The organism is Mesonia ostreae (assembly GCF_031845265.1).
In the GTDB taxonomy this organism is placed as follows: domain Bacteria; phylum Bacteroidota; class Bacteroidia; order Flavobacteriales; family Flavobacteriaceae; genus Mesonia; species Mesonia ostreae.
In genome coordinates this window covers 31,077-210,178 of sequence record NZ_JAVRBG010000006.1, presented here as the reverse complement: position 1 = coordinate 210,178, position 179,102 = coordinate 31,077, and the positions used below count along the sequence as shown (strand labels likewise).

Annotated in this window: 152 protein-coding genes, 2 tRNA genes and 2 pseudogenes; 86 read left to right on the top strand and 70 right to left on the bottom strand. The window is 35.6% G+C overall.

Features of this window, described 5'->3' with window-relative positions; genetic code table 11:
• The first annotated feature begins 87 nt into the window (after nt 1-87).
• The 11 genes and pseudogenes from RLT85_RS08080 (at nt 88) to RLT85_RS08030 (ending at nt 15,494) form a co-directional block, all read left to right on the top strand.
• Nucleotides 88-975: pseudogene (locus RLT85_RS08080) on the top strand (ABC transporter ATP-binding protein).
• A 10-nt stretch (nt 976-985) separates the two neighbouring features.
• On the top strand, nt 986-4,645 hold the full coding sequence (locus tag RLT85_RS08075) for an ABC transporter permease/M1 family aminopeptidase (protein WP_311401518.1): 3,660 nt from the start codon (nt 986-988) through the stop codon (nt 4,643-4,645).
• 134 nt (nt 4,646-4,779) lie between these two features.
• Entirely contained in the window at nt 4,780-5,487 is a 708-nt protein-coding gene (gene pyrH / locus RLT85_RS08070) for a UMP kinase (protein WP_308862982.1), read from the top strand.
• Between the two features lie 49 nt (nt 5,488-5,536).
• Nucleotides 5,537-6,091 (top strand): ribosome recycling factor, encoded by a 555-nt coding sequence (gene frr, locus RLT85_RS08065; protein WP_311401517.1) that lies wholly within the window; start codon nt 5,537-5,539, stop codon nt 6,089-6,091.
• A gap of 137 nt (nt 6,092-6,228) precedes the next feature.
• A complete protein-coding gene (locus RLT85_RS08060) occupies nt 6,229-8,616 on the top strand; it encodes a DUF5686 family protein (protein WP_311401516.1) in 2,388 nt (795 codons plus the stop codon).
• A 61-nt stretch (nt 8,617-8,677) separates the two neighbouring features.
• Nucleotides 8,678-11,080, top strand: a complete 2,403-nt coding sequence (locus tag RLT85_RS08055) for an efflux RND transporter permease subunit (protein ID WP_311401515.1) — start codon at nt 8,678-8,680, stop codon at nt 11,078-11,080.
• Nucleotides 11,081-11,795: 715 nt separating this feature from the next.
• Nucleotides 11,796-12,389, top strand: coding sequence for a hypothetical protein (locus RLT85_RS08050; RefSeq protein WP_308862977.1), 594 nt, complete (start codon nt 11,796-11,798; stop codon nt 12,387-12,389).
• Entirely contained in the window at nt 12,368-13,027 is a 660-nt protein-coding gene (locus RLT85_RS08045; RefSeq protein ID WP_311401514.1) for a hypothetical protein, read from the top strand. Before RLT85_RS08050 ends, RLT85_RS08045 begins: the two co-directional genes overlap by 22 nt.
• A gap of 79 nt (nt 13,028-13,106) precedes the next feature.
• On the top strand, nt 13,107-14,549 hold the full coding sequence (asnS, locus tag RLT85_RS08040; RefSeq protein WP_311401513.1) for an asparagine--tRNA ligase: 1,443 nt from the start codon (nt 13,107-13,109) through the stop codon (nt 14,547-14,549).
• Nucleotides 14,550-14,820: 271 nt separating this feature from the next.
• Complete coding sequence (locus RLT85_RS08035) at nt 14,821-15,072, top strand: DUF6364 family protein (protein ID WP_311401512.1); 252 nt, start codon at nt 14,821-14,823, stop codon at nt 15,070-15,072.
• On the top strand, nt 15,072-15,494 hold the full coding sequence (locus tag RLT85_RS08030) for a type II toxin-antitoxin system VapC family toxin (RefSeq protein ID WP_311401511.1): 423 nt from the start codon (nt 15,072-15,074) through the stop codon (nt 15,492-15,494). The genes RLT85_RS08035 and RLT85_RS08030 overlap by 1 nt, the downstream gene beginning before the upstream one ends.
• A gap of 667 nt (nt 15,495-16,161) precedes the next feature.
• Here RLT85_RS08030 and RLT85_RS08025 read toward each other — a convergent pair.
• Nucleotides 16,162-16,344 (bottom strand): hypothetical protein, encoded by a 183-nt coding sequence (locus RLT85_RS08025; protein ID WP_311401510.1) that lies wholly within the window; start codon nt 16,342-16,344, stop codon nt 16,162-16,164.
• 190 nt (nt 16,345-16,534) lie between these two features.
• On the opposite strand from RLT85_RS08025, the gene RLT85_RS08020 reads away from it, so the two are divergent.
• The 3 genes from RLT85_RS08020 (at nt 16,535) to RLT85_RS08010 (ending at nt 19,556) form a co-directional block, all read left to right on the top strand.
• Nucleotides 16,535-17,389, top strand: a complete 855-nt coding sequence (locus RLT85_RS08020; protein WP_311401509.1) for an RluA family pseudouridine synthase — start codon at nt 16,535-16,537, stop codon at nt 17,387-17,389.
• 102 nt (nt 17,390-17,491) lie between these two features.
• Nucleotides 17,492-18,949 (top strand): RNA polymerase factor sigma-54, encoded by a 1,458-nt coding sequence (rpoN, locus tag RLT85_RS08015; protein ID WP_311401508.1) that lies wholly within the window; start codon nt 17,492-17,494, stop codon nt 18,947-18,949.
• A 7-nt stretch (nt 18,950-18,956) separates the two neighbouring features.
• Nucleotides 18,957-19,556, top strand: coding sequence for a hypothetical protein (locus RLT85_RS08010; protein WP_311401507.1), 600 nt, complete (start codon nt 18,957-18,959; stop codon nt 19,554-19,556).
• On the opposite strand, the gene RLT85_RS08005 is transcribed toward RLT85_RS08010, so the two are convergent.
• From RLT85_RS08005 to RLT85_RS07970, 8 genes are all read right to left on the bottom strand, one after another.
• Nucleotides 19,553-20,251 (bottom strand): porin family protein, encoded by a 699-nt coding sequence (locus RLT85_RS08005; RefSeq protein WP_311401506.1) that lies wholly within the window; start codon nt 20,249-20,251, stop codon nt 19,553-19,555. The two genes, RLT85_RS08010 and RLT85_RS08005, sit on opposite strands and share 4 nt — an antisense overlap.
• 224 nt (nt 20,252-20,475) lie before the next feature.
• Complete coding sequence (locus RLT85_RS08000; RefSeq protein ID WP_311401505.1) at nt 20,476-20,958, bottom strand: ExbD/TolR family protein; 483 nt, start codon at nt 20,956-20,958, stop codon at nt 20,476-20,478.
• A gap of 20 nt (nt 20,959-20,978) precedes the next feature.
• Complete coding sequence (locus RLT85_RS07995) at nt 20,979-21,581, bottom strand: ExbD/TolR family protein (protein WP_311401504.1); 603 nt, start codon at nt 21,579-21,581, stop codon at nt 20,979-20,981.
• 10 nt (nt 21,582-21,591) lie between these two features.
• Entirely contained in the window at nt 21,592-21,999 is a 408-nt protein-coding gene (locus RLT85_RS07990; protein ID WP_311401503.1) for a hypothetical protein, read from the bottom strand.
• A 29-nt stretch (nt 22,000-22,028) separates the two neighbouring features.
• Complete coding sequence (locus RLT85_RS07985) at nt 22,029-22,823, bottom strand: MotA/TolQ/ExbB proton channel family protein (protein ID WP_311401502.1); 795 nt, start codon at nt 22,821-22,823, stop codon at nt 22,029-22,031.
• Between the two features lie 69 nt (nt 22,824-22,892).
• Nucleotides 22,893-22,980: transfer RNA gene (locus RLT85_RS07980), tRNA-Ser, on the bottom strand.
• Between the two features lie 77 nt (nt 22,981-23,057).
• The gene (locus RLT85_RS07975; protein WP_311401501.1) at nt 23,058-24,089 is read right to left on the bottom strand and encodes an asparaginase; all 1,032 of its coding nucleotides are present in this window, start codon (nt 24,087-24,089) and stop codon (nt 23,058-23,060) included.
• On the bottom strand, nt 24,089-24,862 hold the full coding sequence (locus tag RLT85_RS07970; protein ID WP_311401500.1) for a TatD family hydrolase: 774 nt from the start codon (nt 24,860-24,862) through the stop codon (nt 24,089-24,091). Before RLT85_RS07970 ends, RLT85_RS07975 begins: the two co-directional genes overlap by 1 nt.
• Before the next feature lie 78 nt (nt 24,863-24,940).
• On the opposite strand from RLT85_RS07970, the gene RLT85_RS07965 reads away from it, so the two are divergent.
• A complete protein-coding gene (locus tag RLT85_RS07965; RefSeq protein WP_311401499.1) occupies nt 24,941-25,378 on the top strand; it encodes a retropepsin-like aspartic protease family protein in 438 nt (145 codons plus the stop codon).
• Between the two features lie 279 nt (nt 25,379-25,657).
• Here the strand turns inward: RLT85_RS07965 and odhB are convergent, their stop codons facing one another.
• The 3 genes from odhB to RLT85_RS07950 form a co-directional block, all read right to left on the bottom strand.
• Nucleotides 25,658-27,004: a 2-oxoglutarate dehydrogenase complex dihydrolipoyllysine-residue succinyltransferase gene (gene odhB / locus RLT85_RS07960; protein ID WP_311401498.1), complete on the bottom strand. Its 1,347-nt coding sequence runs from the start codon at nt 27,002-27,004 to the stop codon at nt 25,658-25,660.
• 34 nt (nt 27,005-27,038) lie between these two features.
• The gene (locus tag RLT85_RS07955) at nt 27,039-29,813 is read right to left on the bottom strand and encodes a 2-oxoglutarate dehydrogenase E1 component (protein ID WP_311401497.1); all 2,775 of its coding nucleotides are present in this window, start codon (nt 29,811-29,813) and stop codon (nt 27,039-27,041) included.
• Between the two features lie 137 nt (nt 29,814-29,950).
• Complete coding sequence (locus RLT85_RS07950; RefSeq protein WP_311401496.1) at nt 29,951-30,925, bottom strand: polyprenyl synthetase family protein; 975 nt, start codon at nt 30,923-30,925, stop codon at nt 29,951-29,953.
• Nucleotides 30,926-31,133: 208 nt separating this feature from the next.
• Between RLT85_RS07950 and RLT85_RS07945 the strand changes: the two genes are divergently transcribed.
• The 5 genes from RLT85_RS07945 to RLT85_RS07925 all read left to right on the top strand — a co-directional run bounded on the left by RLT85_RS07945 (nt 31,134) and on the right by RLT85_RS07925 (nt 39,328).
• The gene (locus RLT85_RS07945; protein WP_311401495.1) at nt 31,134-31,745 is read left to right on the top strand and encodes a TetR/AcrR family transcriptional regulator; all 612 of its coding nucleotides are present in this window, start codon (nt 31,134-31,136) and stop codon (nt 31,743-31,745) included.
• Nucleotides 31,735-33,096 (top strand): TolC family protein, encoded by a 1,362-nt coding sequence (locus RLT85_RS07940; protein ID WP_311401494.1) that lies wholly within the window; start codon nt 31,735-31,737, stop codon nt 33,094-33,096. Before RLT85_RS07945 ends, RLT85_RS07940 begins: the two co-directional genes overlap by 11 nt.
• A 5-nt stretch (nt 33,097-33,101) precedes the next feature.
• Nucleotides 33,102-34,262, top strand: coding sequence for an efflux RND transporter periplasmic adaptor subunit (locus RLT85_RS07935; RefSeq protein WP_311401493.1), 1,161 nt, complete (start codon nt 33,102-33,104; stop codon nt 34,260-34,262).
• 2 nt (nt 34,263-34,264) lie between these two features.
• A complete protein-coding gene (locus RLT85_RS07930) occupies nt 34,265-37,732 on the top strand; it encodes an efflux RND transporter permease subunit (RefSeq protein WP_311401492.1) in 3,468 nt (1,155 codons plus the stop codon).
• A gap of 333 nt (nt 37,733-38,065) precedes the next feature.
• Nucleotides 38,066-39,328 carry a T9SS type A sorting domain-containing protein gene (locus tag RLT85_RS07925; protein WP_311401491.1) on the top strand — a complete coding sequence of 421 codons (1,263 nt, stop codon included), beginning with the start codon at nt 38,066-38,068 and terminating at the stop codon, nt 39,326-39,328.
• Between the two features lie 94 nt (nt 39,329-39,422).
• Here the strand turns inward: RLT85_RS07925 and RLT85_RS07920 are convergent, their stop codons facing one another.
• From RLT85_RS07920 to RLT85_RS07875, 10 genes are all read right to left on the bottom strand, one after another.
• Nucleotides 39,423-40,361, bottom strand: coding sequence for a DUF3078 domain-containing protein (locus RLT85_RS07920; protein ID WP_311401490.1), 939 nt, complete (start codon nt 40,359-40,361; stop codon nt 39,423-39,425).
• A gap of 64 nt (nt 40,362-40,425) precedes the next feature.
• Nucleotides 40,426-40,938, bottom strand: a complete 513-nt coding sequence (locus RLT85_RS07915; protein ID WP_311401489.1) for a DUF2480 family protein — start codon at nt 40,936-40,938, stop codon at nt 40,426-40,428.
• Between the two features lie 9 nt (nt 40,939-40,947).
• Nucleotides 40,948-41,274 carry an SUF system Fe-S cluster assembly protein gene (locus RLT85_RS07910; RefSeq protein WP_311401488.1) on the bottom strand — a complete coding sequence of 109 codons (327 nt, stop codon included), beginning with the start codon at nt 41,272-41,274 and terminating at the stop codon, nt 40,948-40,950.
• 11 nt (nt 41,275-41,285) lie between these two features.
• A complete protein-coding gene (locus tag RLT85_RS07905; protein WP_511381383.1) occupies nt 41,286-41,711 on the bottom strand; it encodes a SufE family protein in 426 nt (141 codons plus the stop codon).
• A gap of 68 nt (nt 41,712-41,779) precedes the next feature.
• The gene (locus RLT85_RS07900; protein ID WP_311401487.1) at nt 41,780-42,994 is read right to left on the bottom strand and encodes an aminotransferase class V-fold PLP-dependent enzyme; all 1,215 of its coding nucleotides are present in this window, start codon (nt 42,992-42,994) and stop codon (nt 41,780-41,782) included.
• 37 nt (nt 42,995-43,031) lie between these two features.
• A complete protein-coding gene (gene sufD / locus RLT85_RS07895; RefSeq protein ID WP_311401486.1) occupies nt 43,032-44,348 on the bottom strand; it encodes a Fe-S cluster assembly protein SufD in 1,317 nt (438 codons plus the stop codon).
• Nucleotides 44,349-44,420: 72 nt separating this feature from the next.
• On the bottom strand, nt 44,421-45,179 hold the full coding sequence (gene sufC, locus RLT85_RS07890) for a Fe-S cluster assembly ATPase SufC (protein ID WP_311401485.1): 759 nt from the start codon (nt 45,177-45,179) through the stop codon (nt 44,421-44,423).
• 2 nt (nt 45,180-45,181) lie between these two features.
• The gene (locus RLT85_RS07885; protein WP_311401484.1) at nt 45,182-45,592 is read right to left on the bottom strand and encodes a hypothetical protein; all 411 of its coding nucleotides are present in this window, start codon (nt 45,590-45,592) and stop codon (nt 45,182-45,184) included.
• Between the two features lie 10 nt (nt 45,593-45,602).
• Entirely contained in the window at nt 45,603-47,051 is a 1,449-nt protein-coding gene (gene sufB / locus RLT85_RS07880; RefSeq protein ID WP_311401483.1) for a Fe-S cluster assembly protein SufB, read from the bottom strand.
• 246 nt (nt 47,052-47,297) lie between these two features.
• Nucleotides 47,298-47,627: a HesB/IscA family protein gene (locus RLT85_RS07875; protein WP_311401482.1), complete on the bottom strand. Its 330-nt coding sequence runs from the start codon at nt 47,625-47,627 to the stop codon at nt 47,298-47,300.
• 148 nt (nt 47,628-47,775) lie between these two features.
• Between RLT85_RS07875 and RLT85_RS07870 the strand changes: the two genes are divergently transcribed.
• Both RLT85_RS07870 and thiL read left to right on the top strand, forming a co-directional pair.
• The gene (locus RLT85_RS07870) at nt 47,776-48,291 is read left to right on the top strand and encodes a hypothetical protein (RefSeq protein ID WP_311401481.1); all 516 of its coding nucleotides are present in this window, start codon (nt 47,776-47,778) and stop codon (nt 48,289-48,291) included.
• Between the two features lie 573 nt (nt 48,292-48,864).
• Nucleotides 48,865-49,923 (top strand): thiamine-phosphate kinase, encoded by a 1,059-nt coding sequence (gene thiL / locus RLT85_RS07865; protein ID WP_311401480.1) that lies wholly within the window; start codon nt 48,865-48,867, stop codon nt 49,921-49,923.
• Between the two features lie 209 nt (nt 49,924-50,132).
• Here thiL and RLT85_RS07860 read toward each other — a convergent pair whose 3' ends face one another.
• From RLT85_RS07860 to RLT85_RS07850, 4 genes are all read right to left on the bottom strand, one after another.
• The gene (locus RLT85_RS07860) at nt 50,133-50,789 is read right to left on the bottom strand and encodes a hypothetical protein (protein WP_311401479.1); all 657 of its coding nucleotides are present in this window, start codon (nt 50,787-50,789) and stop codon (nt 50,133-50,135) included.
• Nucleotides 50,790-51,115: 326 nt separating this feature from the next.
• On the bottom strand, nt 51,116-51,295 hold the full coding sequence (locus RLT85_RS15080; protein ID WP_375712344.1) for a PLDc N-terminal domain-containing protein: 180 nt from the start codon (nt 51,293-51,295) through the stop codon (nt 51,116-51,118).
• A 53-nt stretch (nt 51,296-51,348) separates the two neighbouring features.
• Complete coding sequence (locus RLT85_RS07855) at nt 51,349-52,125, bottom strand: hypothetical protein (RefSeq protein WP_311401478.1); 777 nt, start codon at nt 52,123-52,125, stop codon at nt 51,349-51,351.
• 128 nt (nt 52,126-52,253) lie between these two features.
• On the bottom strand, nt 52,254-53,030 hold the full coding sequence (locus RLT85_RS07850; protein ID WP_311401477.1) for an alpha/beta fold hydrolase: 777 nt from the start codon (nt 53,028-53,030) through the stop codon (nt 52,254-52,256).
• Between the two features lie 94 nt (nt 53,031-53,124).
• Here RLT85_RS07850 and RLT85_RS07845 point away from each other — a divergent pair, with 94 nt between their 5' ends.
• From RLT85_RS07845 to RLT85_RS15125, 3 genes are all read left to right on the top strand, one after another.
• Nucleotides 53,125-54,675: a serine hydrolase gene (locus RLT85_RS07845; RefSeq protein WP_311401476.1), complete on the top strand. Its 1,551-nt coding sequence runs from the start codon at nt 53,125-53,127 to the stop codon at nt 54,673-54,675.
• A 483-nt stretch (nt 54,676-55,158) separates the two neighbouring features.
• Nucleotides 55,159-57,711 carry an adenosylcobalamin-dependent ribonucleoside-diphosphate reductase gene (locus tag RLT85_RS07840; protein WP_311401475.1) on the top strand — a complete coding sequence of 851 codons (2,553 nt, stop codon included), beginning with the start codon at nt 55,159-55,161 and terminating at the stop codon, nt 57,709-57,711.
• 194 nt (nt 57,712-57,905) lie between these two features.
• Nucleotides 57,906-58,448, top strand: a complete 543-nt coding sequence (locus RLT85_RS15125; RefSeq protein WP_511381384.1) for a Riean_0653 family protein — start codon at nt 57,906-57,908, stop codon at nt 58,446-58,448.
• A 681-nt stretch (nt 58,449-59,129) separates the two neighbouring features.
• Here the strand turns inward: RLT85_RS15125 and RLT85_RS07830 are convergent.
• Entirely contained in the window at nt 59,130-59,417 is a 288-nt protein-coding gene (locus tag RLT85_RS07830; RefSeq protein ID WP_311401473.1) for a chaperone modulator CbpM, read from the bottom strand.
• Nucleotides 59,417-60,334 (bottom strand): DnaJ C-terminal domain-containing protein, encoded by a 918-nt coding sequence (locus RLT85_RS07825; RefSeq protein ID WP_311401521.1) that lies wholly within the window; start codon nt 60,332-60,334, stop codon nt 59,417-59,419. Before RLT85_RS07825 ends, RLT85_RS07830 begins: the two co-directional genes overlap by 1 nt.
• A 383-nt stretch (nt 60,335-60,717) precedes the next feature.
• On the opposite strand from RLT85_RS07825, the gene RLT85_RS07820 reads away from it, so the two are divergent.
• The 6 genes from RLT85_RS07820 (at nt 60,718) to RLT85_RS07795 (ending at nt 66,980) form a co-directional block, all read left to right on the top strand.
• Nucleotides 60,718-61,380, top strand: a complete 663-nt coding sequence (locus RLT85_RS07820; protein WP_311401472.1) for a succinate dehydrogenase cytochrome b subunit — start codon at nt 60,718-60,720, stop codon at nt 61,378-61,380.
• Nucleotides 61,381-61,391: 11 nt separating this feature from the next.
• Nucleotides 61,392-63,395, top strand: coding sequence for a fumarate reductase/succinate dehydrogenase flavoprotein subunit (locus tag RLT85_RS07815; protein WP_311401471.1), 2,004 nt, complete (start codon nt 61,392-61,394; stop codon nt 63,393-63,395).
• Nucleotides 63,396-63,461: 66 nt separating this feature from the next.
• Nucleotides 63,462-64,208 (top strand): succinate dehydrogenase/fumarate reductase iron-sulfur subunit, encoded by a 747-nt coding sequence (locus RLT85_RS07810; RefSeq protein WP_311401470.1) that lies wholly within the window; start codon nt 63,462-63,464, stop codon nt 64,206-64,208.
• 83 nt (nt 64,209-64,291) lie between these two features.
• On the top strand, nt 64,292-65,437 hold the full coding sequence (locus RLT85_RS07805) for a methionine aminotransferase (RefSeq protein WP_311401469.1): 1,146 nt from the start codon (nt 64,292-64,294) through the stop codon (nt 65,435-65,437).
• A gap of 408 nt (nt 65,438-65,845) precedes the next feature.
• A complete protein-coding gene (locus RLT85_RS07800) occupies nt 65,846-66,487 on the top strand; it encodes a hypothetical protein (protein ID WP_311401468.1) in 642 nt (213 codons plus the stop codon).
• Complete coding sequence (locus RLT85_RS07795; RefSeq protein ID WP_311401467.1) at nt 66,471-66,980, top strand: PRC-barrel domain-containing protein; 510 nt, start codon at nt 66,471-66,473, stop codon at nt 66,978-66,980. The genes RLT85_RS07800 and RLT85_RS07795 overlap by 17 nt, the downstream gene beginning before the upstream one ends.
• A 103-nt stretch (nt 66,981-67,083) precedes the next feature.
• Here RLT85_RS07795 and RLT85_RS07790 read toward each other — a convergent pair whose 3' ends face one another.
• Nucleotides 67,084-68,028 carry an NAD-dependent epimerase/dehydratase family protein gene (locus tag RLT85_RS07790; protein WP_311401466.1) on the bottom strand — a complete coding sequence of 315 codons (945 nt, stop codon included), beginning with the start codon at nt 68,026-68,028 and terminating at the stop codon, nt 67,084-67,086.
• 140 nt (nt 68,029-68,168) lie between these two features.
• Between RLT85_RS07790 and RLT85_RS07785 the strand changes: the two genes are divergently transcribed.
• From RLT85_RS07785 to RLT85_RS07775, 3 genes and pseudogenes are all read left to right on the top strand, one after another.
• Nucleotides 68,169-68,762, top strand: coding sequence for a hypothetical protein (locus RLT85_RS07785; protein WP_311401465.1), 594 nt, complete (start codon nt 68,169-68,171; stop codon nt 68,760-68,762).
• Nucleotides 68,759-69,250: pseudogene (locus RLT85_RS07780) on the top strand (nuclear transport factor 2 family protein). The gene RLT85_RS07785 and the pseudogene RLT85_RS07780 overlap by 4 nt, the downstream one beginning before the upstream one ends.
• 50 nt (nt 69,251-69,300) lie before the next feature.
• Complete coding sequence (locus RLT85_RS07775; RefSeq protein ID WP_311401464.1) at nt 69,301-71,379, top strand: M13 family metallopeptidase; 2,079 nt, start codon at nt 69,301-69,303, stop codon at nt 71,377-71,379.
• Nucleotides 71,380-71,706: 327 nt separating this feature from the next.
• On the opposite strand, the gene RLT85_RS07770 is transcribed toward RLT85_RS07775, so the two are convergent.
• The 10 genes from RLT85_RS07770 to porZ form a co-directional block, all read right to left on the bottom strand.
• Complete coding sequence (locus tag RLT85_RS07770; protein WP_311401463.1) at nt 71,707-72,513, bottom strand: NAD(P)-binding domain-containing protein; 807 nt, start codon at nt 72,511-72,513, stop codon at nt 71,707-71,709.
• Nucleotides 72,503-72,703, bottom strand: coding sequence for a hypothetical protein (locus RLT85_RS07765; RefSeq protein WP_311401462.1), 201 nt, complete (start codon nt 72,701-72,703; stop codon nt 72,503-72,505). Before RLT85_RS07765 ends, RLT85_RS07770 begins: the two co-directional genes overlap by 11 nt.
• Nucleotides 72,700-75,003: a M28 family peptidase gene (locus tag RLT85_RS07760; protein WP_311401461.1), complete on the bottom strand. Its 2,304-nt coding sequence runs from the start codon at nt 75,001-75,003 to the stop codon at nt 72,700-72,702. Before RLT85_RS07760 ends, RLT85_RS07765 begins: the two co-directional genes overlap by 4 nt.
• Nucleotide 75,004: 1 nt before the next feature.
• The gene (locus tag RLT85_RS07755; protein WP_311401520.1) at nt 75,005-75,355 is read right to left on the bottom strand and encodes a hypothetical protein; all 351 of its coding nucleotides are present in this window, start codon (nt 75,353-75,355) and stop codon (nt 75,005-75,007) included.
• Between the two features lie 206 nt (nt 75,356-75,561).
• Nucleotides 75,562-75,756, bottom strand: a complete 195-nt coding sequence (locus RLT85_RS07750) for a cold-shock protein (protein WP_311401460.1) — start codon at nt 75,754-75,756, stop codon at nt 75,562-75,564.
• A gap of 104 nt (nt 75,757-75,860) precedes the next feature.
• A complete protein-coding gene (locus tag RLT85_RS07745) occupies nt 75,861-76,103 on the bottom strand; it encodes a hypothetical protein (protein ID WP_311401459.1) in 243 nt (80 codons plus the stop codon).
• A gap of 2 nt (nt 76,104-76,105) precedes the next feature.
• A complete protein-coding gene (locus RLT85_RS07740; protein ID WP_311401458.1) occupies nt 76,106-77,878 on the bottom strand; it encodes a chloride channel protein in 1,773 nt (590 codons plus the stop codon).
• Nucleotides 77,879-77,945: 67 nt separating this feature from the next.
• Nucleotides 77,946-79,703 (bottom strand): aspartate--tRNA ligase, encoded by a 1,758-nt coding sequence (gene aspS / locus RLT85_RS07735; protein WP_311401457.1) that lies wholly within the window; start codon nt 79,701-79,703, stop codon nt 77,946-77,948.
• Between the two features lie 473 nt (nt 79,704-80,176).
• A complete protein-coding gene (gene recO / locus RLT85_RS07730; protein ID WP_311401456.1) occupies nt 80,177-80,893 on the bottom strand; it encodes a DNA repair protein RecO in 717 nt (238 codons plus the stop codon).
• Complete coding sequence (gene porZ, locus RLT85_RS07725; RefSeq protein ID WP_311401455.1) at nt 80,893-83,184, bottom strand: type IX secretion system anionic LPS delivery protein PorZ; 2,292 nt, start codon at nt 83,182-83,184, stop codon at nt 80,893-80,895. The genes recO and porZ overlap by 1 nt, the downstream gene beginning before the upstream one ends.
• Nucleotides 83,185-83,452: 268 nt before the next feature.
• Between porZ and RLT85_RS07720 the strand changes: the two genes are divergently transcribed.
• The 3 genes from RLT85_RS07720 (at nt 83,453) to RLT85_RS07710 (ending at nt 85,710) form a co-directional block, all read left to right on the top strand.
• Nucleotides 83,453-84,244: a THC0290_0291 family protein gene (locus RLT85_RS07720; RefSeq protein ID WP_311401454.1), complete on the top strand. Its 792-nt coding sequence runs from the start codon at nt 83,453-83,455 to the stop codon at nt 84,242-84,244.
• A gap of 300 nt (nt 84,245-84,544) precedes the next feature.
• Complete coding sequence (locus RLT85_RS07715) at nt 84,545-85,354, top strand: PdaC/RsiV family protein (RefSeq protein WP_311401453.1); 810 nt, start codon at nt 84,545-84,547, stop codon at nt 85,352-85,354.
• A gap of 2 nt (nt 85,355-85,356) precedes the next feature.
• Complete coding sequence (locus RLT85_RS07710; RefSeq protein WP_311401452.1) at nt 85,357-85,710, top strand: arsenate reductase family protein; 354 nt, start codon at nt 85,357-85,359, stop codon at nt 85,708-85,710.
• A gap of 102 nt (nt 85,711-85,812) precedes the next feature.
• On the opposite strand, the gene RLT85_RS07705 is transcribed toward RLT85_RS07710, so the two are convergent.
• Nucleotides 85,813-86,301: an acyl-CoA thioesterase gene (locus tag RLT85_RS07705; protein ID WP_311401451.1), complete on the bottom strand. Its 489-nt coding sequence runs from the start codon at nt 86,299-86,301 to the stop codon at nt 85,813-85,815.
• Between the two features lie 154 nt (nt 86,302-86,455).
• Between RLT85_RS07705 and RLT85_RS07700 the strand changes: the two genes are divergently transcribed.
• The 5 genes from RLT85_RS07700 (at nt 86,456) to RLT85_RS07680 (ending at nt 90,699) form a co-directional block, all read left to right on the top strand.
• On the top strand, nt 86,456-87,322 hold the full coding sequence (locus tag RLT85_RS07700) for a YicC/YloC family endoribonuclease (RefSeq protein ID WP_311401450.1): 867 nt from the start codon (nt 86,456-86,458) through the stop codon (nt 87,320-87,322).
• Complete coding sequence (gene gmk / locus RLT85_RS07695) at nt 87,322-87,894, top strand: guanylate kinase (RefSeq protein WP_311401449.1); 573 nt, start codon at nt 87,322-87,324, stop codon at nt 87,892-87,894. The genes RLT85_RS07700 and gmk overlap by 1 nt, the downstream gene beginning before the upstream one ends.
• Before the next feature lie 91 nt (nt 87,895-87,985).
• Nucleotides 87,986-88,570: a nicotinate (nicotinamide) nucleotide adenylyltransferase gene (nadD, locus tag RLT85_RS07690; protein WP_311401448.1), complete on the top strand. Its 585-nt coding sequence runs from the start codon at nt 87,986-87,988 to the stop codon at nt 88,568-88,570.
• Nucleotides 88,571-88,767: 197 nt separating this feature from the next.
• Entirely contained in the window at nt 88,768-89,772 is a 1,005-nt protein-coding gene (locus RLT85_RS07685) for an NAD(P)H-dependent glycerol-3-phosphate dehydrogenase (protein WP_311401447.1), read from the top strand.
• A 27-nt stretch (nt 89,773-89,799) separates the two neighbouring features.
• Nucleotides 89,800-90,699, top strand: a complete 900-nt coding sequence (locus RLT85_RS07680) for an EamA family transporter (protein ID WP_311401446.1) — start codon at nt 89,800-89,802, stop codon at nt 90,697-90,699.
• 222 nt (nt 90,700-90,921) lie between these two features.
• On the opposite strand, the gene RLT85_RS07675 is transcribed toward RLT85_RS07680, so the two are convergent.
• The 4 genes from RLT85_RS07675 to RLT85_RS07660 all read right to left on the bottom strand — a co-directional run bounded on the left by RLT85_RS07675 (nt 90,922) and on the right by RLT85_RS07660 (nt 93,006).
• A complete protein-coding gene (locus RLT85_RS07675; protein WP_311401445.1) occupies nt 90,922-91,317 on the bottom strand; it encodes a hypothetical protein in 396 nt (131 codons plus the stop codon).
• 3 nt (nt 91,318-91,320) lie between these two features.
• The gene (locus RLT85_RS07670) at nt 91,321-91,491 is read right to left on the bottom strand and encodes a hypothetical protein (RefSeq protein ID WP_311401444.1); all 171 of its coding nucleotides are present in this window, start codon (nt 91,489-91,491) and stop codon (nt 91,321-91,323) included.
• Nucleotides 91,492-92,514 (bottom strand): phenylalanine--tRNA ligase subunit alpha, encoded by a 1,023-nt coding sequence (gene pheS / locus RLT85_RS07665; protein ID WP_311401443.1) that lies wholly within the window; start codon nt 92,512-92,514, stop codon nt 91,492-91,494.
• Between the two features lie 135 nt (nt 92,515-92,649).
• On the bottom strand, nt 92,650-93,006 hold the full coding sequence (locus RLT85_RS07660) for a hypothetical protein (protein WP_311401442.1): 357 nt from the start codon (nt 93,004-93,006) through the stop codon (nt 92,650-92,652).
• A gap of 343 nt (nt 93,007-93,349) precedes the next feature.
• On the opposite strand from RLT85_RS07660, the gene RLT85_RS07655 reads away from it, so the two are divergent.
• The 3 genes from RLT85_RS07655 to RLT85_RS07645 all read left to right on the top strand — a co-directional run bounded on the left by RLT85_RS07655 (nt 93,350) and on the right by RLT85_RS07645 (nt 95,929).
• Complete coding sequence (locus tag RLT85_RS07655) at nt 93,350-93,862, top strand: CvpA family protein (protein WP_311401441.1); 513 nt, start codon at nt 93,350-93,352, stop codon at nt 93,860-93,862.
• Between the two features lie 125 nt (nt 93,863-93,987).
• Entirely contained in the window at nt 93,988-95,418 is a 1,431-nt protein-coding gene (locus RLT85_RS07650) for a T9SS type A sorting domain-containing protein (RefSeq protein ID WP_311401440.1), read from the top strand.
• A 274-nt stretch (nt 95,419-95,692) separates the two neighbouring features.
• Nucleotides 95,693-95,929 (top strand): hypothetical protein, encoded by a 237-nt coding sequence (locus tag RLT85_RS07645; protein WP_311401439.1) that lies wholly within the window; start codon nt 95,693-95,695, stop codon nt 95,927-95,929.
• 645 nt (nt 95,930-96,574) lie between these two features.
• On the opposite strand, the gene can is transcribed toward RLT85_RS07645, so the two are convergent.
• From can to RLT85_RS07600, 9 genes are all read right to left on the bottom strand, one after another.
• Nucleotides 96,575-97,219 carry a carbonate dehydratase gene (can, locus tag RLT85_RS07640; RefSeq protein WP_311401438.1) on the bottom strand — a complete coding sequence of 215 codons (645 nt, stop codon included), beginning with the start codon at nt 97,217-97,219 and terminating at the stop codon, nt 96,575-96,577.
• Between the two features lie 486 nt (nt 97,220-97,705).
• The gene (locus RLT85_RS07635) at nt 97,706-98,458 is read right to left on the bottom strand and encodes a tetratricopeptide repeat protein (protein WP_311401437.1); all 753 of its coding nucleotides are present in this window, start codon (nt 98,456-98,458) and stop codon (nt 97,706-97,708) included.
• A gap of 3 nt (nt 98,459-98,461) precedes the next feature.
• Nucleotides 98,462-100,225 (bottom strand): BatD family protein, encoded by a 1,764-nt coding sequence (locus RLT85_RS07630; protein ID WP_311401436.1) that lies wholly within the window; start codon nt 100,223-100,225, stop codon nt 98,462-98,464.
• Nucleotides 100,225-101,115: a tetratricopeptide repeat protein gene (locus RLT85_RS07625; RefSeq protein WP_311401435.1), complete on the bottom strand. Its 891-nt coding sequence runs from the start codon at nt 101,113-101,115 to the stop codon at nt 100,225-100,227. Before RLT85_RS07625 ends, RLT85_RS07630 begins: the two co-directional genes overlap by 1 nt.
• A complete protein-coding gene (locus RLT85_RS07620) occupies nt 101,105-102,157 on the bottom strand; it encodes a vWA domain-containing protein (protein ID WP_311401434.1) in 1,053 nt (350 codons plus the stop codon). The genes RLT85_RS07625 and RLT85_RS07620 overlap by 11 nt, the downstream gene beginning before the upstream one ends.
• Nucleotides 102,158-103,168 (bottom strand): vWA domain-containing protein, encoded by a 1,011-nt coding sequence (locus tag RLT85_RS07615; protein ID WP_311401433.1) that lies wholly within the window; start codon nt 103,166-103,168, stop codon nt 102,158-102,160.
• Nucleotides 103,168-104,817 (bottom strand): DUF4381 domain-containing protein, encoded by a 1,650-nt coding sequence (locus RLT85_RS07610; RefSeq protein WP_311401432.1) that lies wholly within the window; start codon nt 104,815-104,817, stop codon nt 103,168-103,170. The genes RLT85_RS07615 and RLT85_RS07610 overlap by 1 nt, the downstream gene beginning before the upstream one ends.
• Nucleotides 104,818-104,821: 4 nt before the next feature.
• Entirely contained in the window at nt 104,822-105,688 is an 867-nt protein-coding gene (locus RLT85_RS07605) for a DUF58 domain-containing protein (RefSeq protein WP_311401431.1), read from the bottom strand.
• A 54-nt stretch (nt 105,689-105,742) separates the two neighbouring features.
• Entirely contained in the window at nt 105,743-106,750 is a 1,008-nt protein-coding gene (locus RLT85_RS07600; protein WP_311401430.1) for an AAA family ATPase, read from the bottom strand.
• A 567-nt stretch (nt 106,751-107,317) separates the two neighbouring features.
• Between RLT85_RS07600 and RLT85_RS07595 the strand changes: the two genes are divergently transcribed.
• The 9 genes from RLT85_RS07595 (at nt 107,318) to RLT85_RS07555 (ending at nt 114,982) form a co-directional block, all read left to right on the top strand.
• Nucleotides 107,318-108,067, top strand: coding sequence for an SDR family NAD(P)-dependent oxidoreductase (locus tag RLT85_RS07595; RefSeq protein WP_311401429.1), 750 nt, complete (start codon nt 107,318-107,320; stop codon nt 108,065-108,067).
• Between the two features lie 11 nt (nt 108,068-108,078).
• The gene (locus RLT85_RS07590) at nt 108,079-109,215 is read left to right on the top strand and encodes an ATP-binding protein (protein ID WP_311401428.1); all 1,137 of its coding nucleotides are present in this window, start codon (nt 108,079-108,081) and stop codon (nt 109,213-109,215) included.
• Nucleotides 109,216-109,944 carry a metallophosphoesterase family protein gene (locus tag RLT85_RS07585; RefSeq protein WP_311401427.1) on the top strand — a complete coding sequence of 243 codons (729 nt, stop codon included), beginning with the start codon at nt 109,216-109,218 and terminating at the stop codon, nt 109,942-109,944.
• Nucleotides 109,945-109,970: 26 nt separating this feature from the next.
• Nucleotides 109,971-110,522, top strand: a complete 552-nt coding sequence (locus tag RLT85_RS07580; RefSeq protein WP_311401426.1) for an autotransporter outer membrane beta-barrel domain-containing protein — start codon at nt 109,971-109,973, stop codon at nt 110,520-110,522.
• Between the two features lie 262 nt (nt 110,523-110,784).
• A complete protein-coding gene (locus tag RLT85_RS07575) occupies nt 110,785-112,296 on the top strand; it encodes a hypothetical protein (RefSeq protein WP_311401425.1) in 1,512 nt (503 codons plus the stop codon).
• 18 nt (nt 112,297-112,314) lie between these two features.
• Nucleotides 112,315-112,890: a hypothetical protein gene (locus RLT85_RS07570; RefSeq protein ID WP_311401424.1), complete on the top strand. Its 576-nt coding sequence runs from the start codon at nt 112,315-112,317 to the stop codon at nt 112,888-112,890.
• Between the two features lie 163 nt (nt 112,891-113,053).
• Nucleotides 113,054-113,632 (top strand): DUF6705 family protein, encoded by a 579-nt coding sequence (locus RLT85_RS07565; RefSeq protein WP_311401423.1) that lies wholly within the window; start codon nt 113,054-113,056, stop codon nt 113,630-113,632.
• An 81-nt stretch (nt 113,633-113,713) separates the two neighbouring features.
• Nucleotides 113,714-114,310, top strand: a complete 597-nt coding sequence (locus RLT85_RS07560) for a DUF6705 family protein (protein ID WP_311401422.1) — start codon at nt 113,714-113,716, stop codon at nt 114,308-114,310.
• A gap of 66 nt (nt 114,311-114,376) precedes the next feature.
• Entirely contained in the window at nt 114,377-114,982 is a 606-nt protein-coding gene (locus tag RLT85_RS07555) for a DUF6705 family protein (protein WP_311401421.1), read from the top strand.
• Between the two features lie 91 nt (nt 114,983-115,073).
• Here the strand turns inward: RLT85_RS07555 and RLT85_RS07550 are convergent, their stop codons facing one another.
• The 4 genes from RLT85_RS07550 to RLT85_RS07535 all read right to left on the bottom strand — a co-directional run bounded on the left by RLT85_RS07550 (nt 115,074) and on the right by RLT85_RS07535 (nt 120,226).
• Nucleotides 115,074-116,738 carry an alpha/beta hydrolase family protein gene (locus tag RLT85_RS07550; RefSeq protein ID WP_311401420.1) on the bottom strand — a complete coding sequence of 555 codons (1,665 nt, stop codon included), beginning with the start codon at nt 116,736-116,738 and terminating at the stop codon, nt 115,074-115,076.
• Between the two features lie 147 nt (nt 116,739-116,885).
• A complete protein-coding gene (locus RLT85_RS07545) occupies nt 116,886-117,719 on the bottom strand; it encodes a helix-turn-helix domain-containing protein (RefSeq protein WP_311401419.1) in 834 nt (277 codons plus the stop codon).
• A gap of 205 nt (nt 117,720-117,924) precedes the next feature.
• Complete coding sequence (gene amaB / locus RLT85_RS07540; protein WP_311401418.1) at nt 117,925-119,478, bottom strand: L-piperidine-6-carboxylate dehydrogenase; 1,554 nt, start codon at nt 119,476-119,478, stop codon at nt 117,925-117,927.
• 208 nt (nt 119,479-119,686) lie between these two features.
• Nucleotides 119,687-120,226, bottom strand: coding sequence for a 3-hydroxyanthranilate 3,4-dioxygenase (locus tag RLT85_RS07535; RefSeq protein WP_311401417.1), 540 nt, complete (start codon nt 120,224-120,226; stop codon nt 119,687-119,689).
• Nucleotides 120,227-120,437: 211 nt separating this feature from the next.
• Here RLT85_RS07535 and RLT85_RS07530 point away from each other — a divergent pair, with 211 nt between their 5' ends.
• From RLT85_RS07530 to RLT85_RS07465, 14 genes are all read left to right on the top strand, one after another.
• Nucleotides 120,438-121,502, top strand: coding sequence for an isoaspartyl peptidase/L-asparaginase family protein (locus RLT85_RS07530; RefSeq protein ID WP_311401416.1), 1,065 nt, complete (start codon nt 120,438-120,440; stop codon nt 121,500-121,502).
• Nucleotides 121,503-122,507: 1,005 nt separating this feature from the next.
• Nucleotides 122,508-122,975, top strand: a complete 468-nt coding sequence (locus RLT85_RS07525; RefSeq protein WP_311401415.1) for a hypothetical protein — start codon at nt 122,508-122,510, stop codon at nt 122,973-122,975.
• A complete protein-coding gene (locus RLT85_RS07520; RefSeq protein ID WP_311401414.1) occupies nt 122,920-125,163 on the top strand; it encodes a T9SS type B sorting domain-containing protein in 2,244 nt (747 codons plus the stop codon). The genes RLT85_RS07525 and RLT85_RS07520 overlap by 56 nt, the downstream gene beginning before the upstream one ends.
• 248 nt (nt 125,164-125,411) lie before the next feature.
• A complete protein-coding gene (locus RLT85_RS07515; protein ID WP_311401413.1) occupies nt 125,412-125,672 on the top strand; it encodes a hypothetical protein in 261 nt (86 codons plus the stop codon).
• Between the two features lie 183 nt (nt 125,673-125,855).
• On the top strand, nt 125,856-126,650 hold the full coding sequence (locus tag RLT85_RS07510) for a GLPGLI family protein (protein ID WP_311401412.1): 795 nt from the start codon (nt 125,856-125,858) through the stop codon (nt 126,648-126,650).
• Between the two features lie 33 nt (nt 126,651-126,683).
• Nucleotides 126,684-129,281, top strand: a complete 2,598-nt coding sequence (locus RLT85_RS07505) for a carboxypeptidase-like regulatory domain-containing protein (protein WP_311401411.1) — start codon at nt 126,684-126,686, stop codon at nt 129,279-129,281.
• A gap of 357 nt (nt 129,282-129,638) precedes the next feature.
• Nucleotides 129,639-135,191, top strand: coding sequence for an alpha-2-macroglobulin family protein (locus tag RLT85_RS07500; RefSeq protein WP_311401410.1), 5,553 nt, complete (start codon nt 129,639-129,641; stop codon nt 135,189-135,191).
• A 116-nt stretch (nt 135,192-135,307) separates the two neighbouring features.
• Entirely contained in the window at nt 135,308-135,628 is a 321-nt protein-coding gene (locus tag RLT85_RS07495; protein ID WP_311401409.1) for a GIY-YIG nuclease family protein, read from the top strand.
• 187 nt (nt 135,629-135,815) lie between these two features.
• A complete protein-coding gene (pbpC, locus tag RLT85_RS07490) occupies nt 135,816-138,185 on the top strand; it encodes a penicillin-binding protein 1C (RefSeq protein ID WP_311401408.1) in 2,370 nt (789 codons plus the stop codon).
• 243 nt (nt 138,186-138,428) lie between these two features.
• Nucleotides 138,429-138,917, top strand: a complete 489-nt coding sequence (locus tag RLT85_RS07485) for a GbsR/MarR family transcriptional regulator (RefSeq protein WP_311401407.1) — start codon at nt 138,429-138,431, stop codon at nt 138,915-138,917.
• 8 nt (nt 138,918-138,925) lie between these two features.
• The gene (locus RLT85_RS07480) at nt 138,926-140,044 is read left to right on the top strand and encodes an efflux RND transporter periplasmic adaptor subunit (protein ID WP_311401406.1); all 1,119 of its coding nucleotides are present in this window, start codon (nt 138,926-138,928) and stop codon (nt 140,042-140,044) included.
• A 15-nt stretch (nt 140,045-140,059) separates the two neighbouring features.
• Entirely contained in the window at nt 140,060-143,224 is a 3,165-nt protein-coding gene (locus RLT85_RS07475; RefSeq protein WP_311401405.1) for an efflux RND transporter permease subunit, read from the top strand.
• Nucleotides 143,224-144,621, top strand: a complete 1,398-nt coding sequence (locus RLT85_RS07470; protein ID WP_311401404.1) for an efflux transporter outer membrane subunit — start codon at nt 143,224-143,226, stop codon at nt 144,619-144,621. The genes RLT85_RS07475 and RLT85_RS07470 overlap by 1 nt, the downstream gene beginning before the upstream one ends.
• 82 nt (nt 144,622-144,703) lie before the next feature.
• Nucleotides 144,704-145,570: a hypothetical protein gene (locus RLT85_RS07465; RefSeq protein ID WP_311401403.1), complete on the top strand. Its 867-nt coding sequence runs from the start codon at nt 144,704-144,706 to the stop codon at nt 145,568-145,570.
• Between the two features lie 238 nt (nt 145,571-145,808).
• Here RLT85_RS07465 and RLT85_RS07460 read toward each other — a convergent pair whose 3' ends face one another.
• The 3 genes from RLT85_RS07460 to RLT85_RS07450 form a co-directional block, all read right to left on the bottom strand.
• Nucleotides 145,809-146,282, bottom strand: a complete 474-nt coding sequence (locus RLT85_RS07460) for a CYTH domain-containing protein (RefSeq protein WP_311401402.1) — start codon at nt 146,280-146,282, stop codon at nt 145,809-145,811.
• On the bottom strand, nt 146,282-147,667 hold the full coding sequence (locus tag RLT85_RS07455) for an MltF family protein (protein ID WP_311401401.1): 1,386 nt from the start codon (nt 147,665-147,667) through the stop codon (nt 146,282-146,284). Before RLT85_RS07455 ends, RLT85_RS07460 begins: the two co-directional genes overlap by 1 nt.
• 192 nt (nt 147,668-147,859) lie before the next feature.
• On the bottom strand, nt 147,860-148,528 hold the full coding sequence (locus RLT85_RS07450) for an NAD(P)H-binding protein (RefSeq protein WP_311401400.1): 669 nt from the start codon (nt 148,526-148,528) through the stop codon (nt 147,860-147,862).
• Between the two features lie 73 nt (nt 148,529-148,601).
• On the opposite strand from RLT85_RS07450, the gene dinB reads away from it, so the two are divergent.
• Together dinB and RLT85_RS07440 are read left to right on the top strand one after the other, a co-directional pair.
• Entirely contained in the window at nt 148,602-149,690 is a 1,089-nt protein-coding gene (dinB, locus tag RLT85_RS07445; protein WP_311401399.1) for a DNA polymerase IV, read from the top strand.
• A 19-nt stretch (nt 149,691-149,709) separates the two neighbouring features.
• A complete protein-coding gene (locus RLT85_RS07440; RefSeq protein WP_311401398.1) occupies nt 149,710-150,243 on the top strand; it encodes a GNAT family N-acetyltransferase in 534 nt (177 codons plus the stop codon).
• Nucleotides 150,244-150,335: 92 nt separating this feature from the next.
• On the opposite strand, the gene pyk is transcribed toward RLT85_RS07440, so the two are convergent.
• The 5 genes from pyk to RLT85_RS07415 form a co-directional block, all read right to left on the bottom strand.
• Complete coding sequence (gene pyk / locus RLT85_RS07435) at nt 150,336-151,766, bottom strand: pyruvate kinase (RefSeq protein WP_311401397.1); 1,431 nt, start codon at nt 151,764-151,766, stop codon at nt 150,336-150,338.
• Complete coding sequence (locus tag RLT85_RS07430; protein ID WP_311401396.1) at nt 151,766-152,245, bottom strand: IPExxxVDY family protein; 480 nt, start codon at nt 152,243-152,245, stop codon at nt 151,766-151,768. Before RLT85_RS07430 ends, pyk begins: the two co-directional genes overlap by 1 nt.
• 90 nt (nt 152,246-152,335) lie before the next feature.
• Nucleotides 152,336-153,076: a ribonuclease III gene (gene rnc, locus RLT85_RS07425; protein WP_311401395.1), complete on the bottom strand. Its 741-nt coding sequence runs from the start codon at nt 153,074-153,076 to the stop codon at nt 152,336-152,338.
• Between the two features lie 9 nt (nt 153,077-153,085).
• Complete coding sequence (gene fabF, locus RLT85_RS07420; protein WP_311401394.1) at nt 153,086-154,339, bottom strand: beta-ketoacyl-ACP synthase II; 1,254 nt, start codon at nt 154,337-154,339, stop codon at nt 153,086-153,088.
• A 12-nt stretch (nt 154,340-154,351) separates the two neighbouring features.
• A complete protein-coding gene (locus RLT85_RS07415) occupies nt 154,352-154,588 on the bottom strand; it encodes an acyl carrier protein (RefSeq protein ID WP_121906110.1) in 237 nt (78 codons plus the stop codon).
• A 141-nt stretch (nt 154,589-154,729) separates the two neighbouring features.
• Between RLT85_RS07415 and purN the strand changes: the two genes are divergently transcribed.
• Both purN and RLT85_RS07405 read left to right on the top strand, forming a co-directional pair.
• On the top strand, nt 154,730-155,329 hold the full coding sequence (gene purN / locus RLT85_RS07410) for a phosphoribosylglycinamide formyltransferase (RefSeq protein WP_311401393.1): 600 nt from the start codon (nt 154,730-154,732) through the stop codon (nt 155,327-155,329).
• Nucleotides 155,322-155,963 carry a ribonuclease H1 domain-containing protein gene (locus RLT85_RS07405; RefSeq protein WP_311401392.1) on the top strand — a complete coding sequence of 214 codons (642 nt, stop codon included), beginning with the start codon at nt 155,322-155,324 and terminating at the stop codon, nt 155,961-155,963. The genes purN and RLT85_RS07405 overlap by 8 nt, the downstream gene beginning before the upstream one ends.
• A 2-nt stretch (nt 155,964-155,965) precedes the next feature.
• On the opposite strand, the gene RLT85_RS07400 is transcribed toward RLT85_RS07405, so the two are convergent.
• Nucleotides 155,966-157,738, bottom strand: coding sequence for a 1-deoxy-D-xylulose-5-phosphate synthase (locus RLT85_RS07400; protein WP_311401391.1), 1,773 nt, complete (start codon nt 157,736-157,738; stop codon nt 155,966-155,968).
• A gap of 38 nt (nt 157,739-157,776) precedes the next feature.
• Between RLT85_RS07400 and RLT85_RS07395 the strand changes: the two genes are divergently transcribed.
• The 11 genes from RLT85_RS07395 to RLT85_RS07345 all read left to right on the top strand — a co-directional run bounded on the left by RLT85_RS07395 (nt 157,777) and on the right by RLT85_RS07345 (nt 171,195).
• Nucleotides 157,777-158,226, top strand: a complete 450-nt coding sequence (locus RLT85_RS07395; protein ID WP_311401390.1) for a nucleoside deaminase — start codon at nt 157,777-157,779, stop codon at nt 158,224-158,226.
• Between the two features lie 225 nt (nt 158,227-158,451).
• Entirely contained in the window at nt 158,452-159,858 is a 1,407-nt protein-coding gene (locus RLT85_RS07390) for a nicotinate phosphoribosyltransferase (RefSeq protein ID WP_311401389.1), read from the top strand.
• Nucleotides 159,859-159,867: 9 nt separating this feature from the next.
• A complete protein-coding gene (gene pncA, locus RLT85_RS07385) occupies nt 159,868-160,479 on the top strand; it encodes a bifunctional nicotinamidase/pyrazinamidase (protein ID WP_311401388.1) in 612 nt (203 codons plus the stop codon).
• 88 nt (nt 160,480-160,567) lie between these two features.
• Nucleotides 160,568-160,924, top strand: coding sequence for a GIY-YIG nuclease family protein (locus tag RLT85_RS07380; RefSeq protein ID WP_375712340.1), 357 nt, complete (start codon nt 160,568-160,570; stop codon nt 160,922-160,924).
• A 433-nt stretch (nt 160,925-161,357) separates the two neighbouring features.
• Nucleotides 161,358-163,778 carry a TonB-dependent receptor gene (locus RLT85_RS07375; protein ID WP_311401387.1) on the top strand — a complete coding sequence of 807 codons (2,421 nt, stop codon included), beginning with the start codon at nt 161,358-161,360 and terminating at the stop codon, nt 163,776-163,778.
• 26 nt (nt 163,779-163,804) lie between these two features.
• Entirely contained in the window at nt 163,805-165,082 is a 1,278-nt protein-coding gene (locus RLT85_RS07370; protein WP_311401386.1) for a DUF4374 domain-containing protein, read from the top strand.
• Nucleotides 165,083-165,266: 184 nt separating this feature from the next.
• Nucleotides 165,267-166,748: an ankyrin repeat domain-containing protein gene (locus tag RLT85_RS07365; protein WP_311401385.1), complete on the top strand. Its 1,482-nt coding sequence runs from the start codon at nt 165,267-165,269 to the stop codon at nt 166,746-166,748.
• Between the two features lie 6 nt (nt 166,749-166,754).
• On the top strand, nt 166,755-167,231 hold the full coding sequence (locus RLT85_RS07360; RefSeq protein WP_311401384.1) for a DUF2271 domain-containing protein: 477 nt from the start codon (nt 166,755-166,757) through the stop codon (nt 167,229-167,231).
• A gap of 172 nt (nt 167,232-167,403) precedes the next feature.
• Nucleotides 167,404-169,608 (top strand): PepSY domain-containing protein, encoded by a 2,205-nt coding sequence (locus RLT85_RS07355; protein ID WP_311401383.1) that lies wholly within the window; start codon nt 167,404-167,406, stop codon nt 169,606-169,608.
• A 350-nt stretch (nt 169,609-169,958) separates the two neighbouring features.
• Nucleotides 169,959-170,882, top strand: coding sequence for a helix-turn-helix transcriptional regulator (locus tag RLT85_RS07350; RefSeq protein WP_311401382.1), 924 nt, complete (start codon nt 169,959-169,961; stop codon nt 170,880-170,882).
• Nucleotides 170,872-171,195 carry an HIRAN domain-containing protein gene (locus RLT85_RS07345; RefSeq protein WP_311401381.1) on the top strand — a complete coding sequence of 108 codons (324 nt, stop codon included), beginning with the start codon at nt 170,872-170,874 and terminating at the stop codon, nt 171,193-171,195. Before RLT85_RS07350 ends, RLT85_RS07345 begins: the two co-directional genes overlap by 11 nt.
• Nucleotides 171,196-171,330: 135 nt before the next feature.
• Here RLT85_RS07345 and RLT85_RS07340 read toward each other — a convergent pair whose 3' ends face one another.
• The 3 genes from RLT85_RS07340 to rseP all read right to left on the bottom strand — a co-directional run bounded on the left by RLT85_RS07340 (nt 171,331) and on the right by rseP (nt 174,584).
• Nucleotides 171,331-172,812 (bottom strand): FIDD domain-containing protein, encoded by a 1,482-nt coding sequence (locus RLT85_RS07340; RefSeq protein ID WP_311401380.1) that lies wholly within the window; start codon nt 172,810-172,812, stop codon nt 171,331-171,333.
• 290 nt (nt 172,813-173,102) lie between these two features.
• Nucleotides 173,103-173,176 (bottom strand) — tRNA-Asn (locus RLT85_RS07335).
• Nucleotides 173,177-173,264: 88 nt separating this feature from the next.
• Nucleotides 173,265-174,584, bottom strand: a complete 1,320-nt coding sequence (gene rseP, locus RLT85_RS07330) for an RIP metalloprotease RseP (RefSeq protein ID WP_311401379.1) — start codon at nt 174,582-174,584, stop codon at nt 173,265-173,267.
• A gap of 405 nt (nt 174,585-174,989) precedes the next feature.
• On the opposite strand from rseP, the gene RLT85_RS07325 reads away from it, so the two are divergent.
• From RLT85_RS07325 to feoB, 3 genes are all read left to right on the top strand, one after another.
• The gene (locus tag RLT85_RS07325) at nt 174,990-175,670 is read left to right on the top strand and encodes an SCO family protein (protein WP_311401378.1); all 681 of its coding nucleotides are present in this window, start codon (nt 174,990-174,992) and stop codon (nt 175,668-175,670) included.
• A gap of 76 nt (nt 175,671-175,746) precedes the next feature.
• A complete protein-coding gene (locus tag RLT85_RS07320; RefSeq protein ID WP_311401377.1) occupies nt 175,747-175,977 on the top strand; it encodes a FeoA family protein in 231 nt (76 codons plus the stop codon).
• A gap of 1 nt (nt 175,978) precedes the next feature.
• On the top strand, nt 175,979-178,078 hold the full coding sequence (gene feoB, locus RLT85_RS07315) for a ferrous iron transport protein B (RefSeq protein WP_311401376.1): 2,100 nt from the start codon (nt 175,979-175,981) through the stop codon (nt 178,076-178,078).
• Between the two features lie 426 nt (nt 178,079-178,504).
• Here feoB and RLT85_RS07310 read toward each other — a convergent pair whose 3' ends face one another.
• Nucleotides 178,505-178,954 carry a hypothetical protein gene (locus RLT85_RS07310; protein ID WP_311401375.1) on the bottom strand — a complete coding sequence of 150 codons (450 nt, stop codon included), beginning with the start codon at nt 178,952-178,954 and terminating at the stop codon, nt 178,505-178,507.
• Nucleotides 178,955-179,102 lie beyond the last annotated feature (148 nt).

Genomic DNA, 179,102 nt, shown 5'->3' with positions numbered 1-179,102 from the left:
ATTGAAAAACCATCCGTTTTTCAAACTTTTCCTGTACTACAACCCGAGGCAAGCCTCGGGGAATTCTTTAGATTAAATATCTTCATGATTCAACTTAATTTAGACCGGGTTTCTAAAAGCTATCCAAATGGTGCAAAAGCCTTAGATGAAGTTTCTATACAAATCAATTCGGGAATGTTTGGGCTTTTAGGACCCAATGGCGCTGGTAAATCTACCTTAATGCGTACCATTGCCACCCTACAACAACCCGATAGTGGAGAGTTATTTTTAAACGACATCAACATTCGTAAAGATAAAATGAGTTTGCGTAGGCAGTTAGGCTACCTACCTCAACAATTTGGAGTCTACCCCAAAATGAGCGCAGAAAAACTTTTGCATTATTTAGCCGATTTAAAAGGCGTCTTTAAAGCCAACGAACGTAAAAAAATAGTCGATTATGCCTAAGAAGTCACCAACCTCACCGAAGTTAAAGACAAGCACGTTGCAGGTTATTCTGGCGGAATGAAGCAGCGTTTTGGCATCGCTCAGCTTTTGCTCAACAATCCTAAATTGATTATTGTAGATGAACCTACCGCAGGCTTAGACCCCGCAGAACGGCACCGGTTTCTAAATGTATTGCGCGAGATAGGAACAGATAATATTGTGATTCTTTCTACGCACATTGTAGACGATGTAAAAGAATTATGTACCGATATGGCCATTTTAAACGGTGGCAAATTACTCAACCAAATGTCGCCCACATTAGCGGTAAAACAGCTAGAAGGCAAAATATGGACTTGCGTCACTAACCGCGAAGGAGAAGAGCAATTATCGCTCAAGCATCAAGTGATTTCTTCTAGTTTTAATCAAGACAACAGCCTTACTGTTCGGGTATTTTCTCCAGACAATCCTGGCGAAAACTTTTCTGCAACTCAACCAGACTTGCACGATGTTTACTTTACAGAATTAAAAAAGGACACTATTATCTCGGTTTAATATACAGTCTATGTTTTTAAAGATTTTTAGGTTCGAGTTTCAGTACTGGCTCAAAAAGCCATTATTTTATATCTATATGGCGCTCATGCTGGTTTTGTCTACCATTACCATGGCAGGCGCATTAGGAGTTTTTGATGCCAATACGGTAACAGTTACAGGCATAAGAAAGATCAATTCTTCTCTAGGGATTAGTAATCTACTAAGCGGATTCAATTTTCTCACCTATTTCTTACTACCCTCTATTATTGGAAGTTCCATATACAAGGACTATAAAACCGATATGTATCAGGTGCTTTTTTCCTATCCGTTTACTAAAAGTCAGTATTTATTAGTTAAATTTTCCAGCAGTTTTTTTATTTCGGTTTTAGTGGTTCTTTGTAGTCTTGTGGGATTAATTATAGGAACTTTCTTGCCTGGCGTCAACACAGATTTGTTGATAGATTTTAAATTAATAAATTTTCTTCAACCGTTTTTACTCCTCATTATTCCCAACCTCTTATTTTTTGGGGTGATTGTATTTGGCGTGGTTACCTTCTCTAGAAATATTTTTGTAGGTTTCGTTGTTGTCCTAATTCTCATTATTTTACAAGGATTAGCGGGAAACTATTTAAGCGACTTAGATACCAAAAACATTGCAGCTTTATTAGATCCTATGAGCGGAGCTGCAATTCGCTATGAAACCGAATACTGGACCGTGGCCGAACAAAACACCAACCTCATCCCTTATCAAGGTCACCTACTCTACAACCGACTTATTTGGTTGGCTGTGAGCTTTATTATTTTCTTAGGTATTTTTCACAGCTTCGCTTTTCAACAAAACGGAATTAGTTTTTCTTTCCTGTCCAAAAATAAAAAGCGCGATGTAAAACGAAATTTTGGCGGCTATCACATACGCCAAGTTCTCAAAGTGCAATTTAATTTTAGCAAAAAGCAATACGTTAAAAACCTGTGGCGCTATTCCAATTTTCATTTGCAATTTATACTTAAAAACTGGGCCTTCATTTCCATTATATGCGCTGCTATTCTTATGCTAATTCTCATGTTTGCAATGGGCAATCAAATACAAGGCACCAAAACCTTACCCGTTACGCGCATGATGATTGCAATGGGAAAAGCAGGCATAGGGCTTTTTATGATTGTGCTTATCTTTTTATTTTCGGGAATGCTCATTCATCGTGCTCAAATCTCTAAAATGAATGAACTAATAGATACCACCCCACAACCCACTTGGATGCTTATTGGGGCCAAGTTTCTAGCCATTCTCAAAATGATTGTAGTAGTACTTGCAGCCACTATCATGGTAAGTCTACTTTTTCAAACCTATAAAGGATTTTATGATTATGAATTGGGACTTTACCTATTTAGCTATTATTTTGTAGAATTCATAAACTACATCATTCTTGCACTTTTAGCCTTTTTTGTTCATAGTCTCCTTAAAAACTATATCGTTGGTTTTATAGTGTTGCTTGGTCTCTTAATTCTGCTAAGCTTTTTTCCTATGTTCGGGATTCAGCAACAAATTTTTAATTTTAATGAAATTAGCAGTATCTCTTATTCAGATATGGATGGCTTCGGCCACAGCCTACCTCTATATTACATCTATAAACTGTATTGGCTCTTTTTAGGTATTTGTATGTTTATCGCTGGCATTTTGTATTATCATCGAGGCTCTACAATAGGTTTTAAAGAACGCCGACTTATTGCCAGAAAACGATTCAGTAATGGCTATAAGTTGGTAGTTGGGCTATGTTTAGTACTTTTTGTGATTTTGGGCAGCTACATCTATTACATCAACAATATTGCAAATGAGCAGCTTTTAGGAAAAGAGTCAGAGTTAGCCAGAGCAAATTATGAGAAAGAGTTTAGACATTACAAAACCATGGAGCATCCTCGCATCACGGCGACGAAAATAAATATGCAGCTCTATCCAAATTCCAGAGACTATCGTTTAAAAGCAGAATTCACTTTAGAAAATAAAACCGATAAACCTATAGATTCTATTTTTCTGCGGAAAAGTAAACAGGTAACCCAATATCGCTTCAGCAAAGCGACGAGCTTAAGTGTAAGCAATGAAATTTATGATTTTGATGTACTCCAGCTTACCGAATCTTTATTGCCTGGCGAAAGTATGAAATTAAATTTTAGTATGAAAAATTTGCCTAATACTTGGTTTTATGACCACTCCCCAGTAAAACACAATGGTACATTTATTAATAATGGCTTTTTGCCCAGTTTTGGTTACGATAAAAGCTATGAATTAAGCAGTGATGAAATTCGGGAGAAAAATGATTTGGGTTATAAGGAAAATTTTCTTTCTCCGCATGATCCCGAAGCACTTAAAAACACTTACCTCAGTAATGAAGCCGATTGGATAGATTTTGAAGCAACGATAAGCACCAGCGAAGATCAAATTGCCATCGCGCCAGGTTACTTGGTAAAAGAGTGGCAAGAAGGAGACCGCAAGTTTTTTACCTATAAGATGGAAGACAAAATGCTCAACTTTTACAATATTATGTCTGCGCATTATTCCGTTAAGGAAGAAATGCACGACGGGATTAAACTGCAAATCTTTTATTATCCTAGGCATACTTACAATCTCGACCGCATGCTAGAAGGTGCAAAAAGCGGATTAACTTACTACCAGAAATATTATAGCGACTACCAGTTTAGACAGTTGCGCATTATAGAATTTCCTTCCACCATCGGCACTTTTGCACAAGCTTTTGCGAATACGGTTCCGTTTTCTGAAGGGATTGGCTTTATTGCCGATGTAAGAGAAGAGGAGGAAGGTGAAGGCGTAGATTATCCTTTTGCGGTAACCGCCCATGAAGTTGCTCACCAGTGGTGGGCGCATCAAGTTATTGGCGCCAATGCACAAGGCTCGACTTTAATGAGTGAAAGTGTAGCAGAATATTCTTCTTTAAAAGTATTGGAAAAACGCTACGGAGAATTACAAATGAGACGTTTCTTAAAAGAAGCTCTAGACAAGTACCTCTCTGGCAGACGTTATGAGAACCAACAAGAACATTCTTTACTATACAATCGCAACAAACCCTACATTCATTACAACAAAGGTTCTCTGGTGCTTTACGCTATTAGCGATTATGTTGGCGAAGAAAAGTTTAATGCTATTTTGTCTGATTATCTAAATAAAGTCGCTTTCCAAGAAGCTCCCTACACCACTTCATTAGAATTTGCCAATCATCTTAAAACCAATATGCCAGATTCTTTGCAGTATATGGTTACCGATATGATTGAGTACATTAGACTATATGACAATAAAATGTTGGATTATAAGGTAACATCTTTAGAAAACGGCAACTACCAAGTTACCATACGCGCGCAAGTTTCCAAATATGAATCGTTAGATTATGGAGACTCCAATTACATAGATTATGAAAATTGTAGCCTTACGGAAGAAATCCATATCCCAAATGAGGAGAATACAGAAGTGCAATCTCTGCCTTTGAAAGATTATGTAGAAGTGGGTATTTTCACTACAAATGAAGACGGGGAAGAGAAAGTTCTTTATCTAGAAAAGCATCTCATAGAAAAGATTGAAAATGAATGGAAAATCGAAGTTTCTAAGAAACCTACAGAAGTTGGCATTGATCCCTACCACAAACTCATTGACAGAAACTCTGATGACAATACAGTACTGGTAAAATAATCCATTAAAGAATTGAAAAGTAGCTTTTTAAACCTATAAAAAATCATTACGCAGACATTAAAAGGTTTTTTATCTACAATTCTTTTACAAAATACATTTATCGCTATATTTGCACAACTTTATCACACACAACCATGCAATACAAAAGAATACTTTTAAAACTTTCTGGAGAAGCATTGATGGGATCTCGCCAATATGGTATAGATCCCGACCGCTTAGCAGAGTATGCCCACGAAATTAAAACAGTTATTGATAAAGGCATCGAAGTCGCTATCGTTATTGGTGGCGGAAATATCTTTAGAGGTGTTGCTGGTGCTAGCAAAGGAATGGATCGCGTGCAAGGAGATCATATGGGAATGCTAGCAACCGTTATCAACGGCTTAGCCTTACAAAGTGCTTGCGAAGATGCAGGCATCGAAACTAGATTACAATCTGCTGTGAAAATCAATGAAGTAGCCGAACCTTTTATCCGCAGAAAAGCGATGCGTCATTTAGACAAAGGAAGAGTGGTTATCTTTGGTGGAGGAACAGGAAATCCTTATTTTACAACAGATTCTGCCGCTGTACTAAGAGCGATAGAAATTGAAGCCGATGTGATCTTAAAAGGAACTCGTGTGGATGGAATTTACACTTCTGATCCTGAAAAGAATCGCGAAGCGACTAAATTTGATTTCATCACTTTTGACGATGTGTTAAGAAAAGGCCTAAAAGTTATGGATACTACCGCTTTTACGCTAAGCCAAGAAAATGAATTACCTATTATTGTTTTTGATATGAACAAACCTGGAAACCTTTTAAAAGTAGTTTCTGGAGAAAAAATAGGAACCAAAGTAAATTTATAAACTCCATTATTTTTACGTATAATTGAGCGTGATTTAAAATATAACAAAGATGAACGAAGAAATTAATTTTATCATAGACGGAACCGAAGAAGCAATGGAAAATGCCATCGCTCACTTACAAAAGCAATTGCTAAAAATTCGTGCTGGAAAAGCGACTGCTTCTATGGTAAGTACGGTTTTAGTAGATTATTATGGTTCTAAAACTCCGCTTAATCAAGTAGGAAATATCAATACTCCAGATGCCAGAACAATTTCCATTCAACCTTTTGAAAAATCATTAATTCAAGAAATTGAGAGAGGAATTATGAATGCGAATCTTGGTTTTAATCCTATGAACAACGGGGAAAGCGTAATAATTAACGTACCACCATTAACCGAGGAGCGTCGTAAAGAATTGGCAAAACAAGCCAAAGCAGAAGCAGAAGACTCTAAAGTAGGGGTTCGTAATGATCGTAAAAATGCCAATACCGAACTTAAAAAATTAGATATTTCTGAAGATTTACAGAAAGGAGCTGAAAACGAGATCCAAACTTTAACAGACACCTATATTAAACGAATAGATGAAATTTTCGTTAGTAAAGAGAAAGAAATTATGAAAGTCTAATGCATTTTAAAGCATAAAATTTACCTAAGAGCGGCATATATGTCGCTTTTTTTGGTTTAATTGCAGTGTTAATACTTCTATAAATGGCTAAATTTTATTGGTGCATCATAATTTTTTTATGCCTTCCAAGCTTCTTATTGGCACAAAGAACAATTAGAGGAGTAGTAGTAGACCAAGGAAGTCAAAACCCTATTCCCTACGCGAACGTTTCTATTGTAAATTCAGATAAAGAAAGTCAGCTTACTGATATTGATGGCACATTTCAGTTGGAAGTAGATGAAAACGATAGCTACTTAAAAATTGAATATATTGGATCCATCAGTAAAAAAATAAAAATTGGAATCAACGATTTTTATCTTGTAGGACTTCAGAAAGATATTCAAAAACTAGACGGAGTTTATTTAAAATCTACTGGACTTCTAGCCAATAGAATTATAAAAAAGACGATTGAGCAAAAGAAATACAACGATCCAGATTTAAAATTTAGTTCCTATTCTTTTAGAACCTACAACAAGCTTATTATTGATGATCAAAAAAGCTTATTAAATATTGATCTAGACACTACCAATAGAGAAGTTAAAACTATTATAGAAGATGGGAGAGCCTATTTGAGCGAGCAAATAAGTGATTTTAAATTAATAAAAGAAGATGGCGTAAAACAAAAGATCGTTGCTACCAGAACGGCGGGATTTAAAGAACCCGTTTATGAATTGCTTTCTCTAAAAGTACAATCCAATACGTGGTACAAAGAAAAATATACCGTTTTTGGAAATGATTATGCAGGCCCTTTATCTAAAAAACCTTTTAATAATTATACTTACAAAGTATTAGATACCACCACCAGCGATAGACCTGCTTATGTGATCTACTTTCAGCCAAAGCGAGAAAAAAAAGTGGCAGGATTAGAGGGAGTGCTTTATATAGACACGCTTAATTATGGTTTGCAAAAGGCGGTGGGACAGCTAAAAGGAGAAGTAGAAATTAGCGCAGAGCAGCATTTCACGTATTACCCAAAAGAAGATATTTGGTTTCCAAAAAGACAAGATGTAACGATTCTTCCGGGAAAAGGAGGTAAAAAAGTTTCCATCTTTGGCGGTAATATTTCTTTAGGGAGTCTTCCTGAAGAAGCCGAGGCGAACAATAAGCTTTTCTTAAACTCCACTTCCATCAACAAAGACATCGCTTTTGAACAAGTGAACGAAAGCTTAGACAAAGCAAGTTCCATCATTTTGGCTCCAAATGCCACTACTCAACCTATTTCTTTTTGGAAAGAAAATAGAAGTATTCCCTTTACGGAAAGAGATGAAAAGACCTTTAAAAAGATAGATAGCATTGTTAAAAATCAAAACATTAATCGTAAGATTGATGTGTTGCAAAACTTCAATATTGGCTACTTCCCCATAGGTTTTTTTAATCTAGATTTAAGAACTCTCTTTAAATACAATGATTACGAAGGCTTAAGATTAGGAGCTGGAGGTGTTACTAACGATAAATTTTCTAAAACAGTTAGATTTCAAGGATACGGGGTTTATGGTTTTAAAGACAGGGAAATTAAATACAATGCGGGTTTCGGCTTGTCCTTAAATAAAAAAACAAATACCTGGTTTAATTTCAGTTACACCAAGGATATTCAAGAGGTAGGAAGTTTTCATTATTTGTCTGATGCCCGAGTGTATTCTTTATTTGAACCCAGACTCGTAAACATTAATTTTTATTACAAATACCGTTCTTTTGAATCCAGCATTCAGCATAACTTTTTCCCCGAATTATTAAGTGAATTTCAGGTTTCAAAAATTGCCGTAGACCAAACCGGAAGTTACCGCTACCTTAGAGAAGACAGACTCTACTCTTCCTACGATATCACTGAATTAACCGCTAGTTTTCGTTGGAGTCCTTACAGTGATTATTTAGAAGCTCCAGAAAAATCTATTGAAGTAAATGTGGGCTATCCCAAATTTTCACTTCAAGTGGTGCAAGCAATTCCAGGAATGTTAGACGGTGATTTTAATTACACCAAAGTAGGTGCAAAATTGAATTATACCATCAATAGAATTACACAAAATAACACTGAAATTATTTTGGAAGGAGACTATGCTTTTGGCGAATTACCGCTTACCCATACGTTTCATACGTATCCCAACAATCCCAATAAAGATGGGATTATTCCGCGATTTTCGGTGGCAGGAAGAAGAACTTTCGAAACCATGTATTTTAGTGAATTTTTTAGTGACCGCTTAGCGACTTTACAAATTAAACACCGTCTACGTCCGTTTGAAATTTCTAAAAGAATAAAACCAGAGCTAGTTTTTATTACAAGGCATGCGATTGGAGATATCTCTAACCAAGACCAGCATCAAAACATTACCTTCAACACTTTAGAGCACGGGTATAATGAAGCCGCAGTAGAACTCAATAAAATCCTTTTTGGCTTCGGATTAAGTTTCGCTTATCGTTATGGCGCCTACCACCTCCCCGAAATTGATGAAAACATTGCTTTAAAGTTTACGTTTTATTTTCAGCTTTAATTAAGAAATTCAAGTGTTTATTTTATAGCATTTTATACCTTTGTGAGCCTAATTGGGAGTCATGTCAAAGATGTTTAGTTTCGGTTTTTGGAATACCATTGCAAGAATTATTCTTAGAAATAGGATAATCATCTTGGGGCTAATTTTAGCTTTTACCATTTTCTTAGGTTTCCAGTGGCAGAATATGCGTTTTTCCTTTACGGAAGCAAACCTGCTTCCAGATGACCACGAAGTAAATCAAGAATACCAAAAATTCCTAGATAGGTTTGGCGAAGAAGGAAATCTTATTGTCATCGCCACCAACGATAAAGACCTTTTTATTCCGAAGAAATTAAATGCTTGGAACGAACTTGGTAAAAAACTAGAAACATTTCCTCAAGTAGAATATTCCATTGGCATTCAAAATTTAAAAAAGCTTCAGAAGTTTGAAAACCCCAACCGCTTTGAGTTGGTTCCGCTCATTAAAGAAGAAAAAATCAATGCGATTCAAGCCGAAGAATATAGAGAAGAGATCTTTGAAAAACTACCTTTTTATGAAGGTTTAGTCTATAGTAAGAAGAGCAATACCGTTCAAACTGCCGTTTATTTAGACAGAGAAATTGTGAATTCCAAAGAACGAAAAATCTTTGTAATGGAGCAATTACAGCCCTTGTTAGATGAGTTTGAACTCGCTAACGACATCGATTTGCACGTCTCGGGAATGCCATATATTAGAACACTTAACTCTCAAAATATTATCGATGAGATCCAGTGGTTTGTCTTGGGAGCCTTATTTGTGACTTCGCTTATTTTCTTCTTCTTCTTTAGATCGTTTAGAGCGACGTTGATCTCTATGGTTACGGTAATTATTGGTGTAATGTGGGCCTTCGGATTTTTAGGCTTACTGCATTATGAAATTACGGTATTAACTGCCATTATTCCGCCGCTCATTATTGTGATAGGAATCCCCAACTGTATTTTCCTCATCAATAAATACCAACAGGAAATTAAAAAACACGGGAATCAGGCCAAATCATTACAACGAGTAATTACCAAAATTGGGAACGCCACTTTAATGACTAACATTACCACCGCCTCTGGTTTTGCCACCTTCATTATTACTGAAAGTACCTTACTTAAAGAATTTGGTATTGTAGCTTCTATAAATATTGTAGCTCTTTTTATACTCAGTATTCTCCTCATCCCCATTATTTATAGCTATTTAGCGCCGCCAAAAGAACGCCATTTAAAACACTTAGGAAGAACTTGGCTAGAAGGTTTTGTAAATTGGATAGAGCAAACGGTAAGACAAAGAAGAATTACGATTTATATTGTAGCCTTATTGGTTTTAATTACCAGCATTATTGGGATTTACACCATTAAAGTCTCGGGTAGTTTGCTAGAAGATATGCCCAAAGAAGCGGCTTTCTTTAAAGATATAGAATTTTTTGAAGATGAATTTGATGGCATTATGCCCTTAGAGATTTTAATCGATACCAAAAGAGAAGAAGGAGTTTTAAAACTTTCTACGCTAAAGCGGATGAGAGATCTTGAAAATTTATTGGCAGATGTTCCCGAACTTTCTAAACCCTTATCGGTAGTAGATTTAGTAAAATATAGTAAACAAGCTTACTATAACGGAAATCCAAAATACTACCAACTTCCTACCTCTCAAGAAAAAAACTTTATTTTCCCTTATTTAAAAGGAATGTCAGACGGTAAAAACAATCAACTGAATGCGTATGTAGATTCAACAGGGCAATATGCACGTATGACAGTCTTTATGAAAGATATTGGCACCGAAGAGATGGAACGTATAGAAGATAACTTATGGCCGCAAATCAATAAGTTATTTCCGCAGGAGCGTTATGATGTTACTATGACAGGAAAAGCTTTAGTATTTCAAAAAGGAACTACCTATTTAGTGCAAAACTTAGTGCTTTCTTTGTCATTAGCTATTTTACTCATTGCTATTTTTATGGCGTGGATGTTTAGATCATTCAAAATGATAATCATTTCTCTCATCCCCAACTTACTTCCGCTTATCATTACCGCGGGAATGATGGGCTTCTTGGGTATTCCCATAAAACCATCTACCATTTTGGTATTTAGTATTGCCTTTGGAATTTCAGTAGATGACACCATTCACTTCTTAGCAAAATATAGGCAAGAGTTAAAATACCATAATTGGAAAATCAAAAAATCGGTATATCCCGCTTTACGAGAAACAACGGTAAGTATGTTTTACACCTCTATAGTTTTGTTTTTTGGATTCTCGGTATTTATGATTAGTAGTTTTGGAGGTACAGTTGCCCTTGGCGGATTAGTTTCTGCAACTTTGCTTTTTGCGATGTTATCTAACTTATTGCTGTTGCCTTCGCTGTTGCTTTCATTAGAAAAAAGCGTTTCTAACAAAGAAACTTTTAAAAAGCCTCATTTAGATATTATTGCTGAAGAGGAAGAGGAGGAATCAATCGACAAATAAATCCATTTTACCCTTAACCACTTAATAAACAAAAAAGTAAAGATTAGAATTTATGTAAATAAATTATTAATATCATATGATTTTGTTAAATAATTTTTTTTGTATAGCTTAGAAGTCAACTTATATAAATAAACTTCATTGTAAAAACTTCAAAACTTTAACCCTTTAAAGCTAACGATACTCTTTTTAGTTCTATCTATATTAAATTCCTGTAGTTCAGACAATGATTATGATAAAACCAATTCATATGACAATACCGCTACTATAATTAAAACAGAGAATTTAGATGAAGCTATTCCGAATGAATCTTCTTTTAATGCAAATGAAGCCTCTTCTAAGAAGTGGCCAATTATTAAAATTGCATTCTTAAAAGTACCAAAATTTGGTAGCCTCGAATGTAGCTTTGGGTTTGGTTTTTGCTTTTCAATTGTTTTAGCAATCGATGAAATACAAAATCCAGAAATTGTTACCAACTACAATGAAAGTACTGGTGAGGTAGAATTTACACCTGAATTAATAAACGAAAATACTTTAAGATTACATTTTCCTTCAGAAATAACCAACTCCGATTACCATTCTTCTAATGATCTTGAAAATTTTATAGTAACTAAAAATACCCAACATGGAAAAGTAATGTTTATAGAAGGTTCTTATCCTACTAGAATTGATGAAAATGGAAACTTAATTTGTGATATAAATATTGAAATATAATTGGATGAAAAGGATTTTTTATATAACTATCTTTATGTTGGTGACCTCTTGCATTAAAATTAGTTTTGAAACAAAAAACAATGCTTCTGAAGAACTTTTACCCTCAGGAGCATATTTAAATAAAGTTTCTGATACACAAAAAGTAAAAAAGTCAAAGTTCTATTATGTATCAAAAGCTTCAAGCCCAGATTTTATAAACAATATGGAAGCATCATTAATTTCTTTTACAAAAAATAAACAATCTACTTCAATTGATAAAATATTGGTAAAAGATGAAAATGGTAATGAAGTTCCATTAAATACTTGTGATAATTTTACTGCAATAGATAATTCTGATATTGAAAATTTTCTTTCTAATGAAAAGACTTATAAAGGAATGGTTTTAAAAAGTATTGAATCACAAGAAATCTATGATTTTCCTAAAAATAAAACAACCACTATAATTCTTTACACTACAAAAATGGATGGTTTACAAGATAAATATATTAATTTAGCAAAACATCTTTATAAAGAAGAAAATATAGACTATATATTTATATCCATGGATTTAGAAAACTTAAAAAACATTCCAGATGTATGGGAGGAAACCATTTTTTAAATCTTAATATATTTATTTTAGTACTTTTCTCTGGCTATAATATTTCAGCTCAAAACCAATCTTTAGAAAAAGGAGAAGTTTGGGTAGAAGCAAAAGCAGGATTATCTTTTTATAACCGAGAATTGGCAAGAATCAACAACAATAATATTGATTATCAAGAAATAAATAATAGTTTACGCCTAGAGTTTATTCCGCAAGTAAATTATGCTATTGCCAATCGGTTATTCATTGGCGGGCAACTAGGCATTGGTTACGATTCTTTTGAAGTAAAAGAAATAGATAAAAATAACACTTCGCTCAATTATAAAATCGGGGCACAACTACAATACTACTTCTTAAAAATTACACCTCAATTTTACCTTAAAAGTGAAATAGGTGTTAATTATAACCATTATCGTGTCAACCCAGCAATAGAAACTCTTGATACCCAAACGAGCAATTACTTAAAAACCTATCTAGACGCTGGTTTTAATTTTTTACTAGACGAAGATTGGATGGTTTCCATTTTCTTTAAAGACATAGTCACTTACCATTCTAACACGCCAAATTTTGAAAACCGTAAAGACGTTGAATCCAGCGTTATTTTTCAAGATTTTATACGTTTCGCTCATTTTTCAATCAGTTATCGAATAAATTAGCACGTAGCACTTCTTTTACCCCTAACTTCTTGCTAAGCTTAGGGCTAAAAATTATATTTGTCGCTCAAATTAAATGAAGATGAAACATACCAAAATTGTAGATGTATTAAAAACAGATCCCGTTTTACAAGAAGTTTTTGTAAAAGGCTGGGTTCGCGCCTTTAGAAGCAATCGCTTTATCTCATTAAATGACGGCTCTACGATTAACAATATACAATGTGTTGTAGATTTTGAAAACACGCCAGAAGAAGTACTAAAACAAATTAATATTGGCGCCGCCATCGCTGTTAGAGGTACGCTTAAAGAAAGTGAAGGTCAGGGTCAAAAAGTAGAGATTGAAGTCCAAAAAATTGAAATTCTTGGTACTGCAGATCCAGAAGAGGTAAAAAAAACCATTCTATCTCCCAAACGTCATTCTTTAGAGAAGTTAAGAGAGCAAGCTCATTTGCGCGTGCGTACCAATACCTTTAGCGCCATTATGCGAGTGCGTTCTAAACTCTCTTTTGCCGTGCATGAATACTTTCAGAAAAACGGGTTTAACTACGTTAACACGCCTATTATTACGGGAAGTGATGCAGAGGGAGCCGGAGAAATGTTTAAGGTCACCAATATGGACTTGAACAAGGTGGCTAAAAATGAAGATGGAAGCGTTAATTATAAAGATGATTTCTTCGGAAAAGAAACAAATCTTACCGTAAGCGGACAGCTAGAGGCCGAAACATACGCGCTTGGATTAGGACAAGTATATACCTTCGGACCTACATTTAGAGCCGAAAACTCCAACACTTCGCGTCATTTAGCCGAATTTTGGATGATTGAACCAGAGGTTGCTTTTTGTGACCTTGACGGAAATATGGATCTTGCCGAAGACTTTATCAAATACGTTTTAGAATACATTTTAGAACATTGTGATGATGATTTGGCTTTCTTAGAAAACAGATTAATTCAAGAAGATAAGAGCAAACCCGAAGCAGATCGTGCCCCTATGGCATTGCGTGATAAATTGAAGTTTATTACTCAGAATAACTTTAAGCGCGTAAGTTATACCGAAGCCATTGATATTCTAAGAAACTCTAAGCCCAACAAAAAGAAAAAATTCAATTATGTGATTGAAGAATGGGGAGCAGATTTGCAGAGTGAACACGAACGCTTTTTGGTTGAAAAACATTTTAAATGTCCGGTAATTTTATTTGATTACCCCGCCAATATCAAAGCCTTTTACATGCGCTTAAACGAAGATGGGAAAACGGTAAGAGCCATGGATGTACTTTTCCCAGGCATTGGAGAAATGGTAGGAGGTTCTCAACGTGAAGAGCGTTTAGACGTACTGCAAGCCAAAATGAAAGAGCTAGACATCGATGAGGAAGAATTATGGTGGTATTTAGACACCCGTAAGTTTGGAACTTGCGTCCATAGCGGATTTGGCTTAGGTTTTGAACGCTTGGTTTTATTCGCCACAGGAATGGGGAACATTAGAGATGTGATTCCTTACCCTAGAAGTCCGCAAAACGCTGATTTCTAGAACAGAATTGCGTTGCAGTATTTCAATTCCGACTCCTGAGGAATCTATTATTATAAAAAAAGCCCCATTAACCACATGTTTAATTGGGCTTTTTTTATTTGTTGAGTTACTTCTAGTAACTGATTTTTTTTAAGTGTGATGAACTTAACATTGATATATTCATTTTAGTTGCAAGTGCTATCAATTCCTAAAGACGTGTAAATAAATAAAAAATAGCACGTGTATTAAAATATCCTTATCTTTACATTATCAATCCTTTAAGTTATTAAAGATGAATAGAAAACTCACTTTAACCATAGAGCAAGAAACTATTGAGAGGGCTAAAAAATATGCTAAAGATAAAAACAGAAGTTTATCGGATATCATAGAAAACTACCTAAAAATATTAACTAAAGAAGAACAAACCAAAAAATCAAGAAAATTAAATCCTGTTGTAAAGTCTTTAAAAGGTTCTTTTAAAATGCCAAAAAATATAGATTATAAAAAAGAAATTAGAAACAGATTAGAAGAAAAGTATTTATAATGGATACTGTTTTAATTGATACTGATGTCATATTAGACTTCTTCTTTGACCGTGAACCTTTTGCAGAATTTGCTACTGAAATTTTAAATCGCTGTGAAGAAAAAACTATAAACGGATTTACCACACCAGTTATAGTCTGTAATGTCTATTATTTATTACGAAGAACGGCAACTCACCAATTGATTATAGAAAAAATTAAACAGCTTTTAACTATCATCGAAATAGTCGATATGAATAAGAATGTTGTTTTGGATGCTCTTAATTCAGAATTTAAAGATTTTGAAGATGCATTACAAAATTACTCTGCCGTTCAAAATGACCAGATAAACATTATTTTGACCAGAAATATAAAAGATTATAAGAAAAGTAATCTTGCGGTATTGACACCAGAAACTTATTTAAAAGGAAAAATTAGTATTTAAGGCCTTATATAATTTATTGTTAGTTCTTTTTAATGGATTACTTCTCATACCTCACATCAATTTTTACAACCAGAGTAAGATATAACTTTTTCTCATTACCCAAAATTGCCTTCGTTACTCGGTGTTTCTTAGAGCGATGTTGCCAATTGTGACCACGATAGTTTATCCAAGAGAGGTTTTCGAGTTCCCTAAGAAGAGATGCTGAAACAAGTTCAGCATGACAGTTGACAAAGATGTTAAAATAAAATTACTATCCCTTTCAGCCAATAATAACTGTCACCCTGAATTTATTTCAGGGTCTCTTGCTCATTAAGTTCTACTTAAGCTTAGAATACTCGATGTATAAAGAGAAGTCTTGACATTAACACAAAATTACGGTACATCCACTTTTGTTACGTTTAGAGAAAATGACGTCATTTTATACCAATTTAATATTGTAATGTCGTACAGAAAACGAAAATTCTTTTTTGTTCTATGCGCTACTAAGACTGGTTTGCATAGCCACAACTATGGAAATTATAAGTAAGGACATAGGACGGGAAATGAATTATTTTAATGTACATTAAATTATTAATTTGGTATCAGCTTTACTTCTAAAGGATTGCTTGAATATAATGAATATGAGTTATTTTCAATTTTAAATTACAGATTGTAATCTATTATCAATTTAGTCAATTACCTTAGATCTAATAGTGCAGCGGTCTAAAGTCTTAGTGGGTAAAAATAACTTTAAAATACTTACATTCACATAAGGTAAGGCGTTCAAGGTTTTTTCTGATTTAATGGTAGATTCAAAACTTTGCGCTACACCTGCAAACGAAAGTAAAAACACTAAAAATGTTATTCGCATAAAATAGATTTTTTAGACTGTAATTTAATAAAGCTATTACATTTGCAAGGAGCTGTCATTCCGACGTAGGAGGAATCTCTTCTTTTAGAATAAAGATTCTTCACTCCGCAAGCTACGTTCTGAATGACAAAGCAAAATATTATCAACGCACTACTAAACTAGATCCTTTTTTTTATAAAGATTTTTAAAAATGAGTCAACATACAATAATAGAGAAGCACATTGTCCCTGCAATTTATGAAAAATTGAGGCTTCAAGAATACGCTTCCCAAGTTTTTGAGTTGCTCAACTCTAGAAGTGCCGTGAAAAAAGCCTTAAACAAAGAACGCATTCTTTTAAACGGAAAAATTGCCTCTACGGCAGATTGGATTCAACAAGGGCAAATATTAGAGTTATTGGAAGAGACAGTAAAACCTAAAAAAATCTTTCAGCTATCGTTTCCCGTAGTTTTTGAAGACGATTTTTTGGCAGTCATCGATAAACCTTCAGGCTATCCAACCAATGGTAATTATTTTAAAACCATAGAAAATGCACTTCCGTTTAATCTTTTCGCTTCCGCAGAAAAAGATGCATTGGCTTATCCGCTTCCGGTTCACCGATTAGATAATCCTACTAGCGGATTGTTGCTTATTGCTAAGACAAAATCCGCGCAAGCGCAATTATCATTAGCTTTTGAACGCAAAGAAATCAACAAAACTTATTTGGCCATTGTAGAAGGAAAATTCAGTAATGAAGAACAAGTGATGAAGGATGAACTGGACGGAAAAGCTTCAGAAACCATTGCGAAAGCTATTCAATTCTATCAAAAAGATGGGAATGATTTTAGTTTGGTAGAATTAAATCCGCTCACGGGAAGAACGCATCAGCTAAGAAAACACTTGTCGATGCACGGTTTTCCCATCATCGGAGATCAAACTTATGGTGCCAAATTTTTTCTTCAGAAGGCAATTCACTTAACCGCTTATAAGTTGCTATTCACGCATCCCATAACTGCTGATATTCACGCTCTGGAATCTAAACTTCCGAAACGTTTTTTAAAATTTTAAATATTTATCGTGCCAAAAATAAATTTTGCCAGAAGCTTAACAAAATTTTGGCAGCAAATCTAATGCCTTTTTAGTTACTTTTGTAAGTATAATAATAGGTCTATGCTTAAGCAGCAATTAAATTTTAAACTTTCACAAAAGTTATCTCCGCAGCAGATTCAGTTAATGAAACTGATACAACTTCCTACGCAAGCTTTTGAGCAACGTGTAAAGCAAGAATTGGAAGACAATCCCGCCTTAGATAGCGGGAAAGAGTCTACAGATGAGTATGAAGATGAGTTTAAAAATGAGGAGATGGAAAGTGATTCGGAAATTATTGAAACCGAATCTGAAATTGATGTCGATGAGTATTTAAGTGATGATGAAATCCCAAGTTATAGAACGCAAGCAAATAATTATAGCAAAGATGATGATGAAAAAACGATTCCTTATGCATCTGGTATTTCATTTTCTCAGCATTTAAAAACACAATTACAAACCTTTAGATTGGATGAAGAGGAGAAAAAAATAGCCGAATTTCTTGTGGGTAGCGTAGATGAAAGCGGCTATATACGCAGAGAAACCAGCGATATTGTAGATGATCTTGCGTTTACTCAAAATATTTACACCGACGAAGAAACAGTAGAAAAAGTTTTTAAATTGGTGCACGAGCTAGATCCTGCAGGAGTTGGAGCTCGTTCGCTGCGAGAATGTTTGTTAATTCAGTTAAAGAGAAGAGAAGCTACTCCGTTAATAGAATTATCTATTGATATCATTGAAAATGCTTTTGAGCAGTTTAGCAAGAGGCATTATCAAAAATTGATTTCTAAATTTAGTATTTCTGAAGATCAATTGAGAGCCGTAATTGAAGAAATTTCGCACCTTAATCCCAAACCCGGAGGTTCTTATTCTACCAATACTAGAATTGTAGAACACGTGGTTCCCGATTTTACTATTAAAATTAAAGATGGGGAGTTGGAATTAACCCTTAACGGAAGAAATGCACCCACGATGCATGTTTCTAGGGAATACAACAATATGCTCAAAGGTTATAAAGAATCTAAAGAAAAGAGCAAAAAGCAGAAAGATGCTGTGATGTTTATTAAACAGAAATTAGACTCTGCCAAATGGTTTATTGAAGCGATTAGACAACGCCAAGAAACCTTATTTGTAACGATGAATGCCATTATGCACCACCAATATGAATATTTTATGACTGGAGACGAGCGCGATCTCAACCCCATGATTTTAAAAGATATTGCTGAAAAAATCAATATGGATGTTTCTACGGTAAGCCGGGTAGCCAATAGCAAATATGTAGATACGCCTTATGGCACTAAATTGATTAAAGAATTTTTCTCAGAATCGATGACAAATGATCAAGGAGAAGAAGTTTCTACTTTAGAGATTAAGAAAATCTTAGAAATGACTATTGAAGATGAGGATAAGAAGAAACCATTAACCGATGATAAGTTGGCGAAAGTGTTAAAAGAAAAAGGCTATCCTATTGCTAGAAGAACTGTAGCCAAGTATAGAGAGCAATTAGATATTCCCGTAGCCAGACTTAGAAAAGAAATCTAAACAGAGTATGCGTTTCTTTCTCAAACTGGCTTCTTACATTTTCCACCCCATTTTAATGCCCTTATTGGGAAGTATATTTTACTTTTTCTTTACTCCCAGATTTTCTCCAAATTCTATTGCGCAGGCCAAGATTTTGGCAATTTCGATTCTTACCATTTTTATTCCTATCGTTTTTTTCTTTTTGTTGAAGAACTTAAAAATTATAGAAACTATTCACCTCAAGAAAGTTCACGAAAGAAAAATTCCTTTATTGTTTTTCTGTATCATCTTGCTAACGGTCAATAATTTTATCTTGAAGAGTTACGACCAAACCGAACTTTACTTTTTCTTTACATGCATTCTATACTCCAATGTATTTGCGCTGCTTCTAGCCTATTTTAAGGTAAAAGCTAGTTTGCATTTGATGGGAATTTCGGGAGTTTTTGCGTTTATTTTGATGCTTAGCTTCTTATACCAAACCAATATGATTTTTCTTATTTCGATTTTGATTTTTCTCACGGGTTGGATTGCTGCATCTAGACTTCAGCTAAAAGCACATACTGGAAAAGAATTAATCTACGGAATTTTACTAGGCCTTATTCCCTACCTAAGCTTACTGTGGTATTAAAGAATATAAAACATAATTCCTATTTTCAAAGGGTTAAGCCCTAATTCTTCTACTGAATTGTCTAGAGTTCCGTCAAAGAAAGGATTTAAACTATAATAGACGTGAAAATTAAAAGTATTGTATCCAAAGGTAAAAGTGAGTCCGTATCGAATATTATCTAAAGCATTCAAGTTTTTATCCCGAATCTTTACGTCTCCTGCAACATAATTTGCTTTGGACCAAAATACGTAGCCCAAACGCAATCCTGTATAAATCCTCCAAAACTTATAATCGGAGGCGGTAGAAGTTCTCCAACGATATTCTAAAGGCATTTCAATTAGATAGTGGGTTAACCTATTCGTATCGTAACTATCTTCTATAACACTAAAGGAGGTACTTTCTTCTTTTTCATCAATCTTAAGATTGAGTCCGTAGGAATTAATGGATAATCCTAGGCCAAGACCTATGGCTTTATTTCTTCGTTTATTAATGGGCATGTCGCGTGTAAAACCGAAATGCAGACCTCCAGAAAAACCAGATTGTTTTACTCCTTTTGGTCGATTAAGCAACAAATTAAATCCGAAACTGGCATAGAATTGGTCCTCGCGATACAAACTATCTACGGCAACAGAAGTAGTATCTATCGCCTGAATTTCTTGCGAAAAACTAGTCGCAAAAAAGAATACAGCAAAACAAACGAAGAGGACATTTTTCATAGAAGAAATATACTTAAAACAAAGATATAAAAACTAGTTGTATCTAATATAGATGTTAGACTACTTCACTTCTTCATAATAGAAGCAAGATTAGAGTTCAACCCGTTAGGTGAACCAGTAATCTTTTAATTTAAAACGTAAAACTTTTTAATTCTATTGACACTCATATAAAAAAAAAACATCCAATAAAAATTGGATGTTTTTTATTCACAAGTTCAAACTTGTTATTTCATGTTTTGAGATGCGTCACCTTTTTTGGTTGTATAATTAACTCTATACGCTTCTGCTTTTCTCAATTCATATTTAATATCTGCTACAAGTCCCATATTGGTCTTAACATCTACCTTAAGAGAAGTAGTCAATAAATTTTGTAATTCTTCTCGTTTAGATTCTCTTTCCGCTATAATGAACTCTTCGATTTCTGAAACATCGGCAAATTTATCATTTAACTGAACTCTTGCTTCTTTACCAAATTGTCTCTGGTAGCGTTCGCTAGGCTGACCTGCGTAAACGTACATTACCAAATCTTTCTTCTCTAGTTTCTCGATCTGATCTGCAAATGGCAGCTCATTCTTTACCATTAAGGTGGTATCTCTCATCGTGGTTGCCACCATAAAGAAGAATAGTAACATAAATACAATATCTGGCAATGAAGCCGTTGATATTGCTGGCAAGTCTCCGCTTTTTTTCTTTCTAAATTTAGACATAATGAATTTTTATTTGTCTTTTATTTTCTCTCTTTAGGCTCAGCTTCCGATAGGTTTAAAGGAAACATAGCTCTAATGGTCTTAATATCCTCTTCCAGCTTATCCTTACTTCCTCGGTATTCCGAATCGTTAAAATCTTGCTCCATCTTTACAAAAGATTTTCCAAACAATCGGTTAGCTTCTCTGTTTCTTAAAAAATTAAAAGCCGCAACCAATTCGTTTTGTACAGCGATATACGCGCCGTACTCTGTTTCTCTATCATTTTGTAAAGAGACAACCGCTTTTAAAGGATTATCTGAAGATGCTGGATCTTTACGCCCTTGACAGTAATTACAATCTTGTCCTCCATTATCAAGAAAATCAATTGCAGCTTGTCGTAGATCTTTTAGATTCATTCTTTCATCCTCTACCAATAATTCTTCATTACTGTTAACCAATACAATAAAGATGTTTTTCTCTTTACGCGGTGGTGGATCTTCTGGTTGGTCTTCAATTGGTGGCAATTTACTATTGATACCAGCATCGGTTTCTATAGTAGTTGTCACCAAGAAGAAGATAAGCAGTAAGAAGGCAATATCTGCCATCGAACCTGCATTTACTTCTGGTGCATTTCTCTTTGCCATATTAAAATTCTTACTTAATTAGTTTTTTAATTCCTGAAAAAATCATAGCTCCTACTGCAATTGCTGCCAGAATATAGAATGTTCTTAATCCAGTTCCAATCCATTGAGATTCAGTAGCGGTTAGCATATCTCCGTCTTTAAGCTCTGTTGCTGTTCCTTCCGAAAGGAAAAAAGCAATCGCAATTACTAAGATGAATGCTCCAACCGAAATCAAGGTGTTTTTTACATTTCCTGAAAATAAATCCTTAATTACAAATATTGCTACAAGAAGCAAGACTATAGCGAAAACTGCATAAGCAAGCATCATCATAGGCTGTATTAATGACTGTTCATCTGTCGCGAAAAGCCATATTCCCATAACTAATGCAGCTACACCAATTATTAGGGTTAGTATTTTTAAAATTTTATGTAATACCATTATTATTGTATTATAGGTTAATTACTCAATTATCTTCTTCTCTTGTAATCTACCAAGATATCTATTAAAGTAATAGAAGCGTCTTCCATATCATTTACGATACTATCGATTTTCGCGATAATGTAGTTATAGAAAACTTGAAGAATAATTGCAACAATAAGACCAAATACAGTCGTTAAAAGTGCTATTTTAATACCTCCTGCTACTAAAGAAGGCTGCATGTCTCCTGCTGCTTCAATTTTATCAAAAGCTTTAATCATCCCGATTACTGTACCCATAAACCCAAGCATTGGCGCTAAAGCAATAAAAAGAGATACCCAAGAAACATTTTTTTCTAATTGTCCCATTTGTACACCTCCGTAAGAGATTACTGCTTTTTCTGCAGCATCTATACTTTCGTCAGCTCTATCTAAACCTTGGTAATAAATAGAAGCAACAGGTCCTTTTGTATTTCTACAAACTTCCTTTGCAGCTTCAACCCCACCACTATTTAAAGCATCTTCTACATCCTGAGCTAATTTTTTAGAATTAGTAGTAGAAAGGTTTAAGTAAATAATTCTCTCAATCGCAATAGCTAAACCAAGAATTAAACATAAAAGTACAATCCCCATAAAACCGGCACCTCCTTCTATAAAACGCTTTTTAAGCTCTTGATGAAAACCTAAGCTTTCTTCTCCTTGAGCTGCTGATCCTGCCTCATCGTTATCTTGAATAATAGTCGAAATTACGGCTGGCAATGTGTTTACACTATTTGTCGCGTTTGCAGTAAGGCCCCCAAAGACCATAATTGTTGCGATTACCAGAATAGAAAATAATCTTTTCATTACTTGTTGTCTTAATTAATTATTAGTTAAAGGTTTAAATATATAAAAATTCTCGTTCATTAAAAAAAGCAGAGAGGAAGGGATTCGAACCCTCGATACGCTTGTGACGTATACACACTTTCCAGGCGTGCGCCTTCGACCGCTCGGCCACCTCTCTAAATACCGCTACGACTGCCGAAACGAGACGCCAAATAACAAAAAAAAAATAAGTCTCAAAAATAAGTGACGTTAATTTTATGCCATTTCTCCTCTTAGCGATGTTTCAAATATAGTCTTAAAGACTTTTCGAGACAAATCTTTTGGCAATAAATACATTAATTTTGCTACAGCAGCCTCTGTAGTCATATCTTTCCCCGAAATAACTCCAATCTTTTTGAGTTGCGTACTAGTTTCATAATGTCCCATAATCACACTTCCGCCAGCACATTGGGTCACATTTACAATCCTAATTTCATTTGCTATTGCGTTTTTTAATAGACAGATAAACCAATCTTCGGTACAAGCGTTTCCACTACCATAAGTTTCTAAAACAATTGCTTTTAAGTTTTTCGCAGACAATATATGAGAAAGCATTCTTTCATTAATACCAGGAAAAAGTTTAAGAACAAGAATATCATCTTCCAATTCTTGATGAACAATAAGGTTCTTTTTACGATTAGGAGCCTTCAATTTAGGTTTGTTTACCCATAAGTTTACGCCAGATTCTGCTAAGGGTGGATAATTTAAAGAAGCAAAAGCATGGAAATTCTCAGAGTTTATCTTGGTGGTACGGTTGGCTCTGTACAGTTTATACTCAAAATACAATCCTATTTCTGTAATCACACTTTTACCATTCTCTTTTAAGCCTGCTAATTGTATGGAAGTAATCAGATTTTCTTTGGCATCGGTTCTTAAATCTCCAATAGGTAACTGCGAACCCGTAAAAACAATGGGTTTGTTAAGATTTTCTAGCATAAAGCTAAGTACTGAAGCAGAATAAGACATCGTATCACTTCCGTGTAAAATGACAAATCCGTCATAGGCATCATAATTCTCCTCGATTACCGTTGCAATTTGCTTATAATATCTAGGGTTCATATTAGAAGAATCTATGGGCGCACCAAAACTAGTCGTATCTATAGTATGTTCTAAAAGCTTCAATTCTGGAATATTTTGCAATAACTCATCAAAATTAAAGGCTACCAAAGCGCCCGTTTCAAAATCTTTAATCATCCCAATGGTACCACCGGTATAAATCAATAAAATATTCGAATTATTTTCTGGCATTATTTATAGAGTTTAAAAACGTCTAAGGCATTTTTTGACGTGATTCTTGCAATTTCTTCCAGCGGCAAGTTATAAATTTCTGCTAGTTTTTTGGCCACATAGACCACATAACTGCTTTCATTTCGCTTTCCGCGGAAGGGTTTTGGGGATAAATAAGGAGCATCAGTTTCTAAAACGATATGCCTAAGGTCTATATTTTCTAAAAACTGATCTATTTTTCCGTTTTTAAAGGTCACCACACCCCCAATTCCTAGCTTCATATTATAAGATAAAGCTTGTTGTGCTTGTGCTTCAGTTCCTGTAAAGCAATGAAAAATTCCGTAAAGCTTGTCGTCTTTTTCTTCCTCTAAAACTTCAAAAACCTCATCAAAAGCGTTTCTACAATGAATCACAATAGGCAACTCTTTACTTTTTGCCAACTTAATTTGCTCCTTAAAAGCTTCTTGCTGAATTCCTAAAGTAGATTTATCCCAATACAAATCGATTCCTATTTCCCCTACCGCACAAAAATCTCTTTCTGCAAATTGATCTTTAACGTGTTGTAATTCTTCTTTATAATTCTCCTTAACGGAAGTAGGATGAAGTCCCATCATTACATGCATTTCTTTAGGAAACTGGTTTTCCAAATCGTACATCGCCTGCGTGGTTTCACTATCTATAGCGGGCAAAAAGAATTGTTGTACTCCTTTTTCTAGAGCGCGCTGCACCATTTCCTGCCTGTCTTCCGCGAAAGCGTCACTATATAAATGGGTATGGGTATCTATCAACTTCATAAATTATTAATTTTTAAGCGAAACATAATTTGCAAAACTAATTGATTTTCTTCGGCTATCTTTGCCAAAAAAAGAAGAATGTCAACGTTACGAAAATTATTGAAAGAAAAAGGCTATATCCGAATCCCATTAAAGACTACCGCCACCAATCATTTAGAGGTAAAAGCAGCAATTAATGGAGTGGAAGGAAATTTTATTCTAGATACTGGTGCGTCAAGTTCTTGCGTAGGAATCAATACCGCTGAATATTTTAAGCTTTTCGCCGAAGATAGCGATATTAAAGCTGCTGGAGCCGGAGCTACCGATATGCTGACACAAGTTTCTTTAAAAAATACATTGCAAATAGAAAGCTGGGAAAAGAAGAAAGTAAGCTTGGTTTTATTCGATTTAAGCCACGTGAATCAAGCCTTAGAAAATCATAACGCCGACCAAGTGCACGGAATTATTGGTGCGGACATGCTAGAAAAAGGAAAAGCCGTAATCGATTATAAAAGTAAATGTTTGTATTTGAGGTAAGAAGCTTCGTTAGAAGCTAGAGGTTAGATGTTAGACCGCTTCGCTATTAGATATTAGATTAAAAACTATAGGCTAGACCTGCCCTTACCGAAGCGATACGTTCGGGCGGGGCCCCGATATTAGACTTAATACCGAGCATTTAATATTTAACACCCAATCCCATTTAACCGCGTAAATTCGTTATTCAAGTTCATTAGTTGGTGAACATTAAACCTTATAGAAACGAAAAAGCCGCTTTCAAATTAATGGAAGCGGCTTTTTTATAAAATTATAGTTTGCTTAAAGCTCTAGAGCTTTCTTTACTTTATTATCCATCAATAATTCTTCTGGACTTTCTAAAGCTTCTTTAATCGCTACCAAGAAACCAACAGATTCTTTTCCATCGATGATTCTATGGTCATAAGAAAGTGCTAAATACATCATAGGACGTATTTCTACTTTTCCATCTATTGCCACAGGACGCTCAATAATATTGTGCATTCCTAAAATTGCACTCTGTGGAGGGTTGATAATTGGTGTAGATAGCATAGATCCAAAAACACCTCCATTAGAAATAGTAAAAGTACCACCTGTCATTTCATCTACAGTTAGTTTTCCATCTCTAGCTTTAATTGCCAAGCGTTTTACTTCGCTTTCTACTCCTCTAAAAGTAAGGTTCTCTGCATTTCTCATTACGGGAACCATTAATCCTTTAGGACCAGAAACCGCAATACTAATGTCTTTAAAATCGTAAGATATCATTTCTTTCCCGTCGATCATACTATTTACGGCAGGATACATATCTAATGCTCTCACTACAGCCATCGTAAAGAAAGACATAAACCCAAGGCTCACTCCGTGCTTTTCTTTAAAGCTCTCTTTATATTCTTTTCTTAAATTGAAAATCGCAGACATATCGGCCTCGTTAAAGGTTGTTAACATTGCGGTTTCATTTTTAGCACTCACCAAACGCTCTGCTACTTTACGACGCAACATAGACATTCTAGATCTAGACTCTCCTCTGCTTCCGTTACCTGGAGTTCCCATTGAAGGATTCGCATTTACGGCATCTTCTTTGGTTACTCTTCCGTTTTTACCTGAACCTTCCACATCTTTTGCGTCCATTTCTTTTTCAGATAAAATCTTTTTAGCTGCTGGAGAAGGTGTTCCGCTAGCGTAATTTTTATCGTCTTGTTTTTGATCTGGAGTAGAAGGTTTAGAAGGCGTTTGTTTTAAAGCATCCCCTTTTGCATTGGTATCTTTATTTTTATCGTCTTGCTTATCTAAATCTTTGGCAGCATTACCGCCGCCGCCTTCGTCTCCTGAAGATGTATCATCTTTCTTCATTTCTTCAGAATCCTCATCAGTATCTTTTTTATCCTCATCCGAAGAATCGCTTCCTGGTTTTTTAGCATCGGTATCAATTAAACATACCACTTCCCCAACCTGTACTGCATCTCCTACTTCTGCTTTAAAAGTAATGATACCACTCGCTTCTGCAGGTAATTCTAAGGTTGCCTTATCACTATCTACTTCTGCTACTGCTTGGTCTTTTTCTACATAATCGCCATCTTCTACTAACCATTCTGCAATTTCAACTTCTGTAATCGACTCTCCCGGTGAAGGGACTTTCATTTCTAAAGCCATAATTTCTATTTATTTCGGAATCGTATTTTTAAAATTAATCATTTATTGTTTTATCAAAAACACTCTCGATAACTCTTTCGTGTCTTCTTTTAAATCTTGCCGAGCTTCCTGCTGCTGGTGCGCCATAGAATTTTCTACTACAAATTCTAAACTTACGCGCATCGTCTAAGTGCAACAGTAAGTGACTCCAAGCTCCCATATTTCTTGGTTCTTCTTGCGCCCAAACTAGATCGTCTGCATTTTCGTATTTATTGATAATCTCTTTGATTCTAGCAGATGGCAATGGGAACAATTGCTCCAACCTTACCAAAGCTATATCGTCTCGCTCTAATTCTTCTCTTTTAGCCAATAAATCGTAATAAAATTTACCCATACAGAAAACTAAAGTTTTTACATTTTCTGGGTTGATGTCTTTATCATCTATTAAAGTTTGGAAAGATCCCGTAGCTAGCTCTTCTTTGGTAGAGGTCACTTTGGAATGTCTTAATAAACTTTTTGGTGTAAAAACAATTAAAGGCTTTCTAAATGCCGTCTTGATTTGTCTTCTTAACAAGTGATAGAAGTTAGCCGGGGTAGTACAATTAGCAACGTACATATTATTCTTAGCACAAAGCTGTAAATATCTTTCCATTCTTGCGGAAGAGTGTTCTGCACCCTGGCCTTCATATCCGTGGGGAAGCAACATCACCAATCCGTTTTGTAATTTCCACTTATCTTCTGCGGCAGAAATATACTGGTCTATAATAATTTGTGCGCCGTTACTGAAATCTCCAAATTGAGCTTCCCATATCGATAACACATTAGGATCTGCCATGGCATATCCATAATCAAAACCAACTACCCCATACTCTGAAAGTAAAGAGTTATAGATATAAAAGTGACCTTGATCCTCTGAAATATGATTGTGCAAGTTCACCTCTTCCTCGCTTTCTTCTACTTTTAAGACCGCGTGTCTATGAGAAAAAGTTCCTCTTTCTACATCTTGTCCTGTCATTCTTACGTCATGGCCCTCTTCTAATAAGGTGCCATAAGCAAGAAGTTCTCCCATCGCCCAGTCTAAGCTATCTTTCTCGAAATACATTTCACTTCTCGCATTAATTAGCTTAGTTACTTTTCGTAAGAATTTTTTGTCTCCTGGAAGCGTGGTAATTTTTTTCGCGATGGCATCCAACTTATCTTGATCGTAAGTAGTATCTACGGTCTCCATCATATCCGCTTCTGAGCCGTAAGAAAAACCTTCCCACTCCTCTTGCATAATTGGAGTAATAACGGTTGTTTCTTCTTTTCTAGATATTTCTAAATCTCGCTCTAACTGATCTTTATATTCTTTTTCAATCTTTTTGACATAACCTTCTTCGATAATGCCTTGCTTTATTAACTCTTTAGCGTAGATATCTCTAGGATTATCATGTTTAGAAATTGCTTTATATAATTTTGGTTGTGTAAATCTTGGTTCATCTCCCTCATTATGACCATATTTTCTATAACCTAAAAGGTCGATAAAAACATCCTTACCAAACTCCATTCTATAGTCTAACGCAAACAACATGGCGTGAACTACCGCTTCTGCATCATCTGCATTTACGTGAAGCACAGGAGAAAGAGTTACTTTGGCTACATCTGTACAATAGGTAGAAGAACGCGCATCCAAATAGTTAGTGGTAAAACCAATCTGGTTATTGATCACTATATGAATACTTCCTTGCGTTTTATACCCATCTAACTGAGCCATTTGCACGGTTTCGTAAACTACTCCTTGGGCAGCAATAGCGGCATCTCCATGAACAATAATTGGCAACACACTTTTTGGGTTGTCTAAATAATGCCTGTCTTGTTTAGATCTTGCGATACCTTGTACTACGGGTGCCACGGTTTCTAAGTGAGATGGATTGGGAGCTATATTCAATAAAATCCCCTTTCCGCTGTCTGTTCTTCGGCAAGAAGTCCAACCTAGGTGGTACTTTACATCGCCGTCAAATACTTGTTGTTCGTAATCTTTACCATCAAATTCACCAAAAATATCCTTAGGATTTTTTCCGAAAATATTCGCCAATGTACTTAAACGGCCTCTATGAGCCATACCCATCACAAACTCCTTTACTCCTTTTTCGGCTGCGCTTTCAATTAAAGCATCAATACCAGAAATAAAGCTCTCTCCACCTTCTAGAGAGAATCTCTTCTGACCAACAAATTTGGTGTGCAAAAAGGTCTCAAACGAAACTGCTTCGTTCAGCTTTTTAAGAATTTGTATTTTCTCCTCCTTAGAGAATTTAGGATGGTTTTCATTTATATTAAGCCGCTCTTGAATCCATTTGATTTCTTTAGGGCTCTTAAGGTACATATATTCTATCCCTATAGAATGACAATAAATTCTATCTAAATGATGTATAATCTCTTTTAGGGTAGTTTTTCCTAATTTTAATATCTCTCCAGCTGAAAATTTAGTTTCTAAATCTTCTTTTGACAATCCAAAATTTTCGATTGCCAAAGTAGGCTCGTATTTTCTACGTTCCCGTACTGGATTTGTTTTTGTAAACAAATGTCCTCTAGCTCTATATGCATCAATAAGTTGAACCACCCTAAATTCATTAAAAACGCTTTCAGGAATGTCTACTGCTTGATGGGAAGAGGTGTTGTTTGGTTGGGGCGTTACTTCAGATTCTTCGCCATAAGACGATTTACCAAAGTCAAAGCCTTGAAAAAAAGCTCTCCAGCTAGGCTCTACACTATCGGGGAATTGCAGGTATTGATCGTATAACTCTGCAAAATATGCGGTATTGGCCGCATTTAGAAATGAAAATTGATCCATAAGTGGAATATACTGTTGTGTTTTAAAAACAATTCAAAAATACAATTTTTACTATATATAGCGCGTCTCAAATTATAAAATTCTTTTATAATTGATAAGTTTTTACTGTCGGGAAGCTTTTACCTATTTCATCTCGCTTAAACCGACCTTGTCATCAATAATTCTCCAAATTCTTTAAAAGGTTTTTTCTTCGCTTCAGAAATATCCATATCTTCTAGCACCTTAAATGCTTTTTGAGTGTACTTTTCTATTTCCGCTTTAGCTAAGTGAGCTGCGCCGCTATCTATAAAGAGTTGTTTTACTGTTTCTATCTTTTCCTGCGGATTTAAGGGAGAAATTGAATATAAATGCTCTAATTGTTTGGCTTCTGCACGAGAACTCTCTTCCAAAGTTTTTAAATAAAGAAAGGTTTTTTTGTTTTCAATGATATCACCGCCAATCTGCTTTCCAAAGGTTTCGGGATCCCCAAAAGCATCTAAGTAATCGTCTTGCAGCTGAAAAGCAATCCCTAATAAACATCCATATGCATTAATTTGCTGCGTACAGGTTTCGTTTGCATTGGCCACAATCGCTCCCATTTCTAGAGCCGCTCCAACCAATACCGCAGTTTTATATTTAATCATATGAAGATATTCTGTTAAGCTAACATCATCACGTGTTTCAAAATCTATATCATACTGCTGACCTTCGCATACTTCTACAGCGGTTTTACTAAATAATTTGGCCAATTTTTTAAATTGATCGCCTTCGTAATTTTCAAAAAGCTGGTAGGCATTAATCAACATCGCATCGCCAGAAAGTATACCTGTATTGATGTCCCATTTTTCATGCACCGTTTTTTTACCTCTACGTAAAGGCGCATCGTCCATAATATCATCATGTACCAAAGAAAAATTGTGAAAAATTTCTATCGCCAAAGCAGCATACAATGCTTTATGAGAAGTGGAGCCAAAAGCCTCTGCAGACATCATTACCAAAATAGGACGCAATCTTTTACCTCCCAACTTAAGGATGTAATGCATGGGTTCGTATAAATTCTTAGGTTCTTTATGGGTTAATTTGCTTTCTAAATAGGTTAAAAACTCCTTTCTATACAGGCTGATATCTTTCATGCTTTTGGTGAAATTTTTCGGCTAAAATAGCATAATTCAACCTATTTATAGTCGGGTTTAACTTACTTTTTGTGCTTGTCAATCTTCTCTAGCACAAACTAATTTATTTCCTAGGTTAATTCAGAAAATAAAAGAATCATAAAGTTAGCACAAAAACTAAGGAAACTTTACAAGTATTAAAAGTTTCTGTTATACTTTTGCGCCGGTTATGAAAGAAAAGATTCTACATAAGGCTACTGAAATGTTTTTAGACCATGGTTTTAAAAGCATTACGATGGATGATATTGCCGAAAATTTAGGCATATCTAAGAAAACCATCTACGCGCATTATAAGACAAAATTTAAGTTGGTAGAGGCTTGCTCTATAGGATTATACCATAGTATAACCGATGGAATTGACGAAATTATCGCAGAAAATCTTAATCCCATCAATGAGATTTTATGCATTCATCAATACATTTTAAAACGTTTACGCGAAGAGAAATCTTCTCCCCAGTACCAATTAAAAAAATACTATCCCAACATCGATAAAAATTTACGTCTTAATAAGATGGTTCGCATGAAAGAATATGTGGTAGACAATCTTAGCAGAGGCATAGAAGAAGGCCTGTATAGAGAAGACATTCACGTAGATATTGTGTATCGTTTTTATTATATGATGCTGGAAGGCATTAAAAACAGTGAATATTTCCCCGAAGAAAGTTATCCCACCTCCTTTTTAGTCAAGCATTTTTTAGATTATCACATACGCGGAATTGTTTCTGCAAAGGGACAAATCATTTTAGAAGAACTAGCAAAAAATCCAATTCATGAAAATTAAACTCACCTGTTTATTACTTCTCGTTTCCTTTTCTCTCTTGGCTCAAGAAGAACAAAAGGAATACCGTCTTAGCTTAGACGAAGCTATAGAACGTGCTTTAGACAGTAGTTATAACGCGATTAATGCACGAAGAGATATTGAAATTGCCTTAAAGAAAAAGTGGGAAACTACGGCAGATGGTCTTCCGCAAATTGATGCCAATGTAGATTATCAAAATAGCTTAAAGCTTCCCGTGCAATTATTGCCTGCAGAAATTACTGGTGGACCTCCAGGAACCTTTCTTCCGGTTCAATTTGGAACTAAACAAAGCTTAAGTGCCACTGCAACTGCTACACAGCTTATTTTTGACGGTTCGTATCTGGTTGCGATAAGAGCTTCTCGCACATTTTTAGATTACACCAACACCAATGTAGAAAAAACAGCTTTAGAGATTAGAAAAAGTGTGATTGATGCCTACGGAAATGTACTTCTTGCGTATGAACTCGTAGATATCTTAGAAAGCAATCAAACTACGCTTCAGAAAAACTATGACGAAACCAAGAAAATTTTCGAAAATGGTTTGCAAGAAGAAGAAGCGGTAGAGCAATTACAAATTACGTTATTGCAAATCACCAATCAACTGAATAACGCCAAAAGATTAGTGGTCATTACAGAAGACATGCTTAACCTAAGCTTGGGGATTCCTTTAAAAGACGAAATCATCTTAACCGATGATTTGGACAACCTAGCGGAAGAAAATATTAGTCTTGAATTAATGAATGCAGATGCAAACATCGAGGATAATGTAGATTATCGCCTCGCTCAAAACTTCATTGAGCAAAAAGAGCACGAGTACAACTTAGAGCGCGCCAAAGCTTTACCTAGCCTTAGTACGTTTATAAATTATGGAACTACGGGAAATAGTGAAACCTTTAGCTTTTTGAAGAAAGAACAAGAGTGGTATCAATCGTCCATTTGGGGCGTAAGTCTTAATATTCCTATTTTTAGCTCTCTTAAAAGAAGTGCCAGAAGTGCGCAAGCTAGAATTGCTTTAGCGCAAGCCGAAACCCAATTTGAACAATCTAAGGAACAAATACGTTTACAGATTGATAAAGCAAAGAACGATTATCAATTTGCGATTGAAAACTACCGTACGGCGAAACAAAATCTAAAATTGGCAGAACGCATCGAAAATAAAAATCAGATTAAATTTTCTGAAGGCCTTGCGACAAGTTTTGAACTGCGTCAAGCCCAAACTCAATTATACCAAACCCAACAAGAGTTTTTAGAATCTATGCTAGAAGTATTAAATTCTAAAGCAGAACTAGAAACGGTTTTAAATACACCTAACATAATCATCAGCAATCCATAATCACTATGAAAAAGATAATTTTAACTTTATGTATAGCAGCAAGTCTTTTTTCTTGCGGAAAGAAAGAAAAATCTGTAGATGAGATCATTGATACTGGTGAAATTTCTCAAATTAGAGAGAAAAAATCAGAGTTAACTACTAAGCAAACCGAGCTAAAAGCGGAAATAGAAAAGCTTAACGATGAAATTGAAAAATTAGATACCATTAGCCGAAGTGTTTTAGTTTCCGTAGAAAAATTACAAGACAGTATTTTTAAGCATTATGTAGAAATACAAGGCGATGTAGAAACCGATAAAAATATTATTCTCTATCCTGAATTTTCTGGAGTTTTATCAAAAATCTATATCAAAGAAGGCGATGAGGTAAGAAAAGGACAGCTTTTGGCAAAAATAGACGACGGTGGTTTGTCTAGCCAATTGGCGCAGTCTGAAACGCAATTGGCTTTAGCAAAAACAACTTTTGAGCGCCAAGAAAGACTTTGGGATCAAAAGATTGGGTCAGAAATTCAATTTCTGGAAGCCAAAACCAATTTTGATGCGATGAAAAATTCGGTGAATCAATTACGATCTCAATTGGCAAAAACAATCGTAAAAGCTCCGTTTTCTGGAACGATAGATAAAGTATTTTCAGATCAAGGCGAAGTGGTTTCTCCTGGCGCCAATCAGCTTTTTAGATTGGTGAATTTAGATGAAATGTATATCGTAGCCGAAGTGCCAGAAACTTACCTGGGAAAAATCCGTAAAGGAAGTGACGTAAAAGTAGTTTTAAGTTCTATAGGAAAAGAGTTTGAGGGGAAAGTAGAGAAAGTTGCCAATTACATTAACCCCAATAACAGGAGTTTTGAAATCCGCGTAAGCGTACCTAACAGTGATGGTACGGTAAAACCTAACCTTATTGCTACGGTAAAATTAAATGATTACACGGCGACTAATGCCATTACAATTCCGCAGAATATTTTACAAGAAAATTCTAAAGGAGAAAAAATCGCATACCTGTTTCAAAGTGAAGATGGCAACGAAGGAGTAGCACAAAAAGTTCTTGTAGAAACCGGTTTGAGTTACAACAACAAAATTGAAGTAACCAAAGGTTTAGAAAGCGGTCAAACTATCATTGTAGAGGGCGCGAGAACCATTAGAGACGGTCAAGAAGTTAAAACCAAAAACTAGTTATGTCTAATAAAAACACCTATAAAGAATTTCCTATATCATCTTGGGCCATTAGTAATAAAATGACTGTTTATGTCATAATTGCGATTGTACTTTTAGGAGGTTTACTTTCTTACTACAGCATGCCAAGGGAGGCTTTCCCAGAGATTGTAGAAACCAAGATTTATGTAAGTTCTATCAACCCAGGGAACTCAGCAGAAGATGTGGAGAAATTTATCACAGAACCGCTCGAGGAAGAGTTTAAAGATATTGCTGGCGTTAAAGAAATTACATCTACAACGCTACAGGATTATTCAATTATTATTGTAGAGTTTGAGGAAGATGTTCCTGTACAGGATGCAAAAATTAATGTAAAAGATAAAGTTGATTTAAGTAAGGCAGAAACCACCTGGCCCACCTTAGATAATGGCGCAAAAGTAGAACCCAATGTCTTTGATCTCAATATATCTGAGGAGATGCCTATTTTAAACATTAACGTTACGGGTAACTATACCGTACCTCAGCTTAAAGATTATGCCGAGTATCTTCAGGATAGGATAGAACTTCTACCTCAAATAAAAGAAGCCACCGTTCGTGGAGCCGAAGATAAAGAAGTAGAAATTGCGGTAGATATTTATAAAATGTCGGCTTCAAAAGTAAGTTTTGATGATATTATTAATGCCGTTAATTATGAAAATAAAACCATCTCTGGTGGTAATATTACTCAAAACGGAGTGCAGAAAAACATTCGGGTTACGGGAGAAATTCAAGATCCAAAAGAACTGGAAGGCATTATTGTTAAGAAAGAAGGCGGTATTATCTATCTAAGAGATATTGCCACTATTAATTTTAAAGAAAAAGACGCAACTACTTTCGCTAGAGAATATAACAATCCTGTAGTAATGCTCGATGTTAAAAAACGAGCAGGAAAAAATATGATTGAGGCGGTAGAGCAAATCAAGGAGATAGTTGCCAAAGAAAAAGAAGAATATTTTCCAGAAGGCTTACACATTTCGCTTACCAACGATCAATCTATTAAGACCGAAAATCAAGTAAATGACCTCGTGAACAACATTATTTTCGGGGTAATTTTAGTGGTGGGAGTGCTTATGTTCTTTCTAGGCTTTAGGAATGCATTATTTGTGGGGATAGCCATTCCGCTATCTATGTTTTTATCTTTTATTGTTCTTTCTGGTTTAGGCTATACCTTAAATACCATGGTGTTATTCGCCTTAGTAATGGGATTAGGAATGCTGGTAGATAACGGAATTGTAGTAGTAGAAAACGTCTACACGCTTATGAGCCAGGGCGTGCCAAGAATTAAAGCTGCAAAACAAGGTTTGGGTGAAATCGCTTGGCCTATTATTGCGTCTACCGCAACTACGTTAGCTGCATTCTTTCCCTTGGGCTTATGGCCAGGAACTATAGGTAAGTTTATGGTGATTTTCCCTATTACGCTTTCTATCGTATTGAGTTCCTCTTTATTTGTAGCCTTAATCATCAACTCTATGCTTACCTCACAATTTATGAAGGTAGAAGAAGAAGAGGTAAAAAGAAAAAGAATCATTACGGTTACAGCCATTTTTGTTATTGGCGGACTTATCTCTCTGATTATAGGTTTTGTAGCAGATTCTGGCTTTTTAAGAGGAATGGGAAATCTTGCTCTTTTGATCGCTATCTTAATTTGGGTGTATCGTTTATTTTTAACCAAAGCCGTAAACTACTTTCAGTATAAATCTTTAAAAAAATTAGAGAACTTTTACGAGCAAACTTTAAAATTCGCTTTGCGCGGAAGAAAAGCATACGTATTTTTCTTTGGAACATTCATCATGCTTATTTTAAGTTTTGTACTTATTTACTTGGTGCAACCCAATGTGCTGTTTTTTCCAGAAAACCAACCCAATCAAATTATTACCTACATAGAATATCCTGAAGGTACCGATATTGAAAAAACCAATCAGCTTACCAAAGAGATTGAAACCAAAGTTTACGCTGCCATCAAAAAGTATGAAGATGAAGATGGTTACAATTATATGGTAGAATCTGCTATTTCTCAAGTAGGACAAGGTGCGGGAAATCCTCAAACCGATGGTGGACAACAAAACGAAATGCCACACAAAGGGAAAATCACACTCTCTATGCGCGAGTTTAACCTAAGGCGCGGCGTAAAGAGTAGTACAGTGTTGAGTGAAGTGCGAGAAGCTGTAAAAGGTTTCCCAGGAGCTTCGGTAATTGTGGAAAAAGATGCTGCCGGACCTCCTTCGGGATATCCTATTAACCTGGAGATTACTGGAGAAGATTATGATAAGATGCTCGCTGAAGCGGAAGACATTCGTAGCTATATTCAGGATCTTAACATTGATGGAATTGAAGAATTAAAAATAGATATCAACAAAGCAAAACCAGAGCTAGATGTAACTGTAGATCGTAACAAAGCGGGAAGACTAGGGATAAATACTTCACAAGTAGGTCAAACCTTAAGAAGAGCAATTTACGGAGAAGAGATTTCTACTTATAAAGACGGTGATGACGATTATGAAATTTATGTAAGGTTTCAAGAAAACATTAGATATAATGAAAATGCCCTTTTTAATCAACCCATTACTTTTAAGAATCAAAATACGGGAGAAATTGTACAAGTTCCAATTTCCACTTTAGTGAAAAAAGAGCAAACCTCTACTTTTAGTGCTATTAAAAGAAAAGATTTAAAAAGGGTAATTACCATGTACTCCAACGTACTTAACGGCTACAATGGCGGTGAAATTGTAAAACACCTAAAATCTGATCTTAAAAATTACGAAATCCCTAGCGACATTAGCTATAAGTTTACGGGAGAAGAAGAAGAGAAAGAAGACAATATGGCTTTCTTATTGAAAGCGCTTATGATTGCCTTGGGCGGAATTTTGCTCATCTTGGTAGCACAATTCAACTCTCTTTCTAAACCTATCATAATTTTAATGGCAGTGGTGTTGAGTTTGGCCGGAGTATTCTTAGGGCTCATCGTTTTCCAAATGGATTTTGTGATTATTATGACGATGATGGGAATTATCTCCTTGGCAGGAATTGTGGTAAACAATGCTATTGTCCTCATTGATTACACCCAAATTCTCATAGATCGTAAAAAGCAAGACCTCAACTTAGAAGACGAGGATCTTTTAACCAAAAAACAATATTTTGAGGTAATTGTAGCCGGAGGAAAATCGCGTCTAAGACCTGTTTTGCTTACTGCTATTACCACGGTTTTAGGTTTAATTCCGTTGGCAGTTGGTTTAAATATTGATTTCTTTTCTTTGTTTACCGATTATGATCCCAAAGTGTTTATTGGAGGAGATAACGTAATCTTTTGGGGACCTTTAGCGTGGACCGTAATCTTCGGGTTGGTTTTCGCAACTTTCCTAACTTTAATTATTGTACCAGTAATGTTCTATTTGAGCAACCGAGCAAAAGTGAGGTTTAGGAAAAAGAGAGGTAAAGAATTGCAAGCTTCTTAAGAAAAGAATGTAAAGATTAAAGGCAGGTTTAGAACTATTCGTTTTAAATCTGCCTTTTTGTTTATTTAGTATTTATTCAAATGACTTATATCTAATCTGAATTCAACTTAAAAAAATCGTGTCAGTTCGAGTGAAATTTTGAAAAAATTTTGTACTGAGAATAACAATTTTCGTTCAAATACTTGTTCTCGATATAATTTTTCTACGAAAAATCGAACTGACAGAGTTTTGAACTTTATTAGAATTACATTGAACTCAAGTATCTAACTAGTTAATATATTCTTAAAAAAAGAATTATGTTTGTAAGCATATTCAATTCAACCTAAGCTATTTATGAAACATTTTTTACTCAGCACTCTTTTTGTTCTATTCAGTATTATTTCAGTTTATAGTCAAACCACACAAAAGGTTTTATTTATTGGGAACAGTTATACTTCCGTAAATAGTTTGCCCTTATTGGTGGAAGAAATGGCAACTAATACAGGAGATATTCTTATTCGGGATGCAAACACTCCTGGAGGTTTTCGATTTTTGAATCACGCCTCAAATACGACAACGCTTAATAAGATCAATTCAGAAGATTGGGATTATGTAGTTTTACAAGCTCAAAGCCAAGAAACTTCGTTGGGTGAGACGCAATTGCAAAACGAAGTATATCCTTATGCTGCTTCTTTAAGCAATGCGATTAGAGCTAATTATGAATGTTCTCAACCTTTATTTTATATGACTTGGGGGAGAGAGAACGGAGATGCCACTAATTGCGAATTTTTACCCTGGGTTTGTACGTATGAAGGTATGGATGATGCCATTCGGGACACGTATGTGTTTATGGCACAAGACAATAATGCCGAAGTTTCACCTGCAGGTGCGGTATGGCGATCTATACGAGAAAACCACCCGTCTATCAATTTATATTCGAGTGATGGCTCACATCCTTCGCTAGCGGGTTCTTATGCCGCAGCCTGTGCATTTTATACGATGATTTATAAAAAAGACCCAAGTTTAATTATTTGGGATTCTAGTTTACCAGCTGCAGAAGCGAAAAGCATACGTATGGCGGTAAAAACTATAGTCTACGATCAACTGAGCGATTGGGATTTTAGCATTAATCCAGCATTTTCAGATTTTACCGAAACCATAAATAATGCTAAGGTAACTTTTACCAATACCGGCAACGAATATGAGGTTGCACTTTGGGATTTTGGGGATGGCAGCACTTCTACGGCTGAAAACCCCGTTCATACCTATACCGCTATTGGAGAATATACCGTAAGTTTAACCACGACCAAATGTGGCAAAACAGATACAAAGACCAAAAACATCACAATAGCAAATTTAAGTCTTGAAAAAAATGAAATACAAGAGGTGCATCTGTATCCAAATCCTGCTTCGACTTTTATTTCATTATTGTGGAAAGAAAATCAACAAGCAGTAAAGATTTCTATAGTTGACCTTAACGGAAAAACAATTATGCATCAAACTGTAAACGTTTCCGCGGAAGCACAACTAGATATCTCCACGCTTACAAGCGGAATATATTTTATAAGAATGACTACGAATACTGGTTCTTACACGTTTAAATTTCTAAAGAAGTAAGTTTATTTTTCCGTAAAAATTTAGAGACCACTATTAAAAACAAAAAAAGCTTCCGTAAACTGGAAGCTTTTTTATTAATCTATAGGATTAGTGTTTAATTAATTCCATTCAGTTTATACGTTAAACCAACACCTAATACTTCTCTCACCTGAAATCCTTTTACCGCATTATCATCATAAATCGCTTGGAAAATAAAATTGGCTGAAAGAAAATCGTTGATTTTCATGTCAATTTTTCCCGTATAATCGATATCTACATTTTGGGGATCTTCTAAATAATTGGAATATAAGTTTAAGATATTTTCAAAAGTGACATTCTCTACCACATTAAATTTAGCATAAACTCCTATAGATGCACCAAACTCAAATCGTGTAGCCTCGCCTTGATCTACTCCGTAGTAATCTCCGTCCTCATAGCCGGGAGTGCTTGTAAAGGCATCATCTACAAAAATAAGTCTAGCGGTTGCTGGAGCAAGGTTTACCACTAAGTTATCGTCTTTTTTCCATAACATCCCAGGTCCTGCTTGTACATATCCTGGAGATAAAAAGTGGGTGGTTTCTGTTCTTATTTCTTCTTGTCCAATTACGTCTCCAGAGACAGGGTCTACAACATCTACATCACTAAATTCGTAACCTTTAGAAAATTGAGTTTTAAAATTTACAAAGAAAGAGTAATACCAATTAGATTCATTAATCTGCTTTCCTGCAATAGAGTTAAGCTCCAAACGGTCATTGGTTTTACGAGTGAAGTTTTGATCTTTGCTTTTGGTAAGTCCGTAGTCTGCCAATAATCTATTGTCCCAAGCAAAATCTCCTTTTTTATAGTTTAACTCGTAGGTTAAATTAAGATTTCCTGCGTAGTTAGAAGTTCCTCCCCCTTGCCATTCGTTGTTAAAAGCCGCTTGGTTAAATAACAAAGAAATTGTTCCTGAGCCTTTCCAGCCATCTGGTCTTTCTTCTTTTTCTTCCTCCTGAGCATAAGTAACTTGGCTCGCTGTAAATAATACTAAAAGACTAAATAATAGTTTTTTCATGTTGCAATATTAATTCCGAAATTTTCCGCAAACTTAGGTTTTTTAGCAAGCTAAGGGAATAATTTTAAGATAATTTTGACTTTTTATACAGAGGAACTGTAGAACAGGCCTCGCCAAACATCAAACTTTTTACCAATGGTTGCAGGTACTGCGCCAACAATAAATACGCATTTTCTGGTACAGGTTTACTGCTACAGCCTTTAATGATGACCATTTGATCTTTTAAATGCGTCCAATCTTCTTGTTGTAATTTTTCTGCATATAAAATAGACTCTAAGGCTGGTAAATCTCCAACCACCACTTTAGCTGCATAATCTCGAAGATGCATAGTGATTAATATATACGCCCAAGAAGGAATTATTGCATCTGTGCCGCAAAAAAGAGCCACAAAAGTATCTTTATATATAGTCCAATCGTGTTCTTTTAAAGCTGCTCTAAACTCTTTTTCACGAAGTACAAAACCTTCATAAAGCCATTGACTAATGTCTATTTGCGCTCGTTTAACATCTACATAGTAATCTTCTAAATTGACGGTAATTAATTTACTATTGGCAACTCTATTAATGATTTCGTCCATAAAAAAAAATTAAAGCATTCCTAATTCTAGTTTCGCTTCTTCGCTCATCAATTCTTGCGTCCAAGGCGGATCAAAAGTTATTTCTACTTCTGCATCATTCACCTTGTCTATAGACTTGATTCTTTCCTCTACTTCCTGCGGAAGAGATTCTGCCACGGGACAATTAGGAGTAGTTAAGGTCATCAAGACTTTTACATCATAGTTTTCATTCACGAAAACGTCATAAATCAATCCTAATTCGTAAATATCTACAGGGATTTCTGGGTCATAAATGGTTTTTATCACATCTACGACTTTTTCCCCTAATTCATTGACATCTATTGCTTCTATAGCCATAATTATTTTGTTTAATTGAGCTTGGCTTGATAGGCCAACGCATACATTTTTATTTGTTTTACCATACTCACCAAACCATTAGCTCTGGTAGGTGATAAATGTTCTTTTAATCCAATTTCATCTATAAATTGGGTATTTGCATCGATAATTGCTTGGGGTTTTTGATTGGTAAACGAACGTATGAGAATCGCGACTATTCCCTTGGTAATAATCGCATCGCTATCTGCGGTAAAAACAATTTTATCCTCATTCAATTCGGCGTGTAACCATACTTTACTTTGGCAACCTTTAATCAAATTCTCGTCGGTTTTGTAAGCTTCCTCTATTAAAGGCAGAGACTTTCCTAAATCGATCATATATTCATACCGCTGCATCCAGTCTTCAAACATAGAAAACTCATCTACAATCTCTTCTTGGATATTTTTTATACTTTCCAATCGTTTATTTTTTCTGTTTAAAATTATAATCAGTTTTTTTAAAAATCAGAATAAATTTATCCTAATCTTTAAGACAACATCATTTTTGCTTTCTTCACACTCTCTACCAAAACATCAATTTCCTCTTTGGTATTGTAAAAAGAGAACGAAGCTCTTACCGTTCCCGGAATTTTATAATAATCCATAATAGGCTGAGCGCAATGATGACCGGTTCTTACTGCTACTCCTAATTTATCTACAATGGTGCCGATATCATAAGGATGAAGACCTTCTATGTTAAACGAAATGACAGCTGTTTTTTCTGCTGAAGTTCCGTAAATTCTTAAGCCTTCTATGTTTAATAATTCTTGGGTTGCATACACCAATAATTCGTGTTCATAAGCAGCAATCGCATCAAAACCTATGTCATTCATATAATCTAATGCGGCTCCAAAGGCGATTCCGCCACAAATATTGGGTGTTCCTGCTTCAAATTTATGAGGTAAACCAGCGTAAGTGGTCTTTTCAAAGGTCACTTGGTCAATCATTTCTCCACCGCCTTGGTAGGCTGGTAGTTTTTCTAATCCTTCTTTTTTCCCGTATAGAATACCAACTCCTGTGGGCCCACACATTTTATGCGCCGAAACCACGTAAAAATCGACATCTAAGGCTTGAACATCTGCTTTAATATGCGGAGCTGCTTGTGCGCCATCCAACAAAACAGCAGCGCCCACTTCTTTGGCTTTGGCAATAATTTCTTTAATGGGATTGATGGTTCCTAAGGCATTGGAAACATGATTCACAAACACCAATTTGGTTTTTTCTGAAAACAATTCCGCGAAAGCGAGCTTATCTAACTCCCCCTCTTGCGTCATAGGAATCACTTTTAATGTTGCGCCAGTTTTTTCACAAAGCATTTGCCAAGGAACAATATTAGAATGGTGTTCTAATGCCGAAACCAAAACCTCATCTCCTTCTTTTATTAAAGAAGCGAATCCGTTGGCCACAAGGTTAATTCCGTGGGTGGTACCTGCGGTAAAAATAATTTCCTCTTTATGCTTGGCATTAAAATGCGCTCTTATTTTTTCTCTCGCGGCTTCATACGCATCGGTTGCTTCTTGCGAAAGGCTGTGTACGCCTCGATGAATATTGGCGTTGTAATTTTGATAATAGTCTACTATCACATCTATCACCTGCTGTGGAGTTTGTGAAGTGGCCGCATTATCAAAATAAACCAAAGGCTTCCCATTCACTTTCCGTGAGAGAATAGGAAAATCTTTACGGATTTTATCAATAGCTATCATGGCGTGTATTTATGAAATAGGGTTACTGCTGATTTAATTACAAGTCAAATCCTAAATTTACATTTAGTTTTTGGGCGATTAGTTTGTTGATGCGTTGCTTTAATTCAGGAATTTTCACACTATCCAACACATTGTTAGCAAAAGCATACATCAATAAAGCACGCGCTTCTTTAGCAGGGATTCCACGCGTTTTTAAATAAAACAACGCCTCTTCGTCTAACTGACCAATGGTACAACCGTGGCTACATTTTACATCATCTGCAAAAATTTCTAGCTGTGGCTTAGAATTGATGGTCGCTTTATCGCTTACCAAAATATTGTTGTTACTTTGAAAAGCATTCGTTTTCTGAGCTTCTTTTTCTACCAAAACCTTTCCGTTAAAAACTCCAGTAGATTTATCTCCATAAATCCCTTTGTAATCTTGATGACTCTCACAGTTAGGCTCTATATGGTGTACCAACGTATTGTGGTCTATATGTTGTTTTCCTTCTGTAATTGTAACTCCTTTCATCGTAGAATCTATTCGTTCTCCACGTTGAAAAAATTGCAGATTGTTACGCACTAATTTTCCTCCAAAAGAAAAGGTGTGAACCGAACAGAAACTCTCTTGTTTTTGTTCCACGTAAGTGCTATCTATTAAAGAAGCAGAACCTTTATCATTCTGAATTTTATAGTAATCTAATTGCGCTCTTTTTTCAGCATAAATCTCGGTAACCGAATTGGTTAAAACAGGATTCTCTGTTAAGCTCTGGTGACGCTCTATAATTTGAACGTGTGAGTTTTCTCCTACTACAATCAAATTTCTAGGCTGAACCATTAATGCCGCTTCATTTCCTGTTGAAAAATTAAGGATTTGAATAGGCCGGTCTGCCATTGTATTTTTAGGAATATTGATAAACGCTCCTTCTTTAGAAAATGCGGTATTTAGTGCATTTAATCCAGAATCTTTTGGAGTGATTTTATCAAAATAATTTTCGATTATAGCCTTATATTTTGGGCTATGCAATGCAGAAGACATTAAACACGCATCTATTTTATCGTGCGTCGTATTGGATAGTTGGGAAGAATAAATCCCATCTATAAATACAATGCAATAGGTGTCTATATCGTGAATAAAGTATTTCTTGACGTCATTATAGTCTATAGCGCTTTCCTTTTTAGGGAAAAGGCTGTAATCTTCTTTTAAGATTGAATTTAAAGAAGTGTATTTCCAATCTTCTTCCTTTTTACGAGGAAAACCAATTGTTTCAAAATCTTTAATGGCTTTAGATCGCAATTCATGAACGTCGTTATTGACATCTACTTGCTCTTCAAAAGCAAAAAAAGAAGAGATTAATTTATCTTTTAATTCCATGGGTAATCTTGACTTTGCTCCCTAAAATAGGGAATTGATGATGTTACAATTTTACATTAACTAGAAAATCTTCTAACCTTCTACCTTCACTTCTTCTTTGATCCAGTCGTAACCTTGTTCTTCTAATTTGTGTGCCAATTCTTTTCCTCCAGACCTTACAATCTTTCCGTCCAATAATACATGTACATAATCTGGCACGATATAATCTAACAAACGCTGGTAGTGTGTAATCACAACCACCGCATTGTCTTTACTTCTTAATTTATTTACTCCGTTAGAAACAATACGAAGCGCATCAATATCTAATCCAGAATCGGTTTCATCAAGAATAGAAAGTTTAGGCTCTAACATGGCCATTTGAAAAATTTCGTTACGTTTTTTCTCTCCTCCAGAGAAACCTTCATTAAGCGATCTCGATAAAAATTTACGGTCAATTTCTAACAATTCAGATTTTTCTCGAATCTTTTTCAGCATCTCTTTAGCTGGCATATCTTTTAAGCCTTGAGCTTTTCTAGTTTCGTTGATTGCCGTCTTCATAAAGTTGGTTACCGAAACTCCAGGTATTTCTACAGGATATTGAAACGACATAAACACGCCTTTATGTGCACGTTCATCTGCTTCCAATTCAGAAATTTCTTCATTCTCTAGAATAATTTCTCCGTTGGTTTGCTCATATTCTTCTTTTCCAGCAATCACAGAAGCCAATGTACTTTTACCAGAACCATTAGGCCCCATAATCGCATGTACTTCTCCTGCGTTGATTTCTAGATTGATTCCCTTTAATATTTCTTTACCTTCAACACTTGCGTGTAAATTCTTTATTTTTAACATTTCTATTTACCTTTTACTTTAATCGCTTCTTCTCCTGTTGGAGCCGAAACTTTCAAAATTTCTTTAATTTCTAACACTTGATCCCATCCTTCTTTATTTGGATTGGGTTTCACTTTTGCTTTTACCGTAACAGGCACCATATCAAAATCATCTCTTTTTAATGGTTTTACCTCTTCGGCTAATTTCATACTCATCGAATCTAATTCTACGCCATAGATAAAGTCATTTCCTTTTAATACCGCAGCATCAGCTATATAGATAAACTCTCCTCGCAAAATGTTAAGACCATCTGCCTTTTTGGTCTCTTCCACTTGGTTAGTGTCGTTTTCTTTCACTTCCTCTTTTGTAGCATCTTGCTTACACCCTACAAAGAACACAGCCAATAAGCTGCAAATTATCAATGCCTTTCTCATATCTTACGTTTTATCCTACAGATCCTTCTAACGAAATTTCTAACAATTTCTGAGCTTCTACAGCAAATTCCATTGGGAGTTTGTTAAGCACTTCTTTACTAAAACCATTTACGATTAAAGCAATCGCTTTTTCGGTATCAATTCCTCGTTGGTTACAATAGAAAAGTTGGTCTTCCCCAATCTTACTTGTGGTTGCCTCGTGTTCTACGATAGATGATTTGTTTTTTGTTTCAATATAAGGGAAGGTATGCGCTCCACATTCGTTCCCCATTAACAGGGAATCACATTGTGAGAAATTTCTCGCATTTTCTGCTCTGCTGTTGATTTGCACCAAACCTCTATACGAGTTTTGAGAGTTTCCTGCAGAAATTCCTTTAGAAATAATGGTACTTTTGGTATTTTTTCCCAAGTGAATCATTTTTGTTCCCGTATCTGCCTGCTGAAAGTTGTTGGTGACTGCGATAGAATAAAATTCTCCAATGGAGTAATCTCCTTTCAAAATACAACTAGGATATTTCCAAGTTACCGCACTTCCAGTTTCTACTTGCGTCCAGCTAATTTTTGCACGATCTTCACACAAACCTCTTTTGGTTACAAAGTTAAAAACCCCTCCTTTTCCTTCAGCATTTCCGGGGTACCAGTTTTGAACGGTACTGTATTTTATTTCGGCATCATCTAAAGCAATCAACTCTACTACCGCTGCGTGTAACTGATTTTCATCTCTACTTGGTGCGGTACATCCTTCTAAATAACTTACATAACTCGATTCATCTGCTACCACTAAAGTTCTTTCAAACTGACCGGTACCAGCTTGGTTGATTCTAAAATAGGTAGACAATTCCATCGGACATCGTACGCCTTTTGGAATATAGCAAAAAGAACCATCACTAAATACAGCGGAATTTAACGCGGCATAAAAATTATCTGAAGTAGGCACTACAGTACCTAAGTATTTTTTTACCAATTCTGGATGTTCTCTAATCGCTTCGGAAATAGGACAGAATATAATTCCTTTTTCCGCTAAGGATTTCTTAAAGGTCGTAGTTACCGAAACGGAATCCATGACCACATCTACTGCTACACCTGCCAATTTTTTTTGTTCGTCTAAAGAAATCCCCAAACGTTTGAAGGTATCCAAGAGTTCTGGATCTACCTCATCTAGACTATCGTATTTGGGTTTTTTATTGGGAGCAGAATAATAGGAAATATCCTGAAAATTTGGTTTTTCGTAATGTACGTTAGCCCAATCTGGCTCCTTCATTTTTTCCCAAACTCTAAAGGCCTCCAAACGCCATTCGGTCATCCATTCTGGCTCCTCCTTTTTCTTAGAAATGGCTCTTACCACATCCTCATTTAAGCCCACAGGAAAAGTGTCAGATTCTACATCGGTGTAAAATCCATACTCATACTCTTTGGTCTTTAATTCTTCTCTTAAGTCGTCTTCTGTAAACTTATTCATTTTTAAGTTTTTAAAGTTTAAAGTTATCAGGTTTTAAAGTGCTTTTGATAAATTACTTATCCGTCTGCATTTCATTTTTAATAGCTCTGTAACTTTTATATTCAACATTTCAAACTGCTCTTCCTCCATCTATTTTACATCATAAGCTAAATACAAGTGAGAACAAAATTCTCTAGCAGATGCTTTAGCTATGCACAGAAACCTACTCAACTTTTTATGGTTTCTCTTTCAAATTACCCACCTAATCTATAGAGAGAAACTCTCTCCACAACCACAAGTTCTTTGTGCATTAGGATTATTAAATACAAATCCTTTTCCGTTAAGACCGCCAGAATATTCTAAGGTAGTTCCCAACAGGTATAAAAAGCTTTTTTTGTCTACGATAAGCTGTATTCCGTTATCTTCAAACACTTTATCTTCTTCTACTCGAGTTTGATCAAAGTTTAAATCATAAGATAAACCAGAGCAACCTCCGCTTTTAACACCTACACGAACAAAGTCCTTCTGGGAGTCAAAACCCTCCTCTGCCATCAAATGGCCTAGCTTTACTTTAGCTTCTTGACTAACCTTTATCATGCTTTATTTAAATTAATTCTAATTAACGAGCAAATATACAATATAAGAACCTGAATACCATATTTGGATAGATTAATATATGTTATTGTTTAATAAGTCTTAGTTATAGATATTTTAACTATTTTTAAGAAATCTAAAATTTTTCTACTTGAAAAAAGCTATATTTCTACTAAGCATTTGGTTGATTTTATCTTCCTGTGGCGTACAGAGAGTTAAGTCTGGTTTTATCAACCTTAATAACGATATAGAATTTGAAATTCTTGATTTTACAAACTATAAAACGAGACCAGGAGAAAACAGGCCAGGGAATAAACATGTAACCCATATAGCTCCTGATGGATTTGTGTACAAAGCGGTACGAATGCGCTTTAAAAACACCAACAGCTCCAAAATTGAGTTTGACTTGAATAAATTATTTTTATTAGACCAACACAATAGAAAACATAAAGTTGTCTACGCCGCCAAGGGTATGAAAACCTATGCGGGCAATAGAGTGTTTAAAACCCATCAAAAATTAAATGGAGGCAAGAAAGGGTTGTTTTTAGTGATTTTTGATCCTCCTTTTTCTAACGAGGAGAAAATTTCTAAAATAGCTATAGACACTAATGATGATGTGACCTTATCAGAAAATGCAAGGGTCGTTAATTTCAATTCTATAAATTAAAACTCTGTAAAGCGTTTTTCTAGCAAAAATTTAGGATTAATACGAGTTTTAGAATAAACACTAAAGTACTGTTTTTCTTCTGCCGCTCACCAATTATTTAATTGGATTTTTTTGTTACAATTTTATATGAAAAGTATAGAAAAGGAAATAAAATAATCAATAAGTACTCCGTAAAATTAGAATATAGACCTGTATAATTTAATCTTGCGTTTTTTCTATTACATTATTTCCTGAAAGGTACAGATAAAAGAAGGAAGCAACTAAATGCAACGCAAACAAAGCAAAAATAAGTAAACCTAGTTTTCTTATTTTAGAAGTATAATTCAGCATAAACAGCAGCATTTAGAAAGGTGTGATTATATTATCATCTTGAGTATCCGAAAAGGTATTTTGTATGAATTTTTTATTACATATTCATCTGCTCCAAATTGAATACAAATTAAAAAAATAAAGGATTCACTTGCTTTTAATTCCGAAAAATTTTTCTAAAGCACACTTTATAGGATTTAGGTTACTTAATCTATCCAAAACCTGTATTTTTGCCGTCTATTCAATTACTTTATAGAAAATTATATGTTTGAAGATAATAGCCCCAAAACAAGTTTATCTGAATTAGGAGAGTTTGGTCTTATTGATCACCTCACAAGATTTGTAGAAATCTATCAGCCATCCACCCTTAAAGGAATTGGAGATGATGCTGCCGTGATTAATCACAAAGATGAAGCTACGGTTGTGACTACAGATATGCTCGTAGAAGGCGTTCATTTTGATTTGGCCTACATGCCGTTGAAGCATTTGGGATACAAAGCCGTGATGGTAAATCTTTCTGATGTGTACGCCATGAATGCAGAAGCGACTCAAATTACCGTTTCTATTGCGGCTTCCAATCGTTTTCCAGTTGAAGCTTTAGAAGAACTTTATGCAGGAATCACTTTAGCAGCAAAAACTTATAAAATAGATGTAATCGGCGGCGACACCACTTCTTCTACTTCGGGATTAGTGATTAGTATTACCGCTTTAGGAAAAGTAAATCCTGAAAAAATAACTTCTCGAGACGGCGCTAAGCCTAATGATTTACTCGTAGTAACAGGCGATTTAGGAGCTGCCTATATGGGATTACAAGTTTTGGAACGTGAAAAGCAAGTCTTTAAAGTAAATCCTAACGCACAACCCGATTTAGAACCTTATTCTTATTTAGTAGAAAGACAATTAAAGCCAGAGGCTAGAAAAGATATTCCGGGTTTATTGGCGGCATTAGAAGTGCAACCTACCAGTATGATTGATATTAGCGACGGACTTTCTTCGGAAGTGATTCATCTCTGTAAGAGCTCTAAGGTAGGTGCTAATATTTTTGAAGAAAAAATACCTTTAGACCCTGCTGTGATTTCGGTATGTGAAGAGTTTAACATTGACAGCACTACTATCGCTTTAAATGGAGGTGAAGATTACGAACTTTTATTTACCGTAGACCAGAAAGATTTTGATAAGATTAAAGCGAATCCTAACCTTACCGTTGTAGGACATATCACTGAAGAACGTGAAGGTATGCACTTGGTTACTAGAGGCAATCAAAAAATACCGATTAAAGCTCAAGGCTGGAATTCTTTTGACGATGCCAACGAAGAAGATTAATTTTTTATAAGCTTTCTATAAAGACTCTTTACAATTATTGGTAACACAAAAACGAAAACAGCCATATACAAAGAGAACTCTAGAATTTTATCTAAGCCATAATAAAGCACTAAGAAGAAGCTTATAGCAACAAGTAGGTACGAAGTTATCTCAAGATTTTTCATTGTATATTTAATTAAATATTAATTTACGAATAAAGCCTTAATTGTTTAATTCTTCAAACTTTTAATGGCTGAAAAAGCTTTTTCGATTACAGCATCTTCTACCAAGATGGTGATTTCATTACGAGTAGAAACCACCTCATATACCGTAACGCCACTCCAAGCCAATTGCTTAAAAAACTGATAATACAAACCTGCTATTTTATAGTTGTTTTGCGGCAACTGCACATTAAGCGCTGCTAAGCCCCCGCGTCTATCCAATAAAATTTCTTTTGCAAAGACCTCATCTACTTTTTCTTTTTCAGTTCCCGAAATCATCAGGTTACTCTCCACTAAGCCTCTAGTAAATGCATAGAACAAATGCGGATTGGAAGCCACATAATCCAGCAATAAACGATGACTTTCAATTAAAGAGACAGAATTCTTAAAGGTGAACGCAAACAGATTAGATTTTAACGTGATATCGCCCATTTGTCGCAAAGCCCCTTTTACGTGGGAAGAGCTTCTTAAGTTAGAAGGGTTTTGATACCGTCTTAAGGCCATCATAATCGCTCCTACTTTTACAGGTTTGCGTAACATTTGACTTATAGGTTCGCGCAATTCTTCCGCTAAAGCGGTATAATTAATAATTTTTCGCTGCAAAGCTTCTTCTAAAAAAGATTGTTGCACCAAAATCTCCTCAACACATTGACTAATTGTTTTCATTTGTTAAATATATAACAATTCGTGTTAAATTAGTAAAATACAGACAATTTTAAGGTCTCACTCCATCTCTAGCCTATATTTGAAAACAAGGAAAAGATGTTCATACTAAAGGTCGAAATTTATAAAACAAGTAGCCACAACACTAAATTTTATATAAACACCCCCGAATGTAAACCGTTTAGAAAACCATTAATCCACACCTTTTTGCCCCCAAAATAGTGCACAATTAACCTAAAGACCTTTTTAACCTAGTTAGACATCAATCAACTAAAACCGAAAAACCAGCTCGATCGAGCTGGTTTTTTAATTTAACATTATTGCTAATTTTAAGATCTAATAACTTTTTTATCAAAGAAATTGAAATTTAAAATAGCTATTAAACTTCCAATTATAGGTAAAAATAGTATTAAAAAAATCCATAACACTTTAGACAAAGAATTATGTACTTTATTTAAAATGCAATATAAACCATATAAAATAAGTAAAAAATTTACTATAAGAAGCATGTAAAATACCGTCGGATCCAATAAAGTCATAATTTTGTATTTTAAGTTAATATTTAATCTGTACAATCATCTCCAGAATAATAATCTGCTGTACAAACACAAAGATGTTCGTCCCACAAACAAGATATAGATACTCCTGGCGAACACCACCCCGGATGGTTTGCCAAAATTTCTGAGTGTGACTTGCCGCAGAAATAATTAGCATTATTTACACTATTATGAAATCCTACTGCTACAGTCTCATGCTTACCAGAAACCGTACTTGAATCAAAAACCTCTAAATGTTTAAAGACAAACTCAGCGATAATTCCACTGTAAACAGGATATTTTTTAATGTCTTCATGTTCATCAATCATTTCATTGTTTAACTCAGAAAAAGGAATTATTTCGTCACCAAGAGTTAATGACCACATTGAACTTGTTGCATCAAAATTTACAGAAAAATTACTAGAATTATCAGTTAATTTATATACATTTTTAAATTTAGATAATTTTAAAACTTGTTCAGATAAATTTATAGATTTTGCATTTACCATTACTTTGGAACTTTTAACTTCAAAGACTATATTATTTGAATTCTTTTCAATAAAAGAAATCTGCTGAAATCTCAAATTGTTTAAATATTCTGAGAATTCATCTACATAGGTTATTTTACTGTCTTCTAATACTCTTGCAAATAGATTATCTTGAACTCCTCTAGAACCATATTCACTATCTAAGGCAGTTTGTTTGTATTTTGATTTGTTACTTTCATTCTCTTCTATACTACAAGAAACAAATAACACACTTACTAACAACATAGCAAATGGCACTTTAAATAAATTTTTCATTTTTTAATTTATAAGTTGATATTAAAATTTAGGGTGCTTGGCCAAACACGGCTGCAAATCAAAAAAAAAAAAAAAGACTTAACAAAATTTTAAGGAATTTATTTTCAAATTAACTACTTTATTTGTTTTTAATCGAGTTTTCTGAAAAACCTCAACAATTCCTCTTCAGCTTCTAGATGTGACATATGTCCGCCTTTAAAAACCTTAAGTGGCGTATGGGTTTTTTGGGCAAGTTGCTGCAAACTTTCTAAGAGTACAATTTCATCTTCTTCGCCTGCTAGAAATATTTTCTCACCGAGAAATGTTTTTAAAACTTGGCTTCTGTCCTTTCTAGACTTTAAACCTTCCATCGCCGCCACAATATTTTCGGTGGGCATTTGCTGAGCTTCTTTAATGAGTGTGTTTATTTTTTCTCGCAATTGCTCTTGGCTTTCTTTTCCAAATAAATTGGTAATCGCCATGCTCACAAATGCATCTTTATTTTGCTTCACCAAACGAATGGCTCGGTTTCTATTGGCCACACGTTCGGGAGAATCGGCTAATGGAGTAGAATTCAAAAGCAGCATTTTTTTTATTCTTAACGGAAATAATTCCGCGAAAGCGAGAACCACATAACCTCCCATAGAATGACCTATAAAAATAGCATGCTCTATTTTAAGGTGATGAAGCACGTGATTAACCGTTTGCGCCATTTCTTGCATGGTATGAATATACCCCAAACGCGGCGTGTTGCCGTGACCTAGCAAATCAATACTAATTACTTTATGCGTTTTCTCTAGAACAGGAGTTATCGCTTCCCACATACTAGAATTCTCTAAAAAGCCATGTAATAGTACGATTGTTTCGCCCTTTCCTTGAGCCGTATACGCAATTTGTATATTTTTGTAAGGTATAAATTTTTGCATTCGGCAAAAATAGATTCTTTTTTTAGAACTCATTTATATTTTTTGCATTCGCTAAAAGTTGAAACGAGTTCTTCCCTAAAAACAATACATTTCTATGAAAATTGTAAAAGTTCTATCTCTAGGTTTATGTTTATTCACGTTAAACCTTACGGCGCAAATCAAAGAAAAAAAATTAGACCGACTTATTGAAAACACCTTAGAAAGTTTTGATGTTCCTGGCATTTCAGTAGGGATAATTAAAGACGATAAGGTAGTTTATGCCAAAGGTCACGGTGTACGCTCGCTAACCAACAAAAAAGACATGAACCAAAATACATTGGTAGGCGTAGCTTCCAATTCCAAAGGTTTTACATGTTTCGCTTTGGGGATTTTGGTAGATGAAGGTAAATTAAACTGGGATGATAAGGTAAGAAAACACATTCCAGAATTTAAAATGCCAGATGCTTGGGTTACCGAAGAATTTACCGTTAGAGATTTGGTTACCCATCGCAGCGGATTAAGTCTGGGCGCTGGAGATTTAATGTTTTTTCCCGAAGGCGGAGATTTTACCATAGACGATGTTCTTGCAAATGTGAGCCAACTAGAACCTGAAAGTTCTTTTAGAAGCGAGTTTAAATACAACAACAATATGTTTATTATTGCGGGAGAAGTGATTCATCGCGTAAGCGGAAAAACTTGGGATGAGTTTATTGAAACTCGAATCCTAGAACCTGTAGGGATGAAAAACAGTAAAGCTTCTTATAGCCGTGTGACCGACAAGTCGAATATTATTGATGCGCATACAAGAACCGAGGGAGAAGTAATTCAGATTCCTCATGATTGGAGCGATTTAGCCAATCCCGCTGGCGGAATTATGAGTAACGTCACTGATATGCTCATCTGGGCCAAGTTTTTAATGAACGACGCCGTAACCCAAAATGGAGAACGTATATTAAGCGAAAAGCAAATGCATCAATTATGGCAATTGCAAACGCCATTACCTGTGAGCAAAGATAACGACTACAACACGCACTTTTATGGCTATTCTCTTGGCTGGTTTGTAAGCGATGTAAAAGGCTACAAGCAAGTATCTCACACAGGCGGTTTATTGGGAACCGTAACCCAATTTACCTTAATCCCCGAGCTAGATTTAGGGATTGTAGTACTGACTAACCAAATGATTGGCGGCGCATTTAGCAGCATTACCAATACCATAAAAGACAGTTATTTAGGCTATAAAGACAGAGACTGGGTTGAGAAAAACAGTAAAAGAAACAACGAATGGATTACCTATAACGACAGCATAAAAAAAGCAGTTTACCAGAAAGTAGAAAGTTACAAAAACAAACCGACGGTTTTAAAGGCGCAGCAAACTACAGGAACTTATGAAGATGCTTGGTTTGGAAAAGTAACAATTACTGAAAATGGAAATGCCTTAAAAATCACTTCAGAAAGAAATCCGCAGCTTACAGGAGAATTATTACCTTATTCTGAAACCACCTATGTAGCCAAATGGAAAAATAGAAGTTTTGATGCCGATGTGTTTGTTCTTTTCACTTTAGATGAAAAAGGAAAAGCCCAAAGTGCCCGCATGAAATATATTGCTCCCATCACCGACTTCAGTTTTGATTTTGGTGACTTGCATTTTACACGAGTAAAAGAATAACGCTTTCGCGGAATTGTTCTCGTAAACTAATAAAGAGTATCTTTAATTGATAAATACTTTCTTTTTTAAGCCCAAATTATTTTCTAGTGATTAGAAAATAATTTGGGCTTGTTTTTTTACCATTATGAATTCTGTAAAAATTTGATGTAATTCTACACAAATAAATAATCTACATATACTTCCGCGGCAGCGCAAATTCTTTCCCATTGCAGCGTTTAGAATCTAAAATATTGAGTGCTAAGGATTCAGCTTTTTTAGGAAAAATAGAAAGATTTTACTTAAAATAAACGAAATGACAATTCCAAAATAAAATTCACAATTTGTGAACTTTTTTACCCGCTGCCAATATTAGAAAACTGAATATCAACTTGCTAACAATTTTTTTTGATAACTTTAAAATTTAATTTCAATTTAATCTTTCAATATTCCTATATTTACCTTCTTTAAAATATACATTACATAACACTATTAACACCATACTTTATGCCAGTAAAAGCCGCCCAATCTACTCTAAAAAAATACACCCAAGAAGAAGCTTTTGAAGCTTCTTTAGAATACTTTAAAGGCGATGACCTTGCCGCGCGCGTTTGGGTAAATAAATACGCTCTTAAAGATTCTGCTGGAAATATCTACGAAAAAAATCCGAATGAGATGCACCGTCGTATCGCAAAAGAAATTGCGCGTGTCGAGCAGCGATATACAAATCCGTTATCCGAAGAAGAAGTTTTTGACGCCATCAAAGATTTTAAATACATCGTGCCTCAAGGAAGTCCGATGGCAGGAATTGGTAATCCGTATCAAATTGGTTCACTTTCCAACTGTTTTGTGATTGGAAACAAAGGAGAATCTGATTCTTATGGCGGGATAATGAAAATAGATCAAGAACAAGTACAATTAATGAAACGAAGAGGTGGTGTTGGTCACGATCTTTCTCATATACGCCCCAAAGGTTCTCCCGTAAAAAATTCAGCTTTAACCTCTACAGGGATTGTTCCTTTTATGGAGCGTTACTCTAATTCTACGCGCGAAGTGGCTCAAGATGGACGTCGTGGCGCTTTAATGCTTTCTGTATCAATTAATCACCCAGATTCTGAAGATTTTATCGATGCCAAAATGGAGCAGGGAAAAGTAACAGGTGCTAATGTTTCTGTACGTATGGACGATGCGTTTATGCAAGCAGTGAAAGATGGGAAAAATTACACTCAGAAATATCCAATTTTTAGTGAAAATCCTAAAAATACCCATGAGATTAAAGCAGATAAACTTTGGAAGAAAATAGTACACAATGCGTGGAAATCTGCCGAACCCGGTATTCTTTTCTGGGATACTATTATTAATGAGTCGGTGCCAGATTGTTATGCAGATTTAGGATACAAAACGGTTTCTACGAATCCTTGTGGAGAAATCCCTCTTTGTCCTTACGATTCTTGTCGTTTGCTTGCGATTAATTTATTTTCTTACGTAGAAAATCCTTTCACCGATAAAGCCGAATTTAACTTTGAGCTTTTCAAAAAGAATATTGTGATTGCTCAAAAAATCATGGATGATATTATTGATTTGGAACTTGAAAAAGTAGATGCTATCCTCGCAAAAATTGATGCCGATCCACAAACAGACGAAGTTAAAGCGGTAGAAAGAAATTTATGGTCTAATATTAAGCATAAAGCGGAAGAAGGAAGAAGAACTGGAATAGGAATTACTGCGGAAGGCGATATGCTTGCTGCTTTGGGTATCCAATATGGTAGTCAAGAAGGAAATGATTTTTCTGTAGAAATTCATAAAACGCTAGCGATTGAAGCCTACCGTGCTTCGGTATATGCTGCAAAAGAAAGAGGTGCTTTTAAAATATTTGATTCAGAAAGAGAAAAAGAAAACCCATTTATACTTCGTCTTAAAGAAGCCGATGAAAAGCTATATTATGATATGCTAGAATACGGTAGAAGAAATATTGCTTTATTAACCATCGCCCCAACAGGAACTACAAGTTTGATGACGCAGACGAGTTCTGGAATCGAGCCTGTTTTTATGCCTGTTTACAAAAGAAGAAGAAAAGTAAACCCTAATGATAAAAATGCACGTGTAGATTTTGTAGATGAGGTAGGTGATAGCTGGGAAGAATACGTAGTTTTTCACCACCGCTTTAAGCAGTGGATGGAAATCAATGGCATTGCCACCGACAAGAATTACAGTCAGCAAGAATTAAATAAAATCGTTGAGAAGTCTCCTTATTATAAAGCCACTTCTAACGATGTAGATTGGTTAAGCAAAGTAAGAATGCAAGGTGCGGTACAAAAATGGGTAGATCACTCTATTTCGGTAACCATCAATTTACCAAACGATGCTACAGAAGCTTTGGTAGGAAAGCTTTATTTAGAAGCTTGGCAAGCAGGTTGTAAAGGTGTTACCGTCTACCGTGATGGTTCGCGTTCTGGCGTTCTAATCTCTAATGACGAGAAGAAAGAAGAGAGCAAAGATACCTTGACTACTTTTCCTACCAAACGTCCTGAGGTTTTAAGAGCAGACGTAGTACGCTTTCAAAACAACAAAGACAAATGGATTGCTTTTATTGGATTGATTGATGACAAACCTTATGAAATATTTACAGGTTTTGCAGATGATGAAGACGGAATCTTAATTCCGCGTTGGGTAGGCGAAGGAGTAATTATTAAAAATAGAAATGAAGACGGAACTTCGCGTTACGATTTTCAATATGAAAACAAAAGAGGCTACAAAACTACTATTGAAGGACTTTCTCATAAGTTTAATCCTGAATTTTGGAACTATGCGAAATTAATCTCTAGTACACTTCGCCATGGAATGCCGATTGTAAAAGCCGTTGACTTGATTAATAGCTTACAATTAGACAACGAAAGCATCAATACTTGGAAGAACGGAGTTGCCAGAGCCTTAAAACGCTACGTTGCCGATGGGACAGAAGCCACAAAACAGAAATGTGAAAACTGTAATAGTACATCGCTTATTTACCAAGAAGGCTGCTTGACTTGTAAAGATTGCGGATCTTCTAAATGCGGATAGAGAAGAATCTTTATTCTTAGAAAAAAGATTTCTCCTAGGTCGAAATGACAATTTATAAAAAACTCCGAATCGAGTCCTTTTTAAGGGAATTGATTCGGAGTTTTTTTATGCTTATTTTTTTAATAGAAGAAATTTTCTGTTTAAAAAAGAAGCACAGAAAACTTTTTTTCTATATTTAAACATCTAAAAGACAGATTGCTATAAAAAACTTACTTATTTTACTTCTTGCTATACTTAGTTTTACTGCTTGCAACAAAGACGACGACCAAGTTAAAGACCCCGTAAGCCAATTACCAAAAGCCACACAAATTGGACGTGGTATTTTCGCCTGTCTGGTCAACGGTCAACCCTTTATTGCCAATAATGCCTATTTTAACTGCTATTACCAATATGTGGATGGTGGATATTACTTTGGGATTGGTGGAGAAAATGAAAATAATTACCCTCAAAACTTATATTTAAAGTCATCTAATATTACTTTGTTAGAAAATGTAAATTACTTATTAGAAAAATCTACAGATAGTAGTGCATATGGAGGGGGGGGGGGTGTTTCAGATGTAAATAATTATAATACGTCTTATACAAGTGAAAACTTTACAGGAGAATTAACCATCACCAAATTAGATGTACAAGAATACATCGTGTCAGGAACTTTTGAGATGGATTTACCAGACCCCTTTACGGGCGATACCATTAAAATAAGGAAAGGACGATTTGATACCTTATTTATACCATAATATTTAACACTAAAAACAACCAAAAATGAAAAAGCAAATTCTTTTAGCACTTAGCTTTGGTTGCGTATAAAACCCCTCCGTCATTGCTATGCAATGTCATACTTCGACTAACGCCCAGCACAGGCTCTTCCTTTAAAAAAGGGAAGGAATCCTTGTAGTTCCTATAAGCTAAATTATATTGTACTGTACTTCGTTAAACTCAGCAAAAGCTCCCCTCCTTGAGTAAAGGAGGGGAATTTTTCACTTGTGAAAAAAGGGGTGGTTGTGCCGGATCTAAAAAAGTAGTTCTAAAGTTTAAAACAAGAAAGAAACTCTTTCAAGATTTTGTAAGGAACGAGATACAATCGCGCACCAGATTTGGTTGCGTATAAAACCCCTCCGTCATTGCTATGCAATGTCATACTTCGACTAACGTCCAGCACAGGCTCTTCCTTTAAAAAAGGGAAGGAACTTTTTAATACGGCCTTCTGCTTCATACTTTTAAAAGCTCCCCTCCTTGAGTAAAGAAGGGGAATTTTTCACTTGTGAAAAGGGGTGGTTGTGCCGAATCTAAAAATATTGTTCTAAGATTTACAACGAGAAAAAAGCTTTTTCAGGGTTCTGAACGAAACGAGATACAATCGCGCACTAGATTTGGACAATTCTTGAGTCAACGATATTCCTAGAGGGATTTAAAATTCGTTACTCATAAATAGACAACTTGTTTTTTAATTGCCTGTTTTGTTCTTGAAGCTTTTCTACCCTTTCCAATAAATTTTCTATGGCTTCTAATCCTTCTATATTAATTTCTAGCTCGTAATGTAAACGCTTCAATTTTTCGAATCTAGGAATAAACTGGTAAGGCAAATAGTGTTTTTGTTCAATCAAAACCAGCTCTAAAAGACCACTATCGCGAAGTTGCTGTATAAAATGATGTTCCACTTGGTACACCACACAAATCTCTTTTACTTCTATATACTCTCTTTCCATCACGATCTTAGTTTTTGAAGTTCCTTAAATAAGTCCTTTTCCTTTTCGGTTAAATGAGTCGGGATTTTAACTTGGTAGGTAATGTACAAGTCTCCAAACTCTTTCTCTTTCTTATATTTAGAAAAACCTTTTCCCTTAAGTTTTACTTGAGCTCCAGATTGAGTTTCGGGCTTTAAAGTCAATTTCACTTTTCCGTCCATGGTATCTATCGTAATTTCTCCACCTAACAATGCGGTATATAAATCTACTTCTATGGTTTTATATAAGTTTGCTTTTTCTCGCTTAAAAGCGGAATTGTTATGAATATGGAAAGTAATGTATAAATCTCCTTTGGGACCACCTTCAACACCATCGCCTCCATATCCTTTAATTTTTATGGTTTGCTCATTTTCTACTCCGGCAGGAATGCTAAATCTTATTTTTTTACCGTTGACGTTAACCACCTGTTTCTGACTTTTATAAACATCGGTTAAATTAAGCTGAAGCCTTGCTTGCACATCTTGTCCTTTAAACTGCGGACTTCTATGTGCCCCCTGACTTCTAGCGCGGCCTCCAAACATTTCTTCAAAAAAGTCAGAAAACGTGTCATCCTCAAAATTACCGGAGTATTGTTCTCCGCCATTAAAACCGCCAGCTCTAGAAGATTGTTGAGAGCGCGACTGCTGCTGTCTTGCTTGCTCGTATTGCTCTGCTTGTTCCCAATTTTTACCGTGGGCATCGTATTTTTTTCGTTTTTTGGGGTCGCTTAAAACCTCGTTCGCTTCATTGAGTTGCTGAAATCTTTTTTGTGCATCGGCATCATTGGGATGTAAATCTGGATGGTGTTTTCTTGCCATCTTGCGGTAAGCTTTTTTGATTTCTGCCTGGCTAGCCGATTTATCGATTCCCAAAAGTTGATAATAATCTATAAAATCCATAGAGATAAAACTCATTTTTTTGCGCAAAGGATAGCAGTGAAAACCCCGGATGGCTTTTTAAGCCAACGGAGTTGTAACGAATAGCCTGACCCGATAGGGTTGCGCCCATATTATACTGGGTAAGATACTAAATTAAAGCTTTTAAAATTGTTAAGATACTAGCAAAATTGAAAGGAATAGTATCCAAATGAACATAAATTTATCTTCGTCTTATATGCTATATTACTGTTTTTGGCAAAAAAAGAGATGATAGTTTACTTCCACAAGCGGTATAAAATTGTTAATACTAGTTCTAAATTAGGTCAAAGACGGCTTAAAGTTTGTCTATGAGCCTACTCCAATGTACTTTTGTAGATATTTTATTACTTAAACATTTTTAACCAATGGGTGGAATTTTAAAATCGTCTGTAGCAAGAAAATTTGCTATGGCATTATCTGGACTTTTTCTTGTCTTTTTCTTACTGCAACACTTTACCATTAATATTACATCGGTCATTAGTCCCGAAATATTTAATGAGTTTTCTCACTTTATGGGAACCAACTTTGTAGTGCAAGCTATCTTACAACCTATATTGATTTTTGGTGTGGTTTTTCATTTTATTATGGGACTTACCTTAGAAATTCAAAATAGAAATGCAAGAGATATAGGGTACAAAAACTACAATGGCTCTGCTAACTCTAGCTGGATGTCTAGAAATATGATCTATTCTGGGATTGTAATTTTAGCTTTCTTAGGTTTACACTTTTATGACTTCTGGTTTCCAGAATTAGTGCATAAATATGTTGAATCCAATCCAGATGACCCTACACGTTATTATGAGGAAACGATCGCAAAATTTGAAAACCCAATAAGAGTGGGTCTTTATGTGATTTCATTCATCTTTTTGATGTTACACTTATTGCACGGTTTTGCTTCTTCCTTCCAATCGGTTGGATTTAACAACAAATATTCAAAAGCCTTACAAGGTTTCACTAAAGCCTTTGCTATTATTATTCCATTAGGGTTCATTTTTATAGCCATATTTCACTATATTAATCACCTATAATTCATAAGATTATGTCAATTTTAGACTCAAAAATACCAGAAGGCCCTTTGGCCGATAAATGGACCAAACATAAAAACGAAATTAACCTGGTAAACCCTGCCAACAAACGTAATATAGATGTGATTATGGTGGGTACAGGTTTGGCAGGAGGTAGTGCTGCTGCGACTTTGGCAGAATTAGGCTATAATGTAAAAACGTTTTGCTACCAAGATTCTCCTCGTCGTGCGCACTCTATTGCCGCTCAAGGCGGAATTAATGCTGCTAAGAACTATCAGGGAGATGGAGATTCTAACTACCGTTTATTTTATGATACCGTAAAAGGTGGAGATTACCGCTCTAGAGAAGCTAACGTTTACCGTCTTGCCGAAGTTTCTGGAAATATTATTGATCAATGTGTGGCTCAAGGAGTTCCTTTTGCGCGTGAATATGGTGGGTTATTAGACAACCGTTCTTTTGGAGGGGTGTTGGTATCTCGAACTTTTTACGCTAAAGGTCAAACTGGACAGCAACTTTTATTAGGAGCCTATTCTGCGATGAACCGCCAGATTAACCGCGGAAAGATTCAGTCTTTCAACCGTCATGAAATGATGGATTTAGTGTTAGTTGACGGAAAAGCGAGAGGAATTATTGCACGAGATATGGTAACGGGAGAAATTGAACGTCACTCGGCTCACGCTGTAGTGATTGCTTCTGGAGGATACGGAAACGTATTTTTCTTATCGACCAATGCGATGGGAAGTAATGTAATGGCAGCTTGGAGAGCACACCGTAGAGGAGCTTACTTTGCTAACCCTTGTTATACACAAATTCACCCTACTTGTATTCCAGTTTCGGGAGATCACCAATCAAAATTAACGTTGATGTCTGAGTCTCTTCGTAATGATGGAAGAATTTGGGTGCCTAAAACTAAAGAAGATGTAAAAGCAATTCGTGAAGGCAAAAAGAAGCCTACCGATTTGAGCGAAGACGAAAGAGATTACTACTTAGAAAGAAGATATCCCGCTTTTGGTAACTTAGTACCGCGTGATGTGGCTTCTAGAGCAGCCAAAGAACGTTGTGATGCTGGCTTTGGAGTAAATAAAACGGGAGCGGCAGTTTACCTTGATTTTAAGAGCGCAATTGAGCGTTACGGAAAAGAGGCCGCTTTTAAACACGGACATAAAAATCCTTCGGAAGAAGAAGTTACTAAACTAGGAAAAGAGATTATCGAATCTAAATACGGTAACTTATTCCAAATGTATCAAAAGATTGTAGATCAGAATCCATACGAAACACCAATGATGATTTACCCAGCGGTACACTATACTATGGGAGGTCTTTGGGTAGATTACAACCTACAAACCACTATTCCTGGCTGCTATGCGACGGGAGAAGCTAACTTCTCTGATCACGGTGCAAACCGTTTAGGGGCTTCGGCATTAATGCAAGGTTTAGCCGATGGTTATTTCGTGCTTCCCTACACCATTGGAGATTACCTTTCTAAAGACATTAGAACAGGAGCAATCCCAACAGATTCTGCTGAATTTGATGCTGCCGAGAAGGACGTTAGAGATAAAATTGATCGCTTGATGAAAGCGAGTGGAAAACACTCTGTAGATCATTACCACAAAATATTAGGGAAGATCATGTGGAACAAGTGTGGAATGGCCAGAAATGCGACCGACTTACAATCTGCCTTAGATGAAATTAAAGCTTTACGCGAAGATTTTTGGGCAAATGTAAAGGTGACTGGGAAAGAAGGTACCAAAAACGCCGAGCTTGAAAAAGCTGGTCGTGTAGCTGATTTCTTAGAATTAGGAGAGCTTTTTGCTAAAGATGCTTTGCATAGAGATGAATCTTGTGGAGGTCACTTTAGAGAGGAGTACCAAACGGAAGAGGGAGAAGCTTTAAGAGATGATGAAAACTTTAAATATGTAGCTGCTTGGGAATATACTGGTAACCCACGCGATGCGAGGTTACATAAAGAAGAGCTTACTTTTAATAATATTGAATTGAAAACGAGAAGTTATAAATAATTTGAAAATTTGAAATAGCTTAATTTGAATGAGCTTATTTTCAAATTTTTTAATCAAATTAGAGATATGAAACTTACACTAAAAATATGGCGCCAAGATAATGCCAAGACAAAAGGAAAGATGGTCGATTATCCTATCGACGGTATCGAGGGAGATATGTCTTTTCTAGAAATGCTAGATATACTGAATGAAGAGTTGGTAACTAAAGGGGAAGAGCCCGTAGAATTTGATCACGATTGCCGTGAAGGGATTTGTGGATCTTGTTCTTTACAAATTAACGGAGAACCGCACGGGCCAGATCGTTTAATCACGACTTGTCAACTGCATATGAGAACTTTTAAAGATGGAGAAACCATTACTATTGAGCCTTTTAGAGCAAAAGCTTTTCCTGTAATAAAAGATTTAATTGTAGACCGTTCTTCTTTTGATCGTATTCAACAAGCCGGAGGGTACGTTTCTGTAAACACTTCAGGAAATACGGTAGATGCAAATGCTACGCCCGTAAATAAAGAAAATGCAGACGACTCTTTTAACGCTGCTACTTGTATTGGTTGCGGAGCTTGTGTTGCAGCTTGTAAAAATGCTAGTGCTATGCTATTTACCTCAGCTAAAGTTTCTCAGTATGCTTTACTACCGCAAGGAGAGGTAGAGGCTGCAGAACGTGTACAAGCGATGGTAAGACAAATGGATGAAGAAGGCTTTGGTAATTGTAGTAATACAGGAGCTTGTGAAATAGAATGTCCTAAAGGAATTTCTTTAGAGAATATTGCTCGTATGAATAGAGAATATATGGGCGCTACTACAGAAGGTTAATCCGTTTAAACTATATATTTTAAAACCTCAAATTCTTTTGAATTTGGGGTTTTTTGTTTTTATTTTATTTCAAAATCAATTTTATGAAACTTCCCACTTCCAAACTTCCGCATATAGGAACTACCATATTTACCAAAATGAGTCAATTGGCGCACGAGCATCAAGCGATTAATTTATCGCAGGGCTTTCCTAATTATAGTCCAGATCCTGTGCTTTTGGAAGAAGTTTTTAAAGCTTTACAAAATGGCAAAAATCAATATGCACCTTTACAGGGAATTTTTTCTTTGCGCAAAACCTTATGCCAAAAGCTCAATACTCTTTACGGAAGCAATTACCAACCCGAAACCAACATTACCCTCACCGCTGGTGCGACTCAAGCTATTTTTACGGCTATTTCGGCTTTTATAAAAGCCGAAGATGAAGTAATTGTCTTTAAACCCGCTTACGATTGCTACGAACCTGCGATTGAACTTTACGGAGGGAAACCCGTGCTCATTCAAATGCAAGCGCCAAGCTATAAAATCGATTGGGAAGAAGTGGCTGCCAAGATTTCTTCGAAAACGAAAATGATTATTATTAATTCTCCACATAATCCCAGCGGAAAAATACTTCAGAAAAAAGATTTAGAGCAGCTTCAACAACTTGTAGAAAACACTAATATTTTTATTTTAAGCGATGAAGTCTATGAGCATTTGGTATATGACGACCAACAGCATTACAGCGTAGCGCGTTTTCCCAAATTAGCAGAACGTTCTTTTATCACTTACTCTTTTGGCAAGACCTTTCATGTGACAGGCTGGAAATTGGGCTATTGTGTAGCGCCTAAAGCCATGATGAAGGAGTTTAATAAAGTACATCAGTACAATGTCTTTTGCGTTAACCATCCCATGCAAGTAGCCATTAACAATTATTTACAGGAAGAAAAGCATTATATGCAGTTGGGAGATTTTTATCAGCAGAAAAGAGATTACTTTTTATCGCTTATCAAAGAGTCAAGATTAGAGTTTACGCCTTCAGAAGGGACGTACTTTCAGGCAGCTTCCTACAAAAATATTTCACAAGAAAAAGACACCGACTTTGCTCTAAGACTCATCCAAGAAAAAGGTTTGGCTACGATTCCCATTTCGGTGTTTAATAAGAACAAACAAGACGATCACATGCTGCGATTTTGTTTCGCCAAAAAAGATGAAACTCTAAAAGCAGCGGCCAAGATTATCAATACGCTATAAATTCTCTTTGGAGTAAAACTAATTCCGCCAGGATTATACGAAGAACGAATTGTTAAGTTATCTGCATTAGTCGCCATGAACGAATTGTCGCTTTAATAGCGTCGTCCACATACATCATAGGAAGCGCCGTCTCTTCGCTTAAAAACGAAGTATATTTTCCTCAAGCCAGAGCTAATTGTAAGTTCATAGTGTTTTCAATGCATTATCTATAAAATATTTAGACTTAATTTACTTATAGATCTAAGTTAATTATAAATATTAAATTTTATTTTAGTTTCTAGCCAAATACGTTGGCAATTCTTTAATTGCTATTTAACAAATATTTCTCAATCATTTTTGACAATTAAAGCTTCAAAAAAGTACTTTAGCAGAAATAAAAAAGTATACTAACCTAAAATTCAATTTATTATGGCTGAAATCAAAATTAAAAAGAAGGCTCCTATTTGGCCTTGGATATTGGGAATTCTCATTCTCGCAGCAATTATTTATTTCTTAGTCTTTGCCAATGATGGTACAGATGATATGGATGATGTAGATGATACTGTTACCACTACAGAACAAGTTGTAGAAAAAGATACTGTGAATCAAACCATGAGTGATACCATTCATCTTAGAGATGCTAAAGATATTAATGCTTACACTACTTTTATCTCAGATCCCAATATGACAGTCGATCATGAGTTTTCAAGTGCAGCATTAACAAAGTTGATTGCTGCTACGAAAGAAACAGCAGATGAATTAGATATTAATATTGATGCAGATTTGAATGCTGCCAATAAATTATCTAATGAAATTACTAATGATCCACAATCACTGTCTCACGCCAATAAGATAAAAGATGCAGCTGGTAATATTACCAATGCTCTAAAGACTATTCAGACTGAGAAATTTCCTCAATTAGATAGTCAATTGGAAGCAGTAAATGATGCAGTTTCAAATATTAAAGTAGATACGCCAACCTTAGACCAAAAAAATGATGTAAAAGCATTCTTTACAAAAGCTGGCGATTTATTAACTTCAATACAAAATAATTATGGACAAGAAAAATAAAAATTTATATTACCTCAATGAGCTTTCAGACTATACGGTAGAAGATGGTTATTCTGATGTTCGCGGATGGGAAGTAAAAGATAAAGACCACCGTGTTATAGGGAAAGTGGATAGTCTTTTAGTGAATAAAAATTCTGAACGCGTTGTATATTTAGACGTAGAGGTAGAAAAATCTATTATCGAAGCTAATCATAAACCCTACGGAAGCGCAGCAAATAAGGATGATGTACACGAGTTTCTTAACGATGATGGCGAAAATCATTTAATTATTCCTATTGGTTTGGCCAGATTAAATGAAGATGATAAGGTCGTTTATTCAGACAAAATAAATCATCAAACTTTTGCTGAAACGAAAAGGGTTAAGCCTAATACACCAATTGACAGAACCTATGAAAACAATGTCTTGCGCAGTTATAACCGAGAGCATAAAGAAAAATATCCTGAAGATGATTCTTTATATGAACGAGGAGAATTTACCCCTAGAAATGAGTAACTTTTAAAATAACCAAAAAAAAACCGAGGAAAATCCTCGGTTTTTTTTTGCTTATTTTTTACGGTCATATCCCATTAACCTTGCAAGTAAAATATCTCAAAAGTTATTCACTACGCAAACCTGCCAACATCGTTTTGGTCATTTTATCGATATCGTACTCGTGTTTCCAGTTCCAATCTTTTTGAGCCTGAGAATCATCTATACTTGAAGGCCAAGAATCAGCGATAGGTTGTCTAAAGTCTGGTGCGTAATCAATCTTGAAATCTGGAATTTCTTTTTGAATACTTGCTGCCAATTTTTTTGGAGTAAAACTAATTCCGCCAAGGTTATACGAAGAACGAATTGTTAAGTTATCTGCATTAGTCTCCATTAACGAAGTGGTCGCTTTAATGGCATCGTCCATAAACATCATAGGAAGCGCAGTCTCTTCGCTTAAAAAGGACGTATATTTTCCTTCTTTTAAAGCTTCGTGATAAATTTCTACTGCATAATCCGTAGTTCCTCCGCCAGGCATGGTTTTATAACTAATTAAACCTGGGTAACGAATACTTCTTACATCTACGCCATATTTATTAAAGTAATATTCACACCAACGTTCTCCGGTTTGCTTACTTATTCCGTAAACGGTCGTTGGCTCCATCACCGTAGTTTGTGGCGTATCAAATTTGGGGGTTGAAGGACCAAAAACAGCAATACTTGAAGGCCAAAAAACTTTAGATACTTTTTTATCTTTGGCTAGATTAAGGACGTTAAAAAGCGAGTTCATATTTAATTCCCAACCTCTCATCGGGAATTTCTCTGCGGTAGCGCTCAACATGGCTGCCATAAGATACACTTCCTCTACCTCGTAATGCAAAACAATATCTTCAATCGCTTTGTAGTTGGTAGCATCTAAAACTTCAAAAGGCCCAGAAGACATTAAAGACTTACTTCCTTCTCTAATATCACTAGCAATTACATTTTCATTGCCATGTTTTTCGCGCAATGCCAAAGTAAGTTCTGTTCCTATTTGCCCGCAAGCTCCTATAATTAGTGTCTTTATAGCCATAATGAGTTGAAATTTTAATTTATTTTGCACTTCTTTTTTCGCTTTTCAAAAGAACGACTTTTATACCTCAATACAAAATTGAAAAGCCTAAATTGGGCTCCTTAAAAAATTCCGTATCTTTCGGCGATATTATGTTTTTTATGGAAAACCTTAAATCTCTATTTTTTAAGTTAATGCTAATTATTCCACTCCTTTTGTGGACAAGCTGTGATGAGGATGAAAAGCAGCAAAAAGCATTGGAAAGCTTTCAAGAAAAGAAGGCAATTCAGTTAAAAGAAAATGTACAAATAGCCGATATTAAAAATGTTTCGCTTTCCGCGGAAGCGAGAGACAGCGTATCTCAATGGCCAGAATTTCTAACTTTTGAAAATGAAATTGCCGATTTGCAATATTCTAGCATCCAGGAGATTGTGAACAGCAGCAACAATCTAAAAGAAACCAGCGCTGGATTAATTTCTACGATTCCGCCAATTTTTAGAGAGGTTCCAATTAGAGCGAGAATCAATGTAATGTACACCAAAGCTAGTGTTTTGGTGCAAGAAACTTCAAAAACCAATTTTGACAACAAACTAATTACCAAAGAGGCGAAAGAGTTGATGATTGCTTTTCAGAATTTAAAAACACAATTGAATGAGGTTTTCCTTAAAACTTTGGAAGAATTTGAAGAAGAAATAGAAAAAAGAATTCAGCAACAAGACAGCATTCAGCAACTTAAAAAAGATACCATCTCATGAGAACGTTTACTTTTTTAATACTTTGTTTAGGACTAAGTTTCCAGCTCACAGCTCAAAAAACACAAAAGCAGATTAATCGCGTAGTAGATGATTGGCATCAGGCTGCAGCCGAAGCAAAATATGAAGATTACTTTTCTTTAATGACTGCAGATGCCATCTTTATTGGCACCGACCCTACCGAAAATTGAGAAAGAAAAGATTTTGAAGCTTATGCAAAACCCCATTTTGATAACGGAAAAGCTTGGAGTTTCACGTCTTTAGAACGTCACATTTTTATAGAGAAAGAAATCGCTTGGTTTGATGAATTACTAGAAACCCAAATGGGAATTTGCCGTGGTTCTGGCGTGTTGAAGAAAACAAAAAATGGTTGGAAAATCAAACACTATGTACTTTCGATTACAATTCCCAATGAACAGGTTTCTTCCGTAGTAAAACTTAAAAAAGATTTTGAATCAAAATTTATAAAAAACATAAAAATAACACCATAAACTGTAACAATTTTAATTACTCATTACTAATACCAATAAATAATCAACTCATGAAAATAACACTTAAACAAAGTTTGCTTGTCGCTGCTGCATCTTTAGCGGTTCTTTCTTGTAAAGAAGAAGGTTCTAAAACGGATAAAGACCTAGCTCAAGCCGAACAAAAAAATCCCGGGATTGAATTAGAGTATATGGATACTTTGGTAAGTCCAAAAAACGATTTTTACAATTACGTGAATGGAACTTGGATGAAAAATACCAAAATTCCTGACGAGAGAACCTCTTGGGGAGGTTTTCAAGTACTTAGACAAAGTACAGTAAAAGATGTTTTGGCCATTATTAAAAAAGCCAAAGATAGCGGTGCTTACGCGGCAGATACAGACCAAGCTAAAGCCATTTTCTTATTTGAATCTAAATTAGATATGGATGCAAGAGATAAGGCTGGTCTCACTCCGCTACAGCCTGCATTAGAAAAAATTGAATCTATTAAAAGTGTGGCTGACTTACAAGAAGTGATGGCAAAAAATCCCAACACAATTTCTACTCCGTTTTTTGGTTTAGGAGCATATTCTGATCCTTCTAATTCTGATATGAACGCTGCTTACCTTTCTACAGGAGGTTTAGGTTTACCAGATCGTGATTACTACACCAATACAGATGCAGAGTCTAAAGAAATTAGAGAAGATTACAAAGCGCATATCGCACGTATGTTACAACTTATTGGCGAGGAAGAAGCTGCGGTAAAAGAACAAGCCGATGCTATTTTAGCTTTTGAAACGCGTTTAGCTACGCCACGTTTAGATAAAGTAGAGAGTCGTGACTTTAGAAAATTCAACAATCCGCGTTCTATTGCAGAGCTTCAAAAAATGGTTCCTGCCATTGAATGGAAAAAATATTTTGATGATTTAGGCGTAGAAAAAGACATTGATACGGTAATTGTAATGCAACCAAAATATATGAAAGAGTTGCAATCTATTTTAGCCGAAGGGGATATCGAATTGATTAAAACCCTTACTCGTTGGGCAACTGTAAACGATGCTGCTGGTATGTTAACTACAGAATTGGACAAAGCCAATTGGGATTTTTACAGCAAGCGTTTAAACGGAGCTAAAAAACAATTGCCAGCAGATGAGCGTGCTTTATCTACAGTAAACAATAGCATTGGAGAAGCTTTGGGACAATTGTATGTAGATGAGAAATTTCCGCCAGAAGCGAAGGCAAAAGCCGAAGAAATGATTGCAAACGTGATTGCTTCTTATCAAGATCGTATTGAAAAATTAGATTGGATGAGCGATAGCACCAAGTTAAAAGCGATTGAAAAATTAGACAAGTTTACGGTAAAAATTGGATATCCAGATGAGTTTGAAGATTATTCCAAATTAGCAGTAAACAATGAAAATGGATATTACGCCAATATGGTTGCCGTATCTGACTGGAGTTATAAGAAAAACCTTTCTGAAATTAACGAGCCTGTAGATAAGACCGAATGGGGAATGTCTCCGCAAACAGTAAATGCTTATTTTAACCCGATGTTTAACGAGATTGTATTTCCAGCGGCGATTTTACAACCTCCTTTCTACAATTACAAAGCTGATGCTGCTGTAAACTACGGCGGAATTGGAGCTGTAATTGGTCATGAAATCTCTCATGCTTTTGATGATAGCGGAGCACGTTTTGACTCAGATGGAAACCTAAACAACTGGTGGACAGATAAAGATTTGGAAGAATTTACTAAACGTGGCGAAAAATTAGCCAAGCAATACAGTGATATTGAAGTTTTAGATTCTGTTTTTATCGACGGGAAATTTACCTTAGGAGAAAACATTGGAGATTTAGGTGGTGTTCTTGCTGCTTATGATGGTTTACAACGGTACTACAAAGAGCACGGAAGACCAGATAATATTGATGGTTATACACCAGAACAACGTTTCTTCCTTTCTTGGGCTACCGTATGGAGAACCAAAGTAAGAGATGAAGCTTTACGCTCTCAGGTAAAAACAGATCCACATTCTCCTGGAAAATACAGAGCTTATGTACCTTTACAAAATGTAGAAGCTTTTTATGAAGCTTTTGATATTAAAGAAGGAAATTCTATGTATGTAGCACCTAAAGATAGAGTTGCTATATGGTAGAGACTAGAGGCTATATTTTAGACTTTAGATGCTAGACATTAGAGACTAGAAATCAAATCAAACTTAGTTTTTTATCCACATTAATGTATCAACTGCTCGTAATTTATTGCGAGCAGTTTTTTTATACCCAAATTTAAAAGCTCCCCTCCTTAGAAAAGCAGGGGTATTTTCACTTGTGTAAAATGGGGTGGTTGTGTACCACCCGTGAAAAAATTCCTGTAATATATCATAGGAAAATTCAGGAAAAATTTTTCTTCGGAATTTTCTACGATTCTTAATTATCATCACAAAATTTCTAATACAATGAAAAACAGCTTTAATCAGCAATTAAATTGAAAAATTAAAAACAAAATCTAATGTTTTAGAGGTTTCTTTAGAGCTTATTTGCTTTCCTTTAGAAACTTCTTTGGCAGTAAATTGAGGTGCTGCTAAGCCTTTTTCTTTCGCTTTCGCGGAATAATAATCTTCTCGGTTTGAATGCTCTGGATACACGCCGTGAAAAATTCCAGCAACGGGATTTTTTATCCACTGAAGAAGCAAAGCCACCGCATCTTTTTGAGCAATCATATTTACAGGAGCATGGGGATTTTTTACATCTTTTTTTCCTGCCAAGTATTTTGCAGGATGCCTGTCTTCACCAACCAAGCCACCAAAACGAACTATTGCACTCAAGAAAGTATCGTTATTTTTCCACAAGTTTTCTACATCAATCAATTGCTTTGCTTTAGAAGAACTTCCATTTGGGACATCGCTTTCTTTAAAAGTAGGAATGCTTTCATCACCATCAAAAACGGAAGTAGAACTCACATAAATCACATTCTTGACATCACTTTTCTTTACTTCCGTTAAGAAATTTTGCATTTTTTGTACAAAATCTTCTTCGGAGTTGCGGCGTAATCCTGGTGGAATATCAATAATTAAGGTTTCAATATCACTAAGAAAATCTTTGGTGTTTCCTGTCACTTTTTCTTCCGTTAAGGAAATCAGAAAAGGCTGAATTCCTGCTTGCTCTAATTTTTCTAATTTACCAGAAGTCGTAGTCGTTCCTTTTACCTCATATCCTTCTTCTATCAGTTTTTGAGCTAAGGGAAATCCCAACCAACCACATCCTAAAATGGCTATCTTATTTTTCATTTTTATGTTGTTTTTTTCTCCATTGCCAATACGAAATTCCAACCCAAAAGATAGAATTGAAAACCAATAAGAACAGGAGACGTTTTATAGAAAATTCTGTTTCATAGAAAAAGTAAAAACACAATTCCGTTAAGAGAGAAACGGGTAAAGCACCCAGTAAAAATCCGTATTTAAAAAGGTATTTTTTCATTCTAAGCGTATTTTTTGTTTGGTGATGATGACGTCATTCAACACAAAAGGACGCGGCATCATCTTCTCATTTCTTGGTACAATGTCTAAAGTTTTATGGTCAAGCAAATCATAACTAGCTTCATAGACTTGTAAAATTGGAGTTGAAACAGTGCTTTTTAATTTCAGCTTTAACCTCAACGTATCTCGGTCTACCGCAAAATAGGTAAGTAATTTATTAGAATTTCTATTTTTATAAAAAGGCATTTGTTGCGCAGGTGTACTTTTTCCATTGACTTGTAAGTCTTCAATAATTTCTTGCTGATCTAGAAAAATTTCCATCCGATTCACTTCTCGCTGTGGACTTATTTTCACCTCATATTCCGTAAAGGTTTTGTTTTTATTTAAAATTTCTACTTGAGTTTCTGCTTCGGAAATTTCTATAGTTGGCGCTGCCGCGGAATAGGTAAATTGACTCTGGTATTTACTATCAAAAATTACCGAATCATTCTGAATGCTTTTCTCTGTAAAATAAGGCTTGGTGTACGCGTCCAAAATCAAATCGTAAGTATGCCAACTTGCTTTTTGCGTATCTGTATCTAGCAAATAAACCAAGCTATTGGGTTTGGGGCTTTCACTGCTAAAGTCAGCTTTAGTGTGAGCTGCGATAATTAAAACTACCGCAAGCAAACCAAAAATAACCACTCCCACTTTTTTAAACTTTAAGCTTGCCATTACTGGCCAAATTAATCCGAAAATAAGTACCACAAACAGAGCACTAATAAAGAGCTTACTTAAGCCCAAACCTATAGGAAAAAACTGAACCAAAGGCACTAATAAAACCAATGCAGGAATTCCCAACACTAAATGTATAAATGGGTTTCTCTGATTAAAAAGCAACAAGACAAAAGAAGCCAAGCTAAAGAAAAACGGAATCATAAAATAGGCTGCGCCTTTAAGTACAAAAGCAATAAGCGTAAGGATGATAAGCCATAAAAGTAAAAAAGAAACCATGACGCCTTTATTGGCTTCAGGTGTTTTAAAAGTGTATTTTCTGTAAAAATAAAGCAAAAAAGCTAAGGTTAAAGCCACGCCTACTGCAATATATAAATGTCCGTTAAACGGAAAATCATTTTGATTCTCCAACACCGAATCGTACATTTTTGGAAGCAGATAGGTTAAAGCATAAGTAGTTAAAATTCCGAAGAAAAGCGATTTCAGCAAAGGCAAAAATCCTTTAGTAACTTCAGAGAGGATGAATAATTTTTTCCTCGTGCCGTAAAGGAAGAAACCTAAAAAGAGAAGCCAAGCCAGAATAAGCATAGGAATAATCCAAGCAAAAGGATAATGCACCAAATCAAGACCAAAGAAATTAAAATAAACTTCGTCCCTTTCCGCGTGAAGCGTATTTAAATCTAATTGTGAAAAATACGGCAGTAGCGCTTGCAAGTAAGTGGCTTGATGCACCAAAGATGCTGTGTCTAAATTTTGAGGCGTATCTCTAGCCGTATGATAATCGAAATGGTCGTCTATAAAGGCAAAAAAGAAACTTGGCGTGTTGTTTACTTCTCTAAAAACCGTAGCATCGGTATCATTAGGTAGCTTTTTATACACGCTATACATTAAGGAAGTGGCTACAGGAAAACGTGGATTTGCTTCGGCGAAAGCCTTAATTAAATTAGAATTTCCGCTGTTGGTTTCGAGAATTGTATTGGAAGGACCGCCACTGCCGCGGGCTTCAAAATTTAAAACCAAACCAATATTTTTGGCCCAAGGATGTTCTTTAACAAAGAGCCCCGCACCACTTAAACCCACTTCTTCCCCATCGGTAAAACAAATAATGACATCATTTTTGGGCGGAGTATTTTCTGCTAAGAAAACCCGTAAAATTTCTAGAATCACACCCACTCCAGAGGCAGCATCACTGGCACCCCGAGAAGAATGCACCGCACTATCGTAGTGCGTCATTACCAATAAAGCAGGGCGGTTAGGATGGGTTCCTTCTATTTTAGCAATAATATTTTCTGGGGCAGTGATGACTCCGTAATTATTAAAATCATAACCTTTTTGAGTTTGCACCGCGAGGTCTAAATCCTGCAATTGCTGTACGATGTAATTTCGAACTTTACTATGGGCTTTGGTGCCAATTGCGTGCGGTTGATTTGCAATTTTTTTCACATGGGTTAAAGCATTGGAAGTAGAAAAGGAAGTGTCTTTATGATCTTCAAAATAAGTGGCTGAAGGCTGCAAACCCACGATACTAAAGTAGGAAATAAGCGCTAAAAAAAGAAGTACCAAAATACTGCTAATCGTAGTTTTCATCTTAATCTGTTCTCTTTACTAGGGCGTAATATTCATTTTCTAGAGGCAAGTAACCTTGGTCATATACGAAGTAATATACAGTGCCTTTTTTTGTGGTATAAATGCTAGTCACCAATTCGAAATCAAAGCCTAAAGAGGATAGTTTATTTTTGGTGGTTTTTGATTTTTTATCTGGATTGAGATCTTGAAGAATGCGGTAGTTTTTACGCAATCGGTTATTGGTATTTCTTACCAAATTATTAGAATCTTTATTTAACCGATTATTATAGGCGTTGCGACAGTAATCGCTGCAGAATTTCTTATCGATCCTGCCCACAATTTTTTCTTTACATTCTAAACATTCTTTTTGCATCATCTAAAGGTAATAAAATTAGTCGTTTCTGACTAAGAAAATAGAACGCTCTGCTAATTTGAGGTTAGAGGAAAATAGCAATTCTATTTTATATATGCTGAGTTCCTTCAACAAAAAGAATCTTTATCTTGATTCTTGACTGATATGCTACAAAACAAAAGCACCACTTAAAAAGTGGTGCTTTGAAAATCAATACTAAATATGTATTAGTCGATGATGCGAACATTTGTCGCTGTCAATCCTTTTCTTCCTTCGCTTTCTTCGTATTCTACACGATCTCCTTCATTTAAGTTTTCAGAATCTAAACCTGAAATGTGAACAAAAATGTCGTTTCCTGTGTCTTCGTTGGTAATGAATCCATATCCTTTAGACTCATTGAAAAATTTAACTGTACCTTCCATTGTAATAAAATAATATATTAATAAAGAACAAACCTACAATTTAAATATGATTATTAAAATAAAAATAAGATGAAAAAATTCAAAATTAATTGAGTGTGAGTGTTTTAATCTATGCTTTTATCTCGCATTTTTTTAATATTCTCTGGGGTAAGCATATAGTCTTTTAAATTTCTTCCCTTAGATCTGTAGTATAAAAATAAAGGTATCCAAACGAAAATTCCTGTTCCTAGAGAAGAACCTATGAGAATTCCTCCCAGCTTAAAATCTACTTCTGCTTGAGTTAGATAAATCCCAGTTCCTAGCGTTATGCTTATGGCAATAAAAAGTATTATAATAACGTATTTCATTTCTAATAGGTAATTAATTTCCGGCGGTAAGCCGTTAGCATTTTAGATTTTGATACAAAACCAATATATTTTCCGTCTTTAATCACGGGCAAATTCCAAGCACCACTGTTCTGGAATTTACTCATCACCATTTGCATATCATCTTTTCCGTAGAAAATATAATCTGGCGCATCGTGCATTAAAAATTCGACTAAAACCGTTTCGTGCATCGAGGTATCAAACATCATTTCTCTAATATCATCTAGGGTAATCACACCCACCAATTCCTCATTTTCATTTACTACCGGGAATAAATTTCTCTTCGATTTTACCACCGCGCTAAACAACATCTCTTTTAGAGTCATTTCTGGCTTTAGCTTGATAAAATTCTCTTCGATGATGCGATCCAATTTTAGTAAAGTAAGCACAGCTTGATCCTTATTATGGGTAATCAATGCGTTGTTATCTTTTAACTCTTTGGTGTAAATATTACTATCGCTAAAGGATTTAGAAACTACAAAAGAAATTCCCACTACAATCATTAACGGAATAAATAACTCATAACCCCCAGTAATTTCGGCAATTAAAAACATGGCGGTAAGTGGTGCTTGTAAAACTCCAGCCATAAGCCCAGCCATGCCTACCATGGTAAAATTACTAGAAGGCAGATAAAAACCGAGTTGTTTACAAATGTTCACGAAAAAGCTTCCGGTAACGGCACCTAAAAATAAAACAGGCGCAAAAATACCTCCTACTCCACCACTGCCTAAAGTTACTGAAGTAGCTATAGGCTTCAGCAGAATAAGTCCGAAGATCAAGAAAAGAATTACCCAAGAACTCTCAATACTATCTTTGTATAGGAAAGTATCTAAGGCTCGATCGTAGTTTTGAGCAATAAGGTTGTTCATAAATGAAAAGCCTTCCCCGTATAATGGAGGCACCAAAAAGGTGAGCACGCCCAGAATTACTCCGCCAACAATCACTTTTAGATAGTCGTTTTTCACTTTACGGAATTGATTTTCGGTTGTAAAATAAATTTTTGAAAAATACACTGAAACCAAAGAAGCCAAAATTCCTAAAGCAACATAAAATAAGATATTGCCCAGCTCAAAATGCTGGATGTCTTTAAAATCTACAATATATTGTTCTCCAATCACCCATATTCTTGTCACTACCGCTGCTGCGGAAGCAAATAATAACGGCAATAAAGAAGCAAAGGTTAAGTCTAAACTAAAAACCTCTATGGCGAACAAAATGGCAGCAATTGGAGCTTTAAAAATCGCCGAAAGCGACCCAGCTGCGGCACAAACCAATAATAATTTTCTAGTCTGCGCTTTCATATGAAAAAGCTGACCAATGGAAGAGCCAAAAGCTGCTCCTGTAGCTACAGATGGCCCCTCCAAACCTACAGAACCTCCAAAACCTACGGTTAAAGGTGCGGTAAGAAGAGAACTAAACATATTTTTTCTACTTACTTTACCTTCCTTTTTAGAAATTGAAAATAAAGCCATGGGAATCCCGTGAGCAATATCACTTTTTAAAATATACTTTCTCATCAAAAGCGTAAGCATTAAACCAATAAATGGGAAAGCAAAATACCAATAGGTGTGGTAGGACTGAATTATTTCTCCTTCAAAAATTGTAGTGATAAAATGAGTAATATTTTTTAAAGCCACCGAAGATAAACCGGCAATCAAGCCCACCAAAATCGATAAAATGTAGACAAAATTCTTGTCAGAGATATTTTTATACCTCCAGACTAAAAACTTCGTAAATGGTGTTTTCTTCTTTAACATTTTATCTCTTATGCTCTTTCTAAATCTAGCTAAAAAAATCCTGCGTGAACAGGATTTAGTTTTTTGATTATTCTTTCGTTTTTACCACGCTAAGACGAAGCTCTTTTAATTGTTGTTCATCTATAGGTGCTGGCGCATCAATCATCACATCGCGTCCTGCATTGTTTTTAGGAAAAGCAATAAAATCTCTAATGGTTTCTTGTCCGCCTAGAATGGCTACCAATCTATCCAAACCAAAAGCCAAGCCGCCGTGTGGTGGCGCTCCATATTGAAAAGCATCCATTAAAAAGCCAAATTGCGCTTTTGCTTCTTCTTCCGTAAAGCCTAAATAATCAAACATTTGAGCCTGAGTTGCTTTATCGTGAATACGAATAGAACCTCCTCCTATTTCATTTCCGTTTAGGACAAGATCATAGGCATTTGCTTTTACTGCCGCAGGATCTGTTGCCAATAAAGGAATTTGCCCTGGTTTTGGAGAAGTAAACGGGTGGTGCATCGCGTGATAACGCTCGGTTTCTTCGTCCCATTCTAATAATGGAAAATCTACCACCCATAAGGGTGCAAAATCATCGGCTTTTCTTAAGCCTAGACGCTCTGCCATTTCCATTCGCAACGCACTTAATTGCACTCTTACTTTATTAGTGTCCCCAGAAAGCACACAAATTAAATCTCCTGGTTGCGCCTTGGTTTTTTCTGCCCAATGCTTTAGATCTTCTTCGTCATAAAATTTATCTACAGAAGATTTAAAACTACCGTCCTCATTATATTTTGCATACACCATGCCTAAAGCTCCTACTTGCGGCCGCTTTACCCAATTGATGAGTTTGTCAATTTCTTTTCTACTGTAACTCGCTCCGCCAGGAACTGCAATACCCACAACTAATTCGGCATCATTAAATACTTTGAATTCTTTGTGTTGTGCTACTTCATTCAGCTCGCCAAACTCCATTCCAAAACGGATGTCTGGTTTATCATTTCCGTAAAGACGTAACGCATCATCGTAAGTCATTCTTGGAAATTTATCTACGCTTACGTTATTGATTTTTTGCAATAAGTGCCTTGTTAGATTTTCAAAAATATTAAGAATATCTTCTTGATCTACAAACGCCAGTTCGCAGTCAATTTGCGTAAACTCTGGCTGGCGATCTGCTCTTAAATCTTCATCTCTAAAACATTTTACAATCTGAAAGTATTTATCCATTCCGCCTACCATAAGCAATTGCTTAAAGGTTTGCGGCGATTGGGGCAAGGCGTAAAATTGCCCGCCATTCATCCTACTCGGCACTACAAAATCTCTTGCTCCTTCTGGAGTAGATTTAATTAAATAAGGCGTTTCTACTTCTATAAAGCCTTCTGAAGAAAGAAAATTTCTCACTTCCATCGCTACTTTGTGACGAAAGATAAGCTTGTTTTTTACTGGATTTCTTCTAATATCTAAATAGCGGTATTTCATTCTTAGGTCTTCGCCACCATCGGTTTCATCTTCAATCGTAAAAGGAGGAGTTTTTGCCTCATTTAAGATTGTCAACTCTTTTACCAAGATTTCAATATCTCCTGTAGGAAGGTTTGGGTTTTTAGATTCTCTCTCGATCACCGTTCCTTTTACCTGAATCACGAATTCTCTTCCCAACTTTTTGGCATCTTCCATCATCACGGCTGGAGTTCGTTCTTCATCAAAAATAAGTTGCGTAATGCCGTAACGATCGCGCAAATCGGCCCAAATCATAAAACCTTTATCTCGAACTTTTTGCACCCATCCAGATAAAACTACTTCTTGATTGATATGTTCACTATTCAACTCTCCGTTCGTGTGACTTCTATACATAATTGTTTTTGCTATAAATGATGCGCAAAAATAAGAAGATACTTATATAACCGCTATGAAATCCTATATAAATAATTAGCCGTGTTCGACTAAAACATAATACCGCTCCGCTACAAGATAATAGGCGTAAGATTTAACCTGTAATATGCTGATTATCATTTTTCTAAAAAATTTACATCTATCATAAATTTTAAAATAAAACCCAACACAAAAGCAAAAAACTGCCACCAAAAAACACCTTTATTACTTGCTATAATTGACTTAAGCACATTATAAAATATTTTAACCCGACACTAATGGTGAATAATCGCAATTTCTCAAAGAGAATTTAATTTTTATCGATTTGATTGAAATCAAGTCAAGATAGGCAGCAACATTCTTTAATTAAGAATCTTAAGAGACAAAAAAGTTCTAAACCTGTGTTTTTTCCTACTGAAGTAGACCTAGTTTGAATTGAAAGTGATTTCTACAACTTAAAATATTTGCTGTAAAATATCTAGAGATTTTGGTTTTCTAAAGCCTTGTAAGTGCAACTCATAGTAAAGCAACATCATCTCTAGAAAGTTTGTACGCTGTGTTTTATTTAGCTTTAGCTGAAATGATTCTGATGCGGGAAGCTCCAAAAACTGTTTCAATAAATACGTATTAGAATTGCTGATGCAGTATTTATTGGTTTCAGAAAGTTGAAAATCTCCATCTAGAAGATTGAAAAACGGTGCCTCTAAGGTAGAAGTATTGGGATAAAAGCCTACATATTGTGTTAGTTTTACCAAAAACCACAGATGGAAATTAGCAAAATGCGTGGTTTGATCTAAGCTCGCAAAAGATTGTTCCAAAAACTGAAATAAAGCTTCATTTTTTTCTTCTTCCTGAATGCTATTCTGCAGTACTTCAGCTAAAAAAAGCGCGATGGAAGACTTATACACATCTATAGAAATTTGCTGGTACGGCGGATTCACTTTTGCTTCTTTAATATTTTCTAGAGTGCCTTTGTCCTTATGATTCGCCACCAAATCTAACTGAGTAAGCACCTGAAACATAGATGCTTTCAATTTTCCCTTTTTACTTTTTAGAATGTTGCGACACAAGTAAGACTTAAGTCCGCTACTTGCTGTAAAACACTTAACAATAAGATCTGCTTCGCTGTAGCGAATGGACTGAATGACTATTGCTCTAGTATGTACAAGCATTATCTAATTACCATGATTTTGGTCACTTTGGTTTCTAATTGATCTTTGGAGGTTATCAACACCATATAAACTCCAGAGGCTACTTTATGTTTTCCAAAAGCCCGACTGTCCCATTGCACGCTTCCTCCTTCAGAAAAAACTTCATGCACCAAATTCCCTTCAATATCGGTGATTTTTACATTGGCACCTTCTCGCAAACCGTCTATAGTAACCAAGCCAGAATATCCCGGTCTTACTGGATTGGGAAAAGCTCTTACTTTTTCAAAAGTATCTGAAGAGGAAGTTGCGGTTCCTCTAAAAGCTACCAATCCATTGCGAGTGCCGATATATACTTTCCCGGAAACCTCATCTATTTCAATATCGGTAACCGAATTGGATGGCAGCGGCGAATTTTCTTTGGTAAACCTATAAATAGTTTCTTGTCCGTTTGAAGAAAGATAAAAAGCGCCGGCTTCTGTGGCGATCCATTTGTTGTTATTTCCGTCCACGGTAATCGCAGAAATACTACTTCCCGCTAATAATTCTTGTGCGACGCCGTCATCGTCTAAAATAATAATCTCATTGGCGCTGGTATTGGGATTGTCAAACATTCCCGAAGGCCCAAACAAAACTCTTAAGCCTTGAGAAGTTCCCAACCACAATTGATTGTTATTATCTAAAGCCAAACTTCTTACAAAATTATCTGGAATATTGCCAGTAGTTTCATTTCCGCTCACTTTTGCAAAGGTATTGGTACTAGGTTGAAAGCCAACAAGTCCATCTTTAGAAGTTCCAAAAAAAATGTTTCCTGCATTATCGATAATCAATTCCGTAAAGCCTAGATTATTCGCAAAGTAATCGGGTACAATTTCGGAAGTATCAAAAAATTGAAAACCACCTCCAGCATTAAGCTTAAACATGCCTTTCTCCACCAAAGAAACATTTCCCCATAAATTGCCATCTCTGTCAAAAGCAATTCCATTCACTCTTACATCATTTTGAACTATTGTTCCTGCAGGTCGTATTGCTTCTTGTAAGCCAGAATTCGTTTGATCATACACTTGAACCAACTCTTCATCGTTCACCTCTAATAAGCCATCATACATAGAACTTATATACACCTGATTGGTCTGGCTAGGGTTGATTGCAGTACGAACAAAATTCTTCTTTTCTCCCAAATCTTCATAAGAAATATTAATCCATTCGTCATTTTTTAAATGGCTCACTCCACGGCTATTGAGCGGATATGGATCTAGAAAACCATTATATTCTCCATACGTCACCCATAATTCATTAGGAATTACCGAAAGGCCAAAAACATCATTTCGTAAAGGTCCGTCTGGGCTTAAATAACGGAAAACACTTGTATTATTGGTGGATGCAGCCAACAAACCTTCGTTAAGATCACCCAAGTAGATAACTTCTTGGAAAATTGTTGCACTACTTAAATTGGGCGAGAAATCATTAAAATTAGAAATATTAACGAGCGTACTTAATTGATTATTGTAAATCTTAACTTTATTAAATGTAGTTACGATAAGCTTTTCTTCGTTTACACGGAAGTCTTTTATCTCTTCATTAAATTGATCTTTATTGATAAAATTATTCCCTTGTAGTTGCTGTAAACTGTTATTATTATTGATGACGTAAAGTGTATTATTAAGAGTCACCACTCCTCGAAATGAGTTGTTGGTAATATTTTGCCACAATGAAAAATCTACCAAATTAGAACTGTTTACGTCTGCAAAACGAACGCCGCCTTCTTGAGTTGCTGCATAAATTTTATCGTTAAGAACTGTCGTTTGAGCCACCTGAAGTTGTTCTCCCGCATCCCCAATAAAAAAAGTATCTCCAAATTCAAGATTGTTTAGTCTAAACTCAGAAATTCCGTAATTGGTGGAGATAAACAGCTTATTCTCGTACTCATAAAAATGATTGATTTGTTTATTGGCCGGTGTAATGGTAACTTTCTCAATGATATCTACCACTTTTAAAACCGTTTTATCCTGCGGATTGTACACATCCATTAATCCCGTTTTGTATCCTATAAATAATAAATTATAATTTGCAGAATAGTAAATCGTATTTATTTTCTCACTAGAAAGCCCTTGAATGGAAGAAATTTTCTCAATTTCTTGAGTTCCCCTTCGGTAGGAGAAAACAGAATTTTCAGCTGCAGCGAAAACTTTACCTCCTCCCGTTGAGATATCTTGTATACTATAATAGGAGAATAAATCTTCCCAATTTGCGTTTTGAGACTGCGCTTGAAAAATGAGTGTAAATAAAAGAAAAAAGAGAACTATTTGTTTCATGAAGTTATAACTAAATGTACATAATAATATTGTAAAACTAGAGCAAATATACTTATATCTCTAGAATTTAGGATTAGCAAATAATAGTGGATTAAGTTCATGCGTTTGAGGAAAGTATTTTATTTTTCTAGCCCATGCTCACTTTTATAGTAGATAATTTTAATAACTTTTTTGTAAGGAAAAAGAAACAACAATATAGATTATAAAAAATAAGTTCAATTATTATTTTTGTTTTCCTATATTTGTCCAAATAATTTAAGTTTTTTGAATGAAGACTATCTTTCTCTTTTTTATCTCTAGCATCCTTTTTCTCTGTACTACTGTAAATTACGGTCAGGGCTTTTCTCAAGAAATCGGTATAGTAGCTGGGCCCGTCGCTTTAAAATCTGACTATGGTCTTAGAGGAAACTCAGAGACCAACTACGGAAATGTTGGAGTAGGAATTGGCTTGGTGCATTATATCAACTTTGCTTATAGCGCAAGCTCTAACTCCTACACTAGTGATAAATATTTCAACAACCACTTTAAAATTAGAACTGAGTTTGATTATCATACTACCAGCTTAGATCACTACGGAAAACAAGCCGAAAAAAAGACTGCAGAAGGTTTAAAACTTAGATCTATGCACGGAAAGGCGAAAGTTATCGAAATTGGTCCAAGTATTGAATATTTCCCAAGAAGCATTAGAGAGTATGAATCTGGCTACTTCAAATTTGCTCCGTACATAAGTTTAGGTGTGCACTATGTGAATTATAGTCCGCAAGCTGAAACTGATTTGCCAGGGAGAATAGGATCTTCTGCAAATACCTTTTATGAGTTTGTTGCACCTACAGGAGAAGAGCCTTACATCAACACCGCTTCTGGTTCTACTTACGCTATTACCTTTAGTGCAGGTTCTCGCTACAGATTAAATGATAGTAGTGATTTACTTCTAGATTTAAGATGGCACGTTTACGGATCAGATTTTATTGATGGTCTTGACCACGATAATGTACAAAACAAATCTAATGATTGGATGGTTTGGTTAAATGTAGGTTATGTTTATTACCTTAATTTCTAAGATTTTATAATTTCATATGAAAAAGCATCCAATAAATAGGATGCTTTTTTTATATCTACTTTATATACTATTTTAAGACTGTTTTTGAGTCTTCAAGTAAACTGTACTGATATAAAAGTTTAATATATGATAGTCATCACAAAATTGTAAGTTAATCCAGGTTTTCTTTTCTTCCAGATAAAGCCTTTGTGTTGAATTTTATAAAACATTTTTGAAAAAAGTTACTCAAAAATATCCTTGCATTTGCCGATATCCAAAAATGATCTTACCTTTCGTTGTAGTTAAACATTATACCCTCTCATGAAAAAATATTCATTTCTAAGCCTATGCTTTATTTTTATTTTAAGCCTAAGTTGTAAAGAAGATCAAAATCAAAAGCTAGATAAAGAAGATTCTAGCGAAGAAATTTCTTCTAAAAATCTTACTTTTAGTTACGTTACCAAAACCATTTCTAAAGATAGTTTAGATACGTGCAACATAAATCCTTGTCCTGAATTAGATATTGCGTATTTACATATAACAGATGATACAGACGCAGGTAAAAAAATAAATCAATTAAATGAAAAAAGTTTAACCAAGATAGTGCTTACTCCGTCAGATTCTATTCCGCAGGAGAATATGGATAAGAGCATTGATAAATTTATTGAAGAATACGCCCATTTTAAAAATGAATTTCCAGAATCTCACGCCGTATACGAACTCTATATTAGACAAGAAAAACTTTTTGAAACGGATAGCATTTTGGTTTTATCCTCTATATTTTACAACTACACGGGAGGTGCTCATGGTTACGGAGCCAAATTATACCATACCTACGATAAAGTGAACACCAAAAGAATAGAGCCTAGAGCGCTTTTAAAAAATGAAAAAGCGTTTAAAGCTTACGCGGAAGGAATGTTTCGAAAGAAATTTAATTTGTCTGAAAAAGAGAGCCTAAACAAAAACGGATTTTTCTTTGAAAACGATGAATTTAAATTACCCGAAAATATGGCCATCACAAAGGATAGTCTACATATGATTTACAATCCTTATGAAGCGGCAAGTTATGCAGATGGAGATATAAAATTTTCTTTTCCTAAGAAAGATGTTGAAGCTTGGTTAAATTACTAATGATGAAAAAAGTATATTACCTATCCACTTGCGATACCTGCAAAAGAATTTTAAAAGAAGTAAATCTACCTTCAGACTTTGTAAAGCAAGATGTGAAAAAAGAAGCCTTAACGGAAGTTGAAGTGGAAGAATTGTATGCTTTATCCAAAAGCTATGAATCTCTATTCAATAAAAGAGCAAAACTCTATAAAGAACGGGATTTAAAAAACAAGTCTCTTTCCGAAGAAGATTACAAAAACTTACTGTTAGAGCAGTATACTTTTCTAAAAAGACCAGTTTTTGTGATAGAAGACAAGATTTTTATAGGAAACAGCAAGAAAACTGTTGAGGAATTAAAAAACCACCTGAATGCTTAGTTTCATTCTACCTTTCTTAGACTTTTAGATTCCTATTAGTCACACAAAAATCCGCTAGAAGTTATATTTCTAGCGGATTTTTTTATTCTGAAAAAATAAAAATTACAATAGACTAGAATCTATATGTTTTGGTTTCTTACCAAATTTTCTTGTGTCCTCTTTCGTGAGAATTCTAAAATCATCTGTTTTTCCTAAAGAATTTAATTCTTTTAAAAGCTCTTTTGGTAAAGTGACTAGTGTTCTATCTTTTAAATCGATCCACGAGCCTAACATTTCGCAGCTGGCACAGTTTTTACCTTTAGCATCATAGATATTATGGAGAAATTCAAAAAACATTCCGTCTTCAGATATTCCTTTAAGTTCTAAACTCACGTGAATTGGCTTGCCCGCAAACACTTCTTTAAAGTAATAGATATGTTCATAAAAAACCACGGGACCAATATTATGTTGCGCCAATTTTTTTTGACCAAAGCCGTGTTCCATTAAAAAAGCCATCCTAGTATGACTCATAAAATTCATATAAGCCGAATTAGCTAAATGTCTATTGGCGTCTATATCGCTCCAACGAATTTCAATTTTTTTTGTATACATCAGTATGTTCTATTGTGCAAGCATAATAAATTTATAGGAAATTTTATACTTTTTTGTTTTTATTTAACGCAAAACCCAGCATTCACAGCTAAAAAGATTATTTAACGTTAAACTCCTAGTTTTTATTACCTTTGCTCAACTTTAAAAAAGAGACATGATTCAATCCATGACTGGTTTTGGCAAGCATAGGCTAGAGCTTCCAAATAAGAAAATCACTATTGAAATTAAAACTTTAAATAGTAAAAATTTAGACCTTAATGCTCGTATGCCTTCTCAGTATCGAGAGAAAGAATTAAGTTTAAGGAACAAAATTTCTAAATCTTTACAGCGAGGAAAAGTAGACTTTTCTTTATACGCAGAAGTTACGGGTGAAGAAACTTCTTCTTCCATCAATGCAGTTGTGGTTAAAAATTATATCGCGCAACTAAAAGCAATTCCGGAAACGGGAAATAAAGATGATGTAGAGCTTTTAAAAATGGCCATTCGTCTCCCCGATGTTTTAAAAACAGACCGGGAAGAGGTTGATGAAAATGAATTTGCTGCCATTGATAAAGCATTGGAAAATGCGCTACAAGAAGTGACTCGCTATCGTTTAGATGAAGGGAAAGCACTAGAGCAAGATTTTGTACTTCGCATCACGAACATAAAAAATATTTTATCAGAAATCATAGCGATGGATCCGCAACGGGTAGAAGCTGTGAAAGAGCGTCTTAGAAAAGGAATAGCCGATTTAAAAGAGAATGTAGACGAGAATAGGTTTGAACAAGAATTGGTCTATTATATTGAAAAATATGACATCACCGAAGAAAAAATACGTTTAGACAATCACTTAGCCTACTTTACGGAATCCTTACATTCTAGTGACTCTAATGGTAAAAAACTAGGTTTTATAGGACAAGAAATTGGAAGAGAAGTGAACACTATTGGAAGCAAATCTAATTATGCTCCTATGCAAAAATTGGTGGTAGAGATGAAAGATGAGCTAGAGAAAATCAAAGAGCAACTTTTAAACGTCTTGTAATGATTGAAGGAAAATTAATTGTTTTTTCGGCACCATCAGGTTCGGGTAAAACTACCATTGTTAAATATCTTTTAGAACAAGAAGATTTAGACTTAGATTTCTCTATTTCTGCAACTTCAAGAGAGCCGCGAGGAGAGGAAGTGGACGGAAGAGATTACTACTTTATGTCCCTCAAAGAATTTAAATCGCATATAAAGAACGAAGACTTTTTAGAGTGGGAAGAAGTATACCGGGATAATTTTTACGGTACTTTAAAAAAAGAAGTTCAACGCATTTGGGCTAGTGGCAAACACGTAGTTTTTGATATTGATGTAGTGGGAGGCTTAGATATAAAACATATTTATCCTGAAAGAACTTTAGCTGTTTTTGTACAACCTCCTAGCATTGAAGAATTAAAAATAAGACTTAAAAAACGAAAAACAGAAACTGACGATCGTATTAGCATGCGCATTGCCAAAGCTTCTATCGAAATGGCGACAGCGCCACAATTTGACTTTATCATTGTGAATAACGACTTACCTACAGCTTTATCTGAATCGTATAGCTTAGTGAAAAAATTTATCAGCAAATAAATCCATTCACATAGGGTGTAAAATATTCGAATTTCGGGACCAATCTCGGAATATTTGAAATTTCACCTCGTAAATAAAACTAATTTTCGCTTTGAAAAAACACATCGGACTTTATTTTGGAACCTTTAATCCTATTCACATAGGGCATTTGGCTATCGCTAATCATATGGCAGAATTTTCTGATATAGATGAAGTATGGTTAGTCGTAACTCCGCATAATCCGCATAAGAAAAAAAGCAGTCTGCTTCCAGACTATGATCGTTTAGAAATGGCGCATAGAGCAACGCAGACCTATGATAAATTAAGACCTTCAGACATTGAATTTGGCTTGACGCAGCCTAACTACACCGTCAACACTTTGGCGCATTTAGAAGAGAAATTTCCAGAGTATACCTTTGCTTTAATTATGGGAGAAGACAACTTACAAAGCCTTCCGAAGTGGAAAAACTACGAAGTTATTTTAGAACGCTACCACCTTCTGGTGTATCCAAGAGTTTACGATCTTAAAAAAACACCCGCTTTAGCAAATCATGAAAAAGTGACTTATATAAAAGCACCTATTATGGAAATTTCTTCTACTTTCATTAGAAACTCTATTAAGGAGGGAAAAAATATTCGGCCCTTATTGCCCGCATCGGCTTGGGAATATATAGATGAAATGGGATTTTATTCTTAAAAAAAAGATCCGTTTACTGCAAAAGTAAACGGATCTTCAACTAAATAACCAACCAAAAAATCTCTAAAGATAACGAGGTATTCTTTGGTTAAATTGTGTTCTCTAACTAGAAAATTTGTTAAAATTGCTGGAGTCTGGCTTAGTAAAATTTTAAAGCCTTTTTTATTTTGTATTTTAGCTCTTAAGAATGATGTTTTATGAAGAAAGATTCAAAATTTGCCGTCATAGGTGGTGGTAGTTGGGCAACCGCTATCACCAAAATGCTATGTGAAAGTGTACAAACCGTACATTGGTATATGCGCAACCAAGATGCTATTGAACATATAAAAAAAGAAGACCATAACCCCAATTATTTAAGCTCTGTAGAGTTTGATGTTTCCCAACTTAAATTAACCAATGATATTAATATCGCTGTTGCGGAAGCAGATTGTATAGTATTTGCTATTCCTTCAGCCTTTTTAAAAACCGAATTAGATCAACTCACTACTTCCTTAAAAGACAAGCTTATTTTTAGTGCCATTAAAGGAATTGTTCCTGAAAGCAGCCTTATTGTAGGAGAGCATTTTCATAAAACCTATGACATTCCTTTTGATCATATTGGTGTGATCACAGGACCTTGCCACGCCGAAGAAGTAGCTTTGGAACGACTTTCCTACCTTACCATTGCGTGTTCTAACGAAGACAATGCCAAGTTCTTGGCAGATCACTTGAGCAACCATTATATAAAATGCAAAACCAGTGAAGACATTATTGGCACCGAATATGCCGCCATGCTTAAAAACATTTACGCTATTGCAGCGGGAATTGCGCATGGATTAGGATACGGAGATAACTTCCAGGCCGTCTTGATGAGTAATGCCATAAGAGAGATGAAGCGTTATATCAAAAAAACCTACAAGATGAAACGTAACATTAACGATTCGGCTTATTTGGGAGATCTTTTGGTAACGGGTTATTCTGTTTTTAGTCGCAATAGAATGTTTGGAAATATGATTGGGAAAGGCTACACGGTAAAAAGTGCCCAATTAGAAATGAGCATGATTGCTGAAGGTTATTATGCTACCAAAAGCGCATATCACATTAACAAGAATAAAGGAGATAAAAAGGCTAGAACTCCAATTATCAATGCGGTTTATGAAGTCTTGTACGAGCATAAAAATCCGAAGAAAGTATTCTTAAAACTTACCGAAAAATTAGATTAATTCCGCGAAAGCGATAACAAAATATATTTGAAAAATACTGCTTTAAAGGGAGGCATTCTAGTAGCACTAGGCGCCTCTAGTTACGGAATGCTTACCACATTTGTGAAAATGGCCTACGAGGAAGGCTTTACTACATACGAAGTTACATTTGCTCAGCTTTTTACAGGTTTTCTAGGACTCGTCATTCTCAATTTATTTTATAAAGGAAGAAACAAGAAAACTCAAGTAGCTCCTGCTTCCAAGAAAAGCATTTTAAAACTTATTATTGCAGGCAGCTCTTTGGGACTTACCAGTATTTTCTATTATTTGGCAGTACAATATATTACAGTTTCTATAGGAATTGTTTTGCTGATGCAGAGTGTTTGGATGGGAGTCGCCTTAGATGCGGTGATTCAAAAACAAAAACCTACTGCACTTAAAATCTTGGCAGTAGTCATTATTTTAATAGGAACTCTTTTGGCTACCAACGTTTTATTTGAAAACTTCGAGTTGGATATACGAGGAATTCTCTTCGGATTGTTAGCCGCAGCTTCTTACACTATTACCATTTACAGTTCTAACACGGTTTCTACAGAATTACCGTCGATGGTGAGAAGCAAATGGATGATGTTAGGCGGATTAATTATTGTAAGCGCCATTACGCTTCCAACATTAGTACAAGGTTTTAATCTTGAAATATTTTACTTTTGGGGCCCATTATTAGCTGTATTCGGAACCATTTTACCGCCTTTATTTCTAACCACAGGAATGCCCAAATTAAATGTGGGAATTGGAGTAATTATCACATCCATAGAATTACCCGTAGCGGTTTGTATGGCTTATTTATTACTGAATGAAGTCGTGATTTTACCGCAATGGTTAGGAATTGTATTGATTTTGCTTTCTATTGTTGTGATGAATCTAAAAACGGCGAAAAAAGCGTTATAATACCAATTTAGCTTTATAATGTCGTACAGAGAGTGAAGTTGCTTTTTCATTATATTACGCCGCGATTGATTTGCATAGCGCCTGTGCTGAGCCTAGTCGAAGTATAGTTACGGAAATTATGAGCAACTCGTCCGACCGGTACGGGCGGGGGAATATTCCCGAAGTTTCGGGAGGAAAATGAACGAGTTCGAATGCGACACTATATGGTTAAAATGGTATAAGTTACTGCGCTAAAATTCCCTTTTCTTTCATAACTGGCAATTCTTTACGCTTAGCTTCGTTTATACTGCGTTTTGGGAATAAAAAATTATGATGCAAAAAACCTTTCTCTGAAAAGAAGGAAACCGAAAATTCGTTATTAATTTCAAACAAATCAGGCTGAAGCAACTCCACTTTTGCATACGATTTTGCAGGTAATAATTTTAAATTATGTCTAAAAGTTGACGTAATTTTTTTACCTTCAAAACCTTTAGAAACAATAAGAACTGTCTCTATAGGATATAGATTTTCATTGATGACATAGACATTCCAATCATCCATCTGAAACTCCTTATTATACTCTAATACAGCAGCAACATATACCCCTTCTACAGGCGTAATTTCAATATCTTTCTTCAATACTTAGTCGTTTAAACGGTGCTTAATTTTAAAATAAGCAATAGTGATTAAAACGGCTGCAACCGCTAATAAAATTAAACCTAACGTGATTTTAATCACGGCAATTATAAAGGTGACATAAATAATGAGGCCTAGAATAAAGACCGCTAATATGATAAATCCTATTTTTTTCATCTATAGTACAGATTTAAATTGTTTTAAAAACCGAATGTCATTTTCGTAGAACATTCGTATATCTCCAATTTGGTATAATAACATCGCTATACGTTCTATTCCCATTCCAAAAGCGAACCCAGAATATTCGTTAGGATCAATATTGCAATTTTTAAGCACGTTAGGATCTACCATTCCGCAGCCCATAATTTCTAGCCAGCCCGTTCCTTTGGTGATTCTATAATCGGTTTCGGTTTCTAATCCCCAATAAATATCTACTTCGGCGCTAGGTTCTGTAAACGGAAAATAAGACGGTCTCAATCGTATTTTAGACTTTCCAAAAAGCTGTTTGGTAAAATAGAGAAGCGTTTGCTTTAAATCTGCAAAGCTTACGTCCTTATCGATATACAAACCTTCCACTTGGTGAAAAATACAATGAGAACGAGAAGAAATGGCTTCATTTCTAAAAACCCGACCCGGAGAAATAGTTCTAATAGGTGGCTTATTTTCTTCCATATAACGCACTTGTACGCTAGAGGTATGTGTTCTCAATAAAATATCTTCAGGATTGGTTTGTATAAAAAACGTATCCTGCATATCTCTTGCCGGGTGATATTCTGGCAAATTCAAAGCGGTAAAATTGTGCCAATCGTCTTCCATTTCTGGACCTTCAGACACATTAAAACCTATGTTAGAGAAGATTTCAATAATTTGATTTTTTACAATAGAAATAGGATGTCTCGAGCCAATCTCGATGGCTTCCCCTGGACGGGATAAATCACCATAAACACCTTTTTCTTCTGCTTGATTCTCCAGCCAATCTTTTAAGCTGTCTACTTTCGCTTGCGCGGAAGTTTTTAGCTGATTGATGTTTTGACCATATTCTTTCTTTTGCTCATTAGGAACGTTTTTAAATTCCGTAAAGAAATCATTTAAAACCCCTTTTTTTCCTAAAAATTTAATTCTGAAAGCTTCAATTTCTTCAGCCTTTTTCGCCTGAAAATTTTCTACTTCAGCAATATAATCTTTAATCTTCTGAATCATCTTCTCTTAAATTAAGTCTACAAAGTTAAGAAAAAATAAAGCGCATTATGCAAATAGTTTTTACTGCCTAAATTTAAAAAAGCCAACATCTTAAGCGCTTCTTTTGCCTCACTAATTTTTTCCGTATCTCACCAATTAATTAATGTATTCTTTCTCTAGAAAATACGTTACGATGGCTTCTTTCATCATAATAGATTGTTCTCCAGCTTTTAAAACCGGTAGGTGCTCTATAATTTTATAATGTGGCCAGCCGTCTTCATCTACAAAATCAAATTCATAGTAACCATAAGGCTCTAGCAGCTTACAAATGGCAATATGCATCAAGTCTATTTTATGGTCTTTTTTAAATTTTTTATGTAGTTGTCCTAGTTCTTGAACTCCAATAAGATAGATAATCGCATCCAAATCCATCATCTCTCCATCTGCAAATTGCTTTGAAAGTTGTGTTTGCACGCATTTCCACCTGTTCTTTAATTCTTCGTCTCTTATCATACTACAAAGATAGCAACTTCCTTTTTTAATTTGTCGTGTCCGACTAAGATATTAGACCACTTCGCTGAAAGACATAAGATATTACAATATTTTAATATACTGTAGAGTTAAAAATAATGTGAAGCGTCTACTCTCCTCAAACGCATAAACTTTATCAGATTTCTAGAACGAATACCCTATTATTCTGAAAATAATTTGAATGAGTGCGGGTGAATACTACACTTTAAATTCTTACTGTTTATCAGCTACTTAAGATTAAGTCTTGTTTCTTGTTTCTAAAAGCGCAGCGGTCTTGTCTCTAAATCGAACCACATTGTTTTTTAATTTAACTTATATTTGAAGCATGAATATAATTGATATTGTCTTAGGAATCCTTCTCCTTTTTGGACTTTTAAGAGGTTTTATAAAAGGTTTTATTGTAGAACTTGCTTCTTTGGTAGCTTTAATTATAGGGATTTATGGCGCGATTCACTTTAGCCATTTTGCCTTTAATTTTTTACACCAACAGTTTGAATGGGAAGAACAATACATACAACTTATAGCTTTTGCAGTTACTTTTATTCTCATTGTTCTCTTTGTTTTATTGATAGGCAAACTTCTGACGAAACTGGTTGGCGTGATTGCCCTCGGAATTGTAAACCGAATATTGGGCGGCGCATTTGGCGCTTTAAAAACAGCTTTTATTATCAGCGCTATTCTGATGTTTTTTGGAAGCTACATTGATCAAACACAATTTATTGAAGAAGAAACTTTTGAAGAGTCTATTCTTTATGAACCCGTAAAAGTGATCGCTCCCGTATTTTTACCTCAAATTTTAAGCAAGGTAGATGAAACGATGGAAGAGCATAATTTATAAGAAAAAGCATTTAATAACATATATAAAGTGTTATTATAAATGGAATTGATATCCTGAGCAAACTATTATTAAAAGTGTATTTTTGAATTGATATAACTAGTTGCCTGTATTTTAAAAATCAAAAAATGAAAAAAATTATCTATTTAACGTTTCTAATTTCAACTTTAACTAATGCACAATCACAGATTGGTAATATTATAGATGGAATAGGAAATTATGAACAGTTTGGACCGATAGTCAGAATTTCGGATGACGGATCAAAAATTGCTGTAGGCTCTTGGGCTAGTGATGTTCAAGGAAACAATTCTGGTCAAGTAAATATTTATGATTTAAATAATGGGTCTTGGACTCAATTAGGAAGCTCCTTAAATGGTTCTTCTGCAAATGACAATTTTGGAATATCTTTATCATTATCTGAAAATGGAAATATAATAGCCATTGGTGCCCCGAATTATAATGGGAGTTCAAATGATATTGGTCAAGTTAAAATTTTCGCTTTAAATAATGGACAATGGAGTCAGATGGGAAACACTTTACTGGGAACTGAAAATAATCACTTTTTTGGAGCTTCTATTTCATTATCTAATGATGGTAATATTTTAGCTATTGGAGCTCCCGGTTTCGGAAATGATGATAGTGGCCAAATAAAAGTTTACTCTTATTCCGCGGGAAATTGGAATATTTTGGGGAGTTCAATTAATGGAGATAATAATGATAATTTCTTTGGACAAGTTGTTGAACTTTCGGGAGATGGTAATAATGTTGCTATCACAGATTTCAACTATGAGCAAATTGCTTCAAAATTAGGAAAAGTTAAAATTTATAATTTAAATAATAACAGTTGGCTTCAAAAAGGCTCTACCATATTTAATGAACTAGGCGATAACAATCTATCCAATTCTATTTCACTTAATCATATAGGGCAAGAATTGGTTATTGGTATACCTGGTAATGATGAGAATGGTACAGATTCAGGAAAAATCCAATCTTTTACATTTCAAAATGACGATTGGTCTCAAGTAGGTATTGATATTAATGGAAATTCTAATTCTAATTTAGGATATAGCGTAAATATTAATAATGATATTATAACTGTAAGTTCTATTAATTTTAACTCTATCGGTAAAGTAGATATCTACGAAAATAATGGCTCTAACTTGAACTTATTAAATACTATTTCTGGAGCTTCAAATAATTCATTTTATGGTTTTTCCTCCTCTTTATCATCAAATAATATTCTTACATTAAGTACTCAATCAGATAACAATCTAGGACAAGTAGAAACATATGATTTAAGTGATTTGTTAAGTATTCAATATTCAGAACATCCTGAAATTAAAATTTATCCAAATCCTGCATCAAACATTTTAAATTTAGATTTGAAGAATAATTTAAAAATTAAAAATATTAATATACTCTCAATAAATGGAAAAAGAATAAAACAATTTTCTAGTAATTTAAATTATATAGATGTTAGTTTCTTATCACAAGGTATTTACTTTATCGAAATTGTAACTAGTGATAGTAATTACATTATCAAATTTCTAAAAAAATAAAACTACAGGCAACACCGTATATAGCTCATAGCTAAGCATTTGCTCAATCGGAAGTTTAAGCATATTTGGAAAGTCGCCAAATTTTTAAATTTGACCACTTCCAATAAAAAAGATAAATAGTAAAATTTAAAAATCTGGCTTGTGCTTAATCCGAAAATAATCGTTAATTTACACGCTACGAGCCATATACAAATCCGTTGGCAGTGATCAAGAAAATCATTTTTCAAATAAACATTTAGTAAAAAAATTGTATTTTTGATTAAATACGCGAATTGTGGATTTACAAACTCGAAAACTCAATTTAATAACGTATCTAGCCCAAATTAAGGACGATATATTATTTGATAAATTGGAAAATTATATCCTAAAAAGAGAGATTGAACACAATCCTGAATTGAAACCATTTACTGTCGAGGAATTAGTCAATCGAATTGAAAAATCTGAATTGGATTTCAAAAATGAAAATATAAAAAGTCAAGACGATTTAGAGAGAATATCAGCAAATTGGTAACAATCAAGATAGTTTGGACTGATTTTGCTATCAGAAATGTAAAAGACATTTTTGATTATTATTCTATTGAAGTAAATAAAAAATTTGCTCATAAAATCAGAAAATAATTATTTAAATCCTCGAAACAATTAATAAAAAACCCGAATTCTGGACCAGTAGAATGTAATTTGACAATTCTAAATAAAAACATCGATACTTAATAAGTGGAAATTATAAACTGATTTACAGAATTGTAGGTAATGAAATTATAATTAATGATGTCTTTGACACACGACAAAATCCGACTAAAATGAATAATGAAAATCGGATTGAATAATAAAGTACTACTGCCAACAACGCTAACCGTTGAACCCCATAATTTCAGAAAATATTACTCAAATAGCGCCATTTAAAGAGCGCTACTATTTTAAAAGTGTATCATCAAAACACCTCGGTAATATTTGCACATATACAATTTAAATAGTTTTAGTAAAGTGCTTTTTATCCTAGAAAGAGATTATCTGAGAAAGTGTGTAAATACCAACTATCTTACCGTATTTAATTTATATCTAATTAGTGGCTTAACCAAACTTAAGACAAATTCAGCTCGAGCTTAATCCAAAAATAATTATTTAATTTACATACTACGAGCCATATACAAAACAGTTAATCCTTAAATTTTAATTGGTACACCTCATCCAAATCGTCGTTGCCCATTAGGTTAACACCAAGATCATTTACAATCCCAGTTCCTACTCCGTAAGCCCAACCGTGAACGGTTAATTTTTGGTTATTTCTCCACGCATTCTGTACGATAGAAGTTTCGGCCATATCATACACCTGCTCTTTAACGTTAAGTTCTACGAACCTATCCCAACGTTTTTTTTCATCTTCAATCCCGTCCAGTTCCTTTTTATAAATCATATACACATCTTTAATGTGTCTTAACCAGTTATCGATAAGTCCGATGGATTGATTTCCCATCGCAGCTTTTACTCCGCCACAACCATAATGTCCACACACGATAATATGCTCAATTTTTAGAGCATTTACGGCATAATCTAAAACGCTCAACATATTCATATCGGTATGCACCACTAAATTGGCAATATTTCGGTGCACAAAAACTTCACCCGGCTCTGCGCCAATAATTTCATTTGCAGGCACACGACTATCGGCACAACCAATCCATAAAAGCGGTGGTGACTGACCGTTTTCTAACTTTTTAAAGTATTGTCCATCTTCAGAAAGTCTTCTTTCTACCCACTTCTTATTATTGTCTAACATTTTTTTATAAAACTCTTTACCCATACCTGTACGTTTGAAGTGTTTCTCTTGATTAAAAATTATGTATCCGTGGCATTTTTCCATTTAGCCATGGCTAAAATACATTTAAAATTTCTATCCTTTAAAAATCTGAATTCCTAATTTTAGCTAAATCTAGATTTATGACAAATTAAACAGAAGATGTCCTATATAAATTGGTAGTTCGGAAAAGAAGGAATCTTCTTGATTAAGGATTGAAGATTAACGATTGGGGATTTTTGATTGGAGAATGTAGATCAAGGATTTTTCACTTTTAGCTTTTCAACATCGCTTTCGTTTCGATACATCCCGAAGTTTCGGGACTATCGAATTTCACTCAACGGCCGCTTTCTCTCATTACTGAATACTGAATTTTCCACTTTTAGTTTTTCACTTTTAGTTTTTCACTTTTAACTTTTAACTCACCTCTCATCACTAACTACTAATTACTGAACACTGAATTTTCCACTTTTAGTTTTTAACTTTCCACTACTAAAGTGCCTTTACAAACTCTTGCTTTAGCCAGCCTTGTCTGCCATCACCAATTTCTAACTTATAAAAACCATTAAAACCATCCAGCAATTTTATTTTGGTACCCTCGTGTAGCAAAAAAGCTTCAGATGCTTTTGGATTGGGTTCTGCTTTCACAGAGGCCTCTTCAGAAAAAATGATTCCGTAGCGCTCTTGTAAAGCATCTTGCTGTTGTATAAACGCAAAGCTAAATGAAGAAATAAAAAGAATCACTCCAATGACAGCAACCGAAAAAAGTAAGCGTTTAGTCGCCGTTCCTACTGAAAAATAATACCAAATAAAGAAAACAACAAAGATAAAAACGCCTACAACCGCTATTTTCGCCCAAGTTTCACTGCTTAACTTGCCTATGGTATTTGATTTCAGTTTATTAAATCCCATTGGGGCTGCCTCCTCAATTGCATCTATGGTCATTTGCTGAGCAAAAGCCAGATTATTTTGCACATCCTCATTTTGCGGACTCAATTGCAAGGCTTTTTCATAATAGAAAATACTCGGCGCAATATGATCTAATTTATAATGGGCATTTCCCAAATTGTAATACAAAGCCACCGACTCTTGCTCGCCATCTAAAATCTGTTCGTATTTCGATATCGCCGCCTCATAATTTCCGTTAGCATAATCTTGAGTGGCTTTTTCAAAAACAGCAGCATAATCTTGACCTATAACATTCAGCGAAAAGCTTAAAAAACAAAGGAATAATATCTTTCTCATAGCTTAAAGGTCTTTATCTATTAAGGACAATACTTGAGCAGCTTGCTCATAATCTTGTTCCATCGCGGCTTGTGAAGACAAACTATACCGAGCCATCTCACAGTTTTTTAGCAATTGAATAAAATCTTCTGTCGTACCCGAATCTATCTTTTTCTCAGTCAAAATAGTTCTAATCCTATCTTTACTCATATCACTGGTTTGTATAGATAGTTTGGCTTTTAGGAAATTATGTAAAGATTTTTCTAAGGCCAAGTAAAATGCATTGGGATCGCCAATATTCTTCTTTGCTTCAGAAAGGTATTTTTTAGCCAACCTATCAGCTTTCTTTACACGTTTTCCTGCCACATCATTTAAGCGTTCTTTTCTCTTTTTTCCGAAGATGATACTTAGTGGAATCGCTAACAAGGGTAAAAGAATCAGCAGCCAAAACCATAAGCTTTTAAAGAAAGTTTCTTCGCCCATAGGTTTTAAATTAGGCTGTAACTTAATATACCTAAACTGACTTCCCTTAGAAATAACCTCTTGTTTAGTAGTGCTCCCGCTTCCCGAAGTATTAGGAACGCTAGCCACTGGACCATTTTCTACATTAATCATCAATTGCTTAGAATTTACTTCTTTGTAAGTGCCACTATTTACATCAAAATAAGAGAAACTTACTGGTTCTATAGGATATTTCCCTTTTTGCTGCGGAACAATCGTATAAGTATCGCTAATGTTTCCCACCACGCCATTATGACCAGTTTTTGTATCTTGATTGTGTTGTGGTTCATAAACTTCTAAAGAAGCTGGAAGCGTTAGTTTTGGCAATTGAAAAAGCATTAAATTCCCGTTACCGGAAACTTTTACTTTAGCTTCTAAAGCTTCTGAAGCATCTAAACTTTGCTTGTTGGTAGTTACACTAAAGTTAAAACTCCCTACCGCACCCGTAAAACTCGCTGGTTTCCCCTCCTGCGGAAGCGGTTTTACATCAATATTCTTCTTACTGGCAGAAACTCTTTGTTGAACGGTTTCATACAGTCTCCTTCCAAAAATATCTCTCCGGTCTGAAGGCACTTCTACCGCAACCGATAAGGTTAAAGGTTCTATCTCAAGCTCTCCTGTTTTCTGCGGATATAAAATTGTTTTTCTTAAACTTACGTAACGGTAAGGCTCTCCTTGATAGGTGCCATCTTTTACATCAAGACGAGAAACATCTATGTTTTCACTCCAAAAGTCGGGGAATTTAGGAGTATCTACGGGACGCCACTGACTTACATTAATATTAGGACTTACATATAAAATGTATTCTACGCTTATCCCTTCATTTAAATAAGGATTTTCATTAGAAATTTTCGTTACCAAATGAATATTTTGAGACGCTACAATCTCGGCATTCGTCCCGTCGGTTGGTTTGTTTACCGCAGCAACCACTTTAATCTCTATGGGCGTGGTCTTATACGTGGTTCCGTCAATTAAAATTTCGGCTTGGCCAATAGTAAAATTCCCTCTTCTGTTGGGTTGCAAATAATACCCGTAAGATTTTTGATAGGTTCGTTTGCCGTTAATCCAACTGTTGCTAATGGATTGGTAAGGACCGCCAACAACGTTAAAACCTCTAAAATCTGGCGGATTAAAATTATCGCCATCTTGGTTCATTTTAAAATCAATGCGCACCCGTTCGTTAACGCCAATGGTTTCTCGACTAACTTCTGCCTCAAATTTTACTTGTGCTCCTACTACCTGACAAAGAAAAAAACCGATAAGAGCAACTATAAATTTACTTTTCATTACCAATCTTTTTCTGTTTCTACTTTTTTACCTTTTGCTTTCTTAGCATTTATTTTATCCTGAATCTCTTTCTCTTGATTTTCCATCGCTTCTAGCAAGTTTTTAATTTGCTGCGGAGAAAGTTGTCCTTGGGCTTGCTGTGGTTTCTGCTCTTTAGACTCATCTCCTTTTTCTTCTGAAGGATCTTTAGGCTGCTCTTCTTTCTTCTCATCGCCGTCTTTCTCCTCTTCTTTATCGCTTTTATCCTGCTCGTCTTTTTGATCGCCTTCGTCACCCTTATCTTTATTCTCTCCTTCTTCCTTCTTATTATCTCCGTCTTCTTTTTCGTCTTTGTTTTGCTGATCTTTTTTATCTTGATCCTCTTGATCTTTGTCTTTATCCTGATCTTGTTCTTGCTCCTGCTGCTGTTTCTCTAGCATCTTTTTAGCCAAAGCTAAATTATAACGCGTTTGATCGTCTTGAGGATTGTTACGCAGTGCATTTTTAAAAGCTTCTACGGCAGGTTCGTATTCTTTCTGCTTCATATACGCATTCCCTTGGTTGTGAAAAGCTTTGTGTTTTAAAGCTTTACTTTGCGAGGTTTCTCCGGCTTGTTTTAATCGTGGTGCCGACTCCTTTTCTTTATCTTTTGCATAATATAAATTTCCTAGGTTATATTTAGCTTCCGCATTTTCGGGATCCTTAGAAATGGCTTTCCTATAGTTAGCTTCGGCTTGTGCAAAATCATTTTCGGCTAAAGATTTTTGCGCTTGCGCGGAATAACTTCTAGCCTGCTTTTGAGCTTTTTTATTCTCTTCTTGAGCAGAAACAATTCCGCTGAAAAGCAAAAGAATAAAAACAAATCCTTGCTGTATACCTCTAACATTAATATAATAGTGCTTAATCTGCATGGTTCTCTTTCTTTTCATTAAACAAATTAAGTTGCATCACCCAAGCTGTTTTTCGCTCTAATAAGAACACATCTAATACTATAAAAAGTATGCCAAAAGCAATAAACCACTGAAATTGATCTTTATAAGCAGCAAATTGCTTGGTTTCAAATTCGGTTTTTTCTAAAGAATTTAGAGCTTCGGTTACTTTGTCCAAGACTTCTTGAGTATTGGCGCCGTTCATATAAATTCCGTCTGCATTTTCGGCAATTAGCTCTAAGGTAGAAGAATCCATTCTGGTGATCACCGTCTCTCCGTTGCTGTCTTTCTTATAACTTTGAGTTACCCCATTTCTTTTTATAGGAATTGTGCCTCCTTTTTCGGTTCCTAAACCAATAGTGAAAATTCTAATCCCTTTTTCTTTAGCATTCTCCACCACTTCTTCTATTTCGCCGCCATGATCTTCCCCGTCACTCAAAATAAATAACACTCTACTCGTTTGAGACTCATCGTCATAATAGGTTTCTGCCAATTTAATGGCTTCTCCAATGGCAGTACCTTGACTAGAAACCATATCTGTATTCATAGATTGCAAAAATAACTTTGCAGAACCATAATCTGTAGTAATAGGCAACTGCGGAAACGCTGACCCAGCATAGGCGATAATTCCAATACGGTCACTAGCCAAATTATTAACGATTTGGGTGACCAATTGTTTGGATTTATCCAACCGGTTAGGCGCAATATCTTCGGCGAGCATACTTTTAGACACATCCATCGCAAAAACAACGTCTACGCCTTCGCGTTTAAGCGTTTCCGTCTTAGTTCCTATTTTGGGATTAACCAATGCGATCACAAAACACGCGAACGCAAGAGACAATAAAATTACTTTTAACAAAGGCTTAAACACCGATCTGTTAGGACTTAACTGATCTAAAAAAGAACGCTCTGCAAACTTCTTCTGCGTTTTCCGTTTCCAGATTACTTGTGCGGCATACAAGAGCAACACCACCGGAATTACCGCTAGCAACCAAAAATATATTTTCTCTTCTAATACTAACATTTACACAAAACTTCTAAAAATAGTTCTCTTTAAAACAAACTCTATTAATAATAAAACCCCTGCTAATAAAAGTAAAGGCCTGTATTTTTCATCATAATTGTAATACTTAAACTCCTCCACCTCGGTGGTTTCAAGTTTATTAATTTCGTCGTAAATCGCTTCTAGTTTATCATTATCTGTAGCTCTAAAGTATTTCCCGCCCGTTTTCTGAGCAATTTCCTTCATAAGCTCTTCATCTATTTCCACTTTTACGCTTCCGTATCGTATTCTTCCGTTTCTATCCATAGACACAGGTCCCAACGCCATTCCGTTAGTTCCTATTCCAATGGTGTAGGTTTTAATGTCGTATTCCATCGCCAATTCCGTAGCAATTTTTGGATCTATAAATCCCGAATTATTAACTCCATCTGTCAATAAAATAATCACTTTACTTTTTGCTTTGCTATCTTTTAAACGGTTTACTGAAGTTGCCAATCCCATTCCGATAGCCGTTCCTCCTTCTAACAAATTACTAAATTCTATACTTTGTAGAGCTTCTAACACAATTCGTTTATCGCTTGTAATAGGCGTTTTGGTGTAACTTTCTCCTGCATATTCAACCACTCCAATACGATCATTGGGACGCTCTTTCACAAACTCTGAAGCCACTTTTTTAAGTGCTTCGATACGATTTGGTTTTAAATCTTGCGCCAACATACTCGCCGAAACATCTATCGCAATCATAATATCTATCCCTTGCGTAGAATTGGTTTTAGTAGAAACGTCTACGGTTCTTGGTCTAGCCATTGCCGTGATTAATAAAGCCAATGCCAACAAGCGAAGTACAAACAATAAAGGTCTTAGTTTTGGTAAAATTCCTTGATTTACCTTAAAACCCTTAAGACTCGATATTTTAACTTCTGGCGTTTGCTTGTTGCGTTTCCAAAAATACCATAGAATAAGTATAGGAAGTAGCAAGAAAAGCCAAAACCATTGTGGATGCTCAAATGTGATCTGATTATAGTTGAACATTATTCTTCTGTTATCTTTAGTTCTATCGAGTTTATAATTCTATTGGTTATTTCTTCCGCGGCAGCGTTATCTTTTTTATACACCAACATCAACTGCTCAAAAGCACCATTGTAGCCAAAATTAAGAATGGTATATGATTTTTGAATACTGCGATTTTCTAATAATGGATTCTTAATTTTAAAACTTCCAAAAATTTTGATGCCTTCTGCCCCGTTTACCGTCGTAAACTCTTCATTCTTCATTAAAATATTAATGGCTCCTTTATTTTCAAAATCCGTGTAAACGGCATCTATAGACTTGTCTAAATCAAATTCTTTCTTTTCTGGAAAGTTCACCAAGCTTAGATTAATATGGTATTCTCCTAAAATACTACCGTAAGAGAAACTCTCTATCATAGCTCCATTTTGCGCTTGTGGCAAGGTATCTTGTTGCATATTTCTCACCAATACTTTTGGCGTAATAAGCGATACTGGCGGATTCCCATATTCACTTTGGATCCATTCTCCCCGCAATAATTCTTTTGAGGGACTGCCCAATATAGTGTCTTGCACATAATCCCAGCCTTTAAGACCAATAAACCCAATGGCGCTTACCACCAAGATTCCAATTCCAGCAACAATACTTATGATAATGGTTTTTCGCTTTCTTCTCTTGGCTACGGCTTCGCGATAAGCTTGGTCTTGTAGCAACTCTTCTTCTGTAGGCTCTGGAATGGCTTCTTTAAAAGCAAAAATATTTTCCTCAACGGTTTGTCGGTCAGATTTTGCGGTGATTCTATCCATGGAAGCTCCGGCAAACTTAATAAGATCGGCGCGAGTTAATACTTCTTCCAACTTACGTATGTCTTCCTTACCAATGCGCAATTTTTCTTTTTCCGTTAAAGAATTTAAGCGTGCAATAAGCTCGTTGGTGGTACTTTCTAAAGCTCTATCGTCTATTTTTTCATCAATATAGCGACGTATGGCTTCCGTTAACGAAGAATAATACGACTTTATTTGTCCGTTTTCTAATTGGTGACTTTCATCTAAAGTTTTTAAACTGAGCATCGCCTTTTCAAAAGGAGGGACTTTTTGTTGTGCCGCTGTTTTTTTCTTATTTCGTTTCCATAAAAAGAATACCAAAGCGCCAATAATTATAAGTGTTGCCAGCAACCACCACACCCAAACGGGTATAGAAAAAGGTTTATCTACTTTAATAGAGGGTTTTACAGGATATAATTTTTGCGTTGTTGTGTCTACCGCTACGTTTCGCACCTCAACCAATAAAGAATCGGTGTAAAAAGTGGCATCGTTGATTAGAATACGCTGCCGCGGAATAGTATACGTACCCGAATCAAATTGCGTTAAGGCATATTCTCTTATAAGCTTGAATCTGTGTTTATTGATAGTGGTATCTACCGCTGAAGCTTCTACATTCTCTAGCGGCATAAAAGTTTGACCTTCGGGGAAAACAACCAAATTGGTCGTATCGGCTTCTACCTGAATTTTGTACGTAATTTGAGCGCCAATGGGGATGGAAGTACTATCAATACTCGAAGAAATATTTTGTGCCAAAGCTTTTGGAGCCATCACCCATAAGCAGATAAAAAAAAGGAACATCCATTTTTTTTCTGACTTCTGAAAAGTTATATGACCAAGTATCATTTTCATGTTCTTATCCTCTTCGTTTAAAATAACCGAGTAATTTTTTCACATAACCTTCATCTACTCGCGTACTCAAGGTTCCTGCACCGCTTAAATTGAAACTTGTTTTAAAATAATCTACGCGCTCTTGGTAATGCTTCGCATAATTTTTTCTTACCGATGATGATCCTGTATTCACTAAAAGAAATTCTCCCGTTTCTGCATCTTGCATTTGTACCATGCCAAGATTTGGCATTTCTTCTTCGCGCTCATCATAAACGCGTATTCCTGTAACATCGTGTTTGTTGGCTAAAATTTTGAGCGTACGTTGATAGTCATCATCCATAAAATCTGAAAGAATAAAAATGATGGCTTTTTTCTTCATCATATTCCGAATATATTTTAAGGCTGCAGTAACATCGGTTTTTTTGCTTTTAGGCTGAAATTCTAACAACTCTCTAATAATTCTTAATACGTGCATCCTTCCTTTTTTGGGAGGGATATAGAGTTCTATCTGGTCTGAAAAAAGGAGTAAACCTATTTTATCATTGTTTTGGGTTGCCGAGAAAGCCAAGGTTGCAGAGATCTCTGTGATGATATCTTTCTTAAAACTGCTTTGGGTACCAAAAAACTCAGAACCCGAAATGTCTACCATCAACATCATGGTAAGTTCGCGTTCCTCTTCAAAAATCTTGACAAAAGGTTCGTTATACCGCGCGGTGACATTCCAATCTATAGCTCGTACATCGTCACCAAATTGATATTGACGCACCTCGCTAAAGGTCATTCCGCGACCTTTAAAGGTAGAATGGTATTCCCCTCCAAACACGTGGTTACTTAACCGGCGTGTTTTAATTTCTATCTTTCGTACTTTTTTTAGTAATTCTTTGGTATCCATAGTATGCTTTCTTATTTAATGATGCATTACATCATATTCAATTCGATCGCTTTTTTATGGCACTTCAATTTCGTTGATAATTTTCCCAACAATATCTTCCGAAGTAATATTTTCTGCTTCCGCCTCGTAGGTAATTCCAACTCTATGGCGAAGTACATCCATCACTACAGCTCTTACATCTTCTGGAATTACATAACCTCTACGTTTTATAAAAGCGTAGCATTTTGCTGCTGTTGCAAGGTTAATACTTCCACGAGGAGAAGCTCCAAAAGAAATAAGCGGTTTTAAAGACTCTAAATTATAGCGTTCTGGGTAACGCGTAGCAAAAACAATATCTAGAATATATTTTTCTATTTTCTCATCCATATATACATCTCTTGCGGCTTGTTGCGCACTGCGGATTTGATCTAGAGAAACTACAGGATTTACCTGCTCAAAACTTCCTTTTAAGTTAGCACGTACCACTAACTGTTCGTCTTCAAGCGTAGGATAATCAATTACCGTTTTTAGCATAAAACGATCCACTTGAGCTTCTGGTAAAGGATAAGTTCCCTCTTGTTCCACTGGGTTTTGGGTTGCCATTACTAAAAATGGCTTATCTAATACAAAGGTAGTATCGCCAATGGTGACTTGCTTTTCTTGCATCGCCTCCAGTAAAGCTGATTGCACTTTTGCTGGCGCACGGTTAATCTCATCCGCCAATACAAAATTGGCGAAAATAGGTCCTTTTTTTATGCTGAAATCAGAGAGCTTTATGTTATAAATCATGGTTCCCACCACATCTGCGGGAAGTAAATCTGGCGTAAACTGAATTCTGCTAAAGCTTCCCTTTACCGCCTTAGAAAGCGTATTAATGGCTAAGGTTTTTGCCAATCCTGGTACTCCTTCTAATAAAATATGACCTTGACCTAATAAACCAATCAATAAGCGCTCAATCATGTGTTTTTGCCCCACAATAACCTTATTCATCTCGTTGGTTAATACATCTACAAAAGCACTTTCTCTTTGAATTTTTTCATTCAATTCTGAAATGTCTACTGATGAGTTTTGCTGCTGATCCATTCCTCGTTTTATTTTATTTTTTTGTGAACTTTATAACGTTGCAAAGTGAAAAAATTATTATTGATTCCTTGTTAACAATTGGTTAAAACCTATGAAATAGTTTTCAACCAAATTGCTCTCCCAAAAGACGCTAAGATTTGATCAATGTTGCAAAAAAAAGAGGTGGTTTGAAAATGAAGTTGAAATTGAAGTTGAAATTGAAGTAGAAGCAGAAGTTGAAGCCAAAGATTGAAAATGAAGTCGAAGTCAAAATTGAAAAAATCAGAACACCCTACACACCCCCTGCCCGAATGTATTCGTTCAGGCGGGCTAACCCCTTATTTTGGCTACGCTCAGCACAGGCGTTTTAGAAGACAAATCATTCTTAAACATCGCTCTCTAACTCGCAACAAAACTATCTTTTGAGTCAAAAGCGCTTAAGTTAGATAGTGTTTTAATGCTTCCACGATGATTTATTCTATTTCTAAAATCTATTGAAACTCGTTAATTAGGTTAATCTTTTTCCTAGTTATACTAAAATTTCTATCTTCCGTAAAGATTTGTATAACCCCCCTTAAAAAGAATACAATGAAAAAAACAGCTTTTATTACAGGCGCTTCTAGCGGAATTGGAAAAGCAACGGCCATCGCTTTGGCTAAAGAAGGTTTTCAATTGGTACTCTGCGGAAGAAGAGAAACAAAACTAACCGAACTACAGGAATTTTTAAAACATACACCCACCCATCAACTTTTATTTGATGTGAGAGACAAAGAAGAGGTAAAAAAAGCAATTCAGTCTTTGCCAGAAGCGTTCAAAGAAATAGACGTATTGATTAATAATGCAGGAAATGCTCACGGATTGGATACTTTTCAAGACGGAAATCTAGACGATTGGGATGCGATGATTGATATTAATGTGAAAGGACTTTTATATGTGAGTAAAGAAATTATTCCAGCTATGCTAAAAAGAGAAGAAGGCCACATTATAAATATTGGTTCTACCGCCGGAAAAGAAGTTTACCCCAAGGGAAATGTGTATTGCGCCAGCAAACACGCGGTAGATGCAATTAACCAAGGAATGCGCTTAGATCTTAACGGCACTGGCGTAAAAGTTGGCGCCATTAATCCTGGCTTGGTAGAAACCGAGTTTAGCAAAGTACGTTTTAAAGGGGACGAAGATAGAGCCAATAAAGTGTACCAGGGTTATAAAGCCTTACAAGCAAAAGACATTGCCGAAATTATTTGCTTTGTCGTTACGCGTCCTTACCACGTTAATATTGCAGATCTTACCGTGATGTGTACCGCGCAAGCTTCTTCGACTATTGTCGACAAAAATTAAAATTTACTCCCATGATTAACAAACGCTTATTAATTAAAAACTTACTCGCCCACAGCGATGAAAATAGTTTTTATGACAAGAAGCTACAGGTGAATTTGGGAGACAAAGAAGGGAAAGCTAAATTATTAAAGCATATTTGCGCCTTATCTAACAGCAATCCATACAACAACAGTTATATTGTTATTGGGGTGGAAGATCAAAAAAACCTCATCATTGGAGTCGATTTTTATGATGATAGCAAAATACAAAATTTGGTGAATGCATATTTAACAAAACTGCCAAGAGTAAATTATGCCAATATTTTATTTCCGCATTTACCCGATGGGAAAGTGGTGGGTTTAATTAGTATAAGTCCCAACAAAGAAAAAACATGTTCTCTAAAAAAGAACATTTGGAAGTACTATGGCGGCATGGTTTTTTACCGCAAAGGCAGCATTAGTATGCCACAAAGTTTTGAGGTAAAAGTCGACGATACCAATGTAGAGAAAGTAGCGGCAATAGAAAGTCACTCCCAAAACACCATTAAATATACCTTAGATGGCGTTTTTGATTTTATGCAACGCAGTAAAGATTACAATCCCACGTACCATGTTTTTAAAGAATATTTTGTGGTTTGCTGGGCTGGGAAAAAGAAAGTGAATCACCGGGGTACTTTTTACTCTAGAGTCAATATTCAGCTGATTAACGAGCAGGTAAAATTATTTTATTCAGATTTGGATGAAGTGAGTATTGAGATTGACGAGGATGAGTTTAAAATTTTAGAATATGTACATTTGGGTCTTTACAAATCGTACAGGTATTATCCCCTAGAGGAAGTGACGATTAAATTTCACAACAACATCAGTTATGAGATTGAAAATAAAATGGTGTTTGAGCCGCCTCAATTTTCAAAATCTACTTTGTATCATATTATGAACAGCAATAGCAGCCTCATTAAAAAGATGCAGAAAGAAATCCGCTTAAGCGAAATAGAAAAAGAAGACCTTCTAAAACTTCCTGCCAATTATTTATTATGCTATTTTAATGGTTTCCCCGAAGCGATTGAAGAATTGGAAAGAGCCAAAGATTTATTAAAAGATAACTATCCAGAAGCTTATTTGCGTTATAAAGAAAATATTAGGATTTTAAGAAAAGTAAAATACAATTAAATGAATAGAATTTTTGCCATTGGCGATATACACGGCGGCTTAAAAGCCTTGAAACAATTGCTAGAGAAAGCAAATATAACCTCTAAAGATCAACTTATTTTTTTGGGAGATTATGTAGATGGGTGGAGTGATTCTGCCAACGTAATCTCTTACCTTATAGAATTAGCCAAGCAGAATAGCTGTATTTTTATACGCGGTAATCATGACGACTTATTGCACCAATGGCTCAAAACTCACAAAACCAACGAAAAATGGTTAGAGCACGGCGGGCAATCGAGTATAGATGTGTATCGGAATTTACCAGAAGAAACGATCGAGCAGCACCTTAACTTTTTTAATGAAATGGTGAACTACTATATTGATGATAAAAACAGATTGTTTCTTCACGCGGGTTTCTCCAACCTCCACGGCCCAGAACATGAATATGAACCGTATATGCTGTATTGGGACAGGACTTTATGGGAAACCGCTTTGTGCTTAGATAAAAGCATCCCCAAAGATGATTTTCGTTACCCCAAACGTTTGTCTTTATTTGAAGAGATTTTTATAGGACACACGCCGGTTACCCGAATTAATCAAGAAAACCCCGTACAAGCTGCCAATGTATGGAATGTAGATACGGGCGCTGCGTTTAAGGGAAAATTATCTATGATAGAAGTACACAGCAAAGAGGTTTTTCAAAGCGATCCTGTTTGGAAATTATATCCTCACGAAAAAGGAAGAAATTAACCTATATTTGCACAAAATTAAATCTTATGAAAAAATTATACGCGCTAGCTTTTCTTTTCCTTATCGGAATAAGTGTTAAAGCACAAGAAGAAAGCTTTCCTCAAAACGAGGTAAAGTTAAACATCGCCAATACCATTGCGATCGCATCGGTAGAAGTGGGTTACGAACGCTTTATAGGCTTTAACCAATCTGTAGATGCTGAGTTTCTAATTAACGACCGTATTAATTACCACAGCGAAAAAGGCTCTAGAAAGTTTAACACCAATAGTATTAAAATAGGTTACAACTATTATTTTGGAAAAGAGAATGCAGGTTCTGGTATTTATGCCAATCCATTTATAAAATACCGTTTTGGCGATTTTGAACAAGATTTTAATGTTGAAGGTACTACAGTAAACACTTCTGTAGATATGAATGCCTTTATGGTTGGTTTAGGTGTTGGTTATAAATGGAATTTTGGCGACAAATTCGTCTTAGGACCTTATGTTTCTATTGCGCGTAACTTTAGTGACGAGGTAAAAGACCGCTTTTCTGCGATTGAATTTCACGCAGGTTTTAGTGTGGGGTATAGATTCTAAAAACGATACTAAATCATACAATATATAAAATCCGCTTTATGCGGATTTTTTTATCCTTATACCTATCAATTAACCTCTTAAAACACATTTAATTAGATTAAAGTAAATAATTGTTAGTTTTTATGAATAATTTGATTTAGATTTAAGAAATTATTCACATTAAAACCAATGTATTTATGAAACAAAAACAAATCACACAACCCCCCCATCAAAATTAAAGCCAAAATGCTTTAAATGGGGCTTGTATTTTAGCCTTCTTCTCATGCTATCTTTTACTTTTTATAGCTGTCAAAAAGATGAGTTTATAGAGGAATCTGGTATAGAAAGCCATTCTGAAAAAAATTTAAAGTTTGAATTTAAAAATAAAACTTTTGCTGAATTAACTAAAGAAACTAAATTTAAAAAAGCCTACCAGAAATTTATAGATAAGAAAGTAGGGAATTCTAATTTTGAAGGTAGAACAATAATGGAAGATCAATACGGTTTTACCATAGATTCGAGTTTAGTTAAAGAATTCTCATCAGAGCTTTATACCTCGTACACTTTCTTTATAACAAGAGATTCACTTCATAATGATTATTTTGAAAACTTAGTCGTAGAAATTGATAGTTCAAATACGGTTACTGCAGTAATTGTAAAGTATTTTTTAAACTCGCCAAATATAACCTACCCAGAACACAAATCATTCTATTTAGATGCTAATGCAGTTGAAATAACCCCAATAAACTTTAACAATGATCTATCTAAAGTATCAGCTTTGGGTGATTGTATAGGGATATGGATGTGTCCTTGGCAAGATGATCACCCGGCAACAAATGTTTGTGTAGAAGAGAATAGAGGAGACTTATGGCTAGATACCTCTATGTGTGATGATAGTGTAGGATCATCCAACGAATCTTCTTCAAACAATGGTGAATCTTCTAGCAGCGGCGGCGGCAGTACTGGCGGAGGAAGTGGCACACCACCCACAAATGACTATGATGGCAGCGACCCAGATATTCATGGAAACGGCGGCGGCGTTACTACTTCTCCTAACACAGGTTGTGAAGGGAATTGTTTTGAAGAGGTAATTGTAGGCACACCTTGTGAAAATATTACCAGACAAACCAATACCGCTTCTTATAAACAAAGATTTAAAAATTTAAACACTCCAGAAAATATTAATGCCAATCAAGAATCTGGGTTCTATCAAAACTTGGTTAACGGCAAAAAAAGATTTTTTGATGGTGTACCAGTAGGTAATCAACATCTACAAATACCAGAAGGGTCTTTAAATGCCACGCACGTGCATAATAAAAAACCTATGGTTAGTGCAACTGGAATAAATTTTGATGGTAGTTCAAAAATACCTTCTCCCGAAGATGTAGCTCAGTTGGTTACTAAGTGTCATGATGCAAACTCAACTAATCCAGAAAATGCATTTGTTATTACCGTTACCGACCAAGGTATTTTTGCTGTAACACTTTTAGAAAGTATAAGTCAAAGTGAGGAAATAGCCATCACGCAAAATTGGAGAGAATTTAAAAAAAATTATTATGACCTTTCAATAGGTATTAAAACGGAATATTCTACTCCAGAATCCAGAAGTGATGCCTTACAATATATGCTACTTAAACAACTAAAAAAAGTAGGGTTAGGTGATAAAGTTGCACTTTTTAAAGCTACTATAGAAAATGAAAGTGATCCAGATATCAATAATTATAATATTAAGTGGAGTAGAATAACTCTCGGCGGAAATTTATTTAACCCACTAGATGAAACTCCTTGTCCATAAACCTAAATAAATTATAATATGAAAAATATAATAAAATTAATCCTATTTTTATTTACAGTAAATGTAAGTTGCCAAGTAACTAATATAGTACCATTAAATACGGTCTATTATTCTGATGGAGCTTATTTAAAAGACCTCAACAACGAACTTTCTTTATTAGAAGGTACTTGGGAAGGAACCTTAAACAATAAGAAATACATATTTCAATTTACAGTATTTTATCAACATTTAGAGACAGGAGCAGATGGTTCTTATGAATATGAGGATAAACTATCGGGAAAATTTAAAGTGATTGACCTAGGTACAAACCAAGTACTTTATGATAATCTAAATGCAAGTAATTATGAAGATTACGGGATATTAAACTTTATCATATTAGGTAATGAGTTTATGATGGGTTTCTTTGACACACCGAACAACTGCTATAATCAAGCAGACTTTAGTATCATTAAAGATCCCAATAATTTAAACCAGATTACTTATAAAAGTTTTGAAATGGGCGATTATGGAGGGTTAACTCCTTGTAACTATAATACACAAGAAGATATTCCTATGTTTTTACCCACACAAGAACTTATTTTAACCAAGCAATAAATCTTTTATTAAGAATACACAAGACCCGCTTTTATCGAGCGGGTTTTGTATTTTAGGACTATTCAAAATAAAAAACAACGGTACAATTAAAGAAAAGTTTCTAAATAATAACGAAAATGTTGAAAGCGAAACTTGCTAAAAAATAAACTTAAAATAATACACTATGAAAAACATACTTTTAATTTGTTTGTTTGCTATCGCAGCTTTGAGTTGCAAAGCACAAACATTACCATCACCACAAAACATCATTCCTGTTGAACAGCAAATTATAAATCGGATTAATGAAATAGAGGTTCCAGATAATACGTACTATAAAGATATTAATAACTTATTTGATAAATATATTGGCGTCTGGACTGGAAACTATAATAACAAAAGCTATGAGTTCGTTATATCTAAAATTAATAAAAGCTTTTTAGGCATTACTGTAGATGAACTTATAATTAAATATAAAATAACAGATAATAACGGAAATATTCTGGTTAATACAACAAATTTACCCGATGATGATTTGTTAGTAATTGAGGGAGACTATCTAGATGAGAATGGAGAAACATATCACTTATATTATATTGGGGAAAATTATAAATGTGGTCAAAATGGTTATATTACTATGGCAGTTGTAAATAACGGAACACAGTTAAACTTTGGTTTGTCTGTAGAGGGAGAAATGACGCAGTCTTGCCAAACAGGTCCAGCAGAGCAAATATTTCCAGAATTTATGACTCTCAATAAACAATAATGAATCCAAGTTAAATTTTACTTTAATAATTAAAATACAAAAACCCAACTCATTAGATTTGGGTTTTTGTATTTTAAAACTATGAAAAGAATAATATATATATTCAGCTTAACACTTATTGTATTTGCCTGTAAAGCACAAAACCCTATTATAAATATTGAAGATGATGATGGTTCTGAAATAACCAATGCCTATTATAAAGACACCAATAACCTTCTTGACCCATTTGTGGGAACTTGGGTGTTTGATAATGGCACCCAATACTTAAAAATAGTTTTTGAAAAAAAGACGATGGTCGATACGGGGGACTATTATGAAGATTTATTGATAGGCGAATTTCAATATAAAGAAAATGGTATAGAGCTTACCAATACTTTAGCTAAGCTTACCGATCCATTTCTACCATACGTTTATCACCACAGTATTGATGGTAATTATATAAATACTTACCAACACACTCCTTTTAACGATTATACTTCAGATGTTTTTAGAATAGAGTTAAATATGAGTGAAACGAATGGCTGTTTTAGCAATCTAGATGTAAGAACAGCTTCAGTAAACGGGCAACAAGCCATTCAAATATTTAAACGTGGTGGAATTATAACTATAGAACGTGGTGATCCACCCCCACCAGAGGCCATTATTCCTGGAGGATTTTATTTTCTAATCAAACAATAATTAATCTTAGTAAAAAAGGCACCTAAAAACCCAAGACTTATTCTTGGGTTTTTGTATTTTAAAATTATGAAAAGAATAATATATATATTCAGCTTAACACTTATGGTATTTGCCTGTAAAGCACAAACCGTTTCTCTTACCAACGTAAATTGGCTTACCATACCAGACGGCGCCTATGTAAAAGATACCGATGGGAAATTAAATGCTTTTCTAGGTACTTGGAAATGGACAGATGGCAATGACGAATTTACTGTTGTCTTTGTAAAAAAATTAATGTACGATGGTGATGGTACTCGTAAGTTTAGCCAAGATAAGATTTTGGGAGGTTATCGTTATGTAAATAACGGTGTTGAAATAGCTAACACTCTAAATTTCACGACTAGTTTTAATGTAGATGATACATCAACATTCGCTAATTTTGCAAAAATTATTACAGGTATTAATGATGATTTAAAAAGTCTTAGAATGCAGGTAGGCGATGCAATAAAACACAAAAGCCTCAGTGGTAGTTTTGAATTAATAGACATTTTAATCCTTCCTAACGGTAACTATTCAACAACTCAAGCGCATTGGACACTAAGGGAAAAGGAGTTTATAAGCATAAATGGAAATCCGCCATTACCAGAAGACGGTATTGGATTACCCGATGATATCATCCTCACTAAACAATAGTATTATAAAAATAAGTATTTTAAAACCCAACCTTAATAAGTTGGGTTTTTAATTGAAAATTTCGATTCTTTTAAATCAAGCGCAAGTATAACTATAACTCCAACCTCACTTCCTGCACCCAAATCGCTTTGCGATCGTAGGTTTTCTTAAAATTCTTTAAGATAAAATCGCGGTTGTAAGTCGGTTTTTTTTGGTAGCGGAGTTCTCCATTCACGTAAATAGAAATAGGCTGATTCATATTCACCATTTCAGGAGAAATAAAAATGCTGAGCTCACTTACTCGAGAAGTTTTAAGGCGGAATACATTGTCCTTATAATTGGCTTTTACCGCGCCAGATTTCCGTGGAAAATCAAAAGCTCTCTCCTTCACTTTTTTAGTACGAAGCGAATCCTGCTCGTCATAATATTTCTTCTCGTGGATGGTGAAATTTACTTCTTGATGCCACTGCTTTTTCGGTTGCAAGGTGTCGAGCTTTTTTATCGCTAACCAATCTATTTTACCGTTTTTTACATCATCGGTTTCCCAGTATAAATGATTTGAAAAGGAATTTCTTTTTTGTGATTTTAAATCTTTAAAGCTATTCTTAATAGATTCCTCAGATTCTGGAAACTGAGGAAACCAATGCGGAAAACCATTGTAGCGATGGTCATCATAATTTAAACCTAACTTTTTAGCTAATTTCACTAAAGTGTCATTGGCTTTGGGCGGAAAATAGTAATCCTCGTCGGTAGAAATGTTATAAAACCAACGCTCATTCATATTCTTAAGAAAAGTTCCGCCTGTATAAACTTTAGGCTCTGTATTCATTCCGTAGAAACCAGCAAAAGCACTGGGATTTTTGACTAACAGATTAAAAGAACCCGTTGCACCGTTAGAATGACCGGTTACAAAAACTGCATCGTCGTCAATATTAATAAACTGCTTTATGGTTTTTAAAATATCGGTAACCATTCCAAAACCTTGGTCTCCCAACATCCAATTAAATTTTTTGTTCGAATTTGGATATACCATAATCACGTTGTTCTCTTCGGCGTATTGCTTATAAAAACGCTGCCAGCCTTCTTCTAATGAAGTGTTAGGATATGCAGGGATTTGCTGGTGGCGCACCGCTCCGTTTAAAAAGAATAACAATTTGCTGGGCTGCTTTGGGTTATAAGATTTGGGAAGACGCACAAAAAAATTATTGTCTAAAGTGTCGTTCAGTTGTATAAACCCAAAAACTGCTGAAGGGAGATTTGGATAGTCTTCAAAATCCCGAATCGCATGATACAAATCTTTTCCATCACTAAGCGAAGCATAATTAGCGCTTCCCAAGCCTTTTTGCATCCACTTTTCTTGCTGTGATTTTAGCTTGGTTTGATAAGCTTTTATTTTACGCTCCGCTTTTTCTTGAAAAATTCCCCATTTTGGAGCTTCTTGCAGCTGGTAAAAATCATCTTTAGCATACTTAAAAATGACACTTAAATCTTCCTCCTTATATTTTTCGTCTACGAGTTTATTTAACCAATAAAATCCTGTTTCTGGATCATTAAATTTATTGGCGGCGTAAGCCATATCGAATACATGCCAAAAGCTCACTTTTTCTGGAACCTCCACATACAATTCTCGATACAACTCATAGCCTTTTCGGGCGTTGGCAATCGTATCGGTTTTGGCATACACCAAACTATCGGCTACCTGAAAGTTTTTCTCGTAATCTTGCGAATAACCCGTTGCGACAACAATCAATAATAAAATAAGTATATAGTTTTTCATAACAGTTGTTTTTAAGTTTATATGTCTCATAACAAATCCCTTTTTTCTGGGAAGGGCTAGGGTTGGGAGGAGCGTACTCTACAATTTAGTATCAAAGCTACACACAATGAAAATCCTAAAATTGTAGAATTGGGACATGGTATCAATTTAGTCTTTAAAGTTCCAAATCGTATCTTCTGACCCCATTTTGGTCACCGCTGCCAAGAATTTTTTCGGCGCAAGTTGGGTAAGCTTTTTAAATTGCTTGATAAAATCGGATTGATCAAAATAATTTTCCGAAGAAATTTGAGTGAGGTTGACATCTTTTTCCTTCTGAATTTTTATGAGTGCTAATCGAAATTTTACCAATTTCTTGTAGGCTTCTACAGAGCAATCCAGATGTTTCTGAAACAAGCGTAAAAGTGTTTTGCGATTCATGGTTAATTCATCAGCAAGGTATTGAACGCTAATTTTTCCTTCGCTTTCCATAATAAGCTGAACAGCCTTCTTTAATCGTTCTTCTGAAAAGTCTTTTTTATGCTGAAGAAAGTACGAATCTAATAAAGCTGATTTATCTTCAATTTCTTCCGTAAAGAAAACACGCTGAAGCACCTCATCAAAATCTCTCCCAAAGCAATTAACATAATTCACAGGTTTAGGAAACAGCTCGTGATAATCTCTATGAATAAAGTGATGTATTCCCAAGGGCTGAAAAACAATGCCTACTTTTAGAAAAACTCCATGCAAATGCACTGTGCCTATTTCTTTCTGAAGTTTAGAATAAATAATTGGAGAGGAATGCTTATTGGGCAAAACTTCTGCCCTCACATCATCTAACAAGCAATGCGAACTATGTTGGTAAGCGGTAAGCGCATGTTTAAAGTGCGGATAATAGGTAAACGTCTTATCGAAATCTTGCGATAAAGACTGATGCACATAGTAATAGGCAATATATGGAGCTAGCGCTGGCGCAGGTTTACAAGTTAGAAATTGATCTTCCACAGTTTTTTCTTAAAAAATGAAGATAGTAAAAACCCCCTCACTTTAAAAAAGCGAGGGGGTTTTCTATGTTATATCAAACAGTCACTTCGAGTGGGATGCTTTAGAAAACAAGAAATCTCGATCTCGTAAGTTTTCTAAGCAGGTTGTATCGAGAAGTTATGCTCTAAACTGAATCTCGACTCCGCTCGACCTGACATTTTATTTTCTACAAATCAAATTTTATTCCTTGTGCCAACGGAAGTTCAGTAGTATAATTAATCGTGTTGGTTTGTCTTCTCATATAGATCTTCCAAGCATCACTACCAGATTCTCTTCCGCCTCCGGTATCTTTTTCACCACCAAATGCACCACCAATCTCAGCACCAGAAGTACCAATATTTACGTTAGCAATTCCGCAGTCAGATCCTTCTACAGAAAGAAAACGCTCTGCTTCACGCAAGTTGTTGGTCATAATTGCAGAAGAAAGTCCTTGACGAACTCCGTTTTGCAATTTCAACGCATCAGCAACATCACCTTTATACTTCATTATGTATAATACAGGAGCAAAAGTTTCGTGTTGCACAATTTCAAAGTGATTTTCTGCTTCTGCGATCGCAGGCTTTACGTAGCATCCGCTTTCATAGCCTTCGCCTTCTAAAACGCCACCTTCAACCAAAATTTTACCACCTTCTTCCACTACTTTATCAAGAGCTTTTTGGTAATTTTTTACAGAATCTTTATCTATTAATGGTCCTACGTGATTGTTCTCATCCAAAGGATTTCCAATACGCAACTGGCCGTAAGCTTTAACTACGGCATCTTTCACTTTATCATAAACATCTTCGTGTACAATTAAACGACGCGTAGAGGTACAGCGCTGTCCGCACGTACCAACCGCTCCAAACACAGCTCCAATCACGGTATTTTTAATGTTCGCATCTGGCGTTACAATGATGGCATTGTTTCCACCAAGCTCCAATAATGTTTTTCCTAAACGTCCTGCTACTTCTTTTGCTACCGTTTTTCCCATACGAGTAGAACCCGTAGCCGATATAAGAGGCACACGCTCATCCTTAGTCATCATTTCTCCAACCGTATGATCTCCAGTAATTAAACAAGAAATTCCTTCTGGAACTCCGTTTTCTGAAAATACACGCGCTGCAATATTTTGACAGGCTACAGAGGTAAGCGGAGTCTTTTCAGATCCTTTCCAAATACAAGCATCTCCACATACCCAAGCCAATGCCGTGTTCCAAGACCAAACCGCTACTGGGAAATTAAACGCAGAAATGACACCTACTACGCCCAATGGGTGGTATTGTTCGTACATTCTATGTCCAGGACGCTCAGAGTGCATCGTTAAACCGTGCAACTGACGAGAAAGACCTACTGCAAAATCACAGATGTCTATCATTTCCTGTACTTCTCCCAATCCTTCTTGGTAAGATTTCCCCATCTCGTAAGAAACCAATTTTCCTAATGGTTCTTTTAAACGACGAAGTTCATCATTAAATTTTCTAACAACTTCTCCACGTAAAGGTGCTGGCATCGTTCTCCATTCTTTAAAACCTTTTTCTGCGGTGGTGATTACCTTTTCATAATCTTCTTTAGTGGTTGCTTTCACCTTCCCTATTAAAGCTCCGTCTACGGGAGAATAAGATTCAATGATTTCACCGTTACTAAAAAAATCTTTTCCAGTAGAAGTACCGTTGTTTATGTCTTTTAAACCTAAATCTTTTAAGGCTTTATCGATTCCAAATTCTTTTGCAATTTGACTCATGTAATTAATATATTTTAAATTATTGGTAAAAAAGCTGATTTAACCCTCTAATTTATAGCGGATTTTCAACCAATGCCGAAAATAAAAAATTATCTCCTAATTACCTTGTAAATAATTTTAAGTTCCTGTTAATTTCGTGAATGCAGGCTGATGACGGCTAAAAAGAATAAAATTCTAAGCCTATCTCTACATATCTATTTGAATGTTGTTATTCATCTCCCACAAATCGTTCATCTACTTCCATCACCGTCCCGCAATTGTCACAGGTACGCAAGTCTTTGCTTGCATAGAAGTGTTTAAAATGTTTCAAAAAATCAACTTCTATGTCGTGCAACGGAAAATACACTTCGTATAATTTATAGTTGCAATTATCGCAAAACCACAGCAAACCATCTTTGCCAGATTCTCCAGTTCGTTTTCTTTCAATCACCAGTCCTATAGAATTTTCACCTCGCGCAGGAGAATGCGGTACTTTTTCAGGATGCAAATACATATCTCCCGGTCCTAATTTCATGGTTTTCTTTTCTCCGTCCTCCTGAATATGCACCTCAATATTTCCCTCCAACTGGTAAAACAATTCTTCGGTTTCATTGTAATGATAATCCTTCCTAGCATTGGGTCCCGCTACAATCATTACAATATAATCGCCCGCATCTTTATACAAATTCTTATTGCCCACAGGAGGTTTTAAAGAATCTCTATTTTCTTCGATCCATTTATTTAAATTAAAAGGTTTTTGAATTGCCATAGTTGTGTTTTTTTTGAATTTCATAAATTTACTAAAAGCATTTTAAACCTTTAGCATAATTCTATTTCTTTGGGCAACTTTTGCCCTTAGAAAAAAAGGGCAAAACCGCGCTATTCGTTACAATTCCGTTTGCGCTTAGGCGCAATCCGGGATTTTCACTGCTATCGCTGTCGCAAAAAATGAGTATCTTTTGTTTCTTAATTTAAACACTATGAAAAACATTCTACTTCTCTGGGCTGTCTTATGCTTAAGCATCAGTTGCCAGCAAACCAATAAATCTCAATCAAAATCTAGCCAAAAACAAACTACCGCAGATAGCGTTCAACAAAAACCAAATGCCCCTTTCGGAATCGTGATTCACGGTGGTGCAGGTTATATTACCAAAGAAAGTCTTAGCGATAGCTTAGAAAAAGCATATCACGAAAAACTCTCTGAAGCCATTTCAAAAGGCAACGAAATCTTAAAAAACGGAGGTTCTGCCGTTGAAGCCGTACAGCGTACTATTAATATTATGGAAGATTCTCCTTTATTTAATGCAGGCAAAGGCGCTGTTCTTACTCACGAAGAACAACCCGAATTGGACGCTTCCATTATGGATGGAAAAACTTTAAATGCTGGTGGTGTTAGCGGTGTATCTACCATAAAAAATCCTATTAATTTGGCCTACGAAGTAATGGAAAATTCAGCCCACGTACTTTTATCTGGAAAAGGAGCCGAAGTTTTTGCGAAAACCAGAAACCTCACTTTGGTAGATCCTTCTTATTTTATTACTCCAAAGCAACTTCAGAATGTACGTCGCATCAAAAAAGAACAAGAAAACAAGCAATCCAATTTTTATACCCCAGACCTTAACGGAAGTAAATTTGGCACCGTAGGCTGCGTAGCTTTAGACAAAAACGGAAATCTTGCCGCCGGGACTTCTACCGGAGGCATGACCAATAAAAAGTGGGGACGCATTGGCGATTCGCCTATTATTGGCGCGGGAACTTACGCCAATAATGCCACTTGCGCTGTATCGGGAACTGGCTGGGGAGAATTTTACATTCGTGGCGTCGTAGCCTATGATATTTCTGCCTTAATGGAATATAAAGGACTCAGCTTAGAAGAAGCTGTAAAGAAAGTAATCTATGAAAAACAACCTCAACTGGGCGGCGAAGGCGGTATTATTGCCATAGATCATCTAGGCAATATTGCAATGGAATTTAATACCCCAGGAATGTTTAGAGCCAGTTATTTAAACGATGAGCTAAATATTAAAATGTATAAAAAAGAATAATTCTCTTAAAATTGAAATGGACACATAGTCGGTGGCTGAGTGATTTTCGACAGCTCCGAAACTTCGGGGTGTATTGAAGCCATATCCCAATTTTTTCCACAAACTAAAAAAAGCTCCTTCCTTTTTTGCTTTTACCACGAAGTTTGGGGTTAGCATTTTATTTTTAAATTTAAAGAAAAATCAACTTAGAACTGAAAGATTTAGGGTTTTTTAATTACTTAAGACCAGAAATGTCCTAATTAATTTTAGAAGACAATTTATTCTTTTTTGCATTGTCAAAAAAAGAAACAAAAAAGGCTAGGCTTACGATACTTTATCTAAATTTCTCATTCAATCCCTAAATTTTAGGAACTCGCCATTAACCTTGAATATAAATTTGAAAAAAACCGTTTGGCTCAAACCCGTCCGTACCGATCCGAGCGGACAGCCTATCCCGAAGCTTCGGGATTACGGAATTTTCACTTCAAACCTGCCCGACTAGTCATTCAGGCGGGTTTTACGATTAATTTTCGATAGGCCGAAGAAACCGTACTACTAAAAACCACACCAATCATTATAAAAAGTTATCGAAACCCAATTATAATAAATTCTTACAAATTATCTTCAAAAACGTTTAAGACGCTATTGATTGAAGACACTGAAAAGCATTGCTATCATTATTTTTTTATAAATTTCATCTTATGCCTTATAATATTTTATCGAAAAGAGATTATCGGTATTTTCCACATAAATAAGACTAGAACTTTATATCTTTAGTTCATGATGAGAGTTTTACTTGTTTTTTTAGCATTTTTCTTTACGACTATTGCTTTTGGGCAACACGAAGGTGATTATTGGTTTTTTGGGCAGGAAGCTTGAGTCCATTTTAATGAAGGTGAACCAGAAGTCTTATTAGATGGAGCTTTAAGCACTCAAGAGGGTTGTGCGGCTATTTCCACACCAGATACGGGTGAATTGTTGTTTTATACCGACGGTTCAACAGTGTATAATAAAAATAACGAGGTAATGCTTAATGGCACGGGGTTAAATGGTGATTCGTCAACAACACAGGCGGCCGTGATTGTACCAAAACCTGAAAGTAATTCTATATATTATATTTTTACAGCAGATAATGTGGGCGGTCCCGATGGTTTACAGTATTCTGAAGTCGATATGGATTTAGACGGAGGTTTGGGAGGAATTACTTCCGTTAAGAATGTTTTGTTACAAACACCTATTTCTGAAAAACTGACCGCTGTAAAAAATGTGAATGCAAATAGCTTTTGGGTAATGACACATGCCATGAAGCAGAATAAATTCTATGCCTTTAAAGTAACTGCTCAAGGAGTTGCGACCACACCTGTAACCAGCAACGTAGGCCCTATATTTACTGGCTCAGATGACAATTATGGTGGAGGTTATATGAAGTTTTCGCCCAATGGAAAAAAAAATTGCACTCGCAAACCTAAGACAACAGCTGTTATTCGATTTTGATGCCAACACGGGAATGGTTTCTAATGCAATAATCTTGTGGGATATTTCTAATGAGGATAATGATGAGGTGTCTTATGGCGTTGAGTTTTCGCCCAACAGCAAAATACTTTATTTTGGTGTGGTTTCATTAGCTATATTACAATATAATCTTGAAGCTGGTACGGCTCAGGATATCATCAGTTCAAAACAAGAAATTCCTCTTTTCGTTAGCTTGGGGATGCAACTAGCGTCCAATGGAAAAATCTATATCAATTCGGGGACTTATTTAAGTGTTATTTATTCTCCAAACAATGTCGGGATAGATTGTGATTTTCAAGAGAATGCGGTCGATTTGCAAGGACGGTTTTCCGGTATTGGCCTTCCTAATTTTGTGCAATCCTTTTTTGAAACCAATACATTTACTTATATAAACACGTGTTTTGGCCAGGCCACCTTTTTTTCATTGATTAATGAAGTTAGTAATATCGATAATATAAATTGGAATTTTGATGACCCTGCTTCTGGCGTCAATAATACTTCAGCAGAAGAAAGTCCAACCAATGTATTTTCCGCATCAGGGATTTATAATGTTGTGGTTGAAATTACCATCAACGGCAATACGACAAGCTATTCAAATTCGGTAACAATTTATGAACAGCCCGAAGCCAATCCTGCGGATGACATATCAGCCTGCGACGACAATAATGACGGCTTCTACAACTTCGATTTGACCGCCCAAACTCCTGTTATTTTGAATGGCCAAGACCCAAACGTTTTTAGTGTTGAATATTACAGCTCGCAAGAAAATTTTGATAATGCCAACCCAATCCCTACTCCTGAAAATTTTCAAAATGATACTGCTTTTACCAGTCAAACTATATTTGTGAGAGTTAAAAACAGCCTGAATACAGATTGTGAAGCCAGTACGTCATTTTCTATTGAAATTTTTGAAACTCCAATCCTCAATCCCAATCCGCCAAGATTGATGGCTTGCAGCAATCCTTCCATTTCTACACAAAATGACTTTTTTGCAGAATTTGATCTGACGGGGGAAGAAGAAAATCTGCTCGATGGGCAATCCCCAGCTAGTTTTATCTTTCATTACTATACAAATGCCGCTTTATCAGATGAAATCGGTTCTCCCGGAAATTATGAAAACACGACTTCGCCACAAACGATTTACGTCACGGTTGAAAATAGTGAAAACACTAATTGTATGAAACAAACGTCTTTTGAGTTGGAAGTCTTCGAATCTCCCATAGCGTCTCCTGATATTACTTTGCAAGCTTGTGGTTTAGGAGATGGCAGCGCAGAGTTTGACATGCCTAATTTGGAAAACGAAATTTTAAATGGACAAACCGGATTTAGTTTTTCTTACCTTAATGCCGATGGCGATACGTTATCGTCATTGCCCAATCCGTTTGTTTCCGAAAGCCAAACCTTGATTGTTTTCATCAAAAACCCACAACATCCAGCGTGTTTTGCAGAAACAACCCTTCATCTTATTGTCAGAGAAAATCCAGAGTTGACTTTGCCAAGTTCGACTTATATATGTAATGACACGCCCATAGAATTAACAGCAGATCCTGGTTATGATTCTTATGTGTGGTCCACAGGTGAAACCAGCCAGAGCATAACGGTTTCCGAAACTGGGGATTACGAGGTGACGGCAACAACTAACTATGACGATTTCATTTGTGAAACCTCGAAAACGGTTCATGTTTCTGTTTCTGGAAAAGCGGAAATCATTACCATAGACATCGAAGATTGGACGGCACAAAATAATTCTATAACAGTAGAAGTAAATGGGGAAGGCGATTATCTCTATTCTCTGGATGATGTCCAATACCAAGAAAGCAATCAATTTTTTAACCTGGAGTATTCTAAAGATTATACCGTTTATGTGAAAGACAAAAATGGTTGTGGCATTGCAACTCAAGCGGTTTATCTGCTTTATTATCCTAAGTTCTTGACTCCAAACCACGATGGAATAAACGATACCTGGCAAATTTTCAATTCTCATAGAGAACCAGAATTGAAAATATATATCTTCGACCGCTTTGGCAAATTACTGACAAAAATTAACCCACGCAGCCGAGGTTGGGATGGCACTTATCACGGCAAGGCCATGTCGAGCAATGACTATTGGTTTTTGGTGGAACGCAAAAATGGGAAACGCTACACCGGACATTTTACCTTGAAAAGATAAAGCTTGCGAACGCGGATCTGGCTAGAACCCCTTTTTTTAATGGGAAGAGCTTGTATTGGGTGAGAGCCGAGATATGGCATTGCGCAGCACCACTTAATCTTTCTCTTTCTTCAAAATCGTAAGCACCATAATAAAAACAGTTTTAATCTTTAAAAAATATTGATTTATGACTTTAAACGGAATAATTTACCGATATTCGCAAAAGGTTAATATCTAATTTTATTTTTTAACATTTTGAACTTACAATTATGAAAAAATTACTTATTATTAGTTCAATATTTTTTACAGCTTCTTTAATGCATGGAGCTAATACCAACTCTGATATTTCAACTTTGGGGAATGACATCTCTCCTAAAAAAACAATACATTCAGAAGATGATAATGCTACTGATGTAAAACGGGCAGCCACTATAACTGTCAATTGTGAAGATGGCAGTTCTTATGAAGTTACTTGTGATGGTTGTTCTACAACCCAATTACTGAATGTTGCTTGGGCATTATGTGCTTAACCAATAATCAAAATTAATTAAACCTTATTGATATTAACCTTTTTATAATTTTTGAAGATTTAAAAACAGAAACAAGATATATTCAATATAAGCAAGTTTTTAAAATTTCACATAAATTATTTTTTTTTATTTTCTCTCTCAAAACTTTCGTTGGAAGCATCCGGAAGTACTAATTATTATAACATGAAAAGTATACTTTTTTTTATAACAGCTTATTTTTTTATTATTCAACCTGCTACATCCCAACAGGGTATTGTGCGTTATGGGCATATTGAAAGTCTTGGAAAAGGTGGGCCGGTAGGTCTAGATTTTAATGCGTTCTTGCTTTTTGACAAAAATCAAACCTATTATGTAACGGCAAAAGATTCGTTGGAAAATTCATCTAATCTAGAAGGACAAAAACTAGAGAAAAAAAATAACAGCGAAAATAAAGAGGTATATTTGGGTAAGCATACTTTAGCAAAAGGGAAACAGGTCTATTTTGATAGAAAAAAAGATAGTTTATGGTGGAACGTTAAATATGGTTCCATCATTTATGGGAAAGAAGATAGGCCAGCAATAAATTGGAAGTTACAAAATGATACTAAAAAAATAGGTAATATTATTTGTAAAAAGGCTACTGCGGAATTTAGAGGTAGGAATTATACAGTTTGGTATACAGAAAAGATCCCGTTGCCTTATGGACCATGGAAATTTCAAGGATTACCAGGATTAGTTTTAGAAGCCTATGATACAAACAAAGAACTATACATTTACTTTAAATCTATAAATTACCCTTTAGATAAAAAACAACCTGTACCAAAAATCATCAATCCCAATGGAAATGATGATTGGGTTTCAATCCCAGAATACAAAAAATTATTAGAAAAATTTGTAGATAAAGGCAAAACTAAAGCATTGCTATTATCAAAAAAATTGGGAGATGGCATTAATGTGAAAGCAGGGGAAATGGATGAGCTATGTCTAGAGATTTTTTAGATATATGATCAAGGATTGCTTAATTGTTTTTTTTTGCCTTTTTACCTTTTTTCCTATTCACAAAATAAAGTTTCTGGGTATGTTAAAGTTAACGATGCTGGAATTGAGGGCGGTTCGGTAAAAGTTTTGACTTCTGAAAATAATATTCTCCACTACACTTATACTGAAAAAAATGGCTTTTACCAAATTACCTTTAATGCTAATGTAAAAGAGCTAAAACTATCAGCCTCTTCTTTAGGCTATAAGAATGAAATAAAAACAATTAATTTTGCTTCTGAAGACGAACTAAACGTGGATTTTAATTTAGAAGAAGAAACTTCAGTATTAAATGAAGTGGTTTTAAAATTTAATCAAAAAATAAAAATTAATAGGGATACAACTACAATAGCTGTAAATTCCTATAAAACAGGGACTGAACAAACCATTGAAGATGTATTAAAGAATTTACCTGGAATTCAAGTTCTAGAAAATGGTACTATAAAAGCACATGGTAAGCCAATACAGAAATTACTTATTGAGGGAGAAGATTTATTGGATAAAAATTATAAAATTTTAACCAAAAATATTGATGCGGAAGTATTAAGCAAAGTACAGATTTTAGATAATTTTGAGGATAATCCCATCATGAAGAAAGTCATGCAGACTTCAGATAAAGTGGCGCTTAATTTAAAGCTAGATGAGAATAAGAAAAATATTTGGTTTGGTAATATTAATTTTGGGGGAGGCCTTGGTAGAGATTTTCGTTTTCAAGAAAGTTTTACATTGGGTTTATTAAAGAAGAAAATAAAACTTTTTTATCTAGGTGATTTTAATAATTTGGGGAATAAAGCAACAGATCAAATAGAGGGAAATCAAAATAGTAATGAATTGTTTGGTGAAGATAGAATTGAACACACAACTCAAAATTTTTATACAAATGAAATTAGGGAAAATAACTCTTTTAGTAATTCCCAAAGCACCTTCAATAAAGCTTTTTTTAATTCACTTAGTCTAAATACCAAAATACAAAATCGCTTAAAAATTAGAGCTACTGCTTATTTTGCCAACGATATTCAAAAACAAAATAATTTCAAAAATACACAGTATAATATTGGAGAAAATCCTATTGAAATTTCGGAAAATAACTACGAAAGATCTAGAAAAACTTTGTCTTCAGGAGAAGTAGAATTAAAATATTTTAATGGTAAAAACTCATACCTCAGAAATTTGCTTATTGTTAAAACTAATCCTTATCGGTTCAGGAATCATTTGCGCTATAATAATAGCAAAGAAATAGGACAGTCCGTGCGAGGTGAACAAAAAACTATTTTTAACCATTTTAATTATACCCAAAAACTAACCAATAATACCTTATTAAATACTTATTTGTATTATGGTTATGACAACGTGAAGCAACGGAGCACTATTAGCTCTGAATTATTAAATAATTATTTAGATTTGAGTTCGTCAGATACCTTGCAACAAACTGAAAATAATACTATTAATTATATAGGCTTAAAACCAACTTTGATTTATAAAACTGGAAAAATAGAAAATGCCTTTGCTGTAAATTTTGAACATAGCAAGGAAACTATAAATGAAAACATATTAAGCAGAAGCGCTACGCTTGAGGATAGCCTAATAAATGATTTAGTTTGGAGACAAAATGCTGTGATTATAGAAAACAATTTTCGCTACAGGTTTAATTCGAAAATCAGTTTAACAGCAAATCTAAACTATCTAATAAGTCGCTCTAAAATAAATTCTGATAAAGAAACTATTAAAGCATTGCGTCCAAAAGCTATTTTAAACTATAAAACGGATAAAATAGGCAAATTTATTCTTTCTTATTCCATCAATAATGAACGGCCAGAAATCTCAAAATTCTTAGGTAATTATTTTCTGGAAGACTACCGCGCTTTTAGTAGAGGAAAGGGTTACAACGGTTTATTAAAAAATCAAAATCTTTCCTTTTCACATAATTTATTTAATGATCTCAAAAGATTCTCTTTAAGCACTACTTTTTCTTACACCAAAGCAAAAAAAGCCTATACTTCTAATAATACGATAACAGAAAGCTTTAGCTTTTTAAATTATATCTTAAGAGATGGAGGTGAAAATTATTTTTTTAATTCTAGTTTAGTTAACTATTTCAAAAAACTAAAGTTGGTAACAGAGTTTGAAACCGACCAAAATTGGAATAAGATGCCAGTAAAATTAAATACTGCAAAATTTAATACATTAAACAATTATATGGGGAAATATGCATTTTCAGGATTAACTTATTTCAATTTCCCACTTAATTTTGATTTTGGAATTTCATATACTTATTCACAATCTAAATATTTAAACAATACGGTTAATAGTGAAGTTAAAAAAGCTCACATTAATTTAAATGCAAAACTATCTAGCGAACTTCTTGTAGAATTAAAGAATGACTTTTATGATGTTGAAAATGCATTCTATTCATTTATGAACTTTTCTATAAATTATACCCCTAATCAAAGTGCCTTATCATTTAGATTGCTTATAAATAATATATTAAACGAAAAAGAATATAAAGCACTAAAAATTGATAATTACACCTCAAATACTACTATTTACAATTTAGTTCCTAGGTATTTTTTAATCTCGGGAAAATATCGGTTTTAAAAAAACATTAAATATTACATTGTAATGAATCTGGAATTCAGTATTTTATTGCTATATAATTTCCAATGGAAATAAATTAAACGATACTATTCTTTTCTTAAAAGATTTTCTACATAGCGTTAAATATTCCTTACTTATCGTGAACAAAGTTAGCTACACCCGCAAGTTAATCAAAATCTAATCTAACACAGTTCCTATCCAAAGCTTTTATAAAAATGAAGTCTTAGCTTTTTTACAAAACAATTAGCTAAGACTTTTATGCAAGAAATACATCTATAAGCGTTATTTTTGCGAAGAAATAATAGCCTTGCTTACCGCCACGATTTCTTTTAACTTTGGCAACATAAATTTCCCTCTATGAAAATCTTCTTCCGCCTTCTATTCATAAGTTTATTTTTAGTTTCTAGTGCTTGTAAAGATAAAACTCCGCCTGAAACCGATAATCTATTCAAATTCAAAGAATACATTTCATTTCATACGCAAGGACGAGTTTCTATTGCAGAGTCTATTAGAATTAACCTTGCTCAGCCTTTGGAGCAATATGAGCTTACGCAAGAAATTCCAGCCAAATACCTAACGATATCTCCCAGCATCAAAGGAAAATTATTTATAGAAAACAACACTTCTCTAGTCTTTAAACCCGAAACCCACTTAGAACCCGATACCGAGTATCAAGTGACCTTAAAGCTAAACGAGCTCTACGATGACTTAGACAAAGAGTATAAAGAATTCAGCTTTAGCTTTAAAACTCTGCAACCTAATTTTAAAATAAATTTAGGCAATCTGCAATCCTATTCTAAAGAATGGCAGTATGTAACGGGAACTTTAGAGGCTTCAGATGTCATCCAATTTCAAAAGGCGAAGCAACTAGTTGAAGCTTCTCAAAACGGAAAAAATCTATCTATTAAATGGCAGGAAGACGCGAAAGATGCTAATTATTTTAGTTTTACTATCGACAGCATTCAGCGAGAAATAGACGATTCTCAAATCGAAATTTCTTGGGATGGGAAAGCCATCAAAGCCGAAAATAAAGGGGAAAACAGCTTTGCTATTCCCGGCCAAAATAACTTTACCATCATCGATTTTAAAACCTCTTTGGCAGAACAAAGCTCACTTTCTATCAATTTTTCAGATCCGCTTAACGAAAATCAAAATTTTAAAGGTTTGGTGAGCATCAAAGATCAAAACAATTTACGTTTTGAAGTAGATGGCAACGTGTTAACCGTATACCCTTCAGAGCGGATTACGGGACAAGTCAACGTTAATGTATTTAAAGGAATTAAAAACACCTATGGCTTTCCTTTAAAAAGAGATTTCGCTGAAACCATTTCTTTTGAGCAACTAAAACCCGCGGTACGCTTAATTTCTAAAGGTGTTATCTTACCCAGTTCGGCTTCAACGCCCATCTATTTTGAAAGCGTCAACCTCTCGGCCGTAGATGTGCGCGTGATTAAGATTTTTCAAGACAATATGCTTCAGCACCTTCAGTTTGGTAATTTAAACGATCAAAACTCGTATAACATTCGCCGCGTAGGAAGAAGAGTAGCCAAAAAAACGATTTCGCTTACTTCCAAAAATGAATTTGAATCGAGTTCTTGGAAAGCGCACGCCATCAATATTTCAGATTTTATTAAGGCAGATCCAGGAGCAATGTATCAGATTCAGATAAGCTTTAAAAAAGAATATAGTACGTTTAATTGTGGAAATGAAATCAGTAAGGCTGGCGACGAGGAAGTATACGAATATGATAACAGCGCTTCTTCCGAAGAAGAACGCGAAGAACAATATTGGGACAATGAGATTTACAATTGGCGAAACACGCCTTACAACTGGCAAGAACGCGATAATCCTTGCAGCATTTCTTATTACAGGGAAAACCGTTTTGTAAGCACCAATGTGTTAGGATCAGATTTAGGACTTATCGTTAAAGAAAGCAACAATCGCTCCTATCATTTTGCAACCACTAATTTAATTACCGCTCAACCAGAAAAAGGCGTTACCGTAGATCTTTACAACTACCAGCAGCAACTCATTTCTTCTATAACCACCAATCAAAAAGGTTTTGCGCTAAATGATAATACTAAAAAAGCAGCTTTTGCTATCGCCTATAAAGGAGAAAATTATGCGTACGCAAAATTGGAAGATGGAAATGCGCTTTCCTTAAGTAAGTTTGATGTTTCAGGAAAAATCCTAGAAAAAGGATTAAAAGGATTGATGTATACCGAAAGAGGTGTTCACCGCCCTGGAGATACCATCCACTTAACTTTTGCTTTAAATGACAAAGCCAATCCGTTGCCTAAAAATCATCCTGTAAAATTACAGCTTACAGATGCGCGTGGTAAATTAGTAGAGGAAAGAGTTTTAACAGAAGGTAATGCCTCGTCTTTTGGAAAGGCTAAAAACGGTTTTTTCTATTTCCCTATTCTCACCCAAGCCACCTCGCCTACCGGAAACTGGAACGCCAACGTGTATGTTGGTGGGGCGCACTTTACCAAAACGCTTCGGGTGGCGACGGTAAAGCCTAACCGACTTAAAATTAGTTTAGATTTTGACGATAAAATATTAGATGCTAGTAAACCCATTTCTGGAAAATTAAGTTCAACGTGGCTACACGGTTCGCCCGCCAGAAATCTTAAAGCCCAAATGGAAGTTACCCTAACTTCTATGGGCAATGCTTTTGAAAAGTTTCCGCAATACGAGTTCACCGATCCTGTAAGGAGTTTTGATAAAATTGAAATGCCGGTAGTAGAAACCAAACTTTCTGCGGAAGGTGAAACAAATTTTAGTAAAAAAATAAAGCTTAATAATAAAGCCCCAGGAATGCTTACAGCTACTTTTTTAACCAAAGTGTTTGAAGGTGGCGGAGACTTTTCTATAGATGTGTTTTCAAAAGACTTGGCTCCTTACGACTATTTTGCAGGCCTCCTAGCTCCAGATCCGCATAAATACGGCGCTTATTACACCGATGAGGATACAAAATTTGACGTGATAAGCCTTAACGCACAAGGAGAAATTGCTGGCAATCGCGAACTAGAAGTAAAAGTTTTTGAAATTGAATGGCGCTGGTGGTGGAGCCGCGGAAGCGACAATCTTTCTCGCTACGATAATACCAGCACTTACACTCCTGTAAAAGAAGTTGAGGTGACCACCAACAACAAAGGAAAAGGACAATTTACCGTGAATATTCCCGAGCGACAAAGTGGACGTTACTTGGTGAGAGTTATTGATAAAGCCTCTGGCCACGCCACAGGAAAAACGGTTTACTTTTACCGAAATTGGTCCAGAAGACCTACCAACGGAGATGCAGAAAGCGCCAAAATGCTTGTGTTCTCTTCAGATAAAGATCAATATAAAGTAGGCGAAGATGCCGTGATTACCTTTCCTTCGGGGAGCAAAGGAAACGCTTTAATCAGTATTGAAAATGGAACCGAGGTACTTTCTAAGCAATGGGTAGAAACCCAGAAAGGCGAAACGCAAGTTTCTATTCCGCTTACCAAAGAAATGGCGCCTAATGTATTTGTAAACATTTCGTTATTACAGCCTCACGAACAAACCAAAAACGATTTACCCATTCGGCTTTACGGAATTATACCGTTGATGGTAGAAAATCCAGATACCAAATTACATCCAGAGATTAATATGCCCGAGGTGTTAAAACCTGAGCAGGATTATAGCCTAAAGGTTTCTGAAAAGAACGGGAAAGAAATGACCTATACCTTGGCAGTGGTCGATGAAGGTTTATTGGACCTCACTAGATTTATAACTCCAAATATTCACGGTGCTTTTTATGCACGAGAAGCTTTGGGCGTAAAAACCTTCGATATTTTTGACGATGTGATTGGTGCTTTTTCGGGGAGCGTAGATCATATTTATGAAATTGGAGGTGGTGATGCCGCTGCAGGAGCTAAAAATAAAAAAGCAGATCGGTTTAAACCCGTGGTAACCTATTTAGGTCCGTTTCATTTAAAAGAAGGACAGACCAAAACCCATAGCTTGTTTATGCCTAATTATGTAGGCTCTGTAAGAGCGATGGTGATTGCAGGCGATCATCAAAAAGCGGCTTACGGCAATGCAGAAAAAACCGTTCCCGTAAGAAAGCCTCTCATGGTGTTGGCTTCTTTGCCTAGAAAATTATCTCCAGGAGAGAAAGTGACACTTCCCGTGACGGTTTTTGCCATGGAGAAAAAGGTGAAGAACGTAGCGGTAAGTATTAAAGAAAGTGAAGCGTTTACCCCTATTGGAGCTACTTCTAAAAATATTTCCTTTACGGAAGTAGGCGAACAGATTGTCAATTTTGAGTTTGAAGTGAATGCTGCAACTCAACCTCAAAGCTTTCAGGTGTATGCTTCCGGAAACGGAGAAAAGTCGAAAACGCTTATTGAGATTGATGTCGAAAACCCGAATCCTATTTCTCAAACTTCTAAAACTTATACTTTAGAAAATAAAGGAGTCCAAGAGATAGAACTGGAAACTTTTGGAGTAGAAGGTAGTAATACGGCTTCTATAGAATTTTCTACGCTTCCGCCAATGGATTATAGCAAGCGTATGGATTACCTTATTCGCTATCCCCATGGATGTTTGGAGCAAACGACCTCGGGTGCATTTCCGCAGTTATTTATAACTGATATTTTTGATCTTTCATTCTCTAAGAAAAAAGAAATAGAAGAAAATGTAAAACAAGCCATTAACCGCATGAATCTTTTTCAAACGAGCAATGGCGGCCTAGGTTATTGGCCAGGAAATACAGATGTGGACGATTGGAGTACCAATTATGCCGGCCATTTTATGCTAGAGGCAAAGAAAAAAGGCTACGCCCTTCCCATTCCGTTTTTAAGTAACTGGATGAAATACCAACAAAATCAGGCTAGACAATGGCGAAATTCTTATACCCGTTATAACTCGAGTTTAACGCAAGCGTATCGTCTTTATACGTTAGCTCTAGCAGGACAACCTGAGTTAGCCGCGATGAACCGATTGCGAGAATCTAGTGAAATGAGCAACGATGCCAAATGGAGACTTGCTGCCGCCTACGCCTTGGCAGGAAAAGACCAAGTAGCAAAACAAATTGCAAATAAAGCAAACCTTAGTTTTGAGCCAGAGAAACACAATTACTATACCTATGGCTCGCCCTTTAGAAATAAGTCTATGGCTTTAGAAACTATGGTGATTCTTGGCGATGAGCAGCAACGAGAATTGGCGATTTCGTTGGCGAAAAACTTATCCTCGCAGCGTTGGTACAGTACCCAAGAAACCTCTTACGCCTTATTAGCCTTAGCAAAAATGGCCAATAAAAATGGAGGAAAAGCGGTAGAAGTGAAGTATAGCCTTAACGGAAAATCTTCCAACATTAAAACAACAAAAGCTTTAGCCGAAAGAAAGCTAGGCATTAAAAAAGGCACGAACACACTAAGCTTAGAAAATCAAAAAGACAATATTTTGTATGTTTCGATTTCGCAAACAGGAAAGCTTCCTTTAGGCGAAGAGTTGACAGAACAAAGCAATCTTACTGTAAAAACTCAGTTTTTAGATGGTGCAGAAAATGCCATCGATGTTTCTAGCTTACGACAAGGCACTCAAATTATAGCAAAAGTTGCGGTAACCAATACCTCTATGGATGCGATAGATAATGTGGCACTATCACAAATATTCCCTAGCGGATGGGAAGTGGTAAATACAAGTTTTACAGATTTAGGAGGTGGCGCGAATGGTGATGCCGATTACAAAGATATTCGGGATGACCGAGTGAATTTTTACTTTAGTGTAGACGCCAAGAAAACCAAAGTCTTTACCGTAAAACTAAACGCTTCTTATTTGGGAACCTATTATTTACCAGGAACTCAAGCGGAAGCCATGTATGATGCGACTTATTTTGCAAGAACTCGGGGTAGCTGGGTGAAAGTGGTTCTATAAAGCCTTCGACAGGCTTAGACTGACCTAACTGTCACACTGAGCTTGTCGAAGTGCCACTCAGCTTATCGAAATGAAATCAAATAAATGCAATAAAAAGCAACTCAAGAACTATCAAAATGAAATATTATTACACCTATATTTTACTTTGTTCTGACAACTCCTATTATACAGGAATGACTAACAATCTTAAAAGAAGACTTGATGAGCATAACCAAGGAGAAGTGAGGTCTTGTTACACTTACAAAAGACGACCTCTCATTTTAAAATGGCACATTAAATGCACTAATCCTTTGGAAGCTATTCGTATAGAAAAGCAAATTAAAGGTTGGTCTAGAAAAAAGAAAGAAGCCCTAATTAAAGAAAACTGGCAGGGTTTAATCCGTTTTTCAAAAAATTATACGCAATTTGGGAAACCGCCTTCGACAAGCTTTGGCTGACAGCACTCTTGGTCACACTGAGCTTGTCGAAGTGCCACTAAACTTGTTAAAAATGATACTGAGGCTTTTAAAGTTAAACTAAATACAAAAAAGAGCCTTCGACAAGTTCTGGCTGACAGTACTCTTGGTCACACTGAGCCTTTCGAAGTGACACTCATATTGTCGAAGTAAAATCCATACGCTTACCGTGAAAAAAAGTAAAAAATCCATATTTAACTTCGTCAAAAAACATCCTATCAAAATAGGTGTGGTGTTAATTGTGGGGTTGATTTGGTTTTTTTGCTTGCCCAGAAACCTGTTTAATGCTCCTACATCTACTGTGTTAAAAAGTAGAGAGGGATTGATGCTGGGCGCGCGTATTGCTAAAGACGGGCAGTGGAGATTTCCAAAACAAGACAATGTCCCGTACCGATTTGAGCAATGTATTTTAAATTTTGAAGATGAGTATTTTTATTCACATCCTGGCTTTAATCCCATTTCTATCACAAAAGCACTTTGGGAAAATATCACAACCCAACAAAGACGTGGCGGAAGTACCCTTACTCAGCAAGTAATTCGGTTGTCACGAAAAAATCAGAAACGCACTTATTTTGAAAAGCTGATTGAAATTTTTCAGGCTACCCGATTAGAATCCCGCGAGAGCAAAAAAGAGATTCTAAATTTATATGCTACTTATGCACCTTTTGGCGGAAATGTGGTAGGATTAGAAACGGCTTCTTGGCGTTATTTTGGTATTCCTTCTCAAGATCTCAGCTGGGGGCAATCGGCTGCACTTGCCGTTTTACCGAATGCACCCTCGCTTATTTTTCCGGGGAAAAACGAACTTATTTTAAAACAAAAACGCGATCGCTTATTAAAAAAACTTTTAGAGCATTCGGTGATTGACCCCACCACCTATGAATTGGCGATTGCAGAAAAACTTCCTAGCAAACCTTTAGCCTTGCCCGAAATGGCACCTCACCTTACCGAAAAATTGAGAAGAGATCATCCAGGAACTCAGTTTAAATCCACGATTGAATTTCTGCTTCAGCGACAATTGAATGCCATTGCAATAGAAAATTACGATCGGCTACGTCAAAATGAAATTCATAACCTTAGCATTTTAGTACTCGATATAGAAACACGTGAAGTAAGAGCTTACGTGGGCAATTCACCCACTACAGCGGAACATGATCGTTATGTGGATCTCGTTCAGGCTTTCAGAAGTACAGGGAGTATTTTAAAACCCTTTTTATATGCCGCAATGTTGGATGAAGGCAGTATTCTTCCAAATACTTTGGTAGCCGATGTGCCTACTTCCGTGAACGGCTACAGTCCGCAGAATTTTGACAAAGAGTTTAACGGCGCCGTTCCTGCTAGCCTTGCTTTAGCGAGATCATTAAATGTTCCCGCAGTTAGAATGCTTCGGAAATATGGATTGCATAAATTTTACCATCAGTTAGAAAAACTTCAGCAGAAAAATATGGAAAATTCCGCAGATTACTATGGACTTCCCATCATTTTAGGAGGTGCAGAAAGTTCACTTTGGGATATTACCAAAGCTTATGCAGGAATGGCTTCTACCTTAAATTTTTTCAATACTTCTTCCAGTGAATACCGAAAAAATGAATTTGTTAACCCTATTTATGAATTAGGAAAACAACCCGAATTTGGAGCAAAACAATTTTCTGCGGAAGTCTTTCAAGCCGGAGCCATTTATCATACCTTGAAAACCATCGAGGAGGTGAATAGACCTAACGGAGAGGAGAATTGGAGTTTCTTTAGCAATTCTCAGCCTATATCTTGGAAAACAGGAACCAGCTATGGCTTTAAAGATGCTTGGGCGGTTGGGGTCACTTCTAAGTATGCGGTAGGAGTTTGGGCAGGAAATGCCAGCGGAGAAGGAAGACCGGGGTTAACTGGGTTGCAAGCTGCAGCTCCCATTTTATTTGAAGTTTTTGATAAATTACCTAAAGCAGCACCTTTTCAAACTCCCTATGATGAACTTGTTGAAGCAGAGGTTTGTAAAAGAAGCGGACATTTAGCAAGTGTTTATTGTCCCGAAACTCAGCAAGAGTGGATTCCTAAAAACGGAACAAGAACTTCTGTTTGTCCTTACCATCAGCAAGTTTTTTTAGATCAATCAGAGCAGTTTCAAGTTAATTCTTCTTGTTATCCTCTATCTGAAATGCAACGTAAAAATTGGTTTGTGCTTCCACCATTAATGGAGTACTATTATGCTGCTCGGCATCCACAATACCGAAGCTTGCCTCCTTATAAAAATGGGTGTTTAAAAGATGGGGAGGATTTGATGCAATTTATTTTTCCGAAGAAAAAAGAGGCGATTATACTTCCAAAAAACTTTAAGGAAGAAACCAACGCTATTATTTTTAAACTGGCACATCGCAATCCCGAAACGACCGTGTTTTGGTATTTAGATTCAGTATATCTTACTAGCACCACTACTTTTCACGAGATATCTACAATTCCGCAGCCAGGAAAACACGTGCTTAGCGTGGTAGATCAAGAGGGGAATAGTCTTTCTCAACCTATAGAAATTGAAATTAGCTTTAAATGATTAAGACTTAAGATTAAACTTTTTGAAGAGAGCTTAGTCTGAAGTTAGAGGAAACCTATTAACCTGAGTTCGATTTCTATGAAAACCGCTTGAGATTGTCATAGAAATCGAATTGACAGTTTTTAATCCTTCTCATAATTATATCGAACTTAGGTTATTAAAATTATTTAACAAACCTTTAAGTCTTTTTAGTTCGCATAACACCGAACTGAATATACCTTTGCAAACTCAAATGATATAGTTATGCAATCTTGTTCTGAAAAAAAACAAAAACTGGTAGAGCGTATTGGGATACATTTTGAAAAAAAAATGAGTATTACCCCACTAGCAGCTCGCATTTTAGGGTTGTTGATTTTATCTCCAACAGAAGATTTAACTTTTGATGATATTACTAAAATAACCTGTGCAAGTAAAAGTTCTATCTCTACCAATATTAATCTGCTTTTACAACTTAAAAGTATTGAATATTTTACCAAACCTGGCGATAGGAAACGTTATTTTAGAGCGAGTAAGAATCACCTAGAAATTGCCCTAAATGATACCTTAGACAAGGTGAAAGCAGATCTAGAAATCATAGATTTGATCGATAAGTTTAATAAGATTTCAGAAAAAGAAAAAGAATTAGAACACAAGCATCAGGTTAGGTTACTTTATAAAGAATACTTAAACAATCAACAAAATAATTTAAAGAAGACGATTGAAAAAATTTCAGAAATACAACGTACGCAATAAATAAAATCATGAAGAAAAATAGTATTATCCTTAGCATATTAATGCTCTCTGTTATTACATTAACCTCGTGTGGTGGTGATGCCCAAGGTCAACAACAAGCCCAAGGCCCTAAGCCATTTCCGGTAACCAAAGCCGTTAAAAAAACACTTACGGGTTATGATTCTTATCCCGCAAGTATTGAGGGGGTGGTTAATAGTGAAGTAAGACCAAAAGTATCTGGTTATATTACTGAAGTACTTGTTGACGCAGGACAAAAAGTAAAGAAAGGTACCGTTTTATTTACATTAGAAACAGAAAGTTTAACTCAAGATGCTGCTGCTGCTAAAGCTAATGTGAATGCAGCTCAAGTAGAGGTTGATAAATTGAAACCTTTAGTAGAGAAAGAAATTATTAGTGCTGTTCAATTGGAAACAGCTAAAGCAAAATTAGCACAGGCAAAAGCAAGTTATAATAGTGTGACTGCTAACATAGGATATGCCACTATTAGAAGTTCTGTAGAAGGTTATGTGGGATCTATTAATTATAGAACTGGCGCATTGGTAAGCCCTACAACTGTATTAACTACCGTTTCTCAAACGGATAATGTGTATGCTTTCTTTAGCATGAATGAAAAACAATACCTCAACTTTTTAACGGAAGCTGAAGGAAAGGATATTGAAGACAAGATTAAAAACTTTCCCGAGGTAAAATTAAGATTGGCTAATAATACTATTTATGCAGAAGATGGAACTATTGAAACGGTGTCTGGTCAAATTAATAGACAAACAGGGGCGGTTAGTTTTAGAGCACAATTCCCAAACCCAAACCGATTATTAAGTGACGGAAATAGTGGAAGAGTTCTTATTCCAGAAACTTATGAAAACGCTATAGTAGTGCCAGAGTCATCTAGTTTTGAGCGTCAAGGTAGAGTTTATGTTTATGGAGTACAAGGAGACTCACTAGCGGTGAACCAACCTATTGAAGTACAAGCTAGAGTAGATAATTTTATTGTAGTTAAGTCTGGAATTAAGGAAGGAGAGCCATTTGTTGCTCAAGGCGTTGGACAATTAAGAACCAACACCCCTATTAAACCTCAACCCATGCCTTTTGATAGTGTTGCGAAACCTATTGAAACTGTATTCAAATAATAAAGAACAGAAAATATGTTAAAGAAATTTATAGAAAGACCCGTTCTTTCAACGGTGGTTTCCGTCCTTATCGTTATTCTGGGAATCTTAGGAATTGTTTCTCTTCCTGTTTCCCAATATCCTGATATTGCTCCTCCTACTGTACAGGTAACTGCGAACTTTCCTGGAGCTAACGCACAGACGGTTTTAGAGAGTGTAATTATTCCTATAGAAGAACAAATTAACGGAGTAGAAGGAATGGATTACATTACTTCTACTGCGAGTAATAGCGGTAGAGCACAAATTCAAGTTTTCTTTGAGCAAGGTTATGATGCAGATATTGCTTCGGTAAATGTTCAAAATAGGGTAGCCAGAGCAAGCTCATTATTGCCTCGTGAGGTAGTACAAGGAGGTGTAATTACTCAGAAGCAGCAAACCAGTGCTTTGATGTTCCTTGCTGTTCTTTCTAAGAATAAGGAATACGATGCTACTTATATTCAAAACTATTTAAATATTAACGTGCTTCCTGAATTAAAACGTATTGATGGTGTTGGAGATGTAAGTGTTTTTGGTAGCCGAGACTATGCGATGCGAATTTGGTTGCAACCTGAAAAGTTGGCGGCCTACAACTTAATTCCTGCTGATATAACCGCGGCTATAAATGAGCAAAGCCAAGAGGCAGCAGCAGGTAGTGTTGGACAAAATAATGCAGAAGCTTTTGAGTATGTGATTAGATATAGCGGTAGATTTAAAACCGAAGAGCAATATGAAGGTATTGTAATCAAAGCATTAGAAAATGGGCAGTATTTAACCTTGGGCGATGTGGCAGAGATAGAACTAGATGCACAAGGATATAGTGTACAGGCCACTACCAACGGACATCCTGCTGTAAATATGGCTGTTTACCAAACTCCTGGTTCTAACGCTCAAGAAATTATTGCCGAAATACACAAAAGTTTAGATGAGTTTGAGAAAGATTTTCCAGAAGGGATGGAAGTATATATCAACTTAGATTCTAACGAATTTTTAGAAGCTTCCATCAGTAAAGTAATTACTACTTTAATTGAAGCTTTTATTTTAGTATTTATCGTAGTATTTATCTTCTTACAAGATGTACGTTCTACCTTAATACCAGCGATTGCGGTACCAGTTTCTATTATTGGTACATTCTTCTTTCTTAATTTATTTGGTTACTCGATTAACCTCCTAACTTTATTTGCACTCGTACTAGCTATTGGTATTGTGGTAGATGATGCTATTGTCGTCGTTGAGGCTGTCCATGCCAAACTAGAAGAAGGCTCCAAGTCGGCTCTTACAGCTACCCGTAAAGCCATGGATGAGATTACTGGGGCTATTATCTCTATTACCTTAGTGATGGCGGCTGTATTTATTCCTGTTACCTTTATTACAGGACCTACGGGAGTATTCTATGAGCAATTTGGTATCACCCTTATTGTAGCCATTGTTATTTCTGCAGTAAACGCTTTAACCTTAAGTCCGGCTTTATGTGCTCTGTTTCTTAAAAGTCCAGATCACGATAAGAAATACAAAGATAAAAGCTGGTTACAAAAATTCTATCATAAATTTAACGTCGCTTTTGAAGCGACTACTAATCGTTATGTAAATAGCTTATCCTTTTTATTTAAATATAAATGGATCACTCCCGTTATCTTATTATTAGCGGTAGCAGGAATTTATATAGGAGTAGAAAATACACCAACAGGTTTTGTACCTAATGAAGATCGAGGCGTATTATTTGCCAATATTGAGTTGCCACCTGGTTCTTCTTTAGATAGAACGGTAGCGGTTACTAATCAATTAAAAACTAAAGCTAACCAAATTGATGGTGTTACTGGGGTAACCGTAGTAAATGGATTTAGTTTAATTAGTGGACAAGGGAGTAACTTTGCCATTGCCTTTATACGATTAGCGCCTTGGGGAGAACGAGAAACGGATGCACTTTCATCTGAGTCGATCACAGGTCAACTTTTTGGAGCAGGAGCACAGATTCCTGAAGCAGAGATGATTTTCTTTACTCCTCCCAGTATCCCTGGATTTGGAGTCTCTGCTGGTTTTGAATTTAAACTTTTGGATCGTTCAGGAGGTAGTTTTGATAACTTAGACGATCAAGCTCAACAATTATTGGGAACCTTATCACAACGTCCAGAAATTTTATATGCCCAAAGTTCTTTTAATACGAACTATCCTCAATATGAATTGGATATAGATATTGCAAAAACAAAGGATAGCGGCGTTTCTGTATCGACCATTTTTGGAACGCTTCAGGGTTATATTGGTAGTATCTTTGCAGCCGATTTCTCTAGGTATGGTAAACAATACCGAGTTTATATTCAAGGATTACCAGAAGATAGAGCAACGGTAGAAGATCTAAATTCTTTGTACGTACGTAATGACCAAGGAGAAATGTCTCCCATTACAGAATATATTAATCTAAAAAGAGTTTATGGACCTCAATCTGTAACCCGTTTTAACTTATTTAATTCGGCTAGTATTAGTGGAGCATCTGCACCAGGATTCTCTTCTGGGGACGCTATTGCGGCTTTACAAGAAGAAGCTTCAAAACTATCTAGCGATTTTAGTATTGGTTATTCTGGGTTGACTCGTGAGGAAGTAAGTGCAGGATCTCAAGCTTTTTATATTTTCTTATTAAGTATTCTTTTTGTGTACTTTATTCTGTCTGCTCAATATGAAAGCTTTTTAATTCCATTTGCGGTGTTATTCTCACTTCCAGTGGGTGTAATGGGCGCTTATTTAGTCACTTATTTTATGGGCTTACAAGCCAACATTTATTTTCAAATTGCATTGATTATGTTGGTGGGGCTGTTGGCCAAAAATGCCATTCTTATTGTGGAGTTTGCGATGCAACGTAGACGAGAAGGAATGAGCATTGTAGAAGCTGCGTTTGATGGTGCTAAAGTAAGATTAAGACCTATTTTAATGACTTCTTTAGCATTTATTGTTGGGTTAATGCCGCTTGTTTTTGCTACAGGTACTGGTGCAGAAGGGAATAGGTCTATTGGTACAGGAGCTGTTGGCGGTTTGCTAATTGGAACCATCTTAGGCGTTTTTATTATTCCTATTTTATATATCTTCTTTCAATGGTTACAAGAAAAGTTCTTTGGCAGAACTAATTTAGAGAGTGAAGAAGAATCTAATGAACTACAAGAAACAAATGCATAATGAAAAAGAATAGAATATATACCTTTTTACTTGCAGGAGCGCTACCATTTTTATTGGTATCGTGTTTTGCAGCAAAAGATTATGAACAACCAGAGATCATAAAAGACGAGAACTTTAGAACAGATTCACTTCCACAAGATAGCATCACTATGGCTGATGTTTCTTGGAAAGATTTGTTTACAGATGCTGTTTTGCAACAGCATATAGATGAAGGTTTACAAAATAATATTGATATTAGGGTAGCCCTGCAGCAAATTATAGCTGCAGAGGCTTACTTAAAGCAAGGTAAAGCAGGTTATTTGCCCAGCATTGGTGCAAATGCTAGTGTAACGCATCAAGAAGTTTCTTCTAACAGTCAGTTTGGAGGACTTAATTCTTCTTTAGATCAATATGAGCTTAGTGCCAACCTTTCTTGGGAAGCTGATATTTGGGGAAAAATAAGAAGTAATAAAAGAGCTTATGAAGCAGGCTACCTACAAAGTGTAGCGGCTCATCAAGCGGTTAAAACGGCATTGGTTTCTAATATCGCTTCTACGTATTATCAATTACTTTCTTTAGATGAAAAGAAAAAAGTAACGGAAATTACTATTGAAAATCGTGAAAAAAGCTTAGAAACCAATAAAGCTTTAAAAGACGCAGGGAACATTACCGAAGTTGGCGTAAAGCAAACCGAAGCTCAACTGTACACTGCAAAAGCCATTTTAATAGATATCAATAATCAAATTAGGCTATTGGAAAATACCATGTCTATTTTATTAGGAAAAGAAGCTACCGCTATTGCAAGAACAGATTTAGAAAACCAAGAAATTGAAACCGAGTTAAAAACGGGAGTTCCTGCCCAATTGTTAAAAAACAGACCCGATTTAATGGCTGCAGAATACAGTTTAAGAAACGCTTTTGAGCTAACCAATGTAGCCCGTGCTAATTTTTATCCATCGCTTACGTTGAATGCAACAGGAGGTTTACAAGCTTTAAGTTTTGATAGTCTTTTTGATACCAATTCTTTATTTGCTAATATTATAGGAGGTCTTACGCAACCTATTTTTAATAAAAGGCAAATTAGAACGCAATACGAAGTTGCTCAATCACAGCAAGAACAAGCTCGTCTACAATTTAGACAAGCCTTTTTAATTGCTAGTAAAGAAGTTTCAGACGCATTATATAATTATGAATCATCTACAGATAAGATAGAGGTGAAGCAAAAAGAATTTGAAGCTTATGATTTAGCTACTCAATATTCTGAAGAATTATTAAATAATGGTTTAGCCAATTACTTAGAGGTGTTAACCGCTAGAGAAAATGCTCTAAATTCTCGTTTAGACCTAATTAGTGCTAAATATAGCCAGTTAAATTCTATGGTGAATTTATATGAAGCTTTAGGTGGAGGCTGGCAATAAAATAAATGCTTAACTCCTTATTCTTATCCGTTTCGTGCAAATTATGGTACGAAACGGTTTTTATTTACTTTCAATCCATTTCATGAATAAAATAACTCTAATCCTGTCTCTTATTACGGGAATGCTTCTTGGTAAAAGAATAAATGCACAAACTACAACCACAGGTTTAACAGATTTATATACCTCCCATAACAAAGGTAAAATCTTTGTAAATTGGGGTTGGAACCGAGGCTATTTTACCAAATCTGATATTCATTTTACAGGAAGTGATTATGACTTTACCATTAAAAATGCTAAAGCGCACGATAAACCTAAACCAATCACGTTTCGGGATTATCTTCAACCAGATCGCGTAACCATTCCGCAGAACAATTATAGAATTGGATATTTTATTTCTGACCATTACAATATCTCTGTAGGAGTAGATCATATGAAGTACGTGATGTCCAACCAAATTGCAAACGTGAGCGGCTATATTAATGTATCTTCTCCCGTTGGCGATACCTATAATGGAGAATATAACAACGCTCCAACTAAAATCGACGATGATTTTTTACACCTAGAACACACCGACGGACTTAATTACGCTAGCTTTGAATTTTCTCGTTACGATGATCTTGGAAAGCTACTAGGCTTTGAGTGGAATACAGATATTTTTCAAATTAACATTACTGAAGGAGTTGGAGTTGGAGCAATAGTACCAAAAACGAATGCTACTATTTTAGACCGTGAGCGCTACGATCAATTTCATTTGGCAGGTTTTGGCCTTTCACTAAAACAAGGTATTAACTTTACCTTTTTTAAGCACTTTTTTATTCAAGCGGAAGCTAAAGAGGGATACATCAATATGCCAGATATTAGAACCACCCAATCTAAATCTGACAAAGCCTCACAAGATTTTTTCTATTTTCAACCTACCGTAATGTTTGGTGGTATTTTTAGATTATAACTGAATACTAGTTCTATTTGCTGAAACCCTAAAATTAAAATTCGAGGGAATTGGAAGTTACAATTTCCCTCGCATTTTAGTTTCATTCAATCTAGAAAGAGTAAGGATCTCTTATAGAATCTAATGTAATCAAATAATAATTCCGATGTCACTTTGAGCGAAGTCGAGACGTCATGGTTTAACCTTTCGACTGCTCAAGCTTACAATACTTATTTTTCAAAAGAAAGCTGATATTTAGCTATTTTTTCCAATTTTTATAAGGATTCTGAATTAAATAAGAGTTGTAGTATTTTTTATCTCCAGTTACTTCTTCTGCAATCCAATTAGGTAATTTCACTTTTTCATTTTCTGAAGATAACTCTACTTCAGCAATTATTAATCCTTCATTTTCCTTATAAAATTCGTCTACTTCAAAGATGTGATGATCTACTTTTACCAAGAAACGTGTTTTTTCAATTCTTCCCGGTTCGCAAAGTTGCAGCAATTCTTCCGCTTCAGCGATAGAGATATTTTTCTCCCACTCAAACCTAGATAAGCCACTTTTAGAAGACTTTCCTTTTACTGTAATAAATGCTTCCTCTCCCCTAATGCGAATACGCGTAGTTCTTTCTTTATGAGAGTTAAGATAAGCCTGCTTAATGCTATAAGAATTATAAGCCTCTTTTTTAAAGGAATCATTTTTTAGTAAAAATTTTCGTTCTATTTCTTGCATTATTTTTTATCGTTTTTGGGCGTGATTAAAGGAATAAGACCGCGGTAATGATCGTAACGCAAAAATATTTCTTTAACATATAAAAATGGTTCTCTCCCACGAACAAAACCGTATTTAACTTCTGGTTTGCTATAAAATTCTCGAGAACTTAATTTTAGCATAAAATCTTCTACGTGGTCGTCCCAAACCAAATGATTTTCTCCTGCTGCTTTGGTAAGTCGTTGTGCATCACGAACGTGGCCTAAACCTGCATTATACGCCGCCATTGTAAATTTTATTTTCTGAACACTGTCCGTAACCTTACTAAACTTCTCACGCATTTGCTCTAAGTAAAGCACTCCAGCTTTTAAATTTTCTTTGGGGTTGTGTATATCATCAATGCCCAATTCTTTGGCAGTAGCTGGCATAATTTGCATTAAACCGCCTGCGCCAGCCCAAGATTTTTCTGTAGGTTTAAAACGAGATTCTTGATATACCAAAGAACTAAGCAAACGCCAATCCCATCCTATTCTTTTTGCATTGGTCTTTATCATAGGATCATATTCACTTATCTTACCTTCGTTTTTACTGTAGAATTCACTCTTAATCCTGCGACTATATGATTTTTTATTTTTGAAGTATTTGCTGTAAACGACATAGTAAAAATCTTTTTTCTTGCCCTTCTCTATCCAATCATTTACTTCTGCTAAAAACGCTGGAGAGTTTTTACGAACCGCCCAACCTATGCGTTGGGAAAAACTCACATCGGTTTCTATATCTAAAATAGGATAATACGTCTGATTAATGGAAGCCACATTATCGTCAGAAATCGTGAAGTCTATACTGTCATCAACAACCATTTTTATTATTTCATCGGTCGTTTTATCTCCTGGTAAGGTTACGATATCAATATCTCCCCCAATCTCTTCTTCTAAATTATGAAGCCGTTCATAATAAGAGGAATTTTTTCTTACGTGTACCGTTTTTCCTATTAAATCTACTGGATCTTCAATAAGTTGTCTTTTTACTTTATATCCTGGTAACTTTCTCCAATTGCTTGGCTTTCGCTGTACTAAAACCTGATGCGTAAGGTAAAGCGGATTGGTAAATTCTATGATTTTTTTTCGAGCCTCTGTAATGGATAAGCCGTACGCAATGAGATCTCCATCCCCGCGATTAAGCATAGTAAAGAGTTGATCTATATCTTTGGCGACTTTTATCTCCAATTCTAAATTCAACTTTTTGGCTAATCGTTCTACCAATTCATATTCAAAACCCATAGGTTTTCCGCGATAAATAAAGTAGCCAGTAGAATTATAAATGGTGATGACGGTAAGTTTTCCATCTGCTTTTATTTCTTCTAAATCACGTTGTATTTTTGGTTCACTTGGTACATTTTCATCCAAGAATTTTTTACCACTGGTCTCTGTCTTACAGCCCCCCAATAGTAAAAATAATAGCAAGATACCAAGATGTACATAAATTTTTGAAAGGTAGTTATAGACCATAAAGCAGCGTAAGAGTGAAAACTTAAGTTACAAAAAAATTAACAAATCTCTTTTCTAAAACGTAAATCAAACATCTTTAACTAGTTATAATTAAGTTTTGCTTCCTATCTTATTTATCTCGTGAGACTCTATAATTCTTTCATCTTGTGGTGCATTCGCTAAAACAATCATAGCTTTTGCAATATTTTCCGCAGAAATAGATCTAAACTTTTTTAAAGATCCCATCATAAAGAGGTTTGCAACTTTCTTGATTTGTTTCCAAAGAAATTCAAACGTTCTTTTTTCTTTCCGTTTACCGGAAATTAAAGAAGGACGTAAGATATACGTATGCTTTATTTTCTGTTGAAGCACTTGATTTTCCATTTTACCTTTCATCTGGTTGTAGAAAAACCGACTATTTCTATCTGCTCCAAGGGCCGATATAACTATAAAAGTAGCTATACCATTTTCTTTAGATAGCTTTGCTGCTGCGGAAGGAATCCCAACATCTACTTTTTCATACAACTCCTCATTGGGCGTTTTCTTTTTTGTGCTTCCTATGCAGCAAAAGACCTCATCTGCCGTAAAGTTTTCTTTTTCTTCGGTTAACCGAAATAAATCTACTTGACATTCCTCCAATTTAGAATGTGTAATATAAAGGCTTCTTCTGGTAAATACCTTAATTTTTTCATAGCGATCATCTTTTAAAAGTTCTTGGAGTAAGTGACTTCCCGTTAAACCCGATGCGCCAAGAATAATGGCTGTTTTTTTCTTTTGCATGGCATAAAGATAAAGAAAAGGGAATGCTTTGGAATACCTACAAATCTTAAAACATGTTTTAACTTTGCAAAAGATGAAACTCCGCAAAATTATTCACGTAGATATGGATGCATTTTATGCTTCTGTAGAGCAATTGGACGATCCCGAATTACGCGGAAAAGCAATTGCTGTTGGCGGAGGTTCTAAACGTGGCGTGGTAGCTGCCGCCAGCTACGAAGCACGAAAATTTGGCGTAAGAAGTGCTATGAGCGGCGCTTTAGCCCATAAACTTTGTCCGCAGCTAATTTTTGTAAAAACTAATTTTGATAGGTACCGAGAAATCTCTCAGCGCATTCGGAAGATATTTTTTGAATATACAGATTTAGTAGAACCCTTATCATTAGATGAAGCTTATCTTGATGTCACAGAGAATAAAAAAGGAAATCCCAGCGCAACGCTCATCGCCAAAGAAATACGGGAAAAGATTAAAGAAAAAACGGGTTTAAATGCTTCTGCAGGAATATCTATCAATAAATTTGTGGCGAAAATTGCCAGTGATTACAATAAACCTAACGGACAAAAAACGGTGCACCCCGAAGAGGTAGAAGCGTTTATGCAAAGCTTAGAAATTAGAAAATTTCACGGCGTGGGAAAGGTAACCGCCGAAAAAATGTACAGCTTAGGTATTTTTACTGGAGAGGATTTAAAAAGCAAGTCTTTGGAGTTTCTACAAGAAAACTTCGGGAAAAGCGGACCGTATTATTACCAAACCGTTCGCGGAATTCACCTGAGCGAAGTCAAACCCAACCGAATTCGGAAATCGTTGGGCGCTGAACGTACGTTTTCAGAAAATATTTCTTCTGAAATTTTTATGCTAGAGCGTTTAGAACATATTGCTGAAGAAATAGAACGACGTTTAAAAAAAAGTGATGTAGCCGGAAAAACTATTACTCTGAAGATAAAATATAGCGATTTTACCTTGCAAACTCGAAGTAAAACGCTGAGCTATTATATCGCTTCCAAGGAACTTATTCTAGAAACTGCTAAAGAATTACTATATCAAGAAAAGATGAAAAACTCGGTGAGATTGCTCGGTATTTCTTTATCTAACCTCAACACAGAAGACACGAAAAAACAAGAAAATCCTGAAGAAGTCTACGTGCAAATGAAATTTGATTTTTAAATTTTTATAACTTTTCTCTATGGAAGATTTTATGCCTTTATCTACTTCTAGACTCCAACTCAGGTCGCTCCAAACCCATGACTGGGAAGAGATTTCGTATTTACGCAGCGACAGACAGATGAACCAATATGTTTCTAGGTCTTCTGCGAAAAATAAAAAAGAAGCCTTGAATTTTATCTATAAGATTCAAAAAGGAATACAGAATAAAGAGATCTTGTATTGGAGTATTTGTCTTAAAGACGAGTCTAAGATGATAGGTAGTATTTGCTTATGGAATTTTTCTGAGGATAGATTAACTGCAGAAGTTGGTTATGATTTGGCTATGAACTCTCAAGGAAAAGGAATTATGGATGAGGCGCTCAATAAGCTTATCCATTATGCTTTTAGTGAACTTGATTTACAAAAAATAAAGGCTTTTACGCATAAAGATAATGCTAAATCTTTGGCACTTTTAGAACGCAATCACTTTCAAATTAATACGCAAGAAAAAGATGAAGGTAACGTATATAATGTAGTCTTAGAGTTACTAAAAAGCATCTGCGTTAGCGATTGAACGGTTTGTTTGAACTCTTTTTGTTTTTTTACAAAAAAGTGAGTAGTGAAAGCGCGGCGGGTTTTTTAACCCGCAACGCCCAAAACCATATACTAATCTATTTCTGAAACTCGTAAGGTATTCACCATTCCTTTATCATTAATTGGCATAGCGGCAAGATTGATGACAAAATCGTGTTTTTTTACAAATTTTTTGTCTTTCGCAATTTTGTTAACGTCTTCTACCGTATCATCTGTACTTACAAATTTATCGTAATAAAACGCTTTCACGCCCCAGAGCAAACTCAATTGCGTTAGAATTCTTTTGTTCGAGGTAAATGCTAAAATATTGGCTGTAGGTCGCCACGCCGAAATTTGGAAAGCAGTATACCCACTATTGGTAAGCGTACATATCACTTTGGCATCTATCTCATTCGCCATCGTCGCCGCATGATAACAAACCGATTTGGTGATGTAACGTTTGGTACGAATATGTGGTGGTTGGTGAGGTACTTGGATAAGATCTGAATTTTCTACACTTCCAATGATCTGAGCCATTTTTTCAATCACTTGTACGGGATATTTTCCAACCGAAGTTTCTCCACTCAACATCACAGCATCGGCGCCATCCATTACAGAGTTGGCGACATCATTTACCTCTGCACGTGTTGGGGTAAGGCTGGTGATCATCGTTTCCATCATTTGCGTCGCAATAATTACCGGAATTCTTGCTTGTTTGGCTTTCAAGACCAATTCTTTTTGAATTAAGGGTACTTCGTGCGCAGGAACTTCTACTCCTAAATCTCCTCGTGCTACCATTAAACCGTCACAATGAGCGACAATTTTATCTATATTTTTGACACCTTCTGGTTTTTCAATCTTAGCAACAATAGGAATTTTATGATCACTGTGCTTGTCAATAATTTTTTGAAGCACTTGTAAATCTTCTGCATTTCTCACAAAAGATAAAGCCATCCAATCTACTTGTTGCTCGATGGCAAATTTGGCATCTTTCACATCTTTTTCGGTCAAAGCCGGAAGTGAAATATCTGTATTTGGTAAGTTTACTCCTTTTCGTGAACGTAGAGGTCCGCCTTGAATTACCTTAGCTTCTACTTCATCTTTTTGATTGGTGCTTACTACTTCAAAAATTAATTTTCCATCATCCAAAAGAATCCTTTCTTTAGGTTTCACATCTTGCGGGAAGCTGTCGTAGTTCATATAAACACGCTCCTTGGTTCCTTTAAATTCTTCTCCTGTCGCAAAAACAATTATATCTCCTTTTTGCACCACTACTTCTTCTTTCATGATACCCACGCGAAGTTTTGGACCTTGCAAATCGCCTAAAATTCCTGCATTAAAACCGTACTTTTCATTCAATTCTCGAATGGTTTTAATACGTTCTTTTACGTCGTCATAATTGGCATGTGAGAAGTTGATTCTAAAAATATTTACACCTTTTTCGAGCATAGATTTGAGAATCGCTCTAGAACCTGTTGCTGGCCCTAAAGTGGCTACTATTTTTGTTTTTTTTATTCTTTTCATCAATTGAAGGTTAAATTTTCTACAGATTTTAAGGTATCAAAATCTACTTTATAAGCTGTAATGATTGAAGTGATTTTTTGTAATTCAGCAATTAATTCTTTGGTGTTGGTCGCTAATCCTTCGTTTTCTATTTTTAAAAAATAATCTACCTTTTTATATTCGGGAATCAATTGTGTTGAGTAGGTTTCGTCTGATTTAAACAAAGAGCCTTCACTATATAAGTTAGAAGCTTTGATGGTATGTTTATTCTCTATCAAATAATACGTACATTGCTGATGATCATCGCAATAACTAAATAATTGATAATATGCGGTTCCCTTTTGATAGGCAAAATCTACGTCTAGTAATTCCCGCTGCAGTCTAAACTTTAGATTTTTATTCAGTAAAAAAGCTAAATGATAAGCTTCTAAGGAACAATGAATGGCAATAAGATCAAAATCTTCTTCTATAGAAGTATGGAGCATTAATTTATTGGCCATAATTAACTTATCTTAAACACAAAGATAAAGATAAGATTTACCTCCAACAATTTATGTGAATACAAGTTAAGAAATCATCAAAACTATAAATTATTCTCGAGTGTCTATTTTATCTTGATTTGCAAAGTAAGCGCGTTTAGAGGCTTTTTCTTCGGCTTTTTTCTTGGAGGTAGCTCTAGCTTTGGCAATCACTTTGCCGTTTAAATGAAGTTTTACCGCAAAATGCCGTTGCTCATCCTTTCCAGTGTCTTCATAAATTTCATAATGAAATTTTTTCTTGTTTTTTTGACACCATTCTATCAGCAAGCTTTTATAACTAATGACTCTTCCTTCTAAAAGATCAATATTTACATAAGGATGAATCACTTTTTTATAGATAAATTTTTCACAAGTAGTATAACCCTTATCTAAATAAATAGCACCTATGATAGCTTCAAAAAGATTGCCGTGAATATTAGCTCCAAATTGGGGGGTCGCAATAGTGGTTTTTACAAACTGAACAAGATTAAGATCTTCTCCCAATTGATTTAAATGTTTTCTACTAACAATCTTAGCCCTCATTTTTGTTAGATAACCTTCATCCCCGTGCGGAACTTCTTTAAATAGATGCGCGGCAATAACCGCACTTAACATGGCGTCCCCTAAAAATTCTAGTCGTTCATAGCTCACAGTATGTCCTTCCTTATCTTTCTTATGAAGAGATTTATGGGTAAAGGCTCTCTGATAAATTTCAATAGATTTAGGCTTAAAGCCGATGATTTTTTGAATTTCAGAAAAAAAATTCCCGTTCTTTTTAGAACGGGAATTCCATATATTTCGAATAACGCTCATAAAATGAAATTATTCGCTAATTTTTTTAAATAGTACGCAAGCATTGTGTCCTCCAAAACCAAAGGTATTACTCATAGCGACATTCACTTCTCTCTTTTGCGCCTTGTTTAGCGTAAGATTAAGAGAAGGGTCAATATTTTCATCTGCCGTTTCATGGTTTATTGTTGGTGGCACTAAACTGTGCTTCATAGCCAAAATAGAAGCAATTGCTTCTACGGCACCAGCAGCTCCTAGCAAATGACCCGTCATGGATTTGGTAGAGTTGATATTGATGTTTTTAGCGTGTTCTCCAAAAACTTTGGTGATCGCTTTTAACTCTGCTACATCTCCCAATGGTGTTGAAGTACCGTGTGTATTAATCGCGTCTACATCTTCAGGATTTAAACCTGCATTTTGCAAACAATTTTCCATCACGGCTACAACTCCTGTTCCTTCTGGGTGCGGAGCAGTCATATGGTAAGCATCAGAAGACATTCCTCCTCCTATTACTTCCGCATAAATTTTAGCTCCTCTTGCTTTTGCGTGCTCGTACTCTTCTAAAACTAAAGCTCCCGCTCCTTCTCCTAAGACAAAACCATCCCTATTAGCGTCAAATGGTCTTGATGCTGTTTGTGGATTTTCATTGTTAGTAGAAAGCGCATGCATGGCATTAAAACCACCCATTCCCGCTTGTGTTACCGCTGCCTCACTACCACCAGTTACAATGACGTCACTATACCCTAAACGCAGATAAGTTAAAGCATCTATCATCGCATTTGCGGAAGATGCACACGCAGAAACCGTTGTATAGTTTGGCCCCATAAACCCGTGTTTGATAGAAATATTACCAGGAGCAATATCGGCTATCATCTTCGGAATAAAAAATGGGTTAAAACGCGGAGTACCATCGCCATTAGCGAAATTTTTCACCTCTTCTTGAAAGGTTTCCAATCCACCAATTCCAGCTCCCCAAATAACACCAACACGGTGTTTATTAACGGTATCTAAATCGATAGAGGAATCTTTAATAGCCTCGTCTGATGCTACCATAGCATATTGAGCAAACCTATCTAATCTTCTTTTCTCTTTACGATCAAAATACGCATCAAAGTCGAAGTTTTTTATTTCACAAGCGAACTTAGTTTTAAATTTTTCAGTATCAAAATAGGTAATTGGGGCTCCCCCGCTTTTACCATGAACCAATCCATCCCAATATTCTTCAATATTGTTACCAATTGGGGTTAATGCACCTAAACCCGTAACTACTACTCGCTTCAACTCCATACTATTGGCTTCTTATTTTTTTGCTTCCTCGATGTAAGAAACAGCTTGACCAACAGTAGCGATATTTTCTGCTTGATCGTCTGGAATTTGAATATCAAATTCTTTTTCGAATTCCATAATTAATTCTACGGTATCTAATGAATCCGCACCTAAATCGTTAGTAAAGCTAGCTTCGTTTACTACTTCGTTCTCGTCAACGCCTAATTTATCAACGATAATTGCTTTTACTCTTGATGCAATGTCTGACATAATCTTATGTTTTTAAATTTAATTAAGTGGCAAAAATAAAAAACTTTATATGAAAACAAGTTTTAATGCCAAAAATGTGGTGTCAATTTACGTATTTTTACGCTAATAGCTATTTTTACCTTTTAATATTTTGTGAAAATTATGGTTTTAGAATCAAATAACAACCCGCATATCAAGAAAATAGTCATTTTTGCTTCTGGACAAGGCTCTAATGCTAAGCGAATTATCGAATATTTCTCTAATTCTCAGCAAGTGAAAGTAACGCACGTTTTTTCTAACAACATAAAAGCACCCGTTTTAAAAACGGCACACGAATTAGAAGTAAATGCCTTACATTTTGATAGAGATGCGTTTTATGAAACCAATGAAGTCCTCAATTTATTAAAAGATATAGATCCAGACCTTATTGTTTTGGCCGGATTTTTATGGATGATGCCTTCTAACATCATCGAAAAGTTCCCCGATAAAATTATTAACCTACATCCTGCCCTTTTACCTAAATACGGCGGAAAAGGAATGTACGGAGCCAAAGTGCATCAAGCGGTTTTAGATAATAAGGAAGAAGAAACGGGCATCAGCTTTCATTATGTGAATGAAAAATATGACGAAGGTAAACTCATAACCCAAGAAAAAATTAAGGTAAACGATGGAGAAACTGTAGGTTCCTTGCAAGAGAGAATACATACATTAGAACACGAGCATTTTGTAAAAGTAATTGAAGGACTTCTTATCCATGAGTAAAAAGAAGAAAAAATTTTATGTGGTTTGGGAAGGTCACAAAACTGGAATCTTCAAAACTTGGGCTGAATGTAAGGTAGCCATACAAGGCTATACTGGCGCAAAATTCAAATCTTTTCTCACCTTGGCAGAAGCAAAAAAAGCTTTTGATGGCGCTTACGCAGATTTTATCACACCCAAAAAAGATAAAAACAAAACCTCTGCGCAACAGCAGCAAAAAATAACCGAAGAAGTTAATTTTTACTCCATTGCGGTGGACGCTGCTTCTAGTGGAAATCCAGGGAAAGTAGAATACCGCGGCGTAGATACCCAAACTAAAAAGCAACTTTTTCATCAAGGACCTTTTGCTCAAGGCACCAATAATATAGGAGAGTTTTTAGCTTTGGTTCACGGCTTAGCTTTACTGAAAAACAAGAACAGCGATAGAGTCATTTACTCCGATTCTAAAATTGCGATGAGTTGGGTGCGCAAAAAAAACTGCAATACCAAACTCCCCCGAAGTAAGAAAAATGCCGATATTTTTGAATTGGTAGATCGCGCCGAGAAATGGCTAAACACCAACCGCGTCGCTACCAAAATCCTTAAATGGAATACCAAAGAATGGGGAGAAATTCCAGCCGATTTTGGCAGAAAGTAATTTTAAATCAATTCGTGTAGCACTTTTAAAATCGCCCCACTCGAGATTCCTGCCAAGTCTTTTAATTCTTCGGTGGTGCCGTGATGCATAAATTGATCTGGAATACCTAAAGGAATCACTTTTCCTTTAAACTTTTCTTGCAATGCCAATTGAGCTATTTCTTCGCCTATACCTCCTTTTTTGCTTCCGTCTTCTACGATTATAATATGTTGATGCGTTTGCAAGACTTCTATTAGCAAATCAAGATCTAGCGGTTTTATAAAAAGTAAATCGATTAAAGAATATTTAGACGAATCATTGGTGGCTGCGATGGCTTTTTTTGCATCAGTCACACAAGAACCTAAGGCAAGCACTGCAACTTCACTTCCGTTAAGGAGGGTTTTAGATTTTCCTAATTCAATTTTTGCAAATTCTTTTTGCCACTCTTTATCTTCACTTCTACCTCTTGGATAGCGAATCGCAATGGGGTTTTTGATTCCTAAAGAAGCGGTGTACAGTAAATTTCGTAAATCAGTTGCATTCGACGGACTCGCAATTACAAGGTTAGGAATACAACGCAGGTAAGCGATATCAAAAACGCCGTGATGCGTAGCTCCGTCTTCGCCTACCAGTCCGGCTCTGTCTATACAAAAAATAACAGGCAGGTTTTGTAATGCCACATCGTGAATCACTTGGTCGTACGCCCGTTGTAAAAAAGTAGAATAAATAGCGCAAAATACAGTCATTCCTTGCGTGGCCATTCCCGCCGAAAGCGTCACCGCATGCTGCTCGGCAATCCCAACATCCAGAGCTCTTTCGGGGAACTTCTGCATCATATACTTTAAGGAACTTCCCGTAGGCATAGCAGGCGTAATTCCAATAATCTTTTTATTCTTTTCAGCGAGTTCCAATAAGGTGAGTCCGAAGACATCTTGGTATTTTGGAGGCAAATCAGCATCACTAGTCTTAAAAATTTCTCCTGTACTTTTATCAAACTTTCCAGGCGCATGGTATTTTACCTGATCTTCTTCCGCTTTTTGCAGGCCTTTCCCTTTTTTGGTGATTACGTGTAAGAATTTAGGTCCCTCTATCTGCTCCAATTCCGCGAAAGCGTGAAGCAATGCCTCAAAATTATGTCCATCTACGGGACCCGAATAATGAAAATTAAGCGCCTCAATCACATTATCTTGTTTAGGCCGTTTCCCTACTTTTGCTTTTAGCAAATATTCTTTCAGCGCGCCCACGCTAGGATCTATTCCCATAGCGTTATCATTTAAAATCACCCACAGATTTGCCTTGGTAACCCCAGCGTGATTTAGGCCTTCAAAAGCCATTCCGCTGGCGATAGAAGCATCGCCAATCACCGCGATATGTCGTTTTCTAGTTTCGCCTTTTAGTTGCGACGCCAAGGCCATTCCCAATGCCGCCGAGATGGACGTAGAGCTGTGACCAACGCCAAAGGTATCATATTCACTTTCTGTGCGTTTGGGGAATCCGCTAAGGCCATTTAGCTTTCTATTGGTTTCAAAAACGTCTCTTCTTCCAGTAAGAATTTTATGTCCGTATGCTTGGTGACCCACATCCCAAATGAGTTGATCGTAAGGTGTGTTAAAGTAATAATGTAGCGCGATGCTTAATTCGGTAACGCCCAAACTGGCACCAAGATGTCCTTCTTTAGTAGAAACAACATCAATAATAAATTCGCGCAATTGTGCTGCCAAAGTAGTTAATTGGGCTTTAGACAGCTTTCTTAAATCTTTGGGAGAATTGATCTGTTTTAAAAGGGCACTTTCCATATCTTGCAAAGGTAAAACTTGTAGTGAAATAATTGCTTATGCTTACTCCTTTTGATGATACCTATTTTATGAAGAAGGCTTTAGAAGAAGCCGAAACTGCTTATGAACGCGGAGAAATCCCCGTGGGATGCCTTGTGATAAGTAAAAATACGATAATTGCTAAAGGACACAATCTTACCGAAATGCTACAAGATGTCACCGCCCACGCAGAAATGCAAACCATTACCGCAGCAGCCAATTACCTTGGTGGCAAATACCTCAAAGATTGTACCATGTATGTTACTTTGGAACCTTGCCAAATGTGTGCTGGGGCTTTGTATTGGAGTCAGATTGATAATATTGTCGTAGCCGCAGAAGACCCCGAACGTGGTTATCGCGCTCAAGGCGGAAAAATACATCCCAAAACCAACATTAGCTTTGGTTTACTGGCTGAAGAATCCTCACAGTTATTGAAACGTTTTTTTAAAGAGAAACGTGGGAGATTTTAGATTGGAGATTTGCAGTAGAACCCTTCCGAAATTGCTTTGCAATGCCACCTTCCCTTTAAATAAAGGAAGGAGCTTTTGTTTGATAGATATGAATAATTGTTTTCCACTCTAATAAAGTAGCTTGCCGCCTAAATGGATTGATTCGGGCAAGGGGCGTGTTTTTTTCGTTTTCAGCTTCAGCTTCAACTTCATTTTCAATTCCCTATCTTTGAAAAAAATAAATACGTGACTTTCTATACCGCCACTTATACCGATTTGTACCAGCTGAGTATGGCGCAAGTCTATTTTAAAGAAAACAGACACTCCCAGCAAGCTGTATTTGACTATTACTTCAGAAAAAATCCGTTTAACGGCGGCTATACAATTTTTGCTGGCCTAGAAAATGTGCTAGATACTTTAAAAGAATTTTCCTTTACCGAAGAGGATTTGGACTATTTGAAAACGCAGAATTTTGATGCAGAATTTTTAAAATATCTAAAGGATTTTCGCTTCCGCGGAAGTATTTACTCGGTTTTGGAAGGGGATGTAGTATTTCCTAATCAGCCTATTCTTAGAGTGGAAGCTTCTTTAATTGAAGCACAACTCATAGAAACCTTTCTACTGAATATGCTCAACTTTCAAAGCTTAATTGCCACCAAAGCTTGCCGAATGCGTTACATTGCTAAAGAACGCACGCTGCTGGATTTCGGACTTAGGCGTGCGCACGGTCCTGGTGGATATTATGCATCTAGAGCTGCTTTTATTGGGGGTTTTAATGGTACCAGTAATGTATTGGCAGGGAAAAATTTTGGATTGCCTATTTCTGGAACGATGGCACATTCTTTTATTCAGAGTTATGGAGATGAATTGCAAGCGTTTCGGGATTTTGCCCAGCATAGGCCTAAAAATTGTGTGCTGCTAGTAGACACGTACAATACGTTAAAAAGCGGCGTTCCTAACGCCATTACTGTAGCCAAAGAAATGGAAGCCGTTGGAGAGCGATTATTGGCGATTCGTTTAGATAGTGGAGATTTGGCGTATTTTGCCAAGCAGAGTAGAAAATTATTAGATGAGGCAGGTTTGAATTATGTGCAGATTGCAGCTTCTAATCAGTTGGATGAATATGTAATTAAAAGTTTGCAAGAGCAACAAGCTCCCATTGATATTTATGGCGTAGGAACCAATTTGGTGATAGGAAAACCAGATGCCGCTTTAGGAGGCGTATATAAACTCGCTTTTTATGACGGTGAACCTCGTATAAAAATTTCAGAAAATATTGCCAAAATAACCATGCCACATGCAAAACAGGTGTACCGTTTAAAAAATGATAAATTTGAATGGGTAGGCTCTGATGCGATTGGCTTAACTACAGAAGGTTCTTTTGATGTGATGGAGCACCCCTTTGAATCCTATAAAAGTATGCAGATTAAAAGCTTAAAGAAAGAAGCCTTGTTGCAACCAGTCATGCAAAAAGGAAAACGTAGTTTTGCAACCAAAACCTTACAAGAAATTGCCGATTACCGCGAAAAGCGTTTTGCGCAATTGCCTACAGAATATAAACGTTTTAATAATCCGCATCATTACAAAGTGGGAATTAGCGAACAGTTGAAAGAAGAGCGCAACCGACTTATAGAATTGCATAAATCTTTATAGTATTTACGTATGAAAGCTTTATTACTCATAGATATTCAGAACGACTTTATGCCTAGCGGGTCTTTAGCCGTTCCCAAAGGAGACAAAATTGTAGCAGCAGCCAATGCGGTACAACCTCATTTTGATTTAGTAATTGCAAGTCAAGATTGGCATCCTCCCAGTCACGTGAGCTTTGCAAAAAATCATTTGGGAAAGAAAGAGTTTGAAATCATTCAGCTAGAAGGTATCGAGCAAACCTTGTGGCCCGCGCATTGCGCGCAAAATACAACAGGAGCCGAGTTTCATCCTGATTTGCACACGCAAAAGGTGGAAACAATTTTTAGAAAAGGAACTAATCCTGCTTTAGATAGTTATTCAGCTTTTTATGATAATGCGCATCAAAAAAGTACAGGCTTGGCAGGTTACCTGAAAGAAAAAGGAATTACTAAGCTTTTCTTCACTGGTCTCGCCGCCGATATTTGTGTGTATTTCTCAATAAAAGATGCCTTAGCGGAAGGATTTGAATGCGTCGTATTTGAAGATGCGGTACGTGCATTAGATGAAGAAACCTACCAAAAACAACGCAAAGAATTAAAAGAACAAGGAGTGAACTATTGCACTACTGCAGATTTTTTAAAGTAGTGCAAACTACATTAACCAGACATTTCGATACACTTGCTCCGCAAGCACTCAATGACCTATAATTCTGGTAATCGAAATCGGTGGCTGAGTGATTTTCGAGAGAAAATTGTATCGAAGCCTATATAAAAAGAAGCAAAATATAATCAAGGGATATACTTACATACTACTTTGCGCGGATGGTTCTTATTATACAGGAAGCACAAAAAACATGGAGAGAAGGTTAAGTGAGCATAAATCAGGAGTAGGAGCAAAATATACAGAAAAACGCCTACCCGTTGAATTACTCTATGAAGAATATACCAGAATTGATGATGCCTTTTATAGAGAAAAACAACTACAAGGCTGGAGCAGAAAAAAGAAAGAGGCTTTAATGAATGGAGCCTCAAATTTACTTCTCATTCTAGCTAAAAAAGTATTTATACGTCACCAAAAATCGGATAATTGATTACCGAGCATTTCGATACACTTGCTCCGCAAGCACTCAATGACCTATAATTATCGTAATCGAGATCCGTGGCTGAGTGATTTTCGAAGCCCCGAAGCTTCGGGGGTATCGAAGCCACTTTACCGGACATTTCAATACACTCGTAAAAAACGAGCACCCAATGACCTATGATATGGTAATTGAAGGCTTCTTCCGCAAAGACTTCAAATTTTAACACATTTATGATTATACCCCATAGCATGTAAAAAACAAATCAAAATCTGAATTTTTCAAAGCATAAAATACACTTTCCGCAAACAAATCATCAGAAGCTATAGTTTTAACTATTCTCTCTAATTCAATCATCTAAATAATTCTTAAGCTTATCTAAATTAATTCTACATAAAGTTTATATATTTGCATTTATTTAGACTCAATACAAATAGCTGTCTTAATGAAGCGACTTTTTTTCTTATTATTTTTAGTGAGTGCTGGGGCACAAGAAGCATTAGCTCAAGATGAGTCTGCACCATTAAAGCAGCTTTCTGGAGAGGTTGCATTTAAAGACGGGAATCCTGTGGTTTCTGCTTTAATCTATATTAAAGAAAACGGAAAATCTGCTTATACTGGCGAAAAGGGAGAATTTATCTTAGAAAATTTAAAGCCCGCTATTTATAATGTTATAATTCAGCCTTTCGGAAAAGATGAGATTAAAATAACTTCAGACTTGCGCTATTCTTCGGATGTTTTACAAATTCAGCTGCAAGAAGAGGAAGATTTTGCCTTGGAAGATGTGATTATAAAAAGCAAATCTAAAGGCAGACTCACCAAAGAGAAAGGATATAGTGTTGAGGTAGTTTCCACGAAAGAATTAGCCATACAAAGTTTGGGTGCTACCGAGATTTTAGACCGATCGGCTGGAGTCAAAATAAGACAATCGGCCGGTCTTGGGTCAGATATCAACTTTAACCTCAACGGTTTATCGGGAAATTCGGTTCGCGTTTTTATAGATGGTATTCCCATTCGCAATTACGGTAAAGCTTTTTCCTTAAGTAGCATTCCGCCGTCTATGATAGAGCGTATTGAAGTTTACAAAGGGGTTTTACCTGGTGATTTGACCGAGGACGCTTTAGGAGGAGGAATTAATGTAATTCTTAAAAAAGAAAATAAAAATAGCCTCACCGCAGCCTACACCTTTGGTTCTTTTAATACCCATCAAGCGGATGTTCAAGGGAATTATTACCACGAAAAAACTGGAATTAACACACAGCTTTCCGCTTTTTACACCTATACAGATAATAACTATGACGTATCTGGTGATAATGTGTACGTTGTAAATCCGCAGACAGGAAAAGTAAAATACGTAACTGCAGAGCGGTTTCACGATAGCTTTGAGTCTAAAGGCATTAAAGCAGATATTGGCGTGCGTGATAAATCTTGGGCAGATGAGTTGACGCTAGGCTTATTGTATTCTGATATAAAAAACGATATTCAAACTGGAGCCACGATGGATGTGGTATATGGGAACCGACGTAGCGAACGCGACACTAGAATGATTAACCTGCGCTACAGCAAAGAAGATTTATTTACAAAAGGTTTAACTGCAAATACCTTTACTTCCTATTCCCAAACCAATAGGAAGGTGATAGATACGGTTCCCGTGATGTATAATTGGTACGGAGAAATTATACGCGATCAAAATGGTAATCCTGTTAATTGGAACAATTCTGGTGGAGAAGCAGGACGTTCAACTTTAGCCAATAACAACGAAAAAAACTTAGCCAATAGAACTGGTCTATCGTATGAATTTGTAGAAAACCACTATTTAAAAACGAATTTCTTTTACAATCAATTTACCCGAGATGTTGATGATCCCGAATTACCCAAAGCAGAAAATGAATTGTTAGATACTCGCTTTCTAAGCAAAAGCATTTGGAGTTTCACGTATGAAGCTGCCTTCTTTGATGAAAAGTTAACTACGACTGCTTTCTTCAAAAATTACCAACAAAAAGTGGAGCTCACAGACCTGAAGAAAAATAACAACAATATTATTACTGAAATTAACTACGACAAGTCTATTAACAATAACGGTTATGGACTGGCATTATCATACGAAATCACTCCAAAAATATTATTGATGAGCTCTGCCGAAAAAGCCATCAGAATGCCTGGAACATTTGAATTGCTAGGAAACACGAGCGAAAATGTATTACCTACTTATGACTTAAAACCAGAAAAAAGCAACAACGTAAATTTAGGAGCTTCTTTTGGTCCATTCGTTTATAAAAAACACCGACTTAAAGCCGACGTCAATTTCTTTTTAAGGGACATCAGCGATATGATTGTTCGCGGAATTAGTAGCAATATCACCGATAAATATGGTTTTGAAAACTTGGGAAAAGTGAGAAGTACCGGCGTAGATGTGGAATTAAACTACAATTACAACAAACGTTTTAACTTGACTGCCAACTTTTCGAATTTTAACGCTCGTTATAACCTTCAATATGATGATTATATCTCTGAATACGTTTATTATAAAGACCGTCTGCGAAACGCGCCTTACTTGACGCTAAATACTTATGCGGAGTATAAATTCCCCAATGTATTGAAAGAGGGAAACGACCTTAATTTAAATTATAATTTTGGGTATACGCACGAGTTTTTTAGAAACTGGGAAAGTCTTGCCAGTAAAGGGAAAGCTTATATCCCAACACAAGCTATTCATAGTATTGGCCTGAATTACAGTATGATGAATCAAAAACTGACGATTGGAGTCAACGCTAAAAACATTACAGATCAACAGGTATTTGACAACTGGGCTTTGCAAAAACCCGGACGCGCATTTTACCTGAAACTAACCTATAAAGCAATCTAATTTTTAAACAATCCAAATTCAAACTCATGAAAATAAATATTTTATCTACAGCAAAAGCGGGACTCTTAGGAGCCGCACTATTAACAGGAACTTTAATAGGTTGTAGCAGTGACGATGATGCTACTTCTACTCCTACTCCACCTACGGGAGAACAATCTTTTTATAATGTTGTTTTTGGAGTTAGCTCTGAAGGGAACTCGGGAACATACGCACAAGCCTTAGAGAATATCTCGGAAGGAGAAATTTCTTTTAACGGAGAAGGTTTTGAGGTACCATCGGTACGTACGGCAAGAATCTACGGCTCTCCATCTGGAGATTTCTTATACAACCTAAGCTACGGTGGCGGAATGATTTATAAGTATAAAGTAAATGGTGGTGCTAATTATACCCAATTAGCAGAAACCAACGTACAAATTGCCATGGGAACTGCTTATCCAAGATGGACCGTGGTAAGCAAAGACAATGCTTTGGTGCACACCATCAATACAGAAAATCAGTATGATGAAAATGATACTTATACCTTTACCAAATCTGAAGCTATCCTACAAAATATAGGATTAGATGGAATGACTTTAGAAGAAAATAATACTTTAGAAATTCCGAGTTTTGAAGAGAATTACCACATCTGGAGAATAGACAATCCTACTATCAAAAACGGGAAAGCGTATTACGGAGTGGCTATGCGTCAATTTGATCCTGCTACTGGAGAAAATGTAAATCCAGAAACCTATAAAGCAACTACGATGGTAGTAGATTACCCATCCTTAGACAATGTAGAGTTTATCCAGTCTGAAAATGCTTTAGGATCTACTTACGGTTACCGTACACCTGTTTACCATTCTGATGAAGCAGGAGATATTTACCACCTTACGAGTAATCCTGCAAAAGTTTTAAAAATTGCTAATGGGGATTATGACAACGCATACCAATTAGATTTAGCACAAGCATTAGGAATGGAAGAAGTTGGAGCTAACGGTTGGTTCTATGTAGGAAACGGAATTGGGTATGTACCTTTTTATGATGCTACGTTAGGAAGAGATAAGGAGCAAGCGGCTTGGGGTGTTGCCAGAATTGATATTTATAATGGAACTGCGGTTAAACTTAATTTACCTGCTAACTTATGGATGTGGTATTACCAATCTGGAGTTGTAGGTAAAGACGGTAAATTCAATATGGCGATTACACCATTAGGACAGCAAGGAAATATTTACAAGTTTGATCCTACAAGTGCTTCTCCTGATGCTTTTGAAAAAGGAGCTGCCTTGGATAATGGTGCCGATTCGTTTTATTTAGGAGTTTATTAAGCCACTTGTCAGTTCGAGTGCTGATTTTTTGTAACGATAGTGAAGAAAAAACAGTGTATCGAGAACAGTTTACAAATACAAGACTTCTCGATACAATTCCGATAAAAAAATCGGAATCACTCGAAGTGACAGGAGTTTAAGCTGGCAATTCGAATACGCAAATAAAGTTTTAAAACAATTTACAATGAAAAAAATACTCAGTTTTAGTTTATTGCTACTCATTAGCATTGGTAGTTACGCACAAGAAAATATTTTTTGGGATGGCGATTTTTGGAATGCTAAAACCAGTGTAGAAGACGTAAAAAAGGAAATTAAAAATGGAAATGATCCCATTCAGGGTAATGCTGGTGGATTTGATGCGACGACCTATGCCATATTAAACCACGCACCTATAGAAACCGTAAAATACCTTCTAAGCCTAGAAGGAAATGACGTAAATAAACTCACGCACGATGAACGCACCTATCTTTTTTGGGCTGCCAATAGAGAAAATCTTCCGTTGGTAACGTATTTATTTCAAAAGGGAGCTAAAGCAGATGTATACGATAACCGTTTATACAGCCCGATTATGTTTGCGGCCAGAGGCGGAATTACCAATGCCAAGCTTTATGATGTACTCATCAAAAATGGCGTAGATGTAACGTATGCAAATCCTAAGGGAATCAATGTGCTTTTAGTCTTGGCAGGTAGTGTAGAAAATCTTCAAAATTTAGACTATTTTACCAAAAAGGGACTTTCTTTAAAACACACCGACAAGCAGGGTAAGAATATGATTGATTATGCTGCAGCTACCGGAAATCAGAAGTTAATCGAACAACTAATTAAAAAAGGCTTGTCTTATAAAGACACGAACAAAGATAAAACCAATGCTTTGTTAATGGCCGCTCAGCCTACGCGAGGAGAAGGGAATTCTCTAGAGTTCTTTACGCATTTAGTGGACCTAAAAATAAATCCGAAGCAAATAGATGAAGAAGGAAAGAATATATATCATTTAGTAGCGAGAAATAATAAGCAAAAGAATGTTTTAAGCTTGTTCACAGATTTTAATATAGATGTAAACGCTTTAGATAAAGATAAGAATACGCCCTTGATGTATGCCGCTTCTAAAAATACGCTAGAAAATGTACATTGGTTAGCGCAACGTACTAAAAATATCAATCAGCAGAACGCAGCAGGACAAACAGCACTTAGCTTAGCAGTAGAACAAAATAAAGCTGAGGTCGTCACTTATTTATTAGATCATAAAGCCGAGGCGCAAATAAAAGACGCTAAGGGAAACAATTTGGCAGCTTATTTGATTCAAGGCTATAGCAAAAGAAATGCAGAAGAATTCCATAAGAAATGGGAAGTGCTAGATGCAGCGAAAGTAGACTTTACCGCTACGCAAGAAAATGGCAATACGTTATTTCATTATGCGGCAGAAAAAGAAGATTTAGGGTTATTTAAGCGCATAAAAGAAGCCGGTGTAAATATCAATGCACAGAACGAGGAAGGTCTTAGTGTGTTACATAAAACAGCCTTAACCGCAAAAGACACCAAGTTGATGAGAGCCTTAATCGTGATGGGAGCCGATAAAAACTTAAAAACCGAGTTTGAAGAAAGCGCTTATGATCTTGCTCAAGAAAATGAGCTATTGGATGCGAACGAAATCAAGTTTTTAAAATAATAAATTATGAAGAAAGCAGCTTTAGTTTTATGTATGAGTATTTTCGGATTGATGGCTTTTACAACGCCACCAGCCGATAAATACAAATGTCTTGTACAATTAAAAAATTATGAAGGTGAAGGCGCTTATGTCGTGGTTTCTCTACTCGATGAAAAAGGAGAATATGTAGAAACTCTACAAGTAATGGGCGATGATCCTGAATGGTATAAAGACATTACCCAATGGTATGCGCATTTTCAGCAAAAAGAAGAGAAAATTGATGGCATTACTGGCGCAACGATTAGCGGCGGACAACGAGCGATTAAAGTCATTGAAATTCCTAGTGATAAAATAGATGCAGGATATAGCATTCGTTTCGAAACCGCTGTGGAAGATCAAGAGTATCATGCCAGTGATCTTCAATTCGAATTAAATGCGGCCAATCTAAAAGCTAAACAAGAAGGAACTGGATATATTAGGTATGTAAGAATGTTGAAGCAGTAATTCCTGTCACTTCGAGTGAAATTTGAGTAGCGATAGCGAATCAAGTTTTGTATCGAGAAGAGAGGTAATTAGCAAGACTTCTCGATACAATTTCCTCTTCACTTCGTTCTGGAAAAATCACTCGAAGTGACAGGAAGCTTAGACTAATTTAAAATTCAACGTCAGTACTTTTATGAGCCTATCCTTTTGGAGATATAGTCACTTAGCTTTAGCCATTAGCAGTTTTGCTTTTTTAATATTGGCGAGCCTTACGGGGATTGTTTTGGCTTTGGAGCCCATAAATATTCAGGCTCAAGACTATTCTTCTAATCAGCTGGACGAAATTTCTTTGGCAGAAGCTCTTCAGAATTTAAACAAAGAACACGACGAAGTTCTTTGGGTAGAAGTTGATAGAAATGATGTTTTTACCGCTTCGGTCATCAATGAAGCTGGTGATAACCAAGTCTTGTATATTCAGCCAGAAACCGGGAAAAGTCTGGGAGAGAAGCAAGATTCACATCCTGTTTTTCAGTTTGCCAAAACCTTGCACCGTTCTCTTTTCTTAAAATCTGTAGGCCGATTTTTTATAGGACTGGTGGCTTTTTTACTCTGTTTTATCGTCCTTAGCGGAATTGCGCTTACTATAAATCGTCAAGGCGGATTTAAAAATTTCTTTTCACCCATTATAAAAGATAGCTTTTATCCTTACTTCCACGTAGTTTTCGGTCGGTGGTTATTGATTCCTATTTTTATTATCAGTCTTAGCGGAGTCTATCTTAGCTTACAGCAATTCAGTATTATTCCGCAGCTAAAAGTTGAACAAAACTTTGATTCCGAAACACTGGAAGAACACTCCCAAGAAGAATTGGCTGATTTTTCTGTTTTTCAAGACCATAGTTTAGCCGACTTAAGACGTTTAGAATTTCCATTTTCTCCGTTTCCAGAAGATTATTTTACCTTACAATTACAACAAAAGGAAGTTATTGTAAATCAGTTTAACGGAGAAATCATCAGCAGTTATGAGTATCCGTTTTCTTCTTTGATTACGTATTACAGTTTCAAGCTGCATACAGGAGAAGGCAGTATTATTTGGTCTGTGGTGCTGCTTTTAGCCAGCATCGGAATCTTGTTTTTTATATTTTCTGGTTTTAAAATTATGTGGAAACGTCGCCGCAGTCGCATTCGCAATCATTATAAAAAAGAGGTTTGCAACTACGTGATTTTGGTAGGTTCTGAAGGTGGAACCACACTTAGTTTTGCTAATGCGCTTTACGCGGAATTGATTCGGCTTGGAAAGAAAGTATTTATTGCAGAAATGAGTGCTTATCAAAACTTTCCAGCGATGCAGCATCTCATTGTTATGACAGCTACATATGGAAACGGAGAAGCTCCAGCAAATGCCAAGAATTTTGATACGTTACTAGAAAAATATCCGCAGCAGCGAAATTTTAATTATGCTATTCTTGGTTTTGGCTCTAGAAGTTATCCAGATTTTTGTGCGTTCGCTTACCAAACAGAGACGCTCTTATATCAGTTAAAAGAAGCACAAGAAAGTTATCCTATCACCTGCATTAACAATCAATCTACAGAAGCTTTTACGCAATGGATGTTGGCTTGGGGAAAAAGAGAGCAGTTACCGCTAAGAGTTCCCAAAAATATTTTACAACCTAGAAAATTACAACAGCATCAGTTGGTGTGTAGTGAAAAAATAAGCCCCGATAAAAGCTTAGAAAACACCTTTTTAATTCAGTTAAAATCGAATCAAAAACTCAAGTTTAAGTCGGGAGATTTATTGTCTATTGTGGCTAAAGAAGACGACCGCGAGCGCTTGTATTCGATTGGAAAACTCAATAAAAATGAAATGATTTTGGCGGTAAAACGCCGCGAAAAAGGGGTAGTTTCTAATTTGCTTCATCAGTTAAACGAATCCCAAAGCATTAGTGCGGGCATTGTAAAAAATAAAGCTTTTCACTTACCCAAACGCAGCAAGCAAGTAATTATGATCGCCACGGGCACGGGAATAGGTCCGTTTCTAGGAATGATGATTCAAAACAAGCATAAAGACTTGCATTTATATTGGGGCGGACGTACCCGAGAGACTTTTTCTCCTTATACGGATCACGTTGAAAACGCACTCACAGATAAAAAACTGACTAGCCTTAAATTGGCATTTTCTAGAGAAGAACAGGAAGAGAAAACTTATGTGCAAGAGCTATTAATGCAAGACGCAGTATTTATCGCCGAAGCTTTAAAAAACAAAACGGTGTTTATGATTTGCGGTTCAATAGTGATGCAAGAAGCGGTTTTACACGCTTTGAATAAAATTGGTCTCATCCACAATCAAAAAGCTTTGTGTTATTACGAACACCGCAAGCAGTTGAAGATAGATTGTTATTAGGTTGATGGCTGAAAATATCAAACCGAAAAATGCTAAATATAAAAGGGTAAAAAATATCAAACCGAAAAACTGCAAAATATAAAACGATAATTTACACGTTAAATTATCGACAGTTTACCAACTTAAGCCTGAGTTTCTAAATTTCAAGCTCCAGAGGAGCGATACATCCATAGCCACATCGTGGCGGAATAAATCATAAAAGCAAAGCCCCAAAACTTCGGGGTATCCAAAACCGTATGACCAGAGCGTTTCAGAATACATAAAATTCTCCTTTTTAGAAAAATCATAATTTATTTAAAGGTTCGACATGTTTTGGCGAACCTTGTAGTTAATTTTAGAATTTACCCGTTATGGCAGGATATAAATTACTGAGACGCTTAGAGATCATCATTCATATATTGGATGCTTATCCTTATACCTCTAAAGAAGATTTAAAACATAAACTCGAAAGAGATTATGAGCTTCAGCTGACCAATAGAACTTTGGAGCGAGATTTTAAAGCCTTAGAAACCGACTTTAGTATTGGATTGCAGTATGATGCTTCTAAAAACGGTTATGTGCTCGATAAGCAAGACCGAAAAAGAATTCAGTCTTTTTTTAAATACGTAGAGCTCGTTCATTTGGGAGAACTATTTAAAGAAAGCTTGGAAGATTTTGAGTTGCTAAGAGAAAAAGTGGTTTTAGAAGACAGTGCTAAATTTAAAGGCATACAGCACATAAAACCTTTACTATTGGCCATTAAAAAGCGAAAAGCAATCGCTTTTGTATATGAGAACTATACGCATAAAACCCTTAATTCTTATAAAATTTTCCCGTTACAAATTAGAGAATATGCCAATAGATGGTATGTAATTGGTGTGCCACGAGGAGAAGATCACATACGTACTTTTGGACTGGATAGAATGCAACAGCTCCAATCTAAAGAAGAGGTACATCACCATCTAGAAAGTTATGAAACCCAACTGCAAAAATTTCACAGCGTAGTAGGTTTAAATTATAACGCCGCAGAAAAGGTAGAACGTGTCTTGTTAGCGGTTACGCTTAGGCAATTTAAATACTTAAACAGCCTACCCTTACATCACAGTCAGTTTCTAGCACATAAAAGAGAAGATGGGCGTATGGAATTATCTTACCATGTAATTCCGAATTACGAATTAAAAATGCAACTCTTAAAAATGGGACCAGAAATAGAAATTTTGCAACCTTCTTGGTTGCGAAAAGAGATAAAAACGAGTTTACAAGACAATTTAAAACAATATAAACATGAAAAATAAGAATAAACGAGAGCACTTAAGCCACTTTAGTATTTCTGGATTTACCTATTATGACGGAGTATTGGCTTTTAATGAATTAGAAATAGGTACAGCCCTTCGCTTAGAGGCAGAACCCGAAAACAAATATGATGCTCGGGCCGTAGCCATCTATTTTAAAGATCATAAACTGGGCTTTGTGCCTAGAAGTGAAAACCGCATTATCTATAAATTACTTGAAGTAGGCTTTTCAAATTTTGATGTTCGGGTGCAGCAATTAGATCAACAGACGCATCCCGAAGCTCAGGTTGGAGTGGTAGTGCATTTGGTGGGATAAAAATAGATTTAATCTCGAGCAGTAAACTTAAAACTTTACAGAAATAAAAATGCCCCGAAGAAAGTCGAGGCGGCTTAAATGTTTTCACAACGGAATAATCCTTATTGTGAATTGATTTCAAATTGTTAAACAAACTTAACTAAAAGATCTTAAATAATAACTAAGCTCCAAACTCTCATCGTTTAAAGCAATATCATTTTTAATATCGTTTAAATCAAAATAACCAATACTGTTGATATCAAAATAACAAATATCAAGTATCCTTGGTGCCTGTAAATTAGATAAAGGAACTAAATTAGGACTTTCATTACTTATTATTTGAAAGCTATAAACCAAATTACAACCTCCATCATTATTTTCTACACGAACAAAAAGTGTTTCCGGATTTGTTGCACTTTGATACTGAAGAGGTAGAGGGTTGCTAGCATCACTAATTTCTGGATTTACATTAAAATAAGTAAATACTAAATCATCAATGGGGTTAATTTGCATTTGATTGGAGACTTGCTCTAAGTCAAAAACAGTAGCGTTATTATCTGAACACTTTATTACATCCTCGGGTAAATTTACATTTGGATCATTAGAAATTATAATATCTAACAAAACAATATCATACTCTCCAGTATATGAGTTTTCTATTTTTATATAGATAGTTTGCCCTCCAGGTATTGTATTTGTCCAATTACCATCTATCGCATTTAAACTATTTTCTGCATCATTTAAGCTAAGGTATGAAGAGGTGTCAAACACAATTGCTTCATGCAATCCAGCAGCGCCATACCATAGATCTTCTGGATTAGGATTTTGAATAATGGTTGAAAATGTAAAGTCTGTCAAGTTGATTTTAAATAATTTATTAGGTGTTACCCCATAAAGTTCGCCCAACTCTGAAGCTAAACCGAAAGTATCATAAGGCAATTCTCCTAAATCTACATGCGAAATATAATCTCTATCACTGTTTACAGTTACTTCATACAATCTATAATTATTAACTGATAATTTCCAAGAAACATATATTTTATCATTTAACAACACAAAATCACCACCTGAACTCCCTATTTCAAAATCATGCCACAACTCAAAATTTGACAAACTCGTATCGTCTACGTTAAATCTATGCACATAAGATTCTGAACCGTAGCCTGCATATAAATTATCTAAATCATCAAAAGAAAGCGCATTTATATCGTAAATAGAATTATTATATTGATCCATAATACAATCGGGATCAATCCTAGCAATAAATTCTCCACAACTAAATACTTGTTGATTTGAGTTGACAGCTATATCCGTAAAAAGTCCGTTGAAATCGCATGAAGTTGAAATGTATGGATCATTAGATGGTGAATGAACAGAATGAATATTACCGTTTGATGTTGAAATTAATATTTGCTCTAAAAAATAATCATTCTCTATGCCTATAGTTTGCAAAACATCAGCTTCCATTTCTTGCACATTGATAGAGATGTAACCATCACGATCTTCATCACAAAAATTAACTTCTAAATTTTGATATGCAAGTCTTTCAGAAGAAATTGAGTTTTGAGAACAAACTATATCTGTCCCTAAGATTACTGAAAGTAATAAAAAAATAAATTTAGTTGAGATGGCTTTCATCCAGTAATTGTAAAAGAATTAAGGTAACTTATAATAAACCCGATTATTATTTTGATTGCTATTTAAGACAACTATTCCCATAAATACTCCTACGGAAATATCTAAGAAAATTTTGGGTCTAGAAGTGACGCAAAACGCATTGTAATTACAATCACCTCTAAAAAATGTTGTAAAATATCAAATAAAAATACTCCCAATGCTTCGGAATGAGAGCAATTTACAATAATTATCAAAACAGTACTTCACCAAACTCCACAAAAAAACCGCATTGAAAAATGCGGCTTTGTTTGCTCCTCTTCTTGGGCTCGAACCAAGGACCCTCTGATTAACAGTCAGATGCTCTAACCAACTGAGCTAAAGAGGAGTTTATGTCTTTCGCTTTGCATATGATTGCTTAGCGGATGCAAATATAAGCGCTTTTTTAATTTGCGCAAACATTTTTTCAAATTTTTTTACTCAAATAACCATCTGTACACATCATTTCCGTTAGCAAACAACACTAAAGCAATTAAAATGAAAAATCCTACCACTTGAGCATACTCCATAAATTTCTCATTAGGCTTTCTTCCGCTAATCATTTCATACAATAAAAACATCACGTGTCCCCCATCTAAAGCAGGGATTGGTAAAATGTTCATAAAGGCCAAAATCATGGAGATAAGCGCTGTCGTTCCCCAAAAAGCCCTCCAGTCCCAAGCGTCTGGGAAAAGATTACCAATGGCACCAAAACCACCTACTTGCGTAGCTCCTTTCTTGGTAAATACATATTTAAACTGCGCTGCATAATCATGCAAGGTCCAATAGCCGTAATCAAAACCTTTCGAGATACTCTCTCCAATGCTATATTCTCTTGTTTGAATGTTAATTGGTTTTGCTTTAGGAAATACCCCAAACAATTTCTCATCATCTAAGGTAAAAGGGATTTCTTTTTTACTCCCATTGCGCATCACCGTTAAACTACCGCTTAAAGACTCTAAGTCGGCTTTACTTTTTTGAAATTCATGCCATTTGGTAATGGGCTTTTCATTAAATGCAATAACCTCATCCCCCTTTCTTAGATCTATTTGCTGAGCTATAGAATTTTCGGTAACAGAATCTATGGTAGTAGAAGCCATTCTGCTAAAGGGTTTCATATGACCCGCCTTAAACAACTGTAAACCAATATCTTCTGGTACACTAAGCTCTTCTTCAGATCCATCTTGGTGCAACACTTTTACCGTTTCTACACTACGCACCATAAAATGCTGACTAATCGCCATCTGATTTTCAAAAGCTTCTCCGTTCACTTCTAAAATTCGGTCTCCGTCTTCAAACCCGTATTCATGCAAAGGTTCCGCTACGGCAAAACCGTCTGGAATATCCTCTTTAGTTACAAAATCACTTCCCCAAACAAACAACACCATCATATAGATAAAAAATCCTAACAAGATGTTTACCGTCACTCCGCCCAACATAATGATAAGACGCTGCCACGCGGGTTTACTTCTAAACTCCCACGGCTGCGGCGGCTGTGCCATTTGTTCCTTATCCATACTCTCATCTATCATCCCGGCTATTTTCACATATCCGCCTAGAGGCAACCATCCAATTCCGTATTCGGTTTCTCCTATTTTCTTTTTCAGAAGTGAAAATTTTACATCAAAAAACAAGTAGAATTTCTCTACCCGCGTTTTAAAAAGTTTTGCAGGTATAAAGTGTCCCAATTCGTGCAGGACAATTAAAAATGATAAGCTTAATAATAATTGTATCGCTTTTATCGCAAATGGACTCATAATCGTAATTCTTAATCCCTTAGGGAAGGTTTAATTCTTCGAGGTTCTCCTGCGCTGTAAGGTGGGGCTCTTCTCGAAAACTTAAAATAGTTTTTAATTTATACCTCCTATTTGTAGGCAGGTTCTTGATTTATAAAATCGCACAAAAGTAATCTTTTCTTTCCGCTTACAAAAACACAGCCATGCATTCCTTCGTGTTAAAACTATAGAAATTTAAAAATTATTAATATTCTTTGGGCGTTTAGGGCAAAAAAGCCCTACCAGGCTATCCGTTATATCTTTTCTTCCGCAAAAGCGTCATAAAAGGATGCCACTGCTATCCTTAACGCAAAACAAAAACCTCAACTCACTTCATGCTCTCGGCCAAAGACTGTATTTTTGTACTACTTAAAATTATAATTGATCATGTTACAGTTTTTTGCCAAATTCAAATACTTAGCTATTGTACTCTTGGTGCTTTCGGCCATCATCGTTACCCTCATCTACCAACAACTTAAACCCGCACCAAACCTGTCTATTTATCAACCCAATATGGTAAATACAGAGCTGGTAGATTCTACCATGCAATATGTGCGGAAATACCATAAAATAGCCGACTTTAAGCTCATCAACCAAAACGGAGATACCATTACTCAAGAAGATTACACCGATAAAATTTATATAGCCGACTTCTTTTTTACCACCTGCCAAACCATTTGTCCTGTTATGACAGACCATATGAAGAAAATTCAAGACGAATTTAAAGATGATGACGAAGTGCTTTTGCTTTCTCATACCGTAACTCCAGAAATTGATAGCGTACCTCAACTTAAAAAATACGCAAGAAAGAAAGGAGTTATCGATGAAAAATGGAATTTAGTCACCGGCGATAAAAAACAAATCTACGAACTCGCTCGTAAATCTTACTTCGTGGTAAAAAGCCAAGGTAGCGGCGGTCCTTACGATATGATTCATACAGAGAATTTTGCACTTATAGACAATGAGCGTCGCATTAGAAAGTTTTATGATGGTACAGATCCAGATGCTATTGATGAATTAATCGAAGATATTGCTACGCTCAAAAAAATTCAGAGCGGCCAAAATTAAGGATTTAACGATAATGGTTTTACTAGTTCGTTTTTTTCTTTTACTTTTGCTTGTTTAAATTCAATCTAAATAAACTTTGAAAGTAACCATAGCCGATTTAAAACGTGGACAACACGGAATCATCAAAGAGTTTACCGATGAATCTATCCCTCTAAAGCTTTTAGAAATGGGTTGCTTACCTGGTAACGACGTAGAATTGGTACAAATAGCTCCTTTTAAAGATCCCCTCTACCTTAATATCAACGGAAGCCACTTGGCGATACGAAGGGAAACCGCTATAAAAATAGAAATTGATTTGATAGAATAACATGGCAAAACAAATAAATGTTGCTCTTATAGGAAACCCAAATACGGGTAAAACTTCTGTATTTAATCACCTCACAGGCCTTAATCAACAAGTTGGGAACTACCCTGGCATCACTGTAGAGAAAAAAGAAGGAGTTTGTAAACTTCCGCGCAATTTAAAAGCCCATATTATTGATTTGCCAGGAACCTATAGCCTTAATGCTTCGTCTTTGGATGAGAATTTGGTGATAGAGCTCCTGCTTAATAAAAATGATAAAGATTATCCAGATGTTGCTGCAGTAATCAGCGATGTCGAAAATCTAAAAAGGAATTTACTTTTATTCACTCAAATTAAAGATTTGGGCATTCCTACCATCTTGGTCATTAATATGGCAGATCGTATGGAACGCAAGGGCATCAGCATAGATATTCCTATGCTCGAGAAAAAGCTAAACACTAAAATAGCTTTGGTGAGTTCTCGTAAAAAAACAGGGATTGAAAACTTAAAGGAACTCATCATCAACCACAGTAGAATTTCTACAGAGCCATGTTTAAACGCTTCTTCCATAGATCCCGAATATTTTGGGCGTCTTAGAAAAGCTTTTCCTAACCAATCTCTTTACAAGCTTTGGTTGGTAATTACTCAAGATGTTAATTTTGGAAATCTTAACCGAAAGGAACTCAATGCTTCCCCAGATTTTAGCCTTAAAAAGGAAAGTGAACTTAAAAGACTTCAGCAAAAAGAAACCATAAAGCGCTATCAATTTATTAACGCCGCGCTTAAAGAAACGCTTACTAAAGATCTTAATGCCGCAACAGATTTACGTGCAAAGCTAGACCGCGTTCTCACTCATAAGGTTTGGGGATACGTGATTTTCTTTTCTATCTTGTTGCTCATTTTTCAGGTGATTTACGATTGGTCTAGCTATCCCATGGATTTTATTGATATGGCTTTTGTGCAGCTGAGTGAATGGTCCAAAGATGTACTTCCCGCCGGGGTTTTCACCAATCTTATTTCTGAAGGGATTATCCCAGGACTTGGAGGTGTAGTTATTTTTATTCCGCAAATCGCATTCCTGTTCCTCTTTATATCGCTTCTTGAAGAAAGTGGTTATATGAGCCGAGTGGTATTTTTGATGGATAAAGTCATGAAACGTTTTGGCCTTAGCGGAAAAAGTGTTGTTCCCTTAGTTTCTGGTACCGCGTGTGCGATTCCTGCCGTGATGGCCACCCGAAATATTGAAGATTGGAAAGAACGCCTCATTACTATTCTAGTGGTTCCTTTTACCACCTGTTCGGCTAGATTGCCAGTGTACCTCATTATTATTGCCTTAGTAATTCCCGACGAACGATTTTTAGGAATTTTTAATTACCAAGGTTTAACCTTAATGCTGCTTTATCTTATTGGTTTTGGGATGTCTATTTTCTCGGCTTGGATCCTAAATAAGATTATGAACTTAAAAAGCAAAAGCTATTTTGTGATCGAAATGCCAGATTATAAGCTGCCTTTATTTAAAAATGTAGCTATTAATGTCGTAGAGAAAACTAAAGCATTTGTTTTTGGCGCTGGTAAAATTATTCTAGCCATCTCTATTGTTTTATGGGTTTTGGCTAGTTACGGGCCTGGAGAAGAGTTTAATAATGCCGAGGCTATAGTCACTCAAACGTATGGAACTGAACTATCTCAACAAGATTTTAACAAGCATGTGGCCTCTGTAAAGTTAGAGAATTCTTATATTGGAATTATGGGTAAAGCCATAGAACCTGCCGTTGCTCCTTTGGGTTACGATTGGAAAATTGGCATAGCCATTGTAAGTTCTTTCGCAGCAAGAGAGGTGTTTGTAGGTACCTTAGCTACCATTTATAGTGTAGGAAGTGACGACGAACAAACCATAAAAAATAGAATGGCTGCAGAGGTAAATCCTATCCTAGGCGGACCGCTATTTACATTTGCTAGCGGGATAAGCTTGCTGCTCTTTTATGCTTTTGCCATGCAATGTATGAGTACTTTGGCGATTGTAAAAAAAGAAACGAACTCTTGGAAATGGCCAACATTGCAATTGGTAATTATGACAGCTATTGCCTATATAGCAGCCTTGGTAGCTTTCCAAGTTTTAAAATAGATAGTGTATATCCGTTTGTTTGACTAAATAAAAACAACAATGTCACATCGAGCGGAGTCGAGATGCATTCTATCTTTTGCTACTAGATTGAAGAAGATAAACATCTATTCTAGTGCCTAAAATTGATGTTTATAAATAAAGTGGAGCAGGTTCGTGAGAACTATGTAGATGGATTTACAAGCAGTGCTCCAAAGTAATTACCTCTCAAAGAGGGATAAATACCAAATTAACAATGTAATGTTGCATTTAAACTCGTTTTCTGTACGGCATTATAAAATTAAGATGGAATAAATAGAGAAATTATGTTACAAGAAATTTTAGTTATCCTTACTTTTCTAATCGCTCTTATCTACTTGTTTACTAAGCTTATTTGGACTCCACCCTTTCTTAAAAAGAAGGTAAAATCTGGTGCTTGCGGCAGTGATTCTAGTGGGTGCGGATGTTCTTAACCTCTCTTTTTTCTTTAGATAAATGCTCTGTGATTTGCAGAGAATAGTCTAAGTTTTCTTTTTCTGAAGAAGTTGGATACGGATTCAGTTGATATATATAAACACTTTTCGTGTTGGTAATCGCCACTTCTATAGGCTCTTTTTTTAGCTGATTTGCCTTAAAAGTAACCTCTTTTTGCCCTATTTCTTTACCGTCTTTACACCACATCACCACAACTTTGGCTTGCCCTGGCCAAACGCAATCTACGCCCGTGGGGCAACGAGAATCTTCAGTTACTTTTATAAAGTCGAAACTAAAATCTTTGTGCACTTGCAAAGATTTTCCCATTTCTAATTTCTTTACAATAATTGGTGGTGTTGTTTTTTGCTGAGCTTGTGCTGCGAAACTTAAACTTATAACCACAATAAAAAGAAGTATTTTTTTCATAGCCCTAAAGATAGAAATAATTTTAGAGCCATGCGACATTGCAAAAAAAGATCTCATTAACTTCTTTGCGTTTTGCGTTTTGCGTTTTGCGTTTTGCGTTTTGCGTTTTGCGTTTTGCGTTTTGCGTTTTGCGTTTTGCGTTTTGCGT

Bases quoted from the DNA above. Each gene is read 5' to 3' on its own strand.
- pyk (WP_311401397.1), bottom strand. From the start codon at position 151,766: ATGAAAAGAATAAAAAAAACAAAAATAGTAGCCACTTTAGGGCCAGCA.
- RLT85_RS07470 (WP_311401404.1), top strand. From the start codon at position 143,224: ATGAAAAAGAATAGAATATATACCTTTTTACTTGCAGGAGCGCTACCA.
- RLT85_RS07590 (WP_311401428.1), top strand. From the start codon at position 108,079: ATGATTAACAAACGCTTATTAATTAAAAACTTACTCGCCCACAGCGAT.
- RLT85_RS07525 (WP_311401415.1), top strand. From the start codon at position 122,508: ATGCTTAATGGCACGGGGTTAAATGGTGATTCGTCAACAACACAGGCG.
- RLT85_RS07580 (WP_311401426.1), top strand. From the start codon at position 109,971: ATGAAAAAATTATACGCGCTAGCTTTTCTTTTCCTTATCGGAATAAGT.
- RLT85_RS07650 (WP_311401440.1), top strand. From the start codon at position 93,988: ATGAAAAAAATTATCTATTTAACGTTTCTAATTTCAACTTTAACTAAT.
- RLT85_RS07840 (WP_311401475.1), top strand. From the start codon at position 55,159: ATGCCAGTAAAAGCCGCCCAATCTACTCTAAAAAAATACACCCAAGAA.
- RLT85_RS08035 (WP_311401512.1), top strand. From the start codon at position 14,821: ATGAATAGAAAACTCACTTTAACCATAGAGCAAGAAACTATTGAGAGG.
- RLT85_RS07955 (WP_311401497.1), bottom strand. From the start codon at position 29,813: ATGGATCAATTTTCATTTCTAAATGCGGCCAATACCGCATATTTTGCA.
- RLT85_RS07830 (WP_311401473.1), bottom strand. From the start codon at position 59,417: ATGGAAAGAGAGTATATAGAAGTAAAAGAGATTTGTGTGGTGTACCAA.
- RLT85_RS07530 (WP_311401416.1), top strand. From the start codon at position 120,438: ATGAAAAACATTCTACTTCTCTGGGCTGTCTTATGCTTAAGCATCAGT.
- RLT85_RS07500 (WP_311401410.1), top strand. From the start codon at position 129,639: ATGAAAATCTTCTTCCGCCTTCTATTCATAAGTTTATTTTTAGTTTCT.
- RLT85_RS08010 (WP_311401507.1), top strand. From the start codon at position 18,957: ATGCGTTTCTTTCTCAAACTGGCTTCTTACATTTTCCACCCCATTTTA.
- RLT85_RS07360 (WP_311401384.1), top strand. From the start codon at position 166,755: ATGAAGAAAGCAGCTTTAGTTTTATGTATGAGTATTTTCGGATTGATG.
- frr (WP_311401517.1), top strand. From the start codon at position 5,537: ATGAACGAAGAAATTAATTTTATCATAGACGGAACCGAAGAAGCAATG.
- RLT85_RS07715 (WP_311401453.1), top strand. From the start codon at position 84,545: ATGAAAAAATATTCATTTCTAAGCCTATGCTTTATTTTTATTTTAAGC.
- RLT85_RS07740 (WP_311401458.1), bottom strand. From the start codon at position 77,878: ATGTTAAAGAAGAAAACACCATTTACGAAGTTTTTAGTCTGGAGGTAT.
- RLT85_RS07775 (WP_311401464.1), top strand. From the start codon at position 69,301: ATGAAAATAACACTTAAACAAAGTTTGCTTGTCGCTGCTGCATCTTTA.
- RLT85_RS07310 (WP_311401375.1), bottom strand. From the start codon at position 178,954: ATGAAAAAAATACTTCTTTTTATTGTGGTTATAAGTTTAAGTTTCGCA.
- RLT85_RS07370 (WP_311401386.1), top strand. From the start codon at position 163,805: ATGAAAATAAATATTTTATCTACAGCAAAAGCGGGACTCTTAGGAGCC.
- RLT85_RS07845 (WP_311401476.1), top strand. From the start codon at position 53,125: ATGAAAATTGTAAAAGTTCTATCTCTAGGTTTATGTTTATTCACGTTA.
- RLT85_RS07475 (WP_311401405.1), top strand. From the start codon at position 140,060: ATGTTAAAGAAATTTATAGAAAGACCCGTTCTTTCAACGGTGGTTTCC.
- RLT85_RS07655 (WP_311401441.1), top strand. From the start codon at position 93,350: ATGAATATAATTGATATTGTCTTAGGAATCCTTCTCCTTTTTGGACTT.
- RLT85_RS07670 (WP_311401444.1), bottom strand. From the start codon at position 91,491: ATGAAAAAAATAGGATTTATCATATTAGCGGTCTTTATTCTAGGCCTC.
- pyrH (WP_308862982.1), top strand. From the start codon at position 4,780: ATGCAATACAAAAGAATACTTTTAAAACTTTCTGGAGAAGCATTGATG.
- RLT85_RS07440 (WP_311401398.1), top strand. From the start codon at position 149,710: ATGGAAGATTTTATGCCTTTATCTACTTCTAGACTCCAACTCAGGTCG.
- RLT85_RS07940 (WP_311401494.1), top strand. From the start codon at position 31,735: ATGAAAATTAAACTCACCTGTTTATTACTTCTCGTTTCCTTTTCTCTC.
- RLT85_RS07515 (WP_311401413.1), top strand. From the start codon at position 125,412: ATGAAAAAATTACTTATTATTAGTTCAATATTTTTTACAGCTTCTTTA.
- RLT85_RS07615 (WP_311401433.1), bottom strand. From the start codon at position 103,168: ATGTTCAACTATAATCAGATCACATTTGAGCATCCACAATGGTTTTGG.
- RLT85_RS07700 (WP_311401450.1), top strand. From the start codon at position 86,456: ATGATTCAATCCATGACTGGTTTTGGCAAGCATAGGCTAGAGCTTCCA.
- RLT85_RS07400 (WP_311401391.1), bottom strand. From the start codon at position 157,738: ATGGAAAGTGCCCTTTTAAAACAGATCAATTCTCCCAAAGATTTAAGA.
- RLT85_RS07560 (WP_311401422.1), top strand. From the start codon at position 113,714: ATGAAAAGAATAATATATATATTCAGCTTAACACTTATTGTATTTGCC.
- RLT85_RS07850 (WP_311401477.1), bottom strand. From the start codon at position 53,030: ATGCAAAAATTTATACCTTACAAAAATATACAAATTGCGTATACGGCT.
- odhB (WP_311401498.1), bottom strand. From the start codon at position 27,004: ATGGCTTTAGAAATGAAAGTCCCTTCACCGGGAGAGTCGATTACAGAA.
- RLT85_RS07820 (WP_311401472.1), top strand. From the start codon at position 60,718: ATGGGTGGAATTTTAAAATCGTCTGTAGCAAGAAAATTTGCTATGGCA.
- RLT85_RS07765 (WP_311401462.1), bottom strand. From the start codon at position 72,703: ATGAAAAAATACCTTTTTAAATACGGATTTTTACTGGGTGCTTTACCC.
- sufC (WP_311401485.1), bottom strand. From the start codon at position 45,179: ATGTTAAAAATAAAGAATTTACACGCAAGTGTTGAAGGTAAAGAAATA.
- RLT85_RS07355 (WP_311401383.1), top strand. From the start codon at position 167,404: ATGAGCCTATCCTTTTGGAGATATAGTCACTTAGCTTTAGCCATTAGC.
- RLT85_RS07535 (WP_311401417.1), bottom strand. From the start codon at position 120,226: ATGGCAATTCAAAAACCTTTTAATTTAAATAAATGGATCGAAGAAAAT.
- RLT85_RS07915 (WP_311401489.1), bottom strand. From the start codon at position 40,938: ATGGACGAAATCATTAATAGAGTTGCCAATAGTAAATTAATTACCGTC.
- RLT85_RS07990 (WP_311401503.1), bottom strand. From the start codon at position 21,999: ATGGTATTACATAAAATTTTAAAAATACTAACCCTAATAATTGGTGTA.
- RLT85_RS08050 (WP_308862977.1), top strand. From the start codon at position 11,796: ATGAAAAGGATTTTTTATATAACTATCTTTATGTTGGTGACCTCTTGC.
- RLT85_RS08055 (WP_311401515.1), top strand. From the start codon at position 8,678: ATGTCAAAGATGTTTAGTTTCGGTTTTTGGAATACCATTGCAAGAATT.
- RLT85_RS07810 (WP_311401470.1), top strand. From the start codon at position 63,462: ATGAAACTTACACTAAAAATATGGCGCCAAGATAATGCCAAGACAAAA.
- RLT85_RS07760 (WP_311401461.1), bottom strand. From the start codon at position 75,003: ATGAAAACTACGATTAGCAGTATTTTGGTACTTCTTTTTTTAGCGCTT.
- RLT85_RS07340 (WP_311401380.1), bottom strand. From the start codon at position 172,812: ATGAAAGCCATCTCAACTAAATTTATTTTTTTATTACTTTCAGTAATC.
- RLT85_RS07660 (WP_311401442.1), bottom strand. From the start codon at position 93,006: ATGATAAGAGACGAAGAATTAAAGAACAGGTGGAAATGCGTGCAAACA.
- RLT85_RS08030 (WP_311401511.1), top strand. From the start codon at position 15,072: ATGGATACTGTTTTAATTGATACTGATGTCATATTAGACTTCTTCTTT.
- RLT85_RS07600 (WP_311401430.1), bottom strand. From the start codon at position 106,750: ATGGATCAGCAGCAAAACTCATCAGTAGACATTTCAGAATTGAATGAA.
- RLT85_RS07750 (WP_311401460.1), bottom strand. From the start codon at position 75,756: ATGGAAGGTACAGTTAAATTTTTCAATGAGTCTAAAGGATATGGATTC.
- RLT85_RS07720 (WP_311401454.1), top strand. From the start codon at position 83,453: ATGAAGACTATCTTTCTCTTTTTTATCTCTAGCATCCTTTTTCTCTGT.
- RLT85_RS08020 (WP_311401509.1), top strand. From the start codon at position 16,535: ATGAGTCAACATACAATAATAGAGAAGCACATTGTCCCTGCAATTTAT.
- RLT85_RS07925 (WP_311401491.1), top strand. From the start codon at position 38,066: ATGAAACATTTTTTACTCAGCACTCTTTTTGTTCTATTCAGTATTATT.
- RLT85_RS07770 (WP_311401463.1), bottom strand. From the start codon at position 72,513: ATGAAAAATAAGATAGCCATTTTAGGATGTGGTTGGTTGGGATTTCCC.
- RLT85_RS07405 (WP_311401392.1), top strand. From the start codon at position 155,322: ATGAGTAAAAAGAAGAAAAAATTTTATGTGGTTTGGGAAGGTCACAAA.
- RLT85_RS07790 (WP_311401466.1), bottom strand. From the start codon at position 68,028: ATGGCTATAAAGACACTAATTATAGGAGCTTGCGGGCAAATAGGAACA.
- rseP (WP_311401379.1), bottom strand. From the start codon at position 174,584: ATGAGTCCATTTGCGATAAAAGCGATACAATTATTATTAAGCTTATCA.
- RLT85_RS07710 (WP_311401452.1), top strand. From the start codon at position 85,357: ATGAAAAAAGTATATTACCTATCCACTTGCGATACCTGCAAAAGAATT.
- RLT85_RS07970 (WP_311401500.1), bottom strand. From the start codon at position 24,862: ATGAAGTTGATAGATACCCATACCCATTTATATAGTGACGCTTTCGCG.
- RLT85_RS07930 (WP_311401492.1), top strand. From the start codon at position 34,265: ATGTCTAATAAAAACACCTATAAAGAATTTCCTATATCATCTTGGGCC.
- RLT85_RS07910 (WP_311401488.1), bottom strand. From the start codon at position 41,274: ATGGCTATAGAAGCAATAGATGTCAATGAATTAGGGGAAAAAGTCGTA.
- rpoN (WP_311401508.1), top strand. From the start codon at position 17,492: ATGCTTAAGCAGCAATTAAATTTTAAACTTTCACAAAAGTTATCTCCG.
- RLT85_RS07975 (WP_311401501.1), bottom strand. From the start codon at position 24,089: ATGCCAGAAAATAATTCGAATATTTTATTGATTTATACCGGTGGTACC.
- recO (WP_311401456.1), bottom strand. From the start codon at position 80,893: ATGCTTGTACATACTAGAGCAATAGTCATTCAGTCCATTCGCTACAGC.
- RLT85_RS07950 (WP_311401496.1), bottom strand. From the start codon at position 30,925: ATGAAAGATATCAGCCTGTATAGAAAGGAGTTTTTAACCTATTTAGAA.
- RLT85_RS07705 (WP_311401451.1), bottom strand. From the start codon at position 86,301: ATGTATACAAAAAAAATTGAAATTCGTTGGAGCGATATAGACGCCAAT.
- fabF (WP_311401394.1), bottom strand. From the start codon at position 154,339: ATGGAGTTGAAGCGAGTAGTAGTTACGGGTTTAGGTGCATTAACCCCA.
- RLT85_RS07510 (WP_311401412.1), top strand. From the start codon at position 125,856: ATGAAAAGTATACTTTTTTTTATAACAGCTTATTTTTTTATTATTCAA.
- RLT85_RS07995 (WP_311401504.1), bottom strand. From the start codon at position 21,581: ATGGCAAAGAGAAATGCACCAGAAGTAAATGCAGGTTCGATGGCAGAT.
- sufD (WP_311401486.1), bottom strand. From the start codon at position 44,348: ATGGAATTAAAAGATAAATTAATCTCTTCTTTTTTTGCTTTTGAAGAG.
- RLT85_RS07565 (WP_311401423.1), top strand. From the start codon at position 113,054: ATGAAAAACATACTTTTAATTTGTTTGTTTGCTATCGCAGCTTTGAGT.
- RLT85_RS07920 (WP_311401490.1), bottom strand. From the start codon at position 40,361: ATGAAAAAACTATTATTTAGTCTTTTAGTATTATTTACAGCGAGCCAA.
- RLT85_RS07860 (WP_311401479.1), bottom strand. From the start codon at position 50,789: ATGAAAACAATTAGTCAATGTGTTGAGGAGATTTTGGTGCAACAATCT.
- RLT85_RS07395 (WP_311401390.1), top strand. From the start codon at position 157,777: ATGCTTACTCCTTTTGATGATACCTATTTTATGAAGAAGGCTTTAGAA.
- RLT85_RS07875 (WP_311401482.1), bottom strand. From the start codon at position 47,627: ATGATAAAGGTTAGTCAAGAAGCTAAAGTAAAGCTAGGCCATTTGATG.
- RLT85_RS07630 (WP_311401436.1), bottom strand. From the start codon at position 100,225: ATGAAAAGTAAATTTATAGTTGCTCTTATCGGTTTTTTTCTTTGTCAG.
- thiL (WP_311401480.1), top strand. From the start codon at position 48,865: ATGTTTGAAGATAATAGCCCCAAAACAAGTTTATCTGAATTAGGAGAG.
- feoB (WP_311401376.1), top strand. From the start codon at position 175,979: ATGGCAAAACAAATAAATGTTGCTCTTATAGGAAACCCAAATACGGGT.
- RLT85_RS08005 (WP_311401506.1), bottom strand. From the start codon at position 20,251: ATGAAAAATGTCCTCTTCGTTTGTTTTGCTGTATTCTTTTTTGCGACT.
- RLT85_RS07555 (WP_311401421.1), top strand. From the start codon at position 114,377: ATGAAAAGAATAATATATATATTCAGCTTAACACTTATGGTATTTGCC.
- RLT85_RS07885 (WP_311401484.1), bottom strand. From the start codon at position 45,592: ATGAGAAAGGCATTGATAATTTGCAGCTTATTGGCTGTGTTCTTTGTA.
- RLT85_RS07785 (WP_311401465.1), top strand. From the start codon at position 68,169: ATGGAAAACCTTAAATCTCTATTTTTTAAGTTAATGCTAATTATTCCA.
- RLT85_RS07815 (WP_311401471.1), top strand. From the start codon at position 61,392: ATGTCAATTTTAGACTCAAAAATACCAGAAGGCCCTTTGGCCGATAAA.
- RLT85_RS07965 (WP_311401499.1), top strand. From the start codon at position 24,941: ATGTCAACGTTACGAAAATTATTGAAAGAAAAAGGCTATATCCGAATC.
- porZ (WP_311401455.1), bottom strand. From the start codon at position 83,184: ATGAAACAAATAGTTCTCTTTTTTCTTTTATTTACACTCATTTTTCAA.
- RLT85_RS07430 (WP_311401396.1), bottom strand. From the start codon at position 152,245: ATGGCCAATAAATTAATGCTCCATACTTCTATAGAAGAAGATTTTGAT.
- RLT85_RS07520 (WP_311401414.1), top strand. From the start codon at position 122,920: ATGGAAAAAAAAATTGCACTCGCAAACCTAAGACAACAGCTGTTATTC.
- RLT85_RS07485 (WP_311401407.1), top strand. From the start codon at position 138,429: ATGCAATCTTGTTCTGAAAAAAAACAAAAACTGGTAGAGCGTATTGGG.
- pncA (WP_311401388.1), top strand. From the start codon at position 159,868: ATGAAAGCTTTATTACTCATAGATATTCAGAACGACTTTATGCCTAGC.
- RLT85_RS07795 (WP_311401467.1), top strand. From the start codon at position 66,471: ATGGACAAGAAAAATAAAAATTTATATTACCTCAATGAGCTTTCAGAC.
- pheS (WP_311401443.1), bottom strand. From the start codon at position 92,514: ATGATTCAGAAGATTAAAGATTATATTGCTGAAGTAGAAAATTTTCAG.
- RLT85_RS07595 (WP_311401429.1), top strand. From the start codon at position 107,318: ATGAAAAAAACAGCTTTTATTACAGGCGCTTCTAGCGGAATTGGAAAA.
- RLT85_RS07800 (WP_311401468.1), top strand. From the start codon at position 65,846: ATGGCTGAAATCAAAATTAAAAAGAAGGCTCCTATTTGGCCTTGGATA.
- purN (WP_311401393.1), top strand. From the start codon at position 154,730: ATGGTTTTAGAATCAAATAACAACCCGCATATCAAGAAAATAGTCATT.
- RLT85_RS07935 (WP_311401493.1), top strand. From the start codon at position 33,102: ATGAAAAAGATAATTTTAACTTTATGTATAGCAGCAAGTCTTTTTTCT.
- RLT85_RS07550 (WP_311401420.1), bottom strand. From the start codon at position 116,738: ATGAAAAACTATATACTTATTTTATTATTGATTGTTGTCGCAACGGGT.
- rnc (WP_311401395.1), bottom strand. From the start codon at position 153,076: ATGAGCGTTATTCGAAATATATGGAATTCCCGTTCTAAAAAGAACGGG.
- RLT85_RS07900 (WP_311401487.1), bottom strand. From the start codon at position 42,994: ATGATAGCTATTGATAAAATCCGTAAAGATTTTCCTATTCTCTCACGG.
- RLT85_RS07570 (WP_311401424.1), top strand. From the start codon at position 112,315: ATGAAAAATATAATAAAATTAATCCTATTTTTATTTACAGTAAATGTA.
- RLT85_RS07460 (WP_311401402.1), bottom strand. From the start codon at position 146,282: ATGCAAGAAATAGAACGAAAATTTTTACTAAAAAATGATTCCTTTAAA.
- RLT85_RS08045 (WP_311401514.1), top strand. From the start codon at position 12,368: ATGGGAGGAAACCATTTTTTAAATCTTAATATATTTATTTTAGTACTT.
- RLT85_RS15080 (WP_375712344.1), bottom strand. From the start codon at position 51,295: ATGCTTCTTATAGTAAATTTTTTACTTATTTTATATGGTTTATATTGC.
- RLT85_RS07985 (WP_311401502.1), bottom strand. From the start codon at position 22,823: ATGAAAAGATTATTTTCTATTCTGGTAATCGCAACAATTATGGTCTTT.
- RLT85_RS07465 (WP_311401403.1), top strand. From the start codon at position 144,704: ATGAATAAAATAACTCTAATCCTGTCTCTTATTACGGGAATGCTTCTT.
- RLT85_RS07945 (WP_311401495.1), top strand. From the start codon at position 31,134: ATGAAAGAAAAGATTCTACATAAGGCTACTGAAATGTTTTTAGACCAT.
- RLT85_RS07745 (WP_311401459.1), bottom strand. From the start codon at position 76,103: ATGAAATACGTTATTATAATACTTTTTATTGCCATAAGCATAACGCTA.
- RLT85_RS07605 (WP_311401431.1), bottom strand. From the start codon at position 105,688: ATGGATACCAAAGAATTACTAAAAAAAGTACGAAAGATAGAAATTAAA.
- RLT85_RS07610 (WP_311401432.1), bottom strand. From the start codon at position 104,817: ATGAAAATGATACTTGGTCATATAACTTTTCAGAAGTCAGAAAAAAAA.
- RLT85_RS07375 (WP_311401387.1), top strand. From the start codon at position 161,358: ATGAAGCGACTTTTTTTCTTATTATTTTTAGTGAGTGCTGGGGCACAA.
- RLT85_RS08075 (WP_311401518.1), top strand. From the start codon at position 986: ATGTTTTTAAAGATTTTTAGGTTCGAGTTTCAGTACTGGCTCAAAAAG.
- gmk (WP_311401449.1), top strand. From the start codon at position 87,322: ATGATTGAAGGAAAATTAATTGTTTTTTCGGCACCATCAGGTTCGGGT.
- can (WP_311401438.1), bottom strand. From the start codon at position 97,219: ATGGGTAAAGAGTTTTATAAAAAAATGTTAGACAATAATAAGAAGTGG.
- asnS (WP_311401513.1), top strand. From the start codon at position 13,107: ATGAAACATACCAAAATTGTAGATGTATTAAAAACAGATCCCGTTTTA.
- amaB (WP_311401418.1), bottom strand. From the start codon at position 119,478: ATGAGTCAAATTGCAAAAGAATTTGGAATCGATAAAGCCTTAAAAGAT.
- RLT85_RS07825 (WP_311401521.1), bottom strand. From the start codon at position 60,334: ATGGATTTTATAGATTATTATCAACTTTTGGGAATCGATAAATCGGCT.
- RLT85_RS07755 (WP_311401520.1), bottom strand. From the start codon at position 75,355: ATGCAAAAAGAATGTTTAGAATGTAAAGAAAAAATTGTGGGCAGGATC.
- RLT85_RS07585 (WP_311401427.1), top strand. From the start codon at position 109,216: ATGAATAGAATTTTTGCCATTGGCGATATACACGGCGGCTTAAAAGCC.
- RLT85_RS07495 (WP_311401409.1), top strand. From the start codon at position 135,308: ATGAAATATTATTACACCTATATTTTACTTTGTTCTGACAACTCCTAT.
- RLT85_RS07450 (WP_311401400.1), bottom strand. From the start codon at position 148,528: ATGCAAAAGAAAAAAACAGCCATTATTCTTGGCGCATCGGGTTTAACG.
- RLT85_RS08000 (WP_311401505.1), bottom strand. From the start codon at position 20,958: ATGTCTAAATTTAGAAAGAAAAAAAGCGGAGACTTGCCAGCAATATCA.
- RLT85_RS07805 (WP_311401469.1), top strand. From the start codon at position 64,292: ATGAAACTTCCCACTTCCAAACTTCCGCATATAGGAACTACCATATTT.
- RLT85_RS07685 (WP_311401447.1), top strand. From the start codon at position 88,768: ATGAAGAAAGATTCAAAATTTGCCGTCATAGGTGGTGGTAGTTGGGCA.
- RLT85_RS07635 (WP_311401437.1), bottom strand. From the start codon at position 98,458: ATGAGAAAGATATTATTCCTTTGTTTTTTAAGCTTTTCGCTGAATGTT.
- RLT85_RS07345 (WP_311401381.1), top strand. From the start codon at position 170,872: ATGAAAAATAAGAATAAACGAGAGCACTTAAGCCACTTTAGTATTTCT.
- RLT85_RS07855 (WP_311401478.1), bottom strand. From the start codon at position 52,125: ATGAAAAATTTATTTAAAGTGCCATTTGCTATGTTGTTAGTAAGTGTG.
- sufB (WP_311401483.1), bottom strand. From the start codon at position 47,051: ATGAATAAGTTTACAGAAGACGACTTAAGAGAAGAATTAAAGACCAAA.
- RLT85_RS07575 (WP_311401425.1), top strand. From the start codon at position 110,785: ATGCTATCTTTTACTTTTTATAGCTGTCAAAAAGATGAGTTTATAGAG.
- aspS (WP_311401457.1), bottom strand. From the start codon at position 79,703: ATGTATAGAAGTCACACGAACGGAGAGTTGAATAGTGAACATATCAAT.
- RLT85_RS07325 (WP_311401378.1), top strand. From the start codon at position 174,990: ATGTTACAGTTTTTTGCCAAATTCAAATACTTAGCTATTGTACTCTTG.
- RLT85_RS07620 (WP_311401434.1), bottom strand. From the start codon at position 102,157: ATGTTAGTATTAGAAGAGAAAATATATTTTTGGTTGCTAGCGGTAATT.
- dinB (WP_311401399.1), top strand. From the start codon at position 148,602: ATGAAACTCCGCAAAATTATTCACGTAGATATGGATGCATTTTATGCT.
- RLT85_RS07480 (WP_311401406.1), top strand. From the start codon at position 138,926: ATGAAGAAAAATAGTATTATCCTTAGCATATTAATGCTCTCTGTTATT.
- RLT85_RS08025 (WP_311401510.1), bottom strand. From the start codon at position 16,344: ATGCGAATAACATTTTTAGTGTTTTTACTTTCGTTTGCAGGTGTAGCG.
- RLT85_RS07415 (WP_121906110.1), bottom strand. From the start codon at position 154,588: ATGTCAGACATTGCATCAAGAGTAAAAGCAATTATCGTTGATAAATTA.
- RLT85_RS07350 (WP_311401382.1), top strand. From the start codon at position 169,959: ATGGCAGGATATAAATTACTGAGACGCTTAGAGATCATCATTCATATA.
- RLT85_RS07365 (WP_311401385.1), top strand. From the start codon at position 165,267: ATGAAAAAAATACTCAGTTTTAGTTTATTGCTACTCATTAGCATTGGT.
- RLT85_RS07625 (WP_311401435.1), bottom strand. From the start codon at position 101,115: ATGCAGATTAAGCACTATTATATTAATGTTAGAGGTATACAGCAAGGA.